The organism is Paracholeplasma brassicae, assembly GCF_000967915.1.
Taxonomy (GTDB): Bacteria; Bacillota_I; Bacilli_A; order Acholeplasmatales; family UBA5453; genus Paracholeplasma; species Paracholeplasma brassicae.
This window is the reverse complement of record NC_022549.1, coordinates 1,211,097-1,441,782: the sequence shown is the minus strand read 5'-3', so window position 1 is coordinate 1,441,782 and position 230,686 is coordinate 1,211,097. Positions and strand designations below refer to the sequence as shown.

The 230,686-nt window shown below is 35.6% G+C and carries 204 protein-coding genes, 9 tRNA genes, 6 rRNA genes, 1 other RNA gene and 4 pseudogenes (2 of these 224 only partly in view); 176 read left to right on the top strand and 48 right to left on the bottom strand.

Annotated elements, in window-relative coordinates:
- The 20 genes from BN853_RS06755 to BN853_RS06665 all read left to right on the top strand — a co-directional run.
- Positions 1-2,668 (top strand): 23S ribosomal RNA (locus BN853_RS06755); it begins 184 nt to the left of the window's first position.
- A gap of 35 nt (positions 2,669-2,703) precedes the next feature.
- A 5S ribosomal RNA gene (rrf, locus tag BN853_RS06750) occupies positions 2,704-2,814 on the top strand.
- A gap of 11 nt (positions 2,815-2,825) precedes the next feature.
- Positions 2,826-2,902 (top strand) — tRNA-Asn (locus BN853_RS06745).
- 149 nt (positions 2,903-3,051) lie between these two features.
- Positions 3,052-3,162: ribosomal RNA gene (rrf, locus tag BN853_RS06740) — 5S ribosomal RNA — on the top strand.
- Positions 3,163-3,173: 11 nt separating this feature from the next.
- Positions 3,174-3,250, top strand: a tRNA-Asn gene (locus BN853_RS06735).
- A gap of 776 nt (positions 3,251-4,026) precedes the next feature.
- Positions 4,027-4,215, top strand: a complete 189-nt coding sequence (locus BN853_RS09230; RefSeq protein ID WP_282430947.1) for a hypothetical protein — start codon at positions 4,027-4,029, stop codon at positions 4,213-4,215.
- 433 nt (positions 4,216-4,648) lie between these two features.
- Positions 4,649-6,174: ribosomal RNA gene (locus BN853_RS06730) — 16S ribosomal RNA — on the top strand.
- Positions 6,175-6,341: 167 nt separating this feature from the next.
- Positions 6,342-9,193 (top strand): 23S ribosomal RNA (locus tag BN853_RS06725).
- Between the two features lie 35 nt (positions 9,194-9,228).
- A 5S ribosomal RNA gene (gene rrf, locus BN853_RS06720) occupies positions 9,229-9,339 on the top strand.
- The 16S, 23S and 5S rRNA genes sit together here with 3 tRNA genes alongside, the layout of an rRNA operon.
- Positions 9,340-9,350: 11 nt before the next feature.
- Positions 9,351-9,427: transfer RNA gene (locus BN853_RS06715), tRNA-Asn, on the top strand.
- A gap of 96 nt (positions 9,428-9,523) precedes the next feature.
- The gene (locus BN853_RS06710; protein ID WP_030005199.1) at positions 9,524-9,835 is read left to right on the top strand and encodes a GNAT family N-acetyltransferase; all 312 of its coding nucleotides are present in this window, start codon (positions 9,524-9,526) and stop codon (positions 9,833-9,835) included.
- Positions 9,836-9,952: 117 nt separating this feature from the next.
- The gene (locus BN853_RS06705; protein ID WP_030005198.1) at positions 9,953-11,299 is read left to right on the top strand and encodes an MATE family efflux transporter; all 1,347 of its coding nucleotides are present in this window, start codon (positions 9,953-9,955) and stop codon (positions 11,297-11,299) included.
- Between the two features lie 4 nt (positions 11,300-11,303).
- Complete coding sequence (gene udk / locus BN853_RS06700; protein ID WP_030005197.1) at positions 11,304-11,930, top strand: uridine kinase; 627 nt, start codon at positions 11,304-11,306, stop codon at positions 11,928-11,930.
- Positions 11,927-12,568 carry a 5'-methylthioadenosine/S-adenosylhomocysteine nucleosidase gene (gene mtnN / locus BN853_RS06695; protein WP_030005196.1) on the top strand — a complete coding sequence of 214 codons (642 nt, stop codon included), beginning with the start codon at positions 11,927-11,929 and terminating at the stop codon, positions 12,566-12,568. Before udk ends, mtnN begins: the two co-directional genes overlap by 4 nt.
- A 4-nt stretch (positions 12,569-12,572) precedes the next feature.
- Complete coding sequence (locus tag BN853_RS06690) at positions 12,573-13,118, top strand: DJ-1/PfpI family protein (protein ID WP_030005195.1); 546 nt, start codon at positions 12,573-12,575, stop codon at positions 13,116-13,118.
- Positions 13,119-13,191: 73 nt separating this feature from the next.
- Positions 13,192-13,267: transfer RNA gene (locus BN853_RS06685), tRNA-Glu, on the top strand.
- Positions 13,268-13,275: 8 nt separating this feature from the next.
- Positions 13,276-13,352: transfer RNA gene (locus BN853_RS06680), tRNA-Arg, on the top strand.
- 1 nt (position 13,353) lies between these two features.
- Positions 13,354-13,430 (top strand) — tRNA-Pro (locus BN853_RS06675).
- Positions 13,431-13,439: 9 nt separating this feature from the next.
- Positions 13,440-13,513 (top strand) — tRNA-Gly (locus tag BN853_RS06670).
- Between the two features lie 415 nt (positions 13,514-13,928).
- Positions 13,929-14,411: a P-loop NTPase family protein gene (locus BN853_RS06665; RefSeq protein WP_030005194.1), complete on the top strand. Its 483-nt coding sequence runs from the start codon at positions 13,929-13,931 to the stop codon at positions 14,409-14,411.
- Positions 14,412-14,535: 124 nt separating this feature from the next.
- Here the strand turns inward: BN853_RS06665 and BN853_RS08985 are convergent, their stop codons facing one another.
- Positions 14,536-14,673: a hypothetical protein gene (locus BN853_RS08985; RefSeq protein WP_157869949.1), complete on the bottom strand. Its 138-nt coding sequence runs from the start codon at positions 14,671-14,673 to the stop codon at positions 14,536-14,538.
- 149 nt (positions 14,674-14,822) lie between these two features.
- Between BN853_RS08985 and BN853_RS06660 the strand changes: the two genes are divergently transcribed.
- The 3 genes from BN853_RS06660 to BN853_RS06650 all read left to right on the top strand — a co-directional run bounded on the left by BN853_RS06660 (position 14,823) and on the right by BN853_RS06650 (position 19,162).
- Complete coding sequence (locus BN853_RS06660) at positions 14,823-16,862, top strand: HD domain-containing phosphohydrolase (RefSeq protein WP_030005193.1); 2,040 nt, start codon at positions 14,823-14,825, stop codon at positions 16,860-16,862.
- A 70-nt stretch (positions 16,863-16,932) separates the two neighbouring features.
- On the top strand, positions 16,933-17,538 hold the full coding sequence (locus tag BN853_RS06655) for a hypothetical protein (RefSeq protein WP_030005192.1): 606 nt from the start codon (positions 16,933-16,935) through the stop codon (positions 17,536-17,538).
- 19 nt (positions 17,539-17,557) lie between these two features.
- A complete protein-coding gene (locus tag BN853_RS06650; RefSeq protein ID WP_030005191.1) occupies positions 17,558-19,162 on the top strand; it encodes a putative bifunctional diguanylate cyclase/phosphodiesterase in 1,605 nt (534 codons plus the stop codon).
- A 38-nt stretch (positions 19,163-19,200) separates the two neighbouring features.
- Here BN853_RS06650 and BN853_RS06645 read toward each other — a convergent pair whose 3' ends face one another.
- On the bottom strand, positions 19,201-19,506 hold the full coding sequence (locus BN853_RS06645; protein ID WP_030005190.1) for a DsrE family protein: 306 nt from the start codon (positions 19,504-19,506) through the stop codon (positions 19,201-19,203).
- An 80-nt stretch (positions 19,507-19,586) separates the two neighbouring features.
- Here BN853_RS06645 and BN853_RS06640 point away from each other — a divergent pair, with 80 nt between their 5' ends.
- From BN853_RS06640 to BN853_RS06630, 3 genes are all read left to right on the top strand, one after another.
- The gene (locus BN853_RS06640; protein WP_030005189.1) at positions 19,587-19,850 is read left to right on the top strand and encodes a DUF2188 domain-containing protein; all 264 of its coding nucleotides are present in this window, start codon (positions 19,587-19,589) and stop codon (positions 19,848-19,850) included.
- Positions 19,851-19,956: 106 nt separating this feature from the next.
- Positions 19,957-20,508, top strand: coding sequence for a chromate transporter (locus BN853_RS06635; protein ID WP_030005188.1), 552 nt, complete (start codon positions 19,957-19,959; stop codon positions 20,506-20,508).
- Positions 20,501-21,055 carry a chromate transporter gene (locus BN853_RS06630; RefSeq protein WP_030005187.1) on the top strand — a complete coding sequence of 185 codons (555 nt, stop codon included), beginning with the start codon at positions 20,501-20,503 and terminating at the stop codon, positions 21,053-21,055. The genes BN853_RS06635 and BN853_RS06630 overlap by 8 nt, the downstream gene beginning before the upstream one ends.
- Before the next feature lie 27 nt (positions 21,056-21,082).
- Here the strand turns inward: BN853_RS06630 and BN853_RS09160 are convergent.
- Positions 21,083-23,207 (bottom strand): annotated as a pseudogene (locus tag BN853_RS09160) (ATP-dependent Clp protease ATP-binding subunit).
- 148 nt (positions 23,208-23,355) lie between these two features.
- On the opposite strand from BN853_RS09160, the gene BN853_RS06615 reads away from it, so the two are divergent.
- The 16 genes from BN853_RS06615 (at position 23,356) to BN853_RS09210 (ending at position 30,820) form a co-directional block, all read left to right on the top strand.
- The gene (locus BN853_RS06615) at positions 23,356-24,831 is read left to right on the top strand and encodes a bifunctional metallophosphatase/5'-nucleotidase (protein WP_030005184.1); all 1,476 of its coding nucleotides are present in this window, start codon (positions 23,356-23,358) and stop codon (positions 24,829-24,831) included.
- Between the two features lie 92 nt (positions 24,832-24,923).
- Positions 24,924-24,997: transfer RNA gene (locus tag BN853_RS06610), tRNA-Cys, on the top strand.
- A gap of 301 nt (positions 24,998-25,298) precedes the next feature.
- On the top strand, positions 25,299-25,559 hold the full coding sequence (locus BN853_RS06605; RefSeq protein WP_030005183.1) for a hypothetical protein: 261 nt from the start codon (positions 25,299-25,301) through the stop codon (positions 25,557-25,559).
- Between the two features lie 159 nt (positions 25,560-25,718).
- Positions 25,719-26,045, top strand: coding sequence for a hypothetical protein (locus tag BN853_RS09095; protein WP_231857069.1), 327 nt, complete (start codon positions 25,719-25,721; stop codon positions 26,043-26,045).
- Positions 25,970-26,206, top strand: a complete 237-nt coding sequence (locus tag BN853_RS09225; RefSeq protein ID WP_427909982.1) for a DDE-type integrase/transposase/recombinase — start codon at positions 25,970-25,972, stop codon at positions 26,204-26,206. Before BN853_RS09095 ends, BN853_RS09225 begins: the two co-directional genes overlap by 76 nt.
- Positions 26,207-26,389, top strand: a complete 183-nt coding sequence (locus BN853_RS09220; protein WP_030005181.1) for an IS3 family transposase — start codon at positions 26,207-26,209, stop codon at positions 26,387-26,389.
- Between the two features lie 158 nt (positions 26,390-26,547).
- Positions 26,548-26,940 (top strand): hypothetical protein, encoded by a 393-nt coding sequence (locus tag BN853_RS06590; protein ID WP_052591329.1) that lies wholly within the window; start codon positions 26,548-26,550, stop codon positions 26,938-26,940.
- Positions 26,941-27,091: 151 nt separating this feature from the next.
- A complete protein-coding gene (locus BN853_RS06585; protein WP_052591327.1) occupies positions 27,092-27,388 on the top strand; it encodes a hypothetical protein in 297 nt (98 codons plus the stop codon).
- A gap of 130 nt (positions 27,389-27,518) precedes the next feature.
- On the top strand, positions 27,519-27,776 hold the full coding sequence (locus BN853_RS06580) for a hypothetical protein (RefSeq protein ID WP_052591324.1): 258 nt from the start codon (positions 27,519-27,521) through the stop codon (positions 27,774-27,776).
- Between the two features lie 44 nt (positions 27,777-27,820).
- A complete protein-coding gene (locus BN853_RS06575; protein WP_030005178.1) occupies positions 27,821-28,111 on the top strand; it encodes a hypothetical protein in 291 nt (96 codons plus the stop codon).
- A 756-nt stretch (positions 28,112-28,867) separates the two neighbouring features.
- Entirely contained in the window at positions 28,868-29,158 is a 291-nt protein-coding gene (locus tag BN853_RS06570) for a hypothetical protein (protein ID WP_030005177.1), read from the top strand.
- A gap of 50 nt (positions 29,159-29,208) precedes the next feature.
- Positions 29,209-29,526: a transposase gene (locus tag BN853_RS06565; protein WP_030005176.1), complete on the top strand. Its 318-nt coding sequence runs from the start codon at positions 29,209-29,211 to the stop codon at positions 29,524-29,526.
- A gap of 3 nt (positions 29,527-29,529) precedes the next feature.
- Positions 29,530-30,228 (top strand): IS3 family transposase, encoded by a 699-nt coding sequence (locus tag BN853_RS08835; RefSeq protein WP_084232957.1) that lies wholly within the window; start codon positions 29,530-29,532, stop codon positions 30,226-30,228.
- Positions 30,229-30,420 (top strand): IS3 family transposase, encoded by a 192-nt coding sequence (locus BN853_RS09215; RefSeq protein WP_030005174.1) that lies wholly within the window; start codon positions 30,229-30,231, stop codon positions 30,418-30,420. It abuts the gene before it with no gap.
- 95 nt (positions 30,421-30,515) lie between these two features.
- The gene (locus BN853_RS08980; protein ID WP_157869948.1) at positions 30,516-30,659 is read left to right on the top strand and encodes a hypothetical protein; all 144 of its coding nucleotides are present in this window, start codon (positions 30,516-30,518) and stop codon (positions 30,657-30,659) included.
- Entirely contained in the window at positions 30,656-30,820 is a 165-nt protein-coding gene (locus BN853_RS09210; RefSeq protein WP_157869967.1) for a phage holin, LLH family, read from the top strand. The genes BN853_RS08980 and BN853_RS09210 overlap by 4 nt, the downstream gene beginning before the upstream one ends.
- A gap of 32 nt (positions 30,821-30,852) precedes the next feature.
- Here BN853_RS09210 and BN853_RS06550 read toward each other — a convergent pair whose 3' ends face one another.
- Entirely contained in the window at positions 30,853-31,176 is a 324-nt protein-coding gene (locus BN853_RS06550; protein WP_030005173.1) for a winged helix-turn-helix transcriptional regulator, read from the bottom strand.
- 142 nt (positions 31,177-31,318) lie between these two features.
- Between BN853_RS06550 and BN853_RS06545 the strand changes: the two genes are divergently transcribed.
- The 6 genes from BN853_RS06545 (at position 31,319) to BN853_RS06520 (ending at position 37,486) form a co-directional block, all read left to right on the top strand.
- Positions 31,319-31,714 carry a nuclear transport factor 2 family protein gene (locus BN853_RS06545; RefSeq protein ID WP_030005172.1) on the top strand — a complete coding sequence of 132 codons (396 nt, stop codon included), beginning with the start codon at positions 31,319-31,321 and terminating at the stop codon, positions 31,712-31,714.
- A gap of 184 nt (positions 31,715-31,898) precedes the next feature.
- Positions 31,899-34,427 (top strand): ATP-binding cassette domain-containing protein, encoded by a 2,529-nt coding sequence (locus tag BN853_RS06540; RefSeq protein ID WP_030005171.1) that lies wholly within the window; start codon positions 31,899-31,901, stop codon positions 34,425-34,427.
- A 176-nt stretch (positions 34,428-34,603) separates the two neighbouring features.
- Complete coding sequence (locus tag BN853_RS06535) at positions 34,604-34,897, top strand: transposase (RefSeq protein WP_030005170.1); 294 nt, start codon at positions 34,604-34,606, stop codon at positions 34,895-34,897.
- A 14-nt stretch (positions 34,898-34,911) separates the two neighbouring features.
- Positions 34,912-35,781 carry an IS3 family transposase gene (locus BN853_RS06530; RefSeq protein WP_157869947.1) on the top strand — a complete coding sequence of 290 codons (870 nt, stop codon included), beginning with the start codon at positions 34,912-34,914 and terminating at the stop codon, positions 35,779-35,781.
- 50 nt (positions 35,782-35,831) lie between these two features.
- Positions 35,832-36,695 carry a hypothetical protein gene (locus BN853_RS06525; RefSeq protein WP_052591319.1) on the top strand — a complete coding sequence of 288 codons (864 nt, stop codon included), beginning with the start codon at positions 35,832-35,834 and terminating at the stop codon, positions 36,693-36,695.
- Positions 36,696-36,724: 29 nt separating this feature from the next.
- Entirely contained in the window at positions 36,725-37,486 is a 762-nt protein-coding gene (locus BN853_RS06520; protein WP_030005167.1) for a nucleoside phosphorylase, read from the top strand.
- A 65-nt stretch (positions 37,487-37,551) separates the two neighbouring features.
- Here BN853_RS06520 and BN853_RS06515 read toward each other — a convergent pair whose 3' ends face one another.
- Complete coding sequence (locus tag BN853_RS06515) at positions 37,552-38,535, bottom strand: calcium/sodium antiporter (protein ID WP_030005166.1); 984 nt, start codon at positions 38,533-38,535, stop codon at positions 37,552-37,554.
- Positions 38,536-38,719: 184 nt separating this feature from the next.
- On the opposite strand from BN853_RS06515, the gene BN853_RS06510 reads away from it, so the two are divergent.
- From BN853_RS06510 to BN853_RS06490, 5 genes are all read left to right on the top strand, one after another.
- Complete coding sequence (locus BN853_RS06510; RefSeq protein WP_030005165.1) at positions 38,720-40,525, top strand: ABC transporter ATP-binding protein; 1,806 nt, start codon at positions 38,720-38,722, stop codon at positions 40,523-40,525.
- Entirely contained in the window at positions 40,526-42,355 is a 1,830-nt protein-coding gene (locus tag BN853_RS06505; RefSeq protein ID WP_030005164.1) for an ABC transporter ATP-binding protein, read from the top strand.
- A gap of 76 nt (positions 42,356-42,431) precedes the next feature.
- Positions 42,432-43,832: a hypothetical protein gene (locus tag BN853_RS06500; RefSeq protein ID WP_030005163.1), complete on the top strand. Its 1,401-nt coding sequence runs from the start codon at positions 42,432-42,434 to the stop codon at positions 43,830-43,832.
- Between the two features lie 26 nt (positions 43,833-43,858).
- Positions 43,859-46,852, top strand: a complete 2,994-nt coding sequence (locus tag BN853_RS06495) for a DNA polymerase III subunit alpha (protein WP_030005162.1) — start codon at positions 43,859-43,861, stop codon at positions 46,850-46,852.
- Complete coding sequence (locus BN853_RS06490) at positions 46,845-47,618, top strand: alpha/beta hydrolase (RefSeq protein WP_030005161.1); 774 nt, start codon at positions 46,845-46,847, stop codon at positions 47,616-47,618. The genes BN853_RS06495 and BN853_RS06490 overlap by 8 nt, the downstream gene beginning before the upstream one ends.
- Positions 47,619-47,673: 55 nt before the next feature.
- Here BN853_RS06490 and BN853_RS06485 read toward each other — a convergent pair whose 3' ends face one another.
- Positions 47,674-48,663: a calcium/sodium antiporter gene (locus BN853_RS06485; RefSeq protein WP_030005160.1), complete on the bottom strand. Its 990-nt coding sequence runs from the start codon at positions 48,661-48,663 to the stop codon at positions 47,674-47,676.
- Between the two features lie 133 nt (positions 48,664-48,796).
- Complete coding sequence (locus tag BN853_RS06480) at positions 48,797-50,041, bottom strand: 6-phosphofructokinase (RefSeq protein WP_030005159.1); 1,245 nt, start codon at positions 50,039-50,041, stop codon at positions 48,797-48,799.
- A gap of 154 nt (positions 50,042-50,195) precedes the next feature.
- On the opposite strand from BN853_RS06480, the gene pfkA reads away from it, so the two are divergent.
- The 16 genes and pseudogenes from pfkA (at position 50,196) to BN853_RS06395 (ending at position 68,812) form a co-directional block, all read left to right on the top strand.
- Positions 50,196-51,149, top strand: a complete 954-nt coding sequence (gene pfkA, locus BN853_RS06475) for a 6-phosphofructokinase (RefSeq protein ID WP_030005158.1) — start codon at positions 50,196-50,198, stop codon at positions 51,147-51,149.
- Positions 51,150-51,168: 19 nt separating this feature from the next.
- Entirely contained in the window at positions 51,169-52,554 is a 1,386-nt protein-coding gene (gene pyk / locus BN853_RS06470) for a pyruvate kinase (protein ID WP_030005157.1), read from the top strand.
- A 156-nt stretch (positions 52,555-52,710) separates the two neighbouring features.
- Positions 52,711-53,850, top strand: a complete 1,140-nt coding sequence (locus BN853_RS06465) for an MFS transporter (RefSeq protein WP_030005156.1) — start codon at positions 52,711-52,713, stop codon at positions 53,848-53,850.
- A 137-nt stretch (positions 53,851-53,987) separates the two neighbouring features.
- Positions 53,988-55,694, top strand: coding sequence for a Na/Pi cotransporter family protein (locus tag BN853_RS06460; protein ID WP_030005155.1), 1,707 nt, complete (start codon positions 53,988-53,990; stop codon positions 55,692-55,694).
- A gap of 171 nt (positions 55,695-55,865) precedes the next feature.
- A complete protein-coding gene (locus BN853_RS06455) occupies positions 55,866-56,198 on the top strand; it encodes a PadR family transcriptional regulator (RefSeq protein ID WP_030005154.1) in 333 nt (110 codons plus the stop codon).
- Positions 56,195-57,184 (top strand): hypothetical protein, encoded by a 990-nt coding sequence (locus tag BN853_RS06450; protein ID WP_030005153.1) that lies wholly within the window; start codon positions 56,195-56,197, stop codon positions 57,182-57,184. Before BN853_RS06455 ends, BN853_RS06450 begins: the two co-directional genes overlap by 4 nt.
- Positions 57,185-57,266: 82 nt before the next feature.
- On the top strand, positions 57,267-59,225 hold the full coding sequence (gene uvrB / locus BN853_RS06445; RefSeq protein ID WP_084232955.1) for an excinuclease ABC subunit UvrB: 1,959 nt from the start codon (positions 57,267-57,269) through the stop codon (positions 59,223-59,225).
- A 3-nt stretch (positions 59,226-59,228) separates the two neighbouring features.
- Positions 59,229-60,980 carry a M3 family oligoendopeptidase gene (locus tag BN853_RS06440; RefSeq protein ID WP_030005151.1) on the top strand — a complete coding sequence of 584 codons (1,752 nt, stop codon included), beginning with the start codon at positions 59,229-59,231 and terminating at the stop codon, positions 60,978-60,980.
- A gap of 36 nt (positions 60,981-61,016) precedes the next feature.
- The gene (locus tag BN853_RS06435; RefSeq protein WP_030005150.1) at positions 61,017-61,709 is read left to right on the top strand and encodes a YveK family protein; all 693 of its coding nucleotides are present in this window, start codon (positions 61,017-61,019) and stop codon (positions 61,707-61,709) included.
- Positions 61,702-62,415 (top strand): CpsD/CapB family tyrosine-protein kinase, encoded by a 714-nt coding sequence (locus tag BN853_RS06430; RefSeq protein WP_084232954.1) that lies wholly within the window; start codon positions 61,702-61,704, stop codon positions 62,413-62,415. Before BN853_RS06435 ends, BN853_RS06430 begins: the two co-directional genes overlap by 8 nt.
- A pseudogene (locus BN853_RS06425) lies at positions 62,375-63,102 on the top strand (tyrosine-protein phosphatase). The gene BN853_RS06430 and the pseudogene BN853_RS06425 overlap by 41 nt, the downstream one beginning before the upstream one ends.
- A gap of 78 nt (positions 63,103-63,180) precedes the next feature.
- Complete coding sequence (locus tag BN853_RS09050) at positions 63,181-63,828, top strand: hypothetical protein (RefSeq protein ID WP_030005146.1); 648 nt, start codon at positions 63,181-63,183, stop codon at positions 63,826-63,828.
- Between the two features lie 35 nt (positions 63,829-63,863).
- A complete protein-coding gene (locus BN853_RS06410; RefSeq protein ID WP_030005145.1) occupies positions 63,864-65,114 on the top strand; it encodes a pyridoxal phosphate-dependent aminotransferase in 1,251 nt (416 codons plus the stop codon).
- Between the two features lie 175 nt (positions 65,115-65,289).
- Positions 65,290-66,666: a glucose-6-phosphate dehydrogenase gene (gene zwf / locus BN853_RS06405; protein ID WP_030005144.1), complete on the top strand. Its 1,377-nt coding sequence runs from the start codon at positions 65,290-65,292 to the stop codon at positions 66,664-66,666.
- Complete coding sequence (locus tag BN853_RS06400; RefSeq protein WP_030005143.1) at positions 66,666-67,286, top strand: cyclase family protein; 621 nt, start codon at positions 66,666-66,668, stop codon at positions 67,284-67,286. The genes zwf and BN853_RS06400 overlap by 1 nt, the downstream gene beginning before the upstream one ends.
- 77 nt (positions 67,287-67,363) lie before the next feature.
- A complete protein-coding gene (locus BN853_RS06395) occupies positions 67,364-68,812 on the top strand; it encodes a CotH kinase family protein (protein WP_052591315.1) in 1,449 nt (482 codons plus the stop codon).
- A gap of 68 nt (positions 68,813-68,880) precedes the next feature.
- Here the strand turns inward: BN853_RS06395 and ald are convergent, their stop codons facing one another.
- Positions 68,881-69,957 carry an alanine dehydrogenase gene (gene ald, locus BN853_RS06390; protein ID WP_030005141.1) on the bottom strand — a complete coding sequence of 359 codons (1,077 nt, stop codon included), beginning with the start codon at positions 69,955-69,957 and terminating at the stop codon, positions 68,881-68,883.
- Between the two features lie 125 nt (positions 69,958-70,082).
- Here ald and BN853_RS06385 point away from each other — a divergent pair, with 125 nt between their 5' ends.
- Positions 70,083-70,895, top strand: coding sequence for a glycoside hydrolase family 17 protein (locus BN853_RS06385; protein WP_030005140.1), 813 nt, complete (start codon positions 70,083-70,085; stop codon positions 70,893-70,895).
- Positions 70,896-71,294: 399 nt separating this feature from the next.
- On the opposite strand, the gene BN853_RS06380 is transcribed toward BN853_RS06385, so the two are convergent.
- Entirely contained in the window at positions 71,295-72,221 is a 927-nt protein-coding gene (locus BN853_RS06380; protein ID WP_030005139.1) for a GGDEF domain-containing protein, read from the bottom strand.
- 245 nt (positions 72,222-72,466) lie between these two features.
- On the opposite strand from BN853_RS06380, the gene BN853_RS06375 reads away from it, so the two are divergent.
- The 4 genes from BN853_RS06375 (at position 72,467) to BN853_RS08970 (ending at position 76,501) form a co-directional block, all read left to right on the top strand.
- Positions 72,467-73,936: a glycerophosphodiester phosphodiesterase family protein gene (locus BN853_RS06375; protein WP_157869945.1), complete on the top strand. Its 1,470-nt coding sequence runs from the start codon at positions 72,467-72,469 to the stop codon at positions 73,934-73,936.
- Entirely contained in the window at positions 73,929-74,921 is a 993-nt protein-coding gene (locus BN853_RS06370) for an SGNH/GDSL hydrolase family protein (RefSeq protein ID WP_030005137.1), read from the top strand. The genes BN853_RS06375 and BN853_RS06370 overlap by 8 nt, the downstream gene beginning before the upstream one ends.
- 67 nt (positions 74,922-74,988) lie before the next feature.
- Positions 74,989-76,278, top strand: a complete 1,290-nt coding sequence (locus BN853_RS06365) for a tetratricopeptide repeat protein (RefSeq protein ID WP_052591314.1) — start codon at positions 74,989-74,991, stop codon at positions 76,276-76,278.
- A 64-nt stretch (positions 76,279-76,342) separates the two neighbouring features.
- Entirely contained in the window at positions 76,343-76,501 is a 159-nt protein-coding gene (locus tag BN853_RS08970) for a hypothetical protein (protein ID WP_030005135.1), read from the top strand.
- A 45-nt stretch (positions 76,502-76,546) separates the two neighbouring features.
- On the opposite strand, the gene pepT is transcribed toward BN853_RS08970, so the two are convergent.
- Positions 76,547-77,761 carry a peptidase T gene (pepT, locus tag BN853_RS06360; RefSeq protein ID WP_030005134.1) on the bottom strand — a complete coding sequence of 405 codons (1,215 nt, stop codon included), beginning with the start codon at positions 77,759-77,761 and terminating at the stop codon, positions 76,547-76,549.
- 187 nt (positions 77,762-77,948) lie between these two features.
- On the opposite strand from pepT, the gene BN853_RS06355 reads away from it, so the two are divergent.
- From BN853_RS06355 to rlmD, 10 genes are all read left to right on the top strand, one after another.
- On the top strand, positions 77,949-78,323 hold the full coding sequence (locus BN853_RS06355; RefSeq protein ID WP_030005133.1) for a hypothetical protein: 375 nt from the start codon (positions 77,949-77,951) through the stop codon (positions 78,321-78,323).
- 2 nt (positions 78,324-78,325) lie between these two features.
- Positions 78,326-78,700 carry a DUF2089 domain-containing protein gene (locus BN853_RS06350; protein WP_030005132.1) on the top strand — a complete coding sequence of 125 codons (375 nt, stop codon included), beginning with the start codon at positions 78,326-78,328 and terminating at the stop codon, positions 78,698-78,700.
- An 18-nt stretch (positions 78,701-78,718) separates the two neighbouring features.
- Positions 78,719-79,111, top strand: a complete 393-nt coding sequence (locus tag BN853_RS06345) for an SHOCT-like domain-containing protein (protein WP_030005131.1) — start codon at positions 78,719-78,721, stop codon at positions 79,109-79,111.
- Between the two features lie 32 nt (positions 79,112-79,143).
- The gene (locus tag BN853_RS06340; protein ID WP_030005130.1) at positions 79,144-80,916 is read left to right on the top strand and encodes an ABC transporter ATP-binding protein; all 1,773 of its coding nucleotides are present in this window, start codon (positions 79,144-79,146) and stop codon (positions 80,914-80,916) included.
- A 2-nt stretch (positions 80,917-80,918) separates the two neighbouring features.
- Positions 80,919-82,718 (top strand): ABC transporter ATP-binding protein, encoded by a 1,800-nt coding sequence (locus BN853_RS06335; protein ID WP_030005129.1) that lies wholly within the window; start codon positions 80,919-80,921, stop codon positions 82,716-82,718.
- Between the two features lie 105 nt (positions 82,719-82,823).
- Complete coding sequence (gene mgtE, locus BN853_RS06330) at positions 82,824-84,158, top strand: magnesium transporter (RefSeq protein ID WP_052591312.1); 1,335 nt, start codon at positions 82,824-82,826, stop codon at positions 84,156-84,158.
- Positions 84,155-85,126 (top strand): magnesium transporter, encoded by a 972-nt coding sequence (locus BN853_RS06325; protein WP_030005127.1) that lies wholly within the window; start codon positions 84,155-84,157, stop codon positions 85,124-85,126. The genes mgtE and BN853_RS06325 overlap by 4 nt, the downstream gene beginning before the upstream one ends.
- An 89-nt stretch (positions 85,127-85,215) precedes the next feature.
- Complete coding sequence (locus BN853_RS06320) at positions 85,216-86,712, top strand: carboxypeptidase M32 (RefSeq protein WP_030005126.1); 1,497 nt, start codon at positions 85,216-85,218, stop codon at positions 86,710-86,712.
- 3 nt (positions 86,713-86,715) lie between these two features.
- Positions 86,716-87,915: an L-serine ammonia-lyase, iron-sulfur-dependent, subunit alpha gene (locus tag BN853_RS06315; RefSeq protein ID WP_030005125.1), complete on the top strand. Its 1,200-nt coding sequence runs from the start codon at positions 86,716-86,718 to the stop codon at positions 87,913-87,915.
- Entirely contained in the window at positions 87,912-89,183 is a 1,272-nt protein-coding gene (gene rlmD / locus BN853_RS06310; protein WP_030005124.1) for a 23S rRNA (uracil(1939)-C(5))-methyltransferase RlmD, read from the top strand. The genes BN853_RS06315 and rlmD overlap by 4 nt, the downstream gene beginning before the upstream one ends.
- Positions 89,184-89,203: 20 nt before the next feature.
- Here the strand turns inward: rlmD and BN853_RS06305 are convergent, their stop codons facing one another.
- Both BN853_RS06305 and BN853_RS06300 read right to left on the bottom strand, forming a co-directional pair.
- Positions 89,204-90,577, bottom strand: coding sequence for an O-antigen ligase family protein (locus BN853_RS06305; RefSeq protein WP_030005123.1), 1,374 nt, complete (start codon positions 90,575-90,577; stop codon positions 89,204-89,206).
- Positions 90,578-90,595: 18 nt separating this feature from the next.
- On the bottom strand, positions 90,596-91,204 hold the full coding sequence (locus BN853_RS06300) for an MBL fold metallo-hydrolase (protein ID WP_030005122.1): 609 nt from the start codon (positions 91,202-91,204) through the stop codon (positions 90,596-90,598).
- A 115-nt stretch (positions 91,205-91,319) separates the two neighbouring features.
- On the opposite strand from BN853_RS06300, the gene cysK reads away from it, so the two are divergent.
- The 16 genes from cysK (at position 91,320) to rsmH (BN853_RS06220) (ending at position 105,113) form a co-directional block, all read left to right on the top strand.
- On the top strand, positions 91,320-92,258 hold the full coding sequence (cysK, locus tag BN853_RS06295; protein WP_052591310.1) for a cysteine synthase A: 939 nt from the start codon (positions 91,320-91,322) through the stop codon (positions 92,256-92,258).
- Positions 92,248-92,868 (top strand): serine O-acetyltransferase EpsC, encoded by a 621-nt coding sequence (gene epsC, locus BN853_RS06290; protein WP_030005120.1) that lies wholly within the window; start codon positions 92,248-92,250, stop codon positions 92,866-92,868. Before cysK ends, epsC begins: the two co-directional genes overlap by 11 nt.
- Positions 92,869-92,944: 76 nt before the next feature.
- Positions 92,945-93,292, top strand: coding sequence for a P-II family nitrogen regulator (locus BN853_RS06285; protein WP_030005119.1), 348 nt, complete (start codon positions 92,945-92,947; stop codon positions 93,290-93,292).
- Positions 93,289-94,518 (top strand): cation:proton antiporter, encoded by a 1,230-nt coding sequence (locus tag BN853_RS06280; protein ID WP_030005118.1) that lies wholly within the window; start codon positions 93,289-93,291, stop codon positions 94,516-94,518. Before BN853_RS06285 ends, BN853_RS06280 begins: the two co-directional genes overlap by 4 nt.
- Before the next feature lie 179 nt (positions 94,519-94,697).
- Complete coding sequence (locus BN853_RS06275; RefSeq protein WP_030005117.1) at positions 94,698-95,498, top strand: hypothetical protein; 801 nt, start codon at positions 94,698-94,700, stop codon at positions 95,496-95,498.
- Between the two features lie 130 nt (positions 95,499-95,628).
- Positions 95,629-96,378: a glycoside hydrolase family 16 protein gene (locus BN853_RS06270; protein ID WP_030005116.1), complete on the top strand. Its 750-nt coding sequence runs from the start codon at positions 95,629-95,631 to the stop codon at positions 96,376-96,378.
- 176 nt (positions 96,379-96,554) lie between these two features.
- Complete coding sequence (locus BN853_RS06265) at positions 96,555-97,508, top strand: ABC transporter permease (protein WP_030005115.1); 954 nt, start codon at positions 96,555-96,557, stop codon at positions 97,506-97,508.
- On the top strand, positions 97,501-98,472 hold the full coding sequence (locus tag BN853_RS06260; protein WP_030005114.1) for an iron chelate uptake ABC transporter family permease subunit: 972 nt from the start codon (positions 97,501-97,503) through the stop codon (positions 98,470-98,472). The genes BN853_RS06265 and BN853_RS06260 overlap by 8 nt, the downstream gene beginning before the upstream one ends.
- Complete coding sequence (locus BN853_RS06255) at positions 98,469-99,251, top strand: iron ABC transporter ATP-binding protein (protein WP_030005113.1); 783 nt, start codon at positions 98,469-98,471, stop codon at positions 99,249-99,251. The genes BN853_RS06260 and BN853_RS06255 overlap by 4 nt, the downstream gene beginning before the upstream one ends.
- On the top strand, positions 99,248-100,258 hold the full coding sequence (locus BN853_RS06250) for a siderophore ABC transporter substrate-binding protein (RefSeq protein ID WP_030005112.1): 1,011 nt from the start codon (positions 99,248-99,250) through the stop codon (positions 100,256-100,258). The genes BN853_RS06255 and BN853_RS06250 overlap by 4 nt, the downstream gene beginning before the upstream one ends.
- Positions 100,259-100,330: 72 nt before the next feature.
- A complete protein-coding gene (gene secG / locus BN853_RS06245; protein WP_030005111.1) occupies positions 100,331-100,564 on the top strand; it encodes a preprotein translocase subunit SecG in 234 nt (77 codons plus the stop codon).
- A gap of 170 nt (positions 100,565-100,734) precedes the next feature.
- Positions 100,735-101,316 carry a hypothetical protein gene (locus BN853_RS06240; protein WP_030005110.1) on the top strand — a complete coding sequence of 194 codons (582 nt, stop codon included), beginning with the start codon at positions 100,735-100,737 and terminating at the stop codon, positions 101,314-101,316.
- A gap of 116 nt (positions 101,317-101,432) precedes the next feature.
- Positions 101,433-101,876 (top strand): YceD family protein, encoded by a 444-nt coding sequence (locus tag BN853_RS06235; protein WP_030005109.1) that lies wholly within the window; start codon positions 101,433-101,435, stop codon positions 101,874-101,876.
- 12 nt (positions 101,877-101,888) lie between these two features.
- Positions 101,889-102,074: a 50S ribosomal protein L32 gene (gene rpmF, locus BN853_RS06230; RefSeq protein WP_030005108.1), complete on the top strand. Its 186-nt coding sequence runs from the start codon at positions 101,889-101,891 to the stop codon at positions 102,072-102,074.
- Between the two features lie 154 nt (positions 102,075-102,228).
- Positions 102,229-104,220: an LTA synthase family protein gene (locus BN853_RS06225; RefSeq protein WP_030005107.1), complete on the top strand. Its 1,992-nt coding sequence runs from the start codon at positions 102,229-102,231 to the stop codon at positions 104,218-104,220.
- Positions 104,217-105,113: a 16S rRNA (cytosine(1402)-N(4))-methyltransferase RsmH gene (gene rsmH, locus BN853_RS06220; protein ID WP_030005106.1), complete on the top strand. Its 897-nt coding sequence runs from the start codon at positions 104,217-104,219 to the stop codon at positions 105,111-105,113. The genes BN853_RS06225 and rsmH (BN853_RS06220) overlap by 4 nt, the downstream gene beginning before the upstream one ends.
- 76 nt (positions 105,114-105,189) lie before the next feature.
- Here the strand turns inward: rsmH (BN853_RS06220) and BN853_RS06215 are convergent, their stop codons facing one another.
- Positions 105,190-105,615, bottom strand: a complete 426-nt coding sequence (locus BN853_RS06215) for a Fur family transcriptional regulator (protein WP_030005105.1) — start codon at positions 105,613-105,615, stop codon at positions 105,190-105,192.
- Positions 105,616-105,617: 2 nt separating this feature from the next.
- A complete protein-coding gene (locus BN853_RS06210) occupies positions 105,618-106,385 on the bottom strand; it encodes a lysophospholipid acyltransferase family protein (protein ID WP_030005104.1) in 768 nt (255 codons plus the stop codon).
- A gap of 109 nt (positions 106,386-106,494) precedes the next feature.
- Between BN853_RS06210 and nadD the strand changes: the two genes are divergently transcribed.
- From nadD to recD2, 5 genes are read left to right on the top strand one after another with little or no spacing between them, the layout of a single operon-like run.
- The gene (gene nadD / locus BN853_RS06205) at positions 106,495-107,061 is read left to right on the top strand and encodes a nicotinate (nicotinamide) nucleotide adenylyltransferase (RefSeq protein WP_030005103.1); all 567 of its coding nucleotides are present in this window, start codon (positions 106,495-106,497) and stop codon (positions 107,059-107,061) included.
- A 2-nt stretch (positions 107,062-107,063) separates the two neighbouring features.
- Positions 107,064-108,917, top strand: coding sequence for an NAD(+) synthase (locus BN853_RS06200; RefSeq protein ID WP_030005102.1), 1,854 nt, complete (start codon positions 107,064-107,066; stop codon positions 108,915-108,917).
- Positions 108,918-108,921: 4 nt separating this feature from the next.
- Positions 108,922-110,055, top strand: a complete 1,134-nt coding sequence (mnmA, locus tag BN853_RS06195) for a tRNA 2-thiouridine(34) synthase MnmA (RefSeq protein WP_030005101.1) — start codon at positions 108,922-108,924, stop codon at positions 110,053-110,055.
- The gene (locus tag BN853_RS06190) at positions 110,055-111,233 is read left to right on the top strand and encodes an MFS transporter (protein WP_030005100.1); all 1,179 of its coding nucleotides are present in this window, start codon (positions 110,055-110,057) and stop codon (positions 111,231-111,233) included. Before mnmA ends, BN853_RS06190 begins: the two co-directional genes overlap by 1 nt.
- Positions 111,226-113,448 carry an SF1B family DNA helicase RecD2 gene (recD2, locus tag BN853_RS06185; RefSeq protein WP_030005099.1) on the top strand — a complete coding sequence of 741 codons (2,223 nt, stop codon included), beginning with the start codon at positions 111,226-111,228 and terminating at the stop codon, positions 113,446-113,448. Before BN853_RS06190 ends, recD2 begins: the two co-directional genes overlap by 8 nt.
- Before the next feature lie 113 nt (positions 113,449-113,561).
- Here the strand turns inward: recD2 and BN853_RS06180 are convergent, their stop codons facing one another.
- Both BN853_RS06180 and BN853_RS06175 read right to left on the bottom strand, forming a co-directional pair.
- A complete protein-coding gene (locus BN853_RS06180; protein WP_030005098.1) occupies positions 113,562-114,200 on the bottom strand; it encodes an MIP/aquaporin family protein in 639 nt (212 codons plus the stop codon).
- Between the two features lie 127 nt (positions 114,201-114,327).
- Positions 114,328-114,891: a DUF2179 domain-containing protein gene (locus tag BN853_RS06175; RefSeq protein WP_030005097.1), complete on the bottom strand. Its 564-nt coding sequence runs from the start codon at positions 114,889-114,891 to the stop codon at positions 114,328-114,330.
- 125 nt (positions 114,892-115,016) lie between these two features.
- Here BN853_RS06175 and BN853_RS06170 point away from each other — a divergent pair, with 125 nt between their 5' ends.
- Positions 115,017-116,183 (top strand): cation:proton antiporter, encoded by a 1,167-nt coding sequence (locus BN853_RS06170; RefSeq protein WP_030005096.1) that lies wholly within the window; start codon positions 115,017-115,019, stop codon positions 116,181-116,183.
- A gap of 15 nt (positions 116,184-116,198) precedes the next feature.
- Here BN853_RS06170 and BN853_RS06165 read toward each other — a convergent pair whose 3' ends face one another.
- Both BN853_RS06165 and BN853_RS06160 read right to left on the bottom strand, forming a co-directional pair.
- Positions 116,199-117,554, bottom strand: coding sequence for an aldehyde dehydrogenase family protein (locus BN853_RS06165; RefSeq protein ID WP_030005095.1), 1,356 nt, complete (start codon positions 117,552-117,554; stop codon positions 116,199-116,201).
- Between the two features lies 1 nt (position 117,555).
- Positions 117,556-118,266, bottom strand: a complete 711-nt coding sequence (locus BN853_RS06160; protein WP_197539974.1) for a pseudouridine synthase — start codon at positions 118,264-118,266, stop codon at positions 117,556-117,558.
- Positions 118,267-118,688: 422 nt separating this feature from the next.
- Between BN853_RS06160 and BN853_RS06155 the strand changes: the two genes are divergently transcribed.
- The 4 genes from BN853_RS06155 to pepF all read left to right on the top strand — a co-directional run bounded on the left by BN853_RS06155 (position 118,689) and on the right by pepF (position 135,285).
- Complete coding sequence (locus BN853_RS06155) at positions 118,689-129,740, top strand: hypothetical protein (RefSeq protein WP_030005093.1); 11,052 nt, start codon at positions 118,689-118,691, stop codon at positions 129,738-129,740.
- Between the two features lie 369 nt (positions 129,741-130,109).
- Positions 130,110-131,594: a DEAD/DEAH box helicase gene (locus tag BN853_RS06150; protein ID WP_030005092.1), complete on the top strand. Its 1,485-nt coding sequence runs from the start codon at positions 130,110-130,112 to the stop codon at positions 131,592-131,594.
- A gap of 257 nt (positions 131,595-131,851) precedes the next feature.
- Complete coding sequence (locus BN853_RS06145; RefSeq protein ID WP_030005091.1) at positions 131,852-133,102, top strand: mechanosensitive ion channel family protein; 1,251 nt, start codon at positions 131,852-131,854, stop codon at positions 133,100-133,102.
- A gap of 389 nt (positions 133,103-133,491) precedes the next feature.
- Complete coding sequence (gene pepF / locus BN853_RS06140) at positions 133,492-135,285, top strand: oligoendopeptidase F (protein WP_030005090.1); 1,794 nt, start codon at positions 133,492-133,494, stop codon at positions 135,283-135,285.
- A gap of 231 nt (positions 135,286-135,516) precedes the next feature.
- Here the strand turns inward: pepF and feoB are convergent, their stop codons facing one another.
- Together feoB and BN853_RS06130 are read right to left on the bottom strand one after the other, a co-directional pair.
- A complete protein-coding gene (feoB, locus tag BN853_RS06135; RefSeq protein WP_030005089.1) occupies positions 135,517-137,493 on the bottom strand; it encodes a ferrous iron transport protein B in 1,977 nt (658 codons plus the stop codon).
- Positions 137,490-137,744 (bottom strand): FeoA family protein, encoded by a 255-nt coding sequence (locus tag BN853_RS06130; RefSeq protein ID WP_030005088.1) that lies wholly within the window; start codon positions 137,742-137,744, stop codon positions 137,490-137,492. Before BN853_RS06130 ends, feoB begins: the two co-directional genes overlap by 4 nt.
- Before the next feature lie 239 nt (positions 137,745-137,983).
- Here BN853_RS06130 and BN853_RS06125 point away from each other — a divergent pair, with 239 nt between their 5' ends.
- From BN853_RS06125 to BN853_RS06115, 3 genes are read left to right on the top strand one after another with little or no spacing between them, the layout of a single operon-like run.
- On the top strand, positions 137,984-139,402 hold the full coding sequence (locus tag BN853_RS06125) for a bifunctional diguanylate cyclase/phosphohydrolase (protein WP_030005087.1): 1,419 nt from the start codon (positions 137,984-137,986) through the stop codon (positions 139,400-139,402).
- 8 nt (positions 139,403-139,410) lie between these two features.
- A complete protein-coding gene (locus BN853_RS06120) occupies positions 139,411-140,745 on the top strand; it encodes a GGDEF domain-containing protein (protein WP_030005086.1) in 1,335 nt (444 codons plus the stop codon).
- A 48-nt stretch (positions 140,746-140,793) separates the two neighbouring features.
- On the top strand, positions 140,794-142,203 hold the full coding sequence (locus BN853_RS06115) for a deoxyribodipyrimidine photo-lyase (RefSeq protein ID WP_030005085.1): 1,410 nt from the start codon (positions 140,794-140,796) through the stop codon (positions 142,201-142,203).
- On the opposite strand, the gene BN853_RS06110 is transcribed toward BN853_RS06115, so the two are convergent.
- A complete protein-coding gene (locus BN853_RS06110; RefSeq protein ID WP_030005084.1) occupies positions 142,200-144,248 on the bottom strand; it encodes an efflux RND transporter permease subunit in 2,049 nt (682 codons plus the stop codon). The two genes, BN853_RS06115 and BN853_RS06110, sit on opposite strands and share 4 nt — an antisense overlap.
- 113 nt (positions 144,249-144,361) lie before the next feature.
- On the opposite strand from BN853_RS06110, the gene BN853_RS06105 reads away from it, so the two are divergent.
- On the top strand, positions 144,362-144,955 hold the full coding sequence (locus BN853_RS06105) for a TetR/AcrR family transcriptional regulator (RefSeq protein ID WP_030005083.1): 594 nt from the start codon (positions 144,362-144,364) through the stop codon (positions 144,953-144,955).
- A 36-nt stretch (positions 144,956-144,991) separates the two neighbouring features.
- On the opposite strand, the gene BN853_RS06100 is transcribed toward BN853_RS06105, so the two are convergent.
- Positions 144,992-145,690, bottom strand: a complete 699-nt coding sequence (locus BN853_RS06100; RefSeq protein WP_030005082.1) for a DsbA family oxidoreductase — start codon at positions 145,688-145,690, stop codon at positions 144,992-144,994.
- 184 nt (positions 145,691-145,874) lie between these two features.
- On the opposite strand from BN853_RS06100, the gene BN853_RS06095 reads away from it, so the two are divergent.
- The 8 genes from BN853_RS06095 (at position 145,875) to BN853_RS06060 (ending at position 153,657) form a co-directional block, all read left to right on the top strand.
- The gene (locus BN853_RS06095; protein WP_030005081.1) at positions 145,875-146,795 is read left to right on the top strand and encodes a metal ABC transporter solute-binding protein, Zn/Mn family; all 921 of its coding nucleotides are present in this window, start codon (positions 145,875-145,877) and stop codon (positions 146,793-146,795) included.
- A complete protein-coding gene (locus tag BN853_RS06090) occupies positions 146,792-147,526 on the top strand; it encodes a metal ABC transporter ATP-binding protein (RefSeq protein WP_030005080.1) in 735 nt (244 codons plus the stop codon). Before BN853_RS06095 ends, BN853_RS06090 begins: the two co-directional genes overlap by 4 nt.
- The gene (locus BN853_RS06085) at positions 147,519-148,550 is read left to right on the top strand and encodes a metal ABC transporter permease (protein ID WP_030005079.1); all 1,032 of its coding nucleotides are present in this window, start codon (positions 147,519-147,521) and stop codon (positions 148,548-148,550) included. The genes BN853_RS06090 and BN853_RS06085 overlap by 8 nt, the downstream gene beginning before the upstream one ends.
- A complete protein-coding gene (locus BN853_RS06080) occupies positions 148,547-149,644 on the top strand; it encodes a metal ABC transporter permease (RefSeq protein WP_030005078.1) in 1,098 nt (365 codons plus the stop codon). The genes BN853_RS06085 and BN853_RS06080 overlap by 4 nt, the downstream gene beginning before the upstream one ends.
- Before the next feature lie 52 nt (positions 149,645-149,696).
- The gene (locus tag BN853_RS06075; protein WP_030005077.1) at positions 149,697-150,347 is read left to right on the top strand and encodes a metal-dependent transcriptional regulator; all 651 of its coding nucleotides are present in this window, start codon (positions 149,697-149,699) and stop codon (positions 150,345-150,347) included.
- A 223-nt stretch (positions 150,348-150,570) separates the two neighbouring features.
- Positions 150,571-150,783 (top strand): DUF3427 domain-containing protein, encoded by a 213-nt coding sequence (locus BN853_RS06070; protein WP_282430944.1) that lies wholly within the window; start codon positions 150,571-150,573, stop codon positions 150,781-150,783.
- A 67-nt stretch (positions 150,784-150,850) separates the two neighbouring features.
- Entirely contained in the window at positions 150,851-151,234 is a 384-nt protein-coding gene (locus BN853_RS06065; RefSeq protein ID WP_030005075.1) for a (deoxy)nucleoside triphosphate pyrophosphohydrolase, read from the top strand.
- Positions 151,235-151,305: 71 nt separating this feature from the next.
- Positions 151,306-153,657, top strand: a complete 2,352-nt coding sequence (locus tag BN853_RS06060; protein WP_030005074.1) for an ATP-dependent DNA helicase — start codon at positions 151,306-151,308, stop codon at positions 153,655-153,657.
- Here the strand turns inward: BN853_RS06060 and BN853_RS06055 are convergent.
- Genes BN853_RS06055 through BN853_RS06045 form a run of 3 tightly spaced genes read right to left on the bottom strand, consistent with a single transcriptional unit; the run spans position 153,654 to position 156,163 of the window.
- Positions 153,654-154,559 carry a phosphate acyltransferase gene (locus BN853_RS06055; RefSeq protein WP_030005073.1) on the bottom strand — a complete coding sequence of 302 codons (906 nt, stop codon included), beginning with the start codon at positions 154,557-154,559 and terminating at the stop codon, positions 153,654-153,656. The genes BN853_RS06060 and BN853_RS06055 overlap by 4 nt on opposite strands.
- Position 154,560: 1 nt before the next feature.
- Positions 154,561-155,640, bottom strand: a complete 1,080-nt coding sequence (gene buk, locus BN853_RS06050; RefSeq protein WP_030005072.1) for a butyrate kinase — start codon at positions 155,638-155,640, stop codon at positions 154,561-154,563.
- Entirely contained in the window at positions 155,633-156,163 is a 531-nt protein-coding gene (locus BN853_RS06045) for a GNAT family N-acetyltransferase (protein WP_030005071.1), read from the bottom strand. Before BN853_RS06045 ends, buk begins: the two co-directional genes overlap by 8 nt.
- Before the next feature lie 163 nt (positions 156,164-156,326).
- On the opposite strand from BN853_RS06045, the gene BN853_RS06040 reads away from it, so the two are divergent.
- The 7 genes and pseudogenes from BN853_RS06040 (at position 156,327) to BN853_RS06015 (ending at position 160,444) form a co-directional block, all read left to right on the top strand.
- Positions 156,327-156,698, top strand: a complete 372-nt coding sequence (locus tag BN853_RS06040; RefSeq protein ID WP_030005070.1) for an HIT family protein — start codon at positions 156,327-156,329, stop codon at positions 156,696-156,698.
- A 147-nt stretch (positions 156,699-156,845) separates the two neighbouring features.
- Positions 156,846-157,064, top strand: a complete 219-nt coding sequence (locus tag BN853_RS06035) for a hypothetical protein (RefSeq protein WP_030005069.1) — start codon at positions 156,846-156,848, stop codon at positions 157,062-157,064.
- 98 nt (positions 157,065-157,162) lie between these two features.
- Positions 157,163-157,723, top strand: a pseudogene (locus BN853_RS09205) (ABC transporter ATP-binding protein); the annotation flags it as partial.
- On the top strand, positions 157,718-158,113 hold the full coding sequence (locus tag BN853_RS09200; protein WP_427909981.1) for an ATP-binding protein DrrA1-3 family domain-containing protein: 396 nt from the start codon (positions 157,718-157,720) through the stop codon (positions 158,111-158,113). The pseudogene BN853_RS09205 and the gene BN853_RS09200, both read left to right, overlap by 6 nt.
- Entirely contained in the window at positions 158,106-158,996 is an 891-nt protein-coding gene (locus tag BN853_RS06025) for an ABC transporter permease (protein ID WP_030005067.1), read from the top strand. The genes BN853_RS09200 and BN853_RS06025 overlap by 8 nt, the downstream gene beginning before the upstream one ends.
- 1 nt (position 158,997) lies before the next feature.
- A complete protein-coding gene (locus BN853_RS06020) occupies positions 158,998-159,699 on the top strand; it encodes an ABC transporter ATP-binding protein (protein ID WP_030005066.1) in 702 nt (233 codons plus the stop codon).
- Positions 159,692-160,444 carry a hypothetical protein gene (locus tag BN853_RS06015; protein WP_030005065.1) on the top strand — a complete coding sequence of 251 codons (753 nt, stop codon included), beginning with the start codon at positions 159,692-159,694 and terminating at the stop codon, positions 160,442-160,444. Before BN853_RS06020 ends, BN853_RS06015 begins: the two co-directional genes overlap by 8 nt.
- 46 nt (positions 160,445-160,490) lie before the next feature.
- Here the strand turns inward: BN853_RS06015 and heR are convergent.
- The 5 genes and pseudogenes from heR to BN853_RS05990 all read right to left on the bottom strand — a co-directional run.
- Positions 160,491-160,982: pseudogene (gene heR / locus BN853_RS06010) on the bottom strand (heliorhodopsin HeR); the annotation flags it as partial.
- A gap of 24 nt (positions 160,983-161,006) precedes the next feature.
- Positions 161,007-161,723, bottom strand: coding sequence for a hypothetical protein (locus BN853_RS06005; RefSeq protein WP_157869943.1), 717 nt, complete (start codon positions 161,721-161,723; stop codon positions 161,007-161,009).
- Positions 161,724-161,725: 2 nt separating this feature from the next.
- Positions 161,726-162,463, bottom strand: a complete 738-nt coding sequence (locus BN853_RS06000) for an ABC transporter permease (RefSeq protein WP_030005062.1) — start codon at positions 162,461-162,463, stop codon at positions 161,726-161,728.
- The gene (locus tag BN853_RS05995) at positions 162,463-163,314 is read right to left on the bottom strand and encodes an ABC transporter ATP-binding protein (RefSeq protein WP_030005061.1); all 852 of its coding nucleotides are present in this window, start codon (positions 163,312-163,314) and stop codon (positions 162,463-162,465) included. The genes BN853_RS06000 and BN853_RS05995 overlap by 1 nt, the downstream gene beginning before the upstream one ends.
- Complete coding sequence (locus tag BN853_RS05990; RefSeq protein WP_030005060.1) at positions 163,307-163,921, bottom strand: TetR/AcrR family transcriptional regulator; 615 nt, start codon at positions 163,919-163,921, stop codon at positions 163,307-163,309. The genes BN853_RS05995 and BN853_RS05990 overlap by 8 nt, the downstream gene beginning before the upstream one ends.
- A gap of 212 nt (positions 163,922-164,133) precedes the next feature.
- On the opposite strand from BN853_RS05990, the gene pyk (BN853_RS05985) reads away from it, so the two are divergent.
- From pyk (BN853_RS05985) to BN853_RS05930, 12 genes are all read left to right on the top strand, one after another.
- Positions 164,134-165,552 (top strand): pyruvate kinase, encoded by a 1,419-nt coding sequence (gene pyk, locus BN853_RS05985; protein WP_030005059.1) that lies wholly within the window; start codon positions 164,134-164,136, stop codon positions 165,550-165,552.
- Positions 165,553-165,653: 101 nt separating this feature from the next.
- Positions 165,654-165,926: a hypothetical protein gene (locus tag BN853_RS05980; protein WP_030005058.1), complete on the top strand. Its 273-nt coding sequence runs from the start codon at positions 165,654-165,656 to the stop codon at positions 165,924-165,926.
- Between the two features lie 449 nt (positions 165,927-166,375).
- Positions 166,376-167,065 (top strand): winged helix-turn-helix domain-containing protein, encoded by a 690-nt coding sequence (locus tag BN853_RS05975; protein ID WP_030005057.1) that lies wholly within the window; start codon positions 166,376-166,378, stop codon positions 167,063-167,065.
- Positions 167,066-167,207: 142 nt separating this feature from the next.
- A complete protein-coding gene (locus tag BN853_RS05970) occupies positions 167,208-168,149 on the top strand; it encodes a substrate-binding domain-containing protein (protein WP_030005056.1) in 942 nt (313 codons plus the stop codon).
- A gap of 49 nt (positions 168,150-168,198) precedes the next feature.
- Complete coding sequence (gene pstC / locus BN853_RS05965; RefSeq protein WP_030005055.1) at positions 168,199-169,128, top strand: phosphate ABC transporter permease subunit PstC; 930 nt, start codon at positions 168,199-168,201, stop codon at positions 169,126-169,128.
- On the top strand, positions 169,121-170,329 hold the full coding sequence (gene pstA / locus BN853_RS05960) for a phosphate ABC transporter permease PstA (protein WP_030005054.1): 1,209 nt from the start codon (positions 169,121-169,123) through the stop codon (positions 170,327-170,329). The genes pstC and pstA overlap by 8 nt, the downstream gene beginning before the upstream one ends.
- Complete coding sequence (gene pstB, locus BN853_RS05955) at positions 170,322-171,080, top strand: phosphate ABC transporter ATP-binding protein PstB (RefSeq protein ID WP_030005053.1); 759 nt, start codon at positions 170,322-170,324, stop codon at positions 171,078-171,080. Before pstA ends, pstB begins: the two co-directional genes overlap by 8 nt.
- Before the next feature lies 1 nt (position 171,081).
- Complete coding sequence (phoU, locus tag BN853_RS05950) at positions 171,082-171,744, top strand: phosphate signaling complex protein PhoU (protein ID WP_030005052.1); 663 nt, start codon at positions 171,082-171,084, stop codon at positions 171,742-171,744.
- 226 nt (positions 171,745-171,970) lie between these two features.
- Entirely contained in the window at positions 171,971-172,981 is a 1,011-nt protein-coding gene (gene ribD, locus BN853_RS05945) for a bifunctional diaminohydroxyphosphoribosylaminopyrimidine deaminase/5-amino-6-(5-phosphoribosylamino)uracil reductase RibD (protein WP_030005051.1), read from the top strand.
- Entirely contained in the window at positions 172,978-174,153 is a 1,176-nt protein-coding gene (gene ribA, locus BN853_RS05940) for a GTP cyclohydrolase II (protein WP_030005050.1), read from the top strand. Before ribD ends, ribA begins: the two co-directional genes overlap by 4 nt.
- A gap of 127 nt (positions 174,154-174,280) precedes the next feature.
- Positions 174,281-175,894: a hypothetical protein gene (locus BN853_RS05935; protein ID WP_030005049.1), complete on the top strand. Its 1,614-nt coding sequence runs from the start codon at positions 174,281-174,283 to the stop codon at positions 175,892-175,894.
- Positions 175,895-175,902: 8 nt separating this feature from the next.
- Positions 175,903-176,229 carry a PadR family transcriptional regulator gene (locus tag BN853_RS05930; RefSeq protein WP_052591308.1) on the top strand — a complete coding sequence of 109 codons (327 nt, stop codon included), beginning with the start codon at positions 175,903-175,905 and terminating at the stop codon, positions 176,227-176,229.
- A gap of 52 nt (positions 176,230-176,281) precedes the next feature.
- Here BN853_RS05930 and BN853_RS05925 read toward each other — a convergent pair whose 3' ends face one another.
- The 3 genes from BN853_RS05925 to BN853_RS05915 form a co-directional block, all read right to left on the bottom strand.
- Complete coding sequence (locus BN853_RS05925) at positions 176,282-177,025, bottom strand: alpha/beta hydrolase (protein ID WP_030005047.1); 744 nt, start codon at positions 177,023-177,025, stop codon at positions 176,282-176,284.
- 22 nt (positions 177,026-177,047) lie between these two features.
- Complete coding sequence (locus BN853_RS05920) at positions 177,048-178,025, bottom strand: SPFH domain-containing protein (RefSeq protein WP_030005046.1); 978 nt, start codon at positions 178,023-178,025, stop codon at positions 177,048-177,050.
- Between the two features lie 113 nt (positions 178,026-178,138).
- A complete protein-coding gene (locus tag BN853_RS05915; protein ID WP_030005045.1) occupies positions 178,139-178,585 on the bottom strand; it encodes an ASCH domain-containing protein in 447 nt (148 codons plus the stop codon).
- Between the two features lie 109 nt (positions 178,586-178,694).
- Between BN853_RS05915 and BN853_RS05910 the strand changes: the two genes are divergently transcribed.
- On the top strand, positions 178,695-179,918 hold the full coding sequence (locus BN853_RS05910) for a BaiN/RdsA family NAD(P)/FAD-dependent oxidoreductase (RefSeq protein WP_030005044.1): 1,224 nt from the start codon (positions 178,695-178,697) through the stop codon (positions 179,916-179,918).
- Between the two features lie 10 nt (positions 179,919-179,928).
- On the opposite strand, the gene BN853_RS05905 is transcribed toward BN853_RS05910, so the two are convergent.
- On the bottom strand, positions 179,929-180,582 hold the full coding sequence (locus tag BN853_RS05905; protein WP_030005043.1) for a rhomboid family intramembrane serine protease: 654 nt from the start codon (positions 180,580-180,582) through the stop codon (positions 179,929-179,931).
- A gap of 272 nt (positions 180,583-180,854) precedes the next feature.
- Here BN853_RS05905 and BN853_RS05900 point away from each other — a divergent pair, with 272 nt between their 5' ends.
- The 5 genes from BN853_RS05900 to BN853_RS05880 all read left to right on the top strand — a co-directional run bounded on the left by BN853_RS05900 (position 180,855) and on the right by BN853_RS05880 (position 187,958).
- Positions 180,855-181,838, top strand: coding sequence for an aldo/keto reductase (locus tag BN853_RS05900; protein WP_030005042.1), 984 nt, complete (start codon positions 180,855-180,857; stop codon positions 181,836-181,838).
- Between the two features lie 132 nt (positions 181,839-181,970).
- Complete coding sequence (locus tag BN853_RS05895) at positions 181,971-183,704, top strand: ABC transporter ATP-binding protein (RefSeq protein ID WP_030005041.1); 1,734 nt, start codon at positions 181,971-181,973, stop codon at positions 183,702-183,704.
- Between the two features lie 8 nt (positions 183,705-183,712).
- Positions 183,713-185,728 (top strand): ABC transporter ATP-binding protein, encoded by a 2,016-nt coding sequence (locus BN853_RS05890; RefSeq protein ID WP_030005040.1) that lies wholly within the window; start codon positions 183,713-183,715, stop codon positions 185,726-185,728.
- Between the two features lie 76 nt (positions 185,729-185,804).
- Positions 185,805-186,848 carry a GGDEF domain-containing protein gene (locus BN853_RS05885; protein ID WP_030005039.1) on the top strand — a complete coding sequence of 348 codons (1,044 nt, stop codon included), beginning with the start codon at positions 185,805-185,807 and terminating at the stop codon, positions 186,846-186,848.
- A 78-nt stretch (positions 186,849-186,926) separates the two neighbouring features.
- A complete protein-coding gene (locus tag BN853_RS05880) occupies positions 186,927-187,958 on the top strand; it encodes an L-threonylcarbamoyladenylate synthase (protein WP_030005038.1) in 1,032 nt (343 codons plus the stop codon).
- Positions 187,959-188,015: 57 nt separating this feature from the next.
- On the opposite strand, the gene BN853_RS05875 is transcribed toward BN853_RS05880, so the two are convergent.
- Positions 188,016-188,807 carry a pseudouridine synthase gene (locus BN853_RS05875; RefSeq protein WP_030005037.1) on the bottom strand — a complete coding sequence of 264 codons (792 nt, stop codon included), beginning with the start codon at positions 188,805-188,807 and terminating at the stop codon, positions 188,016-188,018.
- Positions 188,808-188,909: 102 nt separating this feature from the next.
- On the opposite strand from BN853_RS05875, the gene BN853_RS05870 reads away from it, so the two are divergent.
- Positions 188,910-189,266, top strand: coding sequence for a hypothetical protein (locus BN853_RS05870; RefSeq protein WP_030005036.1), 357 nt, complete (start codon positions 188,910-188,912; stop codon positions 189,264-189,266).
- 44 nt (positions 189,267-189,310) lie between these two features.
- Here BN853_RS05870 and BN853_RS05865 read toward each other — a convergent pair.
- Positions 189,311-189,385 (bottom strand) — tRNA-Val (locus BN853_RS05865).
- 68 nt (positions 189,386-189,453) lie between these two features.
- Here BN853_RS05865 and BN853_RS05860 point away from each other — a divergent pair.
- The 3 genes from BN853_RS05860 to BN853_RS05850 all read left to right on the top strand — a co-directional run bounded on the left by BN853_RS05860 (position 189,454) and on the right by BN853_RS05850 (position 192,258).
- Positions 189,454-190,296 carry an RluA family pseudouridine synthase gene (locus BN853_RS05860; RefSeq protein ID WP_030005035.1) on the top strand — a complete coding sequence of 281 codons (843 nt, stop codon included), beginning with the start codon at positions 189,454-189,456 and terminating at the stop codon, positions 190,294-190,296.
- 59 nt (positions 190,297-190,355) lie between these two features.
- Complete coding sequence (locus BN853_RS05855; protein ID WP_030005034.1) at positions 190,356-190,856, top strand: hypothetical protein; 501 nt, start codon at positions 190,356-190,358, stop codon at positions 190,854-190,856.
- Between the two features lie 139 nt (positions 190,857-190,995).
- Positions 190,996-192,258 carry an HlyC/CorC family transporter gene (locus BN853_RS05850; RefSeq protein ID WP_030005033.1) on the top strand — a complete coding sequence of 421 codons (1,263 nt, stop codon included), beginning with the start codon at positions 190,996-190,998 and terminating at the stop codon, positions 192,256-192,258.
- A gap of 44 nt (positions 192,259-192,302) precedes the next feature.
- On the opposite strand, the gene BN853_RS05845 is transcribed toward BN853_RS05850, so the two are convergent.
- Positions 192,303-193,322, bottom strand: coding sequence for a threonine aldolase family protein (locus BN853_RS05845; RefSeq protein WP_030005032.1), 1,020 nt, complete (start codon positions 193,320-193,322; stop codon positions 192,303-192,305).
- 288 nt (positions 193,323-193,610) lie between these two features.
- On the opposite strand from BN853_RS05845, the gene rmuC reads away from it, so the two are divergent.
- From rmuC to BN853_RS05820, 5 genes are all read left to right on the top strand, one after another.
- Positions 193,611-195,050 (top strand): DNA recombination protein RmuC, encoded by a 1,440-nt coding sequence (gene rmuC, locus BN853_RS05840; protein WP_030005031.1) that lies wholly within the window; start codon positions 193,611-193,613, stop codon positions 195,048-195,050.
- Position 195,051: 1 nt separating this feature from the next.
- On the top strand, positions 195,052-195,354 hold the full coding sequence (locus BN853_RS05835; RefSeq protein ID WP_030005030.1) for a YerC/YecD family TrpR-related protein: 303 nt from the start codon (positions 195,052-195,054) through the stop codon (positions 195,352-195,354).
- 116 nt (positions 195,355-195,470) lie between these two features.
- On the top strand, positions 195,471-196,265 hold the full coding sequence (locus BN853_RS05830; RefSeq protein WP_030005029.1) for an amino acid ABC transporter substrate-binding protein: 795 nt from the start codon (positions 195,471-195,473) through the stop codon (positions 196,263-196,265).
- Positions 196,265-196,909: an amino acid ABC transporter permease gene (locus BN853_RS05825; RefSeq protein WP_052591304.1), complete on the top strand. Its 645-nt coding sequence runs from the start codon at positions 196,265-196,267 to the stop codon at positions 196,907-196,909. Before BN853_RS05830 ends, BN853_RS05825 begins: the two co-directional genes overlap by 1 nt.
- A 64-nt stretch (positions 196,910-196,973) precedes the next feature.
- The gene (locus BN853_RS05820; RefSeq protein WP_030005027.1) at positions 196,974-197,507 is read left to right on the top strand and encodes a DUF4256 domain-containing protein; all 534 of its coding nucleotides are present in this window, start codon (positions 196,974-196,976) and stop codon (positions 197,505-197,507) included.
- 314 nt (positions 197,508-197,821) lie between these two features.
- Here BN853_RS05820 and BN853_RS05815 read toward each other — a convergent pair whose 3' ends face one another.
- Together BN853_RS05815 and BN853_RS05810 are read right to left on the bottom strand one after the other, a co-directional pair.
- Entirely contained in the window at positions 197,822-198,145 is a 324-nt protein-coding gene (locus BN853_RS05815; RefSeq protein ID WP_030005026.1) for an antibiotic biosynthesis monooxygenase, read from the bottom strand.
- Positions 198,146-198,252: 107 nt separating this feature from the next.
- On the bottom strand, positions 198,253-199,212 hold the full coding sequence (locus BN853_RS05810; protein WP_030005025.1) for a GNAT family N-acetyltransferase: 960 nt from the start codon (positions 199,210-199,212) through the stop codon (positions 198,253-198,255).
- 208 nt (positions 199,213-199,420) lie between these two features.
- On the opposite strand from BN853_RS05810, the gene BN853_RS05805 reads away from it, so the two are divergent.
- The 4 genes from BN853_RS05805 to BN853_RS05790 all read left to right on the top strand — a co-directional run bounded on the left by BN853_RS05805 (position 199,421) and on the right by BN853_RS05790 (position 205,331).
- On the top strand, positions 199,421-201,037 hold the full coding sequence (locus BN853_RS05805) for an ABC-F family ATP-binding cassette domain-containing protein (RefSeq protein ID WP_030005024.1): 1,617 nt from the start codon (positions 199,421-199,423) through the stop codon (positions 201,035-201,037).
- A gap of 154 nt (positions 201,038-201,191) precedes the next feature.
- Positions 201,192-204,272, top strand: a complete 3,081-nt coding sequence (locus tag BN853_RS05800) for an endonuclease (protein WP_030005023.1) — start codon at positions 201,192-201,194, stop codon at positions 204,270-204,272.
- A gap of 89 nt (positions 204,273-204,361) precedes the next feature.
- Entirely contained in the window at positions 204,362-204,841 is a 480-nt protein-coding gene (locus tag BN853_RS05795; RefSeq protein WP_030005022.1) for a helix-turn-helix domain-containing protein, read from the top strand.
- A complete protein-coding gene (locus BN853_RS05790) occupies positions 204,816-205,331 on the top strand; it encodes a hypothetical protein (protein ID WP_052591301.1) in 516 nt (171 codons plus the stop codon). Before BN853_RS05795 ends, BN853_RS05790 begins: the two co-directional genes overlap by 26 nt.
- A 20-nt stretch (positions 205,332-205,351) precedes the next feature.
- Here BN853_RS05790 and BN853_RS05785 read toward each other — a convergent pair whose 3' ends face one another.
- Genes BN853_RS05785 through BN853_RS05775 form a run of 3 tightly spaced genes read right to left on the bottom strand, consistent with a single transcriptional unit; the run spans position 205,352 to position 208,218 of the window.
- The gene (locus BN853_RS05785) at positions 205,352-206,059 is read right to left on the bottom strand and encodes a hypothetical protein (RefSeq protein ID WP_030005020.1); all 708 of its coding nucleotides are present in this window, start codon (positions 206,057-206,059) and stop codon (positions 205,352-205,354) included.
- Between the two features lie 42 nt (positions 206,060-206,101).
- Positions 206,102-207,532 carry an ATP-binding protein gene (locus BN853_RS05780; RefSeq protein WP_030005019.1) on the bottom strand — a complete coding sequence of 477 codons (1,431 nt, stop codon included), beginning with the start codon at positions 207,530-207,532 and terminating at the stop codon, positions 206,102-206,104.
- Between the two features lie 20 nt (positions 207,533-207,552).
- Positions 207,553-208,218 (bottom strand): response regulator transcription factor, encoded by a 666-nt coding sequence (locus tag BN853_RS05775; protein ID WP_030005018.1) that lies wholly within the window; start codon positions 208,216-208,218, stop codon positions 207,553-207,555.
- 149 nt (positions 208,219-208,367) lie between these two features.
- Here BN853_RS05775 and BN853_RS05770 point away from each other — a divergent pair, with 149 nt between their 5' ends.
- On the top strand, positions 208,368-209,900 hold the full coding sequence (locus BN853_RS05770) for a vWA domain-containing protein (RefSeq protein WP_030005017.1): 1,533 nt from the start codon (positions 208,368-208,370) through the stop codon (positions 209,898-209,900).
- A gap of 84 nt (positions 209,901-209,984) precedes the next feature.
- On the opposite strand, the gene BN853_RS05765 is transcribed toward BN853_RS05770, so the two are convergent.
- On the bottom strand, positions 209,985-210,488 hold the full coding sequence (locus BN853_RS05765; protein WP_030005016.1) for a GNAT family N-acetyltransferase: 504 nt from the start codon (positions 210,486-210,488) through the stop codon (positions 209,985-209,987).
- Between the two features lie 421 nt (positions 210,489-210,909).
- On the opposite strand from BN853_RS05765, the gene BN853_RS05755 reads away from it, so the two are divergent.
- Positions 210,910-213,282 carry a hypothetical protein gene (locus BN853_RS05755; protein WP_030005015.1) on the top strand — a complete coding sequence of 791 codons (2,373 nt, stop codon included), beginning with the start codon at positions 210,910-210,912 and terminating at the stop codon, positions 213,280-213,282.
- Positions 213,263-213,964, top strand: a complete 702-nt coding sequence (locus BN853_RS05750; protein ID WP_052591297.1) for a hypothetical protein — start codon at positions 213,263-213,265, stop codon at positions 213,962-213,964. Before BN853_RS05755 ends, BN853_RS05750 begins: the two co-directional genes overlap by 20 nt.
- A gap of 54 nt (positions 213,965-214,018) precedes the next feature.
- Here the strand turns inward: BN853_RS05750 and rsmH (BN853_RS05745) are convergent, their stop codons facing one another.
- Positions 214,019-215,050: a 16S rRNA (cytosine(1402)-N(4))-methyltransferase RsmH gene (gene rsmH / locus BN853_RS05745; RefSeq protein ID WP_030005013.1), complete on the bottom strand. Its 1,032-nt coding sequence runs from the start codon at positions 215,048-215,050 to the stop codon at positions 214,019-214,021.
- Between the two features lie 231 nt (positions 215,051-215,281).
- Here rsmH (BN853_RS05745) and BN853_RS05740 point away from each other — a divergent pair, with 231 nt between their 5' ends.
- Both BN853_RS05740 and BN853_RS05735 read left to right on the top strand, forming a co-directional pair.
- Positions 215,282-216,175 carry a dipeptidase gene (locus BN853_RS05740; protein ID WP_030005012.1) on the top strand — a complete coding sequence of 298 codons (894 nt, stop codon included), beginning with the start codon at positions 215,282-215,284 and terminating at the stop codon, positions 216,173-216,175.
- 34 nt (positions 216,176-216,209) lie between these two features.
- Positions 216,210-217,007 (top strand): glycerophosphodiester phosphodiesterase, encoded by a 798-nt coding sequence (locus BN853_RS05735; RefSeq protein WP_030005011.1) that lies wholly within the window; start codon positions 216,210-216,212, stop codon positions 217,005-217,007.
- Between the two features lie 34 nt (positions 217,008-217,041).
- Here the strand turns inward: BN853_RS05735 and BN853_RS05730 are convergent, their stop codons facing one another.
- From BN853_RS05730 to ssrA, 3 genes are all read right to left on the bottom strand, one after another.
- Positions 217,042-218,142, bottom strand: a complete 1,101-nt coding sequence (locus BN853_RS05730) for an RNA-guided endonuclease InsQ/TnpB family protein (protein ID WP_052591295.1) — start codon at positions 218,140-218,142, stop codon at positions 217,042-217,044.
- Complete coding sequence (tnpA, locus tag BN853_RS05725) at positions 218,126-218,539, bottom strand: IS200/IS605 family transposase (RefSeq protein ID WP_052591479.1); 414 nt, start codon at positions 218,537-218,539, stop codon at positions 218,126-218,128. Before tnpA ends, BN853_RS05730 begins: the two co-directional genes overlap by 17 nt.
- Before the next feature lie 262 nt (positions 218,540-218,801).
- Positions 218,802-219,149, bottom strand: a transfer-messenger RNA (tmRNA) gene (ssrA, locus tag BN853_RS08760).
- Positions 219,150-219,366: 217 nt separating this feature from the next.
- Between ssrA and potA the strand changes: the two genes are divergently transcribed.
- The 10 genes from potA (at position 219,367) to recN (ending at position 229,397) form a co-directional block, all read left to right on the top strand.
- Positions 219,367-220,428 (top strand): spermidine/putrescine ABC transporter ATP-binding protein, encoded by a 1,062-nt coding sequence (gene potA, locus BN853_RS05720; protein ID WP_030005008.1) that lies wholly within the window; start codon positions 219,367-219,369, stop codon positions 220,426-220,428.
- Complete coding sequence (locus BN853_RS05715) at positions 220,428-221,273, top strand: ABC transporter permease (RefSeq protein ID WP_030005007.1); 846 nt, start codon at positions 220,428-220,430, stop codon at positions 221,271-221,273. The genes potA and BN853_RS05715 overlap by 1 nt, the downstream gene beginning before the upstream one ends.
- Positions 221,266-222,051, top strand: coding sequence for an ABC transporter permease (locus BN853_RS05710; protein ID WP_030005006.1), 786 nt, complete (start codon positions 221,266-221,268; stop codon positions 222,049-222,051). The genes BN853_RS05715 and BN853_RS05710 overlap by 8 nt, the downstream gene beginning before the upstream one ends.
- Positions 222,048-223,124: an ABC transporter substrate-binding protein gene (locus tag BN853_RS05705; protein WP_030005005.1), complete on the top strand. Its 1,077-nt coding sequence runs from the start codon at positions 222,048-222,050 to the stop codon at positions 223,122-223,124. Before BN853_RS05710 ends, BN853_RS05705 begins: the two co-directional genes overlap by 4 nt.
- Positions 223,125-223,258: 134 nt before the next feature.
- The gene (locus BN853_RS05700) at positions 223,259-223,627 is read left to right on the top strand and encodes a transcription antitermination protein NusB (protein WP_030005004.1); all 369 of its coding nucleotides are present in this window, start codon (positions 223,259-223,261) and stop codon (positions 223,625-223,627) included.
- A gap of 4 nt (positions 223,628-223,631) precedes the next feature.
- Positions 223,632-224,978: an exodeoxyribonuclease VII large subunit gene (gene xseA / locus BN853_RS05695; RefSeq protein ID WP_030005003.1), complete on the top strand. Its 1,347-nt coding sequence runs from the start codon at positions 223,632-223,634 to the stop codon at positions 224,976-224,978.
- Positions 224,971-225,183, top strand: a complete 213-nt coding sequence (xseB, locus tag BN853_RS05690) for an exodeoxyribonuclease VII small subunit (RefSeq protein ID WP_030005002.1) — start codon at positions 224,971-224,973, stop codon at positions 225,181-225,183. Before xseA ends, xseB begins: the two co-directional genes overlap by 8 nt.
- Positions 225,184-225,192: 9 nt before the next feature.
- Positions 225,193-227,046, top strand: a complete 1,854-nt coding sequence (gene dxs, locus BN853_RS05685; protein WP_030005001.1) for a 1-deoxy-D-xylulose-5-phosphate synthase — start codon at positions 225,193-225,195, stop codon at positions 227,044-227,046.
- Positions 227,036-227,740, top strand: coding sequence for a TlyA family RNA methyltransferase (locus BN853_RS05680; RefSeq protein WP_030005000.1), 705 nt, complete (start codon positions 227,036-227,038; stop codon positions 227,738-227,740). Before dxs ends, BN853_RS05680 begins: the two co-directional genes overlap by 11 nt.
- Position 227,741: 1 nt before the next feature.
- Positions 227,742-229,397 carry a DNA repair protein RecN gene (gene recN, locus BN853_RS05675; protein ID WP_030004999.1) on the top strand — a complete coding sequence of 552 codons (1,656 nt, stop codon included), beginning with the start codon at positions 227,742-227,744 and terminating at the stop codon, positions 229,395-229,397.
- A 21-nt stretch (positions 229,398-229,418) separates the two neighbouring features.
- Here the strand turns inward: recN and BN853_RS08965 are convergent, their stop codons facing one another.
- Positions 229,419-229,595, bottom strand: coding sequence for a hypothetical protein (locus BN853_RS08965; RefSeq protein WP_157869942.1), 177 nt, complete (start codon positions 229,593-229,595; stop codon positions 229,419-229,421).
- A 72-nt stretch (positions 229,596-229,667) separates the two neighbouring features.
- On the opposite strand from BN853_RS08965, the gene dinB reads away from it, so the two are divergent.
- A protein-coding gene (gene dinB, locus BN853_RS05670) for a DNA polymerase IV (protein WP_030004998.1) crosses the window boundary here: on the top strand, positions 229,668-230,686 show its 5' portion. It continues 94 nt past the right edge of the window; the window shows 1,019 of its 1,113 coding nt (coding positions 1-1,019); the start codon lies at positions 229,668-229,670; the stop codon falls past the right edge of the window.

Sequence of the window (230,686 nt, the reverse complement as noted above, 5' to 3'; positions counted from 1 at the left end):
ATATCTAAGTACCTGCAGGAAAAGAAAGTAACAACGATTCTTCTAGTAGCGACGAGCGAACGAGGAGGAGCCTGATTATTCTAACAGTTACAAAATCAATTAATAGACGAGCAAGTTGGGAAGCTTGACCATAGAAGGTGAAAGTCCTGTAGTCGAAATTAATGGATCTGGGAATAACGAAAAGTAGGGCGGGACACGAGAAATCCCGTTTGAAGAACGGAGGACCATCTCCGAAGGCTAAATACGACTTAGTGACCGATAGTGAACCAGTACCGTGAGGGAAAGGTGAAAAGAACCCCGGAAGGGGAGTGAAAAAGATCCTGAAACTGTGTGCTTACAATTAGTTAGAGCACGTTAATGTGTGATAGCATGCCTTTTGTAGAATGAACCGGCGAGTTACGATATAGAGCAAGGTTAAGCCTAGAGGGGTGGAGCCGAAGCGAAAGCGAGTCTGAATAGGGCGAATAAGTTGTATGTCGTAGACCCGAAACCGGGTGAGCTAGCCATGAGCAGGTTGAAGTTTATGTAAGAGTAAATGGAGGACCGAACGAGGACACGTTAAAAAGTGTTTCGATGACTTGTGGCTAGGGGTGAAATTCCAATCGAACTCGGAGATAGCTGGTTCTCCCCGAAATAGCTTTAGGGCTAGCGTTAGCAAATAGTTTTATGAAGGTAGAGCACTGAATGTGTGATGGCCCCACCTCGGGGTACTGAGCCCAATCAAACTCCGAATGTCATAAAATGTGGCTAGCAGTCAGACTGTGGGTGATAAGGTTCATGGTCAAGAGGGAAAGAGCCCAGATCGCCAGATAAGGTCCCAAAATTCATGCTAAGTGGCAAAGGAAGTGGAGATGCACAAACAACTAGGAGGTTGGCTTAGAAGCAGCCATCCTTTAAAGAGTGCGTAATAGCTCACTAGTCGAGTGACTCTGCGCCGAAAATGTACCGGGGCTAAGCATGATACCGAAGCTGCGAATTTGGATTGATATCCAAGTGGTAGGGGAGCGTTCTAACAGGGATGAAGGTAGATCGTAAGGACTACTGGACTGGTTAGAAGTGAGAATGCCGGTGTAAGTAACGAAAAGACAGGTGAGAATCCTGTCCGTCGAAAACCCAAGGTTTCCAGGGGAAGGTTCGTCCGCCCTGGGTAAGTCGGGGCCTAAGGTGAGGCTGAGAAGCGTAGCCGATGGATAGCAGGTAGAGATTCCTGCACTAGTTTATAGACTGATGGAGTGACAAAGGAGGCTAACGTCCGCCCCTGAATGGATTGGGGACAAGGAACTAAGGTTGGTGTGTAGGCAAATCCGCACACTTTAATTAAGACTGAGGTTCGGTAGGTAAAGGATGATGACGTCAAACTTTCAAGAAAAGCTTCTAGGGTTAATCTATAGACTACCCGTACCGTAAACCGACACAGGTGGGTAGGTAGAGAATACTAAGACGCGCGAGAAAACCCTTGTTAAGGAACTCGGCAAAATGACTCCGTAACTTCGGGATAAGGAGGACTTTTAATGAAAAAAGAAAGTCGCAGAGAATAGGCCCAAGCGACTGTTTATCAAAAACACAGGTCTCTGCAAAACCGTAAGGTGAAGTATAGGGGCTGACACCTGCCCGGTGCTGGAAGATTAAGAGGAGATGTCAAGCAATGAAGCATTGAATTGAAGTCCCAGTAAACGGCGGCCGTAACTATAACGGTCCTAAGGTAGCGAAATTCCTTGTCAGGTAAGTTCTGACCCGCACGAAAGGTGTAACGATTTGGGCACTGTCTCAACAAGGGACTCGGTGAAATCAAGCTGCCGGTGAAAACGCCGGCTACCCGCGACAGGACGAAAAGACCCCATGGAGCTTTACTGTAGCTTGATATTGACATTCGGTGTACTATGTACAGGATAGGTGGGAGACTAAGAAGCTAGGACGTTAGTCTTGGTGGAGTCAACGTTGGGATACCACCCTTGGTGCATTGAGTGTCTAACTTGTGGATGTGTAATCCAAAGGACAGTGTCTGGTGGGCAGTTTGACTGGGGCGGTCGCCTCCCAAAGAGTAACGGAGGCGCCCTAAGGTACCCTCAGAATGGTTGGAAATCATTCGTAGAGCGCAAAAGCAGAAGGGTGCTTGACTGCGAGACCAACAAGTCGAGCAGGGACGAAAGTCGGGTTTAGTGATCTTACGGTACCGCATGGAAGGGCCGTGACTCAACGGATAAAAGCTACCCTGGGGATAACAGGCTTATCGCTTCCAAGCGTTCACAGCGACGAAGCGGTTTGGCACCTCGATGTCGGCTCGTCGCATCCTGGAGCTGAAGAAGGTTCCAAGGGTTGGGCTGTTCGCCCATTAAAGCGGCACGCGAGCTGGGTTCAGAACGTCGTAAGACAGTTCGGTCTCTATCCGTCGTGGGCGTTGGAAATTTGAAGGGAGCTGTCCTTAGTACGAGAGGACCGGGATGGACGTACCGCTGGTGCACCAGTTGGCCTGCCAAGGCCACAGCTGGGTAGCTACGTACGGACGGGATAAACGCTGAAAGCATCTAAGCGTGAAGCCCCCCTTAAGATGAGATTTCCCATTAGCAATAAGTAAGATCCCTTAGATACGATGAGGTTGATAGGCTAGGTGTGGAAGTGCGGTGACGCATGAAGCTGACTAGTACTAATAGATCGAGGACTTAACCTTACAATAATACAGAATTTATCTAGTTTTGAGAGACGTCTGGTGACGATAGCGAAGTGGACACACCTGTTCCCATACCGAACACAGTAGTTAAGCACTTCAGCGCCGAAAATAGTACCTGTAGGTGCAAAGATAGGACGTTGCCGGGCTAATCTTAAACGCCTAAATAGCTCAGTTGGTTAGAGCACCTGACTGTTAATCAGGGGGTCCTAGGTTCGAGTCCTAGTTTGGGCGCCACTGATTACTTCAATCGGCTTTTAGGCCGTTTTTTTTATAAAAAAATAGACTTAGTAGATAGTTATAAACCCAGTTAAAGACATTTCACTGTTTTTTTAAAAATCTCCTTTACAGTTTATCAAAGTATGATATAATATTATTACGACACGTCTGGTGACGATAGCGAAGTGGACACACCTGTTCCCATACCGAACACAGTAGTTAAGCACTTCAGCGCCGAAAATAGTACCTGTAGGTGCAAAGATAGGACGTTGCCGGGCAAATCTTAAACGCCTAAATAGCTCAGTAGGTTAGAGCACCTGACTGTTAATCAGGGGGTCCTAGGTTCGAGTCCTAGTTTGGGCGCCACTATTTAAATCAAGTCCACAATTGTGGATTTTTTTTATTTATGGGTACATACTGTTTAATGGAAAGTTTGACAAATTGAAAAATAATATGTCTCTGTAATAAGTAGCCCGATCCATTTTAAAACAGTAGAACAAGCAATCAACATCATGGATGTCTCTTGTGATACTTAATTACTCTATTCGAACCATTTCTTATCAACTTGTCTATTTGCATGATCAACTTTTATTGGTTGACTACGTATATGAAATTGACGTTTTCATAGATATCCCCTCAAATACGAAAAAGAGTAAGTTTTATTCTTATCTATTTAATAGACTCATGGCATTTCGACTTCACTTAGGTAGTAAGTAGTTGTATCTTACGTTTTCGGCAAGAAGTTTACCGTTTAAGTAATAAGAAGCTATTCTTGATTCCGTTTTCCAAAAAGTAATTAAAGCAATTAACCGTTTTTAACAGTCATTCCAGGTTTGTAACTTTCATGTGAATTAATTTAGTATGAAAAGATACTTTCATCAAGTAGATGAATTAAACTGTGTTGTGTTGTCCAATCAGGTGATTAGTATCAATAAAGTAAAAGAGTATCTATATAGGGTTGCATCATTTTTCAACCTGAAAACTAGGTAAATGGTTATCAAAATAGTCTGCAGACCGTTCTTCTTGATACGCCATGAATATTGAAAACATTTTCATAGCATAAAGTTTGTCTAACAACGCCACCTAATCCAGCGTAATCTGGTAGGCACATGTAACCACACAATCACTTTCTCTACAAATCTTTGTTATGCAATTACAAAACAATTGCATTTCATGAGTTTTTTTATCTAGCGATTCCTAAATCTTTTTTAGAAGCAAACAAAGAAATGATTCAGTATGTGAACCGACTGAGCGATTATTTGTTTGTGTTGATGAGACAAATAAATAAGGAAGCGGGAAACAAAGAGAAGAAGTTAGAAACAATCAAATAGCGTAAAAAACACCAAAAAGGGCAACCGGAAGGTGTTTTTTTGATAAAAGAGGGGATGTACGCGCGCGTATTATATATAAAGGGGAGAGTAGGATAAAAAAATAGCATGATGAAACGCCCGTTAAGGTTGTCGATAAGCCAAAAAAAGGGTAAAAAAAGATGATAAAAAGTGTTGACAAAGAAAATGGATTGATATAGAATAGAACACGGCGACAACGAGAAGCTCACGAAAGAAAAACAAAAAACAAAACTTGAAAACAAAAAGGTTGACAAGCGAAGTTGGAAATGTTAGAATAAATGAGCGCCTTAAAGAGGTCGCAAGATAGGTCTTTGAAAACTGAATGATGATGAGGAAATTACGAATTAAAAAAAAACAATTCTAATGGATAAAAAAAGAAATTAGAGCTAAAGAGAAAAACAAAACATAAACATATTTTATGGAGAGTTTGATCCTGGCTCAGGATGAACGCTGGCGGCGTGCCTAATACATGCAAGTCGAACGCAATGCCTTCGGGTGTTGAGTGGCGAACGGGTGAGTAACACGTAGGTAACTTACCTCTAAGACGAGGATAACGGCTGGAAACGGTCGCTAAAACTGGATAGGACAATTGGAGGCATCTCTGATTGTTTAAGGGGCTTTCGGGCCACACTTAGAGAAAGACCTGCGGCGCATTAGCTAGTTGGTGAGGTAGAGGCTCACCAAGGCGATGATGCGTAGCCGGACTGAGAGGTCGAACGGCCACATTGGGACTGAGACACGGCCCAAACTCCTACGGGAGGCAGCAGTAGGGAATTTTCGGCAATGGGGGAAACCCTGACCGAGCAACGCCGCGTGAATGAAGACGTATTTCGGTATGTAAAGTTCTTTTATTAAGGAAGAATGTCGTTGGTAGGAAATGACTAACGAGTGACGGTACTTAATGAATAAGCCCCGGCTAACTATGTGCCAGCAGCCGCGGTAATACATAGGGGGCAAGCGTTATCCGGAATTATTGGGCGTAAAGGGTGCGTAGGCGGTCTATTAAGTCTGAGGTGTAAGTGCAGGGCTCAACCCTGTGATGCTTTAGAAACTGGTAGACTTGAGTGAGATAGAGGCAAGTGGAATTCCATGTGTAGCGGTAAAATGCGTAAATATATGGAGGAACACCAGTGGCGAAGGCGGCTTGCTGGGTCTATACTGACGCTGAGGCACGAAAGCGTGGGGAGCAAACAGGATTAGATACCCTGGTAGTCCACGCTGTAAACGATGAGTACTAAGTGTTGCGATAACGCAGTGCTGAAGTTAACATATTAAGTACTCCGCCTGAGTAGTACGTACGCAAGTATGAAACTCAAAGGAATTGACGGGACCCCGCACAAGCGGTGGATCATGTTGTTTAATTCGAAGATACCCGAAAAACCTTACCAGGTCTTGACATACTCTGCAAAGCTATAGAGATATAGTGGAGGTTAACAGAGATACAGGTGGTGCATGGTTGTCGTCAGCTCGTGTCGTGAGATGTTGGGTTAAGTCCCGCAACGAGCGCAACCCTTATTGCTAGTTACCATCATTAAGTTGGGGACTCTAGCGAGACTGCCAGTGATAAACTGGAGGAAGGTGGGGATGACGTCAAATCATCATGCCCCTTATGACCTGGGCTACAAACGTGATACAATGGCTAAAACAAAGAGAAGCGAAGCAGTGATGTGGAGCCAAACTCAGAAAAATAGTCTCAGTTCGGATTGGAGTCTGCAACTCGACTCCATGAAGTCGGAATCGCTAGTAATCGCAAATCAGCATGTTGCGGTGAATACGTTCTCGGGGTTTGTACACACCGCCCGTCAAACCACGAAAGTTGGTAATGCCCAACGCCGGTGGCCTAACTCGCAAGAGAGGGAGCCGTCTAAGGCAGGATCGATGATTGGGGTTAAGTCGTAACAAGGTATCCCTACGGGAACGTGGGGATGGATCACCTCCTTTCTAAGGAAAACAAGGCTTAAGAAGCCGAGATCGCATCTCATAAAGAGATGATACAAACCAATTCGTAATGAAATCATCATATTCAGTTTTGAAAGACTTAACAGTTTTTCAGTAAAAAAAAGAAGTTTTAGATTAGATCTTTGAAAAGTAGATAAATTCTGTCGTAAGGTTAAGGAAGTAAGGGCACACAGTGGATGCCTTGGCACTAAGCGCCGATGAAGGACGCAACTAACAGCGAAATGCTACGGGGAGCGGTAAGTACGCGACGATCCGTAGGAATCCGAATGGGGGAACCCGGCATGTAGAAGACATGTCACTCTAGCAATAGAGGGGGATACGCAGGGAACTGAAATATCTAAGTACCTGCAGGAAAAGAAAGTAACAACGATTCTTCTAGTAGCGACGAGCGAACGAGGAGGAGCCTGATTATTCTAACAGTTACAAAATCAATTAATAGACGAGCAAGTTGGGAAGCTTGACCATAGAAGGTGAAAGTCCTGTAGTCGAAATTAATGGATCTGGGAATAACGAAAAGTAGGGCGGGACACGAGAAATCCCGTTTGAAGAACGGAGGACCATCTCCGAAGGCTAAATACGACTTAGTGACCGATAGTGAACCAGTACCGTGAGGGAAAGGTGAAAAGAACCCCGGAAGGGGAGTGAAAAAGATCCTGAAACTGTGTGCTTACAATTAGTTAGAGCACGTTAATGTGTGATAGCATGCCTTTTGTAGAATGAACCGGCGAGTTACGATATAGAGCAAGGTTAAGCCTAGAGGGGTGGAGCCGAAGCGAAAGCGAGTCTGAATAGGGCGAATAAGTTGTATGTCGTAGACCCGAAACCGGGTGAGCTAGCCATGAGCAGGTTGAAGTTTATGTAAGAGTAAATGGAGGACCGAACGAGGACACGTTAAAAAGTGTTTCGATGACTTGTGGCTAGGGGTGAAATTCCAATCGAACTCGGAGATAGCTGGTTCTCCCCGAAATAGCTTTAGGGCTAGCGTTAGCAAATAGTTTTATGAAGGTAGAGCACTGAATGTGTGATGGCCCCACCTCGGGGTACTGAGCCCAATCAAACTCCGAATGTCATAAAATGTGGCTAGCAGTCAGACTGTGGGTGATAAGGTTCATGGTCAAGAGGGAAAGAGCCCAGATCGCCAGATAAGGTCCCAAAATTCATGCTAAGTGGCAAAGGAAGTGGAGATGCACAAACAACTAGGAGGTTGGCTTAGAAGCAGCCATCCTTTAAAGAGTGCGTAATAGCTCACTAGTCGAGTGACTCTGCGCCGAAAATGTACCGGGGCTAAGCATGATACCGAAGCTGCGAATTTGGATTGATATCCAAGTGGTAGGGGAGCGTTCTAACAGGGATGAAGGTAGATCGTAAGGACTACTGGACTGGTTAGAAGTGAGAATGCCGGTGTAAGTAACGAAAAGACAGGTGAGAATCCTGTCCGTCGAAAACCCAAGGTTTCCAGGGGAAGGTTCGTCCGCCCTGGGTAAGTCGGGGCCTAAGGTGAGGCTGAGAAGCGTAGCCGATGGATAGCAGGTAGAGATTCCTGCACTAGTTTATAGACTGATGGAGTGACAAAGGAGGCTAACGTCCGCCCCTGAATGGATTGGGGACAAGGAACTAAGGTTGGTGTGTAGGCAAATCCGCACACTTTAATTAAGACTGAGGTTCGGTAGGTAAAGGATGATGACGTCAAACTTTCAAGAAAAGCTTCTAGGGTTAATCTATAGACTACCCGTACCGTAAACCGACACAGGTGGGTAGGTAGAGAATACTAAGACGCGCGAGAAAACCCTTGTTAAGGAACTCGGCAAAATGACTCCGTAACTTCGGGATAAGGAGGACTTTTAATGAAAAAAGAAAGTCGCAGAGAATAGGCCCAAGCGACTGTTTATCAAAAACACAGGTCTCTGCAAAACCGTAAGGTGAAGTATAGGGGCTGACACCTGCCCGGTGCTGGAAGATTAAGAGGAGATGTCAAGCAATGAAGCATTGAATTGAAGTCCCAGTAAACGGCGGCCGTAACTATAACGGTCCTAAGGTAGCGAAATTCCTTGTCAGGTAAGTTCTGACCCGCACGAAAGGTGTAACGATTTGGGCACTGTCTCAACAAGGGACTCGGTGAAATCAAGCTGCCGGTGAAAACGCCGGCTACCCGCGACAGGACGAAAAGACCCCATGGAGCTTTACTGTAGCTTGATATTGATATTCGGTGTACTATGTACAGGATAGGTGGGAGACTAAGAAGCTAGGACGTTAGTCTTGGTGGAGTCAACGTTGGGATACCACCCTTGGTGCATTGAGTGTCTAACTTGTGGATGTGTAATCCAAAGGACAGTGTCTGGTGGGCAGTTTGACTGGGGCGGTCGCCTCCCAAAGAGTAACGGAGGCGCCCTAAGGTACCCTCAGAATGGTTGGAAATCATTCGTAGAGCGCAAAAGCAGAAGGGTGCTTGACTGCGAGACCAACAAGTCGAGCAGGGACGAAAGTCGGGTTTAGTGATCTTACGGTACCGCATGGAAGGGCCGTGACTCAACGGATAAAAGCTACCCTGGGGATAACAGGCTTATCGCTTCCAAGCGTTCACAGCGACGAAGCGGTTTGGCACCTCGATGTCGGCTCGTCGCATCCTGGAGCTGAAGAAGGTTCCAAGGGTTGGGCTGTTCGCCCATTAAAGCGGCACGCGAGCTGGGTTCAGAACGTCGTAAGACAGTTCGGTCTCTATCCGTCGTGGGCGTTGGAAATTTGAAGGGAGCTGTCCTTAGTACGAGAGGACCGGGATGGACGTACCGCTGGTGCACCAGTTGGCCTGCCAAGGCCACAGCTGGGTAGCTACGTACGGACGGGATAAACGCTGAAAGCATCTAAGCGTGAAGCCCCCCTTAAGATGAGATTTCCCATTAGCAATAAGTAAGATCCCTTAGATACGATGAGGTTGATAGGCTAGGTGTGGAAGTGCGGTGACGCATGAAGCTGACTAGTACTAATAGATCGAGGACTTAACCTTACAATAATACAGAATTTATCTAGTTTTGAGAGACGTCTGGTGACGATAGCGAAGTGGACACACCTGTTCCCATACCGAACACAGTAGTTAAGCACTTCAGCGCCGAAAATAGTACCTGTAGGTGCAAAGATAGGACGTTGCCGGGCTAATCTTAAACGCCTAAATAGCTCAGTTGGTTAGAGCACCTGACTGTTAATCAGGGGGTCCTAGGTTCGAGTCCTAGTTTGGGCGCCACTGATTACTTCAATCGGCTTTTAGGCCGTTTTTTTTATGCATTTTTTTGCCTATTAAATCAACACTGTGCTATAATAACAATCGAGGAGTGATGATATGGATTTTATTTATGAGAGTAATCGAATTTATGCTGCAGACGAACAGGGTAATGTTCTTGCTGAGGTTGTCTTCCCATTAGAAAAAGATGGCGTTGTGAACATCAATCGTACGTTTGTTGATGCCACTTTACGTGGTGGTGGTGTCGCTGCTAAACTTTTAAACTTAGCATATGAACACATTAAAGCACAGGGATTAAAAGCCATTCCTAGTTGCTCTTACGCCGTGACTTTTTTTAAACGTAATCAAGATAAAAATGATATTTTAGTCGATTTGGATTTAGATTCAATCAAGGTAGAATGTTCGATTTAGTTGTAACAAGAGACTGAGTTTAACACTCAGTTTTTTTTTGAAAAATTATAAGAAGAGAATGTCATCGTATCTAACAACTATGTTATAATGGTTACGAATTCAATCGAGGGATAAATAATGGAAACAAAATTAGAGAAAAATGTGTGGATATTAACCATACCGATTTTTATTGAACTTGCATTTTTCATTTTAATGGGATCTGTGGATACACTTATGATCAGTTTTTATGAAAAAATAACACCTTCAGCAGTTGGTAGTGTAGCAGCGGTTGGAAATGCGAGTACGGTGATTAACTTATTTGGTGTCTTGTTAAATGTAGTTGCTACCGGAATTGGGGTTGTTGTTTCACAGTATTTGGGGGCAAAAAAACAAAAAGAAGCGAAAGAAACGATTTCAAGTGGCATATTAATGCAAGTTTTTGTTGGTTTATTCATTAGCTTGCTACTGATATTTTTAGGTAACCTTCTGTTTATTGTCATAGAAACACCGGTTGAAATTAGAACACTGTCTTATGATTATCTTTTTTACACAGCAATATCATTAATATTCGTTTCCATTGGTAATGCAATTAGTGCTGGATTAAGAAGTTTCGGACACGCTAAAAAAGTGATGTATACCGTAATATTTGCGAATTTAGGAAATGTATTCTTTAATTATATGTTCATATTTGGTCGATTTGGTGTGAATGAAATGGGAGTTGCTGGTTCGGCAATCTCGACATTGATTATGCGTTTTATTCAGCTCGTAATTTTAATGTTTCTACTCAAACGATTGATTGGTGTTAAACCGCTTAAGCCAACCTATAATCAAGAACATTCTAAGAAAATACTGCGTATTGGTATTCCATCCGCACTTGAGAATATGACGTATAATTTGATGCAGTTCGTTGTTTTATCTTTTATCAACAAATTAGGAACACAAGTCATTTCTGCTCGAACGTTTGTTAATACGATCATGAGTTACATCTTTTTATTTTCTGGGGCTTTCGCCTCAGGTAATGCGATTGTAACTGGCTATTACATTGGCGAAGGGGATTATCAAGGCGCATATAAAAATACGCTTAAAACCGTTTTGTCAACGTCTGTCATTGTCTTAGTCATTGTGACAGTGATCAATTTGTTGTCTTATCAAATTGCCTCGTTATTAACCGAAGATAAAGTCGTGATTCAAACCATAAGAAACGTCTTATGGGTCTGCTTTTTATTAGAAATCGGTCGAGTTTTAAATCTAGTTGTGATACAATCTTTAAGAGCAACCGGAGATACGTTATTTCCTTTAATTATGGCTGTAATTAGTATGCTTGGCTTAGGAATCCCATTTGCTTATTTGTTTTCAAATACGCTTGGATTAGGCCTTGTTGGCATCTATTTAGGTTACAGTGTTGATGAAATGTTTAGAGGCGTTATAATGACAGTTAGATGGCTTAAGAAATCATGGATGAATAGATCATTAGTTGAGGGGTAAAAAAATGAGAAAACCAGTAATAATTGCTGTTGCAGGTGGTAGTGCTTCAGGGAAAACAACCGTTGTCAAAGAAATCTTAGATAAATTAGATTTAAAAGACGTTGAGATAATTAAACACGATGATTATTATTTAGATCAAACGAATCTTTCGATGGACGATCGAATCAAAATTAATTACGATCATCCGAGTTCGCTTGACAACGACTTGCTTGTTTCACATATCGATGGGTTACTGAAAGGTCACGCAATTGACTGTCCAACCTATAATTTTGTTACTAACAACAGAAGTGCAGAAACAAGAAGAATTGAACCTAAGAAAGTGATTATATTAGAAGGAATTTTAATATTAACAGATTCAAGAATAAGAGAACTTAGTGATATCAAACTCTATGTTGAATTAGATGATGACACAAGATTCATTAGACGTCTTCAAAGAGACATCGCAGAACGTGGAAGAACGGTTGAAAGCGTCATTGATCAGTATTTAAATACCGTAAAACCGATGCATCATAAACACGTTAAACCAACCAAGCGATTTGCAGATGTGATTATCCCTAATGATTATAAACATAGCGTAGCGGTTGATATTATCGTGTCAAAAATCAAAATGATTTTGGGTGAAGATAAATGAAATTAATTGTCGGAGCAATGATAGAAGAGATTAGTCAAATCATCGAAGGGTTTGGATTATCTAAGATAAGATTTAATGGACAAATAGAACTTTATAGTGGTAAAATAAATGATGAAGAAGTAATGGTTCTACAAACAGGAATAGGAAAAACTAACGCTGCAATGTCACTTAGCGCTGTGTTATCTTGTTATAACATTGAAGAGGTAATCAATATTGGCATCGTAGGAGCAACAAAACCTTTTACATCAAACGAAGTTGTCGTTATCAATGAAGCGAGCTACCATGATTTTGATTTAACCGTATTTGGTTATGAAAAAGGACAAGTACCGAGAATGCCAGTATACTACGAATCAAATCAGGCATCAATTATGAAGTTTAAGAGACTTTTAAATGCAAAAGAAGCAAGACTTTACACGGGTGATTCCTTCACCTTAAACACGGATTTAACAGGTGTTTTTGATATGGAAGGCGCTGCCTTGTATCAAGTTAGTTATCGTTTTGCTGTTCCAATTGCGGCAATTAAAGTGGTATCCGATGTCATTGGTGAGGATTCACAACATGAGGATTACAAAACATTTGAAAAGAATTGTAGTATTCGCTTATATGAATTAATCAAACACTATTTCATGGAGGGTTAAACGTATGAAAGGCTTACTTATTTTATCTGATTTTTGTGAAGATTTAGAAGCGTTAGGAACTAGGGCTTTATTAAAGCGTGCCCAAATCGAGATTGACACAGTGACATACAATGAAACCAAAGAAATTACAACGGCTTTCGGGTTAGACGTAAAAGTGGATTATCACATGGACGAAGTTGATTTAGATGACTATGGTTTCCTAGTAATACCTGGTGGTAAATACGTAGCCATGATTATCGAATCGGATACAAGAATAAAGAGCTTGGCTAAAATCTTTGAAACTGAGGATAAAATGATTGCAGCAATTTGTGCAGGACCTCGTTTTCTAGGTGAAATGGGCATATTAGAAAACAAGCAATATACCATTTATAAAGGTCTTCAAGAAGAATCTTATAAGGGGATATACAAAGAGGAACTAAAAGCAGTCACTGACGGGAAAATAATTACTGGTCGTGGCGCAGGTGCAACGATTGAATTTGCGCTAGAAATCATTGCTTTTGTTAAGTCAAAAGACACTGCTAAACAAATCAAAAACAGTATTTTGTTTTAATTGAAAAAAAGTGAAAAACGTATTGACAATCGCATTTTTGATGGTATAATTATAAATGCGCTTGTTAAAAATTGGCCCGTTGGAGAAACGGTTAACTCACATGCCTTTCACGCATGCATTCACGGGTTCGAATCCCGTACGGGTCACCATAACAAATGTACTCATAGCTCAATTGGATAGAGCGTTTGACTACGGATCAAAAGGTTGGGGGTTCAAGTCCTCCTGGGTACGCCATCGGGAAGTAGCTTAGCTTGGTAGAGCGCCTGGTTTGGGACCAGGAGGTCGCAGGTTCAAATCCTGTCTTCCCGACCACTTAGAATTGCGGGTGTAGTTTAATGGTAGAACCACAGCCTTCCAAGCTGTTGACGTGGGTTCGATTCCCATCACCCGCTCCAAGTGAATTTTAAATACGACAATTAGTCGTATTTTTTTTCGTGTGTGCCGGGTATGGCATATAACTAGGTGGTGAAAGTCCACTGTGGGGGTACTCACTAACCAAACACTAACGAAGCACAAGGTATCCATCGTGAGGTGAGAGGGGAGAAATATTTTAATTATTAGCCTCTACTCGATTCTTGAGTGAAAACCAAGACAAGGTGTTAGTAAATCTGATGTGATTAAATTACCGTTTATGCATGAAATTGTTTCTTATATGAAAATAACTATGACGTTCTATTAGGGTAGAATTAAAAATGTCTCACTCAATTTTTTAATAATCAAAGAATTTAAAACAAAACTGGACTTTTATTGAAAAAGGTGTATAATACTTTTTGTGTGACAAAACTGATTAACGGAGTACAAATTAAACACATGAAGATTATGATTATAGGTTATGCCTCAACGGGTAAAGCAAAATTAGCAAGTTTATTTAGTGATAAATACCAATTAACTCAACTCAATATGGAAGACATTATTTACGATGAAAATAGAGTAAAACAACCAAAGAAACTAAGTTATCAGCAATTGAATCGCTTTTTACGTAAAAATGAAAATTGGGTTATTAATGGTAATTACAGTTCTTGTCAATTTTTAGAAAGAGCTGAACAAGCCAGCCTGATTATTGTATTAAAGTTTAATCGCTTTACATGTTTAAAAAATGCGTATCAAGCGCGTAAGACAAAGAATCAAGGTTGGATGAAATGGCTTCTTTATAGTGGACGTAATAAATATCGTCAACAAAAGTTTAATCATCTCATCAAGAGACATCCGGATAAAGTTTGTGTTATTAAAAATCAAAAACAATTAGATGACTACCTATTAAAGTTAGGAATTAGTCCTCAAAACAATAAATAGTCGAACATTCGATTATTTTTTTTTACTCAGTGTCGATTAGGACATATGTGTCCTTGCTTATTTGGTTGTGTCGATATAAAATGTGTTTAAAGGCAAGGCTTATGCCGTTATATCGTGATAATATTCAAAGTACATAGTCCCCACTAACCACTTGTCTATTTTGATCGATGCCTGAGACATTCTTAATGTCATTTGAGTCAATGGCACGAAATAACTTAAATTCCCCAAAGCAATTTAAGATTAATGAGTGCCAAAAACTCAATTCCTAAAAATTCAAGTAAAGAAAGATAAACACCCCCCGTTTATCTTTCTTTTTTATATTGGCTTCATTTATTACGTAAATTAATTGAAAACAAGGTATAATAATCATATAGAATGATGTAAATTTTATAAACGTATGGGGGTTTTCCTGTGATTGAATTTCTTGAGGGGATTAGTAATAACTATATCGAAATATTAAATAACATAATTTTGCTTTTTGGATTAGGCTTTTTATATGCGGCATCCAATGTTTCACCAAAATCGAAAAAAATAGTTCCCTCAATTCTCTCTGGTATTATCATTGGATTGTTTATCTTGATGATTATGATAAATCCTTGGTCAATTCAAGAGGGGTTAATATTTGACGTTAGAAGTGTCATCTTAAGCGTCTCAGCGTATTTCTTTGGTTTAATACCAGCACTTGTTTCTATGATTTTACCAATCATCTACCGTATGATTATTGGTGGGTCTGGGGTATACTCGGGTGTTTTTACCATCCTAATATCGGTTGGAATTGGTCTATCTTGGCATCACATTAGAAAAGTACTTCAACTAAAGAGTATCGTTATTGAGTTTTATTTGTTTGGTCTGTTGGTTCATTTGCTTGTATGGTCGGGGTTTGTTATGATCTCATACCCAAACAACTTCATTTTAATGCGTGAAACATTTGTTCCATTTATCGTTGTTTTTCCAGTGGTTAGTATGTTGTTGTTGCTGGTTATTAAGAACCAAAAAGATCGAATCGAAATAACAAAGACACTACAGGAACAAGAACTCCTGTTGAAATCAATCATCGATTCACCAAACTCGATGGAGATTTTTGCTTTGGATTTAAACCTAAAGTACTTGGCCTATAATCGTTTTCATCAAAAATCAATGAACAATTACTATGGTATCGCGATTAACGTTGGTGATGATTACTTAGATAAAATACTGAATTCTAAAATGAGGGAACGGATTTCCGACATGTTATTTCACGCTTTACAAGGACAGACACTCGTAAAGACGATAGAGATTGAGACGTCTCAAAATAAGTTTTATGAGGAGCGTTATACGCCAATACTTAAACAAAATCAAGTGATCGGCGTTACGGTAATTTCCTATGAAGTAACCGAACGAAAAAACTATGAAAATTCAATACTTTATCTGTCATATTACGACCACTTGACTGGCTTAGGTAATCGACGCTTGTATCAAGAAAAATTAGCACAATTGGAGATCAACAAAGACTTCCCATTGTCGATTGTCATGGCAGATATCAACGGTCTTAAGTTAATGAATGACGCTTTTTCACATGACGCCGGCGATGAATTATTAGTAAAAGCTTCTCAAGTGATGACTAAGCACTTTAACACCTATGGCGAAGTTTATCGTATCGGTGGCGATGAGTTTGTCATATTGCTACCTAATTCTAGTGATCAATTTACGAATCAACTCATTAATGAGCTTAACAGCGACTTAAGTCAAACAGCGGTCAAAGGGGTTTCAATCTCGGTTAGCTTTGGCTATTCAACCGCTTATCATTTAGATGAAGTTAAACAAGTAGCAAGAAAAGCCGAAGAAAATATGTACGCTCACAAGATTGCGAGCATTTCTTCGAATCGTAATCTGTTGATTAAGACCCTACAAAAAACACTCTATGAGAAGAATCCGCGTGAAGAAGCGCATTGTAAGAGAGTGTCGGTCGTTTCAAAAGCATTAGGACTAGCAATTGGTTTAGATAGCGAACAGCTTGGCTTATTAGAAGTGATTAGCTTTCTTCATGACATCGGTAAAATTGCCATAGACGAAGAAGTTCTAAATAAAAAGGATCAGCTTTCGACACAAGAATGGGAAAAAGTAAAAAAACATCCAGAGATTGGTTATCGTATTTTATCGACTGTTCCTGAATATTTTGAAGTGGCATCTGACATATTGTCTCACCATGAAAGATACGATGGGAATGGATACCCACGAGGGTTAAAAGGCGAGCAAATACCATTAAGAGCACGAATCTTAAGTATAGCTGATGCTTACGATGCGATGGTCAATAAACGACCCTACAATGAACAAAAGACGCATGAGGCAGCCATGATTGAAATAAAAGAGAATCGAGGCACTCAGTTTGATCCTAGTTTAGTCGATGTTTTTATAAAACACTTTGGATCGGAACCATTTTTTCAGAAGAAAAATGAAACGTATAAGAAATAATAATAAGTAAGTAATTTGCGGATTACATCAAAATAACGTATAATTTGAGTATCAAGTAAAGGGGTCAATTATGAATAAAGAACTAGAAAAAGTCAAGCAAACCGGTCAATTAAACAAGTTTAAAGAAGCAGACAAAGAAGTTCAACAGCAAATCGCTTATATCGAATACGATGAAGACGAGTCCTACGCAAACATCGACCTTGAAATTCAAAAAGAATCAGATATCTATCAAAAATATACTATGCTTTTTCGTAAACGTATTTCACAAGAAATTATGAACTATTTAGAAGAAGCAACGAAATATGTGCCGTTATACAAGCCAGTAAAGATTAATGTGACGCTACCGAATCAATCAATATCTGAGGAGTTACTAAAACAAATTGAACTCATGGTTGAACGAAGTTTAGCAAGACGCATCATCGATTTAAATATCATCATTAAGGACATTATCCTTAAAAGCTTTTTGATGATTATTTTCGGTTTAACATCGATGGTAGTTAACATTTTACTAGATACGTATTTTAGTATCTATATGCTTGAAGAAGTGTTTATGATTGCTTCCTGGGTTTTTATATGGAAGGCAGTTGAAGGGTTGTTTTTTGACCGAAGAAAAACACACATTTCAAAACTAAAATTACTACAAATATACTCAGCGGATTACGAATCAAAAATATAAGTTGATTGGGGTGAATCAAATGAATAATGAATTAAAGAAAGCGTACAATAGTGCACTTAGATCTTCAATTGAGATCATATTAATCTACTATTTTATTGGATTTTTGTGGATTATTTTTTCAGACAGGCTCGTTAAGTTGTTTGGTTTCACTCAAAGTCAACTGATGAGCGTTGAAGTCGTTAAAGGCATTTTATATGTCCTTGTTTCTGGTGCTTTTTTCTATATTATAATCAAAAGACGGATGGACTTATACGTCAATACCATTCATAACTTAGAAGATACAGCCGTACTTTTAAAACGTTCGAATGTGGATAAAAACGCCCTTGAAGATAAACTCTATGAACTGGCTTACTTTGATCAGTTAACAAAATTGCCGAACAAAATCTATTTAGAAGAGAAAATACAACAACGCATTAAGGAAAATCCGGATCAAATCTTCGGTTTGTTCTATTTTGATCTAGATGATTTTAGAAACATCAATGAATTTCATGGTCATGACGTAGGTGATGAGTTAATTAATGAAATTGCTCAATTGCTTAAAAAATTTCAAACAGAAAAAGCCATTGTCGCTAGACACAACGCCGATGAATTTATGATTGCAATGTTTTTTTCATCCCCTGTCCAAATTAAAGACATTATCACCAAAAACCTTGCGACTGTAAGAAGAACTTTTACACTCAATAACGATGATTTTTTCATCACTATTAGTGGTGGGGTGGCAATCTACCCATTTGATGGTAATACGTTTAAAGATTTGTTTGTTTGTGCGGACATTGCCATGTCTGAAGCGAAATTAAAAGGCAAAGACAACATTGTTTATTTCAATGATCAAATGCGGATCAATTCAAATCGTAAAATTGAAATTCTTAATTTGCTACATCAGGCACTAGAACAAAAGGAATTTAAGCTTCATTTTCAACCAATCGTTTCATTAGAAAGTAAGAAAGTAGTGGGTGTTGAGGCATTAATTCGTTGGTTTTCTAAACAAAAAGGTTATATTCCACCGCTTGATTTTATCCCATTAGCTGAACGAAGTGGTAACATTAGAGAAATATCAGAATGGGTATTTAAAGAAGCCGTGACTATGCAAAACAAGTTGGATGCGCTAGGCTATCCGATTAAGATATCCATCAACGTTTCTGCAAAAGCGCTGATGTCACCAAAATTTTTACAGGCGGTTTCAAAATTGGTTAAAGAAACAAAGGCTGATCCAACACGAATTGAGTTAGAGCTTACAGAAACCGCACTGATTGAAGATATTAGAGAGTCGATTCGAATACTAAAAAGCCTTAAACAAATGGGCTTTATTATATCGATTGATGATTTTGGTACTGGCTATTCGAGCTTAGCTTATTTGCACAAATTGCCCATTGATATATTAAAGATTGACCGAACCTTTATTCATTCAGTGACGACGGATACTGAAATACCGGTCGTAGAATTTATGGTTAACATCGCTAAAGAACTTGATTTGTCTGTGATCATAGAAGGCGTAGAAACTGAAATCCAAGAAAGAATCGTCAAACGATATGGCTGTCAATACGCACAAGGCTATTACTACTCGATGCCTTTAGACGAAACAGATTTGATTGCGTTTATGACGCATGAGGCAAGTAACGAATAAAAAAAGCATGTTCGAAAGTCGAACATGCTTTTTCATTTTTAGGGTTTAATGTAGCTATACCCTAAGGATTGCAGTAGTGCAATTTCATAGACACCACTGTCAACAATAACCACTTGATTACTAATCTCTTTTCGATCATAACCTCTTTGTTTAAGTGAGTTCAAACATACGTGGTACTTGATACGTTCATCTAGCGTGCATTCTTCGCTCATAAAGTAAGCGACTGAATCAGCGTTTGAAACAACACTAACACTTAGATTTGAATCTTTTTCTAAAATGTTTCTTAAATTCGCATTTAAGAGATTCCATTTTTCCATTTCATCAATGTGAAACAGTACTTTCATAAGATCACCCATAAATATAGTAACATACATCCTTGTAAAAAATAAATAATGTATTATAATAACATTAAGAGGTGATGAGTATGAAAGATGAAAAAGAAGTTGTTAAACGTGATGATTTAGGTAAGGATGAAGGTAGTTTTAATTACCATATTTCGCTAAATAAGGACGAAAACAGTGAGTTTTATAAGATGTGGCGAGTTAGACGTAGTAATTCTGAAAAAACAATTAAATATTTTGATACTCAAAAAGAAGCAATCGCATATGCGAAGTCACTTTCGGATAAAAACAAGACAAACATTGTGATACATAAAACGGATGGAAAAATCCGAAAACAAAAATATTGAGGCAAGCCAAGTGCTTGTCATTTTTTTTTGACAAGATGGCTATTTTTCCTTATAATAGATGGAGTTAGGGGGTTAACAAAACGGTTTTCGTTTTGTTGTTGATAAAATGAAAAAATACATCGATATCTTTTATACGTTTTTTAAAATCGGCTTATTTACCTTTGGTGGTGGGTACGCAATGATTGCGGTCATGCAAGACTTGATCGTTGAACACAAAAAGTGGATTGACGAAGAGGAAATGCATGAGCTTATTTCGATTAGTGAGGCAACCCCGGGTCCATTTGCAATTAATGGTGCGACGTTTATTGGCTATAAACATGGTGGCTTTTTAGGTAGTTTATTTGCGACAATTGGTGTGGTAATTCCTTCGTTGACGGTTATTATCTTAATATCAATTTTCTTAGAACAATTTTCTTCAAATGTGATCATTCAAAATGCATTAAAAGGCATTGGTGCCGGTGTGGGTGTTTTAATTATCAAGGCATTTATTAAAATGGGAAAGAAGGTAAAAAAGAACTGGTATAACCTTTTCTTCTTTGTTTTGGCGTTTGTCGTATCTTTCTTTACTTCATTTTCGGTCGTATACCTGATCTTGTTGACGGCACTGTTTGCCGTATCTTATCAAGCAATTAAAGGTGGTGACATTTCGAATGATTGAATTACTTAAACTCTTTTTTGTTTTCTTTAAAATCGGCTTATTCACGTTTGGTGGTGGCTATGCAATGATTCCAATGATTAGACAAGAGATGTTACAAAATGATTATTTAACGCTTGATCAAATCACACAATTCATTGGAATTGCTGAATCAACCCCAGGACCATTTGCGGTAAACATGGCAACGTTTGCGGGGTATCATACGCATGGCATTGTCGGTAGTTTGTTTGCAACATTAGGTGTTGTACTCCCATCGTTTTTAATTATCTTATTGATTGCTTACTTTTCGGATAGGTTTTTAAAGACAAAACCCGCTAGAGCAGTACTTTATACGTTAAAACCTTTGATCGTGGGGTTAATTTTGAGTGCAGGGCTTTCTGTGGTTTTACATGGTGTATTAGGGGATTTTATGACAGAGATTACATTTGACTACATCGCATTGATAATTTTTTCGGTGGTGTTCTTAGTCAGTCTGTTTTATAAGAAAATGTCTCCGATACATATGGTCCTTTTATCATCAATCTTGGGCATCATATTTTACGGGTTATAAAAGCTAATAAGGCGCCTTTTGGGCGCCTTATTTCTTTTCGTGAAGCATTAGGTGATTGTCATCGAGTTCAATTGAGTAAGTTTTATTTGGTACTAAACTGCCTTCAACCACTTTGGTTGCAATAAAGGTTTCTAAGAAACGTTGGATAAAACGTTTGATTGGTCTTGCACCATACTCGATTGAGTAGCTTTGTTGTAAAATGTATTTTTTTACGTCGTCTGTTACGCTTAAATGTATGTTTTTTTCCTCTAATCGATGATTTAGTTCATTGATAAGTTTTTCAACAATTTCTACTTGAACATTAAAACCAAGTGGGTTAAACAAGATGATTTCATCGATTCGGTTTATGAACTCTGGCTTAAAGGTTTCTTTAACGAGGTTAAGTACGTTTTCTTCTTTCTTTGGGTTATTTTCAATTAAGAGATTCGAACCTAAGTTAGAAGTCATAATAATGATGGTGTTTTTAAAATCAATGGTTCTACCTTGGTTGTCAGTCAATCGGCCATCGTCAAGGATTTGAAGAAGTAGATTGAAAACTTCAGGATGTGCTTTTTCAATTTCATCAAATAGAACAATCGAGTAAGGTTTTCTTCGAACAGCTTCTGTGAGTTGGCCACCCTCATCGTAACCGACATACCCTGGAGGAGAACCGATGAGACGCGAGGTGGAATGTCGTTCCATGTATTCGCTCATATCAATTCGAATGATGTGTGATTCATCGTCAAAAAGATTAGCTGCGAGTGATCTAGCGACTTCGGTTTTACCCACACCAGTAGGACCTAAGAATAGAAATGAACCAATGGGTCTACGTTCGTCTTTGATACCAGCTCTTTGTCTAATGATGGCATCACCAATTAGATTGATTGCTTGGTCTTGGCCGATGACTCTTTTCTTCATTTCATCTTTCAAGTGAAGTAACTTATCTTTATCTGCTTGGATTAATTTTGAAATTGGTATATGAGTCCACTTAGAGACGATTTCTGCGATGTGTTCTTCAGTGACTACTTCAGAAAGTAGATGAGGCTCGTCTTTTACCTCAGTCAGTGTTAGAATTTCTTTTTCCAACGCTGGGATTTTTGAGTACTGAAGCTCGGCTGCTTTTTGATAGTTAGACGCATTAAATGCGTTTTGAAGTTCCAGCCTTAGATTTTCTAAGTTTGCTTTTTTCTCTTTGATGACTAATAATTGATTTTTCTCTTTTTCCCACTGGGATTTAATTTGTTTTTCTGATGTTTTTAGTGTGATGAGTTCTTCATCAATCTTTTGAAGTCTTTGTTTAGAAAGTGCATCGGTTTTCTTTTTTTAAGGCACTCTTTTCAATTTCCAATTGCATGATTTTTCTTGTGACGTCGTCAAGTTCCACGGGCATGGAATCAATTTCCATGCGAATGGAAGCACAAGCTTCATCGATTAAATCAATGGCTTTATCGGGTAGAAAACGATCGGTAATGTAGCGATTTGATAGTAAAGCGGATTGAACAATCGCATTATCGCTGATGTGTACGCCGTGATGAGCTTCAAAACGATCTTTAAGTCCTCTAAGGATACTAATGGTATCGATAACTGTTGGTTCATTGATTTGAATTTTTTGAAAGCGTCTGTCTAACGCAGGGTCCTTCTCGATGTATTTTCTTGACTCATTTAGTGTGGTTGCCCCAATACAGTGTAATTCGCCTCTTGCGAGCATTGGCTTTAACATATTTGATGCGTCCATTGCACCATCGACGCGACCAGCACCAACAATGGTGTGTATTTCATCAATGAATAAGATGATTTTTCCATCAGAGTCTTTGATTTTATTTAAAACGGCTTTGAGTCGTTCTTCAAATTCACCTCTAAATTTGGCTCCAGCAACCAAAGAAGCCATGTCGAGTTCGTAGATGATTTTATTTTCTAAACCGATCGGGACATCTTTATCAACAATTCGTCGTGCTAATCCTTCGACTATTGCGGTTTTACCAACGCCAGGTTCACCAATTAAGAGTGGGTTATTCTTCGTTTTTCTGGATAGTATTTTGATGATACGTCGGATTTCATCTTCTCTTCCGATGACTGGGTCGATTTTTCCTTTTTTTACCTCTTCGACAATGTTACGTCCAAACTTGTCGAGTATGTTTGGATCTTTTTCATAGTTTTCCATTTGTGGCATCATGAGTATCCCTCCTTTGGCACTCTAATATATCAACTGCCAACATTATTATATCGCAAAGGATTTCAAGAATCAAGTAGTTAGTAAACTTATTAAGCAAAGCGATTTATTATATGATATAATATAAGGGCTAGAAAGGTAAGGTACAATTATGAACAAAAAATTATGGATGTTATTTTTACTTATGTTTTCTGTAGTTACATTAAGTGCTTGTTTAAATGAAAAAGAAGATGAACCAGTTATTGAAGAGCCAACAGAAGAACCTGTGACTTCGGATAAACTAGAGTTTTTAGATATTTATTACTTAAATGATTTGCATGGTGCTATTGAAGAAACTGAGTATCAAATCGGATTAGCTAAGATTGCAAATTTTGTGAATAACAAACGAAGTGAACACAAAAACAACACATTGTTTTTAGCTGGTGGTGATATGTTCCAAGGCAGTGCGCTTTCGAACTACTATATGGGAAGATCAACCATTGAGATTATGAATGTCATGGGTTTTGATGCCATGGTCGTAGGCAATCATGAATTTGACTGGGGTATTGATGTCGTAACTGACTATTTTGATGGTGAGACATCAAATGGTGAGGCTAATTTTCCTTTGCTTGGAGGAAACGTTGTATACGAAGGTACTAATAACATTGTGTCTCATATTGAGCCGTATACAATTATTGAAAAATTAGATAAAAAAATAGGTATCATTGGGACGATGGGCTTCGGACTAGAATCTAGTATTGCTCAGAGTCGTATCGATGGGTATGAATTTTTAGAACCAACAGAGATTATAAAGAAATATACTAAAGAGTTAAGAACAACAAAAGATGTCGATATCATCATTGTATTATCGCACGATCCAGGTGGGTACATGATGTCCAGCTTGTCAAACTTAACGGGTGATTATAAGGTCGATGCTGTTTTCAATGCGCACTCACATCAAGAAGTAGCAACCATTTTAAATGGTGCGCCAACCCTACAGGCTAAAGCAAATGGTGAACGTGTTGGTTATGTTCGTATCGCCCTAGACTCGAAATATAGCATGGAAGCGATTAACTACAAATCGTCTTCGAGCCCATTATTTAATGTAGAAGACGAAGCGGTTAAAACACTCGTTGACTTTTATAAATCAGAAACCGATACGTTATTTAAAACACCAATCATCACGAATCGAACCTACTTATCTAGAACCGCACTGACCGAATGGGTTGCAAGTGTCATGAGAGCTAAGACTAACGCAAGTATTGCATTTCATAACACGGGTGGTACACGCGTTGATTTTTACGATAACGAAGTAATCAATTTAGCAAAACTGTATCAAGTCCTTCCGTTTGATAATGTGGTAAAGACGGTTTATTTGGATGGTTCAACAATAAACAGCTTACTTAATCGTAGTGATTTGAGGTACAGCTCAGAACTCAACTATTTTGAAAGTGGTAAGTCCTATAAAGTAGCGACTAACGACTACGTGTTTGATAAAACTAACGACGTCTTCTTATATGGAGACAACTTATCAAATGATGGTTATGTCTTAAGAGACATTGTTTTTGATGAATTGACACTACAAAAAGATGTATACGATGATTTTGTAATATCAAATGCATTATTAACGAATCAAACATCGAGATAATATCGAAGTCTGATGAGACTAGAATTTAGATAACAAAACCTAATTGACAAACGCGCTGTTACTAGTTATAATATAATAGCGCGTTTAAAATAGGCCCTGTAGCCAAGTGGTAAGGCACGGCACTGCAACTGCCTGATCGTCGGTTCAAATCCGGTCGGGGCCTCCAAAGAAATCTTGAATTGGTAGCAAAAAACTACCAAATAACACCAAATTATGCCCTTTTAGGGCATTTTTTAATAAAAAATAGTCCATCTGAAAGTCTTTAACGACCGACATGATGGACTTTTATTTTTGTGAACTGATACCAAAAACCTGTACTTAGTGTAAACTAATATATATGCAGGAGGTATCAGATAAAAGACAAAAAGAAAACAAATAGACTATGGAGCGGAGAATTCAAATTAAAGGTCGTTTTAGACATCATTGAAAATGAACTCTCATACAGTCAAGCAGCGCGTAAATATGATATGTATTTATCATCAGGGAGTCTAAATGATACATTACCTGCTAGATGGGTATATCAGTATAGACTCTATGGGAAAGAGCGTTTCTTTCAAACACCGAAAGACTATCGTAAGAATCCAGTTAGACAGTTCTATAAACCATCCAAAGAGATCGAACAAAGTCTTGAACTTAAAGTTAAACACTTAGAAATGGAACTTGAATACACAAAAAAACTCACCGCCTTAATTCAGAAACAGGAACGAACAAACAAAAATACCAAGTAGTCCAGGAACTAAGGCGAAAATATGCACTAATAGATCTACTTCTAATATCAGGACTTCCAAAATCTATTTACGATTATTATGAACATCAAAATGAGACTGATAAATATCATGATATTAAGATACTTATTTCAGAAATCTTTGAAGCTAGTAACAAAACATATGGCTATAGACGTATTAAACTTGCACCTTAAAAACTTCTATGAGGTCAAAATAGCGTATAAGACGGTTGTAAAGCTTATGAAAGAGCTACACATCGTCTGTAAGGTAAGAAATAAGAGATATCGCTATATCTCTCAAATATCAAACAAAATTACACCCAATCTACTTAAGAGAGACTTTAAAAAAGATGAACCCAATATCCATGGGTCACAGATGTATCAGAGTTTAGATTTAATCGTAAACGTTTATATCTGTCTGTCATTCAAGATCTTTACAATGGCGAAGTCAAAGGTTATCAAATATCTAGAAGTCAGAATCAAGATTTAAACTTAAAGACACTGAAGAAATCAATCAACCTAAATGAAGACTTATCAAAGCTTCTCATACACTCTGATCAAGGCATTCTATACCAATCACCTAAATATCGTAATTACCTTAAGAAATCATCATTTACTCAATCCATGAGTGCTAAAGGTAATGCCTATTAAATGTCAGTGGTTGAAAGTTTCTTCGGGACGCTTAAATGCGAAACCATCTACTTACAAAAGGTTAAATCTTTATCTGATTTAATTAGAACAATTGATGAGTATATCTATTGGTATAATCATGAACGAATTAAACTAACTCTAGGTGGTTATTCACCTATCCAATATAGACTCATGAATCAATAAATGATACAATAACTACAAAGAACATAAAGTACAAGAAAATGGTATCAATTCAAATATAAAATTAAAAGATTAGGATATGTTATGATAAAATAGTACTATAAAACATGTTACAACTGAAATAATAAATGTAATGAAAACAATAAATGGAGGAGTCAATTTTGAAAATAAGTAAAAAAGAAATAGTTCAAGAACTAAAAATTGAAATAAGTAAAGATTTTAAGCTAGAAACTTATAAACTAGTAAAAAAGAGGTATTTGCTATTTAATGACAAACCAATTGTTAAATCTAAAATAAATGAATATTTAGAGTTTATTAGTGACGAGTTTAGCACTAAGGGAAAATATAAAACAATTATTGTAGTTGCTGAAACTAATGATGCGTTTGAAAAGAAAGAACTAGTATATTTTGATAATATTGATACATTAGTAGTCTTTTACTTAGTTAACTCTGATACAGGTGAAGTTTATATGGATGATAGTTGGACATTTATGTTAGGGTTAAACTATCGTAAGTATGTACGAAGTATAAATAAAATAATTACCGGACAATAATATGCGTGCATGGACAATTTGATATATATTTCAAGTAATATTGAACTATTGTTTATATAGTTTTCATATATGGTTGAGATAAAGCAACTAAAAATGGTATAATTCGACTAAGAGTTATATCATTTTTTACTATTAGGGGAGTTATAATTATATGGAAATTAAAGTTTCAAAGAAAGTAATTTTTTATAAGAATAGTCTTATAATTAAAAAAAGAAAAAGAAATATAGAAATTAACTTTCAAGACATTGATAGGATTATATATATTAAAAATAGTTTTTGGAATTGGTTAACAGGTAGAACGCATGCTGTTGTTCCAGGTCGTATACATATTTTTCTAAAAAATGGAGTTATAAATAATCGATATTCTTTTAAAATTAAAAATGATATATTTAATACTCTACCTTTAACATTTACTAGATTATTACCCGATAAATATAAAAATTATTAATTAAGGAGCAAAAAGATATGTTTGTCAAAAATTATTATAAAAAATTGGTGAAATAAAAGGTTGGGAATATGGAACTGGATATACGAAAGGGTTTGAGAAAAACTTTTTTTGTATAGTTTTTCAAGAAGGCATGTCTAGAAGAATTTCCATTTTTTTTAAACCCAATGAAAATATAGTGCAATTTAAAAAGTTTGTAGAAAATAGCAAAAAAAATCTAAAGATTTCAGATTACTTATTAAATGATGAAGGTATCTCAATAGCACCGAATGAATTTTGGAGTGTTATTAATTTGGTTAAAATCCAAAAAAATCTTGATGAATTAATAAATAAACTAGTTGATCTTGAAATTGAGCCATTTGTTCCAGATAATCTAGTAGAAAATCTTTAATCATCATAAAAATCGAAATTTATTATAAAAAGGAGGTAAGTTTAATGAAATATAAATTTGAACATGTTGAAAGATTAATGGTGAATACGAGTAATTTTGACATGGAGATACTGATAGGTAAAGAGCAATATCTTATAATTAAAGATGTGGAAAAAAACTTTTATTCAGTCAACTTTATGGAATCAAATAAAAAAGAGTATACACCTGTTAATGTCAATGCATTTAGTGATGTGTTTAAAATAAAAATTTTTGCAGGGCACACCTTGAAAGAAATGTGGAATAGGGTTGAAATATTGTCATTTAATAATAGTGATATTGCTTATTTTTTAAATTGACAATATGATTTTTGGGATGCTATTAAATTTAAGAATATTGATTTTAGAGTATCGCAAATAAATCTAACGATGAAAAGAGATAATAAAAATTATCAACATTGTATAAATCATATTCACGTAGATGATGGATAAATATCCAGTCTAATCAAGAGAAATTCCAACTAAAATGAGTACTATTTACACTGAAGATGAACTAATCAATAATGATTGGTTCATTTTTTATACTATAGACGAACTTATAAAAGAAAAACTTAAAATGAAGAAACAAACATTCAAAATGGGCTTTCATTCTGATTACTTACAATAATTGGAGGAACTCTTTGTTTGTTAAATATTATTATTTTTGATACCAATTTGATGCTTTTTCACAATGCTTTCATTTAAAAATAGGAAAAAGACTTGCTTGGTAATAATTAAAATAACACACTTGATTTTTGATTGTTAGCACCAAAATATAATCACTGGTCAATAATTAGTGTTGATGCCCATACTCAAATAGTAATCAAATAGCAATAATACAATTAATAACTACAATGATATAGGTTTGAGAGCAACAAAATATGTTAATAAAAAGGCTTAAAAAAAGTATTTTTGTCTACCACTAGATACACTACAAACTGAACTTTTTAGCTTATAATCTGGTTATCGTGGATATCAGGCTTTAAAAGTCTAGGATTAAAAGGAGCAATTTTTGCTCCTTTTTTTCTTGAGAAAATTCGTAGATTTCACTTTCAATTACTGGGAGGTGGAAATTATATGGCCAATACAAAAGATGCTTATGTGAAATGGAAAGAACAAGGTTTACTAGATGCAAAACTAAAAATCATCTCTAACAATTATTCATATAAAGAAGCAAGAGGTTTAATTTATAACTTACTTGGAGTGAGTGAGGCAACTTGGGAAAAACTCAAGAAAAGACATGAAGAGATTAGATTTACAATTGCAGAAGCAAAGAAACTTCATGAACAACTACTTTTGGTAAGTATTACAAGAAGAGCAGAGGGTGAATACTATGAAGACACTCAAACAATTATTGAAGTGAACTGATACCAAAACCTGTACTTAGTGTAAACTAATATATATGCAGGAGGTATCAGATGAAAGACAAAAAGAAAAAGAATAGACTATGGAGCGGAGAATTCAAGTTAAAAGTCGTTATAGATATCATTGAAAATGAACTCTCATACAGTCAAGCGGCACGCAAATATGATATGTATTTATCATCAGGGAGTCTAAATGATACACTACCTGCAAGATGGGTTTATCAGTATAGGCTCTATGGTAAAGAACGATTCTTTCAAACACCTAAAGACTATCGTAAGAATCCAGTTAGACAGTTCTATAAACCATCCAAAGAGATCGAACAAAGTCTTGAACTTAAAGTTAAACACTTAGAAATGGAACTAGAATACTAGAAAATTACTTATAGCCAAAGTTTAAAAAACAGGAACAAACAAAAATACCAAGTAGTCCAGGAACTAAGGCGAAAATATGCACTAATAGATCTACTTCTAATATCAGGACTTCCAAAATCTATTTACGATTATTATGAACATCAAAATGAGACTGATAAATATCATGATATTAAGATACTTATTTCAGAAATCTTTGAAGCTAGTAACAAAACATATGGCTATAGACGTATTAAACTCGCACTTCAAAACTTCTATGAGGTCAAAATAGCGTATAAGACGGTTGTGAAGCTTATGAAAGAGCTACCCATCGTCTGTAAGGTAAGAAAAAAGAGATATCGCTATATCTCCCAAATATCAAACAAAATTACACCCAATCTACTTAAGAGAGACTTTAAAAAAGATGAACCTAATATCGCATGGGTCACAGATGTATCAGAGTTTAGATTTAATCGTAAACGTTTATATCTATCTGTCATTCAAGATCTTTACAATGGCGAAGTCAAAGGTTATCAAATATCTAGAAGTCAGAATCAAGATTTAATCTTAAAGACACTGAAGAAATCAATCAACCCAAATGAAGACTTATCAAAGCTTCTCATGCACTCTGGTCAAGGCATTCTATACCAATCACCTAAATATCGTAATTACCGTAAGAAATCATCATTTACTCAATCCATAAGTACTAAAGGTAATGCCTATTAAATGTCAGTGGTTGAAAGATTCTTCGGGACACTTAAGTGTGAAACAATCTATTTACAGAAAGTTAAATCACTATCGGATTTGATTAAGACCATTGATGAGTATATTTATTGGTATAATCACGATAGAATAAAATTAACTCTAGATGGTTATTCACCTATTCAATATAGGTTAATGAACCAACAAATGATATAATAACTACAAAGAACATAAAGTACAAGAAAATGGTATCAATTCAAAATTAAGAAAAACGGAGTGAACTATCCTGAAAAATAAGAGGAGTGTTTAAGGTGGAAAATCATCAACTAATAATAAATGAACTTGAAAAAGTCGAAACTTGGAAAGATGAAGAGTCTTTTTTAGTTGATGCACTAATTATGACTAATGCAAAATTATTTATAAAATCATATAAAGATATTGAAGAATATAGCTGATTAATGCTGAAGGATATTATACAAGTGGTGAACAAAAAAAGAAGTATGTTTTATCAAATATTCAAAGTTTTTTAAAACAAAACAATATAAGTATTTCTGATGAAGTGATTGATGCGATCATTGAATCAGTGATAAAAGTATCAAAAAGCATTAATAAATGAGTGTTTTTATCTTTAGAACAGAAAAAAATGAATTATGAAATTAATTGTGCAATATAATCTAAACCAAAAATTTCAATCTCATCTAAGACTTTTTTAAACTTATCTCCGATGGGACTTAATAAATATTCTACACGTGGTGGAACTTCTGGATAAACAGTTCTAATGATGAGCTTGTCTTCTTCAAGCTGTCTTAATTGACGTGTTAGTGCAGTTCTTGTGATTTCTGGAAGTGATTTTTCTAGTTGATTGAATCTTTTTTTACCACTACTTAATTGAAAAAGAACAACAATCGCCCATTTTCCTTGAAGAACTCTTTGCGTTGTAGCAAAGGGACATTTTCCATAAATACTTTGCATATAATACCTCCAACTCATTTGTTAGTTACATAAATGATACTATGTATTATAAATGTTCGTACTTTTAAAATCAATACATTTGATTTATTATATATGTGTGATACGTATTAATCACTATATTAAATCAAAGGAGCGCGTTAAAATGAGTAAAAAAAGTGTATTAGAAGTTTTTAATGCATATAATGATGCATTGGTAAAAGGTGATTTTCCTGCAGTATTCGAACAAATGGTAGATGATGTAAAATGGCATCAACCAGGAAAAAATTCACTTTCAGGATTAGTAGTTGGAAAACAAGCACTTGGTGCACATTTAGGTCAATTTGCAGAAAGAAGTAATGGTACATTTAAGGTTGTTACAAATTGGGTATCAAGTAATGATGATTTGGTTGCTGCTAATGTTACTTTCTTAGCAGATCGAGATGGCATTAAACTTGATATGAATGGTATTGATCTTTTTAGAATTAAAGATGGAAAAATTCAAGAGGTTTGGTTGTTTTCATCAGAACAAGATGTCGAAGATAGTTTTGGAAATAAATAGTTTTATAATAAATAAATCATCATGATATGATGGAAATCGTGTGTAAATAATTTTTCATTAAGCCCTTAAATTACTATATTTAGGGGGCTTTTTGATTAAGAATTACTAAAATAATTTGAATAACTAGATTTATAAGTTAACATATGTGTGTAGAATATGAAAGTTTTAGTTAAGAGGTGTGGCTATGAGTGAAATAAAAGAACAGTTACCTAAGGAAATTGAAGTTGTTGGAGCAAAAGCGAATAATTTGAAGGATGTTTCTGTGTCTATACCGTTACACAAAATGACTGTTATCACAGGTGTATCAGGAAGTGGGAAATCTTCACTAGCTATGGATACAATTTATGCTGAGGGAAATAGAAGATATCTAAATGCCCTTTCGGCCTACTCAAGAAGAAGAATTGAGCAAAAGACGCAAGCTGAATTTGAAAGTATAAAACATTTACCTTCAACAATTGCATTAACGCAAAGGCCGGAGGTGCCTAGCATTCGGACAACCGTTGGCACTTTAACAGAGATATTTAATATCATTAGATTAATGTTTTCACGTTTGGGGTCCCACGTTTGTCCAAATGGTCACCGTATGGAGCCAACATTATTAGTTTCAAAAGCAATGAATTTTCCAGAAACCAACCCTTTAGCGGGTATTGTTGATTGCCCTTTTTGTGGTATGAAATTTAAAGCGCCAGGTGCCATAAACTTTTCATTTAATGCGGATGGTGCTTGTCTTCAGTGTGGAGGCAGTGGGGAAGAAAGAGTGATTGAAATCTCAAAAATTATTCCAGATGAGAACTTAACATTAAGAGAAGGAGCAGTTTTATCTTGGAAATTGCCAGGTAGAACTCAAATGCCACTGTTAGCTCAAGAACTTGGTGTACGGATTGATATTCCTTATAATGCGTTAAGTATTGATGAGAAAAACATTGTGTTATATGGACCAAGTGTTAAAAAGAAGGTCGTGATTCCTGCAAATGGAAAAATCTTTAATTTAGATTTTAATTATGAAAATGCATTTTTAGCAGTTGAAAACAGTATTAAAAATACGACAAATGAAACAGGTATGTTGCGACTTAATCGATTTTATTCAACTGTCAAATGTAGTGCATGCAATGGTAGTAGATTTAATCAAGCTGCTTTAACGACGTTGTTGTCATCAAAGAATATTGTTGAAGTATCTGCAATGGATTTACAAGAGTTATCTGATTTTTCAGCAAAAATTTTAGACGAGACGATACCTGAAATGAAGCAATTAGCAAAAAAGTTAATTATGGAATTAAAGGAATTGATTGAGCCTTTATTGAAGTTGGGTATTGATTATTTGACATTAGATAGAAGTGGACATACGCTTTCTACGGGCGAACTGCAACGTATTCAATTGGCCAGAACAATAAGGAATGAAATTACAGGGATTCTATATGTCCTTGATGAACCAAGTGTTGGTTTACATCAGGAAAATATTGATGGCTTACTAAAAATTGTGGACAAACTCATTAGTCAAGGAAACACTGTACTGATTGTTGAACATGAAATATCCATGATTCGTAAGGCTGATTATATCATAGAAATCGGACCAAAAGCTGGAGATTTAGGGGGAGAACTCATTGCTTCTGGCTCACTTAATGATGTCATTAAAAATGAACAATCTATCATTGCCAAGTATTTAAATGGCAAGATTAACCTTAGACAATACACTCATGAATGTAATCTTAAGGATGAGGACCAATTTAGCATTAACGTCCATAACAAACATAATGTGAAGAAGGTTAAAGCTACATTTTATAAAAACGCTTTAAACGTTGTCACTGGATTGTCGGGTTCAGGTAAAACGACAGTCGTATTAGATAGTTTAATTCCAGCACTTCATGGTCAGAATACAAGTGATACATTAGAAGGTAATTATCAGTTTGATAAAATTGTAGAAATAGATGCAACCCCTATTGGAAAAAATATAAGATCTACAGTTGCAACTTATACCAATATGATGGATGAACTTAGAAAAATATATGCGTCACTCCCTCAATCTAAGAATCAAAAGTATACGATTTCAAACTTTTCTTATAATAATAAAGAAGGTGCTTGTCCTTATTGTGAGGGCATGGGTAGGATAAAAATGGATGTTCAGTATTTACCTGATATGACAGAGGTTTGTCCAAATTGTCAAGGTCGACGATTTAATGAAAAAATTCTAAGTATTAAATGGAAAGGATATACGATAGCAGATGTTATGAATTTATCTATTAATGAGGCTATCACTATTTTTAATGAACATAAAAATATGAAAGAAACATTAAATATTTTAAACGATATAGGATTAGGGTACTTAAAAATAGGTGAACAAACCCCGTCACTTTCTGGAGGAGAGGCCCAACGTTTAAAGCTATCACTACACTTAAAAAAACAATTCAAGAATACACTTTTCGTATTTGATGAACCTAGTATTGGATTGCATCCGGATGATGTGCAGACTTTATTAAAAGTGATGAGAAGACTTATTTTTAAAGGTGCCACTATTATTGTGATAGAGCATGATTTAGATATAATGATTAACGCAGATCATTTAATTGATATGGGACCTAGGGGTGGTAAATACGGAGGGCAAGTCATTTATTCAGGCAGTATTAAAGGATTAATAGCGGATAAGAAGAGCATTACCGCTAAGCACCTTAGAAACTACATAAATAGTATGAATTTAGACATTCAGTATATTTTATAAATTTAAAACACAAAATATACCAAAAGAAAACAGACTTGATACAGGTAATAGATTGATAGTGTTAAGTTTGAGTGTAGGCAAGCGTGGATGAGTTTTGATGCTAGTATAAATAACGGATAAGTTAAACATAGAGTGTTCATGTTAAAATAATACATGAAAAGGAAGTGAACTTATCAATGGCAAAACAGTATGATAAACAGTTTAAACTAGACACAATCAAGTACCGACAAACACATCCGGAATTAAGTGTCGCGGCAGTGTGTCGAAACCTTAATATATCAGAACCGACATATTATAAATGGTCAGCTGAATATAAAAATGATGGTGATATTAATCACAGAGGTAGTGGTAATTTTTCAAATGATTTAGAAAAAGAAAATGCACGACTACGAAAAGAACTTCAAGCTAAAGAAGACGCGCTTAGAATCTTAAAAAAAGCCATCAGCATTCAAAACGAGGAACCCAAGTAATATACAAACTAGTTTTGGATGAGAGACACCAAATTTCGGTTTCCAGAGTGCTGAATATTTTAGGTGTTTCTACTTCTGGGTTTTACGATTACATCAAAAGAGAACCCAGTAAACAAGCGTTACGTAAAAAAGAAATTAAAACACAGATTCAAATCAAATATGAAGAATCAAAACAAATCTATGGTGCACCTAAGATTACTGAGAAGTTAAAAGATACAAGCGTAAAGATAGCCGTTAAGACAGTATCTAATTACATGAGAGAATTAGATATTAGAGCGATATATCGCTCTAAATGGATAAAAACAACTGTTGATAGTGATTTCAGCACTAATCTAGAAAACTTAGTCAAACGAGAATTTGACACTGATAAACCAAATAGTCTGTGGGTCACAGACATTACATATATTTGGACTTATACAGGGTTTGTATACCTAACAAGTGTGATGGATTTATTCAGTCGTAAAATCATCGCTTGGGATCTATCAGATAGCTTATCTGTAGATTCAGTTGTTAGATGTATTAAACGTGCAAAAGAAAGACGAAATTTGGATAAACCACTGATTATTCATAGTGATCGTGGGATACAATATGTTTCAAAAGAGTATTTGAGTTTAATGGATTCTAACATGAGACCAAGCTATTCAAAGAAAGCAGACCCATGGGATAATGCATGTATAGAATCCTTTCACGCCATTATCAAACGTGAATGGTTAAAGAGATTTAAGACAAAAGATTTAGAGCACGCTCAGCAACTAGTGTTTGAATATATTGAAACATTTTACAATACTGTAAGGATACATGGCACCTTAGGATATATTTCTCCTAATCAGTATGAAAAGCAATACGAAAACTCGAGGAATGCGAGATTAGAACCTATATTCTAGTTTTGTTCGTCTTATAATCCGATTATGATAGTCATCAAGGGGGTGTTTGATTGATTTTAGTATTGCTACACTTAGTCGTCTATTGCTTTTTGATAACGTATTTCTACCGGCTCAGTTTCATCAAGCTTAAGACCGTAGAATCCACGGTAATTCTGCTAGAAAATCAAATAAATCGTGCAATCACTACACACCAAGACGAATGTTCTAAGCCTTATAAACTATTACTTTTTTTACTTGTGATGGGGAAAACACTTGGGATTATGGGTGTATTGATACTTAGTGCGTTTTATTACGAAATATTGCCTAAGAAAAACTATGATGTTCTAGAACTCAATATTCATGGAATCAAAGCAGTTGTCATGCTTTTTTTGATGATTGGATTTATCGCTATCATTTTTTATCCTTACAAGAATAAACGATATTTGGTTCGGAATTTCACTTATCAAACAAACCGCGGTATTGAAATCGATACATTTGAAGTATCTTATCGTGCGTTTGACTTTCGGTTAGTTACTAGACTCGGTTTTTATATTATCTTGCTGACCTACCCTCTTTTTGTGTTTAGTATAAATCAATACGCTTACTACAATGAAGATGAAATTATAATGAAGGGTATGTTTGATCTTAACGAAACAACGCTCCCTTATGACGAGTTAACTTCAGTGGAACGTTATTTCACAGTTCATCGGTTTAAAGATGAGGTAACCAATGCGCACTACGTCCTACACTTTAATAATAAGAAAGTAGATATCTTATTTCCTTTAAATACCAAACAAACCATTGAAATACACCAAATTTTATTACTTGAAAGACCAGATTTTTTTAGCGATTTTGTTTTTAATGAGAAAGAGATTGAGTTTATCGAATCAAAAAGAGACGAAATCAAGCAAGATTTGCACCTCATTTTTAGTTAAACAAATCAATTAAAGAAAGAGGTAATCCTATGCCAATTGAAAAAACCTATAGAGATTCAATCGAAATTATTGACATATCTAAAGTCACAACGCCCTATCATCGTACATATAAAACCCTCATACTAACATTTCAAAGTAAAGTTCTACAAAGTTTGTTAGATAATGCGTTAATTAAACCGATTGATGACTTACTATTTGGTTCATCTCATGGTAAATATCACGCGTACGAGGTAATTGATAATGAGAACATAATCTTTTTCTTATCACCAATAGGTGCTCCGACTACCGTAGGTATACTAGAAGAAATGACTTACAGGCTAAAAATTGAAAATGTTGTGATGTATGGGAGTTGTGGTTTGTTAGACCATAATGCGGCAAAAACAAACCTAATCATTCCGACCAAAGCTTATCGTGATGAAGGCACAAGCTACCATTACATGAAGGCCAGTGAATTTGTCGAGATCAATCATTATCAAATAGTGGAACATCTATTTAAAGAGGCGAATATTCCTTACACGCTTGGTTATACTTGGACAACGGATGCGTTCTATCGAGAAACCGAAGCAATCGTAAAAGAGCGAATTGAACAAGGATGTATTACTGTCGAAATGGAAGTGAGTGCAATCCAAGCATTTGCTAATCTAAGAAAAATCCACTTTTACCCCTTTTTGTATGGTGCGGATAGTCTGATTGATTTGGTGTGGGACAAGAAAACCCTTGGCAGTGAGCCAATATCGTCACGTTTATGGTATTTTAGGATCGCTGTTTATCTTGCTTCAAAACTAAGTTAATAATATAAAAATGCAACCATCCATATCACCATATGGATGGTTGCGTTTTTCATTGCTTAACTCAACTAATGAATCAACTGAATGAATGCAATTTGAGCGTTTTGATCACGAGAAATAATATAGACCATATAAACAAGATAAAGTCCAAGTAATATCATACCGTGTCGTCTGGTGATTTGGTTTTTTCTAGATGCGAAGATGAAGACGATAATGGTTGATACTGTGATGAAAATGATATCAAAAATTGCGGTTTGGTTAAATGATATTGGTGCAACTAGCGCACTAAATCCTAAGATAAAAAAGATGTTGAATATGTTAGATCCAATGATATTGCCAATCGCAATATCGGATTCTTTTTTCATTGAGGCAACAACGGAGGTTACCAGTTCAGGCAGTGAAGTTCCAATTGAAACGATCGTTAAACCTACGAGCCATTCTGACATTCCAAATAGTAACGCAATAGACTTTGCGCCTTCGGTAACAAGGATGCCACCAAATACGATACCAATCAAACCAATCAGCGTGATGATAATCGCTTTATTAAATGTGAACTTCATCTGGATTTCTTTGTCGATAGAAACCTCTTTTTTTGGTTGTTTTATTAACAAGACAACAAATCCGATGATAAGCACAAACAATAACGCGCCTTCAAATTGAGTGATGATGTGGCCATTACCTATGAAAAAATACATTGGGATTAGTATAAAGACAGCACTAATCGCAATCGGCAAATCGCGTTTTATTAGATCACTGTGTACGATCTGAGGTACAATCAATGAAGATATACCTAAAATCAGTAATAGGTTAAAGATATTTGATCCAATCACATTTCCAAAAGAAACGTCATCGACGCCTTGAAGGGCACTTGAAATACTCACCGCTGCCTCAGGCAACGATGTGCCAAACGCAACGACGGTTAAGCCAATCACTAAACTAGAAACCTTAAAATACTTTGCAATACTCGATGCGCCATCCACAAAAAAATCAGCACCTTTAACCAATACGATAAATCCGATGATAAGCATGATAAACGGTAATATAAAATCCATAGATATTCAATCTCCTAGTCTCAATAGATAATTATACTACAAGTATAAAAAAAACAAGACAAGTCGTTTTCTAGAAACTAAATGATTAAGAAAAATAATAGGAATAAAGGACTAAAAGCAGTCTCATTTGATTGACAAAAAGTAAAAATCGTGTATACTTTTATATAGTGTTAGGGGTGATTTAATGAGATTATTTAAATTAATAAGAACTGCAAAAGGCAGTTATCTACATATCTTATACATATTGATACTTGTTGTCATAGGGCGATTTACTTATTCCTATGTGCCGTTATTTACACAGTATGTATTCGACATGTTAAAAGAAGGGTCAAGTAACGCGAACTTTCCAACGTTCTTCTTGAATTTTCTAAATGGATTTACGAAAATTGAAAATTTGGTTGTTGTAATCGCAACGACATTGGTATTCTATCAACTAATTCGATTCACACTCATTTTCTTCGAGGAGTTTATGCGTGGACGTTTGGCGGAACACATCTCTAAAACATTAAGAGATCGTTTGTATAGTCACATTCAGTCACTTGACTATAATTACCATAACAACGTTGATACCGGTGATTTGGTTCAAAGAGTAACTACCGACATTGAAGCGATGAGTAACTTTGTTTCAAACCGTATACCCGAATTTATCCGTTTAATTGCGACCGTTACGTTTGGGGCAATTCAAATTTATACGATTAATCAAACCATGGTATGGATTGCACTTGGGATGATTCCAATCACAGCAGTTTCATCGGTGTTCTTTTTCAAGTACGTCGACAAGTCTTTTAAGCATATTGAAGAATCAGAGGCACGCATGATGACCGTGATTCAAGAAAACTTAACTGGGGCTCGTATCGTTCGTGCTTTTGCGAACGAACAATTTGAAATTAACAAACTCGAGAAAGAAAATAAATCTTACAGTGAAGCTTTTATGAAATTTCAAAAAGCCTCATCAATGTATTGGGGACTATCGGACGTGTTAGCGATGTTTCAATACTTGATTACGGTCATTGTCGGTGTTTATTTTGTAAGACAAGACATGATCTCTAGTGGTCAAATTGTTGCGGTATTGATGCTGCTTGGCATGCTTATTTGGCCAGTAAGAGGTTTAGGTCGAATGATTGGTGACTTTGGTAGAGCACTTGTTTCAACCTCGCGTATATATGAAATCTTAGAGTTGAAATCAGAGTTTATCGACAATGGGACATTAAAACCAGAAGTTCAAGGTGAAATACGTTTTGAAAATGTCAGTTATCAGTTTCCTGACGCAAATGAAGCCATTTTAAAAGACGTAAGCTTTACGATTAAACCCAAAGAAACGGTTGCGATTATTGGTAAAACGGGTAGTGGGAAAACCACAATTATTAACCTGTTATCCCGAATGATTGATCCGACCACAGGCGCTATCTATTTGGATGGAGTCAACACAAAAGAAATCGAAAAACACTATTTGAGAAAGCAAATGGGTATTGTACTCCAAGAGCCATTTTTATTCTCAAAAACGGTCTATGAAAATATTGCAATTGTCAGTCCACTAATCAAAAAGGAAAATGTAATGAAAGCCGCTCAAATTGCAGCGATTGAACGCGACATTGCCTCATTTGAACGAGGGTATGAAACCATCGTTGGTGAGCGTGGAACGACACTATCTGGTGGTCAAAAACAACGGGTTGCCATTGCGCGTGTCCTAGTCGAAGATAAACCTATTTTGATTTTTGATGACAGTTTATCTGCGGTAGACACCGAAACGGATTTAATGATTCGTAACGCGTTAAAAGAGAAAGAAGCCGTATCCACAACCATCATCATTACACACCGTATCACAACGGCTAAGCAAGCCGACAAAATCATTGTTGTTGAAGACGGCAAAATTAGCGATATTGGTACGCATGAGACGCTTTATAAAAAAGAAGGTCTCTATCAAAAGTTATGGGACATCCAGGGTAAACTTGAACAAGAATTCTTAGACTTACTCAAGGAGGTGGACTAAATGAATTACGAAGAAAAAGAGTTTGACAACCAGAAGGTGAATCTTCAAACATGGAAGAAAATCATCAAGACGGTTTTTACGAATAGAAAGAGTGTGATTTTACTATTTACCTTTGTCATCCTTTTAGGGATGTTAGAGGCGATTACACCATTATTAAACCGATACGCAATTGACGTGTTCTTTGAGGGGAAAGATTATAGTACGCTAACTCCTTACATCATTTTTAACGTCATTGTGAGCTTATTGTTTGGTCTATCGGTTTGGGGATTTATCTACCAAGCAGGTAAGATTGAAGTTGAGACGAACTACATTTTAAGAAAACAATCCTTTGAAACGTTACAACGCTTACCGTTTTCCTATTTTGATAAAACACCGCAAGGCTGGATTATGGCTCGTATGACCTCAGATTCCAGACGATTAGCAAACATCATTTCATGGGGTTTAGTTGATTTATTATGGGGTTTAATCATGATGATTGCAATCTTAGTAACGATGTTTGTACTTGAATGGCGCTTAGCACTAATTATCACAGCGGCATTGCCGCTGATGATTGTGATATCAATCTACTTTAGAACAAAGATTCTCAAAGGCTACCGAAAAGCTAGAAAGATTAATTCATTGGTAACGGGTAGTTTTAACGAATCATTTATGGGTGCAAAAACGACCAAAAGCTTAGCCATTGAAGAAGAAAACTATCAAGAATTTATTTCTAAGACACAAGAATTAAAACAAGCAAGTGTCAAGGCAATTTTATTTAGTGCAATCTTTTCACCAATCATGCTGATGATTTCTTATGTCGTTATCGGATTCATCATGGTTAGAGGTACCAATATGCTTTTAGTCAGTGCACTCACCTTAGGTACCTTATATGCTTTCATTGATTATGCGACAAGATTTTTCGAACCCATCATGCAAATAGCACGTATCTTGGCACAATTTCAACAAGCCCAAGCGTCTGCAGAACGTGTGGTTCAACTCATTGAAACCAAATCAGAGTTAGTGGATTCACCTGAAGTAATCGAACAATATGGGGATATATTTACACCTAAGTATGAGAATTGGGAACCGATTCAAGGCGATGTTGAGTTTAAAAACGTCACATTTAATTACGTTGATAATGAAACCGTTTTGGATAATTTCTCACTTAAAATACCAAGTGGTACATCGGTTGCACTTGTTGGACAAACAGGCAGTGGGAAGACAACCATCATCAACTTATTATCACGCTTTTATGAACCGATTAGTGGTGATATTTTAATTGATGGTAAATCATATAAAGAAAGAAGTATTCATTGGCTACATAAACGTTTAGGCTATGTTTTACAAACCCCACACTTATTTAGCGGTAACGTGATGGAAAACATTCGTTACGGGCGCCTAGATGCTACCGATGAGGAAGTCATTGAAGCCGCCAAAGCGATTGGCGCCGATGAATTCATCTCGAAAATGGATCAAGGTTATTATAGTGAAGTCGGTGAAGGTGGAAATAAGATTTCCATCGGACAAAAACAATTAATTAGTTTTGCACGAGCTGTTTTAGCAGACCCTAGAATCCTAATTCTAGATGAAGCAACTTCTTCAATCGACTCTGAATCAGAAAAGATTATTCAACACGCAACAGATACCTTACTAAAGGGAAGAACCAGTTTTATTGTGGCACATCGATTATCTACTATTGTACATTCGGACTTAATCTTAGTGTTAAAAGAAGGGAAAATTGTTGAACTTGGCTCACACAAGGAACTCTTGAGTAAAAAAGGTGCGTATTTCGATCTTTATAAGAAGCAATTCTTAAACGAACAAATGGATAAAGCAGTTCATTCAATCTAACGCCTATTTTTAGGCGTTATTTTTTTCAAGTAAAATGACCAACGACTTGTATGTATAAATTTAGGAGGAAGATACCATGAAATTTAAACTACTTTTGTTGGTCTTTTGTCTACAATTTATAAGGACATCACCCATAAATGCGAAAGATGCAATATTTAGCATCAAACAAAGTGTCGTTGAAGTCTGCTATGGCTGTCAAATCAATGATTACCTAGATGTGCCAGATATTACAATGAATGAAGGGTTTATTGATGAGGGGTTTTACCTCATCAAAGACCAAGTCAATAATACCTTTTTGTCGGTGATTAATACAAAAATTCTAAAAACCTACACGCACTACTACAAAGCGGTATCACCTAAATACCATACGTATGAAGTTTTTACTATCACATTTGTGATCAAAGACACGATTGCGCCTGAGGTAATGAGCGAAAAACCGATTGTAATCGATTATGGACAAAAGCAAATTGATTTCAGTTTATATCTTGACTATCAAGACAATCAAACCAAAAAACAAGACATCAAAATGGTCGTCAATGATCAATCCATTAATTACGACATCATAGGGACTTATCAAGTCATTATTGATTTGTTTGATTTGTCTAACAATCAAACGCGAGTTAGATTAGACGTCGTTATTGTCGATGAAGTCATTCCTCAAATTGTCTTAACAACACCACTCATTATTGAAAGAAATCAGATACCTTCTTATGAACAATACTTCTTAATTGTGGATAACTATCACACAGCACTGTATGTCGTATACGATGATCGATTAGTTGATTATAAAACACCAGGCAACTACACGTTAGTTGTGACGGCGATTGATCAATCACTTAACCAATCTTCTATGGAATATGAAGTCATTATTCGTGACTTAGAAAAACCTGAGATCAAACTAAGGTATACCCAAGTGACACTTGAGGTTTATCATCATTCGTTTGATTTCTTTGATCCAATTCTTTATTTGCAAGATAATAATGAATTACTTGACTTTGAACAATTGACCATCTCAGGTGAAGTCAATTTTGATGTGATTGGACGATATGAAATTTTCTATACATTAAAAGACCACTATGGTAATCAAACACAAGAGGCGTTGCTTGTATTGATTGACGATAAACGCTCACCGAGTCTAACTTTTGACGTTTTAATGATTAAGCAATATGAAACATCAATTAATTACTTAGAAGGGGTGGTTGTGTCGGATAATTACGATACAAATGCGTTCATCAATTTATCGGTACATTCCCATAACATTGATGTGAATACACCAGGAATCTATTATATTAATTATGAGTGTTTTGATCTAAAAGGTAATTATGTTTATGAGACAAGAACGGTCAATGTCTATGAGACTAGAAGTAAAAGATCATCAAGAACACCGATTTATTTTGCGGTAATCTCAGTGGCACTCTTGTCTTCGATTGGCGTGTTTTTCTACGTTAAATATAAAAAGAATCAAGGTCGCTCGTGATATAATAGAATAAAGGAAGTGGTTTTTTGAAAGGAACTTTATTTATTCAAAGTGAGTACAGTCTTTTAGAAAGTACGTTAAGACTTGATGATCTTTTTTTGAATGCGAAAAATCATGGCTATGATTTTCTAGCTTTGTCTGACACAAATAACTTATATGCCGCATATAAGTTTTTTCGTTATGCCAAAAAATACCCTGACATCAAACCAATCATTGGCCTTAGATTAGAGATTTACCACTTAGACGTGAAAAGTAGTTTGTTGTTTTATGCGAAAAACCAAAAAGGCTACCAATCGTTATTGATTTTATCGTCAATGGTGATGTTAAATGACGAGAAGCGCTTAGAACTTGATGCTATTTTACCATTTACAAGTGATTTAATAGTCGTTACACCAGGGTATCTTTCAGACATAGACCAAGCAATCCTTAATAATGATCTCAATCAAGCAAAAAAAAGACTTCAAAGTTATCAACAAGCCTTTAATGAATTCTATCTAGGCTTGAGTGTACAGTCGTTTCAGTTAGAGATGAAGGTTGCTCCAGCGATGTATCAAATAGCTGAGGATTCCAATGTATTACTATTACCGATTCATCAAACGGCTTACTTAGAAAAGAAAGATGCACGCGCAAGAGATGCCCTAATCAAAATCGAAGATCCAAAGAACGAACGATTTGATCAATCAAATCTGTCTTTCATGAGTTATAACGACTTGCAAGACGCTTTTTTTGATTACCCATTTGTGTTCGAGAATTTAGAAAAAGTGTTTAAGCAAGTCGAAGCAATTGAACTTGACCGAAACTTTGATTTGCCCTCGGTTGGACTAAAAGAAGGGGTTTCATCAAAAGACTACCTGACAGACTTATGCATGATTGGCTTAAAAAAACGATTAGCTAACGATCAAATCACTCACTATGAACCTTACCTATCAAGATTGAAGTACGAACTTAGCGTTATCGATCAAATGGGGTACAACGATTATTTCCTAGTGGTTTATGATTTTGTTCGATACGCAAAAACCAGTCAAATAATGGTAGGTCCAGGGCGTGGTTCAGCCGCAGGCTCTTTGGTATCTTATACGCTTGGGATTACGAACGTTGACCCGCTAAAATATGATCTACTGTTTGAACGCTTCTTAAACCCAGAACGGATTAGTATGCCGGATATCGATTTGGATTTTCCGGATGATAAACGAGATCAAGTCATCAATTATGTTAAAGAGAAGTATGGCTCAAATCGTGTGGTTAGTATTACTACTTTTGGTACGTTTGCCTATCGAAGTTCAATTAGAGATATTTGTCGTGTGTTGGGCTACAGCCCACAAGAGACAAACCGTATCGTTAAAATTGCGACGACCGATAAAGAAACAACCAATAAGAATGTCATCGAGGTTCTTGAACTAGCTAAGCAAATCGAAGGACTGCCAAGGCACACAGGGACGCATGCCGCTGGCATTATCATTTCAAACGAAGATTTAAGGTATATCATCCCACTGCAGAAAGGTGCAACCCTTTATCAGTCTCAATTTGAACAAAGTGATCTCGAACAAATGGGATTGCTCAAGATTGATTTTCTAGGCATTCGAAATCTACAAACCATTAATAATGTGTTAGAACTTGTCAAATCACAAAAACAGATGGATATTGATATTAACAAAATTCCACTTGACGATAAAAAGACATTTGATTTACTTTCTAAAGCAGACACGCTTGGTGTCTTTCAATTGGAATCCTCTGGGATGCGCAACGTCCTTTATAAACTGAAGCCACAGGAATTTGAAGATATCGTTGCAGTACTGGCATTGTTTAGACCAGGACCAATGGACAATATTGATGAATACATCAAAAGACGTCATGAGAAGACGTACTTAGAAATTGATCCATCAATTGATCATATTTTAAAAAGCACCTACGGCTTTATTGTCTATCAAGAACAAATCATGACCATCGCAAATACGTTTGCAGGCTATTCATTAGCTGAGGCCGATTTACTAAGACGTGGTGTTTCCAAAAAAGACCATGAAATCCTCAACAAAGAGCGTGAAAAATTCATCAAGAAGAGCATTGAAAATCACCGTTCTGTCGAGATTGCAACTAAAATATATGATTATATCGTGAAGTTTGCGGATTATGGTTTTAACCGAAGTCATAGTGTGGCCTACGCGATCGTTGCCTATCAAATGGCCTATTTAAAAGCGAATCACTTTGAACAGTTTATCTCTGTTTTACTTACGTCGGTTATTTCAAATGAGACACAGATTAAAGATTATATTAGTGAGGCGAGACAAAGAAAAGTTAAAATCCTTCCACCAAATATCAATGAATCAGATGACACATTTAAACCAACGAAGTTAGGTATTTTTTACCCACTATCAGGGATAAAAGGCATCGGTACTCAAACCGTAAGAGTGATTACAAATGAAAGAGAAAAGGGAATCTTTACATCCTATGACGATTTTAAAAAACGGATGACGGCTCAGTTATCCGATAAAATAATCGAAGCATTAATTTTTTCTGGTGCACTTGATGTGTTTGGGTTAAACAAACAAACACTTTATGAAAATCGAAAAGAAGTAATGGATTTATACGCATTAGTTGTGTCGGATATTAAATCAAAGACTTACGACGAATACGATTTAGCCTTTTTAATCGAAAAAGAAAAAGAAACTCTGGGTTTTAATCTTATTATGACACCACTAATGATGTTTCAAGGCGTGATTAAGAAGAATAAATTAAAACTACTAGAGGACATTGTCGAGACTGATAAAACGGTAAAAACAATTGGCTATATTGCTAAGACCAAGGTAATAACCACAAAAAACAATAAGACGATGGCATTTATTAGTGTGACCGACGGTAATATGACTCATGAGATGACTGTTTTTCCAGAAATCTATGAGGCTTATGGACCGATATTATCAAGGAAAGATTACATGGTTTTTGAATGCAATATTCAAAACTATCAAGGATTTAAATTAATCTTATCAAAATTATATGAGATTCAAGGGGAAAATAATGAATAAAATACAGTTTGACACGAATAATTACGTAGAATTGCATTTATTAGATCAAGAAACAAGACCACTTATTTTAATCGCGCCTGGTGGTGGCTACAGACACACTTCAAAAAGAGAAGCAATGCCAATCGTGGAGTTGATGAACTCAAATGGTTTTCATGCCGCCATTGTATACTACCGTGAGACGCTTCTCACACATGAGAAGACCACGGTAGAGCTTGCGCAATTTGTCAGTCATATTAAAAAACATTCAAACGACTATCATATTGCGAAAAACAAGGTAATACTAATGGGTTTTTCAAGTGGTGGCCACTATGTGGCAAGACTCGGTGTGCTGTTTAATCAAATTGATTTAGAAGCGAGACCGGATGGACTTGTGCTCGCTTATCCAGTGATTAGTGGAAAAAAGGGCATCGCTCACGAAGATTCGATCACACGTTTATTTAAAGAAACGACAGATGAGACAAGGCATTTATTCTCGCTAGAAAATTTTGTCTCAACAGACACCCCGAAAACTTTCTTATTTCACACGATTGCTGACCAAGCGGTTTGTTATCAAAACAGCCTAGTCTTTTTTGAGGCTTTAAATCGCCATCAAGTAAAATGTGAACTACATTTATATGATCAAGGTGAACATGGGCTAAGTTTAGGCACTAAATCGGTTGTTAAAGACGATTACCTCGGTACACCACTAGAATATGAAAGAGAGAATGCTCATTTTTCTAGCTGGGCAAATTTAGTAATATCCTGGTTAAATCAAGAATTTAATTAATAAAAAAATCCATTGAAATAGAGACGATAAAGGTCTCATTCAATGGATTTTTATTTTATAACTTACCTAGATCTCTTAATAGGATGTAGGTAAAATAGCCGACATACATTAAAATCAACAACAAGCCTTCTAAGCGTGTAATCTTTTTACTTGTATAAGCAAACAAGAAGACAACAATTGTGACACCGACGACAAATATCAAATCAAATAACGCTTGTGGGTTAATTGAGACGCCAGAAATTACGGCGGTAGCACCTAGGATGAAAAGAACATTAAAGATGTTTGAACCAACAATATTTCCAATCGCAATCTCATTTTGTTTCTTCATTGAGGCAACAATCGAAGTGACGAGCTCAGGCAGTGAAGTACCCAAAGATACAATTGTAAGCCCAACAAGCCATTCAGACATGCCAAGTGAGATGGCAATTTCTTTCGCGCCTTCAGTGACCATTAAACCGCCACCTGCAATACCAACCATCCCAATTAAAGTGATGATCGTGTTTTTCTTTACATTAATTGCTTCTGGTTGAACCTCTGTAGTTTCTAGTGCACCTAACAATAATTCTTCCCCATGTGGATTTTTTTTCGCGTGGTCAAATAAGATATATAAGAATGCAATAAAGAATAAAATAATGATTAGACCTTCGATGCGAGTGATTTGATTGCCACTACCGCCAAAGAAAAACATTGGGATTAAAATCAGGACGGTGAGTAAGGCAATTGGAAAATCACGTTTGAGAAGATCTTTATTTACTGTGAGTGGGAAAACCATCGCAGAAATCCCAAGTATGGGCAACATATTAAAAATATTTGATCCAACCACATTACCAAACGCAACGTCATCAACGCCTTTAATCGCAGAGGTGATACTAACTGCTGCCTCAGGCAAGGATGTTCCAAACGCGACCACCGTTAAACCAATAATCAGTGGGGAGACTTTAAAAAAACGAGCGATGCTTGATGCCCCATCGACGAACAAATCAGCACCTTTAACTAAAACGATAAATCCAAACACCAATACCAAAAACGGTATGAGTAAATCCATAAACTAGAACCTCCTAAATTGATCATAAGTCCTTAAATTGACTTTGCAATACTATTATTATACAACAATCATACAGACAAACAAGAGAAAAAAACATTTGAAGCTTGAATTCTTCAAATGTTATTTATAAAGACTATTTCTTTTCGACTAATATTTTTTTCAAATTAGCGAATCTTGGTAGACCATCAACAAGCGGTGCTTTGTCGTCGCCTTGAATTAACGGAAGCGCATAATCAACGTATTCTTGAGTTAAGCCTTTACCATTAGGTAGAATCCATTCAGCAGGTACCACTTTTTCTGTGTTTGCTGCTTTTGCTAGTGAGACTAGTTTGTATTTAATCTTGTATGGGTTTGATGAAACGCGTTCAAAACCAACCATTTTATCGGTTGAACCTTTGACAGCAGCTCTTACGGCTTTAACACCAGCCATGTAAGCTTCTTTGACGTCGTTTTTAGAAGCTAAGTGTGCCGCACAACGTTGTAGTAGTGAGAATTCAATTGCACGTACTTTGACGTTTAATTGTTCTTTGATGTGGTCAGCTAAAATTTGAGCAGTACCACCAAGTTGAGCATGTCCGAATGAATCTTTTGATAATGACGTGTAATGTTCTGGAACATATTTACCATCTTTATCTTTAATACCTTCAGAGACAACCACAATGGCTTTCCCTTTTCTCTTAACAACTTCAGCAACGGAAGCATAGAATTCATCATAATCGAATGCAACCTCAGGTAGATAGATTAAATCTGGACCTTGGCCTTTAGCAACAGCTAGTTGAGCGGCTGCAGTTAACCAACCAGCGTTTCTTCCCATCACTTCAACGACAGTTACCATTGGAGTGTCATAAACGGTTGCGTCGTGGTATAACTCCATTAATGTGGTTGCTACATACTTAGCAGCTGATCCATAACCTGGGGTATGATCGGTTCCAAATAAATCATTGTCGATTGTTTTAGGAACACCGATGACGTTACAATCGTAACCTTCTGATTTGAAGAACTTAGAAATCTTATTACATGTATCCATTGAGTCATTACCGCCATTGTAGAAGAAGTAACGGATGTTGTACTTTCTGAATACTTCAAGTAGACGTTGGTAATCACTTGGATCTTTCTTAAGTGGTTTTAATTTGTAACGAACGCTACCGATCATTGATGATGGTGTGTTCTTAAGAAGTTCTAACTCTTTTAGATCTTCTTTGTTAATATCATAGAATTCTTCATTTAGAATTCCCTTAACTCCGTGTTTAGCTCCGTAAACAGCGGTGATGTTCGGTTGTTTTAAAGCTTCGATAAATACGCCTGCAGCACTTGCGTTAATAACGCTTGTTGGACCACCTGATTGGCCTAGAATTGCTGCACCTACTAAATTTTTCATAGTTTTCTGTTCCTTTCGTGTGAATTTCATAACCATTTTATCATATATTTGAAATTTGCAACCCTTGAAACCGATTTCTTTTATAAATATTAATGATTTACTCATATATTTTGGCAATTAGTGATATAATAACAACGGTTTGAGGTGATTAGATATGAGAATAGCTGTTTTAACCTCTGGTGGCGATGCTCCGGGCATGAACTCGGCAATAAGAGCAGTTGTTAGAGCTGGTCTTTACTATGGCATAGAAGTTTATGGCGTCTATGATGGCTATCGTGGGCTTGTTGCTGGAAATTTTGAAAAAATGACACGTAAAAGTGTTTCTGAGATTCTTAGTCGAGGCGGTACGGTTTTAGGTACAGCAAGAATGACTTCCTTTCAACAAAAAGAAGTTCGTGAAATTGCGATTGAAAATCTAAGAAAAGAAGGAATTGAAGCATTAATCGTCATCGGTGGCGATGGTTCATATAAGGGCGCTTTAGCTCTTAATGAAATGGGTTTTCCAACCATCGGCGTTCCAGGTACGATTGATAACGATTTAGGTGGTACAGATTATACCATCGGTTTTCACACGGCTTTAGCAACGATTGTGGATGCGGTTGACAAATTAAGAGATACGGCATCGTCTCATCAACGTTGTTCGATTGTTGAAACCATGGGTAGACATTGTGGGGATCTTGCGATTGCTGCGGGTCTTAGTTGTGGTGCAGAATTTATCATTACACCAGAACATCCAATGGATAAAGAAAAAATGATTGAAAACTTGAAAAAACATAAACTCGAAGGTAGAAGAAACGCAATCATCATGATTACGGAAAATACAACCAACGTTTATGAACTCGCTCAAGAGATTTCTGAACGAAGTGGGTTTGCATGTCGTGCAACGGTCTTAGGTTATGTTCAACGTGGTGGATCACCAGTTGCGGAAGACCGTATTTTAGCAGGACGCATGGGCGCTTATGCAGTAGAATTAATTAAACAAGGTATATCTGGTGTTGCTGTTGGTGTAAGCCACAACGACTTAGTTTATATGCCATACGAAAAAGCACTTGACAGAGATCGCGGATCGATGCAAGATTTATACGAGCTAATTGGGAAAATATCATAGGGTAATTAGGAGGAAAATTATGCGTAGTACAAAATTAGTAGCAACGTTAGGACCAGCGTCCGAACAAAAAGATGTAATGAGAGAGTTAATCAAAGCAGGGGTTAACGTATTTAGATTTAACTTTTCACACGGTTCACATGAAGAACACGGTGGAAGATTACAAACAGCGAAAGAATTAAATATCGAACTAGGAACAACCGTTGGGTATTTATTAGATACGAAAGGACCAGAAATTAGAACTGGTGAATTCGAAAGCAAATCTGTTTTAATCAAAAAAGGATCAACCGTTCGTATTTCTATGACACCAGTCTTAGGAAATGAAACTTACTTCTCTGTATCGTATCCAGGGTTATACGACGATATGAAAATCGGCGACACTGTACGTGTTGACGACGGTTACTTAGAATTAGTGGTTGTTGAGAAAGACGAAGAAAAACGTGAATTAGTAACACTTGCTAATAACACACATGCGGTCAAATCAAGACGTGGAATCAATATTCCAAACGTAGTACTAAATATGCCTTTTATTTCAGAAAAAGACAGAGAAGATATTATTTTCGCTGCTCAAAATGAATATGACTACATTGCTGCTTCATTTACAAGAAGAGCAGAAGATGTAATTGCAGTAAGAGAAATTCTTGATGCACATGGTGGACAAAGAGTACAAATTATTTGTAAAATTGAAAACCAAGAAGGTGTTGACAACGTCGATTCAATTATCGAAGTTGCTGATGGTATCATGGTTGCACGTGGTGACTTAGGTACTGAAATTCCAGCCGAAGAAGTACCAGTTGCACAAAAACACATGATTCAATCATGCCAAGCACGTGGTAAGGTTGTTATTGTTGCAACACAAATGTTAGAATCAATGCAAAAGAATCCAAGACCTACAAGAGCCGAAGTTTCTGACATTGCACACGTGGTTTATGATGGTGCCGATGCAACGATGCTTTCAGGTGAATCAGCGGCAGGGGATTATCCTTTAGAGTCTGTTTCAATCATGGCTAAAATCCAAGAACGTATCGAACATGAAGTTGACTATGAAAGATTATTAGAAAACGGACTAAAAGGTTCTTACGATCAAAATAATTCTAGATTACTTAGTTTAGAAGCTTTAGGCCATTCAGCTTCAAAGATTGCCTTAGAATTCAACGGATCGGCTATTTTCGCTTACGGGTATGACGTGGCTAAACAAGCGGCTCGTTTCCGTCCAGCATGTCCAATTGTTGCGTTTGTTGATAACTACAGACAAGCAAGAGGATTAGCGCTTTACTACGGTGTTCACCCAATTGTAAGAGGCGATTTCATGACCGCTGCACAATTGTTAGTAACCAATCAAATTGGAACAGCAGGTTCATTAGTTGTTGTATTAAAAGATGGCGAACTAACTCTAAAAACTCTTTAATAACAAACTTCAAGACTATCGACGTTTTACATCGTCGTAGTCTTTTTTTTCGTGATAACAACAAAAGATCTTAGGTGATAATTAAAAGTCTTGTCATGAACCATATCTTGTGTTATTCTATAAAAGATTTGAATTTCAAAGTATTGGAGAATTTTTATGAGAAAAGTGATTGAGATATGCGTGGGACTTCTAGTTATGATTTTTATGGGAAGTGTTTATGCCTATAGTGTCTTTAGAGAAGATATCCGGTTGGTGTATCAAGTAAACCTCTTTTTAAGTGGATTACCATACATGGTTGCACTTTTATTTTATGCAGTGTCTATGTTTCTTACAGGAAGATTAATCAGACGAAATAACGTCAGATTGATTTCATTTATAGGGTTGTCTTTAATTGTGTTGGGATTTTACCTTGCAAGTGAATCCAAATCAATTTGGTCATTAACTTTAAGTTACGGTGTAATCGTTGGATTTGGCGTCGGTATGGTCTATACGGTGCCTGTATTTAGGATACAGCAGTTTGGATCCAAACATGCAGGTTTGATTACAGGTTTTGTGCTACTTGGTTTTGGTGTCTCGCCAGTAATAACTGCACCATTGATTAGCTATTTCTTAAGCTTTGGCTTAAACAATGCATTTCGTTTAATGGCGTTAATATTTGTACTTATTATGCCTTTGATGGTTGTTTACAATAATGATGTGCCAATTAAAAGAGTTCAACACCAACTACCTAAAGACCGTATTTTCTTCAAATTATATATATTCTTTATGTTGTCAATTAGTATTGGTCTCATGATGATTGGTTTATCAATGCAAATTGGCCTTGCCTATGGTTATTCAAGTAGAAATCTTAGCATTCTCTTAACAGTTTTTGCATTAGGAAACGGTATATCAAGGCCTCTTTTTGGTTATTTACACGATCGATTTGGGTTTACTATCAACGGTTTTATCTTACTAATAGTTTTAATTACAGGTGCTTCAATTGGTCTAATAAACCAAGGAAGTTACATCGGTCTTTTTGCGGTATCCTTTAGTCTTTTTTGGTTTTCACTAGGCGGATTACTCTCATTAATGCCACAAGTCATCAAGACAATCTACGGTATCGATCGATATGCTAGTTATTTTGGGGTTATGTTTACTTCTTATGGAGTAGCAGCAATCGTCGGACATCTAAGTTCTGGACTAGTACTCGACATGGTATCATCCACGTCAATTCTTTATTTAGTCATTATAGGGATTGTCTCTATGGCATTTGTTACGTTGATATCAATTTCTAAAGATTCAAAAAGAAGCATTTGATTTTTAATTTACTTTTATCCACTTTGATTGATGAAGCAAGGGTTTTGTATATACCTAATTTTTAAAATCCTTTTTTAGGGTTTTATTTGAGTGTGTTTTATTGTAAAATGTAATAGGATTAATAACGGAGGTAAGTTATGGGATTAGGTGAAAGTGTATTATACATCCTTGGTGGTGTAGCAATATTTCTTTTTGGAATTGACTTAATGGGTGACGGGCTAAAGAAATTAGCTGGGAACCGACTAAGAACTATTATTGAAAAAACAACATCCACACCCTTAACAGGGATTATTACAGGGTTCTTACTAACGATTCTATTACAGTCGTCCTCAGGGACAACTGTCTTAGTCATTGGATTAGTAAGTGCAGGTCTAATGAATTTAAAACAAGCCGTCGGTTTAATGTTTGGTGCAAACATCGGAACCACGGTTACGTCTGTTATCATCGGGCTACCGATATCAGACTATGGTCTATTAATGATATTTATCGGTGTCGTATTATACTTGTTCTTCACAAAGAAGTTTATGAAGAACTTAGGGGCAGTCTTATTTGGTTTTGGATTGATTTTCTTTGGACTAGATACCATGGAGGTAGGCTTAGTCCCATTTGTACAAACTGACTTCATTGAAGAAATGTTTTATTTGTTTTCAAATACATCAAACCATTTCTTTTGGCTATTTGGTGTGATATTTGGAACGCTATTTACAGCGGCTGTTCAAAGTTCATCTGCGGCAATTGGTATTATTCAAAAGCTCTATCATTTAAATGAGAGTGTTGCGACGTTTAGTTTGATTGGTGCACTACCAATGATCTTAGGGGCAAATATCGGAACGACAGTCACTGGTCTACTTGCCTCACTAAACGGATCAATTGAATCCAAACGTGTTTCGATGGTTCACATCTTATTTAATTTGTTTGGGTCCATCTTATTCTTGATTTTCTTATGGCCATATTATCATGCGGTTAAGTGGATTGAACTAAGATTCTTTGAACCCTATGCTATGGCAACACTTGCTTTTGCGCACGTATTGATGAACATAGTAACCACCGTTATCTTGTTTTTCTTTATTGATTATCTTATTAAGATTGCGGTTCGTATCATTAAAGAACCAAAATACAATGATGAACTTGAATCGATTATTGACGAATCTTATCTTCAAGGTTCCCCAACGCTTGCCCTATCTTATGTTAAGAAGGGGTTAAATCAAATGGGTTCGATTGCCAAATCCTACTTAGAATTAGTAAAAGCGTATAGCTTTGAAAATAGTGGAGACGCAGAAGACAAGTCAGATAAACTAGAAAAGAAACTCGATGATTACGATAAACGGTTACATGACTATATGATTAAACTTGTCCGTGATAATGAATTATCACAAAGAGATTCAAACCGACTTTCACGTGACTTAGATACGATCAGAGATTTTGAACGTATCGGTGACCATTTGAACAACCTTGTTGGATTTTTCTTAGAACGTTACAATGACAATCAACGCTTAACTGAAGGCGGTAAAGAAGATTTAATTTGGTTTTTTGATAAATTAGAGTATATGTTTGATTTGACCCTAGATGCTTTTGAACATAACGACGTCAATAAAGCAAAACTTGTCATTGAATACGAAGATTTGATTGATAAAATTGAAGAGAAATGCCGTCTAAATTACATTGAACGATTAAAATCTGGCGAAGCCGCATTCACAACCAAAACAAATTACGTTGAAATTCTATCAAACTTAGAAAGAATTGCTGACCATTTATCTAATATCGCAGAAAATGTGATTAACCCACTGCGGGTCTCTAGACTTGATGTTGAAAAAGTTAAATCACAAATTAGAGAACGAAATTAAGCAAATTGAACGAAAACTCCTACAAATAGGAGTTTTTTTGTTTGTGTAGGCACGAAAGCGCGCTATTTTTTCCATACGATATAAAAATATTTAACACACAACATTTTCTTATTGACAATATTGTATGTCATACACTATAATAAAAGTGAGGTGAATGAATTGGATGAAAAAATGATAATTAACAACCTTGAGGTTGAACTCAAACGAGGGACACAAACCTTACAAGTCCTCTTTCTATTAAAGAATGAGCAATATGGTTATTCCCTACTACAAGCTTTAGAAGAAAGACAAATTAACATTGAGGCGGGGACACTTTATCCGTTACTTAGACGATTAGAGACTCAAAGGATGCTAACATCTAACTGGGACACAAGCGAATCTAGACCACGAAAGTACTATGTGTTAAGTCCATTTGGTGAAGAAGTCTTAGAGCACCTTATTAAAACATGGACAGAGATTAATGATGAAATGATGAAATTAATTAAAGGAGATAACAAACAATGAATGATTTAATTGAACGCTACATTTATGACGTAACCAAACGACTAGAAGAAAGTAAGAAAAAAGACATTGAAAATGAACTAAGGGCCAATATCTATGATATGATTGGGGATGATTTAAGTGAAGCACACGTGGTTGATGTATTAAAAAAACTGGGTCGTCCAGTGGATCTTGCACTTGAATACAAAGAGAAAAAATCCTACGTCATTTCACCTAGACAATACGATGACTATATCAAAGTTCTTAAAATAGTGCTTATCGTATTTATTGCTGTCACTGTGCTCAGTGGAATCACAAGTTCGATTCTAGAGTACTCGGGTGTTAAACTAATCTCATCACTCATCGAAGAATTCACCGATGGTTTGTTTGGGTCTATCTTCTTTGGTTTTACCATTGTTACTGTGATTTTTTGGGCAATTGATCAGAACACAGAAAAACAAACCGAATTTGACCCTAGAAAACTTCCTAAGGTACCAGAAGATCAAACCCTAAAAAGCAGACGAATCGAAGGTATCATCGAAGTCATCATGATCGTCATCTTCGGTTCGATGTTTGTCGGCTTTCTAATTACCAACCATCTAGATGTTAACATACAGCTGGATGAAGATTCATTTTACTTTAAAGGAAACTTATTAAATACAAATTACACGACATACATAATTCCAGTCATGGTTGTGTCGATCGCTAGTTCGCTTTTCTACTCAGCGTATAAAATCATAAAGACAAAAACGTCGATTCTTACGTTTGCTATTTATAGCGTCATTGACTTTATTAGTCTAGTAGCAGCTACTATTCTAACGGTTAGTATGGATGTGTTTAATCCATCATTCATCGAGGCTACGGCCACTGCTTCAAATAAAACGATCTTGGAAATTACACAAATCGGAAATCAAATCGTTCATGGTATCGTGATCTTTGTGTGGGTGATTTTTATCATTGAACAAATCGTCGAATGGATTAAGTTGACAAAGAAACAAAAAAGAAATTAGTGATGGATAACTTAGAACACGTTATTGTTTAAAATAGCGTGTTTTTTTGTTATAATGATAGAAAGCTGTAAGGAGTGATACTTTGGCAGATTTTAAACTAAAAGCACCCTATGAACCCATGGGTGACCAAATTGAAGCTATAGAAACCTTGACAAAAAACTTTGAAAAAGGAATCAATAGACAAGTACTACGTGGGGCAACCGGAACAGGTAAGACCTTTACAATCAGTAACATCATTAAAAAACTAGGTAAAAAAACGTTGGTGTTGGCACACAATAAAACACTAGCAGGCCAACTTTACAGTGAGTTAAAATCGTTTTTTCCTGAAAATAGAGTGGAATATTTTATCTCCTACTACGATTATTACCAACCAGAAGCTTACGTGGTTACAAGCGATACCTACATCGAAAAAGACTCATCAATCAATGATGAAATTGATGAAATGAGACACAGCGCTACGGCGTCTTTGTTAGACCGTGACGATGTTATTGTTGTTGCATCGGTTTCTTGTATTTACGGGATTGGCGATCCAGAAGATTATAAGAATTCACTACTCGTATTAAGAACAGGCGATGAGCTAAAACGAAACACACTTTTAAACCGTTTAGTTGAGTTGACTTATCAACGTAACGACATTGACTTTTCAAGGGGGACTTTTCGAGTTAGAGGTGATTCGGTTGAGATTATTCCAGCAAATGAACGACAACAAGGCATTCGCGTGGAGTTCTTTGGTGATGAAATTGATCGGATTAGGCGTTTTGACGTCCTAACTGGACAAGCCATTGAAAACGTCGAATATGTCACCATATTTCCTGCCACTCACTTTGTAACTAACAAAGATAAGATGGCGGAAACCATTAGACGGATAAAAAATGAACTGGCTGAGCGCATACTATATTTTAAAGAAAACAATGAGTTGTTAGCGGCCGAACGTATTGAAATGCGCACAAAATATGACGTAGAAATGTTAGAAGAGATTGGCATTTGTAGTGGCATAGAAAACTATTCAAGACACATGTCGTTAAAAGAAGAAGGCGAAACCCCAGCGACACTACTTGATTTCTTTGAAAAAGATTTCTTAATGATTATTGACGAATCACACGTGACCGTCTCTCAAGTAAGAGGTATGTATAACGGAGATAGATCAAGAAAACAAACACTTGTTAATTATGGTTTTCGTTTACCAAGCGCACTTGATAACCGTCCACTAAAGTTTGATGAATTTGAAGACAAACTCGATAAGGTAATTTTTTTATCTGCGACACCTGGGGATTATGAACTAACCAAAGGTTATCCAATTGTTGAACAAATCATTCGACCTACCTATTTGATAGACCCTGAGATTGAACTTAGAAGAACTATGGGTCAAATCGATGATCTTTATGGCGAAATCGTCAAACGAATAGCCGCCAATGAGCGTGTGCTAATTACCACACTCACAATTAAAATGAGTGAAGACTTAACCGCCTACTTTAAGAAGTTAGGATTAAAGGTGACCTACTTGCATTCAGAGATAAAGTCACTTGAACGGATTACCATATTAAGAGATTTACGATTGGGAAAATACGATGCCATCATTGGGATTAACTTGTTGAGAGAAGGCCTCGATTTACCAGAGGTTTCACTCGTAGCAATACTAGATGCGGACAAGCAAGGTTTTCTAAGAAGTGAACGAAGTTTAATCCAAACCATCGGTAGAGCTGCAAGAAACATCAATGGTAAAGTCATCATGTACGCCGATTCAATCAGTGATGCCATGAGAAAAGCAATGGATGAAACCAAACGAAGAAGAGAAATCCAATTAGCGTTTAATGAAAAATACAACGTTCAACCCGTATCCATTAACAAAGCAATTAGAGATGATATAAAAATTAAAGAGCTAATCGAAAGTGATAAAAAGAAACGCACTAAGAAGAACATTGACGCTGAAATCGCCATGTTAGAGCGTGAGATGAAGCAAGCGGCCAAGGATCTAGATTTTGAATTAGCAGCAGAACTTAGAGATGCACTCTACGAACTTAGAGTCGAAAAGGAGAAATAACGAATGAGTAATTGGAATTTAGATGATTTGTATCAGGGATTTAATGAGAAATACCTAAAGGATATTGAAACACTTAAAGAGCAAATGTTATCGTTTCAACAATTAGTATCACAAATGCAAGCGATGAAACCAGTGGCGTTTTTAGAAGCTTACTTGACTTCCCAAGAAGAAACAACAAAACTCGCAAGAAGTTTAAGTGCGTTTGCAAGCTTAACCATGTCAACGGATGTTACGAATCAAGAAGCACTTGGTTATCTATCGAAACTTCAACAAATTTATTCATCGGTTACAAAAGAAAATGTAATGGTTTCAAGATACATCGCAACACTTGATTTACAAGAGTTAAGCAATCATAGCGAAATAATCAAAACATACTTATTTCAATTAAACGAAGAAAAAGAAAGTGCGAGACACTTACTAAGCGAAAAAGAAGAAGTTCTCTACGCAAAACTAAGACCACTTTCAAGCGGATCTTGGAGTCAGTTGCAAGGGTTACTCACGTCAAACTTGAACGTAAAAATGGGTGACAAGGAAATCACGTTATCTGAGGTTAGAAATCTCGCATACGACAATGATAAAGACATTCGTAAGAACGCCTACGAGGCAGAGTTAAAAGCGTATGAACAAATTGATGATGCGGTTGCGCTTGCGTTATCTAACATCAAACGTGAAGTAACAGAGATGAACACACTCAGAGGCTATGACTCAGCTTTAGAAAAAACACTCATTTCATCACGTATGCAAAAAGAGACACTTGATGCAATGATTGATGCGATGAAAGATTATAGACAACATTTTGAAAGATATTTGAAAGCCAAGGCAACTTACCTTGGTTATGAAAATGGACTACCTTTTTATGAATTATTCGCACCAGTCGGTAAACTCGATAAGAACTACACTTACGAGGAAGCCAAAGCAATTGTTAATGAAAGTTTTTACGGATTTTCTAAACGGTTAGGTGATTTTTCAACACGAGCTTTTAATGAAAATTGGATTGATGTTTATCCGAAAAAAGGTAAACGTGGTGGTGCATTTTGTTCAAATCAACAACAAATAAAACAGTCTAGAATCCTAACAAATTTCACGGGCTCTTTATCCGACGTTTCAACCATCGCACACGAACTTGGTCATGGTTACCATGGCGACGTGATAAGTGATGAAAAGCCTTTAAATTGGGGTTATCCAATGCCTTTAGCAGAAACAGCTTCTATTTTCTGTGAGACAATTGTTACTAACAACTTACTATCAAAACTATCAAACGATGATGAAATATTATCTGTTCTTGAAATCGCCTTACAAGGGGATACGCAAGTGATTATTGATATCTTATCACGTTACTTTTTCGAGACCAAATTATTTGAGAATTCGACCGGACCAATCTCGAAGAATCAAATGAAAACGTGGATGGTAGAAGCTCAAAAAGAAGCCTATCTTGAGGGGCTTGATCACGAGAATTTACACCCATATATGTGGTTAAACAAGGGACATTACTACAGTGCAGGCTTGAATTTCTATAACTTTCCATACGCATTTGGTCTATTATTTGGAAAAGGATTATACGCTAAATACTTAGAAAATAAGGATGATTTTTTAAGAAATTATGATAAACTATTAATGTTAACAGGTAAAGCCAGTGTTGAAGACGTCGCAATGTCAATGGGCATTGATGTTAAAGACAAATCATTCTGGCACCAATCATTAAATGAAGTGGTTAAAGACATTGATAAAGTCATTAGCTTATTTCAAAAAAAATAACGTGAACGACTCAAAAAGAGTTTATGGAGGAAAAAAATGGAAACACATGAAGAACAAGGCCTGAGCTTAGCAGAATTGTTTGCAATAATCTTGCGCAAATGGCTTTTCATTGGTATTGTCACCGTAGTAATTGCTGCACTTGCAACATTCTATGCTTACAAAGTCACACCAAAGTATCAATCAAAAGCAAGTGTGATGGTTCAGGTACCGAATTCAACGACTGAAACGGGGTATAACTTAACAGATGCTAGAAACCTGATTGGTACCGTCGAAGAGTTTATGAAATCCGAAATTGTATTACAAAAATTAATCGATGATTTACAACTTACTGTGACGCTTTCTGAACTCAAAAATGGGATATCAACAAGTACGAACACAGGTAGTTATTTCGTCTATGTCAGCTATGAATCAACCAACCCTGAGTTATCTAAGACAATCGCAAACGGTGTTATTGATGCGGCAGTTACCGTTGCTAGTGGTGGCCAATTTAACTTGCTAAAAGACAAAATTGTTCGCATGAGCACAGCAACAGAAGGCGTTTACGTCTCACCAAATAAAACCTTATACATCATTATTGGTGTATTACTTGGTGGTATTGTTGGTGTCGGTTTTGTATTATTAATGGAATTAACCAATAACACATACCGTGATAAAGATGAAATTGAACGAGATTTAAAAACGCAAGTACTTGGTTCAATTCCTGATTTTGAAGTGAAGGAGGATGTCTAAAATGGTTCCAAATATCTTAAAGAGAAAAAGAAAAGAATCCTATGGCTACTTAGTGGCTAGAGAAGATAAGATGTCTTTCGTTACAGAATCATTTCAAAAATTAGTACTCAACTTAGAATACGCAAACGTAGATAACCAATATAAGGTGATTCAATTTACTTCAACCCTTCAAGCAGAAGGTAAAACCACTTTATTTGCGAATATTGCCTATTTATTGGCAGATAAAGGCAAAAAAGTAGTCGTATTAGACCTAGATTTAAGAAGACCTAAACTAAATCGTGTGTTTTCTGAAATCAATAAAGATGGAATTACTGACTATTTGGCTGGTAAGATCACTTATGAACAACTATTAAGAGTATCCGAAGATGGCATATATTATATGGTTGCTGGGGAGAAAACCACAGCAGTTATCAATTTGTTAGAATCAAAGAAATTAGAAGAACTCATCAATAAATTAAAAGAAGATTTTGATTACGTTCTCTTAGATACTCCACCGGTATTGGCCGTTGCTGATACACTAATCATCAATAAAATATCGGATGGCGTCATTTTTGTTGTTGGTTTTGGTAAAGCGAAAAAAGCACTTGTTCGTGACGCTTTCCATGCCCTTGAAAGAAACAATGCTAAAATCATAGGTATTGGATTTACACAAGTAAAAATGACTAATGGTGTTTATGGGTACAAATACTCATACAAGTATGATTGATCTTCATTGCCACATACTGCATGAAATAGATGATGGGTCAGCTAATATTGAGATGTCGATTGAGATGATAAAAAAACAGATCAATGATGGTGTCACAACGGTTGTTTTAACCCCTCATATGAGAAGTTTTAAACCAGAAAAAGTTTCAAAAATAAGACATAACTTTGAACAATTAAAAGAAAAAGTAAAAGAACAAAATTTAGATGTGCGACTCTTGTTAGGAAGTGAAGTGTATTATACGAAAGAATCCCTTTCAAACAAACACTTAATGACGATTGAGAACACCTCCTATGTATTAGTTGAATTTTCAACGATTCTTGAAACACCAATTGAAGAAATTGTGTATAATTTTCGAACACTCAAGATAAGACCAATTGTAGCACACGTTGAACGCTATGGTTACTTAAAGAAAAAAGATTACACAGAGATCAAAAAAACAGGTGGCTTGATTCAAGTTAACAGTTCAGCTATCTTAGGTCTTGATGGTTATAAAAGAAAAAAATGGCGCGCTATTTACTAAAAAAACAATTAGTTGATGTGGTAGCAACCGATAGTCATAATTTAGGTGACCGTAAACCTAATCTTAAAGAGGCGTTTCAATTCGTGGTAAAGAAGTATTCAAAAGAATATGCGAAAAAGATCTTTGAGGATAACCCAAAACGTATCATTTTAAATGAAAGCATTTGAGTATAGATTACTATACTCTTTTTCTTTTATCCATCGAAGAATCGTGTTATAATGACGTAAAAGGAGAATTTACAAATAATGAAGATAAGTAAAGAAAAAGCATTAATCTTGTGGGAATCACGCTATGGTGATCACGAAGTCGTAGAGGATTTCGCAGGTGCCTGGATATATAAAGAGGATTATTTAGACGGTGAAACGCTTAGAGAATTTTATGGTGATGAGGAATCCTATAATTTTGGTTGGGGCATACTTTATAAAAAACCTCTAAAATTCGGAGGAACTGAAACAGACGATAACCTCGAAATCGTTCATTTGGAAAATTTAGAAGTTATCGGGGAACAAAAGGTATTTAACATCAACGGAATCACCTATGAAATCAAGGAAATCGGGCATGAAACATTCGGTATTTTCGATGAATACGATAATCGTTTTGATTTTAATGAAGATAGTTTTATGTTAGGCTTTGATCAATTTGATGAAGAAGAACAAGGTTGTGGTTGTGGCGGTCATCACCACCATCACGATGAAGAACAAGGTTGTGGCTGTGGGGGTCATCATCACCATCACGATGAAGAAGAACAAGGTTGTGGCTGTGGTGGGCATCACCACCATCACGAAAATGAAGAACAAGGTTGTGGCTGTGGAAGACATCACCACCATCACGACGATGAAGAAGAAACATGCGATTGCGGTAATAAACTAGAAGATTGCGAATGTAAACAATAAGACGGTCACTAAAGACTTGATAGGGAGGGATTTTCTTGGACTATGCAAACATTAAAACTAGAAAATATGATTTAGGCGAGGATATTTTGGCCTTAGGCGCAAAAGCTAAAAAAGCAAAATTAGAGGCCAATGAAACCATTAATGCGACCATCGGAGCAATGATGGATGATGTTGGACAACTCTATGAATTCAAGTCGATCTCAAATGTTTTTGGTCGAATTGACAATAAAACCTATCGAGCTTATCCATCGATTGATGGCGGCCCTGTCTTTAAAGATGCGATTAAACGTTTTGTGTTTCAAAATCAATTAAAGCTTGTCGAAGATAACTTTGAGTCAATGGTTTGCGCAACACCTGGCGCATCAGGGGCGCTTTATTTGGTATTATCGAATTACGTAACCGATGGTGACATGGTTTTATTGCCACACATTCATTGGAGTAATTATAAAGAAATGATTAAGTCGGTTGGGGCAACCTATCAAACTTACCAAATGTTTAAAGAAAATGAGTTCAATCTAGATGATTTTAAACAAAAAGCAACCATGATTGCTGAAATCACAAAGAAATTAGTCGTTATCTTAAATGATCCAGCACATAACCCAACGGGGTACTCGTTATCAAAAAAAGAATTCAAAACGATTATTCAAACCCTTGATGACTTATCTCTAAAAGTACCAGTAATTCTAATTTATGATGTTGCCTATATTGATTATTTTGGTAAAACAATGGAAGAGTCTAGAGAAAAATTTGCTATTCTTGAGACAATTAAGTCGAATATGATCACAGCCATTGCTTTTAGTGGATCAAAAACGTTTGGTCTATATGGGTTTCGATTAGGCGCTTTAATTGGACTATCTAGAAGTAAACATCTAATTGATGAAATGTCACGAATTACAACGTTTAAGGCCAGAGCAACCTGGAGTTGCAGTCCAGCTACCGGCATATCAATAATGAACCATTTAATGAATCATGAACTTGATTATGAAGACTATTTAAACGAACTAAGTTATGTGAAAGAAACGTTAAACAAACGTGGCACAGAGTTTGTAAAAATTGCATTAATGTCTGAGTTGTCAATTTATCCGTATAAAGATGGGTTCTTTGTAACAATTCCAGTTGAAAATCCGGTTGAGATTTATGAGGATTTAGCAAATCAACATGTGTTTGTCATTCCTTTAGATAAGGCCATCCGAGTAGCGATATCGAGTATTTGTGAAAAGGAAATCCCAAGATTAGTGCAGGCGTTAAAAAACTCAATCGAGAAAATAGATTCTTATAACGAATAAAAGTCCTTGCGACTTTTATTTTTTTTGCATCAAGTACAAGAAAATAATACTTTGATGTTATAATTATTATAGTAATGCATAAAACAATCAACCAGGATTTCCTAGGAATTTAGTCGATCTTGTCACATTTAAATTAATGAAGGGAGTTTGGCAATTTGCCAATCGATAAAAGTATATGAAACAAAAATTGATAATTACTATTTTTGGTGCAACCGGTGATTTAACTGCTAGAAAGCTATTACCTGCACTGACAAAATTAAATAAAGATAGATTAATCGAAGAACAAACAAAAATCATTTGCATCGGGCGCAGAGATTACGATCATGCAAGTTACCTTGACTCGGTAAGAAAAATATATCCTGACAACCAAGATCTTGATCGCATCAAACCAAATATTATCTATTTCAATATGAGCATTGAAAAACAAACAGACTATTTTAAACTAAAAGAGTTGATTGATGATGAATCTTTTGAAGACACTAGAAAAATATATTACTTAGCGGTTGGTCCTGATTTACTTGAAGTAATATCTAAGAATATTAATGCGTCTCATTTGATTGAGAAAAAGGACATTAATTCGTCGATTGTGTTTGAAAAACCTTTTGGTCAAGATTTAGAAAGTGCGAAGGCCATTAATGAGTTGTTGTGGGGTTATTTTGATGAAAAACAAATCTACCGAATCGATCATTACTTAGGCAAAGAAATGATTCAAAACATATTAACTGTTCGATTTGCCAACAAAATATTTGAAGATTCTTGGCATAACAACTCAATAAAATCCATTAAGTATATTGTCAAAGAAACCGATGGCATTTTAAATAGAGGTGGCTACTACGACACTTCGGGCGCATTAAAGGACATGGTTCAATCGCATTTACTACAGATGCTAGCACTTGTGTCGATGGATGTCCCAAAATCGTATCAATCGGATGATTTAAAAGAAGAGAAAGTCAATGTCCTCAAACGCATTCGTTACGATAAAGAATCGTTGATTATGGGACAATACGAAGGCTACTTAAATGAAAAAAATGTGAACAAGGAATCAAAAACAGAAACGTTTGTCTTCCTAAAAGCCTTTGTCGATACCCCTAGATTTAAAGGGGTACCTATGTATCTATTAACAGGTAAAAAGCTCGATATAAAAGAATCGGTCATCATTGTCGAGTTTGAAGAAACCGCTGAACAACACAAATGGCATTTTCCTTTAAAGACAAATAAGCTTTATATTAAGATTGCCCCACAAGATGGGATATCACTTGCTCTAAATTCTAAAGTACCAGGATTAAGTGATGACGTTGAATCCGTTGAACTTGAGTATTGCATTGCATGTAATTCGGTAGGTAATATGCCGGAGGCTTATGAAAAGCTGTTATTAGATATCACTAAGTATCATAAACGACTATTTACAAGATGGGATGAAATCGAATATTCTTGGCAACTCGTTGACGAGATAAAACAAGACTTTGTGGCATCCAGTAAATCATTAGTGACATACAAGAACTTTGATGAGTTAAAGAAACTGATTAAAGAAAAAACAAATGAGGTGTTTTAATGAAAATACACGATATTAGCATGACAATTAGTGAGGATATGCCAGTTTATAAGAATTTAGACAAAAAGAAGCCTAAGTTTATCAACGTTGATAACTATGAAAATGCGAGTCATTATGAAACGAACTTAGAAATCAATCTTCACACAGGCACCCACGTTGATTTTCCACTTCACATGATTGAAAATGGAAGTACTAGCGACAGTGAGCGATTAAGTAATTACATCACGCAAGCGAGTGTTTATGACCTGACGCATTTAAATGAATGCATCAAAAAAGAAGATATTGATCGTTTAGGGATTAAAAAAGGCGATTTTGTGTTATTCAAAACTAAAAATAGTTTTGATGATGCGTTTAACTTTGAATTCGTTTACGTCGAAAAAATAGCGGCTAAATATTTAAGTGAATTAGGCGTTATTGGTGTCGGAATCGATACGCTTGGTATTGAACGAGCTCAAAAAAACCACGAGACCCACAAGTATTTATTAGAAAAAGACATTGTGATACTAGAAGGGATTCGACTAAAAGATATTAAACCAGGCAACTATCAGTTGATTGCTTTACCAATCAAAATAAAAAGTGTTGAGGCATCTTTTTGCCGTGCGGTATTAATTGAATCCTAACGATTGTGAGGAAACCATTCATTAGTTTCCTCATTTTTTTCAATGATTTATTGTTATACTATATATGAGGTGATATTTTGAAAAAAATAATGATTACGATTTTGATGGTATTAATCGGGTTTTCGCTATTTGGTTGCCAAAGTGAAAATTCAACAGAAAATCAACTAAAAAGGCTTCTACCAACCGAGATTAAAGGGGATTTAATGCTTGATCAAGAATTGAAAGGCAGTCCAATCACATGGTACTATGATGGTGTGCTATTAGAAGATGGTCAATTAATACAACCATACCTTGATTATAGTCAAACAACCACAGTTACTGCACTTTATGATGGGCAAACTTATTCATATGAAATACCAACCCTAAGCAAATACGCTGTTGTATCAAAGTTGTTAATTGATACCGATGGCGTTCAAATAACATCAAAAGACGACTACGTTCAAGGCAAGATTAGTTTATCGAATAATAACCAAACGTTAAACGAAAACGTAGTGATGCGAATTAAAGGCAGAGGAAACTCAACTTGGGATAACCCCAAAAAACCATTTAAAATTAAATTTGATGAACGTGTTTCGCTGCTTGGGATGAAAAATGCGAAGGAATACGTACTTTTAGCAGAATATACGGACAAGACATTAATGAGAAACTACGTGGCACACAAATTAGCCTCAATGCTTGAGGTAGGCTATACACTAGATACTCGGTTTGTTGAAGTCTATTTAAATGGTGTTTATGAGGGTTTTTATCTATTAACTGAACAAGTAGAAACCGATAAGAACAAACTAAGCATCGAAGCAGCGATTGACATCGATAGTGGGTTTTTAATTGAACTAGAGGCTGATGATCGAGTAGGCGCGGAAGGTGTTGAGGATATCCACTGGATTCGCGCCAATAATAAAAATTATGTCATAAAGTCTCCAGATACAGAGGATTACACAGAAAATGAATTAAGAGATAAGGCAAAAAGCATTAAAGACTACCTGCTCGCCTTTGAGGCAAGCATTACAAATGACACTTATGAAGACTACATTGACGTCGAGTCTTTTATTGACTACTTTATTGTTCAAGAGCTGACAAAAAATGTCGATAGTGGTTACTCAAGTGTTTACAGTTTTAAAGATGCCAATGGGAAGTTGACCATGGGCCCCTTGTGGGATTTTGATATCTCATTAGGTAATGGGGATTATTTTGATTCAACCCCACAGGGATTTCATGCGTATGGTTATAATCAATGGTTTACAATGCTGTTTGATCAAGATTCATTTAAACAAGCGTATATCAATCGTTATAACGAAATCTACGAGACGTACTTACCAATTCTTCTAGAATCCATCCTTAAGGTAAGAGAAAATACACTTGAGGCGCGTGAACTTAATTTTACTCGATGGCAGATTATGGGGCATTATGTTTGGCCAAACCCACCACACATGGTAGAGGTAACGACGGTGACCGGTCAAGACGAGTTATTATATCAGTTTTTGGTTGAGCGAGCAGAACACCTTAAAACCGTTTACGAAACAACATAAAAAAGAAGCCTTAAGTCGAATATATGACTTAAGGCTTTCGTTATTTTATAAACAAGGTTACTAGTTAATTAAGATTCAAATAATTTGATGAGTGTTTGGTAGACACCCTGATGATTCATTGTTTGTAGACCTTTTTTTATTGGTTCATGCGCTAAAGCCTTTGTTGGATCTTTCGCAATCATTAAGCCGTATCTTAGGGTAGCGTTTGACAGTGCTTGGCTTGAGGTTCTAGGTACAGAACCTGGCATGTTGGCGACACCATAAAATGAAATACCATCGACGTCATAAATTGGGTTATCATGATAAGTCACTTTAGCGTGGTTAGAGATGCCGCCTTGATCGATGGAAACATCGATAATAATCGCGCCTTTCTTCATGTTAGCCAGGATTTCATCGGTAATCAACAGTGGTGGTTTATCGCCTGCGATTAATACAGCACCGATAACTACATCCGCTGATTTTAATGCGTCCATGATATTTTTTTCATTTGAATATAATGTATTAATTTTATTTTGATATAAATCTTCAAGGTCACTTAATCGCTTAGTATTGATATCAAGTATGGTTATATTCGCGCCCATACCAACCGCCATCATTAAAGCGTTTCTTCCGACAACACCAGCACCTAAGATAACAATGTTTGCCCTAGGGGTTCCAGGGAGTCCTGAAATAAGTAAACCGGGTCCGCCAAAAGGGGCTTCTAAATACTTAGCCGCTTCAATTAAGGCAAGTCTTCCTGCGACCTTGCTCATCGGTTCAAGACAGACAAGCACACCGTTTTCTTCAATGGTTTCATAAGCAATCGAAGTAACACCACGGTCTCTAAGGGCTTCATAGAGTGGCTTATTATAGGCTAAGTGAAGATAAGTATATAAGATTAAATCCTTTCTGAAGTATTGGTATTCACTTGCAAGTGGTTCTTTAACTTTGACAATCATGTCAGAAGTTGCCCAAATTTCTTTAGCGTCATCAACAATTTTAGCCCCATAAAACACATAGTCTTCATCGCTAAATCCGCTTCCAATTCCGGCTCCTTTTTCCATTAATACAACATGCCCTTCGTTTGTATAGGCATTTACTGCACCTGGTGTAAGTCCAACCCTGTATTCAAAGGGTTTGATTTCTTTTACACATCCAATAATCATATTTTAATTCACCTCTTCATGAGTTATTGTAACATATCTTTGAGTTTCTGGCAGGATTTCAAATCAAATTGCTCTAAAAATTCCAGCATTAATGATAAAATTCTCTTATAGAAAGGAGTGTTTTTATGTATCACTATGTTAAATCGATTTCATATACACCAAGGAGTAACGATGAAATCAAAATCAAAGAGGAACTTGATTTTTTAGCTGAACAGGGCTATCAAATGATCCGACTCATCGATGATGTAAATACCTCACGTCAGGTTGTAGAAATAATCGTTAAGCATCATATAAACTTAGAAGTTTTTCTAGGCATCAAGTTTAGCCCAGAATTAATCGATCAAGAAGCACCACTAGAAAAAATCATAAAGACCAAAGACGTCATATTAAATAAAAGAAGTAATCAACAAAAAGTGACCGAGTTAATTTCATTAGCGAACCAATACGAGGAAATTATTAGCTACGTTAGCGTGGGTTACTTAAATATCTCTAGTTTTGATTATCACATGATTTCAGTCGTCGAGTTATCAAAATATTTAAAAATGGTTAAACCAAAGATCAAACAACCGTTAACGTATAGCGATAGTTTCTATTTATGGAATACCAAACTTAAAGAGCTTGCTAACCTGGTTGATTTCATTGGCATTCATGTGCACCCGTATTATCAAGATAAGTTCTTAAGTGAAGCGGTTGACTACACGGTTTTAGTGCTAGAAGCTTCTCAAGAAAATTTTAATGATAAACCTGTCGTATTAACTGAAACTGGCTACCCTAGAGTAAATAAAGAAAAATTACACATCACCGAAGAACAGCGTTTCTACGTTGATACAATTCAGCAAGTAATGACAGAGAAGAATATCTTAGTTACGATTTATGAAGCATTTGATTCGATCGATCGATTAAATCCATACTTAGAAAAGCATGGTCTATATGAGTAATTAAAAAGAAGCACTCTCCATTTTATTTGGAGAGTGCTTTTGACTATATAGATTAACAAAAATGGATTCAATTTCTAAGTTTTGGAAACGTGTAGACAAAATCGCCACCTTCGAGATTATCGTATGTATTAATCAATGTATCGTTTCAATCTGCGAATAAAACGACATTAACGAAATTACTCGATGAATTAGAAGCCTCAACGACGTTTTTCTATGTACATGATATTCGTGTGAATTATCTTGAGACAGGTATTTCAAGTACACTTGTGTTGTATACGTTTTATTACCCAACAACTTAGAATTTAGATAACTCAACTATTAAGTAGGCGAATGCTTTGGCAATAGCCTATTTTTATTAACAAAAAAGCCACACAAATAATGCATGACTTTATCTAAGAATTATTCATTTGACTGGTTGTAAAAAGCAAATCGTCCTGGCCCTTGTTTTTTTGCATGATACATGGTTTTATCGCCTAAATCGAGGATTTTATTGTATTCACTTAAATCCGCACAAAGTTCAATAATTCCAATTGAAGCGCTGATGTTGTGTTTTTGTGCGATTAGGTTAAGGTGTTCGATGTCGTAGATGAGTTGTTTAGCTCTTTTTATGATTTGTTCTTTGGTGTGCTCGTATGCGTAGATGAAAAATTCATCCCCACCGAGCCGATAATAAATCACGTTATGCTCCCATCTTGAAATAAAAAAGTTAGCAAGAGTAATCAAAAACTGATCGCCTTTTTCATGGCCGTAGAAGTCATTGATTTGTTTAAAACCATCAATGTCTAGATACATGCCATAGGCGTTATTTTGATGAGTGTTTTTACTCAAATGCTCTTTTAACGTTTCTCTTGTGAAGAGTTTGGTTAATGGGTCTTGGTGTGTCTTTTGATAATAAATAATCTCACTGGGTGTTTCGTCATAAATTCTTAAGACTTGACCAAACACGAGGTTGTTATTTTTGTCTTTATCAAACTTAAGGTAAAGCCAAATTGGTTTATCATGTGTTTTGTTTTTGAATGGAATGAACGTATAAAGTTCATGTGACAAATGCTCAATTTGATAAGTAAGTTTTTGAATGTACAAATTCTTACCGTCAATTTCTGAGAATGTGTTGTCAGGTTCGATTTGATTTACAATCTCTAAGACAGTATAAACGGGTTTATCCTCAAGTCCAACAATGGAAGGTGAGCCTGAGATCATGTAAAAAGATTTTTCTTTGTCATTCAAATTAATGTAAAACGAAAAAAAATCCTTTTTCAACAGAACGTCTTCAAGGTAGGAAATGTTATGATCTTTCTTTAATTTTGATAGAATGTGTGGGTTCATGAAATCACCTGTCTTTATGATAACATAAGTGAAAACGTTTTTACACCATGTTCAAGAGGAAAAAAGCGTATGTTTGCTATTTTCACAAATGAAATCGGTTACATCTTTTTATGTTCGTTTAGTGTGTTATAATAAATTTCAAAAACTAAATGGAATATCTTTCGTCGTTACTACTAATAGTTGATTAAAAATCATTTGAAAAAGTAAACAAAATAAGATATCATATTAATGAAGGTGTGATGGCAGTGTTAAAAAAAATAGTAGTCGTTTCAAATACGTCTTTTGCAGACGTAGAGTATCTTGTTAAGTTCGATGAGCATCAAATCTTAGATGGGTTAAATGCGATTGAAATTAACGACGTGGAACTTGCGAAGAAAGTCGCTGGTTTTCTAAAATTTAATGATCATTTTGATTTATTCATTATCTCAAAAGATCGTAACGTATTAAAACAAATCTATAAGTTATACCCGTACGCTCGGTTGGTTTATGAAATCTCTCATTTATACGATTTTAACAAATTGAAAAATGAGATTTTTGGGCTACATTCTTATACGGTCTTAATTTCAGATGGTGAAATTAACCAACAAACCGTTAGACAATTAAAACGTCACGGAATTGTGGTTTTCACGAGGGTTAATTCAACCCTTGACATTGCACAATCGATGTTGGCTGGTGTGGATGGTGTGGTAGGTCTTGATATTAATGAACTACCAGATTTGAATGCGGATTATGGGTTTTCCCCATTTGTGATTGCCCATCGCGGGTTTCACAACGACGCGCAAGAAAACAGCATCCGAGCAGGGATCAAAGCACATCAAATGGACGCGGATTTTATTGAGATGGATATCCACATGACAAAAGACAATAAAATCGTTGTCAATCACGACCATACGCTTGGAAGAACTTATGAAAAAGACTTTATCATTAAAAAAGAAAAATTAAAAGAACTCCAAAAAATCAAAATGACGTATCAAGGTGAGGCAGTCGACGAACGATTACCACTCTTAAAAGATTTTGACAATAAGCTTGTTGAATCGAATATTGGTTTTATTGTGGAATCCAAGGTGGATTCTAAACATGCGATGAAACGATTATCAAAAGTAATCAACACCATTAATCGACCGGTATTACTGATGAGTTTTCATCCGTTTTCGATCATTCACATGAAGAAATATATGCCTAATCTATTAAATGGTTTGTTGATTGATTTTAACTTAAATAAAATGAGTCTAAAATCCATCATCAAAACAAGTAATAAATATCAAATGATGATACATCCGTATTACAAACATTCAAGAAGTGAATACTGTGAAGAATTAAGAAAACGCGCAATCAACGTCCTACCATGGGGTGTCTCAGAGAAAGACGCGGTCGTTACTTTTTTAAGAGGTTTTTATGGTGTCAATACGAACCATATCGATCAATTAGCTGAAGTTATCAAATTTGTCTCAACTAAAAAAGAGGTTACCTACGACATTGGGGACGTGTTTAATTTCGAGTTAAAGAGTGATAAATTACTTGATGTTTCAAAAGAAGTCTATGTCTTTGATGATCAAAACACCGGACTTCAAACATCAAAAGATCAAATCACAGGCGCAACAAAGCCTGGGGTTGCCTACGTCTACTTAATCACAAAAGTGAAGTTAGGCTCAACTAGATATAAGCTTGCATCTGATTTGATCAAGGTCAATGTAAAGGAAAAAGACAATGATTAAAGATTCAATATATTTTCACAACATTAATGAAATCGAAGAAACAAGTGAGGGGTTATTACTTCACCGGTTTCCTAAAGAACTAAGAAATCATCTTTCAGATAAAGGAAAAAACGTGTCTTTGACTCACCATGGGTCAGAGTTACGTTTTTTCCTCTTAAAAGAGGTGACAATAACACTAAGCTCTACGCAAGAAAACGCTGAGGTGTTAATCTATTATGGCGACTTTCAAGACTCAAGTGTTAAGATTAATGGTAAAACAACCATCGAGATTAAACAAAAATATAACCAATCGGTGATTGAATCACTTGACATAAAACGTGGACGATTTCACCCCGGTGTCATTCGTATCATGTTAAAAGAAAATATAAGACTTGATCAAATCAAGGGGGAATATCGTTTACCAAAAGCTGATGAAATGCCAACAAAACGATTGCTTTCTTATGGCACTTCAATCACGCAAGGGCGTGTGGCTTTGATGCCAGATCTTAATTACCCGGGTATTTTAGGTAATCAGCTAAAAGCAGACGTTTTTAATTATGGCATGAGTGGGTGTTGTTACATCGAAAAAGAAATGGTGGATTTTATCTTAAAAGAACCATACGATTACATTACCCTAGAATTGTCAGTAAACATGATCGGCGATGGTTATCCAAAAGAAGTCTTTAAAGACCGTGTGGCCTATTTAATGAATCAAATTAAGCGTCTTCAAACAAACGCGATCGTCACCGTAATTACAGTGCTAGACAACTGGCGTTTGATTGGAATTGATCAAAACAGAGGCAATCAAAATGACGTGATCTCATATCGTGACATTTTGTTAGACTTGTCTTCTGATTTACCAAACGTCATTCAAGTCAAAGGTGAAGAGATTATGTCTTTTCACCAGTTGAGTTATGATTTGATCCACCCATCAAATCAAGGCATGATTGAAATTGCTTACCATCTATTGAAACAATTAGAAAAACATGCAAAGATAGAATCCTAGGTTGATGAGCCTTTTTAACCAAAAGATGGACAAGATATGTTATCATAGATTTGAAAGAAGTGAGAGTATGAATGAACAACAAAATAAATTTTACGACGCGTTAGGAAAATTAAATTTAAACGTATCAAATAAAGACGTAATTGAAGCCAAACAACAACTAGAAGCGCTTGCCTACTCGGGGTATGCCGATGCCTATTATTTTTTAGGCCGTTCTTATGCGGTTGGTGAGTTTTATCAAATGGATGTGGTAAAAGCAAAACAAATGTATGAAGAAGGCATGAAAATCGGGTCTTTAAAATCATTTTATGGTTATGCGTTACTGCACACCACGGGGCATGGCGTTTTAAAAGACGAACGACTAGCGAAAGACTACTTTGAAGCGGGGTATCATGGCCTAGTAGAAGAAGCCAACGAAGGCGATCCGATTAGCTTATACATTGTGGGCTGTTATTACTATTATGGGTTTTATGTTAAACGCTACGTTGCCACGGCAATTGAGTACTTAACAAAATCGGCAGACTTGGGTTACAGTGAAGCTCAATTTCTACTTGGTTCGATCTATGAACAGTTAAGCGATGAATTTCCTAGATACAGAGAAACGTTTGACTATTATTCAAAGGCAGCCATGCAAGGACATCCTTACGCACAGTATGGTTTGTCTTTAATGTATATTACTGGTGAAGCGGTTAAGAAAGATTACTTTGAGGCGAAAAAGTGGCTAGAACTCGCCGTAGAACAAAATCACTATCTTGCGGCTTACACACTTGGTATGCTTTATTATGAAGGTGAACTCGGTAAAATCAATTACGAACAAGCGTTTAAATATTTCTTAACTAGTGCTGATCAAGGCTATAAAGAAGCGCAGTATTACGTTGGCCTTATGTATAAAAATGGACAAGGCGTTAATAAAGATTTAGAAGAAGCCATCACGTATTTAAGCCTTGCGGCTAATCAAAATGACATGAACGCACAATACGTCTTAGGTATCCTCTATTTTCAATATAAAGGTCGACCACACTTTGATAAATCCTTCCTATGGCTTACCAAAGCCTCAGATCAAAAGCACCCATACGCACAGTACAACCTAGGTGTCATGTACCAAAATGGGGATTACGTTGAACAAAATTATGAAAAAGCATCGGTTCTGTACCGCCAAGCAGCGGAAAAAAACGTTGTTGGAGCGATGTATAATCTAGGCATGCTCTATATGAAAGGCCTAGGTGTCAAAAAGAGCGAATCAACGGCTAAGCATTGGTGGAAAAAAGCAGCTGATCAAGGACATGAACCATCAAAAATGTATTTAGAATCAATCGATAATTTTTATAAGTCAAAAGAAAACCAAAACGTGGGTAAATAATACCCACTTTTTTCTTTATTTAAGAATAAATTGAGTTATAATAATAAAGATAGGAGGGATCTAAATGAATGAAGATCAACTAGGTGTTGTGTTTATAGGCATTGGTGTATTACTTGGTATGGTTATCGGTATCTTGTTTAAAAACATGACAACTGGTCTAATTCTAGGTCTTTCACTGGGTGTACTATTTAGCATTATTTTTCAGAAAGATGAAAATGAATAAAAGGGACTTGCCAGGCAAGTCCCTTTTGTTTCAATTGACGGAAGCTTATTTGATTGTAACTAGGCGGCAAATCTCGATTAGTATTTCAACGGCTTTTTCCATTTGATTAACTGAGGCAAACTCGTATCTGCCATGGAAATTATAACCACCTGTACCCAAATTCGGGCATGGAAGTCCCATGAAAGTTAATCTTGCCCCATCAGTTCCACCTCGGATGGCTAAACTATAAGGGGTAACACCACTGTTTGTGATTGCTTCTTTAGCAATCTCAATTGGACTCATGTCATTTTTAAGAATTTCATACATATTAAAGTATGAGTCTGTGATGGTTAAGTTGACGGCTTCGTAGCCATATTTTTGATTCAAATACGTTGTGATTTGTTCGAAATCTCTTTTTTGACTTTCGAATTTTTCTTTGTCATGATTACGGATGATGTATTGAAGCTTAGCCTCCTCAACCGAACCTTCCATGTGTGACAGATGGTTAAAACCTTCATAACCTTCGGTATAAGCCGGGTTTAAGAACACTGGTAATTGTTGGTTGAATTCAAAAGCGATGTGCATGGCATTAATTAATTTGTTTTTAGCACTGCCTGGATGGATTGATTTACCGATGAATTTAATGTTGGCGGTTGCGGCATTGAAGTTTTCATACTCAATCCCGCCGACTTCACTGCCATCGGCTGTGTATGCGTATTTAGCCTTAAAATAATCAAGGTCAAATAGATCAGCACCACGTCCAATTTCTTCATCTGGGGTAAACCCGATATAGACATCACCGTGTTTAAACTCTTTGTTCGTGGTTAAGAACTCACAAAGTTGCATAATTTCAGCAACACCTGCTTTGTCGTCTGCGCCAAGTAGAGTATTACCATCGGTAACAACTAAATCTTGTCCGATCACGCGGTTTAAGACAGTAAAATGTTTTGGGTCCATGGATAATTCTTTGTTTAGTTTGATCACAGAACCATCGTAGTTATTAATTACCCTTGGTTTTACGTTAGCGCCTGGTGCATCAAATGAGGTATCCATATGAGCGACAAACCCGATGGCGTCGACCTCGTAATCTAGGTTACTTTCAATCTTTGTATAGACGTACCCGTGCGCATCCATAAAAGCATTTAAACCCATAGCCTCTAGTTCAGTCACTAAAAGTCTTCCAAGGTCTTTTTGTTTTTCTGTTGATGGACATAAATCGCAAGTCGGATCCGATTGTGTATCAATTGAAACATAAGTTAATAAACGTTCTAATACAGTCATAATATTCACTCCTCTGTTAACTAATTATAACGCATTCAATCAAAAATATCATCCACATTGGTAAAAAAAGTGTAGAATTAATCATTTCACTGATAAAAATTAATAATATCAATTTCAACATTTAAAATATTAATAAAACGGTTGAAATTTTTTAAATTAATGCTATACTATGTGTAGAGGTGGTAAGATGAAAGACGAAAAACTACTAAAAAAAGTCGAAAAACAAGAACTCACAGTCAGTGAGTACCTTGATTACAAACAAGGGATACCGATCAAGAAAAATCAATTTGTATCGAAAAAACGATTCAAAAAATCAAGAGGATTTAAATTGGTAATCATTAAAGGAAGCTTAATCATTGTGCCACCTAGAATTCCAATTTCACTTTTAAAATGGCTGTCGAAGTTTTTGTATCGATATAAAAACATCAATGGCAAAATCAACATTGAACAAATCAATTTTAATGATTTGGTTAAAAGCTTAAAAGACATCAACCGACATACCATGTTAATTGATGTTGAAAGTAAAACGGAACAATTTATGTTTCAGATATGGAGTGTGTAAAGATGAAAGATATTACAAAAGCATTTGATTTGTGTGGTGTCGACTTAGTGGTCACCGAAGTCAGAAGTAAAAATAGTGAGGTAATTATCCGAGGACAGTTTCAATTATCCAAATTTGACTACTTATCTAAGGAACACCAGTATTTTATTGAGGTGTTTATAAAAAATCAAGGCAACATTAAAATGATTGAAAAAGAACTAGGGATATCTTATCCAACCGTGAAAAAGACACTCGATGAAGTTTCAACCGCGATGGGTTATAAAGTCGACCAAAAATCGCAAGAACTTGAAGAAAAAAGAAGTGAGATTATCGAACAAATTAGAACCGGTGCAATTTCAATTGAAAAAGCAGAAGAACTACTCAAAAAATTAAAATAACATAAGGAGAATAAGGAAATGAGTGAAAAATTAAGAATATTAGAAATGGTTAAAGATGGTATTATTTCGATTGAGGAAGCCGATCGCTTACTTCGTGCACTTGATCAATCAAAAGAAAAAGATAACAGCGTCGAAGTGATTGTACCGAAATACAAGGTCGATCCAAAAAACTTGTCACTAAAAATTCGAATTCTATCTGCTGATGGTGACAAAGTCAACGTAAACTTACCATTGAAGTTTGCAAAAGCAGCATTTAAATCAGGTAGTTTTAAGATGAGTGGTGTCGATCAAGACATTATGAATCAAATTGACATAGATCAAATCATTCAAATGGCAGAAGAAGGTCAATTAGGTGAATTAGTCGATATCACATCTGCGGATGGCGATATTGTTAAAATTGTGGTAGAATAGTAAATTATATAGAAATTGTAGAGGGGTAAGAAATGATTTTTGGAAAACATTTTAATAAATACTACCTTAAATATGGGATTGCTTTTATCTTAGGGATTGCTGCACTAATTGCAGTAGACTATATTCAAGTTCAAATTCCGGGTATTTATGGAAATATTATCGACACATTAAGAGAATATGGTGCTGGTGAATTAACGTTTGTTGAAACATTAGCAACCAAAGAAATCAATCAAATGATATTCACAATCATCTGGATGATTCTCGTCATGGTCATCGGAAGATTCTTATGGCGTATTACCGTATTTGGTGCGTCACGCTCAATTGAGCATGACATTAGAAATGATTTATTTAAACACGCAGAAAGTCTTGGACAAGATTATTATCAAAAAGAAAAAGTCGGTGGTATCATGACCTACTTTACCAATGATTTAGAGGCCATTCGTATGGCGTTTGGACCAGGGGTGTTAATGATTGTTGACTCCTTATTTTTAGGTACCATGGTCATTATTAAAATGACTCAACTGTCGGTCACACTAACCTTAATGGCAGTTGTACCAATGTTATTAATGGGTGTCGTGATGGTGTTTATATTAAAGAAAATGAAGATGAAGTTTAAACTTCGTCAAGACGCATTTGAAAAGATCAATGACTTTACACAAGAAAGTTTTTCTGGTTTTCAAGTGATTCGTGCGTTTGTTAAGGAAATGAAAGAAGCGTATTTCTTTAAAGATAAGAACGATGAATTTTACAACAAGCACGTTGATTTTGTCAAAACAATGATTGTTGTCAATGTCGTCATTAATGTGTTCATTAATTTAACGATTTTAGTTATTCTTAGCTTTGGGGCATATGTGGCGTTAAACGGTGGGTTAACCAGTGGTGAAATCACAGAATACTTTACACTGTTTACCACACTGATTTGGCCTGTCATGGCGTTATCTCAGTTCGCAAATATTCGTTCACAAGCTTCGGCGTCACAAAAACGTTTAGATGAATTTTTCAACCAAAAACCGTCAATTGTGGATAAAGATGTCACACCGATTGATCGCTTAAAAGGAAACATTCGCTTTGATAACTTAACCTTCTCCTACCCAGATGACTTGAATCAAATGGTATTAGAAAATATATCGCTAACGATTAATGCAGGAGAAACGGTTGGTATTTTAGGCCGTACAGGTAGTGGGAAATCGACACTAGTCGACTTGCTGTTAAGGCTATATAACGTTGACGATCAAAGCATCTTTCTAGATGACCATGACTTAATGCGACTTTCGGTTAAGGACGTAAGAAGAAACATCGCTTATGTACCACAAGATAACTTTCTATTTTCTGATACAATTGAAAAAAACATCGGATTTAGCGAAAATAATATGTTAAAAGAACAAGTAATCGAAGCCGCTAAGTTATCTGATGTCTTTACGAACATCATGGATTTTAAAGATGGGTTTGATACAGTACTAGGTGAGCGTGGTGTTACATTGTCCGGTGGTCAAAAACAACGTGTTTCAATTGCAAGAGCACTTGCCAAAGACGCACCAATTCTAATTCTAGATGATAGTGTCTCAGCGGTAGATACTAAAACCGAAGAAGCGATTTTATCTAATTTAAAGAAAGTACGTCAAGGAAAAACGACTTTAATCATTGCACACAGAATCTCAACCATTAAAAAGATGGATAAGATTGTGTTACTAGAAAAAGGTCGATTACTGGATGTCGGGACTCATGACGAACTATTGAGTCGTAATAGTGTGTATCAAGACATGGTTAAACGCCAAGAACTTGAACACGTGGTTGAGGGGGTTTAAACATGAAAGATTTTAATGAAACCACCATATTTAAGACCGATAAACAAATTGTTGGGCGTTTATTAAAATACGCCTCACCTTATAAGAAAAATTTTATCATTTCATTAGTGTTGATTTTAGTTGAAGTCGGTATTTCATCCTTAGCACCCGTGCTATTAGGTTTGATCATTCGTTTGATTGGTTCACCCATTGCATACGATGACAAAATCAAGTACCTTGTGTTAATCGGTGTTGCGTTTTTAGCGATTATCATGATGGTCTCTGTGGTCATTTACCTTCAAAACTGGCTCTTACAAACCAGTGGCCAGAAGATTGTTTATAACATAAGACAAGAGGTATTCTTGCACATTCAAAGTTTATCAAATAACCAAATCAATAGCATTCCAGTTGGTAAACTTGTCACTCGTGTAACCAATGACACCAATACGTTATCAGAAATGTATACCTCGGTGATCGTTTCTTTAATTAGAAACACCCTACTAATGATTACGCTTTACGTTATTATGCTTGCGATTGGCTTTAGGGTTGCCCTTATGATGGCGTTATTATTTCCTTTTGTTGTTATCGCTACAATGATTTTTAGAAAAGTTTCTCGTCTTTCATATCGTACCGTTCGCAATAATGTCTCTGAAATCAATGCGTTTTTAAATGAGAACATTTCAGGTATTAAGCTGACGCAAATCTTTAATCAAGAAGAGAAGAAGATGAATGAATTTAAAGAGAAAAACAGAAACCTTAAGAAGAGTTATTACAAAGAATTGCTTGTATTTGCGATCTACCGTCCAATCATGTTTTTGTTTGCCTCATTGGCATCCATCTTGGTTCTTTATTTGATGACTCAAGAAATCATCAAATCAATCGCAGCTGGTCAAAGTTTAATCTTTGTGGTCGCACAAATTAGTTTGCTTGCTATGTTATATCAATACGCTAAGGACGTCTTTGAACCGGTTCAACAACTCGCAGAGCAGTTTAACGTCTTACAAAGTGCTATGGCATCGGCGGAAAAGATTTTTGATGTTCTAGACACAACCCCTGAGATTAGTGATAGTGAAGATGCGATTGAATTAGAATCGTTCTCGGGGCAAATCGAGTTTAAGAACGTTTGGTTTAAATACGTTGAAGATGAATGGGTATTAAAAGACGTGAGTTTCAAGGTGAATCCTAATGATACTGTGGCATTTGTTGGTGCAACAGGGAGTGGTAAAACAACCATCATGAGTTTAATTGTTAGAAACTATGAAATCAATCAAGGTCAAATTTTGATTGATGGGATTGACATCAAACAGATTAAACGTTCAAGTCTAAGAAAATTCATTGGTCAAATGCCACAAGATGTCTTCTTATTCACAGGCTCTATTAAATCAAATATCACATTAAATGACGATTCAATTTCTCAAGAAGAAGTGATTGAAGCAGCAAAATATGTGGGTGCAGACTCCTTTATTGATAAACTTGATGATAGTTATGATCACATTGTAAGAGAACGTGGGAATAACTTCTCAACAGGACAACGCCAGCTCTTAAGTTTTGCAAGAGCAATTGTTTATAAACCGTCGTTAATGATTTTAGATGAGGCCACGGCGAACATTGACTCAGAGACGGAATCACTCATTCAAACCTCATTAGAAAAAATGATGGCAGTCAATACAATGCTCGTTGTTGCTCACCGATTATCCACCATTCAGCACGCAGACACAATCATTGTGATGCAAAAAGGTGAAATCAAAGAAATGGGTAACCATCAAGCGTTATTAAAACGAAAAGGTCTCTATTATAGTTTATATCAACTACAATACGAGTAAAGGATTTAAATAACGATAATAAGACGTTTAAATTAAATCAAAATAATCACAATCTGTGCTATGATAAAACTAGCCAGATTGTTTTTATATGAGGGAGGGAAAAACATGAAAGAAGCATTTTTTAATCGTTCGATTGAAGAGCAAAAGGATTACTTAGTTGGTCTACATGCCTCCGATTTAGTTGAATTGTATGAATCATTAGAAACGGTAGAAAAGGAAGCATTGTTTCAACTGTTAACCGATGAACAAAAAGCGGATTTGCTTGCCTATCTAGAACCGCTTGATGCTGCGAATGTGATCGAAGAGTTAAACCTTCAAGAAACAAAAGACATCTTCTATCATATGGAACCAGATGACATCACAGACATATTAAATGAACTAGAAGAGAATCAGCAAGAAGAACTCTTAGAACTTCTTGATGATGAAACCAAAGAAGACATTGAACAGCTAATTGATTATCTAGATGATCAAGCAGGGTCTATCATGACCCCTGATTTAATCAGTGTGACGGCTGAGATGGATGTAAAGGATGCGATGAAAAAATTGGTTTTACTTGCCCCTGAGGTTGAAAGTATTAATCAACTTTTTGTTGTGGATAAACACGACACATTTTTAGGGGTATTACCTTTAAAAAAACTGATAAAAGCAAAAAGCCCAATGAAGGTTGAAGCACTTTATGAAACATCACTTTTTGTCTATGATACCGATGACCTTGAAGAAGTCACTGATTTAATTCAAGAAGAAGGTATCTATGAAATGCCGGTATTAAATGACCAAAACGTCTTACTCGGCATGATTACGTTTGATGACGCGATTGATGCTTATGAAGAAGAAATCATCGAAGACTTTCAAAAGTTAACCATGCTTAGTGAGGATTCACAAACAAAACCTTTGATGAGTGCGATTACTCGCTTACCTTGGCTCGCCTTATTAATGGTATTATCGCTTCCGATTGCAAGACTCAGCTTGAGTTTTGAAGCAACCATCAGTGCGTATACCATTATCATCATTTTACAACCACTGATTTTATCAATGGTTGGTAATGCAGGCACACAAACCTTAACTGTGAGTTTAATCATGCTATCGGACAAAGAAGAAAAACACGTCATCAAAAACAACATCATTGAAGAATTTTTAAGCGGGTTAACGACTGGATTGGTTTTATCGGTTATTGCGTTTGTCGTAACGAATCTATTTATCGCATTTAATCCGTCATTAAGTGAAGATCCGATTATTTTTGGACTGATTGTTTCTTTATCGGTGTTCTTATCCTTAGCCTTTGGTACGTTTGCATCAAGCATTATTCCAGTCCTTGTGAATAAAATAGGACTTGACCCAGCAAGTGCGTCAGGACCACTGATCACAACCGTCATTGATATTGCGACCATCGGCATCTATTACGGCATCGCTTCGTTTGTGATTGGGGGGCTGTTAGGATGATCAAATCACTTAAAGAACTCAAAAGAACGAACTATTTAACACTATCAAAGGACATTGATGTGAAAGATGCGATGAGGATTGTCATAAATAATGTCACAAATGAGACTATGATTGATGATTTATACGTTGTTGATAATAAGAACAAGTTAATTGGTGTTGTATCACTTAAGGCACTGATTATCGCAAGAAGTCCTGCAAGAATCGAGTCCTTGATGAAATCAAAATACCCTCAATTATTTGAAGAATCAAGTGTGGTAGAGGCGATCGATATGGTTCAAAAGTACGACACGAACGCCCTACCGATTGTATCAAAATCCAACACGTTAAAAGGGATCATAACCGCCGAGGATGCGCTTGATTTACTGAAGGAAGAATCACTAGAAGATTATCGAAAAATGGCTTCACTTAATGAATACGATGTTAATGCATCCGCACTGATGCGTTCAAAAAAGCGATTACCATGGTTAGTGATACTTTTGGGCTTATCTTTAATTACGGCTTCGGTGCTTTCGTTTTTTGAGGCAACGATTGAGCAAATTGTCTTACTCATCTTGTTTCAACCAATGATTCTAGACGCCGCCGGTAATATTTCTACCCAATCGTTGGCAAAAACAATTTTACTGTTAAATCACGAGCCAGATGCAAATATAAATAAGCACATAAAAAACGAGCTCGTAATTGGATTAATTAACTCATTATTCTCTTCGATGATTGGTTTTGCAATCGCATACTTCTTTTTGGTTGTCTTTGCGAAAAATGAACCTAGAAACATCGAGATTAGTTTGGTGATCGGGCTAACGCTATTTATAGCCTTGTTAATTGGCGCGGCTACAGGTGCATTTGTCCCTATAATACTTAAAAAACTTAAGATTGACCCTTCGGTCGCATCGGGGCCATTTATGACGACGCTAAATGACGTCTTTTCACTGATTGTGTATTTTACACTTGCGACCGTGTTTTTGATTTAGTATTTGAGCATACAGACCGTTTGTTTCTGTATGCTTTTATCACCTTTTATGCTATAATTTACTCAATATGAAAGAAAAGAGGTATGAATATGAATTATTTAGATATATATCAAACATACAGAAAAAAGATTAAAGCGTACGACTATGCGTTGTGGCTGATTTCTTGGGATCAAGAAACCGAAGCACCAGAACGTTCTAATGATTATGCAAGTAATCAATTAGAAGTGCTTGCATCTGCACAATACGATTTAGAGATGGCAGAAGAGCGATTAGAAGCCATCAACCATCTGTACGATCAAATAAATGATTTAAATGACGAGATTAAAATCGAAATTAAAAAAGTTAAAAAATCGATTGATCGTCTGTTGAAGATTCCAAAAGAAAGCTACATTGATTATCAAGTCTTACTCTCGAAATCGAGTAAGGTTTGGGCTGAGGCAAAACATAACAATGATTTTGAATCCTTTTTACCGACCTTGGAAAAAATCGTTGAATTTAACCGTTTAGTCGTCAAATTATACGAAACAGACACGTTAAAGGGATACGATGTCTTACTTGATATGTACGAAGATGAAATGGGTATTAAAGAGTACGATCAATTTTTTGATACATTAAAAGAGAACTTAGTTCCATTTGTATTAGAAAAAACAAAGAAAAAACCAAAGTTTAATCGAGCATTAACAAGAAATAAATTTTCAATCGAAGGTCAACGTGCATTTTCTAAGTACCTACTCGATGTGTTTAGTTATGATTTGAAAAAAGGTGTGTTAAAAGAATCGGTCCACCCATTTACGAGTGGGGTTAGTAGTACCGATACTAGAATCACAACCGCTTACCATGAAGACAACTTGATTTCATCTATTTTTTCTACCATTCATGAAATGGGGCACGCAATCTATGAACAACAAGTCAACGAATCTTATGATGAAACACTTCTAAATGGTGGGACATCTATGGGCATTCATGAGTCACAATCGAGACTTTATGAAAACATGATCGGTAGAAGCTATGAGTTTTGGGCTCAGCACTACCCTAAACTACAGGAGATATTTAAAAAAGAACTTAAAAAGGTCACATTAGATGAGTTCTATGCTTACGTTAACGGTGTTTCAAGAGGATTAATTCGAATCGAAGCGGATGAACTAACGTATTCTTTACACGTGATGATTCGGTACGAAATTGAAAAACAATTGTTTAATGGAAAATTAAAGGTTAAAGACCTTCCAAAAACTTGGAATAAACTTTATCGAAAATACCTTGGTGTAACGCCTAAAACAGACACAGAAGGTGTCCTTCAGGACATTCACTGGGCAGGCGGGTCATTTGGTTATTTTCCTACCTACGCACTAGGCACGGCTTACGCAGCACAAATCTATCATGCGATGAATCAAGACATCGACATAGCAAAAGCGATTTCTAGCAATCAAATCCATTTAATTAACGAATGGTCGAAAGAAAAGATTCACCAATTTGGTGGTCTTAAAACACCAAAAGAGATCATGCTGATCGCAACTAAAGAGCCGTTTGATCCACATTATTACGTCAATTATTTAATTGAAAAATACAAAGTCATACTAAAGGACTAACTTATGCAATCAATCAAGCACTTATTTAAGGTGGGACATGGACCTTCATCAAGTCATACCATGGGCCCTGCGTTTGCTGCACAAGATATTTTAGATAAATACAAACAGATGACTCACGTTGAGGTAACACTACTTAATTCACTTGCCTTAACAGGTAAAGGTCATCTTACGGATTACATCATAAAACAAACACTTTATCCAGTGCCGGTTACTTTTTTGTTTCACATTGATGTGTCTAAACACCCAAACACAATGGTATTTAAAGTCTTTAAAGACGACGACTTACTAGATGAAATCGAAGTTAAAAGTGTGGGTGGTGGTGATATTATTTATGGCAATGAGATTTCTAGAAATAAATCAATTTATCCGCATCACACATTTTTAGATATTGCCGCTTATGCAAAAGAAAAAGAAATCAGTTTGTATGAGTACGTTAGGGAAGTTGAAGGACCTGAAATTGATGAGTTTTTGTCTTTTGTCTGGCAAACCATGAAACAAACAGTCGAAAAAGGGTTAGTGACTGAAGGTGTTTTACCTGGTGATTTAGAGGTAAAGAGAAAAGCATCAACGTTAATCAAGAAACGAAATGAAGCCGAAAGTCACTCGGTTAAACAAAATCGTTTGGTTTCTGCTTACGCGTTTGCTGCGAGTGAAGAAAATGCCGCTGGTGGTATTATTACAACCGCACCAACGTGTGGGGCCTCAGGTGTTTTACCAGCCGTATTATACTTTTTAAAAGAAGTAGAGCAAGTTAATGAATCAAAACTAATTGAATCACTAGCGGTCGCGGGGTTAATCGGTAATCTGATTAAACACAACGCCACCATTAGTGGGGCAGTCGGTGGTTGTCAAGCTGAGGTAGGTTCAGCATGTAGCATGGCGGCTGGCGCACACGCTTACGTTGAAGGACAAACCATTGACCAAATTGAATACGCAGCCGAGGTTGCAATGGAACACCATCTAGGGCTAACCTGTGATCCAATTGATGGTTATGTGCAAATTCCATGTATTGAACGAAACGCAGTGGCTGCGATTCGTGCAATTAATGCCTCAGGGTTATCTTATTTCTTAAGCGATACGAGGAAAATATCATTCGATATGATAGTAGAAACCATGTATCAAACTGGTTTAGATATGCACCCAAAATACAAAGAAACAGCAGAGGCAGGCATGGCTTACTTCTATAAAGGAAAAAATAAATGATTGAAAATAACACTTATGAATTAACCGCTTTTGAACTTGACTATCAAGGACAAGGCATTTGTAAATTAAATGATTTACTTGTATTTGTACCCAAGTTACTTAAAGATGAGAAGGCGATTGTCCGCATCAAAAAGGTCAAAAAAAACTATTGTGAAGGTGAGATTGTTTCGATAATTGAACCTTCAATTGATCGATTTTCGACGTTGACATACCCGAATGCAACACTCTATCATCTAAATCCAAAAGAGGAATTAAAATGGCAAGAACGCATTACTAAAGAAACGATAAAAAAAATCAGCGACCTTGACGTGAAAGTGAATCAGACGTTAGCCGGAAGTAAAGAAACAAACTACCGAAATAAAGTGACACTTCATGTTCGATTTTTTAATGATCGCCTAAACTTAGGTGTGTTTGAAAATAAATCGCACAAATTAAATCAAATTGATGAAGACATTTTGGCTTTACCAGTGATAAATGAGAAAATCAAGCAATTAAACAAACTGTTTTCTACCGTCACATTAACCGATCGTAGTTTAGAACACATCGTTCTTAGGACCAATGGGATTGAAGTGCTTACCATTTTTGTTACCTCTAAGAAACAATGGAAAGAAAAAGAGTTTTTCTTAGAAAACTATGAATCAGCATCGATTTATCAAAATATTAAAGAAGACTCAGCCAAAAACTTAGGAAATAGAAATATTTTCTTAAAAGGAAAACGAACACTAGACGTTAAATTTGAACACTTAAAGTTTAAATTATACCCACAAGCATTTTTTCAAATCAATTTTGAAGCGTCCATTTTAATGTATGATTACATCAAATCCAATGTTGATAATAATGACGTTGTTATTGATGCTTACGCAGGTGTATCTTCAATCGGACAATACGTTAGTGATGTCGCTAGTAAAGTGATTTCGATTGAATCTAATCACGACGCCGTAATTAGCGCAAAAGAATCGATTGAGGTAAATCACATCAAGAACTTAGAAATACTTGAACAAACCGTTGAAGATGCATTGAAAACAGATGGGTTAAAAGCGGATGTTATCGTCTTTGATCCACCAAAGGCGGGGCTTAACCAAACGATTATTGATGCACTAATTAAAAACCCTGTCAATAAAATCATCTACGCTTCTTGTGATCTTAAATCACTTTCAAGAGATTTGATGTATCTAAAAGAAGTCTATGAGGTTGAAAGTGTCCAACCAGTAAAAATGTTTTATCGTACCGTAGAAAATGAAACAGTCGTAGTTTTAAAATTAAAATAAAGAAAAACCGTGCCTTCTGATTAATTCAGGATAGGCACGGTTTTTGTTTCTATTTGGGTGTTATTTTCGATTGAGACCATTAATATGATCGTGATGAATGTGTAAACAAGCATGAACTGTGTATTATCAATTAAGCCATGAATTTGTGTCACAGTTACACCAATTATAATAAAGAGGACTTCAAATTTTCTTTTTTCAATCATTAATCGGTAAGTTTGATAGAAATAGACAACTAGTGCGATTAAACCAAAGCTTCCCATGACCGCCATGGTGTGAAACAACGTTGAATGAAAGACTTGAATTCGATTTGGATTACCAATGTCGGTCATTGATTCCCAACCAGCACCAAAAATCGGGTACTGTTTGAATAATTCAACAGCGTGCTTGTATAATGTGATTCTTGAAGAGGAGAACTGATCTAAATCATCAAGACCACCTTGCATAAAGACCTCAACAGCGGTCTCAACAAGCACAGGAAATTTAATTAGAATTAGGCTTGTGACAACAAGAGCGATCAATCCGTTGTAATAGGTGTGTCTCTTACCGTAGCGAATGAGTATGACTGCGAAGCATAAGATGGAAAGACCTAGTGAAATATAGCCGCCTCTTGAAGCAGATAAGAAGATGGTAAAACTACTTAGTAGCGGGAAAAACCACAGAACCAAGCGTTTTGGGTATTTGAGGAGATAATACACTTGTGAAGGCATCATTAAAACGAGGTGGATAACAACGTCATTGATATTGCCCCAACCGTAATCGCCACGACCCCAGGACGTTTTCATGCCTAATTTAATGCGTTCTTTAATTCCAATTTCAATGCCGTAGGATTGAAATCCTTGATAGATATTAAATAAAATCTCCCCACTTAAGAGTAAACTCATGAAAAACATGATTTTCATGACATACGCTAAAGATGGTTTTGATGTGCTCACAAAAAACACATAAAGCAACAAATAAAAGAAACCGAAAAGTGAGATTTGTAGGTAGGTTGGTGTGACCTTCACATAGAAAATTGATAATATTTGCGCTAGTGCAGATAAGAAGAAGGCAAGGAATAATGCGCCTTTTTTGAACGTTGGTTTAAACCGAATCAAGTGGACAATAGGACCAATCACTAAAAAGAAGAACAACACATAGACGAAGTGAAAACCACTGATTGTCTCAAGATTCATGCCTTGAACGTTGTAGATGTAGAGTAGGGTTGCAAACAATGGCATCGTATACATGGTGTTTTCAAACAACATGAATATCAGTGACATTGGAATTAAGAGTAAAAGCATACCATACTCGTTATATTGTTGATAATCATCCTTCATTACCCAAGTTAAAAACCCGATAAGTGTAATGAGAATGAGATAATAATTTGAATTTAAAAAACGCTCTATTTTTTTCATAGGTACTTCCTCTAGTAACTACCCTCTAACAAAAGGGTTATATTTTTTTTCTTGATTGATGGTTGTTTGAAACCCATGACCAGGATAGACAATGGTGTCCTCAGGTAGGGTATAAAAGGAAGTTTTGATGGAATGGATTAATTCATCAAAATTGCCTAAATATAAATCGGTTCTACCAATGCTGCCTCGAAATAACGTGTCACCGCTAAATAAAATACCTTGTGCATAAAGTGCAGTAGACCCTTTTGAGTGACCAGGTACATAAAGAACTCTAAATGGTTTTTGTGAAAAAGGAAGAACTTGAAAATCCGCTTCCTTGATATAAAAATCGACCATGACCTTCTCAATCGTTTGAATGCCGTAGTCTTTATCCATCAATTCGGCGTCTAATAAAGGGGCATAGACGCTCGCATTTGGATAAATGGTTTTTAATTGATTAACGCCACCGATGTGATCAAAGTGACCGTGTGTGATATAAATGATTTCGACGTCAAGTGAATGATTAGTTAAGTAATTAAGCACAAGATCAGATTCGTAGCCAGGATCAATGACTAAGGCTTTGTTATTGATGTGTAGAATATAGCAGTTTGATTGAACAGCTCCAAGTGTAAATCGTTTAATCGTCATAAATAGCACCTCTTATCTATTATACAACATCAAAAAGAGATATCCTAAGGAAAAAAGATGAATCTATTTGCGTTTTATTTTGAATTTGTATAAAATAGGTGTGAAATGAGGTCATCTGATGAAAATACACGAGGACTATACGAAATTAATCGGAAATACACCACTTGTTAGGCTTTGCAAGTTAGCCAATTATTTTAACATCGAAGGCGAAATTATCGCCAAAGTTGAAAGGTTCAATCCATTATCAAGTGTGAAAGATCGACTTGGTTTGGCATTAATTGAAAACTTAGAGGAAAAAGATTTAATTAAAGAAGATACCATCATTATTGAACCCACCTCAGGTAACACAGGCGTGGGACTAGCTTTTGTCTGTGCACAACGTGGCTATCGATTAACCATTGTGATGCCAAGTTCAGTAACAAAAGAGCGCATTCAAATTATCGAAGCGTTTGGTGCAACGGTCGTTTTAACGGATATGAAGGACGGAATGAAAGGCGCGATAGCTTATTGTAATAATCAACTGGAACAAGACAAACGTTACGTCATGGCTCAGCAGTTTGATAATGAAGCGAACGTTAGAATGCATGAGAAAACAACCGCACTTGAAGTGATTAGAGATACCGATGGGCAATTTGATTTATTTTTAGCAGGTGTCGGTACGGGTGGCACGATCAGTGGGGTTGGAACGGTATTAAAAGAACAGTTGCCAAACGTAAAAGTGATTGCGGTAGAGCCTTCAAACTCAGCTGTTTTGTCTGGAAATCAAAGTGGATCACATAAGATTCAGGGCATCGGTGCCGGATTTGTACCACCGATTTTTAGAAGAGACGTCATTGATGAGATCATGACGGTGAGTGATGAAGACGCCATGATTATGACTAGATTAGTAGCAAAACTCGAAGGGGTCTTTGTTGGAATTTCATCCGGTGCTGCTCTGCACGCAACGGTAATGGCGTTAAAGAAAAAAGAGAACCACGGCAAACGTGCGATCGTTATTCTACCTGATACAGGGGAACGCTATTTATCGACCGGGGTATTTAATCATGTGGTTTAGTCATTTAAGAGCGGATATTAGAATGGCAAAGAAAAACGACCCATCAGCGCCATCAAAGTTTTGTATTTTACTAACTTATCCAGGCATTCATGCGCTGATGTTTTACCGATTTGCCCACGCAGTCAGTCTGCTTCGTTTAAGAGGATTGGCAAGGTTTATTTCTAATCTAGGCCGTTTTTTTACAAACGTCGACATTCATCCTGAGGCAAAAATTGGTCGAGGTGTATTTATCGATCACGGGGCATCGGTTGTGATCGGTCAAACCGCGGTTATTGGGAATAACGTGGTGTTATTCCACGGGGTTACACTAGGATCAAATGGTGTAACAACGTATGGTAAGAGACACCCGAACATCGAAGATGGGGTAACGATTTATGCGAATTCCAGTGTCATCGGAAACATTACAATTGGAAAGAACTCGATTATTGGTGCACATTCCGTAGTCAAACACGACGTAGATGAAAATAGTGTGGTCTATGGCAATCCTGCAAGACTAATCAAAAAAGATGGGAAAAAAGTCATCAGTCAAGAACCAACCTTAGAAGAACTGATGAAACGGGTAAAAATACTCGAGGAAGAATTGAATCATTTAAAACAAACCGTTAGTTAGAAAGCGGTTTTTTCTAATTTAGTATTGAAATTTTTCAAGATGAGCGTATAATTAAAAATCGTTAGGAGTTGAGTTTATGAAATTACTTGTTTTTATTTTAAACAAACCAGAAAAACTAGATCGCTTACTCAAGCGTTTAGCTGAAGAGCACTTAACGGGTGCAACGGTATTTAGTTCCTCTGGAATGGCGACAAGCCTTATTAGTTCAAACGATGAATCGTTAAGCAATATTTTTGGTTCATTAAGACAAATTTTAAAAGATACAAAGAAAGACAATAAGACGTTGATGATGGTAACATCAGAAAAAAATGTTGAAAGAGTTGAAGAGATTATTGAAGAAGTGGTTGGTAACTTAGATGAACCAAACACCGGGATATTGTTTACAATACCTGTTGACTACGTTAGAGGGTTTAAACACAAATGATTTTAGCGTACATGTCTTTAGTTATTATAACTGGCTTACTATTTGGTAAGCTGGCAAAAAAGTTTAATTTACCCAACGTCACAGGCTATTTACTTGGTGGTCTATTAATTGGACCATTGATCTCATTATCAGGTTTTGATTTAGTGCCTGAGGACATCCTTGAAGAAATGCATGTGATTGCAGAAATCGCTTTGGGGTTTATTGCGTTTTCAATTGGGACTGAATTTCAGCTATCTTACTTTAAACGCGTCGGGAAATTACCGGTGGTCATTGCAATTTTTGAATCATTATTTGCAATTTTAATGGTGTTTTTCCTTTTAATCCTGTTTGGGTTTGAATTTAAGTTCTCCTTAGTACTTTCAGCAATCGCGGCGGCTACCGCACCAGCGGCAACCATTATGGTAATCAAGCAGTACAAAGCCAAAGGTGAAGTGACAGAGAATTTATTAAGTGTTGTTGCAATCGATGACGCAACCGCAATTGTGTTCTTTGGGTTGTTTGTTGCCATTGCAAAATCGATTGGAAACACGGGAGAATCAAACCTTGCATGGATGATTATTAAACCATTTATCGAAATATTAGCAAGTCTTGGGATTGGTGCACTCCTCGGTCTTGTATTATCTTATGGTCTAAGATGGTTTACAGGCCGTGGAAACCGCATCTCACTGATACTTGCGTTGATATTTATTACAATCGCGATGACCGAAATTGTTCATCATTTCGCACCTGGTTTTGAAGTCTCGAGCTTACTATCTTGCATGATGCTTGGTGCGATATTTACAAACTTAACCAAAGAATCAATCATTGATACAGTGATGTATTTAATTGATCGCGTCACCCCACCAATCTTCATTATGTTTTTCGTCTTAAGTGGCGCAGAACTACAATTAAATGTCTTATTAACCGTAGGCGGTATTGGTGTTATCTACATTCTAGGTCGTGTGATCGGTAAACTTTCAGGTGCTTATCTTGGGGCAACCATTGCCAAAGGTAGTCCAAACGTCAAGCGTTACCTAGGGTTTGGCTTAATTCCTCAAGCCGGGGTAGCAATTGGTTTGACGATCGTTGCTGCAGGTGTCATTCCTGAACATGCAAAAGAAATTCGTGCGGTTGTCTTAGCTGCAACGTTTGTTTATGAAATGGTTGGGCCATTAATTACTAAGAAAGCTTTAACCTCAGCTGGCGAGATTTCAAGCGAACTGGCAAAAACAAAAATGGCTCATTAATAGAGTCTAATAAAATGATAGGAACAGAGGGTCTTTTTGATCCTCTGTTTTTTTTTCCTTTTTAACCAGTGGTATATCTAACTGATGAGGTTGATAATTATTTTATAAGTGGTGATTTTCTATCTAGTTTAAATGTGATATAATTAGTTAAATAAGTTAGAGTGTGTGAGGGTAATTTAATGAAACCAAATCGATTGAAAGAAATCACAACGACGAAAAAAGGGTTTATCCAAGCGCTGTTATTTGCATTAGTTGGCGTGTTAGTTTTGTGTTATAGCTATGGACGTTTGACTTACTTTGGATTAAATCCGGAATTGAAAAGTGATTATTTGTATGCGGTTGGGTATGGAAACTATCGATTGACTTTTTCATTTGTCGTATTAGCTTTCTTGTTTTTATATGCTTTCTCACTCTACGTCGTGTTAAGAAAAAAGGACATCAATGTTTTATTTACTGGATCGATGATTTTTATTATTCTTGTCTTCACAGGAATTGGTGGACTTGTTGTTTCAATTAAGGAGACAAGATCGTTAGCAAGCTATACAAGAGACATAAATCACTATGGCTTATATGACCCATTAGTAGAAGATGATGGTATACATTGGCGTCACCTACTTCCTGCAAAAGAAGACGTTCTTTCTTACGAATACACCTTAGTTCGTATTTCCTCAATATTTGGTTATCAGGACGCATTTTCAATCTCTATGGCGGTTACTTATGATCAAATAATCGAATTAGAGAATAAAAATGACGCTGACTTTGATTCGAACTCAACCACTTGTGGAATTGATTTCTATGATTGTTACTACAAACCTTTGCTTGAATCAAATTTAAAGACAACACTATACGTTTTTATTAGTCACGATAAAACACGTATTTATTACGTAATTACCAATCAAAAACCGACAAATCAGGCGAATTTCCTTTTTTATGTCAAACGATTTATCAATGACCAAAGAAAGAGCCCTTACGATAACTAACGGCTTATATAAAAAAAGTAGTATGGGTAAGAGGTTGGAAAGTTCCTCTAGCTGATGTAATTATGGAACAAATCATCAGCTTACATAACGGATTTGTGATAAAATAGTACAAGAGATAGAGGTGTCTTAAATGAAAGAAAAACAATTGTTATTTGAAGAATCCTTTGACTATCAAGGCAAACCAAACGAATCGATTTGGACAATTGAAGTGGGCGATCGGTGGCACAATGACGAAAAACAGTGTTACACCGATCAAAAAGAAAATGTCATGGTTAAAGATGGGGCATTACAATTACAAGCAACCTTAAATGATTCACCTTGCAAATACCTTTCTGGACGTATTAATACAAAAAATAAGGTTCATTTTATGTATGGCAGGTTTGTCATTCGAGCGAAACTACCAAAAGGCAGAGGCTCATGGCCTGCGATTTGGTTTTTAGGTGAGGACATAAAAGAAGTTGGTTGGCCAAAATGCGGTGAGATTGATTTAATGGAGTATGCGGGTAATCAGCCACGACAATCAACTTGTGCGATCCACACCCAATCCTTTAATCATCGAATACAAACGGATTTAGGTGGTAAAATTGAACTTCCAGATTTATCCGATACGTTTCACGATTTTATTTTAGAGTGGCATCCAAACTATTTGTCGTTTCAAGTGGATTACGAAGAGATATTTCATCTAGAAAAGAAAGAGACGGATACACCAAATGAATACCCATTTAACAAACCATATTACTTGATTATCAATCAAGCCGTTGGTGGGATGTATGGTAAGGAAATCATTGATACGGATTTACCATTTTTATTTGAGGTCGCTAGTATCAAAGTGTTCTCAATTGATGGGTATGGAAAAATAATTAATTTTAATAAAAAATAAAAATAACTTCGACGTATCGAAAATTAAGAAGAACCCGTAAAAAGGGTTCTTTTTTAGTATTTTAGTATGAATAAGGCCGTTATTTAGAAAGGTTATCGTTTCTTTTGAAATAGGCTTTGTAACTGTATATAATTTACGTTGTAGAAATGAAATAGAACAATAAAGGTGGCGTTTTTTTGAAAAAGCGAGTAATGCTTGTTATCGCATTTGTCATATTAACAATATTGTCCTTAGCAACGGGTGTTGTTGATGTCAATATTAAAGATTTATTAAGTTTAGATCAAAGGGCTTGGTTCATTGTTTTTAACTCAAGATTACCGCGTACGGTAGCGATCATATTAACGGCTACCTCAATGAGCGTTTCTGGGTTGATTATGCAAACCATCTCAAAAAATAAATTTGTCTCACCATCGGTTGTTGGAATTACCGATTCTGCACAATTGGGTATTTTGATTGCCTTCGTGTTTTTCGGGTCGTTATCACTAACCTTTAAAATGGTATTTGCGTTTTTATTTGCTGTACTTGGGGCGTTTGTTTTTATGTCGATTTTAAGTCGAATCAAATTTAAAAACGCGATTTATGTACCGCTTGTTGGGATGATGTTTGCGGGAATTATTGGCTCTATTGTGTCATTTATCGCTTATCAATTTAACCTAACACAGTTCATTCAAACTTTTGGCGTAGGTAGCTTTTCGTCGATTGTATCAGGGAATTATGAACTTCTCTATGTCGTGATTGTGCCACTCATGATTGGGTTTATCTACATGGTTCAGTTTAACATCATCGGTGTTGGTGAGGATTTCGCAAAAAATTTAGGTGTTAATTATCAAAAAACTCTGATGGTCGGGTTAGTTGTAATTTCATTGATTACGGCCTCAACCTACGTGGTTGTCGGTTCGATACCATTTATTGGCTTAGTAGTACCGAATTTGATTAGTCTTTATTATGGAGACAATCTGAAAAAAACCATCTTTGACGTCAGCTTGTTTGGTAGTGTATTTGTGTTATTCGCTGATATCTTTTCGCGCTTAATCATCTACCCATATGAGATTCCAATTTCACTAACCATGGGTGTCATTGGTAGTGTGGTTTTCTTATTCCTCATCTATCGGAGGGTAAATCATGCGTAATCGAACAAAGACGTATTTTATTTTTGGCGCGATTGCGTTAAGTGTGGTTGTCCTTTATCTGTTTTATTGGTTAGTTGGTCTAGAACAAATCACCATAGGGCAGTTAACAAGGGGATTATCAAGAAGATCGACTAGAGTGGTTGCGATGATCATGATCGCAGCAATTATGGCAATTTCGAGTCTTAAGTTTCAAACGATGACCCAAAATCGAATTTTAACACCATCTATGATTGGTTTTGATTCGACGTTTGTCTTGACTCAAACGGTAATTGTATTTGTTTTTGGTGGATTTAGTACGCTTATTTCTAACCCTTATTATAATTTTATAATCACAACGACGTTTATGGTACTATTCTCGTTTTTACTTTACGGATTGATTCTTCGTAAGGGGAAGAATAACCTGGCACTGTTATTACTAGTGGGACTAGTGTTTAGAACATTAATGTCATCACTTACCTCATTTTTAAGCCGTATCATTGACCCGGATGATTTCGTAACAGTCGTTTCAAATACGATGCCTAGTCTAAATAACATGAATACCGATATCCTATGGTATTTGGCATTACCGATTACACTTGTGGTCATGGTATTGATGTTACGCGATCTAAAATACTTTGATATTATGAATTTAGGTGAGGATCAAGCTAAGGGGTTAGGTGTTGATTACTTGAAAGTGACCAATCGTAGTTTGGTCTATATTGCAATCATGATTTCTGTATCTACCGCACTGGTTGGTTCATTGACATTCTTAGGATTAATTACTGTGAATTTAGCAAGAGAACGATTGAAAACAGATTTCCATAAACCAATCTTAATATTGAGTACGCTTGCTGGTGTGATTTTTCTAGTTGGCGGACAGTTTGTTTTACAAACGTTCCGACTGAATACAAGCTTGGCTGTATTCATCAATTTAATTGGTGGATTATACATGATTTATCTGCTTTTAAAGGAGAATAAGAAATGATTGAAATTAAGAATTTAAATAAAAAATACGATCAACTTGTGGTTTTAGATGACGTGAATTTAACGATAAAAGATGGTGCGGTAACGGCACTAATTGGTCCAAATGGTGCTGGTAAATCAACATTACTTGGTGTCGTTTCAAGGCTGTTATCACAAGATTCTGGTGAGGTTTTTATTAACGGAATAGAACAAAAGAAAATCAAACCCGTTGACTACGCAAAAATGATCGCAATTCTAAAACAAACCAATCAAATCAATGTGAATTTGACGGTACGGGAACTCGTGACGTTTGGAAGATGGCCACACTCTAAGGGGAATTTATCCAAGATTGATGAGGAAAAAATCGATGAGGCAATTAAGTTTATGCGCCTTAAAGAAATCGAAAACAAATCGATTAATCACTTATCAGGTGGACAAAAACAAAGGGCTTATATTGCGATGATTGTGGCTCAAGACACCAAATACGTGTTATTAGATGAACCCTTAAACAACTTAGACATGAAGTATGCGGTTGATATGATGTTGATTTTGCAAAACTTGGTTAAAAAACTAGGGAAGACCGTCATTATTGTGCTACATGACATCAATATAGCAGCGACTTTTGCAGATCACATTGTGGCAATGAAAGATGGAAAAATCATCAAAGAAGGTAGCCCAGATGAAATCATGGATAAAAAGACACTCGATTATGTGTATGATCATGAATTTTGCATTGCTGGTGTGAATGGAAAAAAATATTGTATCTATTATCAAGAAGAGGAAAAGAAGGTTCTTATATGAAAAAAATAGTTAGCAGTTTGATTTTAATACTTAGTATTGTTGTTTTAACGGGATGTGTCAACATTGTTGATGATAAAGACGATGATTTTGAAACAATCACAATTACTCAAGAAGTAACCAAAGCGGATTCAAGAACCGATGAGAACGCAACAAAAGAAACCATCAGTGAGGTGGTTCCGGTTAATCCAAAAAACGTGGCCGTCTTTGATTATGGCATTCTAGATATTTTAGACGAAGTCGGCTTAGAAACTTTAGGGATCGAAAAACTAGCGGTTGTCAAATCCAATCTTCCAACGTACTTATCAAAATACAGCGGTCAAACTTACGGCATCGCTGGGGCCTCGTTATTCGAACCTAGTTTCGATGAGCTTGATCTATTTGATGCGGATTTAGTCATCATTAGTGGCCGTTCCGCGTGGGCATATAACTCATTGAAAAAGGAATTAAATAACGTTGCGGTATTATCGCTTGCAGTCGATAACACAGACTATTTAAATAGCGTCTTAGACAACTTAGACATTTTAAAACAAATTTTCGATGGCAATACTGCGTTTGATGCGTTAAAAACGACGCTAAGTACAAAGACAAGTGAACTAAAAGAAATGGTCTCACAAAGTGGTTTAAAAGCGTTAATTGTCATGACAAACGGTAGTGCGATATCCGGTTATGGCATTGGTTCTCGATTTGGCTTTGTTCATAACGAACTAGGGTTTGTTGCTGCGGATGATAAGTTCGGGAATGGCGATACTAATGCACACGGCGACAACATAAGCTTTGAATACATTTCAGAGTTGAACCCAGACGTTATTTTTGTTGTTGACCGTACCGCAGCAACCTCAGATGATACCTCTTCACAAATTCTTGATGTGACGCTTGTCAACGAAACGAATGCAGGTAAAAATAATCGTGTTATTTTACTCGATTCAACGGCTTGGTATTTGGTTTCAGGTGGTTATAATTCAACACTTGTGATGATTGCTGATGCACAAAAGGTATTTAATCGATAAGATAAAGATTTCTAATGATTGACAAAAAAACATTTTATTGTTACAATAGGGTGTATTTTAGGAGGGTGTTTTATGAACTGGGCAGATATTATTGTTTTAGTGCTTGCGGTTATTTTAATTCTATCGGTTGCTGTGCAACAATCTCAAGATAGTGTACAAGATGCCTTTAGTGGAGAAAAATCAGAATTATTTAAAAATCAAAAAGCAAGAGGGCTTGACTTACTTCTTATGAGAGTAACTATGGCAACGTCTTTACTTTTTGTTGGTATGGTTTTTGTTTCACTATTATTACACAAAAACGCTTAATCATTAAAAAGTAGAAAATGAGCATTTGCTCATTTTTTTATTTGTTTTTGTCATTTTCGTGTTCTATTTTTGCTATTTTGAGTGGTTTTTTAATTCTAATTGACTAAAATCGATAAAATTGATAAAATCTTAATAAAGACAAAAGTTTTAGTATACTAGGGAGGTTTACTATGGACCGTAAGAAATTCATGAAAGACTATTTTAAGAAGAATACAAAGGGTGCTGAAGAGTTCGATCAATATCAAAAAGAAGATCACGATAGAGCTGTCTTAAGAGCCAGAAATTTATTTGGAATTGATATGAATGAAGCTAATGAATTAAATCCATTAGTGATTAGTTATCCTGAGGCTTTCTTTGAAGGCGGAACCGTTAAGTTTAAATATGGTAAACAAGCCGATAAAGTGAGATATGACCAAGCAAGAGTCAATGTCCTTTTATTTGGAAAGAACAACCTATTTTACTACAGTGCACTCGTTGACTACGAAAATGCGTTAATCGCTAATGATTACGGCTTAGAAGTGCCATATAAACACGTAGTGACCATTGAGACTTCAAACGACACAGTTATTGAAGAAAATGCCGTACACCAACGTGTACTACTTAATCTTGCGTTTGTTGATGGCGCAGAAATTAGTGTTCGCTTAAAAGACGTATTGTCAAAAGATTCAGTTAAGAGTGATCACGTCGCTATTGACGATGAAACCCTTGTTTTAATTAACGACATTCGCAAATTAATCAGAAGAAAACAATAACATTTAAAGTGATGAAGAGTGCCCGAAACTTGGGTATTCTTTTATTATGAAATAATCAATGTTTCTAATTGACATTGATATATAAAACGTGTATAATTAATCAAGCTGGTGATAATATGATTTTAAGTGTTGACCAATTAAAAAAGAATATCGAATCTACGCTTGATTTAGAACTAGATTTTAAGTCGATGTTAGAAACGTCAGACTTAATCAATGACATTGAAAAAGTACATGTCACTGGTTCTTATCAATTTTTGACTTCAGAACATTTGTTATTTAACTTACATGTTGAGACAACATTAACACTCTCTTGTGCAATTACGTTAAAACCTGTGAAATATCAAGTTTCATTTGATTTTGAAGAAGAAGTGAGCAAGACTGAACAAACCGAATATCAAATCCAAGGTGATCAAATTGATTTATCAGAAATGGTCTGGGGTGCACTAGTACCTGAAGTTCCAATTGCTGTAGTTTCAGAAGACGCACCTGAGGGTTTGTTTGATAAAGAAAAAGAGGTTAATCCTGCTTTTTCAAGCTTGAAAGATCTTTTAAAAAAATAGGAGGTGTTTGACATGGCAGTTCCTTTTCGCCGTACTGGTAAGACAGCAAAAAGAAAACGTCGTACACACTATAAACTATCTAAACCTACCTTAGTGGTTGACCCACAAACTGGTGATTTAGTATTACCTCACAGAGTATCACCTAAAACTGGTGAATACAAAGGTATTAAAGTAGTTAGTGTAAAAGAATCCGAATAGGATAAGAAGGATGCCAATGGCATCTTTTTCTTTTATAAGTGCAACGATACTTTCACATAAACCGATTCTTAGAGGGGTTTGTCTTTACAATAAAACGGGTTTATTATAAAATAATATGGTATTTCAATTATAAAAAAGGTTAGGGGTGAGACAAATGAAAAAATTAAATCAGAAAACGTATTTTCTACTGATGATTATTTTGTTTTTTGTCTTGAATTTATTGAATCGTTTGGTTATTACAACTGAACTCTTTAATCCGGGTATGAATTTATTTAAAGGAAACTTACAAACAACTTTGAACTCTTTTATGGGTGATTCTGGTCTACTCGTCATCTTGATTACGATATTTTACTTTATCGCAAAGAAAAAAAGGACGTTTATCTACTTAGTGACGTTAACAACCATTGGTTTATCGGTTATGATATTTTCGTTAAAAGTCTATGCTTTCTATTATGGTACGGCATTTTCTTTCTTTAACGCAAGAACTTTCTCGAATTCTGCACCGGTCTTAGGTCAACAATTGACTTTCCACTTATGGAAGAATTTATTTATTACCGCACAGTATGTCGCGGTCATTCCGGCAATTATAGTGTTTGTATTAGCCATCATGGAGCTTAAAAATCGTTATTTACATCAAGAACGTCTAGATAAGACAAAACCACAAATGATGAGGGTTCTAAATTTCTTTGTCGTGGGATTGATTTTATTCTCTTGGTCACAAATCGGTTATTTTACAGAAATCAAAAACACCTATTATGAATCCAATCGTGTGGCTCAAAAAGGCGTCCAAACGATGGGTGTTTACAACTATTATATTAATGACTTGGTTAGTTTTGTCTTTACAAAACCAGAACCAATATTAGCGGATGAAGAACTCAATGAGAACATTGACATCTACGTCAACGAAAAAACAGAAAATTGTCCTAAAAATTACTTAGGAGAAGCGACTTGTAACGACTTAATGACTTCATCAATTTTCGAAGGTAAGACCATTGTGATGCTTCAAATGGAGTCATTTAACAATTACTTATTAAACTTGAGTTTTGATGTCGATGGCGAAATTCATGAAGTGATGCCATATTTTAATCAATTATTAAAAGAAGAGTCTACCGTCTATTACAATAATTTTTATTCAAATATTGGGGTTGGTAAAACCTCTGATGCCGAATTTGCCTCACTAACTGGGCTAAGTCCAATGGGATTTATCGTTACATACTTTGATTACGTTAATGAGTATTTCGAGACCTTACCAAAATTATTTACGGACAAAGGGTATGAGACGTACACTGTTTTTGGTTCTACTTATAATTTTTATCGGAGAAACGAAGTTTACCCAATGTTAGGTTTTAATAAGGATAATAACCAGAACATGGAGTCATTAGAAGCGCTTGGCTTATATGATCCGTTAACAGAGACTGTCAATGGTTGGGTTGATGACCCGGTTGCGTTTGAATACGTAACAAATGTGTTAAAAGATGGTGACCATAAAAAGTTTGTGTTTGCACTTTCAACCGTTCTTCATACGCCTTACGCTGATGTGGAATGGATGACTGGTATTAATCCTTGGGAAAACCTGATTAAAGGGGATTTAGGCAATTACCTAGATTATGCTCATCGCTTCGATCAAGTCTTTGAAGATTGGTATGAAGGGTTAAAGGAAGAAGCGTTACTTGATGACGTTGTCTTTGTTATGTATGGCGATCATACGGGTGGGTTAACGATGGACGATTTAAGACAATTAGATCCAAACATTAATCTATTTAGCTATCAACAATACAGTCATAACGTGCCATTCATGATTTTAGCACCAGGTATGGATTTATCGAATTATGGCGTAGACCGAACAATGACACGTGGTCAAACCGACTTAAAGCGCACCATTTCAAATTTATTTGGACTAGACGAGAAGTATCATTTTGGTGTGGATATTTTAAGTGGGGCTAAGACTTGGACTTATAACGCAATTACCATGGATTTATTTAGCGATGATTTTCACATCAATATGCCTAATGAAAGTATTAATATTAATGACTATGATCCAACGCTTTTAGAAGAATATATACAGAAGTTTTATCATCAAAAAGAGATGAATGATTCAATTTTAAGGTATCATTACTTCAAATTAATCAATGAGGCAAATAAATGACACACTACTCTGTTTTATTAAAAGAAACAATCGATGCCTTAAATATTAAACCAAATGGCATCTATGTCGATTGTACGATGGGTGGTGCCGGTCATTCAAAGGAATTATTGAAGAAGTTGACCACAGGTCATTTATATTGTTTTGATCAAGACGAGGTTGCGATTAAAATTGCCAAAGAACGATTAGGCAGTAGTCAAAACTATACGATCATTAAATCAAATTTCGAGTTTGTTAAAAAAGAGCTAAATTCACTTGGTATTTACCACATTGATGGTGTGATAATGGATTTAGGGATGTCCTCGTTTCAAATAGATGAAGACGTTAGAGGTTTTTCTTACATGCAAGATGCACCGCTTGACATGCGCATGAATAGTGAATCGAAGATTACCGCAAAAACGATTGTTAATGAGCAATCCCTTGACTACCTGACCTACATTCTTAGAACTTATGGGGAAGAAGAGTTTGCCAGACCAATCGCAAAGAAGATTGTGGAAAATAGACCACTAGAAACAACGTTTGATTTGGTAAAAATTACCGATCAATACAAATATAAACAAAAAGGTCATTCGGCTAAGAAAGTCTTTCAAGCACTCCGAATTGCTGTAAATGATGAGTTAGGTGTATTAGAAAGAGCTTTGCCTGATTTATTAGAGATGATGAATCCAAACGGGGTATTTTCAATCATCACTTTTCATTCCTTAGAAGATCGAATCGTTAAACACTTTTTTAAAAAACATAGTGAACTAAATCTACCTAAAGGACTACCAATTCAAAGTCATGTAAAACCTGCACTTCGTATTGAACAACGAAAACCGATACTTCCGACAGAAGAAGAGTTAAATGAAAATTCAAGAAGCCGTTCAGCAAAGCTGAGAGTAGCAATTAAAAATTAGAGTGGAAACACTCTTTTTTCTTTATTAAATCAAGCAATAAAAAAAACATTCGACAAGGTCAAATGTTTTCGTTGAGTTAGTAAGTTTTCTTTTTTCTAGCACCAATCGTTATACGAATATAATCAACGTGTAAGTCTTTTAATTCAGGCGTATTCTTAATATATTCAAAGACATCGGTGTTATTAATTTCATTAATTTTATTGGTATCTTTTAATACGACGTGGATGTGACTATCAGCGTTGTGCATCGGATTATCAATTGCTAAATCGTAGTATTTGGTATCGTTGATGTATAATTCGACAACAATCTTTTGTTCAATTAAAAAATCAAGGTTATTATAAATGGTAGAAACGTTAGTAAAACCGCGTTTTGCCAATGCATTTTGGATTTCTTTGAACGTTAGATGGTTATTTTCAAGAACATCGATCATGGCTTTTCGGCTGTCTGTGATACGAAGATTCTTTTTTCTTAATTTATTGAAATAAACTTCTTTCGAATCCATCTTTAGTTTCCCCCTTTGTAATCACTATTTTCATCATAATAGTCGCTTACGATTTTTTGTAGTCTTTCGGTATTGTAATTAAGTGTTTCATATTTGGTATCTAGCTCAATTACTTGATAGGGCTTTAAAACGTGTAAGTGAACACATGGTTTTTTCTTCAGGTATTTGTATAAACCCGTCGGTTTCTTAAATATGAATACCATTGGTATTATATCAACTTTCGAGTTGAAAGCAAAACGAAATGCTCCTTTTTTGAATGGCCTAATCTTGGGGTGATAAGGCATTAACGCCGCCTCAGGGAAAACGGCTACCATATGGTTTAATGACAGAACGTCGTTCATTTGTTGTTGAAATGTTTTTAAATGGTCTTTTTTATCTGGAATCGGAGCACCACCAAGCAAGTAAAAGAGTTTACCGACAATTGGCAAGCCCATGTTTGTTTTTAACATAGTGTAGTGGAACTTTTTAGGAAAAAACGTTGCACCAAGTAAAAAAGCATCAAACTGATGTGCGTGATTTGAAATGACTACGTGCCCCTTTTTTTTGACCTCGTTAAAATAGGCTCGATTGATCACACGAAAACCCAAAAAAATACGACCATAAATGCCAACAATGATGATTTTTACTAAAAACACTAGGATAGATGATCTGACACGGATAAACCATTTTTGACCAAAATAATCAAAGTTATCTTCTAATTCTACGGGTTTTGCTTCAATTGTGTGGAAACTATGCTCATTTTCATTGTCTGGTTTTTTATGTTCTTCCATAGTCGAAATCACCCCCACCGATTAACAGTATCATTATTATATCATAAGTTTAGAATGTATCAGTGCAATATTAATTGCTAATTATGTTATAATTAACTGGGTGATGGATATGATTATTGTCTATGGGGGTTCGTTCAACCCACCAACAAAAGCACACAAATCAATTATGGTTCATTTAATAGAGACTTATAAACCAAAACAGTTTGTTTTTTTACCGGTTGGCAATAACTATGCCAAACCAGAGCTTATTCCGTTTGCAAACCGAGTCGATATGCTAAAGTTGATTTCAAAAGAGTATAGTGAAGTTGTTATCTCAGACATCGAAAATAATGAGTCTTATAAAGGCACGCTTGATGCGTTAGAAAAATTAGAAAAAATCCATCAAGATGAAATTGCATTTGTCATTGGTGCGGATAACCTTCTTTCGATCGAGGAATGGATTAATTACGAGAAATTAATTAAACGGTTCAAATTCATTGTAATTGATCGTGGTCGTCTTGACATCAATGGGTTAATTGTTTCGAAGTTTCCAAATGATCAAAAACAGTTTTTAAACGTAAAATTATCTTTAAGAGAAGCCTCAAGCTTAGTTCGTAAAGATTTAAATAAATATCAAGATTTTCTTTCCGATGAGGTGCTTGCCTATGTCAAAGAAAATCACTTATATGAGGTGTAGTTATGTACAATAAAGGTTTTTTAAAAGTGGCTTGTGTCACGCCTGACTTAGAACTTGGGCATCCTAAATTCAATGTGTCAAAGATGATTGATGCTTTAAAAAGCATTAAAGCGGGGATTGCACTTTTTCCTGAGTTAGCAATTACTGGTTATAATTGTGGTGATCTTTTTTATCAAGAATCACTGAGTGATGACGCGCTTAAAGCCTTAAGTGAATTGCTAGAAAAAAACCCATTCGATGGCTTTTTAGCCGTTGGTATGCCTTTTGACATCGATGGTGTTTTATATAATGTGGCCGTGGTGATCAAAAAACACCAGGTGCTTGGGATGATCCCAAAGAAGTACTTACCAAATACGGGTGAATTTTACGAGAAACGATGGTTTAATTCGGGACTTGACACACACATCAAGCAGGTTAAACTGTTTGGTATGAACGTGCCATTTGGTGACTTGCTTTTCCAAGATTTAGAAAAAGGCATCAAATTTGGTGTAGAGATTTGTCAAGACATGTGGACAACTATTTCACCTGGTAACCTATTAAGTTTAGCTGGTGCAAATATGATTCTTAATCTGAGCGCGAGCAATGAATACCTTTACAAAGAAGAAACAAGACGGACGGCTGTGGTTGACCATTCAAGACGAAATAATGGCGCGTACCTTTACGCCTCATCTGGAATGATGGAATCCAGTGCAGACACGGTTTTTAGTGGTCATAATATGGTTGCAAGCGCAGGGACACTCGTTAAAGAAGAAATTTTTAATGAGCCTAAAACGCAAATCCTTTACGCAGACATTGACTTTGGTGAAATTAACTACAAAAGAAGAAGAGATACCAATTTAAAAGACGTACTTCACAGATTAGAATCTGAGATCACTTACATCAATGTATCTTTTGATGAATCAAGCGATTATACCTTTACAGAACCAATTGACCAAACGCCTTTTGTACCAAAAAAGAATATCAAGAAAGACTTCTTGAAAATCAAAGGCATTCAAATTCAAGCATTAATGAAACGATTGATCCACTTAGGTGATCAAAAACTAATCATCGGTGTATCAGGGGGGCTAGATTCTACCCTAGCACTTATGATTGCATATGAAACAATGATGAGACTAGAACGTCCTCTAGCAGACATTATTGGTGTGACGATGCCCGGGTTAGGTACATCGTCTCGAACCAAAAACAATGCGCTTGAGCTAATGAAAAAATTAGGAATTACTCACATGGAAAAACCAATCATAGATGAGACAAACCTACATTTTGATTTGATTGGACATGATAAATTCAATACCGACATTACATACGAAAATACACAAGCTCGAATCAGAACGATGGTGTTGATGAATCTTGCAAACATGCACAATGGTATTGTCTTAGGCACGGGCGATTTATCAGAAATTGCCTTAGGATTTATGACGTATAATGGGGATCAAATGAGCATGTACGGCATTAATGCGGGTCTACCTAAAACATTGGTGTCTTTTATGGTCTTAGAATTTGCAAAAGAATACCCAACGCTAAAGACAATCTTAGAAGATGTGGTCGATACACCAATATCGCCTGAACTCATTAAAGACCAGGTGACAGAAAACATCCTGGGTAAATACGTTTATAATGATTTCTTGCTTCACCGTCATTTAAGATGTGGTGATGATGAAGAAAAACTTGTATTCATGATTAAAAAGACTTTCAATATCGATGAGGAATTAGCAAGAAGTCAGGTTGCTTATTTCCTAAGACGTTTTTATCAACAACAGTTTAAACGTCAAACACTTCCTGACAGTCCAAAAGTACTTGACATATCGTTGTCACCAAGAGGTGACTATCGTATGCCAAGTGATATAAAGAAATGGTGATTTTATGAAGAAAAAAGTAATCCTTGGTTTATCTGGGGGTGTGGATTCTAGTGTGGCACTTGTGCGTTTACTAGAACAAGGTTATGACGTTGAAGCCGTGTTTATGAGAAACTGGGATTCGGCAACCAACGATGACGTTTTAGGAAATCCAACGGTTAACGATGAAGTTTGTGCACAAGAAGTTGATTACATGGACGCAAAAAAAGTGGCAGATCAACTTGGCGTTGTGCTTCATCGTGTCGATTTTACACAAGAATATTGGGATGAAGTATTTCAATATTTTTTAAGTGAATACCAAAAGGGAAGAACACCGAATCCAGATATTTTATGTAATACCGAAATTAAATTTAAAGCCTTCTTAGCTTACGCAGAATCTTTAAATGCTGACTACATTGCAATGGGTCACTATGCCAATGTAGGCTTAGTTGACGGCAAACAAGCACTCAAAAGAGCAAAAGATGACAACAAAGACCAAACGTATTTTTTGTCTCAGTTAACTGAAAAACAAATCGAAAAAGCGATGTTTCCAATCGGGGATATCGATAAACCTGAAGTTCGTGAAATTGCGTTAAAACATAACTTAGCGGTTGCCAAAAAGAAGGACTCTACTGGCATTTGCTTTATTGGTGAACGTCGCTTTACGGAATTTTTAAGCAACTATTTATTGGCTCAAAAAGGAAGAATGACCACGCTTGATGGTACCTATATCAAAGATCATGACGGCCTAATGTATTACACCATCGGGCAACGAAAAGGTCTTGGCATCGGTGGGAATAGTGAATTTGATACACAACCTTGGTTTGTGGTTGGAAAAGACATCGAAAACAATGTTCTATTTGTTGAACAAGGGTTTGATCATCCTTACCTATACTCAAACGAATGTATTGTAAAAGACGTCGTATTTAGAGGAAATAAAGAGTTAACAAACCGCACCTTCACCGCTAAGTTTAGATACCGACAAAAAGACAACGACGTTAACCTTGAATGGTTAGACGAAACGACCCTTAGAGTGACTTATTCCCAAGGCGTAAGAGCGGTAACACCTGGGCAAGCAGCGGCTTTTTATGAAGGCGATGTTTGTGTGGCAGGTGGGTTTATTGATACGGTTTATCAAGACGGAAAGAAGCGTAATTATTAATGAGTAAACAAGTTCTAATCATCCTATTTTCGGGGTTGGTTGGATTGGCTATGAATATAGCCCATCCTGCCACCCCTGCTTATTTAAGAACACTTTCGATATCCGCGGACATGTTTGGTATAATTTTCGCATCAATGAATTTGGGAAACTTCTTAATGGCGCCAGTTTGGGGAAATCTTGGTGACATTAAAAACAGAAAATACATCATTGCGACTACCTTGTTTTTCTATGGGGTTTCGCAATTCTTTTTTGGGTATTTTTCTAATATATATTTAATTATTTTGGTTCGATTTGCTGCTGGTTTTTTTGCTGCTGGTGTCATTTCAAATGGGTTAGCACACATTTCAGAAGACCCGTATTATGAAACGATAAGAAAACGTACGATTTCAAGTTTTGTATCATTTTTCGCCATTGGTGGTGCGGCTGGCTATTATCTTGGTGGGTGGGTAGGTACTTATTTTGTCGGTCAAGAATCCTATGTGCTATTCACCCAAGCGATTGTTACGATGCTGGTGGTGGTATTTTTCTTGATATTTGTGGATGTACCAAACTTTAATCATCAAAATAAAGCGCGACCAAGTTTCATTAATCAAATTAAACAGTTTAAAACACTTTCTAAACCGTTGATGCTTCTCATATTGATTGCGGTGATTATCTCAATTGCACACACAAACTTTTCAAAGTATTTGGATCTTTATATCAATGATTTAGGTTATTCGTCAAAAGACATTGGACAACTCGTTGCTGTGACTGGGTTATTGACGTTAGTTATTAACTGGTTTGTTGTTCCAAAAATGATTAAACACGTTAAGGCCACAACGACTTTAATCTCAGCGGTTATTATTTCAGCAGTTTTCTCGTTTTTGACTTTTTACTTGGATCAAACGCACATTTACTTTTATGTTTATACGTTTTATTTAATGTATATTGTTGGTAAAGCAATCTACGAACCAACACTTACTTACCATCTTTCAAACTTTGATGAGGTCTCACCTGGTATGATCATGGGAATCAGACAAAGTGCAATTTCATTAGGGGCTGTGATTGGCCCACTACTTGGGGGTTATTTATACAAGGATTTAGGCGTAGGTATGTTCTACATTCTATCGTTAATTCTTGTAGTATCAGCAGGGTTATTACTCTACTATACTAAGTTAAGAGGTGAATACGTTGACTAAAATCATAGGCAACATCACCCATTATCTTTACAAGAACAAAGACAATGGGTACTCAATTGCAAAAATTGTAATTGAAGATGGAAAAGAAGTCATCATCACAGGTTATTTTCCTGAACTTGCAAAAGATGTGAGTTACGAATTTGAAGTTGAAGAAGTATCGCACCCTAAATATGGGGTTCAGTGGAAAGTCAACAGTTTTTCTAAAGCAGACGTTCAAAATAAAGAGGGGTTAATAGCCTATCTTTCCTCAGACCTATTTACTGGTATTGGACCGATGCGTGCAAGAAAAATTGTCGATACCCTTGGTGATGATGCCATCATTAAAATTCTTGAAGACAAAAACGTACTAAAAGACATTGGACTTAATCCGTTACAAATTGAACGATTTTATCAACAACTCTTTCAAAATCAGGTCGTAGAAGAAACACTTGTCAAACTATACGGTTACGGACTAACCTCACGTATGGCCATGAAGTTATTTAATAAATACGGTTCAGAGACATTAAAAGTGTTAAAGAGTAACCCTTATAAGTTAATCGATGACATCGAGGGTGTTGGATTCGTTAGAGCCGATGAAATTGCAAAATTATTCGATATATCTGAAACGGATGAAAGACGAATTGAAGCGGCGGTATTATTTGCTTGTCACACATACTCGTTTAAAAAAGGGGACACGTACATCACAGAAAAACAACTCATCCAGTCATCAAAAATGGTTTTAGGTCAAATCCAAGAAGATTACATAATTAATGCAGTTGTTCGATTAGTCGATCAGGAAAGATTAATCAAAAATAATCAACGCTACTACATTAAATTTATCTATGAAGCTGAACAAGCGATTTCCAAAGACATCAAACGGTTGATTCATCGAGATCAAACCTCAATTATAAAACAAGAGTTATCAACCTACATCGGTATAGTAGAAAAAATCTTGCAGATTAGCTACACAGAAAAACAAGTAGAAGCGATTAAAGAAGCTTTGAACTCACCGATATCAGTGATTACGGGAGGCCCAGGTACAGGTAAAACAACGGTGATAAGAGGCATCATTGAAGTTTACGCAAGGTTATATGATTTAGATCTTGCTAGTGATAAAATTCAAGAGCACATCGCACTAATTGCGCCCACAGGTAGAGCGGCTAGACGTATGAAAGACGTGATGGGGATACCTGCTCAAACCATACACCGTCAACTTGGTTATAATTACGAAGGGCACTTTTTGTTTGACGACGTTTATCAATTACCACAAAAATTGATTGTCATTGATGAATCGTCGATGATCGATGTATTTTTGGCTAATCAGCTATTTAAGTCAATTTCAAATGAGTCGATTGTAATCATCGTAGGTGATAAAGATCAGTTACCTTCGGTTGGACCAGGTCATGTTCTAGGTGACATCCTAAGTTCTCAAATTGTCACGGTAATTGAATTAAATGAAATTCACAGACAAGCCAAGAATTCTGGTATTATCCGACTAGCAACTGCCATTAATCAGCAGTCACTAAATAAAGAAGTCCTAACTGATTCGAATGATCTGACTTTCATCTCCTCAAATCAAGACGATATGATGGATTTAATCATTGATGCGGTTGATCAAGCGCTAGATGCGAATTACGATTTGATTGAAGATGTTCAAATATTAGTACCAATGTATCGTGGACCGATAGGCATCGATCAAATTAACAAAGTCATGCAAAAGCATTTTCATCCAAAAACGGCAAAAAACATTCAATACGCAGACAAAACGTATTATGTTGGCGATAAAGTCATTCAACTGGTTAATTCGCCTGAACGAGGCATTATGAATGGCGATATTGGTTATATTCACGACATGACAAAAACAGCCACTAACGATGATTTAATTGCGGTGATGTTTGATGGCAACAAAGTGTTTTATCATAAACCGGATTTAGAAGAACTCAATTTGGCTTATGCCATTTCAATTCATAAGTCACAGGGTAGTGAGTATGCGATTGTTATAATGCCTTTAGCTAATGGTTATCAGGTGATGCTAAGAAAAGAACTGCTCTATACTGGCATTACAAGAACTAAGTCACATTTATCACTGATTGGTGCCTTAGGACTGATTGAAAAATCAGCCAACATATTAAATGAGAAAAGACAAACCGCGCTAAAGTCATTTTTAGTTGAAGAAGACATTCAATTAGAAACGAACGAAGATGAACTATCGCCTTTTGATTTCTTAGATGAATGATGAGAATAAGGTGATTTTCTGATTCGTTTGTATTTGCTTACTAGGTTAAATAAAAAAAGGATTGATTCGCTTGTTTATTAACAAGTAAATCAATCCTTTTGTTCGTTTAGAAACTATAGACGGTTATAAAATAAACCAGCAAGTAAACCACCAAGCGATGGACCTAAAATATAGACCCAAACTTGACTTAACGCGTTTGTTTGGAAAATAGCAGGTGCCAATGAGCGCACAGGGTTAACTGACGTACCAGTCAAGTTACCACCTACAACGATCAAGATGACTAATCCAAAACCAATCACTAGTGGTGCAATTGAAGCATTTTCTTTATTCTTCGTGATGTTAAGAATGTTTAAAACAAACACAAAGGTCAAAACGGCTTCAATCAATAACCCATTGAATAATTGAATGAAATCAGATCCTGGGACGTTACTAGAAACGACGTTTGCAGCAATGTTTTGTCCAAACCCATACATCAAGGCAAGGAAGAATGAAGCAACTAGTGCACCAACAAATTGTGCAGCAATGTAGGTAATCAGTTCATTCTTATTAATGCGTTTAGAAACAAACATACCAATCGAAACCGCAGGGTTGTAGTGACCACCAAAGATATAGGCCATCAAGGCGAGTGTTCCACCAAATCCTAAGGCGGCATAGATTAAAGCGCCAGACTCAAGTGCGGCAATTGAACCTAACAAGACGAGAAACAGTGTTCCAAAAAACTCCGCTTTTAAAGCTTTACTTATATTTTTCATTAGTTATTTCCTCCTTGTAACTATCGATATTGTAGCAAATCAAACAAAGGATGTAAAATAAAACAAACTGAGAACAGACATTTTATAAAAATCGTCTGTTTTCAGTTTGCATAAATAGTCAATGGGCTTATTTTAATAGTGATTTCATCGGTGAAATGAATCCGCCGGATAACGTTGATACGTCGTTGATAATAACCATGGCTTTTGGGTTAATCTTTTGTATTTTTTCGATGACTTCATTTGAGCCTCTTCGATTCGAATAAAGCATTAGTACCGAACGTGTCTCGTCTTTACCGCGGCCATCGATGATGGTCACACCATAACCTTCTTTTCTTAAAAAATCGGCAATTTCCTTACCGGAGGCAACACTTGTGATGGTTTGAATAAGTACTTTTCCAAAGGCAATCTTTTCTTCCAATTTGGAACCCACATAAACCCCTACAGCAAACCCTAAAGAATACATGATGCCCTTCATTGGTGATTCTTGGATGCCATTAATTACTCGTGAGGCAATAAATACCCATAGGATGATTTCGATTAATGCCAAGATAACGCCAATGCGTCTGTAGCCTTTATTAATTAAGATGATACGCAGTGTACCAATCGATACCTCAATGATTTTTGCAAAAAAAATCAAGAAAAGTTCTAAGAAAGATGTAATTGTTAAGATTTCGATGAGTCTGTCAATCATGTTATACCCCGCCTTTTTTCGTCTAAACCTATTTTAACATATTCTAATAGAAAAATGGAATTTTAGGAAAAATTATTTAATCATTAATTAAATGGTGATATAATCATTTTATTGGAGATGATAGCGTGTTAATCAGTCTTGCGTTAATCTTACTGCTTGCACTTAGCTTGGGCAGTTTGTTTGAAAAAATGAAGTTACCGAAGCTATTAGGAATGTTATTTACGGGTATTATTTTAGGCCCTTTTTTATTGGACTTAATCGATGAAAGTTTATTAGATATTTCGACTGAACTTCGGAAAGTGGCTCTGGTCATCATACTATTAAGAGCAGGGTTGTCTTTAAAACTAAATGAATTAAGAGAAGTAGGCATAACCGCACTCTTACTGAGCTTTGTGCCAGCAACACTTGAAATCATCGGTATTGCAATTGTTGGTCCAATGCTTTTTGATATCACGTTACTAGAGGCATTAATTTTAGGTTCAGTACTTGCGGCGGTATCGCCCGCTGTAATCGTACCTAAAATGATTGAGTTAATCGAAGAAAAACGTGGGACAGCTAAAAAAATACCACAAATGGTTTTAGCAGCGGCATCGGTTGATGATGTTTTTGTCATTGTTTTATTTACGAGTTTTCTTACGATGTATGAAAAAAACCAGTTCGATTTTGGTTCGTTAATAACGATTCCAATTTCGATTGTATTAGGTGCACTCATAGGTGCACTTCTTGGCGGGGCACTAATTTGGTTATTTAAACGGATTCACATGAGAGATTCAGTCAAAGTACTGATCATCCTATCGTTTGGTTTTATCCTATTGTATATGGAAGATTATTTCATGATTTCAGGGTTGATTGGTGTGATGAGCTTAGGTTTGATGATCAGCTACCGATACGAAATTTTAGCTTCGAGGCTACAACTGAAGTTTAGTAAGATTTGGGTGTTTGCCGAAATTTTATTATTTGTCTTAATTGGGGCAGCACTTAATCTTGACGGACTAAAATCTATTTGGTTTTTGGTTTTATTAATGGTGGTCTTTGGATTGCTGTTTCGAATTGTTGGTGTGTTTATTGCTTCAATCAAGTCGAAACTTAATCAAAAGGAACGCTTATTCGTTGGCTTTGCCTATCTGCCTAAGGCGACGGTGCAAGCAGCCATCGGGGCAATACCCCTACAACAAGGCCTAGAAGCAGGCGATTTAATCTTATCTGCTGCGGTGTTTGCGATTTTGGTAACAGCACCCGTGGGGGCATTTTTAATTGATTTAACAAAGAAAAAACTGTTACAACAAACGTAACAGTTAGGGTTAAGGCTATTTTAGGAAAAATTTAATCCACTTTGTTTTTTTAGTTGAATAGGGTTGATATCTCAAAGGGATATCAATCCAATTTTTTTTCTCGTGTATTGATTTTTCATGTGTGAAGGTCTTAAGGGTATACTTACCATGATAACTGCCCATGCCAGAACTTCCAACCCCACCAAAACCATAATGATGATTTGCAATATGAACGATTGTATCGTTGATTGCACCACCACCAAAAGGGATGTTTCTCATGATGAGTCGTTTGACCACTTCGTCTTGTGTGAATAAATATAGGGCAAGTGGTGTTTTATTCTTTTCGATGATGTCATAGACGTCTCTTATGTCTTTAAACGTTAAAACCGGTAGTAATGGCCCAAATATCTCTTCTTTCATGATGGCGTCTTCAAGAGATACCTCGGTGATGATGGTTGGTTCAATTTGTGTGTCATTGAGTTTTCCGCCATAATAGATTTTTCCACTTTCCATCAACCGTCTTAATCTCAAATGGTGTCTTTCGTTAATAATTTTCCCATAGTTTTGATTGGTTAGTGGGTCATGTGAAAACTGTTTGATTATTTCTTGTTTAATCAGGTTGAGTAACTCCTCTAAAATGGTTTCATCACAAAGTAAGTAATCAGGTGCAATACAGGTTTGTCCAAGGTTTAAATACTTACCAAAAACAATGCGTCTAGCGGCTAACTTTAGATTGGCCGATTTATCTACGATCACGGGTGACTTACCACCAAGCTCTAATGTGACGGGTGTTAAGTGCTTACTTGCTTTTTCCATGACAATCTTACCAACGGCAGTAGAACCAGTAAAAAAGATGTAGTCAAACGGTTGGTTTAGTAGATGATCGGCGACTTTATAATCACCGAGCACAACTTCACAAACCGTACGATCTAAAGCCTCATTGATGATTTCTTTAATGATCAAAGAGGTGTTCTCTGAATATTCAGATGGTTTTAAAGTAACAACATTTCCACTAGCTATTGCGCCAACAAGTGGTTCTAGAGTCAGTAAAAAAGGGTAATTCCATGGGCTGATAATTAAGACTTTGCCATAAGGTTGTCGTAAAAAGTAACTCTTACCAGGTTGATTACTTAACGGTGTTTTTACTCGTTTTACCTTAAAAAAGCGGTTAATTTCTTTTATGTTAAAGCGTATGGCTTGTTTGACTAGTCCAATCTCGGTCATTTGTGCTTCGGTTTGACTTTTACCTAAATCAAGGTAAAGTGCTTTTTCAATCTCTTTTTCGTATTTTTCAATCGCGAAGTACAGTTTACGAAGTTGGTTTTTTCGAAAACCATTGTTTCTTGTGAAATTTTGTCCGAAATAATCGTCCTGTTTTTTTAAGTATTTCATATTAAGCCTCCTTGTGATTTTTTAATAAAAGCACTTCATCATCACTTAACAAACGGTAACTTCCTTTTTTCAAGTTTGGATCGAGGTGAAGCGGTCCAAAAGTCATGCGTTTAAGGTAGGTCACTTTCATGTCTAGCGCTTCAAACATGCGTTTAACTTGGTGGTATTTTCCTTCTTGGATGGTGAGGTTGGCTTTGTTATCTGCGAGTAACTCAATTTTTGCTGGCATCGTTAAATAGCCATCCTCGAGGGTAATGCCACTTTCAAACAAAGAAGTGTAAATTTCTCGGTAGGTACCACTAAACTCAACGTAATACATTTTGTCAACGTGCTTCCTGGGGCTTAATAAATCATGAGCAAGTTTCCCATCGTTAGATAAAAGTAGAAGACCCTCAGTATCTAAATCTAACCTTCCCACAGGAAAGGTTTGAAAGTGATCGAACTCTTTGATGAGTTCTTTGGTTACTTTGTGAATGGGATCGTAGTTTGAGCTGATGTAGCCAGCGGGTTTGTTTAACATAATATAGACGTATTGTTGATAGCTAGAACGTTCACCTTCAACGATGATTTCATCTAATTCTGGGTTAATTTTTAAATCGTCTTTCGTCACGAGTATTTCGTTACAAAATACGAGTTTATTTTTGATGATTTTCTTGACTTCAGTCCTTGAACCATAGCCACAATGCGCAAGGTATTTATCGATTCGCATCATTTTATACACTCCCTAATTTTTACTCTTTACATTGTATCAAAATACGCTAAAAAAAGCGAATTTTAAAGCCAAAATCAAAAGATGGATTATTGCGTAAGTGTGCTAAAATAGATAAAATTGTAAAAAAAAGTAGGTTTGTTGTAAAGATAAGGAAAAATGAAAGAAATTACCGTGTTGCAAATTATAATCTTTTTAAATAGTGAAAATTATAAAAATGCTTTGAATTTCAAAAAAAATCGCGATAAATCACGATATTTCAGTTGTTTTAATCTAAAAATGTGAAAAAAACCATAAAAATGTGAAAAAAGAAGAAGCTTGGTTTTGACATATATTGATAGGTGTGTGCACATATGTGATTGAAATGTAACCGTTTTTTTGTTAGAATGACATTAGAAATTAAATAAAAAGGCGGGATAAAAGTTATGGAATTGAATTCGATTGTACTACTTGCACAGTGGGGTATCATTTTGCTTTTTGTATTATTCCACTTTTTCCTTGGCTTTAAGAGGGGAACAACTAAGAGTTTGTACTACTTCATTGTCAGCTTGATAATGACAGTAGTTACACTGTTTATTGTTTCGATGTTTACCATTCGGTGGTTTTATACACCGACCTCTTTGATTGCTCAAGTCAAGGGATTATGGGAAGCCTTCCCAACTGAATACGAGGCATATCTGTCTGACCCTGGGGTCGGTGCAGTAATTTTTGCGCTTGTTGATTTAGTTGTGAAGATAGTTGCATTTTTTATTTTGTACCCGATTGTCAAATACGCTTTGACGTTGATCTTCTTTAAGATGATCTGGACACGTTTAATTGAGCCAAGACTTCAAAAGAATGTTAAAGGTAAAAAGCGTGTTGTTTTAGTCAATGGTCATGCGAAAAGTTATGATCTTGTTCCTGTAGGGCAACGCTCAGGGAAGAAGAAAAAACTTTCTAGTCGTTTTATTGGCGGTGGGATTGGCGCAGTAAGAGGGGTAATTGTTGCCTTTATCTTCTTGTTACCAATCATGGTCTTATCTAACATGGTTAGTCCTGTTGAAACCTCTTCAACAGCAGCAACCGGTTCAACCTCAGCAACACCTTATGCGGATACTACAGGTGAAAATGCTGAAATGGTTAATGATCTTCTTGATGCGCTAAGGGATTTTAACGAACTCGGTTTAGGCGCGTTTGCTAGACAATTCAAAGTGAATGAACAAAACTTAGACAAATACATCTTCGATAAGGTGTTTACGACTAAGATTAAAGAAAACGGGAAAACAACCGATCTTAACCTTGCAGACGAAGTCGAAGCGTTTGTTGGCGTTGGTCGTTTCTTGATTGATCGAGGCATTCTTGATAATTCGTTTGATTACGAAGACATTTCAAAAGAAGACCTTGAAGACATTAGAGGAATGCTTGATGGCGTACAACGTTCACGTTTAGTTGATGCAGTGATTCCGATTGCCACTCGTGTGTTAATCACCGAATACTTATCAGATGAACTCGAATTTGACTTCTATGGTAGTGAAGATTCAAAGCGTGCACTTGATGCGTTTGATCAAATTAATTGGGATGAAGAATTTGATCGAATTTATGACGTTCTCGAAGTTGCACTTAACTTCGCATCAGTCAAAGATTTATTAGTTTACGCAGATAATCCAAAAGCGCTACTTGAGTTAACACCGGAGCAAGGTGCACTTGTTGCAGACGCGATTGATGCATTATCTAAGTTAGAGATGTTAGTACTTGCTAATGCGGGCGTGGATTACGCGCGTTCTAATGAAATGGTTCTTGATTTCATCGACTGGTTACCAGAAGAAGAAAGACAAGACTACATTAATAACCGTTCTGCCTTTATGACAGAAGATTTAAAATACCTTCAAAATCAAATTGGTAAGTTATCGGATGTTGTTCGTGCCGTATTTAGTGAAGAATATAGTGGTGACTTGGATTTAACCTACATTGTTGATAATATTTCTAATCTGGATGTGCTCTTAAGTGACGATCCGGTTTATTCAGCATGGGTTAATGAAGTGTTACTTGCGGTTATCGATTTGGATTTAGTCATTCAAGCAATGCCAATTGCAGCAGACTATTCAATTTACACCTTCTTAGGTGAAGATTTTGAAGAAACCTTAGTCGATAAATTAGCAACCGAATTAGATGGTACTGCTTGGAAAGGTGAGTTAACAAACATCGTTGATGTTTACCGCCAAGTTCTTTCCTTAGGTATCAAAGGCTTATTTGCTGATGACGTTGAAATGATTGATGCTGTTGACGCTCTCTTAGAAGAAATGGCAAAATCAGAAGAAGGTTTAACGGCAATTAAAGAAATTACAACCACTATTTTTGATGGTTCAGATGCCATCAATCGTGCGTTAGAAATACTAGCACCAGCGTTAGTTGATAAATTTGTTGATGATGAGGATCTTGCAACACTTATTAAAGATGGCTTAGGTGTTAATCCAACCTCAGGAGAAACAAATTTCAACTATGGTAAAGAAGTCAATGACGTCTTAAGTGTTGTTGAAGTATTCTACCAATTTGCCTCAATTGGAACATTTACGAACCAAACGTTAGGCGCAAATGAAATGGTAGACGTTCTTGCTGGTTTTGGTGGGTTATCGACTCAACAATTTAACACAATGGTGACTAAACTTACGAACTTACAAATGGTTACACGTCTCAATGGCGACATTTTAAGTTACGTTAAAGAAGCGATGTCACTTGATTTCTTGTACGTACCTGGTCAAGTCGAACTTAAGAAGGATCTTACGACCATCTTAAATGTGGCTTATGAAGCAGGTAAATTTGCCAATCAAGAAGTAGAAGCAGGTAAAGAATTAGAAGACATTGACTTCACACCACTGCTGTCTAATGACAATTTTAGAAGTTATTTAACCATAACCAATCAAAATAGACATTCAAACTTGTTGATGGCAAACATCGCATACAATTTAATGGATCTTGCTCAAAATGAACAAGTGCTCATTGATTACGTAGAAATTCCTGCCGACTTAATGAACAAGAACCCAGAATCTGCTGAATGGGAATCTGAGTTAAATCGTTTAATTAATGGTGCATTTAACCTAGGTGTTGAAGTTGGTGCAAATCCAAACATCACCTTATCAATCAATGGCATTAAAGAAATCGCGGATGAGCCAACAGCACTTCCGGTTTCATTAGTGACTCAATTTAAAGATCAAGCGTTAACTTCAAGAGCTTTTGGACAACTTGAAAGTTCATTTATCTTCCGTGCCTCTGTTCCAAAAGTTGTTAATAACTTTAGTGACGCACTTGATGAATTAATTCCAGGGTATGTGTTAAGCTTGCCTGAGGTTACAACCGACGAAAATGGATTAAAAGTGGGCGTATTAAGCGAACTAATCACAAACACAGCGGCTGTGATTGATGAATTAAACCAACAGTTGGCATTCCAAACAATTGAAGACGCGTTAGACGTTAAAGAAATTGACGAATACCTTTCTGCTTTTAATACAATGAATGCACAAACACTTGATGCGTTTGGTCGCATGGCGATATTAGAAGGTATTGTTGGTGAAGCGTTAGTTAATCCAGTGGTGATTGACTACATTTATGACCAATTATCAAGTATCGAATTACCTGTTGACGTTATTACAGGTAGCTTAAGATTTGATGCAGCATACACTAATGGTGTTTTAAATGCAGGCGAAATTTCTAAGTTATTACTAGGTGCACTTGCACTACAAGTTCCTTCAGCCTTAGTGACTGATTTTAGCGTCGATGTATTGCTTGATTACGTGAAGACAATTAACGATGAAACCATCGATGCGGTCTTTGGATCGAAACTTCTACACCAAGTCATTACAAACGTCGTTGATCATCCAAACCTTGAAACTTACGTCATTGATCTAGCAAATGAAGAATTTGATAAGATCGTTGCACAAGAAGAAATGTTAGAAGGATTAACTCTTGATTTTGAAGCACTCTTTGCTGTAGTGACTTCAATCAAAGACGACAATGGACTATTCGACCATGTCGAAATTAAAAATTTATTAAATGCGTTTAACGCACTTGATATTTCAAGCCTTGATGAATTAACTAACTTTGAACTTCGCATGATTACGGATTATTACTACAACGAAGTTGATGGTAAAAACGTCTATTATTATGTCTCAGGTTCTTATGTCTTAAGAGGTGTGATTACAACCCTACTCCAAGATAATGGTGTCTTATCATGGGCTTATGATTTAGCAGAAGAAGAACTAAACCCAATCTTAGTTGATTTTGATATGGTTCTATCAGATGTTCTGTTAAAATCAGACCTAACTGGTTTAGAAATTGATCCTCAATACCTAGACCAAAAAGGTTACTTAGAACAAGCAGACTTCTATGATTTAATGGTTGCTGCGGCATCACTCAAGATTCATGAGCTGATTGTTGAAGGCCAAGAAATCACAACCAACGACATCATTGCTTATGTTTACTCATTAAACAATCAATCGTTCTCTAATGATAGTAAAGATGCCTTAGGTTTTATTTACCGTTCAAGATACGTTCGTGCTTTATTGCAAAACGTCATCGAAAATGAAGAAACAGAAATTGCAGTTCTTGATTTATTAAATGAACAACTTGCAAACGTTTCTGAACAAATGGATTACTCATTTAGACAACTTAACTCAAATGACCTTAATTTAAGTTACGATTTAATTGATGAAGACGCCATGAGAAGTTTAATCAGTGCGGTTGAAAATGCGGGTATTTATTCCGTTGATCAACTAACATCGATTAAGACAATCAGTGACGTAACAAGTCTTGTTCGTTTGGATCAATCCGATGACATTCTTGTTTCATTAATTGACACGCCACTCGTTAAGTTCGTATTAAATACGGTATTAGTGAGTGATTTATGGAGCTCATTTGTAACCGATTTAGTTAATGACTTATTAGTTGATGTGGATTTAGTCGACATCACATTAGATGAAGAACTATTTATGCTCGATCAAAGATTATTTACTAACGGCGTCATTGACACTGTTCATATCGTTGATTTGGTTAAAGCACTTTACGCAACGGGTTATGACGTTGATGCGGAATTGAACCCTGAATTTGTGGCTCAAATGGTTGAACAAACCATGGTCGCAGGTGAAATGGTCGTCCGTGTGGATCAAGTTCTTAATTCTGAAGTACTTTTCACTTACATCGATAAATTGTTTGCAGATATGACAATCAAACAAGCACTTGCTGACTTAATCATGGATCAAGCACAAGCGCAAGGGTTTGATTTAGAAATCGACTACAAACTATTAAATGCACCAAAAGAAGCATTAGATGAAAATGGACGTTTAAAGAAAACGGAAATTACATCGTTATTAAATGCCTTTGTTTCATTAGAATTAGTTTCATGGAATGATTTTGATCAATTTAGTGATTTATCATTCATCTCAAAAAAAGTTAATGAAACCATGGTAGTTGATCACCTATTAGCCTCTGACTGGTTATATTACGTGATTGGTGGCTTATTAGCTTCACCAGATAACCGTGAATCACTAGCAGAAGCATTAACGACTGTTTTAAACGATGAACTCGGTATTTCATACCAAGTTAAAGCACAAACGTTTATGTTTGCTGAATTCAAATATGATCTTGTCAGCATTGATGAAGATTATTATGGCTACTTTAAACGTGAAGAAATCAAACAGTTGATTAAATCAGGTCTAAGAATTGATTATACGTCGTTAAGTTTTAATACGACCGACGATATTTTCTATCTAATTGATTTATTACTTGAAGAAGGTAATGACAACGTTAAGAATATTGATTACATCTTCTCATCAAATATTCTAGTTGCATTATTCGATAAACTTTTAAATACAGAAGGCAATCCTGCGCTTGACTTAAATGTCTTATACGCAGAATTAGCAAACAAGTATTTACCAGAAATTTCAAGCGAACTTGTCGGCTTACAAGTCACAGAAAACTTATTTGACTTTAATCATATTTCAGATGCTAAGGGTGTCTTTGAAGTTAAACACTTAATTAGTATTCTAGAATTTGCACAAGTCATCGATTTAGACAACCTTAACGTTCAATTCGCCTTTGATCTATTTGATAAAGACATGAACTTTAATGGTTCAAAAGATATTGATGATTTATTTGAGTCGAAGATTGTTCACTCGTTACTAACGAATGTTTTAGTAGATACTGGTGTTCGTAGCTTTGCTGTTAACTTCATTAATGATTTGATTAGTGATCAAAACATCGAAGTATTAAACGACTTATCACTAGACGTTGAAGAATTCTTAGTCGCAATTAGTGAAGTAAACGATGAAAATGGCCTATTTGATTACCAACAATTTGTCAGAGTTAGAAACGTATTAAAGGCACTTAACATCAATAGTCAAGACGACTTTGAAAACGTTGATGTCAATAGCTTAACAACGTTATCTAATATGACCATTGAAGGTTCTAATTACCTTTCATACATCGCTCATACGAATCTTGTTCGATACTTAATCGACGCAGCGCTTAAACAAGATGGTCTTTATGAATTTGCTTCAGACTTCATTTTTGATGAATTCCAAATCTTCTATTCACCTTCAGATTTAAGAATCGAAGGTTATGAAGATACAAATGGTAGACTATCTGTAAAAGCAACGGCTGAAATCTTATTTGCAGCCTCAGCTATCGAATTTAAACCAATTATGGATCAAATGGTAACACCGGCGTTCCTAGTTAATCTACTAGAAAAACAAAACGCTAACGTCACTAAAGACCGTTTAGGCTTAATCTTTGGTTCAGAAGTTATTAATGGTTTAATTGAAAAATTAGCCAACCATGAATCAACTAGCCAAAAACTAGCAGATTTGATCAACGAACAAGTCCCAAGTTTCGCTACTTCATTAGGTGTTGACATCCGTGTTATCACAAAAGAAGACCTAGCAATCTCATACGAACTTGTAAATGAAGCCTCATTAAGAAGCTTAATCGTTGCATTTAACAAGCTAGGCATTAGTCAATTTGAAGACATGCAACAATTAAAGAATATTAAAGCCTACGCGGATCTCTTTGATGTTGAAACTTCAAGTGACCTATTAGTAGAAGCTCTAAATACACCAATCGTTCTTCACATGTTAAATCAAGTCTTATTATCAGACATTTGGACAACACTTGTGGCTGATTTGGTGAACACTAAAGTACTTAATAATTACAATCAAGAAGTAGATGCTAGCTTATTTGAAATCAACCGAGACCTCTTTGTTTACAACGAACGTCTATTAGCCGTTGACATTGCAGAATTACTACTTAGCGCTTATGCCGTTGGTTTTGATGTCGATAAAGCATTTGACGTGAATACCATTGCAAGCTGGGAAGCACCAATGTTACTTGATGGTGAAACCAAGGCTCGTTTCTACCAAGTACTTGATTCAGGTATTATTTATGATTACATTAACCGTTTAGTGAAATCAGAAGACGTGATGTCGATTGTTGCCTACGTGATTGAAACCGAAGCAGCAAAACTTGACTTCAATATTCAAATCGATGAAACTAAGATGGAAATTCCAAGTTACTTACTCGACAACACAAACCGATTTAAGAAAGATGAATTAATGAACTATGTGGTTCTATTCAATTCGCTTGAATTAGATGGTTTTGGAGATCTAAGTAATCAAAAATTAATGTACTCTAAGATTCATAGCACCGATGCGGTTGAAAAGTTATTCGATACAGAACTTGCTTATAATTTAGTACTTGAAACGCATGCAAATGACGAATTACTTCAAAACGCAGCAAACGAAATTAACGAACTTGCACAAGAACAACTTGGCATTAGTCCAAATCTAAGCAAAGAATTCTTCTTATTCAATGACGTTAAATACAATCTATACGACCAAGGTTTATTAAAGAGAGAAGAACTTGTTCAACTTGTATTAAGCTTGACACGTGTGGACTGGTTAGATGTCGATTTAGGTAACCCACAAGCAATTATCACAGCTTTAAATGACGAAAAAGAGTTTACTACCAACATTGATTACATGATGCAATCAAATATCTTAGTTGCAATCTTTGATAAGGTATTAAACTTTAACGAACACGCAGTTGTCGCTAACTTTGCAGTAAACTATATTAATAAGTTTGCTAGCGAAAATGCGGACTTCGCTGATTTAACTGTGACTGCTTCATTATTCAATATTCATCCAGATGCAGTTGATGCAAATGGTGTGTTAAAAGCATCTGAAGTCATCGCAATCGTAAGGGCAGCTTCATTAATCGACTGGAGTATTCAAGTGGACTTTAATTCATTTGCTAATCTAGTTGGTCAAAATGTAAACAACAACGTCTATGACGATTTTGATGAATTATTAGTATCAAAAGTAGTACACTCACTAATTTCTAACGCATTAACAAATTCTAATGTGATTGACTACTTAGTTTCAAAAGCAAATGAAATTCAAACCACATTTACTGCAACTTCTGACTTATTTGCATTCGATCCATCCGTAATGAATGGAACGCTTGTTAAAGTTTCTGAATTAAGAAACGCAGTTGTTGCCGTTGATACCATTGGATTAGATACATTAACTGGTGGACAAGCCGTTAATCTAGATACATTTACTGATTTAGTCGGACGTAACTTAGTAGGATCGAAAGATGACTTAGACAGAGTCTTAGATTCAGGTATTCTATACGTTATTCTAGCTAAAGTATTTGAAATGGATGAGCTTGATACCCTTGCTAATGAACAATTAACTCAAGTCCTTGTTAAAGTGGTAGACACCTTTGATGTTTCAGCACCAGTAGACACACTAGGTACCTCAGGTATCGAGTTAAACCGATTCTCTAAAGCTGAAATTAGAAACTTAATGGTTTCCTTAAGCTTACTAAACATTGGTACCGATTTATCCTCAGTTTCTCCAGACATGTTAACTGGCCTAATTGGTCAAAACGTGGTGGGAACTAAAGATGATTTAGACAGAGTATTAGAGTCTAAGTACCTTGTTGATAAACTTGACTTGTTACTTCAAGCACCAGGCTTTATCGACTTATTGGCGAACGATTTATTTGATCCAAACTTATTTAACATTCCAAGTGTTGCAACTGAAACCGTTGGCACAAGACAACGCTTAACCGCGCTTGAACTTAGAAAACTATTTGTTGCACTTGATGTCTTAGGTATTACTGATTTTGCTAATCCAAATGTAGGTGTATCTACATTAACTGGATTAACTCAAACTCAACTTGATCAAGTCTTAGATTCGACTTATCTATACGCATTTGTTGACTTAGTACTTAAGGGTCAAACTGATATTACAATTCCAGCAGACGCATTAGAAACCAGTGGAAACTTTGATGGTATGATTAAGGTAACTGAAATCACAAGCCTATTTGATGCACTTGGTGTCTTAGGTGTAACTGATGTTGCAGACGTTACTGTTGACACAGTTACTGTAGCTAAACTACAAGAATTACATGATTTAAACAGCAGCGTGATTGATCAAATCATTAGTGATGAAATCGAAAATGCATTAACAAGTGTACCGACCGTTTCATACGCTGGTACTCGCATCGCTAGAACTGAGGTTCAATCATTAATTGATGCATTAGGTATCATTAATGTGGCTTCACTAGCAGATGATATTAGTGTCGATTCAATTACAACCGCTAAATTACAACAATTACATGCACTAGACTCAGATATCATTAACCGCTTACTATCTGAAGGTATCATCGATAGCGTTGGAAGAGCAAATATTAGAGATGACGCATTTAGTGCAACCTCTGAAGAAGATGAATTAAATAACAAGTTAGACCTTGATTACCTAGAAGTTGGACGTATCATTCTTGCTTTAGGCGATCTAAACGTCAACTTAACAACCGGTATTAATCCAGCTAGCTTAACACCAAGTGTGATTAAGACAGCGGTTTCTAGAGATTCAATCATCGTTAACCGTTTAGTATCTAAAGAAGTAATTGCCAATGTCTCAAGCGTTCCTACATCATCTTATGAAGTCGGATCAACCTTAGACATCAGCAAAGCAGAATTAATTAATGTGCTTGATGCCCTTATCGCATTAAACGCTGACTTGTCAGCACCAATCGATGTGGATGCAATCACGTACATGACATTCAATTCGTTACTTGCATTAAATTCAAGATTGGTTGATCGCTTGATCTCTAAATCAATTCTAGATTCAACAATCGACGTTCCAGCGTCTGCACTTGCAGTCTCTGGTGACATCGAATTTGATAGTAACGCAGTAGGCAGTGACATTCTAAGAAGTGAATTAACGAAACTATCTAACACAATGCAAACATTGAACATTAGCTTAACAGACGGCGTTGATCCTAACGCAGTAACAAGAGCAAATCTAAGCGTATTAGTTAACTATAACTCAAGAATTATTGACCGTATCATTTCTGAACGTGTGATCGAAATTGTTGTTGATGTACCAACATCAAGTTACGTAGACAATGATCAATTAGACATCACAAACGCTGAATTGGAGAAACTTGTTCAAACACTCGGTATTTTAGGTGTTAATAACCTATCTGCTGGTATTGATACAACGTCTCTAACACAAGGTCAGTTAGATGACTTATACAACCTAGATTCAAGATTAGTAGATCGCATGATTTCTAAAGAATTAATCGCTTCAACTGCAATTACTGTTCCAACCGAAGCAATTTCAGTCCTTGGTGATTCAAACTTTGATTCGAACCACCCAGGCAAAGACATCAAACGTAGTGAACTAAGTGCCTTAATTGATGCAATGGGTATTATGATTGTCTCAGACATTACCGTATCAATGGATGCCCAAACCATCACAATCGCACAACTTCAACAACTTGATGCCCTAAATTCAAGTATCGTTGACCGCATCCTATCAAGCGCTATTATTAGCGCTATGGATGTGCCAACCGGTGCTTACACAGTAATAAATGAACATTTAGTTAAGAGTGAAATTACAGGTATGATCGCTGCATTAGTGATTCTAGCTGATACTGACACAAGCAAAACAATGGATGATCTTACATTAACAACCATCGCACCAGCTAATTTAACAACTGCGAAGTTAGATGACTTGTTAAACGTAGATTCACTAATTGTTTACCGCTTAGTTGCTAGTGGCGTTAAGGGTGCAAACATCCATACGACTGAATCGTTAGCTGTAAGTGGTGATTCAAATTATGACGCAAATGCAATCGGTGACGATATTAAAGTTGCTGAACTAGAAGCACTTGTCCAAGCAATGACGATTTTAAGTGTTACTAACGTTGGTGACATCGCTAGTTCAATCACATTAACTAATCTTCAATCATTAGACGATGCGGATATTGCATTACTCGTTGCAGCACCAAATACAATTGTTTATCACCTTGTATCGGATATGTTAATCAATGATTTACCGCAACTATATCTTGATGACCTACCACAAAGTGACTTCACAGATGTTAGTAGAACAAGATTTACAAGAGCTGCAATTGTTGCTTATTTTGTAAGTGTTTAACTGATGAATGACGTTAAAGGACCTTGCCTATGCAAGGCCCTTTTTCTTCAATTTTGTCGCAAATTTTTATGTCCATATGTGTTTTATCAATCGCACACGTGTTGTATGCAGTTAAATTCAAATGATAACAAAATTAATAGCTCTATCGATAAAGCATTTCTATTTGTTAGGATCGATAAGAAAATAAAGGTAGAATATTAAAGAGTATCCTAATCGAAGTCATAAAGGCTTAAGACAACAAGTCAAGAACCGAACATTTCGCGATGAAAGGTCATTTTATCGGTCTTGCTCTATTTGAAATGCATAAGTCAGACATTTTTCTAACACAGACATGATACAATATAAGTACAAAAGAAAAGAGATGAGTATATGGTAAAATCATTTGAACAATTCGAGTTAATCGAACCCTTATTAAAAGCTTTAACTGTGCTTGGGTATGAATCACCAACCGACGTTCAAAGTTTAGTAATACCAGCGATTAAAAACAACAGGGATGTAATTATAAAGTCAAAAACAGGTAGTGGTAAAACGGCAGCTTTTGCTATTCCGGTTTTAAATAAAATCATTTGGGATAAAAAGGAACCACAGGTCTTGGTCTTGACGCCGACAAGAGAACTAGCAACTCAGGTTAGAGACGACATATTCAATATTGGTAGATTTCTAAGAATTAAGGTAGAAGCTGTGCACGGGAAATCATCATTTGATAATCAAGCCAAACAATTAAAACAACGGACACATGTTGTTGTAGCGACACCAGGAAGACTAATTGATCATATTTTAAGTAAAACAATTGATCTAACAGCGATTACTCATCTAGTAATCGATGAAGCTGATGAAATGCTTAAAATGGGTTTTATCGATCAAGTCAAAGAGGTATTGACTCATGTACCGATGAACATACAAATGATTCTTTTATCAGCAACGATGCCACAAGACATTGTCGAATTATCTAATTTACACATGGTAAATCCACAATTAATAGTTGCAAAAGATTCGATAGAAACAGAAAATAAGTTGCTTCAATATTACTATGAAGTAGAAAATAAGGAAAAATCAGATTTGATTAGTTCAGTTCTTATTGTAGAAAACCCAAACAGCGCAATTATATTTTGTAACACAAAACAGTCGGTTGACGAGGTTTACCAGATTTTAAATAGAAAGTCTTTTTCACCAATAAAACTTCACGGTGATATGGATCAAAAAGATAGACTTAAAGTAATCAACGACTTCAAACATGGTCTTTATCGGTATTTGGTAGCAACAGACGTTGCTGCTCGTGGGCTTGATATCGATCAAGTTTCGCTGATTATAAATTTTGATCTACCACGAAACATTGATAATTACATCCATAGGATCGGTAGAAGTGCAAGAGCTGGTGCTAGTGGTAAAGCCATTTCATTTATCAGTAATAGAGAATACAAATATTTAGATAAAATCACAGCACAAACAAATCAAAAAATAGAGGAACTTAAAATTCCTACTGAATTAGATGTTAAACAAGCATTAGAAGCTTTTAATAACAAACAAGAAAAAACAAAACAAATCAAAATGGACAAAGGATTTGAATTCAAGCAAGAAATTATGAAACTTCACATCAATGCAGGTAAGAAAACGAAAATGAGACCATCTGATATTGTTGGAGCGATTTGTAATATAAAAGAACTTACAGCAACAGATATTGGTGTTATAACCATATTAGACATCTCAACCTTTGTAGAAATACTGAATAACAAAGGTGAAATCGTCTATCAAGCCTTGCAAAAAACACCAATTAAAGGTAGAATGCGGGTTGTTAGTAAAGCAAATAAAACAGAATATGAAATTGCTTATGAAGAAACAACGCACACAAAATGATATTTTTAACCGATAGGCGTAGATTTAGTTAGGTAACAGTAAGTGTATTATTATAATATAGGACTTGCTGGTTATGATTTAATGTTTGGTCATGCGATTATTAATGTGGTCCTATGGTATCAGGAAACTTAACGCATTTATAAGAACGAACCTATTTATGGTATCGTTAAGTAGTTTTGTAAGTCTTGCTTATTATTTGAAAGGAGAACTAACAACTAATCTTTTTATGAGAAAGCCTAGATGTTAGAATTTATGAGATGGAAATTTTAAGAGAAAAGTTTATTGAATTTTTAACAAAGTTAGGATTTGAAGGAACATTAGTACCAGTTATATCAGATGTTGCTATATTTGCCTTGTTGCTTTTAACAAGTATTGTCGGCTATTTTATTATTAAGATAGTATTTAATGTAACAGTTAAAAATGTTGGACTAAGAAGAGGAAACAAATTTATTGTGACGCTCTTAAAAAGCCCGCTAATTGCGAATGTTATTAAATTGATTCCAACGTTATTTTTGTTTGAAATGATTATTTATTTACCAACTTTAAAGAGTTTACTTGATTTTTTCTTAATACTTTATATAGCGTTTTTAATACTTAAGATTATTAGCTCCGCACTTGATTTAGTCAACAAACTCTATGTTGAATACAATGATCAATCCAGTTTGAAACCGATTAAAGGTGTACTGGCATTCATTAAAATTATCATCTTCATGGTGGTTGTTATTATTGTTGTTGCCCATTTTGTTGGAGAAAGTCCGGTTGTAATTTTAACAGGACTTGGAGCACTTTCTGCAGTCATCATGTTGATATTTAAAGATAGCATTTTAGGTCTTGTTGCAGGTTTTCAGATGTCAGCCAATGACTTAATTAGAATCGGTGATTGGATTGAGATGCCAGACTATGGCGTTGACGGGGACGTTATCGATGTCACCTTGACTTTTGTTAGAGTCCAAAACTGGGATAAAACAACCGTAACGGTGCCTGCATATAAATTAATATCTGAGTCATTTGTCAATTGGCGGAGTGTTTTTGACATTGGTGGAAGAAGAATAAAGCGTTCAATCAATATAGATAGTAAAAGTGTTAAGATAGTAAATGATGAGTTATATGAAAAATTATTAAAAGTGGATTTTATTAAGGCTTACTTGACAAGTAAGAAAATTGAAATCGATCAATATAACAAAGAAGGTAAGATTGACACATCTGTTGATTTAAATGGTAGAAGATTGACCAATTTAGGCGTCTTTAGAATATATTTGACGGAATACCTAAAAAGGAACCCTAACGTAAATCAAAACATGTTTATTCTTGTTCGACAACTTCAAAATAAAAATATGGGGATACCATTAGAAGTATATGCATTCTCTAATAAAACAGCATGGGCAGACTATGAAGATACTATGTCAGATATATTTGATCATATCTACGCGACTACAGATTATTTTGAACTAAGAATATTCCAAGAACCTTCAGGCTATGACATTTCACAAATAATTAATAACAAATAAAAAGCGAATATAGCACTTTCATATTCACTGTAAGTAGTTAGACTTAAGGTAGAGTTTAAAATCTTAAGTCTTTTTTTTCTTAAAACTTAAAGTAATACCGACAAGTAATTCATTAAATTTGGCACTATCAAGCAAAGATAAAAAGATATCACTAATGGCTTAAAAAGCATATTTCAATTTAGTATGTACTATAAGAAAACATAAGCTGAGTATCTAATATTATTTTAAGAAAAAAAAACATTATTGACGTTCAAAGTATTTACGGTATATGTGATGTTAAAAGGACTTTGTGAAAGCAAGTGCTTTTTCTTCAGTGAATTTGATAATCTAAAGTAAATGTGTTTCATTAATCTCATTTGTGTTATAATCATAAAAAGGAGTGAATAATATTGAAAAAACAACTACCAAAAAGAAATGAATTAAACATCAACCATACGTGGGCGATGACCAATCTGTTTGAAACAGAAGAAAAGTATTTAAAAGCATTCGATGAGGTTACCAGTTTGATTGATGAATTTGAATCAACTTATTCAGGCAAATTAGCAACAAGTGAAGTTATCAATAAAGCACTTGATGCGTATCAAGTCATTCAAGGTAATCTTTCAAGAATAGGTGCGTACAGCTCACTTCAAACTAGCACAGATTCATTATCAGAAGAAAACCAAATGAGACATGGAAAAGCAATGATGCGTTTTCAACAATTCTCCAAAAAATTGACATTTTTATCAAATGAATTAAAACAAGTCGATAATGAAACGCTATTAAAAGCAGCAAAAGCATCAAATAGTAACGGCTATTATATTAAAGAATTAATTGAGGATAAAGACCACACATTAAGCCCTGAGGTCGAAAAAGCGCTTGTGAGTTTATCACCTGTCTTATCTGTACCTTATCAAAACTATAACCGTTTTAAGCTTGCTGATATGAAATTTAACGATTTTGAAGCAGATGGAAATATTTACCCAAATTCATTTACACTCTTTGAAAATGAGTATGAATATGAGATTGACACAAAAATAAGACGTCAAGCATATGAGTCGTTTTATGAAAAATTAGCAGAATACCAACATGGTTTCGCAAATAATTATCAAGCACACGTTCAAAAAGAAAAAATTATGTCAGAGTTAAGAGGGTTTGATAGTGTATTTGACTATCTACTACATGATCAAAAAGTCAGTATTGATTTTTTAGATCGACAAATCGACTTAATTATGGAAAAACTCGCACCAGCCATGAGACGTTATGCGAAACTACTAAAAAAAGTTCATGGGTTAGATGAAATGACTTATGCGGATTTAAAGATTGCAGTTGACCCACAATTTGAACCAAAAGTTTCGATTGAAGAGTCAAGAGAACTTTTGATTGAAGGCTTATCCGTTTTAGGCGATGAATACAATCAAATCGTCAAACGTTCGTTTGACGAATGCTGGATTGATTTTCCACAAAACCAAGGCAAATCAACGGGTGGCTTTTGTTCATCACCTTATGGCGCCCCTTCCTATATTTTACTTAACTGGAATGGTCAAATGGATGAAGTGATGGTCCTTGCTCATGAAATTGGACACGCGGGTCATTTTCAATACGCAAATGCAAATCAAGCCATCTTAAATACCAGACCTTCAATGTATTTTATTGAGGCTCCATCAACAACAAATGAGCTTTTAATGGCAAATCATTTAATTAAAAAAGCCAAAACTGCTCGTGAAAAGCGCTGGTTAAAATCAGTCATGATATCAAGAACCTATTACCATAATTTTGTTACTCATCTACTTGAGGCAGCATTCCAAAGAGAAGTGTATCGTAGAGTAGATCAAAAACAACCACTTTCAGCAAATACACTAAATGAAATAAAACTTGAAATGTTGACCAAGTTTTGGGGAGAAGAAGTGACGATTCCTTCTTGGGCTGGATTAACTTGGATGAGACAACCACATTACTTTATGGGGCTTTATCCATATACTTATTCAGCTGGTTTAACATTAGGTACTAAGGTGTCTAAGATGATTGAAAATCAAGAGATTAAACCACAAGAATGGATTGAGGTATTAAAAGCAGGTGGGACAAAAACACCACTTGAACTTGCAAAAATGGTCAATGTCGATCTATCAACCTATAAACCATTGATTGAAGTCATTGAAGAGATTTCACTAATTATTGATGACATTATTAATTTAACCGAATAATTACATAATTTTATAACAAAAAGAAAGGGCTCATGCAATCGCATAAGCCCTTATTTTTTTACGTTTTTTTAATGTCTTTAAATAAATCACGCAGTTCTTCAATCTTAAGATTGCAACTTTTATTCTTAGAACAGTTACATGAGAGTTTATCGCTCTTTTTTATCCATTTGAAATAGACAATAGAGCCTAATATTAGAGTAGTAAATATTAATATAACAACGTCAGCGATACTCATAATATACCTCCCAAAACACTTAAGATGATAAAGGTCAAACTGGCTAAAATGTAGGCTAAGCCTGTTTGAAACAAGACGGCAAACCAAGTTTTCTTAGCACTGCCAAGTTCTCTGTGCATTGCGCCAATTGCTCCAAAGCATGGGGCAGAAAACAAATTGAACACCATGAAAGCGTAACTTGAAGCAGGTGTGAAGAACTGAAATACAGTTGATCCAAAGATGAGGTTACCATCAGAAACATCTGATGATAAACCAGCAATCACCGCCATTGATGAAACGACTTGTTCCTTGGCAACTAGCCCTTGAATAGCTGAAACAGAAGCAGCCCAAGATAATTCACCAAGTATTGGGTAAAACAAGAAAGAAAATACATTTCCAACGCCAGCTAGTATGGATTGATTGATGTCTACGCCATACTGAAGTGTAAATGAAAAAGATGCCATAAACCAAATAATGATTGATGAAAATAAGATAATGGTTCCAGCTCTTGTGATGAATTCACTAACGTTATAGTAGACGTCTTTTAGTACGTATTTAACGTTTGGTATTTGATAACTAGGCAACTCACTAATAAACGATGAAGGAACGCCTTTAAAGAAGAATTTCTTCATGATGATTGAGGATACGACAATTATGATGATAGATAAAAAATAGAGTGAAAATGAAATAAATCCCGCGTAATCTTTAAAGAAATAACCGGCAAACATAGCGATAATGGGTAATTTTGCGCTACAAGGGATAAATGGGGTGACCATAATTGAAATACGTCTTTCGTCTTGTGACTCAATGGTTCTTGTTGCCATAATACCTGGTACACTACAACCAGAGCCAACGATAAATGGAATGAGTGCTTTTCCACTTAAACCAAATTTTTTAAACAAGCGATCGAGGAAAAATGCGATTCTCGTCATGTACCCACTGGTTTCTAAAAGTGAAATCATCAAAAATAAGATGATTAGCTGAGGCACAAAGTTGAGTACAGCACCGACACCGGCGATCATGCCATCAACTACCAGTGATCTTGACCAGCTAGAGGCATTAACCGTTTCAAGAAAAGCATTGGTCCAATCACTAAAAGAGCCTACCAATCCGTCGATTAAATCCACGGTAAATGAGCCAACAACGCCAACCGATAAGTAGTAGATTAAGAACATGACCACAACAAAAATCGGAAGTGCTAAATAGCGATTAAGTAGAAGTTTATCTAGTTTATCTGTAAATTCAATTTCAGTTTTATTCTGGATGACGGTATCGTTCTTCAATGCTTCTATATAGTCATACCGTTTTGAGGCAAATAATTCCTCTGTGTCCATTTCTTTTTCAAGTTCATTGATCGATGAACTCAAGATTTCTGAGTGATAATCAACAATTAAAGGGTCTTTCTCCAAAAGTTTAATACTTAAGAAACGTTGATGTTTTGTTTCTAGTTCATTAGAAACAGCCTTAATGAGTGATTCGGTTTTATCATCAAAAATTTCGATGGTTTGGTGTTTTTGATAAGTCTTATTTTGAACCATACAGATGAGTTCTTGTAAGTTGGTGTTTTTTAGTGCAGATATGCTAACGACACTCATTTTTAATCGTTCTTGAAGACCTAATGTGTCTAGTTTTAAACCTTTTGACTCGAAACGATCCTGCATGTTAAGCACAAGAATCATATCAATTTCAAGTTCCATTAGTTGTGTGGTTAAATATAAGCTGCGTTCAATCGAGGTTGCATCAACCAGATTAATGAGTAAATCTGGTTTTTCTTCAATCAAAAATTGTCTAGAAATTGATTCTTCAATGGTATAAGGACTTAACGAATAGATCCCAGGCAAATCGATCAACTCGATTTGCGTGCCTTTGATCATACCCGACTTATGTTCAATCGTCACACCAGGCCAATTTCCGATTTTCTGATTTGAACCAGTTAAGGCATTGAATAATGTGGTTTTACCACTGTTTTGATTTCCGATTAACGCGACTTTCATCGTTCTACCTCTACTAAAATGTTTTTCATGTCGAGTTTTCTAATACACAGTTCATAGTCTCTAATCAATATATCGTAGGGGTCTCCAAGTGGTGCTACTTTTTTTATAAGCACTTGAACGCCTCTGGTTAATCCCATATCGAGTAAGCGTCTACGTAGGGCTTTGTCGGTGGTTAAGAGTTTTACGACAACACCACGCTGTCCGATTTTTAGAGTATCAAGTGTGACTTCTTTTTTATTTGTCTGATTCATAGTTATCCGTCCAATCTTCATCTATATGATAGAGAATTCGAGTATTATTGTCAAAAGATATCATAATTATTCTAATTAAATCTCTAAATATCTATAATTTGAACTAATCATCATTTATTTTAAGAAAGCGATTTTAGCAAAATAACGAAAATGATATAAATTATCGATATTTCATTGAATCTCAAGACCGTTTTAAGTATAATAGCATATAGTAACGATTATAAGTTGGAGGGATCAATTTGAATGACCAGCATTATAAGTCATTGATATTTAATGGTCCAATAGGGTATGTTCATCTTAAACATGTTTATGATGATTTGGGGCGTTTGAATGATTTTTTATTTGTCGAAGTGAATGAAGTGTTTTCTAACATAGTAAAAAAAGATCAAAGAGAGATTATCAATCAACAATTTAATGACGTAAATTTGGGGTTTAACCTAGATAAAAAACGATTTATTGAGAGTTATGATTTATACACATCAAATAAAGGTTATACGATAACGAAGTATTCTCGCATCAGCGGCGAACATTTCACATTTAGTTTTTTTCCTTTTTCAAAAGATGATGTAGCGGTATACTTAACCAAATGTGATTTTTCTTCAAAGGTCTATGGTGACCCCCTGATTGTTGAGGAGTCAAAGGCAGTTTACTATGACGTCATTACCGGGCTTTCAAATCGCACGTATTTTGATAAAGTTTTAAAAGCGATGGATAACCTAAATTATTATCCCTTAGGGATCATCATTTGTGACATCAACGACATGAAACAAATCAATAGCAATTTTGGTAGAACAACGGGGGATTATGTCATCCAATCGGTATCAGAAATCCTGAGACCCTATGAAGATTATGGGTATGTTATTTCAAGAACTGGCGATGATGAGTTTGGAATTATTACACCAAACACATCAAATGATGTCCTCTATAAACTAATGTTAGAATTACAAGAAAAGTTTCAAAGCATAAAACACGAATTGTTTGATTCAAGTTTTACACTTCAAGTCAGTCTTGGATACAACATAAAAAAACATGAAACAGAAGATATTAATGCAATTATAAAAGTAGCAGAAGACTACATGATGAGACGAAAGTTCATCGCACACAAACACTCAGGAAAAGATGGACTAGCATCGATTAAAGCGATGATGGTCAATAATTCTCATGAGACTGATGATCACATGAACCGAATGGCAGAGCTTGCCTTATTGTTCGCAAAAAAAATGGAAATGAAGCAATCCACGACAGATGATCTCTATTTGTTGTCCATGCTGCATGACATAGGTAAAGTTGGTATACCAACACACATTATTACAAAACCAGGACCATTAACGGATGCGGAATGGATCGAAATGAAAAAGCATCCAATGATTGGTTATGATATTGCAAAGGCTTCACTTGATCTGCACTCTATCGCAGAAGGTATTTTATCGCATCACGAACGATGGGATGGCAAAGGATACCCTCAAGGATTAATTGGCAGGCAAGTACCGCTTTTATCAAGAATAGTGAGCATCATCGATGCGTATGATGCAATGACTGAAGATAGACCATATCGAAAAAAAATGACTCAGCAAGAGGCACTTGATGAGATTATTCGCTGTAAGGGGACACAGTTTGATCCTGATTTGGTCGAGGTATTTTTAACTCTCTTTGAGTAAGAGGTCACATGGAATCGTTAGTTAAGCGAATTAAATGGATGGGCTTAGGATTAATCATCATGCTATTTGTCATGATGTTTTTCGGTTTATTCATTCCGCTTGATCGTCAAATTGAAACAAGTAACAAAGAAAATTTTGTTATCAGTGTTGACGCCTACGAATCCTCAATTAATCACTACATTAAAAATTTAGCCAAATTATCAAATGTGATGACGAGTGATTCACATAATGGTCATGGCATCATTGAATATCTGAACGATGAAAAAACAAGAAGTGAACTAAAAGAAGAACTTGCCATTCGTTTTAACCAAAACTATCTAGTTAGTGAGGCATGTTACTTAAGAAGAGAAGTCAATCAAGTTTTATTAGATGAGGTAGGGACTCAATTGTTTGAATTTGTTTATCAACAAACGTTTAACGAACAAAGTTGGTTAGTCACGTTTGAAGAAAAAACATTTTTAATCATTTATCAACCAATCATCCATGAGAGTCTTTATTTAGGGCACGACCTGTACTACTTTGATTTGTCAATCTATGTCGATGAAAACAATCAAAAAGGGATTTCTTACGAGCTATTTTCGACATTAAATGAAGTGACTGAGTACCTAGAAGCATACGATTACTATACACTGGATGGCAAGCTTGTTTATGAAACAAATTCAAAAATTTTAGTAGTAGGACAAATCAAAGACATTTACGGGTTTTATATGATTTCAATTGATAAAACGCTGTTAAAACCACATTTAGAACGCATTTATTACAATGTGGCAGTGATCATTACATTTGTCTTTGTGGTCTTCTTTATATTCAATGGAATGACGATTTATAAGGTAAAAAAAGCAATGTTGAAATCCGCACAAAAGACCAATGAGTATCGATTAATCGCGGATTATGATTCCTTAACCTATGCACTTTCACGCTCCTATTTTGAAAGATGGCGAAAGGAATTTCATCAAAAAGCAAAAGAAGAAGGATGGTTTGCCTCACTGATTATGATTGACGTGGATAACCTCAAACAAATCAATGACGTTTACGGGCACGTCTTAGGTGATGACGTCTTAAGAGAAGTTGGATCTAGGATTCAAAATTCATTACGCGCAAACGATTTATTCTTCAGATTTGGTGGCGATGAATTCGTCTTAATCCTTGAAGACTGTCCAATCGAAATTGCAGAAAAAATATTAAACCGTATCATTAGTGAAGTAAAAGCAATCAATCATTACTTATTTGATGTGGAGATATCCTACGGTATTGAACGTTTAACCAATGGCGATTTAGTCAATGACGTGATTCACAAAGCCGATATCAAAATGTATAAAAACAAACGAAGTAAAAAGTCATAGGATATCTTATGACTTTTTTGATAGAATAATGATATGGGAGTTGATTATATGCACAAAGAGAGATTAGAGGTTCTTCAACAAGGGGTTAAGAAATCAAACAAAAAGTACGTCCTTTATTGGATGCAACAATCACAACGCGTGCATTACAACCACGCGCTCAATCATGCGATTCACGTTGCCAATCTCTATGATTTAGAAGTGCTGGTGTGCTTTTTCATTGACGACGTTTTTTACAACGCCAATGAGCGGCATTTTTCGTTTTTATTAGAAGGACTAAGTGAGGTTAAAAACACGCTTGAAACCTTTAAGATTGGTTTTCATTACGCACAATCGACAGCGAAAGAGGGCATCAAACCACTAATTGAGGATGCCTTTTATGTGGTATTTGATAAGGGATACCAAAAATATCAACTAGAGATTAGAGATCATGTAAAACAAGTAATTAATCATCAAGCCCCTGATTTGATGATTGTTGAGATCGATTCCGATATGGTCATGCCAATTAAAAGCATTTCTAATAAACTCGAATATGGGGCATATACCATTAGACCGAAATTGATGAAGTTATACCCGTCCTATTTAGATTATAAACGCATTTATGAAGTCAATAAACCATTTAGCTACACAGATGTCTATAAAAAACAACCCTTTGAAATTGAATCAATTCTTCAGTCATTGTCGATTGATCGATCAATCAAACGTAGTCCGATATACAAAGGCGGGTACGTAGAAGCACAAAAATGGTGGTTTCGGTTTATGACCAATGGTATGAATCGATATCATGAGTCAAATGATCCATCTGAAAACAGGACCTCTAAGATGTCGATGTATCTTCATTTTGGCCAAATATCTGTTTTAGAATTAATTGACAAATTAAACATGCTCTTAAATGAAGGAAAAATCGATCAAACGCCTTATGATGCCTACATCGAACAACTCGTAGTTAGAAGGACGCTTGCCTTTAATTACGTGACCTTTAATCAAGGCTATGATTCATTTGAACAAATGACTGAACCTTGGGCATACGAAACCATGAAAAATCATGAACAAGACCCTAGAGAATTTCTATATACGAAAGAACAGCTTCAACTTGGGTTAACACACGATCCGTATTTTAATGCCGCCATGGCAGAGATGCGAATCACAGGTTACATGCACAATTATATGCGTATGTACTGGGCAAAAAAAATAATTGAATGGAAGCCTACCTACAAAGAAGCTTATCAAACGATACTTGAGTTAAATAACTCGTATTTTATTGATGGAAGAGACCCTAATTCTTACGCCGGTGTTGCTTGGTGTTTTGGTAAACACGATCGCGCTTGGACAGAAAGATTCGTCTTTGGTAAGCTAAGGTATATGAACGCCTCAGGGTTAACTAGAAAGTTTAATATAGAAAATTATGTTATACAAATGAATGAGCTGATGAATCAATATGAAACAAGCAAAGCAGGTTAAGTGCTTTGCTTGTTTTTTCGTGAGTGCTCTGTGATAAGTAGAAGTAGTGGACCCGTAAAAAATAGCACACTTAAGAATGAGATTAGGGTGCCTTTGGCAAGAAACAGACCAATCGATTGGATCGATTCAATGTCTGAAAATAGCCCTTCAACCAACCCAGCAGAAAATAGAATAATCATCGAAACAAAGACGGTTGGTATGGACTGGTGGTAACTGACTAAAAACGCATTCTTAGGTGTTCGATGTTTTCGCTCTAATTGATATCGGTCAGCAATTAACACCGCATAATCGATGGTTGCGCCTAATTGTATTGACATAACGACTAAATAACCGATAAATAGAATAGGGGTATCAGTGACATATAAGACAAATAGATTGGTAAAAATAGCAAATTCGATGACTAAAACAAGTAGAATAGGGATTAAAAAGGATTTGAATAAAATCAGGATGACAACTAAGACGCTTAACGCACTAAGTAGAATGATGAAGGTCTGATCATTTGATACCGATGTTTTAATATCGTAAATTGATGTGGATAGACCAACGAAGTAAAAATCATCATAGACCTCTTTAACCACGTCTTTTAATGACTCATTGAATTGATAAAGTTCATCGGATTCCTTATAGATGGAAGTATAAATGATAAATCGACTATAATCAGGTGAAAGAAAATTGTCTTTGATGGCTGGGTCAATTAAACTGCGATCGATGGCTGGGTCAACGCTTGTAACGAGTGATAGTACTTGGGTAACGCCTTTAAGCTCGCTTAATTGATTACTTAATTCGATTTCATCTTCAATCGATTGGTTTTTAACAAGGATTACTACTGGGTTGTAGTAGCCAAAGACCTCAGTGATACGTTCATCTTGCAGCTCTAGGTTTGTCTTTGCGTGGCTACTTGTTTGATTACCATACAGATAGGTTACGTTTCTTGAAAAAATGAAAACCACAAGGAATAACAAGAGAAAGACAAGTGGCAGTATTTTTCTAAGTCGATAAACCATCTGACCAATTGGTTTAAATGAAGGTAAGAACGTGCGGTGCTTTGTTTTGATTATTAAGTCACCAAACAAAAACAGAAGAACGGGTAAAACTAAGATAACAGCTAAATAGGATAGAAAAATACCTTTTGATAAGACCAAACCGATGTCAAACCCAATCTTATAGTCCATAAAGAATAAAGCAACAAAACCGGCGATCGTGGTTAGTGCCGATGCACTGATGACACGTAAGCTTTCTTTAAAAGCGCTAGAAATAGCGTCTTTTATAGAAGAACCAGCTTCATGATGTTCATAAAATCGGTGAATTAAAAACAGCGCATAATCAAGACTCATAGCAAGTTGTAAGGCGAGCGCCATCGTCATTGTGATGTAAGAAACGTTTGGCAAAAACGCATTGGTTCCCTGATTTAGAGAAATACCTACACCAAGTGCAATTAAAATCACAATTGGTTCAAGATAGCTTTTTGATGCGATCAGTAAAATGAGTAAGCAAATGGGTAATATGATAAATAAAATTTTAAAGGTTTCCCCACTTGCGACATTCCTTGCCTCTATGTTTGTTAGTACTTCCCCTCTGAGGTCAAAATCCTTGCTGATTAAAATGGTTTTTATTTCATCAATGCTATCTTGTAGACGAATATCATAACCATCAAAATCAAATGTGATTTGGATCAATGCGTGGTTATCCTTATAAAATTGTTCTCTAATCTCTTTAGGAACGAATTCAATCGGAACAACCCTCAAATCTACAAAATCATCTAACCACACGACCGATGAGACATGAGAGACATTCGTCAAATCCGTTTTAAGCTTGATGACGTCACTTGCAGTCACTTGATTTAGCATTAATTGAATGGCCGCTTCATTAGCGAAGTTTTCTTCAAGGATGACTAAACCTTGTTTGGTGTTCGAATCCTCTGGTAAATAAGTACTTAAATCGTAGTTAATCTTGATGTTAGACATTAAAAAAAGCGAACAAACAACCAGGACTAACGTTACAAATACCGTGATAAAAGCACCTTTTTTGGTTAACTGATACTTCATTTGGTTCACCTCGTTTCAAATCAAATAGACATTTTAAATAGACATTTTAATTTTAACCGAAATATGATATAAATGAGATATGAAATGACGTTTGAAAATGGAAGGTGAGAAAAATGAAGGCAAATGACATCAAAGAACGTATTTTAGAAACAACCAAGCGATTGTTGATTGAACAAGGACAAGTGACAATCAAAGACATCACAAGTGCTAGCTATACCAACATTGCAAGTGTGAATTACCACTTTGGCTCAAAAGAAGCGTTATTAGAACGAATAACCAAAGAAGCCATTGATGTACTAAAAAATGATGTGGTCTCAATTTTGTTAAAAGAAGGTGAAAATCGAAACAAACATCAGTTATTAGAAGAGATAATCGACTATATTTACACCTATTGCTTAGAGAATATCGGCATTATTTCTTACTTGTTTTTGTCTACGGATTATCAGATTTCATCTTCAAATTTGCTAATCGATACATTTTTTAGTGATAACGAGTTCACAAGATTCATTTACCAAGAGGTCGGGTTAACCTCAAAACTGCTCAATCAAACACAAATCAAAGCCAGATATATGGTTTTGTTCTCTAGTTTTGCTATGCCTCTTTTTATTTCAATCTCAAAAAACCAGACTAAGGAAAAAGATACCTTATTAAGTGATCTAGAGTTTAGAAAATTCTTCATTGAAGAAATATTAAGGATTGTAAATTAATCAAAAAGGAAGCCTCAAAGTTGAGACTTCCTTTTTTTAGATGTCACAGTCGTCTGCTTTACACGAGCCGCTATTTTGACTATCTAATGGTTGAATTGGATTTTGTTCCTGCCAAAGTTGGTTTAGTGTTTGAAGGATATATGCCTCATCTTGTGCACCTGAAATACCATATTTGCGGTTTAAGACGAAGAAGGGGACACCTTGAACGCCAATTTGTCTGCCCTCAAGAATTTGATTGTTTACCTCATCTTCAAATAAATCAGATTCAAGCACGTTTTTCGCTTCTAAGACATCGAAACCAAGTGATTCGACGAGTTCTAATAACGTTTCATGGTTTGCCAAGTTTTTTCCTTCGGTAAAATATGCGTGCATGAAGCGTTCGGTTAGGCTCGCTTCTTGATTAAATGTGTTTGCCCACTTGGCTAAACGATGCGCATCACGTGTGTTTGTCATCTGAATTAAGTCATAACGATATGTTAAACCGACGCTTTTGGCTGTTTGTGTAAACAAATCAAAGCGTTTTTTTGTCTGTTCAACACTCATGTTGTGTGAACGAGCAAAACTATGATACGCGTCTTCCTTCATTTCTTTTGGTGCATTTGGGTTTAATTGATAGGCTTTATAGGTGAGGTTAACCTCTTTTTTGTGAGGAAACTTTTCTAAAGCTTTTTCGAAGTGCTTTTTACCGATGTAGCAAAAAGGGCATGCGAAATCAGACCATACTTCAATATTCATTTGATATACCTCCATTAAGTATTTGATCGACTCTATTATGACAAACGTTTGTACTTTTCACAACAAATACGCATTCTAATTAAACATCTTATTTAGAATTAAAATATATTAGCTTGATTATGCTTGTAAAATAATGATATACTAAAAATAGTTTTAAGGTATACCATAAAATAAGGAGAACATGATGAAGAGATATTTGATACTAATCAATTTAATACTAACGATCGTTGCTTTACAAGGCTGTGTGAAGGGCTATGAGTACCAAGAAGGTAAAATCAATGTGGTTGCAACCACAACGATGCTGGGCGATTTGGCAAAACAAATCGGTGGTGAGGACGTTAGTGTTACGACGCTCATGGGTGTTGGGGTTGACCCGCACTTATACACACCAAAGCCTAGTGACACGAGTGCGCTCAAAAAAGCAGACTTTGTGCTTTTTAATGGCGAACATTTAGAAGGTAAGATGACGACAATACTTGAATCGATTATTCAGGATAAGCACGGACTAGACGCAGCTAAAAGTATTGAAGAACGCGGGATTTCTCTATTGACAGACGCGTTTGATAACGTTGACCCTCACATTTGGTTTGATGTCTCAAACTGGATGATTGTGGCTGAGAACCTAGCCAATGAGTTCATGAGAATAGATCAGGAAAACAAGCCAAACTATGAAAAAAATCTGGATACCTATTTGACTAAACTGGCCAGTCTTGATCAATACATTAAACAACAGGTGTCATTAATCAATGAAGAAAGTCGTGTGTTAATTACGGCACACGATGCCTTTGGCTATTTTGGCAAAGCTTACGGGTTTGAAATCCACGGTGTACAAGGGATATCGACAGAGTCAGAGGCCACAATCGAAGACATCAACGCTATGGTAAATCTAATCATTTCAAGAAATATAAAAGCGATTTTTGTTGAACTTTCTGTGTCTTCTAAAACCGTAGAAGCTTTAATTAACCAGGCAAAGAGTAGAGGTTATGAACTATCAATTGGTGGGACACTTTATAGCGACTCATTAGGTGATGGGGTTTATCAAAGCTATATTGAAGCGTTTAAACGAAACGTTGACTTAATTGTTGAGGGGTTGAAAGACAAATGAAAACACACGTTACAATCGAAAATTTAATCGTGGCTTATGAAGACAAACCCGTACTGTTTGATATTGATTTAACAATAAATAGAGGGCAATTGATTGCGATTGTTGGACCAAATGGGGCTGGTAAATCGACGTTAATCAAAGCAATGATTAATCTAGTAATAAAAACAACGGGTCATGTGTTTTTTGATGGAAAGACATACGAAGACTATAAAAAAAATATCGCGTACGTGCCACAACGCAATACCGTCGACTGGGATTTTCCAACCACGGTAAAAGATGTGGTGCTCATGGGGCGATATCATGAACTCAAGTGGTATCAAAAACCAAGTAAAACCTACATTAGCGAGGCACGTGCTGCGTTAGAAAAAGTGGGTATGTTGGCGTTTGAAAATAGACAGATTAGCAAGCTTTCTGGTGGGCAACAACAAAGAGTGTTTTTAGCAAGAGCGCTTTTTACGAACGCCTCACTTTACTTAATGGATGAACCGTTTCAAGGCGTAGATGATCAAACTGAAAAAGCAATCATTGACGTTTTAAGACTATTAAAACAAGAAAAGAAGACCGTCCTTGTTGTGCATCATGACTTATCAACGGTTAGTGAATATTTTGATGAGGTTATCTTGATCAATAAAAGACTAATTGCCCATGGGAATGTCAAGGACGTATTTACAAATGAAAACATTGCAGAGACCTTTAAAGGCACTAAAACAAGGAGTAAAATCGATGTTTGAGTTTAGTTATACCTTTCGATTGGTCATGATTGCAACGGCAATGATTGGTGCTATTTCAGGCATCTTAGGTGTCTTTTTAACACTTTCTAAAAAAAGTTTGGTCAGTGATGCGTTATCTCATAGTGCATTACCTGGTGTGGTGTTGGCTTTCATCATAACAAAAGAAGCGAGTGGTTTGGTCTTTATGTTTGGTGCGTTTGTTGCAAGCGTGTTTGCGTTAATCTTAATTGACTTTATTAAGAAATATAGTCCAATTAAGAATGATACAAGTCTAGCCTTAATCTTATCGTCATTTTTTGGGTTTGGACAAGTGCTATTATCACTAATTAGAGATACAGCAGGAAGTAATCAAGCCAGACTCAATGCGTTTATATTTGGCCAAGCAGCAACAATCAATCAAACCGATGTTTTCGTTCTTTATGGGATTTTATTTATCGTGATTTTAGTGATTGTCGTATTCTACCGACCGATGAAGCTTTATGTCTTTGACCCGGTGTTCTATCAAAGCTTAGGTTATCAAAAAAAACTAGCCGAGGTATTAATCAACTTTCTGCTTATTTTGGTCGTCATCTCAGGGATTCAAATGGTTGGTGTTATCTTAATGAGTGCGCTCTTAATCGCCCCAGCCATCGCAGCAAGGCTATTATCAAATCAGTTTAAAAATAACTTAGTGTTAGCCATGATGATTGGGATTTTATCTGCAGTCATAGGGACGTTTTTAGGACAACGATTACCAACAGGCCCTGTGATCGTGGTAATTACCTCTTCGGTAGCCCTGATGATGTTGTTATTCTCAAAGAATGGACTTGTTAGAGAAATTTATATAGACTTTAGATTTAAAAAACAGATTAAAGTGTATCTGCCACTCATTTTGTTTTATGAAACCAATGAGTATAGTCACCCCTTTGTCCTTGCTTGTCCGACTTACTTAAAACAAGGCTATGTGATCAAACGAAATGACGATTATGTCGTCAGTAAAGAAGGCGTCCGATTGATTGACTCATTGATGGGAGGGGTATCATGACCATTTCAATTTTAATCATTCTCATACTAACGTCAATCTCAACATCCATTTTAGGTGTTTACTTGGTTCTTAAGAAAACCGCTATGATGATTGATTCCATTTCTCATACGGTTCTTTTAGGGATTGTGTTGGCATACATGCTTGTAAAAGACCTTAATTCGCCTTTTTTAATCATCGGAGCGACTCTGATGGGATTATTTACCACTTATTTGACCGAAGCGCTAATAAAGTCATCAAAGACGAAAGAGGATGCTGCGATCGGGCTCGTTTTCCCGCTCTTATTTAGTGTCGCAATCATTTTAGTTTCGACGAAATTCAGTGGCATTCATTTAGACATCGATGCGGTGCTTTTAGGTAAGCTTGAATTGTCCATTTTTGATGAACTTGTGATCAATCAAGTCAACTTAGGACCCAGACTGTTATACGTCACGGGCGTAGTGACATTGATTAATGTCTTATTCTTCATTCGAAATTACAAATCGATTAAGCTAATTACATTTGATGAGTTATTTGCGAAAACCATTGGGATTCCAGTGGTGTTGATTCACTATTTGTTGATGACGCTTGTATCATTAACGGCTGTGAGTGCGTTTGATGCGGTAGGATCAATACTGGTTGTGGCCTTAATGGTTGGACCAGCGGCCACCGCACGATTAATCACTAAAGAGTTTAAGCCAATGGTTTTAGTAGCGATGGGGGTATCTATTTTTAATGCCGTCCTTGGATTTATGGTTGCCTATTTGCTTGACATCAATGTCTCAGGCGTCGTAGCAACAATCACGCTTGTTAGCTTTTTACTCGTCTTGTTATTCCAAAAAGAATCCGGTGCGATTTCAAGAAGCTACAAGGAATATCAAAAGAAAAAACGTTTTTTGATGTTATCATTAATGCTTCATTTGGATAATCACCAAGACAATCCTTCAAGAACAAAATTGACGAAACTACCAATAGAACTGAATTGGAGTGATAAACGTTTTTTAAGTGTTTTAAACGAAGGCATCAAAAAAGGGTATTTTATAAACCAACAAGGACATCTGTTCTTTTTAGATGATGGCTATCAAAAGTACAAACAATTCTTAATTGATTTGGATTAACTTCATAATAATTGGTATACTATAGTTAAAAGACTTGAAAAGAAGGTATGTTATGTATTACGCAGAAGAAGATTATATTAAGTTAATATACGAACTTGCGATTGAAAATGACGTTGAGCTCATTAAGACTTCCGATCTATCCTCTAAGTTTGGCTACACCGATCAGTCCGTCAATGAAATGATTAAAAAACTTAGTCAAAAAGGATTAGTAACCTTTATTCCCTATAAAGGAATTAAACTGACAGAAACTGGCCTTGAACAAGCCATAAGGATGACTAGAAGTCACCGTATCTGGGAAGTTTTTTTGACTGAAAAACTCGGTTTTTTATGGCAAGACGTTCATGAAGAAGCCGAACGTTTAGAACACGCAACCTCACCAAGACTGGTTGAAAAACTGTTTGATTACTTGGGTAGACCGACGCATTGTAGTCATGGTAATCCAATCCCAAGCATCAAAGGCCCGACACAAAATCCGGCAAGATTATCCTTACTGTCATTAAATCAGAATGAATCGTTTAAATTAATAAGGGTGTTAGACCATAAAGAGCTTTTAACCTTTTTAAATAAAAACCAAATCAATTTAGGTGATACCATCAAAGTGGTAGAAAAAATGGCATTTGAAGATTTGTTGAAGATTGATGTCAATGATAAAGAGATGATTATCTCAAGCAAAGTAGCCGATATGTTGTTTGGGGAAATGTAAGATAACAAATAAACCTCTGCGAAAGCTTAGGTTTTTTATTTTGTTAGATATCAATTATTCGGTCTTAAATAGATTATTGTGAGGTACAATGGTTTATAAGAGATGAGGTCTGAACAAATGAATCTAATACAAAACCAGATAAAATTTATAAAAAACGATCGTGATAAGTCATTCTATCATCATTTAATTAATTCACTAGAAGGATGCAAACGATTTTCTTTTAGTGTGGCAATCAATGAATCGAACAACTCAAATGAGTGAGGATGGTCAAAACATGATTGAACACGTTAAGCGTGGATTTAACTTACATTTACTGGTTCGTAAATCCGCACTAAATGGTGGTCTTAGAAGTGGCTATAGTGAGAATTTTATCTACTTAGGCAAAGTAAAAGTATTGAACTACGAAGGGAATAACCCGATCACGTTCCAATTTTAACTAGAAAACGAAGTCCCTTTCGACTTGTATAGAAAACTGACATTAAAAATAGAAAAGAGTGAAGAAAATGAAAAAAAGAATAGAAGTAGTCGCAGCGGTAATCAAAAAGGATAACACGTATTTTTGTGCACAACGTAAAGATCAGGGAGAACTTGCAAGAAAGTGGGAGTTTCCAGGCGGAAAGATTGAAAAAGGGGAAACCCAAGCAAAGGCACTAAAGAGGGAAATAAAAGAAGAGTTAAACACCATTATTGAGGTAAAAGATTTTCTAATTACAGTGAATCATGAGTATAATACGTTTAATTTAGTGATGCACGCTTATGAGTGTGAAGTGATTGAGGGAGATCTTGATACTACAGAGCATTTAGATCAGAAATGGTTAACAAAAGAAGAAATGGCCGCTTTTGATTTTGCAGCAGCAGATTTACCAATTATTGATATCTTAAACTAACAATAAAGGTCCTTAGGGATCTTTTGTTTTATTCTTTATCAAATAAGGTATAATTGAAATAGGTGAATTAGATGAATAAAACATACAAAGTCGGTGTTAGAGATTTAGTCACGTTCTTGTATCAAAGTGGGGATTTATCAAGTGAAAACTTCCAAAATGTGGTTGCACTTGAAGGAATAAATGCCCATCAGCACATTCAAGGGCAGTACGAAATCGATGACATCAGTGAATACCCAATTGAATATATGAGTAAAATTGAAGGGTATGAGTTTACGCTTTCAGGACGTATCGATGGGGTAAAGAAAAAACTAAATGACTATCGATTAGAAGAAATAAAATCAACAAAGAAGAACATCTTTGACGATTATTTTTTCTATTCAAATGAACACTTAGCTCAATTAAAACTATACAGTTACATGTTCATGAAGAACAATCACCTATTTGATTTAAACACAGAACTCACCTACATTCAAATTAGTGATTATAAAACAAGAGGATTCGAATTCTATTTTACACTTGAAGAATTAGAACCATTTTATATCGAATCGTTAACAAATTATTTACAATGGCTACAAATTCTTGAAGCGCATCAGATAAAGAAAGAAGGTTCAATTGAAACCTTAAAGTTTCCTTTTGGTGAGTATCGTAAAGGTCAAAGAGAGATGATGACCTATGTCTATAGTAGTGTCAAACAAAAAGAAACCCTATTTGCAGTCGCTCCAACGGGGATTGGTAAGACAATGGCCGCATTATTTTCAAGTATTAAAGCATTGGATAATGACAAGCAAAAGATCTTTTATGCAACGGCAAAAAATCAAGGTAAGGACGTCGCTATTGAAGCACTTCAAACGCTACACCAAAACGGATTAGAAACCAAAATGATCGAAATCACATCAAAAGACACTATTTGTTTTTTAGAAAAAAGAGATTGTGATCCCAAAAAATGCCCGTTTGCGAAAGGGTTCTTTGATCGGTTGACTGAGGCGATGCAAGACATCTTTATGAATGAAACCATATTAACAAAAGAGGTTATTGAAGAGTACGCTAGAAAACACATGGTTTGTCCCTTTGAATATTCCTTATACGTTTCTTACTTTGTCGATGTGATCGTTTGTGACTATAATTATGTGTTTGACCCTAGAGTTCATTTGATTCGTTACTTTGATGATGAGACCTATCAACCGATTGTCCTTGTTGATGAAGCACATAACCTGATTAGCCGATCAAGAGATATGTATTCGGCTAAACTATCGAAAGAAGATTTGATTGACCTTAGAAAAAAAGGCAGTAAATTAAAACCCTCCATTCGAAATCAAGTCAATAAAGTCATTGAGTATTTTGACACGCTTGATGAAAAACTTGCAGAAGCGCATCTACTTAGTAATGATTTACCGGATTATACGCTTTCTGAAAAAGTGACCTTTTTAATGAAAAAGATTCAAAGTTCATTAAAAGAAAATCAAGACTATCCTAAAAAATCAGAAGTGATGGAAGGTTATTTAAAACTACTAAACTATTCGGTGATTATGGAGTATTACAATCAAGCATATAAAACCAACGTGATGAGACAAGGTGATGACTTGGTCGTTAGTCTTTCTTGTCTTGATGCGAGTGAATATTTGAAACAAACAATTAATAATAAGATTCAATCTGCGGTGTTTTTTAGTGCAACCTTAAGTCCACTAGATTACTATAAAACGCTTATCAATCAAAACGAAGGCTACGATTTAACGATTGCCTCCCCATTTGACCCATCAAGACTAAAAGTGATTGTGATGGACCAAATCAATACACGATTTCAACACAGAGAAGCAAGTTTAGATGTAATTGTTGAAGTCATCAAAAAAGTAGTTGCGCAAAAAAAGGGAAACTACATTGTCTTTTTCCCTAGTTATCAGTATTTAAATGCGGTAAAAAAAGTCTTACCTAAGAGCCTTGATGCGCTAATAATCGTACAAGAACGTGACATGAATGTGCAATCAAGGGATGAAACGTTGCTTAAATTTAGGGCGGACTCACCAATTTCTCAACTTGGATTTTTTGTGATGGGCGGTGTGTTCTCAGAGGGCATTGATTACGTGGGTAATATGCTTAATGGGGTAATTATTGTTGGGGTTGGAATGCCAATGCTTAACCACGAAAATGATCAGTTGAAAAGTTATTATGACCTGACGTTTCAAAAAGGATTTGACTACGCCTACACTTATCCTGGGATGAATAAAGTCATTCAAGCGGTTGGTCGTGTGATCAGAAGAGATGACGATTACGGGGTTGCGATACTAATTGATGATCGCTTCTCAAAATCGGTTTATCGCAAGCTTATGCCTTCTCATTGGACAAACCAACAGGTGTGTAAAACACCAGAAGCGCTTGAAATGGTATTAAGTGATTTTTGGCTAGAAATGGAGAAAAAAAAGGACTAAATGTCCTTTTTTTCACATAATAATGAGGCAAGTAAGATGGAGTGATACTTTGTAACTGATGAATCGGCTCTTGAGGTAACAACGATTGGAAAAGAAGCACCTAAGACAACAGAAGCACTTTTTGCCTCACTTAAAAACATCAGTGATTTGTAAAAGATGTTACCGGCTTCTAGATTCGGCATGACTAAGAAATCCGCATCACCTGCAACGAGGTTATCCACTTGTTTGTGCGTTGCTGATTCTTTATTGATCGCGTTATCAAGCTGAAGTGGGCCTTCAATGATCGCCCCGTAAAAATCCTCATTTAAGCTGAGTTCTTTTAATTGTTGTGCAATTAGGGTAGATTCAAGCTTTTCGTTTGTTTTCTCGACAGCGGATAATACCGCAACCTTTGCTTGATTAATGCCAAGCTTGTGTAAGAGACCAACACCATTTTTTATGATTTCGATTTTTGTTTCAAATGACTGGTCAATATTCATTGCGGCATCAGAGAGTAAAAAAGGTTTATGATAAAAAGCAGTTTCAACGAGTGTGGCATGTGTCATGCGGTTACTTTTACGAAAACCATATTTTTTATCAAGCACTTTTTTTAGGATGAGTTTTGTATCAATTAGGCCTTTCATTAAGAAATCGGCACGTCCGTTTTGAATGACAAGCATCGAAATTGATAAAGCGAAATCGACGTCCGATTCGTCAATGATTTCATAAGACGTCGGATCAATTGATAAAGAAGACATCAAATGGAGTAATTTGTTCTTATCGTCAATTAGGATGGCCTTGATCAAACCGTTTTTTCTAGCCATCTCAACAGCAAGAAGAACGTGGTTGTCACAGGCACAAGGAATGACGACCGTTTTTGGACGATCATTTGTTTGACTTAGTAAGTTTTCTAGAAGTTGCATGTTATCCTCCATAATGTTTGATTTGGTCTTTGTGATCCTTACAAGTTAAGACACCTAGGGCTAAGGCAAGCATTTCATCTTCACCTTCATAAACTGTGATGGGAGCCAAGAAGTCAATTCGAGATTTAATTAAGGACACGATGGTAGCATTATAAGAAAGACCACCTGTAAGGATGATGCCGTCAATTTTTCCACTGAGTACACAAGCCATTGAACCAATTTCTTTTGCGACCTGGTAACACATGGCTTCTAGGACGTTTTTTGCGTAGGTATTGCCTTCGTTAATCATTTCCATCACTTTCAAACCTTCATTGGTATTTAGGTGATTAACAAACCCACCACCCCCAGCAATCAATTTTAAGAGTGATTCTTTGGATGGTTTTTGGGTATATATGTAGTCAATTAAATCAATGACAGGTAGGCTTCCAGTACGCTCAGGTGACATTGGTCCATCCCCATTTAGAGCGTTATTAACGTCAATGACACGACCCAAATGGTGTGCGCCAACGCTAATGCCACCACCTAGATGGCAGACAATTAAGTTTAGTGACTCATAGGGTTTGTTATGCTCTTTTGCATAACGTTTAGCGACCATTTTCTGATTAAGGGCATGAAAAATCGAACGACGCTTGAGGGATTTTAAGCCCGTCATTTTAGCAATACCGGTCATTTCATCGACCACCACAGGGTCAACAAAATAAGCATCAATTGCTAATTCGTTAGAGAGTTCATAGGCAATCAAAGCACCAAGGTTTGATGCGTGTTCGCCGTATTTAGCGTTTTTCAAGTCATTGATGACGGCGTCATTAATTAAATAGGTGCCACTTTCAATTGGTTTTAACATGCCGCCTCTTGAGACAATACTGTTAAGTGATCTTAAATCAAACTGGTGTTTTGCCAAAGCATCTTTAATGGTTTCTAAACGAAACTGGAATTGACTAACAATGCTTTTGTATGTCCTAAGTGTTTCTTCTTTGTGTGAGATGCTTTCTTTAAATAGAAGTGTGTCATGATTAAATACAGCAATTTTAGTTGAGGTTGATCCTGGGTTTATTGCGAGTATGTAAAAGGGTTTACTCATGTTTTTTTTCCTCATAACTAATCCAAAAACGTTGGATGATTTCGTGGTCGGTGACGTCATAAACTTCGTCTTTGAGCACACCGCCACACGCTTCAATGGTCTTTCTTGATGCGATGTTTGATTTATCACAGACCATCAATATATTCTTAATGCCTTTTTCTCTTGCTTTTTCGATTGCGAGGTCAAGCATGATTTTACTTAAACCGTTACCTCTAGCGCTTGGCTTTAAGCCGTAGGCAATATGACCACGTATTTTAAATAATATGTCGTCTAAGTAGTGTCTGATGTTAACAAAACCCAATAATTCCTTATGCTCATTGACAAAAAAGTAGTTTGAATCAGGCACGTAGCCTTTTGGTAAATTAATGTCATGTTCTGCACGGTAAAACTCATCAAGCATTTGCTCGTATGTTTTATCTTTTAAGTCCGAAGTGACTGGCGTTAATGATTCGTCTTTCCAGTCGTTTATGTAAGCCTCATAGGCTGTTTTCATTTCAATCGTTGGTTTAATCAATCGGTACATCAAAATCCACTCCATTTCTTGTTTTAGATAGTTAATAAAATGAAATAACAATCAAAAATATGAAAGAAAAATTGAAATTCCATTGTTATTTTAACATAAAATAGGGTAAAATATAACATCATATCACTAATAATTGAAGGTGATATCAAATGGAGGTAAGTCTATGTGTTTATTTTGTGATAAGTATAAAAACAAAGAAGAAATCATTTATGAGAATGACTTAGTGTTTGTTGTTAAAGATTACTACCCAGTGTCAAAAGGACATATGCTCGTGATAACCAAAAGACATATCCTAAATTATTTTGATAGCACAAGAGAAGAGCGTATTGCGGTTGACGATGCCGTTGTTGATTTAAAGAAAATAATCGATCGTAAGTTCATGCCTGATGGGTATAACATTGGAACAAACGTCGGTTATGCGGCCGGTCAATCGGTACTTCATTTTCATGTTCATGTGATTCCACGCTATCGCGGGGATGTTGATAACCCACGTGGTGGGGTTAGAGGCGTTATTCCTGCGAAACAAAACTATTGATAAAAAGCTTCAATTTCCAAGTCTTTTTCGTCAGTTTTCCATAAATCTTAAAAAAAATAGTAATTTATTCTAAATTGTGTTATATTATAATTAGTATAGACGTGTCGGTAGACAAATAGATCGTCTTCAAAAGCAAGGAGAGAAAGCATGAGAGACTATATTTTAACGGTTGTCGGTTCATTACTTAATTTTGTAGGTGTTGGTTTATTGCTTGTTACGTTCTTAAAACTCTTTTCAATTAATGGCACAGATCAAGAACAAATCATGGCGAGTTTTGATACGCTAATTTATGGTATGTTTACGATGCTTAGCTTTATTTGTGGATTTGGACTACTAGCGATGCGAAATCGTCTAACATCAAAATAACAAAATCTAATACAAAAATGACACCAAATAGGTGTCATTTTTTTGTAAGAATTGTAAATTTAGTGAATTACTAAAAAAATCTTTAATTTAAAGAAATCATGTGTTATGATAATAATAGAAAAGTAGGGGTGATTTTTTATATGCAACGAAGGGTTTTACTAGAAGTATCGAACTTAAAGAAGTATTACAAAGACATCAAAGCAGTCGATGATGTCTCATTTTCTGTTTTAGAAGGTAGTTTATTTTCTTTTTTAGGTCCAAATGGGGCAGGGAAATCGACCACCATCAAGATGATTACCACGTTATTAGAAAAAGATGGGGGTAAATTCTTGTTAAATGGCACCGATGATAAAGAGCAACTTAGAAGACAAATCGGGGTGGTGTTTCAAGAAAATGTATTAGATCCAGACTTAACGGTAAGAGAAAATCTAATCTTGAGAGGGGCCTTGTATCTAAAAACAAAAGAGGCCGTTTTAGTTAGATACAACCAGTTGGTTGAAAAACTGCAATTAAAAGAAATTGAGAACCAACGTTTCAAAACGCTGTCTGGTGGTCAAAAACGCAGGGTTGAAATTGCAAGAGCACTTTTTTCTAACCCAGTCCTGTTATTGCTTGATGAACCGACCACCGGTCTTGACCCAGAGACCAGAAAGATGGTTTGGCAAGTCATTGAAAAACTCAGAAAAGAAGAAAACATCACAGTCTTCTTAACGACGCATTACATGGAAGAAGCGGCAAACGCGGATTACATTGTCATTATTGATAAAGGTAAAATTAAAGTTGAAGGTAGCCCACAAGAACTTAAAGAAACGTATTCGAAAGACTACTTTCGCGTCGTTCCTAACGATAAAGTCGCGCTTGAGGCTTACTTCACAAAGAAAAAGCACAACTATATTAAATCAGGTCAACAATATCAAATCGAAATCAATGATTCAACTGACTCACTTTTAGTCATTGATGAAATTAGAACTAACATAAAATCATTTGAAGTAGTCAAAGGCACACTTGATGATGTATTCATCAATGTGATTGGTGAGAATCATGTATGAAATAACAAACTTAACCCTAAGAAGTATTAAAATATTTATTAGGGATAAAACCGCGGTTTTCTTTTCGTTTTTAAGCATCATTATCTTACTGGCGCTTTATTTTCTATTCATCGGAAAAAGTTATGGTAGTGGTCTTGATTTTATCGATCCAAAGCTCGTTAGTTTCTTAGTTACCTCACAAATGATGGGTGGGGTCTTAGTCATCAATACCTTAACGCTTTCTTTAGGTGTGGTAGGTAGTTTTATTGTCGATATGGAACAACGTCGCTTAGATGCGTTTTTAGTCACACCGGTCAAACGCTATAAAATCATTTTAAGTTACTACTTTAGTGCGATTATTGTGACCTTATTCTTTAGTTTTATTATGTGGCTTGTGACAATATTATATGTCTACGTGAACACGGGTTATTTTTATGGTATTGGCATTATTTTAAAGGTTAGTGGGTTGTTGGTATTCTACACGTTTATCTCGACCTCGATTATGATATTTATCATTTCATTTTTAAAGAGTGTCAATGCATTTGGTACGTTATCGGGGGTGCTTGGTACATTTGTCGGGTTTGCCTCTGGTATTTATATGCCTTTGGTACAACTTGGATCAGTTGTGCAAAAGGTGGCTTCGGTCATCCCGTTTACGCACATGACGATTTTATTAAAACGAGTCATGCTTGAAGTCCCTTATGAGGCGGTACTTAAACAAAACTTTGGTGACACTGATGCACAACAAGTCGTTGATGACATCGCAGTTTATTATGGGACAAATGAAATTGGGTTATTCGGTTTGGATGTCAACTTAACGGTGTTACTCAGTCTTTGTAGTTTACTTGCCGTTGGCGTTTTGATTTTAACCACTTACCGAATCAGTAAAAGGATGGGAAAATAAAATGAATGAATTAATCAAGATTGAAGCATTAACTAAAAACTATCAACGATTTAAAGCGCTTGATGGGGTTAATCTGCAAATAGAAAAAGGTAAAATCATTGGCCTACTTGGTCCGAATGGTTCTGGGAAAACAACTCTGATTAAAGTCATTACAGGGTTATTAAAACAATACGATGGAAAAGTCTATATCGATGGCAAATTAATTAGTTACGACTCAAAGTCTGTGATTAGTTACTTACCAGATCAATTGTATTTTGATTCTTGGATGAAGATCAAAGACGTCAAACGTTATTTTAAAGACATGTTTAGTGATTTTAACGTTGATAAATTTGATTCGCTAATGACCACATTTAAAATTGAGGATCGTAAATACATTAAAAAACTATCCAAAGGTAATCAAGAAAAATTACAGTTAGCCTTAATCCTTTCAAGAGAAGCAAAAATCTACATATTTGATGAACCAATTGGTGGGGTAGACCCGGCATTAAGAGATACCATCTTAAATGCGATTATGGCACACCACACACCAGAGTCGACGATTATTCTTTCAACGCATCAAATTTATGACGTTGAAAACTTGTTTGATCAAGTGATCTTCTTAAAAGAAGGTAAAGTCTTATTACATGAGGATTTAGATAAGGTGTTAGAAGCCTCAGGTAAGAGTTTGTTAGAAACCTTCAAGGAGGTATTTAGATATGTTTAGAAAATTAGTCAAACATGAGTTTTTGGCGTCTTATCGTAGCTATCTACCGGTATACGTAGCCGTTATTGTTTTTTCGATTATTACGCCTTTAACTAGACAAATCAAACTAAGTGAGGTAAGCACGTTATTAATGAGTGTGCTTGGTTTGTTAATGGCTGCACTTGTATTTTTAACCCTTTATAACATTATCATTAGTGTTGGTAAGCGTGTTTATGGTAAACCAGGGTATTTATTGTTTGCAACACCGGTATCAGCTTTACAGATTATCTTATCAAAAGTCCTTGTTAATGTGTTTTGGGGATTTAGCTCTATCCTAATTGCCATTTTGGCTTTTAGTGGGTTCCTACTTAGTATTTCACTTGATGGTTTTATTGGATTCTATCAATCGATTGGGACGTTGTTTGTGTTTGAAAACACATTTGAGATATTCTCATTCTTAATGTTAGCTTTATTCTATATGACTTACACCATCCTACTGATTATGTTGACGTTTGCTGTTACAAACGCCTTATATAAGGGTGAACATAAAGTGATTGTTGGTTTTGTCGTCTATTTTGTTATCTCTCAGATAACAGGCATTTTAACCTCGATATTTACAGTTGGCCCACTATTTTTATTCAGTGGTCTTGGTAATACAAATGCAATGAACTTCATTTGGTATTTTACATTGATCTATTTTGCACTTGCTAGCATATTTTTCTATCTTGTTTATGTTTCGATTGAAAAGAAATTAGAACTACAATAATATGAAAAAATCCTCATTACGAGGATTTTTTATTTGATTTAATTGGTTAAGGCTGCATGGCACCAAACAAGACTAACCAAGCAAGAATTGTTTTTGCAACTAAACTTAAGACAATGTAAGTACGCTCACCATATAGGTAGTTACTCCATTTACCAATTTTTTTGTATTGTAAAATCATGTTGACTGGGAAGGTATTGAATGCAACGAAATAGGTGCCTACAATTGCCCAAACAAACCAAGGGACCATATCAAAGTTACCGGTTCCAAACATATACATTAAGATAACAATCCAAGGCGCTAGCCCAGCGACAGTCCCCCACACGAATGGACTCCAGTCGATCTTATCGCCTTTTTTCTTGTTTTGATTCATTTGTTCCATCACAAGGCCAAAAATGTTCATTAAAGCATTCACAACGAAGATGAGCAGAAGTTATGCTAAATCATAGACGCCGAATAAGGTCGCGATTAAGACAATCATCACTGAGGAGGATAGTGCGTATTCATACCATCTAAATTGATTAATACCAACCATTAGGTCTTTATTGTAGGACGTTTAAACTATTTACGATATTTTCTTTAGTTTCTTTTGATAAAGTATAAACAAGATAGATAAAATCGATAACTCAACGATCAGTCCTAATAGAAAATAGTATAAAGGGTTACCTAAAAATAAGACGGTACTTGTGACATCACTTAGTAATAATCTGAGTGGGAAAAAACCGGGAATGAGGTATAAAAATACTTCTTGCCAGCCTTCAACAAATAGACTGATGATCGGGGCTATCAATAACAAGCCAGCGCTTTTCATTATGACAAAGCCCTCGACTTTGTTAGAGGCAAAAGCACTAATGATTAAAGCGATTATCGGCCCTTGTAAACTGCTTAGTAAGGTGACATAGATAATGGTATACCAAGGCATTTCAAACAAAGAGAATGAAGCAATCATCATTAAGGTACTAATGAGGCCAAAGAAATAGCCAATGAGTAATTTATAGATGACGTAGGTATTTACACCGAGTGGGCTTGTTTTTAAACTAATTAAGACAAAGTCGTCTTTGTCATCAAGTAGTGAAAACCCAATGAGTGCACCAAAGATAAAACCGCCCATCAATACAAATAAAGAAAGCACGAGTAAATAAGCCGTTTTTGGTTGTTGACTTAAGACGTCTTTTAAGAGTAAAGCAAGCAAGGCTAGTATCACCGGGTAAAATAGGAACACTTGGTAAAGTGGGTCTCTAAAGGCTTGTTTTAACTCGGTTTTTAATAAACGATAGAACATCATTACACCCCACTTTGTTTAATGGCACTTTTTTGATAGTTTGGATAGACCACGACCAAGGAAAAAAATACAATATATAAAATTATAGATAGGTAGGCTAGGATTGGAAGAAGTACATCTTTTGAGGTTAGACTTGCCTCAATCAAAATACTAACGGCGTATTGTGGATTAATCAAAAAGAGATAATCAAAGAGTGCATTAGTAAAAAACAAATTACTCGACTTTAAAAAGGTAGGAATCATTAAAAGTAGTGAGTAAGCCATCAAAAAAACAAGCATAGAGGTAAACGACTTCGTTAAAAATGAAAAGAAAAATCCGATGAGGCTATGAAGCCATATTGACAGGATCAATGCCGTAATCAAAATAATAAAATTGATTTCAATTCCTCGTATGATCACAAAAAGCAAGGTTAATAAAAGCGATGTCGTTGTTAAGTGAATGACGTTAGTGATGATTTTTGATTCAATTAAGTGTCTTTTTTTGATTGGTGTTACAAGGAGTGTCGAAACGGTTTGTTCTGACTTCTCAAAAAATAGAATTGATCCAATAAATAAGATTGCCATCATGGTCGCATCCACACTTAATATCATTGGTAAAAATTGATTAAACAGTTGATTGTCTTTGATGATCGATAGAATCACAAACCACAAGAACAATAAAAGAAGCGAAACTAGGTGGATTTTATATTTGATTAGTCTAACAAGTTCGCCAAGAATGAGATAGGACAAGTTCGATTTCATCAGACAATCCTCTCTTTGGTGACTTTGATGAAAATTTCTTCCAAGGTCGTTTCGCCACTATGAATGGTGACGATTTCCTTATGTTTCATCAAGTCAAAGAAGGCTTCGTTAGTTTTGATCGTGGATTGATCAAATGTAACAAGCGTAAGTTGATTATCATCTTTATACTCAACCGTAATGACTTTCTTCCCGTATTTGAGTTTCAAATTCTTAGGGGTATCAATTTCGATGATCCTACCTTCTTTGATAAAGCCGACCCGATCACATAGTTGTTCGACGTCATTCATGATGTGTGTGGTTAAAAAGACCGTACCACCACGTGCTTTAAAATCTAGGATTAAGTCCTTTAAGATTTTAGCGTTTGTTGGGTCAAGGCCATTGGTTGGTTCGTCTAAAAATAAAATTTTCGGGTCATTGATCATAGCTCTCACAAAGTTTAATCTGATCTTCATACCTTTGGAGTACTCGCCTACTTTTTTATCTTTGTCTTCGTAAAGCCCTACTTGTTTTAAGAGTTTATCGGTATCAATGGTCTTTTTATAAAATCGTTTAAAGAACTCGATGTTTTCACTCGCTGTTAGTTTTGAGAAGTGAATCGGCATTTCAAATGAAACACCGACGTCTTGATAAAACGATTCTTTAAAGGTATTTAAGGGTTTATCTAGGTAGTAAATCTCGCCTTCATAACCTTCAAGTAGTTTAATCAAGAGTTTTTGAGTCGTTGATTTTCCTGCGCCTGAAGGCCCTAAGAAGCCAAAAATCTCGCCTTGTTTGACTTCAAAGGAAATCCCTTTGATTGTATCGGTTTGATTTTTTGGGTATCGGTAAGATAAGTCTTTGATTTTAAACATTGAACTTCACCCCGTTTTTCAAGATGTCAATTAAACATTCATTTTTAACTTTAAGTTCATTCTTGGTGTATTTTTCATATAAATAGAACTCGGTGACCAGTTGTGTAAAGAAAGTAACGGCCGCGTGTGATAAGGTTCTAGTGTCAACTTCTTTTCGAATTAAGTTTCTTTCTTTATCGGTATCTATCCATAAATCAAACGTTGTTTTTAGGTCATTCATCCGATTTTGTAAGTCAATGCTGTATTTGACGTAGACCGATTCACTGTGTCTTTTGCCGATGAAAACGAAGGCTTTGTTTTGAGAGGCAAAGTCGATGGCCTTATCAATTAATAACCGAACTCGATCTAAAAAAGGAAGATGATAGGACAAAAAGATACCTTGGAAGTGATCTGTTTTGATGTCCTCGATATAACCGATAATGTACTCGTATAAATCATAGATGTCATTAAAGTATTGATAGAAGCTGCCACGAGGGATTTTTGCGGTTTTGATGATGTTAGCGATAATTGCGTCTTCGACTCTTCGTTCTTGAAACTCCTTTACTGCCGCATTCAAAATGGTGTTTTTTTTCTCTTGAGGTAACTTTATAAAGGTCTCTTTTGGCATGACTTTATCTCCTTTTGTGACACTGTTGTCACTTTCATTATACACCCGATGTCGGTCCATGCCAAATTATTTTTTGACAATTATAAATCAAGTGTGTTAATTCTGAGATAATTTCACCTACACTCAAACAAACCTAAATAAATATGGTAGAATAACTATATAAGAGACGATTGTATTTTATACGATCGCAGTTAAACTTGGGAGGTTATACGATGGATAGAAAAACAAAAATCGTTTGTACGCTAGGTCCCGCGGTGGACACAGACGAAATGATTGAAAAGATGATTTTGACTGGAATGAATGTGGCAAGATTGAATTTCTCGCATGCAAACCACAAAGAACACCAAGAAAGAATCGAACGAATCAGACGTGTTTCTAAGAAGCTTGGACGATACGTCGGTATTTTGGCAGATACAAAAGGGCCTGAGATACGTACTGGCGAATTTGAAAATGGCGCTGCGATGTTCAAAAAAGGCGACATCGTTAAAGTCCACAAAGAAAAAATCATTGGAAACAAAGAACGTTTCCACATCGATTGTGTTGAATTGTTTGATGACATCAGCGTTGGCGATTTCATTTTAATCGACGATGGTAAAATTCGATTGAATATCTTAGAGACGACGGAGGATGTATTAACCTGTGAAATCCAAAATAATGGCGTAATTAAGACTAAAAAAGGTGTAAACGTACCAAACGTGAAGCTATCAATGCCATTTGTTTCTAAAAAGGATAGAGAAGACATTGAGTTTTGCGTGAAGCAAGGCGTTGATATGTTCGCTTTATCATTTGTTAGAAGAAGAGAAGATATTTTAGAAATCAAAGAAATTCTTCACGACCTAAACGCACCTAAAATTGAACTGATTGCTAAAATCGAATCACAAGAAGGTGTGGATGAACTCGAACATATACTTGATGAATGCGATGGCGTCATGGTCGCAAGAGGTGATTTAGGGGTTGAGGTATCAACGTCTTTAGTACCAGTCTATCAAAAGAAAATCATCAAGGTTGCTAATGAAAAAGGTAAACCGGTCATTACGGCGACACACATGTTAGAGTCTATGATGGCAAACCCTAGACCAACAAGAGCGGAAGCTTCTGACGTCGCAAATGCAATTTTAGACGGTAGTGACGCCATTATGTTATCCGGTGAGTCAGCGGCTGGTGATTACCCAGTTGAAGCGGTTGCAACCATGGATTTAATTGCTAAAGCAATTGAACAAAACATTGACTATAATCAACGACTTCAAAAGGCCATATTGACCAGTCAACCGACGGTAAATGATGCCATTGGTATTTCAGTGAGTCAATCCGCTCAAACCTTACCAGAAGTCAAAGCAATTATCGCGTTTACAGAAACTGGTGGAACACCAAAACGTCTATGTAAATTTAGACCATCGGTACCAATCATTGCGGTTGCAAATAACGAAGAGACTTGTCGTAAGTTAACGTATTATTGTGGCATTTTTGCTGCACTAAGAAAAGACTTTACTGACTTTGGTTCTTATGATAAAGTCGCTAAGGAAGTCGCACGTGAGTTCGGCTTACGAAAAGGAGATAAAATCATAATCACCTCAGGTTGGGCTCAAAAACACGGATCGACCAATACGTTACGAATCATCGACGTTTATTAAGAAGTTTAACCGGCTATTTGCCGGTTTTTCTTCATATTAACGATGATTTATTTGACATTCAAATTATAAGTATGTAAAATGGTTAAAAATGAGGTGAAATAATGAATAGTTTTGGTATTGGGTTTACAGCAGTAATCTCCGTTATCTTTTTGATTGGTGTTTTCTTTGTGATAAAGAAAAAAGCGTATAAGTATGTTTTGTCACTAATCTTTTTACTACTTGCGATCGGCTTGTTTCTGTTAACTTTAGGTGAGGATGAGCCAGGTTCTTTTGCGGATTTAATTTACGTCTTATTTGCTGTGGTTTCAACCATACTCTCTGGTATTGTAGCTGGGGTTATCTTTATCATTCAAAGTTTAAAGAAGAATAAGTAGAAAGTAAGTGAGGTTATCTCACTTTTTTCTCAAGTGTTGATAACGCATAAGTTATTGTCATAAATGAAGCAAGTGGTCACTACTTGGATTTTGTATCCAATCGTTTAATGGGTTAAGGACATAAAGATGATCAAGAACCATCTAAGCCCTTTGCTAAGTCATCCTGAGGAATCTTAGAAATATGATTAAAGTCTCATTTTATTCTAACTGAATGTTTTTCATTTTGTAAACTAAAAACGAATGAAGTTTATAAAAAACGATACCATAAAGTTAAATGTTTCTTTAAAAATATTCTACATTGAAAGACTTACGAAAGGATTTATTTGTTATAATGAAAATGCAAGAAGAACATAACACTTATAGTAGTAATCCCCAATTACCCTAAAACTCTAGAGCTTATGTTCTTTTTGTACCAACTGAATTAGCTATATTATATATAAGGAGCATATATGAAGAATATTCTATTAATTTGCAGAGATTTCAGATATTTCGCAGCGCTCATTGATCACTTTGAAAAAGATAAGTTTCAATTTAGAGTTGAGAATTATTCTTTTATCGAAAAGTTACTTCAAGATGATCAACTATATGATTTTGTCTTTTTAGAATTAGATGAAACCTACGATGACAACATCAAGATGATTAGTTTTATTAACGATGAATATTTAGCTCCCTTGTTCGTTTTTTCAAGAGACGATCACGAGCTAGAAAAGAAAGCTTATCACGATCAAGGTGCCGAAGGGTATATCGAAATCCCTTTCTCCTCATTAATCGTGAGCGCGCGAGTGAAGGCGATTGTTGACTTTATGGATAAAAAAAGAAACAACAGTTACACCTTTAAAATTGGACCACTATCAATTGACATTAGAAACCGGACCATTTACAACTACAACAAGAAAATGAAATTGACCATCGTTGAAAGTAAGATATTAAAGATTTTGCTTGAAAACATTGGGTCTGTTGTGCCAAAGGACTTAATCATTAATTACGCATGGCAAAACGATCGTTCGGCAACTGACAATGCGTTAGGGATTCAAATTACACGGTTAAGAAACAAACTTCATTTTTCAAGTGAATTTGAAGTTATCGAGACTATTTGGGGAACTGGGTATAAATTGAATAGTTTAAAAGACTACGAGTAATCAACTTTAAAAAGACAATGACATAATCGTTGTCTTTTTTGTTTTTTACAAGACCTTTACAATAACTTTTCAAAGGATGGTATTTTGAACATCTTTTTTTTTATACAATGAAGCCGTAAAAGAAAAAAGGAGAACATCAAAAATGAAAAAACTGATTTTAATTGCGTTAGTGAGCATTGTGTTTAGTTTGGCGTCTTGTACGTCTAAAGACGATTCATTTAAGTACGAAAGTACAATTACTATTTATACAAGAGATACCTCATCAGGTACTAGAGATGGGTTTATGAATGGTATCGGGTTTTCAGAAGCAGCTAAATCCGACAGCGTCTTAGCACCTAATTTCTTAATTAGAGACAACACAGCAATTGTCAATGCAATGAAGATTGACGAATATGGCATCGGCTACATTTCACTTTCTAGTTTAAATGAGGAAGTTAAAGGGTTAAAATTTAATGGCGTTCAACCAACCGAGGCTAACGTGATGAATAACACCTATGAACTTAAGCGTCCGTTTATGTGGATGACAAGACAAGCAGGTGACTATCCGAGTGAAAAAGTTGAACAATTAGTGAACGCATTTATTGCATTCTTAACAACGACAGATGCACAAGACATTATTAATAACGCAGGTGCGATTGGTCTAAGTGCAACTAAAACATGGGATGACATTAAATCACAATACCCGATTACCTTAGAAGACAATCGTGCGGTAACAATTCGTTTTGGTGGATCGGATTCAATTCAAAAAGTAGCAGAAGCATTAACGAGTGCCTTTAAGGCAAAAGCGGGTAACTTCGTCGCTGAACACGATCATACGGGTTCTTCGGATGGATACAAGCGTACCAATGACCCATCAATTAAAGATACCTCTGTTGGAAAAGACGTTGGTTTTGCATCAAGATATTTCACAGTAAGCGAAACCAAAGACGTGGCAGAAACAAATCGTGGTCAGTTGGCTTGGGATGCAATTGTAGCGATTGTACACAAAGACAACCCGATTAACGATGTGGATGCGGTGATCTTAAAAAATATGTATAGTGGGGCGTTTACTACTTGGCAACAAGTAAGTGATGCAATCAAGTAAATGACAAACAAGGGCATGAAAGATTGCCCTTCTTTTTAGGAGTATAAATATGAATAATCGAACAATTAAAAAAATAGGTAATGAGTCACTGACATGGATTCTAAGGGGATGTACGTATCTATCTGCGTCGTTCATCTTTATTATTATGGCCGTGATTTTGGTTAAAGGATTCATTCCGTTTATTTCATCAAATGCAGGGCTTGGTAGAGTTTCCTTACTGCGATTTTTGATGAACGATACATGGCTGGTTGGTGAAGCATTCAAATCAAATCTTTACGGCGTTGGATTTTTAATTATCTCGACCGTTTACATTGCTTTTTTAGCATTACTGCTGGCGTTTCCGATTGGCGTATTTACAGCCCTTTTTATTGCTCGAATCGCCCCTAGGAAAGTTGCAGAACTCTTTCGGACAATCATCGAAATCTTGGCGAGTATACCGTCGATTATCTATGGTCTATTTGGCTATGGGGTCGTTTTAGAGTTGGTTTATAATTTTAGTAAATTATTTGGCATTCAATCAAAAGGCGGCAATAGTATTTTAGCAACGGTGATTATCTTAGCCTTAATGATCATTCCTACCATCACTACCTTAAGTGAGGTATCGATTCGATCTGTGGATAATAAGTTGGTTGAGGGTTCACTTGCTTTAGGTGCCTCTCAAATGCAAACCAACGTTAAAGTCGTTCTTCAAAAAGCAAAGTCAGGTATATTTTCAAGTGCGATTTTAGGCGTTGGAAGAGCCTTAGGTGAAGCAACGGCGGTTTCAATTGTTGCTGGTGGTAGACAATCAGGGATTACCTTTAATATTTTTGAGTCAACGGGGACTCTAACAACCGCGATGCTTCAAGGTATTAAGGAGACCACCGGCTTAGACTATGACATCAGGTTCTCCGTAGGGATTGTATTAATGGTAGTGATTTTAATCACCAACATTACCTTAAATCAGATTAAGAAAAGGATAGGTAATCTCGATGTTTAGAAAACGAAAAACACACGACCGATTTTACTATAGCCTAACCTATGTCTCGATTGGTTTTACGTTTCTTACGTTATTGTCACTTGTCTTATATGCCCTTGTAAAGGGGTCATCACTCATCAATTTAGACTTAATTAAAAACAACTACGAATCAGTAACCTACATTGGTAGACCAAGTGAGACTGTGGTTAATTGTGACTGTTCTTATGAGACAAAAGACCTGCGTGTCTATTATTCAGAAAAATGGGGTATTGGTTTAACCGATGACACGGATTTAATGGGCAAAACAGTTGTACGTGTGGTTTATTTGGATAAAGCTTCCGTGTTTAACGAGCTTGTTGATAAAGGCATTAGTGAACAACCATTAAGGCTAAAGGTTGATCAAACCATTGTGCGTATTGCTTATTACGATCAAGGATCTTCATTGTCTAGATATGGTGCAAAAAAAATGATCGAGGATTTGGATTTAGTCGATAACTTTAGAGAAGTCGAGTTTCAAGTCCCTGGTGGTGGAATTAGAGGATCAATTGTGACGACGTTGTATTTAATTGTTTGGTCGCTTGTATTTAGTTTACCCATTGGGATTGGGGCAGCGATTTACTTAAATGAGTACCAAAAGCCGAACAGGGTAAATAAGGTGTTACGATCATTGATTGAAATGTTGACTGGTGTACCATCAATCATTTATGGCTTGATGGGCTTAGCCGTATTTGTACCTTTAACAATTAGGTTGACTAGTGCAACAGGTGGAAACCTCATTTCAGGTGCATTGACGATGTCAGTTATTCTATTACCAGTGATTATTAGAACAACCGAAGAATCACTTAAGGTTGTGCCTGATGAATACAGACAAGCGTCCATTGCGCTTGGGGCAACGAAACATCAAACCACATTTAAGATTATTCTTCCAAATGCGTTTGGAGGTATACTGACTGCAACGCTGTTATCGATTGGCCGTATCATTGGTGAATCTGCAGCCTTAGTATTTGCCATCGGTGCAACAATCAAGGATGAGGTAAGTTTGACAACACAAAGTGCGTCACTATCGGTTCATATATGGCAAATGATGAGTGACGAACCAGCCAATGTTGAACTTTCAGCGGCAATCGCACTCATCATCTTATTAATTGTATTAACCTTAAACTTGCTAATCAAACTGATCGCAAGAAAATTCACACTAAAGGGGATAAATAACCATGTCTAATGCTTTATTTCAAGTAAATGACCTAAGAGTCGATTATGGCACGAAAACAGCGCTTGAACATATAAATATGACCATACATAAAAACGAAGTAACTGCACTCATCGGACCATCGGGTTGTGGTAAGACCACGTTTTTACGTACACTAAATCGAATGAATGATTTAATTCAAGGTTGTGAAGTCACAGGTGACATCATGTACCGAAATGAACCAATCTATCACTCAAAAATGGATGTGATTAATCTAAGGAAGCAAGTTGGGATGGTCTTTCAAAAACCAAACCCGTTTCCGATGTCAATTTATGACAATGTTTGTTACGGCAATCGATGTCAGGGTGTCAAAGACAAACGTGAACTTGACCGTATTGTGGTAGAATCACTTAAAAAAGCGGCACTTTATGAGGAAGTAAAAGATCGTCTTAAGGATTCTGCGCTAAGTTTATCTGGTGGGCAGCAACAAAGACTATGTATCGCAAGAGCACTAGCGATTAATCCAGAGGTCCTTTTAATGGATGAACCAACCTCAGCGCTCGATCCAGTGTCAACAGCAAAAATAGAAGAGTTAATAGTTGAGTTAAAAAAAGAATACACCATTGTCATCGTAACGCATAATATGCAACAAGCGGCGAGAATCTCTGATAAAACGGCATTCTTTTTAAATGGTGACTTAGTTGAGCATGATTTAACTGAAAAAATATTTTCATCACCAAAACACAAGAAAACGGAAGACTACATTACAGGAAGGTTTGGATAATATGACAGCAAGAATCACACTCGAACAAGAACTTCAAGAGCTAAAACAATCCGTAAAAGAAATGGCCAGAATTGCCATAGAAAATTTAAAAGAAGGTTTAATTGCATTTAAACAAAATGACTTTGATAAAGCTAAACAAGTCATGAAAAATGATGAATTGGTCGATAACTTAGAAGAAAATATTGCAAAACAAGCAATAAAAATCATCTGGAAAGAACAACCAGTTGCAAAAGACTTGAGGTTTGTCACAGGCATTTTAAAACTGATTACTGACATAGAGCGCATCGGTGATCATGCCTCAGATATTGCAGAAATGACACTGCATTTAACACAAACAAGAAATAATCGAGTCATGCCGATAACAACTCAAATGGCAGAAATTATCGAATCCATGGTTTTAAAATCAATTGATGCATTAATTACACTGGACGAACACTTAGCAAGAACGGTAATCGATGAAGATGATCAGGTTGATGAATTATTTTCAAGATTGATTTATAAAATTACAGAAGAACTCAAAAAAGATGAAATTGATCCCAATGAGGCAATCTATGTGATGATGGTTGCTAAATATTTTGAAAGAGTCGGCGACCACGCAGTTAATATCGCAGAATGGATAATATTTATAACCAATGGTACGCACAAAAACAATCAAATATTTTAAAATAAAAAAAGAAATGGCTATTCATACATAGTCATTTTTTTATATATAAATATATAAGATTTAAATATACATAATTTTATCGATATTTAAAAAGAGAAAAGCATAATAAACAAATGATAATATTGAAAAATAATACCTTAATATAGATTTTCAAGTTTAGTTATTTGACTATCAAAGCATGCTAAGATAAAATAAAGACAGATACCTAACTAGAGGGGGCGATTCAGTGAATAAAGAGTTTATTAATTCGTTGTTTTTAAGAACGAAAAAACAATTCATCGAAAGAAGCGATTCGCCCTATTTTCTAATATTGGAAGTCGATCAAGGCAAATTGAATTATTACAAAATAAATGAACTGAACCTGATTCAGGACAGAGATACCGATTTGTATGTTTCTTTTTTATATGACAACTTAAAACTAAATGAGTGTTTGAAAAGATTAAATAAACCCAGGATTTATATCATGTCAAGTAATGTAGAAATAATAGATTACGCAAATCAATTTTTTTTAGATGATCCTAGATTTAAAGAGCTAAATGAGGTGTATTGTGGCTTATTAAAGCATCGACCATACGTGACGCTTAGTTTTGGTATGTCGCTTGATGGCAAAATAGCAACTAGAACAGGTGATTCAAAGTATATTTCAGGTCAAAAGTCAAGGACGTTTGTTCATCAACTTAGAAATAGTCATGATGCCATATTGGTGGGAATAAATACCGTGATGATTGATCATCCATTGTTGACAACTCGATTAAAAGGGCAATCAAAAGACCCAATTAAAGTAGTTCTCGATAGTGATTTGAAAATCGATTTAAACGAACCTATTTTAAGTCAACTAAATCATACAAAGACCATCATTTTTACAAGTAAGTCAGTTGACTTCGATAAAGTAAGAAAAATAACGGAAAAAGGACATGAAGTCATTTCACTAGATACGGACAATAAGCCATTAGATTTAAAGCGTGTCCTTCAAATTCTAAAAGAAAAAGGCATTCATTCAATGTTGGTTGAGGGTGGCTCGACGATACACTTCTCATTTATTGAAAGTGGTTTGTTTGATCGACTGTTTTCGACCATATCTCCAATCATTATTGGAGGCATGACTGCAAAAAGTGCAGTTGAAGGTGTTGGATTTGAAACATTAAAAGAAAGTTGTAAATTAGATTTTAACAAAGTGATTAAACGAGGCAGTGATTACATAATCAAGGCCACGCCAAGAAAAGAGGGAGACATATGATTACGTTTTTAACAGTTAAAGAAGGCTTAGCAATTTTGAAAGAAAAGAACAAGATTATCTTAGTAGATGATGAAAATTTGGAAAATGAAACGTACTACGCTGGATTCGGACAAAACATTAGTGAACTTGCACTGACTGAATGGTTAACTTATAAAGCTCGAATTTGTGTGGACTATGAACGATTTGGTGAAGTCACGAATATTAAGAAAAATAGTACACTTGAATACGATGAAGATTACGCAAGTATCTCAGCAAAAAAAGTCGATCATGGATTCAAGGCACTGGGGTTCAAAGAAACCATTGAGTTATTATTAGATTCAAGTAAAAAATTTGATTCCTTTAACTTATCAGGCTCATTTCCGTTATTAGCAACCAAACAAGGTGGTCTATTAAAACGTGCTGCACCGGCTGAAGCAATCATTGATCTTGCACGTATGGCAAATGTACCTACGGTTTGCTTAGCTTCTTTAAATACCGATGATAAAGGGCAACAAGTGCTCTTAAAAGACTTAGAAAAGTCAAAAAAAGAGTTTCAAGTATTAAAAATATCTGATATTATTTACGAAAGACGCCAAAATGAAATTCTAATTGAGAAAGTGGCAGAAGCGAAAATGCCAACGCGGTATGGCGAATTCAAAATGATCGGATTTATTAATAAACTGAATGGTGAACATCACGTGGCTTTAGTTAAAGGTGATGTTACAACAGACGAGCCAGTGTTAATGAGGGTTCACTCTGAATGCTTAACCGGAGATTCTTTTGGTTCAAAGCGTTGCGATTGTGGTGAACAATTGCATACCGCTATGAGACGAATTGAAAAAGCAGGTAGAGGTATCATTCTCTACATGAGACAAGAAGGTAGAGGTATCGGTCTAATTAACAAGATTAGAGCTTACGCCCTACAAGATCAAGGTCTTGATACCGTAGAAGCTAATCTAGCACTTGGTTTTCCAGATGATCTAAGAGATTATGGGATTGGTGCTCAAATGTTAGTAGAACTGGGTGTCAAGAAAATTAGATTAATGACAAATAATCCTAAAAAGATACACGGGTTATCAGGCTATGGGATTGAGATTACAAATCGTGTGAAAATCCAATTAAATCATAATGAGAAAAATGAATTTTACATGAAAACCAAAAAAGAAAAAATGGGACACATGCTTGATTTCTAATTAATTGAATCGTAAAGAAGAAAAAATGAACCCTTTGGCTGGTTCATTCTTTTTTTTGTTATACCTTGACAGATTAGGTATGACAGTGATATTATTTATACATAAACAGATTAGGTATGGAGGGCATATGGAAAAACAAATTAGAAATTACGTTAACCACTATTTTAGATTTGATCATAGAGAGGGGTTAGAAGACTTAAAAGAAGAGATTATTTCAAATTTGATTGATCGTTACAATTCATTGATCGAAGATGGGGAAAAACAGGAAAAAGCCTACGTTGAATCAATTAAATCAATGGGTGACTTTCAAGCACCACAAAATGAGGATGTGCCATTAGAGTTTCAAAGATCAACACCAGCATTACCAGAGTATGCACTGATTACATCAGTCATATTTGCCATATTTTCAACAATTTTACTGATAATTAATGGGGCCATTGGTGCGATTTTTACCGCTTTTAGCATTTCACTGTACGCGGTTGGGAGTTACTATCTTTATGCAAAAGCCATGCATGTGAAGTCAGCTGATATGGATATTGAACTTTATAAGGCGTATCTAAGAAAAATATTCAAATACATGAAGACTTGTTTTTCATTTTGGACCTTTAATTTAGCATTCATTTCAGCCGTTATCATACAATCGATTGCTACTTTTTTAACAGGCTTTATGCAGCTTGATAATCAAATAAGTCCAGATCAGCTATTAAATCTAGTAGGCGTCTTCATCATGATTAGTATTATTTCATTTGTTTTAACATTTGTTGTGTTTACAATCATTTCATACAAGATATACATGCGTTTGAAATACAAGTATTATCTTTTGACTGGTGAAAAACAAATTAAAGGAAAGCTTAAAGACACCTTAGACTTTATGAAAGACACCGAAGATAGTAAAATGGATAGTATTTATCTTGTGTTGATTTATGTATTTGGGGTCTTCATTAACGCAGTTGGTTATTTGGTAAATACGATTATACAAACAAAAAGTGGTCAATGGAATAACCCTTTTATAACACAAATATTTAAAATGATCACGTTGGAATTTGGTTACGGACTTCTACTATTAATAGGACCTATTGGAGTTATTTTCTCCTTTATATGGTATTACAAGAAGAACAAAAACATTTGGGTGATTTTAACCGCTTTTATTATTCAGTTCGTAACAACGTCTTTTTCTATTATCATGCTTAGCAATCCGGCAAAAGAAGTCACGATGTCAGTTAATATCATTGGTCAGGCACTGGTCTTGCTACCTGGGGTCCTATCAATGTTCTATGGTTTGTTCAAAATAATACCGTATCTCGTTAAAAATCATAAAACAATCCTCAAACACATCCGGATGGAATACATCTATCTATATCTTGTAACAGGCTTATTGCCGACTTTAATTCTAGCAATTATGCCTATTACGATCGAAAATATGAATGAAGATACCGAAATTTCAACACGTTATATCAACTCGTTTATCGGTATGGAGACTAATCTATTCTATTCAGGGGTTATTTTGGTTTCGGTTTTATCAATTCTGATTCTAAGCTCAATCGGATTAAAGAGAAACAATAAAATTCTACTTAGTTTACAACCGATTGTCTTTAATGTTTTTTTATTATCAATCAATTTCATAATAGACGATCATTTGTATTTTATGTTTAATCGTGGAAGTGCAGCTGTCTTGGTCCTAATTAGTATTACCTCAAGTTTAATCTATTTGTCATATCGTACAATAAAAAGGTATCGATAGGTTAGCATATGAACTTATATGGAGACTTACTGAGGGGTCATACGGACGCCATTATATTGTCAATCCTTCGAAAAAGCGATTCCTATGGGTATGAAATCAATCAAACAATCAGAGAACGTTCAAATCATCTGTTTGAATTAACGGAAGCGACGCTTTATACCGCCTTTAAGCGTCTAGAACAACAAGGGTTGATTTCATCCTATTGGATGGAAGGAAACAATCAAGTTAAACGAAAATATTATTCAATCACTACGATGGGCAAGATACAGTTAGAAGAAAAGATACAAGCATTTATAGAAACGACACAAATACTAGAAGTATTTCTTAAAAAATAAAAAAACCACTCAATTGACAAGAGATAAACTCTCTTACAATCGAGTGGCTTTTTTACTTATCGAACATGAATTTCAATGCTTTTTGAATGTATGTATCCCAAAAATCCCAATTATGATCACCATCGGATTCTTCATAAACAAAAGGAATCCCCAAGTTTTCTAAGTGTTTTTTAAACGCGAGATTATCTTGATATAAGAAATCTTGTTTACCGCATGAAAAATAGAGTTCAGGAAGCGTGGTCTTACAAGAAGATGCTAAAAAGTGTAAGTCATTTGGTGTGTCTTTTGAAGTTTCAAAACCGAAAATCGAATCAAATGCCCCTTTTCTAGGTGCGGTTTGATTTAATTTCCTCATGGTTTCAACGTTCATTGCACCAGAAAAACTGGCTGCTTTATGGTAACGTTCAGGGTAAGTAAGTGCGGCCTTAAATGCACCATAACCACCCATTGATAAACCCGCTATGTAGCGATTTTCTTTTTTTCTTGAGACACTGAAAGTCGATTCAATGAAGGTGGGTAATTCTTTTGTATAATAATCAAAGTAACCATACCCATAAACGGCATTTGAATAGTAACTGTTATGCATTGAAGGCATCACGACCATCACTCTGTAGTTTCTTAAGTATCGCTCCAACCCGGTTAACTTAATCCAATCCATGGATGAACCGCTATAACCGTGTAAAAGATAAAGGACTTTAAGTTCCTCATCTTGCTTGATGTCTTGTGGCATTAAAATCGATAATTGCATGTTTTGTTGTAAGATTGCAGAGCCAAATTCAACTTGTAAAAAAGCCATTTTAAATCTCCTTTTTTATTAACTAGGGGTTAATGATAATACCAGTACCATCTGTAATGACTTCTGGTAACTTACCATCCCAAGTATCGTAGTATAGTTGCTTAACGATAATTTCAGCAATTTCTTGAATTGTCAAATATCCATAAACTTCTGGTGTTGAGGTGTCTTGTGATTCTTCAAATTGCAGGACGTACATTTGTTTGATGGCATTAACGGTAACTGAGTTTAAAATGATTTGAGCTTCTGCGTTACCTTCGGCACGAATTTTCGCAACTTCAGCTTCGTTTTCTGCACGAATGATGGCGGTTAAAGCTTCAACTTCAGCACGTTGTTTTTCTTGCTCAGCGATTTCAATCATTTGAATCGCTTCTGCCTTGTTTTGAATAATCTCTTCAATTCTTGATCCTGCATCAATGTCATCAAACGAGCCTGAAACGACTGTGACGTTATATCTTTCTTTTAACGTCGTACTTAATACGGTTACGAATTGAGACCGAACCTCTTCAAGCTTGTTACCTAAGACTTCATAAATGTCAAACTGAGTCGTAACCGATTGAAGTATCTCTTTGGTCAGTGAGTTTAGTTGTTCTGCAGATATCGTTGTGTTGCCTGCACGTCTGTAAAAATTTGCAGCATCTGTCGTATCAACGTAGTAGACAAGTGTGATTTCGAATACCGCGTAAATGGCATCGAATGTTTGACCAGCTACCGACAGGTTGGCGGTTCTATTCGTTGTTGAAACGTGTTTTACCTCAGTAAATAATGACTTAAAGTGGATGCCTTCATCAAGCGTTCTATTTTGAATACCACCGTTAAATGGATCGTATAAGACGCCCGTTTCGTTGGCATCGACTTTTACAATCATGCCAGGTAATACGAGTAAAAATGCGAAAACCGACAAAATCATTTTTTTGTTTAATCGCCATTTCTTTTCTTCCGTAATACCTAGGACAAAAAGTAGAATAACAAATAATCCAATGGATAATACTAAATAAATCATAATTTGATCTCCTTTATTGATGTTTCTTTATTAAAATACTATCATATTTTTAACATTATGTCATTATAAAAATAAAAAAAAATCGTCCAAATCGGACGATTGAATCAAATTTGTTATCCCTTGTAGAAAACCTCAAATTCCTCAAGCACAATCAACATATCGTGATCGAAACTCAAGTGATATTTTCTAAGTTGTTCTTTAAAAAATGCCATTTGAATTTTACGCCAAGAGGTAAGTGTGGCATCACCAAGGCACTCGTTTTTTGCGTGTGCCGAATTAACATCAATAAATGGTGAGATTTTGACGCCATGTGTTTTTAATATACATGATGCTTGGCCATCCTCGTTTAATAAAATCGTCCATTGGTTAATCTCTGGTAAATCAATCTCTTCTAATTCATAAAGACAATATAAGCTCGAATGTGCAGTTTTTAAGCCTGATTGTGTTAGTTCAAATAACGTTCTTGACTGAAAATTCCCATAAGAAAAAATGCGATACGTCTCTTTCTTATGGACGGGATGAGCTTCTAAAAATGTTTGCCATAATTCTTTTGGGGTCACAATATCACCTCAGTAGTCATATATAGATATTATAACACAGTTTTATATTTGTATGCCATACATGCCAAAAATAGAAATGTGCTATAATAGAAACTTAGGAAGTGATGAGATGATCTATGATGTGATAATTATTGGTGGAGGACCAGCAGGATTAATGAGTGCCTCTGTGTTTGAAGAAAATCAATTGAATTACTTATTACTAGAAAAAAATGACAAAGTAGGAAAAAAGATACTGTTGACAGGCGGAAAAAAATGCAATGTAACGAACAATCTGTCAAATGACCAATTTATTCAAGCCTTAAACGTTAAACACAAACGATTTTTATATAAAGCTTTAAGTGAGTTTGGGCCTAAAGAAATCATTAATTATTTCAAGCAGCAAGGCCTTGAATTAGTGCTTCAAGAAAATTTTAAATATTTTCCAAAAACAATGAAAAGTGCGTCTGTTCTTGAAGTGTTTTTAAATCAAATCAATCGAGAAAGAATCAAATTTAATCATGGCGTAAAATCCATTGAAAGAATGGGTGACAATTATTTGATTAAAACATCTAATGACGCCTTCATGTCGAAAAATGTGATTATATCAACTGGATCGAATGCGTATCCTACCACCGGTTCAAGTGGGGACGGATTAGCTTTCGCAAAAAAACTAGACATGAAAACAATACCTTTTTCACCGGCTGAAACCTATGTTTATTCAAAACAAGTTGTTTCACAGTACGGTGACTTTCAAGGCGTTAGCTTTAACACAACGCTAAAAATCGTCGGTTCTAAAAAAACATTTGAAGGCGGACTATTATTCACACATTTTGGTTTATCTGGACCTTTAATATTACATGCTTCTGAATTGTTTCATGAACATATAACACATGAGGGTAGTTTGAAGGTATCGATTATTTTGTCTGAACTTTCAAAAGAAGAAGTAATTAACCAGTTTAATGAGGCAGTAGATAAGAATGAGTTACTATTAAAAACTTTGGAACAAGTGACAACAAAAAAAGTCTCCAAGCGAATCATGGAAGATTTAAATCTATCGAATTTGAAATTAAAAGAAATTTCAAAAAAAGATTTAAACAAACTTATTGCTTATCTTACGGATTTTCAAGTTGAAATCGATCGAGTTGAGGATAAGGAAAAAGCCTTTGTTAATGCGGGTGGAATTGATACAAAAGAGTTAGATCCATCGACTTTTGAATCAAGGAAGCATCAAGGGTTGTATTTTGTTGGTGAAACCGTTGATCTTCAAGGACCGATTGGCGGATTTAATATCACGATTGCACTAACGACCTCTAGGTTAGCATCTTATTCAATTGTAAAAAAAATAAACCGATGAGCAAGAAGGCTCATCGGTTTTGTTCATTTAGGACATTGATGTATTTTTCTTTGGTTAACTTGTTTCGATAATCGGGTCTTTTAGGTGAAAGTAGAAGAATCAACAACAAACCAGCGACCAGTCCGCCTAAATGGCCTAAGATGGAAATATTAGGAACAATGAATGTAAAGATGACGTTTAATATCATCAGTTGTCTAATGTTTCTGATTTGATGATCGGAGAACCAATGCGTTCGAATAAACGTCAACATCAATAGACCAGCCATGACGCCATAGATAGCACCACTTGCGCCAATTGTGATACTCATGACTTCTCCAAAATAAGTAATGACGATTGAGGAAATCAATCCTGAGACCAAATAGAGGATTAGATAATTGATCGAACCGATCAATCGTTCTAAATAGGCACCAAGTTGATATAAAACAAAGTTGTTCATCAAGAAATGGATGATGCTGCCGTGCAAAAACATTGCGAGTATTAAACGGTGGTACTCTTGATTATCGATGATGTAAGGTGGGAATATGGCACCTAATTTAAGAAGTACAGCTGTTGTAAAACCACCGAAAAGATAGGTAACGATTAACATTAGTAGATTCAATCCAATAAGTATGGTATTCACTGGATGAAATAGAAAGTATGTTTTTAAGTTTTTAGTAAATGACATTATAATCTCTCCTTTATAAAATCATACCATAAAACATAATCATTCATAATTTAATCGTATAATTGTCAAAAAAATACCATTATTAAGATAACATATATATATTAAAAATCGATTTGATGCCTTAACAAAGACAATATAGTAGATATATTTCATAATAAACTAGCGTTTATATATATGTTTATACATAATAATCAAATTATAAATCGGGTTAATTTCTACGAGAATCATCGTTTGAGTAAAGATTGTTGTATAATAGTAATAGAGGTGATTCTATGAAGATAAGACAATTAGGAAAAACAGGTTTTATGGTCTCTGAGGTTGCTTTAGGGACTTGGCAACTCGGTGGTGGTTGGGGAACGCCATTTAATCACGAACTTGCAAAAGAAACACTAACTGAGGCAACAAAAAACGAAGTGAATTGCTTTGACACAGCGGATGTTTATTCAGGTGGACTTTCTGAAGAAGCAATTGGTCAATTTACTCAGTCAATGGATGAAAAACCAGTTGTGATTACAAAACTTGGAAGACGATTAGAAAGACAAGACAAAGATTTATATACAAAAGAAAACATGCGTGAGTTTATTCTTGGTTCAATTAAAAGATTAAAAGTAAGTCAATTAGATCTTGTCTTACTGCACTGTCCACCAAGTGATCTATACGATGAACCAAAAGTATTTGAAGCCCTTGATTCATTTAAAGTTGAAGGGTTGATAAAAAATTACGGTGTTTCAATCGAAAAAGTCGAAGATGGCATAAAAGCAATGAAATACGAAGGAGTCTCGGCAATCGAGGTTATCTTTAATATGTTTCGTTTAAAACCACTTGAGAAGTTATTTCCAATGGCAAAAGAAAAAAACGTCGGCATTATTGTGCGTGTCCCATTAGCGAGTGGTTTGTTGACAGGTAAGTATACATCTAAGACGACCTTCAATGAAAAGGACCATCGTACGTTTAATCGAGATGGACAATCGTTTGATAAGGGCGAAACATTTTCTGGCGTTGACTTCGATTTGGGGCTAAAAGCGGTTGAAGCGCTCAAGGATTTGTTTCAAACAGATAATTTAATTCCTTATGCTTTAAAATACATTCTAATGTTTGATGCGGTTTCTACGGTAATTCCAGGGGCTTCAAAGCCTTATCAAGTCAAGCAAAACATCGAGGCGATTAACTTAGCGCCATTATCTATGGATCAAATGAATCAGGTAAAAGCGATTTATGATAAATACATAAAGCCCAGTGTTCATCCGTTATGGTAAACACCTTTTTCAAGCCGAGAAAAATTCTCGGTTTTTCTTTTCATTTTTTTGAAATCATTTTCATCTAAATTAATGATAAATATGATGAATAGAGCGTATAATAATATATAGTATATTTAAAGAGGTATCGTTATGGCAAATATAATCAGAAAAATTAAATGGTTTATCATAGAACACCGTGTGACCTACGTCATTATGTTGTTTTTACTACTTTCAATCGCTTTTATTTCACTAACACCAGCGTATGTCTTAGGGTTTGCGATTGATACCGTAATTTCGGGGAAATTAAATGAATCCACACTTGTAATGATTGTTGGCGCGCTCGTATTATTACCAGTTTCAAGGTACGCCCTTTCTTTTGTTTATAACTATTTATCGAACAAGACGGCTCAAACGTTAACGTTTCAACTTAGAAAACGATATTTGAGTCATTTGTTTGAAATGGATTCCAAGTTTTTTGAACTCTACGATAAAGGTGATTTAATCTCGAGAGTCACCGCGGATTTGGATTCAATCACGCAAGCAGCAAGTTCGATTATGGAAGGGATCATATTTAATGTGGGTGTGATTTTGTTTGCTATTGGAGTAATGGGGTTTTCGATTTCTTGGGAACTCACCATCATTTCAGTGACAATCATGCCAATTGGATTAACTATCTTAAACATCATTCGAAGTAAAAAGAGAAAGTACGTCAAAATTCACCGTGAAATCTACGCAGAAATGACCGAAAAAGTGTTAGAGTCAGTCGAAGGTCAAAAAACCATTCGTGCCTACGTCCAAGAAGAAAATGATTTGGACAAATTGAAAGACGCAATTGATGCTGACATTGAATCGTGGCGTTACATCGTTAGATACGAAAGTTGGTTTAACCCATTATTTGAAGTGGTTTATGGCATCGCTTATGTCTTGGCATTTGTATTTGGTGTCTATTTCATTTTAGAATCGAAAATGTCACTTGGTCAATTAATTACATTTGTTTCTTATGTTGGTATGCTTTATGGGCCAATTATCGCCATATCGACTATTTTTACTCAAATCAATAACGCAACCATTTCGATCGATCGTTATGATGAAATTATGACTCAAGTACCTGAGGTTCATGATGACCTCACGTCAAAAGACATCATTGACTTTAAACAAATTCGATTTGAAAATGTTACCTTTTTATATCCGTTTGATAAACAACCGGTAATTAAAGACATAACGTTTGAGATAAATAACGGACAAACCATTGGGATTGTCGGACCCACAGGTAGTGGAAAATCCACATTGATTCGACAATTATTAAGAGAGTTTAATGTGACTCAAGGACAAATCTATATCGACAACCAACGAATCGATTCTTACAAGATTGAAGACATCAGGAACTTAGTTGGTTATGTGCCTCAAACCCATATCTTATTTAAACGTGGGGTTGATGAGAACATTTTAATTGGTAAACCAAACGCCAACGTTGATATGATCAATAAGGCGATTAAAATAGCGGATTTTGAAAAAGATTTATTATTCTTACAACAAGGGCTTCACACCATGGTTGGTGAATCAGGCACAACACTTTCTGGTGGGCAAAAACAACGCTTATCCATTGCTAGAGCGTTGATTAAAGAACCTGAGATATTAATTTTAGATGACTCATTATCAGCGGTTGATGCGAAAACAGAGGACACCATCATTGGGCATTTAATAGACTTTAGAAAAGGTAAGACCAATATAATCGTCGCTCACCGGTTTAGTGCGGTAAGAGATGCCGATGTGATTCTAGTCATAGAAAATGGACAAATCACACAAAAAGGAACTCACGAAGAGCTCTTAAAACAAGATGGCTGGTACAAACATCAATACATCCAGCAAATGACAATGAAGTAGGTGATTGTATGAAAACAATGAAAAAAGTATGGCGTTACATTTCTAAATATAAAAAGTTATTAACAATCACGTTAATTGCGATGTTGGTGGTACAGTTCTTAGGACTGGTTGCCCCACTCATTGTCAAAACAATTTTAGACGATTATTTAGTCAGTATTGAAGAGCCATGGTACCAAACGACCGATAAAACCAACGTGTATTACGAGGGCAGTTACTATACTCAAACAAAAAATGACAGCGCACCAATTTCTGTTGTGATTTACGAGGGCAAGTATTACATTACCGATGGACTTGCAGAAAATGGAAACAAATCATTAGAAGGCAATCAAATGACCATTGTGACCCAAGATGGAAGAACCTTAACATTTGAGGTGCAACAATTAACGAGTAAAGAAGTAAGAACGTTTTATGAACCAGTGGTTAAACCACTAAGTATCTTATTAATTCTATTAATCGCAAGATTTTTCTTATCCATATTATTTACCTACATACAGCGAATTTCAACCTCAATGATCAACGTTAATATCGTCAGGGATGCGAGAAAAGATGCGGTAAGCTCACTTTACCGCATGCCAATGACGTATTTTGAAGAAGAACCCGCTGGGAAGGTAGCCAACCGTATCATCTCGGATGTCGGAGGCATGATGAACTTATTTTCAACCATCATGAACTTATTAGTCAATGCGTCTTTAGCGGTAATATTTGCCTATATTGGGATGTTCTACCTAGATTTTAGACTTGCCTTATACACCTTTTTGGTGTTTCCTATTGTCTATTTTTGGTTAAAGTACTTCATTAAGAAGCTCACCAAAATAGCGGTTAAGGTGAATGAACAAAGTTCCATGTTAACGGCACAATTAAATGAAATTATTAATGGAATCAGTATTTTACAAATATTTAACTATAAAAAACAAACCGAAAAGAAGTTTAATGATTTATCCGATGATTTTCGAAAAGAAAAACTTAAGGAACAACGACTTCACTTATCGATTGGCTGGAACATGATACGCCTACTTGGGGCGCTTGTGACGGCAGTGATTGTCTTATACTTTGGAAATGGGTATTTAACCATTCCAGGGTTTGTTGTTTCTGCGGGTATTATCTATGCTTACAACGATTATTTAACAAGACTAATTGAACCGGTCGGTACGCTCTTTAGAGAAATTGGAAACCTTCAACACGCCATCGTACGAACCGAACGTATTTTTAAGATCATCGACGGTGAAAAAGAAAGTGATCGATTTGAAGTTGTTCCTCGATTTAAAGGTGACGTTCGTTTTGATAACTTATGGTTTTCTTATAAAGAAGGTAACCCAGTCCTAAAAGGCATCAATTTAGATATTCCATCAGGTAGTATGGTTGGACTAGTGGGTCATACCGGTTCAGGAAAAACATCCTTAATGAGTCTTCTCATGCGTTTTTATGACTTGAAATCGTACGACATGGGGCAAATTTATGTGGATGAAAAGCCAATTGATACATGGGATAAACGCACCTATCGAAAACACGTGGGTATTATCTTACAAGACCCAGTCATTTTTAAAGGTACGCTGGGGGATAACATCCGATTTGGGCATGACGACATTAGTGATGAAAAAGTGATCGAAGTCCTTAATGAAATTGGTGGTAAAAAACTCCTTGATAAATACGAAGAAGGCATTAATCAAGTGATTACTCGCGGTGGTGGTAACTTATCTGTGGGTGAAAAACAGTTAATTTCATTTGCTAGGGCGGTCATTCATGACCCAGCGATCTTAGTCATGGATGAGGCAACCGCAAACATTGACACAGAGACGGAGACAATGATTCAAACCGCGCTCGAAAAGGTCAAAAAAGGCAGAACAACGATCGTCATTGCGCACCGATTATCAACCATCAAAAATGCCGATAAGATTGTTGTATTACAAGCCGGTTTAAAAGTAGAAGAAGGCCCACATCAAATTTTGTTAGAGAAAAATGGCGTTTATGCGAACATTTATCGCTCTCAAATCAAAATATCCAAAGAATTAGACCCAAATAGTTAGTCAATGGATGATGTTATTAGCAATTTTGGAATAATTATGATTAAATAAGATTAAATCGTTCGATCGAGGTGATCATATGTATAAACCCATCTTAAAAAAGGACTTTTCAACTAGACAGTATTACGATCAATCAAACTTAGTCTATTTGTCCGCGTTTTTATCCTACGTATTCTTAATTCCATTTTTCTATGTTACGGTGTCATTTGAAATGAGCATGGTCTATTTGATTTGTATGATTTCAACGGGCGTTTCTCTTTATTTGAATAAAAAGAAGTCTTATGGGTACGCCTCACTTGTGTTTATACTCGCGATGAATTTTAGTATCATCGTCTCGGTATTAGCTTATGGAAGGACCGCGGGTTTTTACTATTATTATTTTAATCTGTCTGGGCTGATTGTTTTTTCTAACTGGACAGGCAGAAAAAAATTAGTTGGAATTCTTCTTGAAGTAGGGTCGTTCATGATTTTACACGCGGTCTCTTTTCAATTTCAGCCAATCTATGATCAGTCCTTTGGGTTTTTAATGTTTTTACATACAATCAATATCATCGCGAATGTCGTTGGCGTTGCCAATAGCGCGAATTATTATCTAAACATTGCCAAAGAATACCAACAAGACATTTTACAAATGGCAATGACTGATTTTCTAACGGGCTTGCCAAATCGAAATGCGTTTGTTAAGTATTACGATAACGTACAAGACGACTGTTCATTCGGGCTTGGTATTCTGATGATGGATATTGATCACTTTAAGACAATTAATGACACGTATGGCCACATTGGCGGAGATTACGTCTTAAAAGAAATCGCCAGTATTTTATTAAATCACATCAAACCTGAGGATGCACTTGCGCGTTATGGTGGTGAGGAGTTTGTTCATGTCTTTAAAACAGAACAAGAGGAATCTGTATTAAATCGTGCAGAAGAAATCAGACAAACCATTGAGTCTCAGGTGTTTAGCTTTGAAAATCGAACCTTTAAGATCACGCTATCGATTGGCGCAGTTTACCGAAAAGCATCAAAAGACGCTTGTGCAAATGGGGTTCTTGCCCAAGCTGATAAGCTCTTATACGAATCAAAGGACCAAGGCAGAAATCGTGTGACGTTTAAATCCTTATGAGATTAGGCTTATTGCTTGATCTTTTTCTTTGGCAATTAACACGTATGATATAATAATAAAAGAAAAGAAGTGACAATGATGATCAAAACCAAACTACTAAGCATTGAAGATCTCGACAAAATCGAGATTCAAGATCAACTTAAACAAGCAATCAATCAAAATAAGCTCGTAATATTTCCGACCGAAACCGTCTACGGTATCGGTGGTAACGCCTTAAATGAATGTTCGGCAAAAGCAATCTATGAGGCAAAAGGAAGACCACAAGATAACCCACTGATTGTTCATATTCACGATGAAAAAGAAGTGGCGAAATACGCTTTATCAATTAGCGAAAAAGCCAAACGATTAATGACCCATTTTTGGCCAGGCCCACTGACTTTAATCTTTCAAAAAAAAGATATTGTCCCTAAACAAACCACAGGCGGACTTGAAACCGTTGCGATTCGTTTGCCTTCAAATCCAATTGCACAAAAACTATTAAACATCGTTGGTTGTCCTTTAGCGGCACCTTCAGCGAATTTGTCAGGTAAACCTTCGTCAACGATGTTTAAGCATGTCAAAGAAGATTTTTATGGTAAAGTAGACTTCATCATTGACGGTGGAAAATCAACCATTGGGTTGGAATCAACGGTACTAGATGTAACGAAGGAAGTGTTTGTCTTATTAAGACCAGGATCGATTACTAAAAAAGCAATCGAAGACGTACTTAATGAACCAATCATCGATCAATCAGGTGAGCGTAATACAGAAAAAGTGATGTCACCTGGCATGAAATACACACACTACAAACCAAAAGGGAATGTTGTTCTATTAAGTGGTAAGATTGAAAATATAAAAAACTATTTAGAATCGCTCACTTCTTTAAACTCAAAAACAGCACTAATTTGTGCAACTGATTATCAAACAATGTTTTCCTTTATGAATGTTTTTCCACTCGGTAATCTTGAAGAAATGAATTTAATTGCAAGTAATCTCTTTTCAAGTCTAAGAGAGATGGATGAAAAAGAAATGGAACAAATCTTCATTATTGAACTACCAAAAGAAGATATAGGCTATGCCATTATGAACCGTGTCCTAAAAGCGGCGGGGTATCAAACACTAAAATTATAAAATAAAAGAACCTATAAGGACGTTTTTACTAAGTAAAGCGCTTGTAGGTTCTTCTTTTTATTTTTGATTTTTTATTTGTTCTTGTAGTTCAATCAATTCATTTGACGTTAGATAACGATACTGACCAACGGGTAAATCATTGAGGTGCAGGTGCATAAAACGAATGCGTTTTAGTGAGATGACGTCATAGCCAAGGGTTTGACACATACGTCTAATTTGACGATTTAAGCCTTGTTTCAAAACGATTTTGAAGGTATCTTCAGCGACTGGATAAAGAGTTGCAGGATCGGTAACCACGTATTCATTTTTCGCTAAATTATAAATCGTAACACCTGCCTGCATCTCTTTAATGAAGGCATCGTCATAAGTCTTGTTTAATGTGACTATGTATTCTTTTTCATGGCCATATTCTTTTCTTAGAAGTTTATTAACGATGTCGCCATCGTTGGTAAGAAGAATTAAACCAGTGGTTTGTTTATCAAGTCTTCCAATCGGAAAAATCGGCAATCGATAATTCATAAATAAAGCGATGTTATCGGCAATATTTGGATCGGTTGAGCAGGTAATTCCTTCTGGTTTATTTAATAATATGTAGACTTTTTCTTCTAGTGGGTGGATTGGTTTTAAATCAAAAAAGACCTGATCGCCTTCATTAACACGATTACCAAGTGTAGCAATCTGATCGTTTATTCGAATACGACCTTCTTTAATGTAGGCTTCTGCACCTCTTCTTGAGGTAAGTCCGGTTGATGCGACGTATTTATTTATACTAATACCTTTGTCTTTTTCATGTGTGATGATTTGTTGTTCATTTGGTTTGGTATATATATATTCTTTTGCGTATGTCATTATAATCCCTCTTTTTTTACCATATAAGTATACCACATTCACTTATAAAAATAGAAACATATCGGTACAATTCATGTATAATAGGAGTAAAGAGGTGAATCTATGGATAAATTATTAGGTGCATTAGGTTTTTTGATCATTGTGCTATTCTTAGCCGCCAGCTTGAATGGGTTTAAAAAGTACTTGAGTGAAGATTCAAGAAAATTTATTTCTAAAAACCATCAATACTTTGGTATGGCAGCTAGTTTCTTTGCGGTTGTTCACATGGTAATCGCAATTAGCTTAGGTGAACTCCGTGTGACGGGGCTTTTGGCGCTTTTAGCCTTGATAGGTACAGGCGTTATGGGCATGTTGTTTAAAAAACTTAAGAAAAAAGATTTCTATGTCTTACACCGAATTTTTGGTGTCTTTGCCGTGGTGATGATTATCATTCATATCGTATTTAATAGCCAGTATTAAAAAAAGACACTCATCGATTTCGATGAGTGTTATTATCTATAAAATGGTGGAGGTAAAGGGGATTGAACCCATGACCCCTTGCACGTCAAGCAAGTGCTCTCCCGCTGAGCTATACCTCCAACAAAATCTATTATATACGAAACATTTAAAATTTCCAAGTAAAATTTGAAAGAAAAGGTATTTATCGATGACAAAAGCGGTTTATGAACTTAAGGTATCAAAAGATTATCATGATAAAACAATCAAAGAACTACTCACAAACTATGGTTTTTCAGCAAAGAACCAGTACTTAGTAGAGTTAAATAATGGTCTGTTTTTAAATAAAGAACGAGCCACTCGTTTTTTTCATTTGAAAGAAGGCGATCGGTTGGGATTGGATTTTTCTTCGTTTAAGCGTCATGGAATTAAACCTTATCAAAAACCAATTGAAATTGTCTATGAAGATGAATCTGTTTTGATTGTAAATAAAGGAAATAAAACCTTAATTTATGACGATAATAATGATCAAGCATTAATCAATCAAGTTGAGTTTTATCGTCAAAGTCAGGGGTATTTCTATGAACTACTTCCTGTGCACCGTATCGATAAAGAAACCACAGGTATGGTTGTGTTTGGAAAAAATCCGCTCGTTGTTAGCTATCTGTCCAAGCGATTTGAAGAAAAAGAAGTCAGTAAAATTTATGTCGCACTCGTGCATCATCCGTTTAATACAAAAGATGGTGTGATTGATCATCCGATTGCATCTGATCGACACAACAACAAAGAACGAGTTAGTCACACAGGTAAGAAAGCAACTTCTTTATATAAGGTAATCACATCAAGTGAAACATCAAGAGTAGAAATCAACATCATTGGTGGAAGAAAACACCAAATACGGGTTCATATGGCTTACATTGGCCATCCGGTTGTTGGTGATCGACTGTATTCGAAAGATAAAGAGGGGCCAATGTACCTACATTTTTACAAGATAGGGTTCAAACATCCAAACAATCTTGAACCAATCGAAATTATTTGCGAACCGGGATTTTAAGTTGATTTAATTGACAAAACACAAATATCTAATATAATTAGATTAGAAGGAGTGATTTTATGTCAAAAAAAATGCAAGACGTGGTTTTAATGTTTACACTAGTCTTTGGGTTAATCATATGCGCTAGTCTGTTTTTCAATGTCTTAGAAACGAGTGATAACGAACCAATTATGGATGGCATATTGGCTGTTTTTGGTGGTGAAGTGGCCAGCATTGGTGGGTTTATTAGTAGTAGAATTATTTTTAGCATGAGAAACTTCATCGCATTTATATTTCCGTTGATTTTTTCTCTTTTAGGTATTGTTATCATTAAACAATCAAGTGCAGCAACCATCAAATTGTTTGCTGGTATCATATTATCTGCTGTATTCATTACCTCGGTATATTTACTAGCGAATTTAGGTTTAAACACCATCGGTGAGGTTGATGTGTTTGGCGTAACCTCAAAAATCAACTACAAACAAGCAGAACTGACAATCGTCTCAAGTGTTGCTTTAGTCAGTGCGATTTTAGGTGCAGTTAGTTCTGTATTATATAGTGTTTCGCAATTAGGAAAATAACCATTTAAAACCTAAAAACTTCAATGTTTTTTAGGTTTTTTTACGAAATGATACAATAATATCAAAACCTATGTTATAATCGTTTCATGATTCATACAAAATCAAATATAAAAAACAACAGGAGTGAATTTCATCTTATATGGACAGTGACAGTATATACTTAATTATTATTGTGGTATCAATTATTTTATCGGCGTATTTTTCAGCGACCGAAACGGCTTTTTCCTCGCTTAATCGAATTAGGGTTAAGAATTTGGCTGAGAAAGGCAATAAGAAAGCACGATTGGTGCTTGATTTATCCGAACGTTACGATGAATTAATCTCAACGATTTTAATCGGTAATAACATCGTCAATATTTTAGCGGCCTCTGTTTCAACGCTGCTTTTTGTCAATTTACTTGGTCAAGAAGTAGGCGCAACCGTATCGACGGTTGTCATAACACTACTAGTGCTCGTATTTTCTGAGGTATCACCAAAGAGTATCGCAAAAGAATCACCTGAGAAATTTGCGATGTTTTCGGCCCCAGTCATTAATGTATTAATTGTGGTGTTTACACCATTTAACTATTTGTTTAAAAAATGGAAGTTGATGCTTTCGAAAATATTTAAACACGAAGAAGACCGAAGCATTACCGATGAGGAACTGTTAACAATCGTCGATGAAGCCAAAGAAGGCGGCGGAATCAATGAAGCTGAAAGTACATTAATTCGGAGTGCAATTGAATTTCGTGAGTTAGAAGCGGCAGATATCTTAACCCCTAGAACCGATGTGAGTTTTATTTCAATTGATCTCGAACTTGATAAGATAGCCGATGTGTTTAAAGAAACGGGGTATTCAAGACTACCTGTTTATGAAGGCACCGTTGACCATGTGGTAGGGATCATTCACCATAAGGACTTTTATAATTACGTTTATAACCGAGAAGAACCACTAGAAAACTACATTAAACCAGCGTTATTTATAACAAAAAACAAAAAAATAGACTCCTTATTAAAAGAGCTTCAATTAAAGAAAATGCACATTGCCGTCGTACTAGACGAGTTTGGTGGTACTGTTGGAATTGTAACTATGGAAGATATTTTAGAAGAACTAGTCGGTGAGATTTGGGATGAACATGACACGATTGTGCACGAAATCGAAGACCTAGGCAATCATGAATACCTTGTATCTGGTAATGCTAACGTCGAAAAATTCTTTGAAATCATCGATTATAACAAAGAAGTTGATGTATTTACAGTGTCAGGTTGGATTGTAGAAAGTTTAGGGCACTTGCCTAAAGCTGGTGAAACCTTCGAGAATAAGGAGTTTCTAATTGAAGTCATTGAACTTTTTGGTAAACGTATTGAAAAAGTGTTAATTAAGGATTTAAGAGAAAAAGAAACAATTCAAGAAGAAGACTAATATAAAAAGCGAGTACCTGTTAAGAACGGTACTCGCTTTATTGATTAAATTAACTTAGATAAATCCCTTAAAAATGATTGAATCTCAACTTCATTGCGCCTGTAAGTTGTGACTAGACGAATAGTTTGTTCAGCATCGTGATCTGCCCAAATTTCAAACTGGTAGTTTTTCTTTAAGCTGTCTACAATCGATTTCTTTAGTCTTAAAAATTGCTGATTCGTTGGTGTCGGTTTAAAATCAATTCTAAGCTGTTTTAAACCTTCAACAAGTAAGTTTGCATTTTGATTGGCTTTGGATGCAATTTCAAAGAACAAGTTATTTGTAAAAAGTGCTTGAAATTGAATACCTAATATAAATCCTTTGGCTAGAAGTCCACCATTTTGTTTGATTGAATAAGTTAAATTATTGTGCATTGCCTCGTGTTTTGTGATAATTGCCTCACCAAGCATAGCCCCATTTTTTGTCCCACCAATGTAGAAAATATCACTGTATAAACTGATTTCATTTAGTGTAAGATCTGATTCTTTTGAGGTTAGAGCCACACCAAGACGTGCCCCGTCAATGAACAATATCAGATCGTTTTGTTTTGCTACCTCATAGAGTTCAATTAGTTCTGACTTGTTGTAGATTAAGCCTGTTTCTGTGGCATTTGATAAATAGATCATCTTTGGAATGACTCTGTGAAAATCTTGAAATTGTTCTAAAGTTCTTTTTACGTCAGATGCATTAATCTTGCCATCTACAGAATCGATGGTTATTATTTTATGACCCGTTTGTTCGATTGCCCCAGTTTCATGAACATCGATGTGACCGGTGCTTGCAGATATAACGGCTTCATAGGGTTTTAATAAATGTGAAATAACTGTCTTATTAGTGATGGTCCCTCCGACCATAAAAGACGTATAAATTTTGTGATCAAAGTGGGTTTGTAATAGTTGTTTTGCTTTATCAGTAATGACATCCTCACCATAACCAATATTGCTTTGGTCTTTAACCTCTAACAAAAGGTCAAGAATCGCTTCATGTGCGATGTCGTTATAGTCGTTTCTAAAATTAATCATCATATCATCCTTTCATCCGTTTCTATTATAGCAAAATAATTCAAGATACATGTAAAGGATGAATTATTTTTATCGCAATATTCACTTAGATTAGCAGTTTATAACGCATGAGACGAACATTTTGATGGATCATATCGAGAATGATCAAGAACTATTAAGGAAAAAGATTATAATAGATTGTTTTAAAAATTGACAATTTCTTAATTAAGGATTGAATGCAAATATTGTTTTTACGTTAGAACTGAAAGCGATTTATGATACAATGGTATTACATACAAATGAGGGATTAACGTGACTTTATTTCAAGTAACAACTAACACATTATTATCAATTACCATCGGTCTTTTGATCGTTTTTATTTGTTTAATTGGCTATCTGATAATCAAAAGTAAGCGTAGTGGATTTAGTAAGCAAGACATCAAATCAATCATAGATGAAACGAAAAATAGTCAATTTAAAGATTATTTAGTGATGCTTAACGAACAAACAAAAGAAATACAAGCATTAAAAGTTTCACTAAATGAACGATTGATTTCTAGTACGTCTGACCAACAACTAAGATTATCATCTTTTTTATCAGAAACAAAGTCCAAGCTTGATGCCGTTGAACAGTCCTTTTCAAAAGAATCATTAGATACCAAGTACCAAACTGAGAAGAACATCAAGGAACTAATCGAACAAACCTCAAAAGAAATCATGAACTTAAAAGAAAATCTGATTAGAGAGTTAAATGAAGTCAATACAAAAAAAAGCATTCAGCAGACCGATGAACAACTAAAGACACATAAAGAAATTGAACTTCAAATCGATAAATTGAAAGTTCAGGTCAAAGAAACATTAGAAAGTGGCTTTACAAAAAACGAAGAAGCCATACAATCGTTTATTGAAAAAACAGCTTCAATTGAAGCCTCAACAAGACAAATTGAGCAATTGAAAACTGAAATTAATCGATTCAACGATTTGTTATCAAATCAAAAAAGTCGTGGTAATTTTGGAGAAGACGTTTTGAATCGTATTTTAGAAAATCTGTTTGGATTTCAGACTAAATCACTTTTTTATGAAACACAAGTTAGTCTAGTCGATCGGTTTAGACTTACACCAAGTGAAAAAAATGAAAAACTGGTCGTTGACTTTTTATTTAAAATTAAAACCAACCAGGGCATCTTACCACTACCGATCGATGCCAAATTCCCATACACTAACTATGTCACTCTTTTTGATGAACAGCTTAGTGTTCAAGACAGATTAGAGGCAAAAAAACGATTTAGAAATGATATGAAAGCTAGAATAAATGAAGTCAAACGCTACGTCATCGAATCCCATACTGCGCCTTACGCGATAATGTTTATTCCAGCAGAAGCTGTCTTTATTGATCTATTTAAAGAGTTTCCCGACTTGATCGAAGACGCTAGAAACAAACACATAGTAATCGCCTCACCGAACCTAATTGTATCTTTAATCCAAATCTTAACATTTATCTTAAGGGATTATGAATTAAGGAACAACCAAAATGAGATATTAGAACTGATTAATGGTATTTCAAAGCAGTTTGATTTCTTAAAAACACGAATGGATGAACATGTAAGATTAGTTTCAAGACTTCATGATAGTGCAAAAAAACTAGACATTACGTCTTCTAAATTATCAAATGAGTTTCAAAAAGCACAAACATTCATTGATGAGAAAGAATCAGCGAATCGTGATATAATCATAGAAGAAGAGGGTGTATAATATGGCTTACAAATCGAAATTTGCAACTAAGGAAATCGATAAACTTTTTGAGGCTATCTTGACGTTAAAGAGCGTTGAGGAATGCTACAAGTTATTTGAGGACTTATGTACAATTAAAGAGATACAAGACATGAGTCAGCGTTTACTAGTTGCAAAACTCTTAAATGAAGGTGTCTCATATCAAAATATTTCAAAAGAAACATTGGCTTCATCAGCAACCATATCGAGAGTCGCAAAATCCCTTTCTTATGGGGCGGATGGTTATAAACTAGTCTTAGAACGAACATCCAAAACAACTAAATAAACGTAAATTCTAATAAGTTTGGGGGACATCTCAAATTTATTTTTTAATTTAACGCTTTACAACAGTAAAGTGATGAAGTATAATGATGGTACGACAACTTAGAGGAGGTTATCAAAATGAAAAAAATAATTATGATTGTCTTAGGTTTCACAGCTTTTATAACACTTTATGGGTGTACAGCTAAAGAAGTTATTAACACATACAGTGAATTTGAAGAAAGAGGTTATGTGATAGTTGGTCTTGATGATACATTCGCACCTATGGGCTTTCGAAACAATGAAAATGAATTGGTTGGGTTTGATATTGATTTAGCAAAGGCCGTGTTTAACTACTTGGGTCTTGAGGTTCGTTTTCAACCAATTGACTGGAATTCAAAAGAGCTAGAGTTAAAAAGTGGCAGTATCGACATGATTTGGAATGGTTTATCCATTACAGAGGCAAGGAAGAAAGAAATCTTATTTTCACTACCATACTTAGCCAATCGTCAAATCATCTTAACGAAATCAGGTGCTACGATTGATACTATATCTGACCTTGCAGGTAAAAAACTAGGGGTTCAAATATCAAGTGCTGCCGATCAAGCAGTAACAGAAAACAGCATTAGTAGTCAATTAGGAGAACTGATTAAATATGACACTTATAATCAAGCAATATTAGAGCTAGATAACAATACGATTGATGGTGTGGTCATTGATGAAATTATGGGCCGCTACATCATGAGTCAAAAAGAAGGTGTCTACCAAGTCGCAAGTGAATCTTTCTTAGAAGAATTCTACGGTATTGGATATCGTTTGGAATCTGTTGAATTGAAGGAAAAAATAGATGAAGCACTTCAAATTTTAAGTACCCGTGGTGTAACGACAACCATTTCACAAAATTGGTTTGATGAGGATATCTTCTTAATTTCCTAATGGAATACATTATTAGTACAATCAAATACTTGAGAGATGGTATGTGGTTATCAACAAATTTATTTGTTGTCACTCTAGTGCTCTCGAGTATTTTGAGTTTAATACTCATTTCAATTTATAAAATTAACCCATTCATTAAAGGAATACTAAGGCTTTACACATGGTTATTTAGGGGTACACCACTGATGCTTCAATTGTTCTTTTTCATGTATGGGTTGCCATTTATGGGCGTTTATATTGATCGCATGATGGTTGCGTACCTCACGTTTGTTTTAAATTATAGTGCTTATTTTGTTGAAATCTTAAGAGCTGGTGTTGAAAGCACCTCAAAAGATCAAGAAGAAAGTGCAAAAGTGATGGGCGCAAATAAATATCAAATCTATCGCCATATTATATTGCCTCAAGCCATTAGAAAAGAGCTACCAAGCATATCAAGTGAAGTTATCAATTTAATTAAAGATACGTCTTTAGTTACAGTGATCGCATTAACTGATGTTTTAAGAGGGGTAAAAGAAATCGTATCAAGAGATTTTACCCTATCACCATTTGTCGTCGCAGGTCTCTTCTACTTGGTATTTAGTTATGTTATCGTAAAAACATTCCGTCTATTAGAACAAAAGTTCGACTACCTTGATAACGTCTAGGTAGTCGTTTTTTTTTACAGTTGTCTTAATCTTTGATAAAATGAGTATAAAGGATGTGATTTTAATGACAAAAGAACAACTAATTGATTTGATTGAATTACGGTATAAAAGAGATGAAAAACGCTTAGAAACAGTTGATTTTACCCGTATCAAACAACGCCTGCTAAAGAATGAACAAGCTATTCTATCATTAATCTACATGGAACAAACCAAAGGTGAACCAGCCTTTTGGTATCACAATAAAGAAAAAGACCTATATGTGTTTGTTGATTCATCAAAAGAATCACCAGACAGGAGAAGCATTTGTTATGACAAAGAAGCAAGAATATCTAGAAAGAAGTTTCCACCTGAGACAAGTGCGATAGAACTAGTCGAAAAACACAACCTTCAGATTTTAGATGAAACTATGTATTATGAGCTTCAAAAATTAGGACCATTTGACACGAAAACATCGAGTTGGATTTTGACACCTAATTCAATCAGAGATCAAAAGGGGGCACTGTTTTGTGACTACCATTATGGTCGTGTATTTACTTATTGTAATGGCGCTGATTCGTACTATGGTTCTAGGGGATTTCGTGCGTTTATTGAAGTTTAAACACAATGCATGAATTGTTTGATTACAGTTTATAATTAATATAAAATAAAAAGGATTTTTCTTGAAGTCTTTGTCTACTAGGTGTAGAATATCTCTTGGGGAAATCCCCTTTATAAAAAGGAGCATATCATGCAAGTTCATGGCAAAGATTCTAGAGGCAAACACCTAAAGAAAAACAAGATCAGAAACGCAAAGAAAAAAGGCATTAAAATTAATCAATTGTAACAAATAAAACAGTCATAACGATGACTGTTTTTTTATTTATAGACAAATAAAACACCTTAGATGGTATCAAGGTGTTTTTTTTGAAATGATTATTCGTTTTTATAAAGTGTCACAAGCTCATGAAACGTTTCTCTTGAGGCTTCAATTAAACCAGGCATTTCTTTTTTATGCCCATTTGGATTTTGATGCATGGCTTTATGTGTTTCTGAACCTTCCCAGTTGATGTAGGCTTGTCTAGATTCAAAATAGACGGAGATACGATATAAGTCGTATGATTTATTTCTTTCATCAATCAATACCTCACGTTTGACAAAACCGTCAAATGATTGAAGCACGAATGGTTGATTGAAACGCGTAATAAAGCTATCTTTATGTCCTTTTTCCATTTTAAGAACACGAGTGGTAACATACATGTCATAACCTTCTTTCTACAGTTCAAATTATAACAACCGATGAGATAAAATATAAATCATATGATAATCTTTCTAAACAAACGGTTTATTTAGACTAATTTATGTGGTTATTTGAGCCGTTTTCTTAGATTTGTGAAGGTTTGTGTGACTTCAAAGCCTTGGGCTTCATAGATACGCCTTGCTTTATTCTCTGTTCCTGTAAATAGGGTCATGTAGGTGGCCCCCGTCGCTTTTAATCGATGACACAGCTCGTAAAAAAGTGCTTTTCCAATACCTAAACCTCCATAAACTGAAGATACACCAATACCTGAAAATGTACCTTTTTGGTTAATGACATTTAATGGGCCTGTAAAGCCAATGACTTCGTCGTATTTTCTAGCGATAAGTATGGGTTTGTTTGCTAAAATCGCTTGATTGAATGCCTGTTCAAAACCTGGGTTATTAAGGTTTTTAAAGAGATTTGTGTGGTTCTTACAAGTCGTTTTATTGAAGTATTCAATGACGATGCCTTGCGCTTTGAGTTGCTCTATTTTATAGTGCAAAGATGGTGATTCATCTAGGTGGGTTAAATTCATATGATAAAGGTTTTGATAGGCAAAAGGCAAGTAGCCTTGTTTTTTTAAAAATGATTCGTAGTGACTGTTGATTAATACACCTGGCATGTTGTTATGAGTGTGTGATTGATTATTTACAAAAAACGACCATTGAATCGGATTAAAAAACACACAGTCGATGGTATCAAAACCATTGTTTATTAGTCTTTCTTCGAGTGCGTTTAATAGTGTTTTTCCAATGCCTTGAAGTTGATGATCTTTTTTTACAAACAGACAGGTGAGATAGTTGGTTTTTCTCTTGAAATCACTGACACCTGAGGCAAACCCAAGCAAGGTTTTATCCGATAGAAACGCTAGACTTATTTTTTGATAACCTTCGATTTCTTCAACGAAGTAAACGTTCATTAACTCTGGCGTGACTTTTAATAAGCGTAAGTCATAATCATCAATGGATTCATTAATTAAATTAGTCAAAGCTTCTAGATGTGTAGTAGTCAAGTTTAATATCGTCATAGTGTTACCATCCTTATGCCTTCATTATAACAAGAGAATAGTGCATCCTTTGAGTAATTTAAGAAATCGTCGTTCATTTTCGATTATTGGTTTCTTTTTTCAATAAACCTCAACAATAACGATTGTTTTTGTTTCGTAAGCGTTATCTAGTTGACTTTCAAGGCTATTTTGACTAAACTATATAAAGTTGATTAATGGAGGTATTAGAATGATACATGTTTCAAACGTAAGTCTCGTCTTCTCAGATAAAAAATTATTTGAGGATGTAAATATTAAATTTCTGCCAGGTAATTGTTATGGAATTATCGGTGCCAATGGTGCCGGCAAGTCCACGTTTTTAAAATTACTTTCAAAGGAAAAAGAACCTACCAAAGGCGATATCATTGTTGAAAAAAACAAACGAATCGCTACACTTAAACAAGATCAAAATGCGTATGATGAATTAACAGCAATCGAAGTAGTCATCATGGGGCATCAACGCTTGTTTGAAATCATGAAAAGTAAAGAATATTACTATAATTTAGAGACGTTAAGTGAAAAAGAAGGCTATGAACTGGCTAATTTAGAAGTTGAGTTTGCTGAACTTGATGGGTGGGAAGCCGAATATAACGCGGAGAAATTATTAAATGGATTAAACGTTCCTCAAAGCGATTTTTATCAAAAGATGGCCGATATCGTTCCTAAGCAAAAAGTCAAAGTTTTATTAGCACAAGCGCTTTTTGGAACACCGGATATCTTATTACTTGATGAACCGACCAATAACCTAGATTACGAAGCCATTCGTTGGTTAGAAGATTTTTTAATTGATTACGAGCACACCGTGATTACTGTTTCGCATGACAGACATTTTTTGAACAACGTTTGTACACACATGGTTGACATTGACTACTTCCAAGCAAAACTGTATCAAGGTAACTACGATTTTTGGTTAGAGTCTTCACAGCTCATTCAACGATTAATGAATGACCGTAACAAGAAAAAAGAAGAACGAATTGAAGAACTAAAAGCCTTTATTGCACGCTTTAGTGCAAACCTTTCAAAGAGTAGACAGGCAACATCAAGAAAGAAATCGTTAGAAAAAATCGAGTTAGAAAACATTGTTCCATCCTTACGTAAATACCCATTCATCGGTTTTGACATTGATAAACCACTGGGTAAAGATGTCTTAGATGTATCAAACCTTTCTTACAAAATTGATGATAAAATGGGCTTTGAAAACGTCTCTTTTACCATAAACAGAGGAGACAAAGTCGCTATTGTTGGTGACAACGACTTACTTAAACAAAATTTACTTGCCATCCTTGCAGGTGAAAAAGAACCACTCAGTGGGATTGTTAAATGGGGTCAAACCATTAAGACGAATTATTTTTCTTCTGACATTGACAAATACTTTGAAAACTTTGATTTAAACCTCATTGATTGGCTAAGACAATTTTCAAATGAACAAGCGGAATCCTATATTCGTGGCTTTTTAGGACGTATGCTTTTTAGTGGGGACCAACCGCTCAAATCCGTTGAGTATTTATCTGGTGGTGAAAAGATGAGATTACTTTATTCAAAGTTAATGTTATCAAATGCGAACACACTGATTATTGACTCGCCAACCATTCACTTAGACCTTGAAGCCATTCAAGCCGTCAACAATGGTCTAGAAGCTTTTAATGGTGCAATCATCATGTTCACTCACGACCATAAATTAATTGACACGGTCTGCAATAAAATTATTGAAATCGGTGATTTAGGTGCGTATAGTTTTAATGGCACATTAGACGAATACATCGATCACGTTAAGAAAAAAGACGTTAAGAGCGTTCTTTACAAATAAAAATACAAGGGGCTGTAACGAAATGAAGATAATTAATTCTTCATTTCGTTACAGCCCCTTTTTTTCATAAATGACGGTTTTAAAAACACATCAACTATGTTACAATGACTTTAGTGTCTAAAAGAACTAAAATAAATTTAGGAGATAAAAATTGATGAAACGTATTAAAGTGTTAGTTGTATTAGCTTTTCTAGTACTATTAAGTGGGTGTTTTGATCAAAAAAACACGTTTGAAAAAGTGGATGCCGCTTTTGTATTAACTTATGATTCAAGTGATTCAGAAAATAATGTGACAAAAGATGTTTCTTTGCCTGACTTAGAAAACAAGTTTAGTGACATTGAGGTTACATACACCTCAAGTAATCAAACGGTTGCTATAGTCGAAGGACTTAAAATAAAAATTGTGCCAACTGAGGTGGATGTCACCATCAAGATTACCCTTACAGTGACAATCAATGAAGAACAACAATCGTTTGACCGGTCGTTTATCGTTAAAGCAAAACCCCAAAGTGATGACACATACACACTTGTGATTGTTGATAATGACAATCAAAGCGACTACGTTGTTCTAAAAGATAGTCTATTTAATCAAACACTTAGTAAAGAAGGGTTTGATTTTGCAGGACTATATTTAGATCAAGCATTTACAAAGCCATTTGATGGATATGTTAGAGATAATTTAACCGTCTATGTCAAATGGATAAAAGTAACACTTGACACGACGGCTCCAAATATAATAGGTGTAGAAAATCTTACAATCTTTCTAGGTGATTTAATTGATCTATTGAGTAGAATTACGGTCACAGATAACCTAGATGGTAGTCCACAGTTATGGGTTGATGACTCTGAGGTAGATTATTTCACACCTGGTGTGTACAAAGTCTATTACTATGCAGTTGATTCAAGTGATAACGAACGAATCGTAGAAGCCACTTTGACGATAAAAAATGAGGTTAACCTGTCAACTTTGGAAACTTTTGAACAATCCTCTGGCTCAGGATCATCTTATACGAACGGTTCATTTCAAAGCGAAAACGGCTTAATTTGGGTCTATGAAGGTATGAGAGGCGATCAAATACTTGATGGCAAAGCATTAACCTTTGGACAAAGTTCATCGCAATTCTTAAAAACGATTATCCCAAACGGGGTAAATAGTGTTTCAATCGATTTTAAACACGTGTTTAGTGGTGCCTCGACAAGAAACGTAGATCTCTATTTAAATAACGAGCTCAGACATACGTTTTTAGTTACTGCAGATACGATGACTTATGAAGTAATCAATTTAGGTGTTCAAGGTGAAGTGACCTTTGAATTAAGAAATGCGTCAGCCTCAAGGGTTATCATTGACAATATTTTAATCACACATAACCAATTGAGTGATGACATGAAATCGGTATTAAAAGACCAAGAAGCGCTAGTGCTTCCAAGCAAACTGATGTTTGAACAACAGTTATCTTTAGTAACTATCGGTAACTATGATTCTGCTATTTCATACCATTACCAAGATGGATTAAATCCGTATAATCATTTGATTGATTTAATATCAGGTGAAGTTATTTTGATTGAAAACCAAGTTAAAACAATTGGTGTGGTTGTGACTATACGAAAAGGTACGGAAGAAGTCAGTTTCACACACGCGTTTATTATTGGTGAGGGTGATCCAATCACCATAAGTGAAGCAAAAACACACAATGGACTTGTTAAAACCACTGGCGTTTTGACTGGATTTATAACAATGAATAATCAAGTTCGCGCTTTTTTTGAAGACGCAGACACTGGCATAGAAGTATATTTGGATGTTGCTTTTATTCCTGAGCTAGAAATAGGGTATTCCTACATTATAAAAGGTAATGTTACAGGGGTTAAAGAAAAACAACTAACCGACGTAACAAGCTTAATCAAACAAGAACAAACAGTAATATATCCAACCAATTATGACCCGCAAACACCTAATGAAACAGTAGGCAAAAATATCTATTTTGAAGGACTGTTTAGTGACATAAACAATCACATCGCAAGAATCGTGGTTGGTCAAGAAGTGGTCTTAGTTGATATGTCTTACTTATCAACATTTGATTTTTCATTTGCTGAGGTAATTGAAGTGCTTGGGTACGTCGTTTACGAAAACAACAACTATTACATTGTCGTTCTAGAACAAGACGATATACAAACCAGACCAAATGACCTAAACCGAGTTAATGATTTGGTCTTAGAGCATCTTGGACTAAATCATCAAATGATCATCAGTGATGACTTAGTTCTAAAATACACCGATGAGCGATTTGGATTAAGTGTTTCTTATCAATCTTCTAATCAGTCAATTCTATCCAATGATGGAAAAATTATCACGCTTGAGGCAGAAGAAAGCGTCTTATTAAACTACACATTATCAAAAAATTCGACGATTATTTATCAATCAAGTATCGTAATAGAGATTCGCTTGGGTAACCCACTGACTGGATACTACCAAGAGGCAAATGGAAAGATTGGCGATGAATTACTAAGAAGCTTAACAACCATTATCTCTAGAAATTATCATTCGATTTCTTATTCAGCCACAAATAAAGTCTTAGAGGTTTCAGATAAACACCCTAGTGGTAGTGGATACTTAGGCGTTTATGACCACACCTCAATTTCAGGTTACAACAAAGAACACGTTTGGCCACAATCGTCTTTTAGTGAAGCAAGTCCTTATAAATCAGATATGCACCATTTGAGAATTTCGGTTGTAAGCACCAATAGTGCTAGAAGTAATTACTACTTCAATAATCCAACCTCACCAACGTCAAATTGGCAGGTAGGAAGTAACCGATTCTTCCCAGGTGATCAAGACAAAGGTGACATAGCGCGCATGCTCATGTACATGGCGGTTCGTTATAGAAACGATAACTTTAAGTTAATCGTTGCAGAATCTGGCAGAACGTCAAACGCACCTTCACGTACGATGGGAAATCTAGCGGTATTACTTAACTGGCATCTTGAAGATCCAGTGGATTCATTTGAAGTAAATCGTAATGAAGTCATTTATGGCACACAAAAGAATCGAAATCCTTTCATTGATCATCCAGAATTGTTTGAATCGATTTGGACTATTTTTATGCAAGAAGATTCTAACAGAAAAATCAGTTTTAATAACCTTGATCCAGATTTCTTAATGAGTTATATTGAGTTAAAAATCTTTGAAATTCAAGTAGATTTAGGAAGTTATCGTAAAGAACATCAATTGTTTTGTTAATCAAGAGGACCTTTTGGTCCTTTTTTTGCAACTAATCGTTGCGTGACAACTACTAGTAAAAGTAATAGAATAAATGCAGGAGGTGCCAAATGATCGATCAAATTCAAGTAGGAAAGAAAATTAAAGAAGAACGGTTAAATAGGGGTTTAACACAAGATGAATTAAGTGCAAGCCTAAATATCAGTAGACAAGCCTTATCTAAATGGGAAACAGGGATCAGTCTGCCTCCAATTGAAGCCGTTGTTGAACTAGTGAGACTACTAAATATGTCTATTGAAGAGTTACTTTGTTTAAACAAAGCAGTCCCAATCGATAAAGACAATCTGTTTGTTAACCACAGTCGTCTTTATGTGATGGATCAGTTGTTAAAAGATAAAATAGACATCAAGCTAGAAGAAGTATTTTATCAACTGAGTAAACAAGAGCGTTTGAGAATATTACACGCGATTCGTGAGGGTAAAATGAAACGCCCTAACCAGTTTCACGTTTATTTAAATGAAGCAGAAAAAAAATTCCTGTATGGAAACAAAAGGAGAAATGACGATGATTGTAAAAAGAATGATGATTGAAGATAAAGAAATGTTTGTTCAATTAACCAAAGAAGAAGCCATAAAATGCTACTTAAACAACGAGGTTATAATCTTCACAGATGAAGGTGAAAAGGAAGTATTTATTGAATCACTTGAATCTAAACAACCCAAGTCCAATAAAAAGATGAAGCGAATGCTTGGATTACTGCCATTTTTAGAAGATGAACAACTTTCCTTACTGGTGGATGAAATCATTAAAGGTGATGAGACAATTGAAAAAGATTTAATGTCAGTGGTACCGTTTTTGAATCAAACAGATTGTGATCGATTGTTTGATAAGATAGTAATTGAACATAATACCTCAATCAATCCAATAAGCATCGCACCATTTGTTAGCGAAGAAGCATTAAGTCATTTGGTCGATAAATTCATTGAAGGTCGTTTGAAAGAAGAGCTGATGGATGATATTTATCCGTTTTTATCAAGCAAGGACATTAACCGATTGTTTGCCTACCTTATAAATAAATAATAAAAAAGTCACGAACCCTCTTATTGTTGTAGGTTATCGTGACTTTTTGTTTGATTAAAAACTTGAAGCAGGTCGTAACTGATCATTAAAGTATTTTTTAGACTATCATCGACACTTTGATCAAGGGTTGATATTGTTTCAAAAAACGAATCAAATGATTGTTCAAATAGCAATTGTTGATTGAATTCATAGGATTTTTGGTAGTAGTATTGTAAAACCTCTAGACTTGCTATTTCATCTTGTGTCAATGTTCTACCAAGTCTTAATTCAATGTATAAGTTTTTACTTATTTCACCGCTATACTTGTTAGATTTTAATTCTTGTACGAACGTTTTGATTTCATTAAATACAACCACGTCCGTGATCGATGGTGTGACATCTATTGAGTCTAAGGCATCATTTAGCTCTTTTGATGTATAGTTTAGGATTTCTGTGTAAGAGGTAGCATTTAACGATTGGTAAAGTTTCAAGTAGCTTAATAATAAATGATAGTTGTCTTTTGCAGATTGCTCAAGCGGGTAACCACGATAAACCTGATAAAGTATAAAGAAATCTGTTTCAATGTTTCCGATTTGATAGAAAATATCGTTTCTAGGGGTGTCTGTGTAAGTGAGGCTTGTTTCACTAAAGTAGAGATTTGGTTGAATCTGTCCATCCGCTGGTTGATAACCAGCACAACCAGTTAGGACTAATAGAAGTATTAGTAATACAAGCAATCGTTTTTTCATCTGTGGTCACCTCCTTTAAGGTAATCGTATCAATTAGTTATGTCAAAGTGATGACATTTCAATCATCTTTCTTGGAATGTCTACTCTAGCAACCACGTCACTGCCATCGTTGAAGAGCGCTAGATTCAAATCATAGAGTTCACATATTTGTTTGACAATGGAAAGCCCTAAACCGGTGCCTTTTTCATTGTCTTTTTCATTATTTCCACGATAAAAAGGCAAGAATAAATCTTTTAATTCATCTTCATTTAAATGACCTTGGTTTCTTATCGTTAAACTGAAGTATGGCCCACTGAGTTCACCCAATAAAACAACTTCGTTATTTTTTGTGTAAACAATGGCATTCTTGAGTAAATTCTTTAATAGTAATACAAAGAGTTCTTCATTCATTTCAAGTACGGTTTGTTTGAATCTTGAAGTTATTTTAACACCTTTTTGCTTAGCGAGTTCAAAAAGAGAATCGAGCTGATCAATGGCTAATTTCGTGTCGCAAATATCGTTTGGTTTAATTTTATCTTCTAATTTGAGTGAGTAGGTTAAGTCTCTTGTCAATGATTCAATGGCATCGATTTGATTTAATAACTCGTTTAGGTACTTATCTTTATCTTTGTACCTACCGACGCCATCAATCATACCTTCAATCATGCCCTTCATCACCGATAGCGGTGTTCTTAGTTCATGATTAATCATGTGAATGAGTGCTTTTTTCTTCTCTTCTTGTCTCTTTTCAAAAATAATATCTTTTTCTAGTTTTTGATTTGCCTCATCTAGGGATTGATAAGACACTTTTAAATTATGAGTCATTTCATTTAAAGCGGTAATCAATGTTTGAAATTCATCTTTACGTTTGAGTTTTAATTTACTTTGAAAATTAAGTTTTGAAAGTTCGGTTGCGTAGGTAGTAATCTTCTTTATTGGTTTTGTTATACCGTATGAAATGATTAAGGATAATATCGCAATCATAATAAAGAAGAACAGGCCTTCAGTAACATTGATTTGATTCAAAACAGTGTCGATGTTTCTTAGTGATTGAATACGTGTTTGAATAATTAGATAAGTACCCAGTTCAAATTGATAAATGTAGTTGATGTGGTAAATGTCGTCTACTAATGTTGTGTGGTAGAGCAAATTACCTTCTTTTTTGGCGTTTGATTGGTCGTAAAGGTCAATAACGAATAAAAGCACAGATGACTCATCAAGTGTGATAGAACCAACGCTTTCCTTGATGCCGTTATTGGTGTACAAGATGAAACTTGTTTCGCTTGAGAGATTCATTAATGACGTGTCAGATAATGAAGTACCTGATTTAATTTTATCGGTGTTACTTAAAATCGATGTTTTGACATTATTAATGTTTTCTTCAATGTATAGGGGTAAAAACCGTTGTCTTGATACATAGTTACTCACGATGAAAACAAGAGAAAAAGAAAGGAGTAACAATAAAAATGTTTTGATGAATAAGCTTATTTTCATTGTAAGACCCCTTTCTGATGTTATTTTTCGAATTGATAACCTGTTTTATATATGGTTTTGATGTAACTACTCGCAGGACCTAATTTTTGTCTTAAACGTTTGATGTGTGTATCAACGGTTCGATCAAAACCATAGTAGTCATAGCCCCAAATTAAGTTTAATAAGTCATCTCTTGAGAATACTCTGCCGATGTTAGTAAGAAATAACTGCATGAGTTCCCATTCCTTTTTATTTAAAGCAATCTTTTCTTGGTTGACAAAGAGCTCATATCGCTCGAAATGATAACTTAGTATACCGTAAACCTGTGTGTGAATTGGTTCTTTATCGTACCGAGACAAGATAGCCTCTATTTTTTTAAGAACAATCTTTGGGCTGTATGGTTTTGTGATATAGTCATCGGCTTTGTATTCAAATCCCTTGAGCTGTGATTCTTCATCGGTTAATGAAGATAGCATCAAGACTGGGACGTCCTTGGTTTCTTTGATTTTCTTTAATAAATCGAACCCATTGATGTGTGGAAGCATCACATCAAGTAAGACTAAATCGTAAGTCTCCGTAGTGATTGTTTTTAGGGCGATAAAGCCATCAAACAGCTGAGTGATGACAGAAGATGGGTAGGCTTCTTTTAAATAATCATGTAACAGGTCGTTTAAGTGAACTTCATCCTCAATGATAAGTATGCGCATAGAATCCCTTCTTTCCTAGTTCAATGATAACACAAAAGGTTCTTAAATTAATAATCAATTTGATTTGTCACAACTTTGTCATAAGTTTACCATTGGTTTGACACAACTTAAGGTTAAACTTGAGACATAGAAACAAGGAGGAATTAATGATGAAAAAACAAATCATGTTATGTCTAGCCTTACTAAGTTTGATGTTGTTAAGTGGCTGTAGTGGCTATCAAAATGGATTTATGGATTATGGCCCAAAAGACCGTGGGGAGTACATTGAGTCTGAAACCTACGATGAAATTATCGAGAATGATTACATTAGAACGAGTGATATGCCTGTTTCAACTTTTTCAACCGACGTCGATACAGCATCTTATTCTAATATTAGAAGGTTACTTAACGAAGGGGTTCTACCTTCAAAGAATGCGGTACGAATTGAAGAAATGATCAATTATTTCTCTTATGAATTTGAGGGACCTAGTGATGATGAAGACCTAAGGATATATAAAGAAATCGGTGAAGCGCCATGGAACAAGGATCATCAACTCCTTATGGTGGGTTTAAAAACAACACCGTTGACATTTAATCAAACTGTTGCTATGAATTTGGTGTTCTTGATTGATGTCTCAGGTAGTATGTCAAGCTACGATAAGCTACCTCTATTAAAAGAAGCCTTAAAGACATTGGTGGAAAATCTTCGTGATAAAGATAAACTATCGATCGTTGTTTACGCCGGTAGTGCTGGTGTTGTTTTAGAAGGTGGCGATATTAGTGACGTTTCAGCAATCAATAACGCCATTGATCGTTTAGAAGCTGGTGGTTCAACCGCTGGTGGACAAGGCATAGAACTGGCCTATAAAGTTGCTAAAAGACAGTTCATAGTAGGTGGTAATAATCGTATTATCATCGCCTCTGATGGTGATTTTAACGTTGGAATTTCAAATCCAGATGAGTTGAAAGAACTGGTTAGTAAAGAAAAAGACTCAGGTGTATTCTTAAGTGTTTTAGGCTTTGGAACAGGCAATTATCGTGACGATATGATGGAATCAATTGCACAAAATGGCAACGGGGTTTACTATTATATTGATACCATCAAAGAAGCTGAAAAAGTATTGGTTTATGAACTAGGTGCCACGATGAACACTGTCGCAAAAGACGTCAAAATCCAAATTGAATTTAACCCAAGCTTAATCAAAGGATATCGATTGATCGGGTATGAAAACAGACGATTAAACAATGAGGATTTTAATGATGATGACAAAGACGCAGGCGATCTTGGATCTGGGCATGTGGTTGTGGCATTTTATGAATTAGTCCCAATCTCAAGTCAAACAAACATCACAGAAAAATCATTTGATGAAACTTTAGAGTTGAAATACGATGGAACCAACTATGAACATGAAATTTCTACCATTTCACTTAGATACAAACACAAAGATAGTGATGTATCATTAAAAATTGAGTCGATCGTGACTTCAGAAGATCAAAAGTCAAACAACACAAAAGATTTCTTATTTGCAACCAGTGTGGTTGAGTTTGGATTGCTTTTAAGAAATTCCGCCTACAAAGGTACTGCAAGTTACGATGCGGTCATTGCTCGCGCAGAAAATGCGCTATCAAGTGACCCATTTGGTTATCAAAAAGAATTTATCGAACTGGTTCAACAAGCAAAAAGACTCAGTCTTAGAGATTAATGAACCTCTGAACATATCCCCCTAAAAAGGAAAAAGTCGAATAAATCGACTTTTTTCTCTTTGTAAAGAGTCTTATAAACATGCTTACTTTATATCAATCCAGTAACGTTCGACAAGTGTATCTCTATCTTCTCTAACATCCTCTAATATACCGCCATTTTTCTTAATGGTAGAAGAAGAAGCAGTGTTTTCTTTGTCACAGACAAGTAAAACACGTGAAATGCCAATTTTTTTCGCCTCAGATAATGCAAGTTCTAGTAGCTTAGCGCCATAACCGTTACCACGTTTTGATGGACGAATACCAAGACCGATGTGACCGACGTTATGAAGAAGTGCTTCGTTTAGTTCGTGTCTGATGTTAGCTGATCCAATAAAACAATTGCTACTTTCATCAAGTAAGAATAACGTTGTAGTTAAGACGTAGTAAGTGTCACGGGCATCTAAGTTTTCCTTATAAAATTTAAATTGATGATAATCATTTTTACGAATGACATAAGGAATGATTTTTTCCCCAGTTAAAGTCCATTCGTCCATCATCTCATTTAGTAATGTTTCGTGTGTATCCTCAAGTTTGACTAGTTTAAGCATGTGTGTGATTTCCTCGATTCTAAGAGATTCTAAGGAAGATTGTATCACAACACGCAGACCAAATCCATTGTTTTAAAGTAGGTTTACTTATCTAATTCTTTTTAGGGAGAATAATGACATAAATGGTTTTGTTAATTTTATGATATAATAGAGTAAAATTAATTAAAATACACTTGAAATGAGGACTATTAATGAATGGGTTAACGTATTTGCTTAAAGGGATTCTAACTACATTTGCTCGGTTAATTAAACCGATATATTTGATTATCTGGTTTATTTTGAAATGGTTCAGCTCAATTCTTGTTATTTTATATAGGCAATTTCATCGTTTTTTCATTGCCCCACTTGGATCGTTAATCGTGTATCTTTCTAAGCAATTACTCAAGGGCGGGCGTTTTGTGATTTTAAAAATAGATGTTTTTTGATTAAACCATTAAGAACGATGTTGGTTTTTGTTGTTAAGTCTGTCTTTAAATGGTTAAACTATGGGTATAAAAAATTAATAGAATACATTTTTAAACCAGTAAAAAATGGCATTGTTTTTATCTATCAGGTAATCATCAAGAAAAGCATTTGGTATCTCTATAAGAAACTAAGTCCAATGATAAAAACAATATACAGAGGGATCTATTTGGTAATAAAAAAAATCTATGAGGTGCTATCGTTTATCGCCATTAAGCTTTTTAGCGTCATAAAAGTCGTTTTAGGTAGGTGTTTTAAATTTGTTACATGGGTTTATGGTGGTATTGCAAGATTACTTAGGTGGTGTTATCGTCACATACTACGAATGATACAGTCACTTTTTGAAGTGTGGGTTAAGATGTATGTATTTGTCTTAAAGCTTCCAAGCGGTTTATTCTTATGGGTAAAGAAAACCCTCTTCGGGATAATTTGGCTGTTTAAAGCCTTCTTATATGTGTTTATATTTAAGTTAGTCTTTCAAGGACTTAGTATATTATTGAATAAATTATTGAAGGTTCTTGAATTAAGCTTAGCCTACTTGTCTGACTTTATTGTATTTATTCTTCATATTTTTGAGCCAATCGGTTATCAATTTAGACGTTTATTTAGTGCAGTTAAAAATTTCATATACGACTATTCGAATGACTATTTTAATTACACAATGATCATCTTGTTTTCACCAGTGTTATTACTGATATTCTTAGCCTTATGTTTGCTATATGGCATTAAATCAATCGTTAGGATCTTATATATAGCTTGTCAATCGATTGCAGGTATTGGTGTATCAAATGTCTATGAGCTGATTAAGTATAAACACAGCTATCTACCAAGTCAACTTTTCTATCAAAGTTTGAGATCAGTCATCAAAGAAATAGAAATCGACGCGCTTTTTAAAAATGGTTATGCATATGAGCGATTAATGATTGAATCGTTTGTCTTTAGAATACTTAGTGTCATTTTTTTGCCTGTCTTTTTTATAGGGTTAATGCCTTTAAGTTTATTTGGATATTTATATCTCATTGTCAGGCGAATTAGGTTGCCACTAGATGCGAAATCTAATTTCTTATTTGAACACCTGATTATTAATAATGAGTTAAAAGAGGTTGCATACATACGTTCGTTTACGTTTCAAAATGCACCGGTGACAATTGAGATTCTCTCAAGCGCTTATGAAATTAACCACACCAATACCTATGTTTTTGATAAAGAAGCAGCCACAATTCATATTCGAATTTCTTATCAAGGACAAATGAAACGATATGAATTGAATCACACACAAAGTACAAATGCTCTTTTGCTTTATGAAAAAGAGGAAATCAAGCGAGAAATACAAAAACAGAAACTAGACGGCTTTGACTTGCCTAGTGGTAACTATGAAACGTATTATGAACCAACTAAAAAAGGTGATTGGATTGAACAAGGAAAATTCTATATTCGCCCCTACCGTAACAAAACGGATGTCCTTATCACGATTAAGAAAGAACAACACAAAGTAAGCGAACGTGTAAGCGTATTTGTTATCAATAAGAATCGAATAGAAAAACTAAAAAATCAGCGCGAGATCTATTTGCGCAAAGGTGCTAATTTACGACAATACTTAAGTGATATACTTTCTTTAAAATTCACTACTAATCAAGTTATCACGAATTCAGGTAAAATCAAAAAGTGTTTATATGGCACTTATGACGTGACTTATGCCATCAAAAACACAGAGGTCGTGATTACACAAAGAATCATTATACAGCCAAGCAAGATCGAAACTCTAAAGTTTAAAAAACTTTTAAAGAAACAAATCGAATTCATGGAATCTGGTGTGGACTTTCCTAAGGAAATAACAAATAGTTGGTGTTTATCTGAAAGCTTGAGCTATTACAATAAAGGACTTGAAGTAAATAAAAAAGAAGATTTGTTTGTGTCAAACCATAAACAAGCCTATTTGTTAGTAAAGCTAAACTCACTGAATCAATCGTTTTTAATACGGGTGTTAAATAATGAATATGTGCACAACTATTACGAGAATCAAAAGGACGTTCTAGTAAAACGATTAATTAATAAGAATCGGCCACTTAAGAAAATAGAAATTAAAAAACAGCCCCATTATATCATTAAAAAACCATTAAGCTGTGGCCTATTTAAAATGGTGATGATAACATCACTTAATCAACAGGTCTTATCTGAAACTGGCTTGATAAGACAAACAAATAAAGCAATCGAATTAACAGTAAAAATTTATCGTCATCCATTTGAAAAAAGAGTGTATATTGTAACACTTGATCTGGTGGATGAACATTTATTAGAAAGGAGAAAGAATAATGAATTTAGTGATCAATGAACTCTCATTAGACACCTTTAAGAAATTTATGACAAGTCTAAAACTAGAATCTACCTATCAAATCTTAGATGAGCGTATTGATAATCAGTCACTAGAAAGGGCATTTGAAGTTCAAATAACCTATAACGAACAATACGACGTCTTCTTTGAGATGACGCCTCAAAAAATGTATGACCTTGAAGTATTTTATCCATTTTTGTTTCATGACGTGGAGTCGTTTTACCGCGTTATCGCTAAGCTCTATTACATAAAGAACACAGGGACTTTACAAACCGATTTGAGTTACTTAGATTATTTCTTTTCCCATCGACCTGAGCGGACATTCTTAAAGTATGACTCGTTTGATGTAGATGATTATTTTCATCAACATGAAATTGATGTGTTGGCATTTCGATCAAGCCAGTTGTACGTCCAAGTATTTCAAGAATTTAAGGATGAAATGACATTTTCTGTGATTGTTATCCATGAAAATAAAGGTCTCGTTAGGCATACCTTTCTCTATGTCAAGGATGTGATGGACTATTTAGTGGATTTATTCAGCGGAAAAATAGTCTATATGCTTAAAAAAAGACGACTGATCGGTGATGTTTATTATAAAACCTTAAATATGAATCATAAAGCAGATTTAAGGTATTACCAAAAAAACCAGTTAAGATTAAACAATAAAATGCTTACATTTTAAGCGAATAGAAAAAAAAGACCAACCTTTAATTAAACTTAGGGTTGGTCTTTGTTGTTAGGTTTTGATGGCAGTTCTTAATTTTGCTGATCTAGACCTAGGATTTTGATAAATCTCGTCATTAGATGGGCTTATTGGACCATCAATTTGTTTGTAAATCCCTTCATTGTAAAAATGTTTGAAGGCTTTTTTGACTAAACGATCTTCCCCTGAGTGAAAGGAGAGTATAGCAACCTTCCCACCAGGGTTTAGGAAATTAGGTAGTTTGTCTAAGAGTTCAAATAATACTTCGTATTCGCTATTAACGTCAATTCGAAGTGCTTGAAATGTTCTTGTTGCAGCTTTTTTAGTGGCATCATCTCGATCGTTTTTAGGTAAAAACGCAAGTGCGTTCTTTATGATTTGATAAAGTGCTTTGGTGGTGTCAATTGGATTACCACTGTGTTTCTCCTTTGTAATCTCTAAGGCGATTTGGTGTGCATAAACTTCATCGGCATTCTCGATTAACATACCCTCGATTTCATCAGTTGTTAACTCTTGAAGTCGGATGCTAGCAGGAACGCCCTCTGAAGGGTTCATTCTTAAGTCGAGTGGGCCGTCTTGTTTAAAGGTGAAACCACGTTTTGGATCATCAATTTGCATTGATGAAACACCTAAATCGGCTAGGATAAAATCAAATGTTTGACCAATTAAATCAAGGTCTTTGAAATTCAGGTGGTGCAAGGTGAAATCGGATGAAGTAAAACCTTGGCTTTCCAATCGTTCTTTGGTTTTTGGTAGTTCGATTGGGTCTTGATCGGTCGCGTGCAAGTGACCTTTGTGGTTTAACACGTTTAGCATCTGACTTGTATGACCACCATAACCTAAGGTTAAGTCTAGTCCGATTTGCCCTTCTTTAATATCAAAAAAATCAAGAATTTCTGTTGTCATAATGGGGCGATGCATCCCTGCTGGGGTATTGCCTTTTTCGATGACTTTTAAGATAGTTTCTTGGTATTTTTCTGGGTTTTGTTCTTTGTATTTTTGATTAAATGTTTTTGGGTAGGTGCCTTTATAGCGTTCTCTACGTTTTGGTTTTTCTGTTGTCATATGATCACTCCACGTCAATCATACCATGAGATGCAATAGAATCAAAGAAAATCAAACCTAGAACGTTTGGTTATAGGAGAAATCGCCGTACAAAGACCTAATAAGTTAGTTGTTAAAGAATATATTATTTTAAAAGGTATCAAGCGTGATATTTAAGTCTTCAAAGTAGTAAATAAGAGATAATCAGCAGTTTTATTATGTTATACTAAGTATAGAAAAGAGCTGATATGAATGAAAAAAATCAAAGTGTTTGATGCGCATACCGACATCTTATATGATTGTTATCAAAGCAGTTTAAAAGGTGATATAAATAGGTTTAATGATTATCATTATAACCAGTTAAATCATCATATGACTGGTGGTATTTGGACTGTTTATTCACCGGATGAGTTTAACTTATTTGAAGCATTAGAGGTGAGTAAATCATTGGTTGATTTAGATCGGTTTGAAGTCATATTAGGTATTGAAGGGCTTAGAAACTTAAAAGATGTTTTTGAATTAGAAAGAATTTATCAACTGGGGTATCGACACGCGATGCTAACTTGGAATGAAGCAAATCAATATGCAACAGGTGTCAATGGTCCAAAAGATCAAGGACTCACACAACATGGCTATGAAGTACTAGATTTTATGATTGAAAACGATATGATTATCGATTTATCACACTTAAATGAAAAGTCTTTTTATGATGTATTAAACTACACAAGTAAAAATATTTTAGTATCTCATAGTAATCTAGCAAAGTTAATGGATCATAAAAGAAATCTAACGGATGATCAACTAAAAAAACTAAAAGAGGCTAATGGTTTATTATGTTTAACAGCAATCGGTAATTTTATCGCTATTGATGAAAGCGATAAGAACCTTGATACATGGATGAAACATTTAGAAGAAGCAATCAAAATCATGGGGATCGATAATGTTGGTTTTGGTTTTGACTTTATGGATTACTTTGGTCCAACCAAAACAATGAATTTAGAAGAACTAAAAAATGCTTCTGAAGTTGGTGCATTATTAAAGAAACTAGCAGAAAATGGTTATAGTAAAGAAGATATTGAAAAACTGACTTACTATAATATTTATAATCGTTTTAGTCGACATATCTATAAACAATCAAATCAGTAGAAATATATTTAAGTGTCATGAAGGAGTATTTTAAATGAAACATGGATTAATGAATAAACTCATCGCTCATCGTGGTGGTAAATATATTGGTCTTGAAAACACCAAAGAAGCTTTTCAAGGGGCAATTAATCTAGGTTATTATGGTATTGAGTTAGACATACAACCAACAAAAGATGGTAGACTGGTTGTTTTTCATGATCTAAATATAAAAAGATTAGCTAATGTAGATATGAATATCATTGATTGTGAGTGGGACTACTTAAAGACAGTACTACTTACAAAAGTAGAAGTCGATCAACAAACATATCATGGTCATATCATGTTGTTTAAAGATTTTTTAAATTTAATCAAAAACACTCAGTGTAGAGCATTCATTGAAATGAAAGAAACCTTTAGTACCTTTTACGTTCATCAAATGTTTGAAATCATTGAGTCATCAGGGATAGATAAAAATCAAATCATTATCATTGCCAATTTGGCTAGTATTTCAATACTAATTGAGATTAGAAAAATTAATCAAGACATCAAGTTACAGTTTGTCGCAAAAACTGATTATAGAAACTATTTAGATGATTGTATAAAATATCAAATCGACTTAGATATCTCTAAGAGTATTTACCTTGAGAATAAAGAAGAATTCATCGATAATATCAAGAGGTTCCATGAGAACGGATTAGAAGTTAACTGCTGGGTAGTTGATGATACAGCACTTCTTAAAGAACTAGAAGAGATCGGTGTTGATTATATAACGACAGATTCAGTGAACTACCCACCACTTAATCGAAGTGGGGGCTTCCTATCCAAACCAGCGTACCCGCCAGTGACTCAATAGGCTATCCCCGTAGTCCCTACGGTTCTGAATCCTTTTATAACTGAAATGCTAACTTATATTGTCTTAATCCTTCTCTGTTGATATTGATCGCTGCGTTGTGATCTCGATCTAGGTGTAACTCACAATTTGGACAATCATAGACTCTCTCAGATAACTTCAAATCTGTTTTGATGTCCCCACAACAACTACATCTCTTAGATGATGGATACCACTGATCCATCATCATTAGGCTTTTACCCTGTGTTTCTAACTTGTACTTTAAGAAGGATACAAATCTAGTCCAACCAAATCTAGATATCTGTTTGGCGTAATATGGACTTGTTTGAGACATATCTATCAGATTCAAACCTTCTACACTCACCAAATCATAACGCTTGGCTATCGCGTTAGATAGTTTATGTAGGAAGTCATCTCTTTTATGTTTGATTCTTTCATATAACAAGGCGATTTCTAATGCCTTCTTATCATAGTTACTAGACCCTTTGACTCTTCTAGATAAACTTCTTTGAAGGACTCTAAGTTTGTTAAAGTCTGTTTGTATGTCTTTAGGATAGTCCATCTTAAATCCTTCACTATCGACATAAAAATGAGTCATTGAGAAATCTAGTCCTATGGCATCTTTGACTACTTGTTTCTGAATCTCTTTTTGGTATTCATATAGAATAGAGACATAATACTTACCTGTACTACTCTTTGATACAGTTACGCTTTTGAGAATCATCTCACTCGGTATGGTTCTGTGTTGTTTAATCTTCACTTCACCCAGTTTAGGTAACTTGATATAGCCTTTTAATAGAACGATATTATTATTCACTCGATTGGTTGTATACCCATAGTCTTGTTTCTTAGAACGAAACTTTGGTCGTTCTTGTTTATGATTGAAGAACCGTTTAAAGGCTTTTTCTTGATTGAGTTGTGTATTAGCTAAAGATAACGAATCGACATCTTTTAAAAAGGGATAGTCATTCTTATACTGAGCTGGTGTAAGATGAAGGCTATTTTTCGTGAGTTCATAATGTCTCTGTTTATCTTCTAACATCTTATTCCATAAAAAGCGATTATGGCCTAAGGTCATATGAATCAAAATCTTTTGAGATTCATTGGGATAGATACGAAACTTAAAGGCTTTGTTCATCCGGTTCACCCTGACTTTCGATATACTGTTTGATTACTTCAGTCGGTGCACCACCCGAAGTTAACAAACAAAAACTTTGACTCCAAAAGTAAGACTTCCATAGTTGTTTACGAACGGATTCAAATTCTTGTTTGATTAATCGAGATGAAGCGGATTTGTAAGCATTGATGAATTTGGATAATTCTGTTTTAGGATGACTTCTAAATAGAATATGAACATGATCAGAATCGTGATTCCACTCAATAAGTGTAATATGATAGTTAGAAGCGATATATTCAAAAATATCTTTAGCGCGATTAGAGACTTCATCATTGAAGACTCGACGTCTATATTTGGTGACTAAAATCAAGTGATAGCATAACATAAAGACTGAATGTGAATTCGTGTCTAATTTTATCATAATAAGGCCTTCTTTCATATTACATACCAAGTGTATAATATATTTATATTATATCATATTTATATGTAATAATCAATCTCAAAAATGAAAAGAATCAATTCATCTCGCTACCTGTAGAGGAAGGGGACTTCTTGATTGTGTTGTTAAAATTTCATAACTAAAGCCAAGTGAAGTCTTAATACGACGTTATTTGGTTATTTTTCTATATACATATAACAAAAAAAGACTTGAATTTAATCAAGTCTTTCATAGTCAAATTTGGTGGAGATGAGGGGATTTGAACCCCTGTGCAAGATCCTAAACTGTAACACTTTCTACATGTTTAGTCGCTCAGTTATATTCATCTAATAGACATAGAACGACATATTTCTATTAGACTAACCCTATTAATTCATCTAGTTGCTTAAGGTGGCAACAACTAAATATATCTTACTAAATTGGGCCGTAGTCTAGGTCGTAAGAAAACTTAGAGTTGGCTCGCACTTTTTCTTAAGCAGCGAATTGTAAATTTTGGTTTCCGGTTATTTAGAACCTCGTGTGTTTTTACTTGCACCACCAAGACATGCTTATGTTACCTTTAAAACCGTGACGAATCCGTAACATCCCCGCGTAGTTATTATATATCAAAGAATCCCCTTTTACAATCGATTTCAATTATTATTGTTGACATCTGGTTTAATTACTATATAATAGTATTGAATTTGGTTTATTGTTGCTTAACTTACAGTTTACTTATACTAAACTAGAAAAAGTTTCAAAGGGTTCATAAGCCATAGAAAAACAATAAGTTTACTGTGCGTAAACATAGACCTAGGGGGCAAAAAATGAAGAAAATAATTGAGCTTAAAGGGATTACAAAAGAGTTTGGTGGACAAATTGTCCTAAGAGGTATTGACCTTGATATTTTTGAAAATGAATTTGTGACACTACTTGGGCCATCTGGTTGTGGGAAAACAACCACGCTTAGAATCATTGGTGGGTTTGTAGACCCATCGCAAGGTGAGGTGCTTTTTAATGGCGTTGACATGAAAAATGTGCCGCCACACAAAAGACCTACAAACACAGTGTTTCAAAGATACGCATTATTTCCACACCTTGATGTGTTTGAAAATGTTGCGTTTGGACTTCGTTTAAAAAAAGATTCAAACGATAAGCGATCAAAAAAAGAAAAAGAACAAGACATTGTCGATAAAGTAACCAAATATTTAAATATGGTGGGCTTAAAAGGCTTTGAAAATAGGAACATTCATAAATTGAGTGGTGGTCAACAACAACGCGTGGCGATTGCACGTGCATTAATTAACGAGCCACAAGTGCTATTACTTGATGAACCGCTAGCGGCACTCGATTTGAAACTGAGACAAGAAATGCAATACGAGTTAAAAGAAATTCAAAGAAATGCCGGAATCACATTCATCTTTGTCACACACGACCAAGAAGAAGCTTTAACAATGAGTGATAAGATTGTCGTGATGAATGATGGCGAAATCCAACAAATCGGAACGCCTGTCGACATTTATAATGAGCCAATCAATCAGTTTGTGGCATCCTTCATTGGTGAATCCAACTTGATTGAAGGCGTGATGAAAGACGATTACTTAATCCATTTTGACGACAAAGACTATGTTTGTGTCGATAAAGGGTTTAAGAAAAATGAAGTCGTTGACGTGGTTTTAAGACCTGAGGATTTAGATATCGTATCACCTGAGGAAGGTTTTATTAATGGGGTTGTTGATAGTGTGGTCTTTAAAGGTGTTCACTATGAAATCGATGTTAAAACTAGCCACCGTACCTATACAATCCACACGACGGATTTCCATGAAGAAGGTAAAGAAGTATCCATTATATTTACACCAGAAGACATCCATGTTATGGAGAAATGGTAATGTTTAGAGAACCGCTTAAACGAAGAGAACCCAAACAGTCAATCAAAAAGACCAAAATGGATTCCGTCGTCTTACTAGGGATCCCATATTACGTGATTTTAACCTTCTTAATCGTAATTCCTTTGGGGTTAATCTTATTATATGCGCTAACTGAACGTGTTAATGATATGTTCTTAACATTTTCATTGAAATATTTTGTTCAGTTCGCACAAGAACCGCTATTTATTAAGGCAATGGTTGACTCAATTTATTTAGCCATTGTTACTACGATTGTAGCTTTAATGATTGGTTATCCAACCGCGTTTATTATTTCAAAGAAAAAAGCTCGAACGCAAGCGCTAATGATTTTAATTCTAACTGCCCCGATGTGGGTCAATATGTTACTAAGAACCATGGCATTAAAACAGTTGTTTGAAATGTTCTTACCAAATTTGCTTGGGGGTAATTTCTCAATTGTGACGGGCATGGTATACGTGTTCTTACCGTTCATGGTGTTGCCAATTTACACGGTCTTATCAAAAATAGACCCTAAATTATACGAGGCAGCTCATGATTTAGGCGCAAACCGCTTTGAAACGTTTATGAGAGTCACTTTACCACTATCAATCACGGGTGTTTTATCAGGTATCACAATGGTGTTACTACCAGCGGCAACCACGCTAGTGATACCTAAATATTTAGGTGGTGGTCGTTACTTGATCGGTAATTTGATTGAAGACCGTTTCTTAAAAAACGGAAACTGGGGCTATGGTTCTGCCATTGCCATTATCTTATCTGTCATTATCATGATCATGGTTTATTTAACAAAGAAACTCGATAAAAACCCGGAGGTGGATCATGACTAAACTACGTAAACATGCCTCGAAGATTTTTATGGCCTTGGTGTTGTTATTCATTTATGCACCGATTTTATCGATGGTTATTTTCAGTTTTAATGAAAATAAGAGTTTGACACGATGGGGTGGTTTTTCATTCCAGTGGTATGAAAAATTATTTGATTCCCAAGAGATTATGGGTGCGGTTACCATGACCATATTGATTGCCGTGGTGTCGACACTGATTTCAACGATTATTGGTACCTTTGCAGCACTTTCATTATCAAAAAGCAAGAAATTAGTTAAAGATATCATTCTAACGGCGAACAACGTGCCAATCGTCAACCCAGAGATTGTCACTGCGGTAGGCTTACTGTTGCTCTTTGTGTCGTTTCAACTACCAAGAGGCTATTTGACGATGCTGTTGGCACACATTGCCTTTAGTATCCCATACGTGATTATCACGGTTTATCCTAAAGTGAGAAGTCTTGATCCTAATCTAGCTGAGGCGGCCAAAGACTTAGGAGCAACCCCACTTCAAGCGCTACGATTGGTCGTGTTTCCTGAGATAAAAGTAGCGGTCATTGCAGGGGCTGCGATTGCCTTTACAATGAGTTTCGATGATTTTGTGATTTCCTACTTTACGGCAGGATCTGCAACCAATATTTCGATTTATCTTTATACCTTAAAACGAGGCATAGAACCTACGATTAATGCCTTATCAACCATTATTATTGTCGTTATCGGTTTAATAGTAACCAGAAATTTTATGAAAACAAAAAAAATACAACAGGAGAGTGAAGAATGAAAAAATTTATTTTATTAAGTAGTATACTAATGAGTAGTTTATTCCTACTTGCGGGTTGTGGTATCGTTGATACAATCTCATGCATAGGAAAAGATAGTGTTAAAGTATTTAACTGGGGTGAGTATATGGACCCAGCAATCATCAAAAATTTTGAAAAAGAACACGATGTTTGTGTGAAATTAGTGACGTTCGATTCAAATGAATCTGCCATAACAAAAATGAAGACAGAAAGCTTTGATGTCATCATGCCAAGCGATTATGCCATTGAACAAATGGTAGGTGAAGACCTATTAGAAGTGATTGATTGGTCAAGAATCGATAACCTAGACAAAACAACGGGGTTAGCTGATGGACTCAGCTCAATCTTAGAAAGCGTACCGTTTAATTTACTTAATTACGGTGTGCCTTATTTCTGGGGTAACGTCGGTATTGTTTATAACAAAGATGAAGTGACTTTAGCAGAACTTCAAGAAAAACAATGGAATATTTTTAAAGAATCTTACGACATTGCGTTCTATGACTCTGCAAGAGATGGCTTTATGGTTGCATTAAAACAATTAGGCTATTCAATGAATACCTCAAATACGGCAGAATTAACGGAGGCAGAAGACTGGTTAAAAGAGATTGCTGGAAAATCTAATGTAACTTTCTTAACCGATGAAATCTTAGATGATATGCCAGAATTAAAATACGATTTAGCGCTTGCTTATTCTGGGGATGCCATCTATTTAATGAGTGAACAAGACAAACTTGGCTTCTTTGTTCCTACGGTAGGAACAAACGTTTGGGTAGATGCAATGGTCATTCCAAAGAATGCAAAAAACAAAGACTTAGCCTACGACTTTATTAACTTTGTTTCTTCTTATGATCAAGCGTTACTAAATACAGAATACGTCTATTATTCAACACCTAGAAAAGATGTTTATGAAGACGTGATTTTAGAAGATGGTGAGTTCTATGACTACATTGATGCGTATGAAGTCATCATTAACGAACACGATGAAGTATTTGCATATTTGCCTGAGGTTAAAAACTTCACAAGTGATGCTTGGGCAAGAATACGTATTTCTTAATTTAGACAACAAAACAAGCGTATACGACCCGTTCTTTGGGTCGTATTCTTTTTTTAGTAATAATAAAGAGATTTCGTTTAAAAAAACAAACATTTTATGATAGAATAGTAAAGAGTCAAGGAGTGCTTAATTATATGAAAACAGAACATGAAAAAAGAGTCAGTTTAATGACACTTTTGTACCAACAAGATTTAAATCCTGAAATGCCTTTGTCGTTAGATGAGGAAGTCATCGACACTTTTTTAGCGATTCAAGCCAAAAAAGAAGATGTAGACTACGTTATCAAACGTAACTTAACTAACTATACCATTGAACGTTTATCGTTTGTTGACCGTGCGATCATACGTTTAGCGGTCTATGAAATGATGTTCACAGAAACACCAAAACCAGTCGTAATTAATGAAGCCATCATTTTAACAAAAACATTTTGTAATCTTGATGATGAGAAACAAAGCGCATTTACCAATCGTTTATTAGATAACATCAAAAAGAACCTAGGGTGATTGTATGAATGATATCAAGTATTTGACGGTATCAGCAATAACTAAATACATCAAACACATTTTAGAAAATAACCAACATCTGCAAAAGATTTATCTAAAGGGTGAAATCTCAAATCTGACCAAACATTCGCGTGGTCATTTTTATTTCACATTAAAAGATGAACAGTCACAAATTCGTTGTGTCATGTTTCAAAACTACGCTTCAAAAGTGAATTTCAGCCCAAAAGATGGCGATAAAGTACTTGTTTTGGGTCAAATTAGCGTTTATGAAGCGGGTGGCTCTTACAGTTTAAACATTTACACGATGGAGCCAGATGGCATAGGCGATCTTTATTTGGCTTATGAAAAACTAAAAAAAGAACTTCAAGAAAAAGGTTATTTCGATCAAAAATATAAAAAACCAATTTCAAAGTACCCCGCAAGAATTGGCGTGGTTACCTCACCAACTGGTGCGGCAATTAAAGACATTATTCACACAATCGAAAGACGATATCCGCTTGCTGAGGTTATCTTATACCCGGCCATTGTTCAAGGAAATGACAGTAAAATAAGCATCAAGAATTGCATTGAAAAAGCCAATCAAGATGATTTAGTCGACACACTGATTGTGGGTCGAGGGGGTGGCTCGATTGAGGACTTATGGGCGTTTAATGAACTCATTGTTATTGAAGCCATCTTTAAATCAAGATTACCAATCATCACTGGTATTGGCCATGAAACGGATTTTACGATAAGTGATTTTGTTTCTGATTTAAGAGCGCCTACGCCAACCGCAGCCGCCGAACTTGCTACACCAAACAAAGACGAACTGCTTAGTCGAATGAACGAAATCAAACTGAGTTTATATCGAAACTTTAATGGAAGGCTCGATGAAAAGAAAGTCAGGCTAATGCATGTTGAAGAACATTTGATGGCGAAAAGCCCGATTGAAAGAATCAATAAACAAAAAGAAAAACAACAAGAACTTAGCTACTTGTTAAATCGAAATTATAAATTATTAATTGAGTATAAGAAAGATGTATCTTCCTATTTAGACAAACGACTAGGATCCTTTAATCTTACTGAATTAATCAAACAAAAAGAAAAAACACATCGGCAACTCGATGATAGACTAAAACAACAAATAAACTACGTATTAGAATCCAAAGCTCAACAATTTATTATCTTGAAAGAACAGCTCAAGCACTTAAATCCACTGTCTTATATGGACAAAGGGTATTCAATTAGTTTAATTAATGATAAAAAGATTGCGAGCGTGGATGACGTAGAAATCAATGACACGTTAGAAACCATCTTAACGGATGGAAAAGTCTATTCTGTTGTACAAAAAAAGGAGAAGAACCATGACTAAATTAACCTTTGAACAAGCCTTAGAACAATTAGAAAAAACCGTAAAAGCGTTAGAAAATAAAGACATTTCATTAGACGAAGCCGTTAAAATGTATAATGAAGGCTTAGAGCTATCAAAGCTTTGTTACGAACTAATCAAGAAAAGCGAAGCGATGGTCGTTAAACAAATGACAGACCAAGGCTTAAAGGAATTTGACGTAGAATAGAGGGTTAGTATGAATTTATATGACATTAAAGACCCCTCGTTCTTAAAGTCTTTATCCACTAAAGAACTGATCGAACTATCCAAAGAAATCAGGGCTTTTTTGATTGAAAACATTTCAAAAACAGGCGGGCATTTGGCATCAAATCTCGGTGTTGTCGAATTATCGATTGCGATGCACTATGTGTTTGATAGCCCAATAGATCAATTCATATTTGACGTTGGGCATCAAGCCTATACACACAAAATTTTAACAGGACGAGCTAAAGAGTTTCCAACACTTAGAAAATACAAAGGCTTGTCAGGTTATATTTCTTATAAGGAATCCATCCATGATTTATGGGAATCTGGTCACGCAGGTAGCTCAATCTCAGCAATGATGGGTTTTTTAGCAGCTAATCAGTTTCAAGAAAAAAAAGGCGAAGTCATTAGCTTAGTTGGGGATGCCTCGATCACCTCAGGGATGAGCTTTGAAGCACTCAACTTGCTTGGCTCTGACGCCTCTAAAAAAGGGATTATTATCCTTAATGATAACAATATGAGTATCTCAAAAAATGTGGGCTCCTTATCAAAAATACTAACTACCCTTAGAGGCAACCGTTTCATTTATAAAACCAGAAAGATCTTTGAAAAACTCTTGCCAGGGTTTGTTTTTAAGGTTTATCGACGATTTAAACGAATGATTAAGGCGTTATTTCAATCAGGAAACGTCTTCGAAGAACTTGGATTTGTCTACATCGGACCAATCAATGGAAACGACCTTAAAACAGTGATTTATGCATTAAACCAAGCGAAAAAGATGAAAAAAAGTGTCGTCATTCACGCTGTAACTGAAAAAGGAAAAGGCTATATGGCAGCTGAACAAGATGACTTTGGTGATTACCATGGGGTGTCTGCTTTTGATGTAGCAACCGGAAAAATGATTAAAGAAAACGATCAGTTAAAAAAATCTTGGAGTGAAGTCATTTCAACTGCGCTATATGAGTATCAATCAATTAAAAAAACCTTTGTCATTATGCCTGCAATGATTATTGGAACGAAATTTCAAAAATTCTATGATACGTTTAAGGACCGAATGATTGACGTCGGCATCGCAGAAGAACACGCGGCTTCAATGGCAGCAGCAATGGCGTTAAAAGGGGTAAACGTATTCTTACCACTGTACTCCACTTTCTCACAACGCGCTTACGATCAATTACTAAATGACGTCGCAAGAGCGGATTTAAACGTGGTGATTGCCATTGACCGAGCTGGTTTTGTCGGTGATGACGGGTCAACCCATCAAGGCATTTTTGATGTGTCGATGTTCTACACCATGCCAAATGTCGTCATTTCAATGCCATTTAATGCGCAAGAAGCGTTTGATTTAATCGCTTACGGTTTTAGTCAACCACACCCGTTTGTGATACGTTACCCAAGGGGAACAACACACTTTGATACAAATCAGTTACCGTCGTTTAATCAAATGAATGGCCAAACTTGGTACGACTTACAACAGGGCAAAAACGGATTTTTAATTGGTTATGGTGAAAATCTAAACTTATTGTTAGAGGCAAACGATGCCTTAGGACTTGATTACACAATCACCAATGCCCGTTTTATTAAACCAATTGACAGCCATTACTTGGATCAAATCATTAAAACCAATCGACCGGTTTTCATCTACGAAGACGTCGAAAGTAGTGGTTCGTTATACGCTCAAGTGTTAAGATACTTAATTGAGAATAACTACAAAGGCAAGATTGGTTCTTTAACTTACACGAATAAAATCATTTCTCACGGTTCAATATCAGACAATAAAAAAGACGCTGGGGTCTCCTATAGCGATTTAATTCACCGATTGAAGGCATTTAAGAATGAGACTTGATCTATACTTAGTCAAAGAATTCAATCTTGAATCGAGATCAAAAGCACTCGATCTAATTAAAACCAATCAAGTGATGGTCAACGGTCAACTTTCAAGTAAACAGAGCTACGACGTAAAGCCAAACGATCAAGTTGAAATCATAAAACAATTAGAATATGTCTCAAGAGGTGGTAACAAATTAGAAGATGCCATCAATTTTTATCACCTTGAGTTTAAGGACAAAGTGCTTCTTGATGTGGGCTCATCAACGGGTGGATTTACGGATTGTGCACTCAAACATGGGGCAAAAAAAGTCTACGCTTATGACGTTGGAAGTGATCAACTTCACGAAAGCTTAAGAAGCAAAAAAGAAATCGAACTGCATGAAAACACAAACATTTTAGATGTCTTGATGCCTGTGTCTTGTGACTACGTATCGATTGATGTGTCATTCACATCAGTAAAACCCATTTTAAACCATTTGAAAGACATTCAAGCGACCTTTATTGTGTTAGTCAAACCTCAGTTTGAAGTGGGCAAAAAAGAAGTTAAAAATGGAATTGTTAAAGATGAAAAAAAGCAAACCGATGTGGTGCTTGGTATGATAAGTTACATGAACTACTTGGGTTTTACTTACATCGGTCATAAAAAATCAGATTTATTGGGTAAAAAAGGAAACCAAGAGTACTTACTTGTCATGAAAAAAGGGGAATAAGATGCTTAAAACGTTAAAGATTGAAAATTTAGCCATTATCGAAGACCTTAATCTTGAATTTGAACCAGGTATGACGGCTTTAACCGGGCAAACAGGTGCAGGGAAATCCTTGCTGATTGACTCATTAAAGCTGCTTTTTGGTGCAAGAGCAGACCAAGATTTAATCCGATTTCAAAAAAGTCAAGCCACCATTGTCGGTGTTTTTACGAATTTAGGTACAAAACTGAAACAAATCCTTGAGAATTATCAAATCAAATCCGAGGAATTAGTCATCAAAAGAATCATGAGTCGTGACAATAAAAATCAGATACAAATCAATCAAACCACGATTACACTACAGGACTTACGAAAAATTGCTTTTTATCTAGGTGATATTCATGAGCAACATGATGTATCAAAGCTACTGGATCAAAACCTACAACTCTCCTTAATTGATCAAATCGATCGATTAGAAGTTGAACCATTGATTAATGACTTTGTCATCGCTAAAGAAAGTTATTTATCAGCCAAAAAGAAGTATACACAAGCCTTAGAGAAAAAAGCCGTAAAAGAAAAGGAAATTAAAGCACTTAAAGAAGAGATCGATGAACTTGAAAAAGCAAAACTCGATGCTGAGGAATTAACAACGCTTAATGAAACCATTGAAAAATTAGAGAACCAAGAAAAAATTGTTTCAAGCGTTTCAAACGCCTACGAAATCTTGGAAGATATGTATCAAAAACAATCCTTATATGACGCAGCAATGAGTTTAAAAAAAGTCAAAGATTATGATGTAATCTATGAAAAAGCAGTCGATACCATTTTAAATAGTCATTACGAATTAGAAGCACTAAGAGACGAGTTAAGTCAATCGCTTGAAGTCTTTTCATTTCACAGCAGTGAGTATTTAAATGAACTTCAAGAAAGAGATTTTTTTCTCAAAAATTTAGAGAAAAATTACAATAAAACCATTAATGAATTGATTGTCTATTTAAAATCGATTAAAGAAGAAGTCTTGATGATTGAAGACTATGATGGCTACGTTTTAAATTTAAAAAAAGACCAAGATCGATTGTTTAAAGAAACCTTAGACCTTGGTATCAAATTAAGAGAAAAACGGGAAAAATTATCCAAACGTCTTGAACATGAAATCATCACGGAGTTAAAACTGCTTGATTTGGAAAAAGTACGATTTCAAATTGCTTTTGATGAGCAAATGGATAACTTTTTTGAAGATGGCATTGACCTAGTCACGTTCTTAATATCTTTAAATGAAGGTGAACCCTTAAGGGCGCTTTATAAAACGGCCTCAGGTGGTGAACTTTCAAGATTCATGCTTGCCTTAAAGATTGTTTTTTCAAGACATCAACGTATTAATTTGGTGGTGTTTGATGAAATTGATATGGGCATCAGTGGAGTGGCAGCCTCAAAAGTCGCACATCGTATGAAAGAACTATCCAAAGATATTCAAGTACTTTCGATTACACACTTAGCCCAAGTGGCTGCAATTGCCAATAATCACTACAGCATCACTAAAGTAGTAAAAGAAGGTAGAACCTTTACCGAAGTATCTAACTTAGAAACTGAATCTAGAGTGCGTGCGATTGCCGAGATGTTATCTGGTGAACGCATCTCATCTTACGCCATTGAACACGCAAAAGCCTTACTTGAAAAATAAAAAAAAGGCTTTTGCCTTTCTTTATTTTTTGGTTGCGATTGCGATTATTAGTGCAACAACCGGTAAAACGATCATTGCAGCCACAAGTACATAAACAACGATTCTACCCCAAAGTGTTTTGGAAGGATCTTTAATTACTGGTACTTGATAAGCTTGTGATTGAACATTTTTAGACTTTTTGTCTTTTGTTTGTGCCATGGTATCACCTCAAATGTATTTTTTTACAACTGTTATTATAATATAATTATTGATAAAAAGAAAGGGAGAACGATGAAATTGCCTGTAAATATTATTTTTCACATAGATTTGAATGCTTTTTTCGCTTCTGTTGAGGCAATTGAGTCCCCTTTTCTTAAAAATAAAGTTTTCGCTGTTGGTGGTGGCTTATCATTTAATCGTGGGGGAATGTTAACAACCGCTTCATATAAAGCACGAAAATACGGCATACGAAGCGGGATGTCAGTCGCAGAAGCGATGAATCTTTATCCTAAACTCATTGTGGTACCCAATCGTAGGGATAAGTACATAAAGTATTCAAAGTTATTCATTGAACATTTAAGAACTTATACCGATGTGGTTTATCAAGCGAGTATTGATGAAGCATATTTGGATGTAACCGAACAATCGAAACACATCCACCCGTTAAAACTTGCTAAAGACATCCAAGACACGCTATTGAAAAAATACCAATTGCCTTGTTCCATTGGCATTGCACCAACACTCTTTTTAGCCAAAATGGCGTCAGATATGAAAAAACCAATGGGAATTACTGTGATTAGAAGAAGAGATGTTAAAGAAAAGCTATTTCCACTAGAAATTGATGATATGTATGGTATCGGTAAAAAGACAGCGCCGCGTCTACACCGTATTGGCATCAAGACGATTGGTGACTTTGCAGATCCAATGAATAAAGAAAAAATACTTGAAATCATGAGTCAAGCATCTTATGAAAGCCACATCGATGAAATTACAGGGTATTCAAATCAAACGGTTGATCCAGACAAATACGCCATACCAAAAAGCGTTTCAAATGAAACGACACTACCTTACGACGTTGATAACATAGATACCTTAAGAGAGTGGTTAAATAACCTTTTAAAAGAGAATTACGAGCGTTTAATCAAAGAAGGGTTGATGACTAGAACCGTAGGCATACGCTTAAGACATTCTGACTTTAGAACCATGTCAAAAGCGAAGACATTAGTCGACTATACAGATCAGATTGAGATTCTTTCTCAAGAAATCAATGATCTCTTTGATTTTTTTTATAACGACCAACCCATCCGTTT

Coding starts and splice junctions, on each gene's coding strand:
- BN853_RS05780 (WP_030005019.1), bottom strand. CDS start 207,532: ATGAAAATAAGCTTATTCATCAAAACATTTTTATTGTTACTCCTTTCT.
- BN853_RS06305 (WP_030005123.1), bottom strand. CDS start 90,577: ATGAAAAAAATAGAGCGTTTTTTAAATTCAAATTATTATCTCATTCTC.
- BN853_RS06485 (WP_030005160.1), bottom strand. CDS start 48,663: ATGGATTTACTCATACCGTTTTTGGTATTGGTGTTTGGATTTATCGTT.
- BN853_RS06060 (WP_030005074.1), top strand. CDS start 151,306: ATGAATAAAACATACAAAGTCGGTGTTAGAGATTTAGTCACGTTCTTG.
- BN853_RS06570 (WP_030005177.1), top strand. CDS start 28,868: ATGGCCAATACAAAAGATGCTTATGTGAAATGGAAAGAACAAGGTTTA.
- BN853_RS05710 (WP_030005006.1), top strand. CDS start 221,266: ATGACTAAACTACGTAAACATGCCTCGAAGATTTTTATGGCCTTGGTG.
- rsmH (WP_030005013.1), bottom strand. CDS start 215,050: ATGACAACAGAAAAACCAAAACGTAGAGAACGCTATAAAGGCACCTAC.
- buk (WP_030005072.1), bottom strand. CDS start 155,640: ATGAGTAAACCCTTTTACATACTCGCAATAAACCCAGGATCAACCTCA.
- mtnN (WP_030005196.1), top strand. CDS start 11,927: ATGAAATTAATTGTCGGAGCAATGATAGAAGAGATTAGTCAAATCATC.
- dxs (WP_030005001.1), top strand. CDS start 225,193: ATGAATTTATATGACATTAAAGACCCCTCGTTCTTAAAGTCTTTATCC.
- BN853_RS06565 (WP_030005176.1), top strand. CDS start 29,209: ATGAAAGACAAAAAGAAAAAGAATAGACTATGGAGCGGAGAATTCAAG.
- BN853_RS06515 (WP_030005166.1), bottom strand. CDS start 38,535: ATGGATTTTATATTACCGTTTATCATGCTTATCATCGGATTTATCGTA.
- BN853_RS06075 (WP_030005077.1), top strand. CDS start 149,697: ATGTATTACGCAGAAGAAGATTATATTAAGTTAATATACGAACTTGCG.
- BN853_RS09050 (WP_030005146.1), top strand. CDS start 63,181: ATGAAGATAAGTAAAGAAAAAGCATTAATCTTGTGGGAATCACGCTAT.
- BN853_RS05810 (WP_030005025.1), bottom strand. CDS start 199,212: ATGACGATATTAAACTTGACTACTACACATCTAGAAGCTTTGACTAAT.
- BN853_RS06105 (WP_030005083.1), top strand. CDS start 144,362: ATGAAGGCAAATGACATCAAAGAACGTATTTTAGAAACAACCAAGCGA.
- BN853_RS05970 (WP_030005056.1), top strand. CDS start 167,208: ATGAAAAAACTGATTTTAATTGCGTTAGTGAGCATTGTGTTTAGTTTG.
- BN853_RS05815 (WP_030005026.1), bottom strand. CDS start 198,145: ATGTATGTTACCACTCGTGTTCTTAAAATGGAAAAAGGACATAAAGAT.
- BN853_RS06175 (WP_030005097.1), bottom strand. CDS start 114,891: ATGATTGACAGACTCATCGAAATCTTAACAATTACATCTTTCTTAGAA.
- BN853_RS06355 (WP_030005133.1), top strand. CDS start 77,949: ATGAAAGACGAAAAACTACTAAAAAAAGTCGAAAAACAAGAACTCACA.
- BN853_RS06370 (WP_030005137.1), top strand. CDS start 73,929: ATGATTAAAGATTCAATATATTTTCACAACATTAATGAAATCGAAGAA.
- BN853_RS06320 (WP_030005126.1), top strand. CDS start 85,216: ATGAATTATTTAGATATATATCAAACATACAGAAAAAAGATTAAAGCG.
- BN853_RS05860 (WP_030005035.1), top strand. CDS start 189,454: ATGACAAAAGCGGTTTATGAACTTAAGGTATCAAAAGATTATCATGAT.
- xseB (WP_030005002.1), top strand. CDS start 224,971: ATGACTAAATTAACCTTTGAACAAGCCTTAGAACAATTAGAAAAAACC.
- BN853_RS05790 (WP_052591301.1), top strand. CDS start 204,816: ATGATTGTAAAAAGAATGATGATTGAAGATAAAGAAATGTTTGTTCAA.
- BN853_RS06665 (WP_030005194.1), top strand. CDS start 13,929: ATGAAGATTATGATTATAGGTTATGCCTCAACGGGTAAAGCAAAATTA.
- mnmA (WP_030005101.1), top strand. CDS start 108,922: ATGAAGAAAAAAGTAATCCTTGGTTTATCTGGGGGTGTGGATTCTAGT.
- BN853_RS06215 (WP_030005105.1), bottom strand. CDS start 105,615: ATGGATTCGAAAGAAGTTTATTTCAATAAATTAAGAAAAAAGAATCTT.
- BN853_RS06450 (WP_030005153.1), top strand. CDS start 56,195: ATGAATGATTTAATTGAACGCTACATTTATGACGTAACCAAACGACTA.
- ald (WP_030005141.1), bottom strand. CDS start 69,957: ATGATTATTGGATGTGTAAAAGAAATCAAACCCTTTGAATACAGGGTT.
- BN853_RS06350 (WP_030005132.1), top strand. CDS start 78,326: ATGAAAGATATTACAAAAGCATTTGATTTGTGTGGTGTCGACTTAGTG.
- BN853_RS06365 (WP_052591314.1), top strand. CDS start 74,989: ATGAATGAACAACAAAATAAATTTTACGACGCGTTAGGAAAATTAAAT.
- BN853_RS06280 (WP_030005118.1), top strand. CDS start 93,289: ATGATTTTAGCGTACATGTCTTTAGTTATTATAACTGGCTTACTATTT.
- nadD (WP_030005103.1), top strand. CDS start 106,495: ATGATTATTGTCTATGGGGGTTCGTTCAACCCACCAACAAAAGCACAC.
- ribA (WP_030005050.1), top strand. CDS start 172,978: ATGATTACGTTTTTAACAGTTAAAGAAGGCTTAGCAATTTTGAAAGAA.
- pfkA (WP_030005158.1), top strand. CDS start 50,196: ATGAGAATAGCTGTTTTAACCTCTGGTGGCGATGCTCCGGGCATGAAC.
- BN853_RS05750 (WP_052591297.1), top strand. CDS start 213,263: ATGAATTTAGTGATCAATGAACTCTCATTAGACACCTTTAAGAAATTT.
- BN853_RS06505 (WP_030005164.1), top strand. CDS start 40,526: ATGAATTACGAAGAAAAAGAGTTTGACAACCAGAAGGTGAATCTTCAA.
- BN853_RS06275 (WP_030005117.1), top strand. CDS start 94,698: ATGAAACCAAATCGATTGAAAGAAATCACAACGACGAAAAAAGGGTTT.
- recN (WP_030004999.1), top strand. CDS start 227,742: ATGCTTAAAACGTTAAAGATTGAAAATTTAGCCATTATCGAAGACCTT.
- BN853_RS06260 (WP_030005114.1), top strand. CDS start 97,501: ATGCGTAATCGAACAAAGACGTATTTTATTTTTGGCGCGATTGCGTTA.
- BN853_RS05925 (WP_030005047.1), bottom strand. CDS start 177,025: ATGGCTTTTTTACAAGTTGAATTTGGCTCTGCAATCTTACAACAAAAC.
- BN853_RS06020 (WP_030005066.1), top strand. CDS start 158,998: ATGAATGAATTAATCAAGATTGAAGCATTAACTAAAAACTATCAACGA.
- BN853_RS06000 (WP_030005062.1), bottom strand. CDS start 162,463: ATGAAATCGAACTTGTCCTATCTCATTCTTGGCGAACTTGTTAGACTA.
- BN853_RS06270 (WP_030005116.1), top strand. CDS start 95,629: ATGAAAGAAAAACAATTGTTATTTGAAGAATCCTTTGACTATCAAGGC.
- BN853_RS06225 (WP_030005107.1), top strand. CDS start 102,229: ATGAAAAAATTAAATCAGAAAACGTATTTTCTACTGATGATTATTTTG.
- BN853_RS05905 (WP_030005043.1), bottom strand. CDS start 180,582: ATGTCATTTACTAAAAACTTAAAAACATACTTTCTATTTCATCCAGTG.
- BN853_RS09095 (WP_231857069.1), top strand. CDS start 25,719: ATGGCTATAGACGTATTAAACTTGCACCTTAAAAACTTCTATGAGGTC.
- BN853_RS06110 (WP_030005084.1), bottom strand. CDS start 144,248: ATGAAGTATCAGTTAACCAAAAAAGGTGCTTTTATCACGGTATTTGTA.
- BN853_RS05845 (WP_030005032.1), bottom strand. CDS start 193,322: ATGATGATTAATTTTAGAAACGACTATAACGACATCGCACATGAAGCG.
- BN853_RS05935 (WP_030005049.1), top strand. CDS start 174,281: ATGGAAAAACAAATTAGAAATTACGTTAACCACTATTTTAGATTTGAT.
- BN853_RS05765 (WP_030005016.1), bottom strand. CDS start 210,488: ATGCTTAAACTAGTCAAACTTGAGGATACACACGAAACATTACTAAAT.
- BN853_RS05920 (WP_030005046.1), bottom strand. CDS start 178,025: ATGATTTATTTAGTATTATCCATTGGATTATTTGTTATTCTACTTTTT.
- BN853_RS05830 (WP_030005029.1), top strand. CDS start 195,471: ATGAAAAAAATAATTATGATTGTCTTAGGTTTCACAGCTTTTATAACA.
- BN853_RS05850 (WP_030005033.1), top strand. CDS start 190,996: ATGGACAGTGACAGTATATACTTAATTATTATTGTGGTATCAATTATT.
- BN853_RS09200 (WP_427909981.1), top strand. CDS start 157,718: ATGGTTTGGCAAGTCATTGAAAAACTCAGAAAAGAAGAAAACATCACA.
- BN853_RS05740 (WP_030005012.1), top strand. CDS start 215,282: ATGAAAAAAATCAAAGTGTTTGATGCGCATACCGACATCTTATATGAT.
- BN853_RS05885 (WP_030005039.1), top strand. CDS start 185,805: ATGTATAAACCCATCTTAAAAAAGGACTTTTCAACTAGACAGTATTAC.
- BN853_RS06655 (WP_030005192.1), top strand. CDS start 16,933: ATGAATAAAGAACTAGAAAAAGTCAAGCAAACCGGTCAATTAAACAAG.
- BN853_RS05975 (WP_030005057.1), top strand. CDS start 166,376: ATGAAGAATATTCTATTAATTTGCAGAGATTTCAGATATTTCGCAGCG.
- BN853_RS06400 (WP_030005143.1), top strand. CDS start 66,666: ATGAAAATACACGATATTAGCATGACAATTAGTGAGGATATGCCAGTT.
- secG (WP_030005111.1), top strand. CDS start 100,331: ATGAACTGGGCAGATATTATTGTTTTAGTGCTTGCGGTTATTTTAATT.
- BN853_RS05705 (WP_030005005.1), top strand. CDS start 222,048: ATGAAAAAATTTATTTTATTAAGTAGTATACTAATGAGTAGTTTATTC.
- BN853_RS06650 (WP_030005191.1), top strand. CDS start 17,558: ATGAATAATGAATTAAAGAAAGCGTACAATAGTGCACTTAGATCTTCA.
- rpmF (WP_030005108.1), top strand. CDS start 101,889: ATGGCAGTTCCTTTTCGCCGTACTGGTAAGACAGCAAAAAGAAAACGT.
- BN853_RS08965 (WP_157869942.1), bottom strand. CDS start 229,595: ATGGCACAAACAAAAGACAAAAAGTCTAAAAATGTTCAATCACAAGCT.
- BN853_RS06690 (WP_030005195.1), top strand. CDS start 12,573: ATGAAAGGCTTACTTATTTTATCTGATTTTTGTGAAGATTTAGAAGCG.
- BN853_RS06040 (WP_030005070.1), top strand. CDS start 156,327: ATGTGTTTATTTTGTGATAAGTATAAAAACAAAGAAGAAATCATTTAT.
- BN853_RS05805 (WP_030005024.1), top strand. CDS start 199,421: ATGATACATGTTTCAAACGTAAGTCTCGTCTTCTCAGATAAAAAATTA.
- BN853_RS06045 (WP_030005071.1), bottom strand. CDS start 156,163: ATGTACCGATTGATTAAACCAACGATTGAAATGAAAACAGCCTATGAG.
- BN853_RS06575 (WP_030005178.1), top strand. CDS start 27,821: ATGAAATATAAATTTGAACATGTTGAAAGATTAATGGTGAATACGAGT.
- BN853_RS06345 (WP_030005131.1), top strand. CDS start 78,719: ATGAGTGAAAAATTAAGAATATTAGAAATGGTTAAAGATGGTATTATT.
- BN853_RS06535 (WP_030005170.1), top strand. CDS start 34,604: ATGGCAAAACAGTATGATAAACAGTTTAAACTAGACACAATCAAGTAC.
- phoU (WP_030005052.1), top strand. CDS start 171,082: ATGACAGCAAGAATCACACTCGAACAAGAACTTCAAGAGCTAAAACAA.
- BN853_RS06435 (WP_030005150.1), top strand. CDS start 61,017: ATGGAAACACATGAAGAACAAGGCCTGAGCTTAGCAGAATTGTTTGCA.
- BN853_RS05700 (WP_030005004.1), top strand. CDS start 223,259: ATGAAAACAGAACATGAAAAAAGAGTCAGTTTAATGACACTTTTGTAC.
- BN853_RS06155 (WP_030005093.1), top strand. CDS start 118,689: ATGGAATTGAATTCGATTGTACTACTTGCACAGTGGGGTATCATTTTG.
- BN853_RS06255 (WP_030005113.1), top strand. CDS start 98,469: ATGATTGAAATTAAGAATTTAAATAAAAAATACGATCAACTTGTGGTT.
- BN853_RS05995 (WP_030005061.1), bottom strand. CDS start 163,314: ATGTTTAAAATCAAAGACTTATCTTACCGATACCCAAAAAATCAAACC.
- BN853_RS06430 (WP_084232954.1), top strand. CDS start 61,702: ATGTCTAAAATGGTTCCAAATATCTTAAAGAGAAAAAGAAAAGAATCC.
- BN853_RS06480 (WP_030005159.1), bottom strand. CDS start 50,041: ATGAAAAATTTAGTAGGTGCAGCAATTCTAGGCCAATCAGGTGGTCCA.
- pyk (WP_030005059.1), top strand. CDS start 164,134: ATGGATAGAAAAACAAAAATCGTTTGTACGCTAGGTCCCGCGGTGGAC.
- BN853_RS06520 (WP_030005167.1), top strand. CDS start 36,725: ATGCCAATTGAAAAAACCTATAGAGATTCAATCGAAATTATTGACATA.
- BN853_RS05910 (WP_030005044.1), top strand. CDS start 178,695: ATGATCTATGATGTGATAATTATTGGTGGAGGACCAGCAGGATTAATG.
- BN853_RS05930 (WP_052591308.1), top strand. CDS start 175,903: ATGAACTTATATGGAGACTTACTGAGGGGTCATACGGACGCCATTATA.
- zwf (WP_030005144.1), top strand. CDS start 65,290: ATGAAACAAAAATTGATAATTACTATTTTTGGTGCAACCGGTGATTTA.
- BN853_RS05980 (WP_030005058.1), top strand. CDS start 165,654: ATGAATAGTTTTGGTATTGGGTTTACAGCAGTAATCTCCGTTATCTTT.
- pstA (WP_030005054.1), top strand. CDS start 169,121: ATGTTTAGAAAACGAAAAACACACGACCGATTTTACTATAGCCTAACC.
- BN853_RS05895 (WP_030005041.1), top strand. CDS start 181,971: ATGGCAAATATAATCAGAAAAATTAAATGGTTTATCATAGAACACCGT.
- BN853_RS06150 (WP_030005092.1), top strand. CDS start 130,110: ATGGTAAAATCATTTGAACAATTCGAGTTAATCGAACCCTTATTAAAA.
- BN853_RS06380 (WP_030005139.1), bottom strand. CDS start 72,221: ATGAACCCACACATTCTATCAAAATTAAAGAAAGATCATAACATTTCC.
- rlmD (WP_030005124.1), top strand. CDS start 87,912: ATGATTGAAAATAACACTTATGAATTAACCGCTTTTGAACTTGACTAT.
- BN853_RS06705 (WP_030005198.1), top strand. CDS start 9,953: ATGGAAACAAAATTAGAGAAAAATGTGTGGATATTAACCATACCGATT.
- BN853_RS06085 (WP_030005079.1), top strand. CDS start 147,519: ATGTTTGAGTTTAGTTATACCTTTCGATTGGTCATGATTGCAACGGCA.
- BN853_RS06500 (WP_030005163.1), top strand. CDS start 42,432: ATGAAATTTAAACTACTTTTGTTGGTCTTTTGTCTACAATTTATAAGG.
- BN853_RS06005 (WP_157869943.1), bottom strand. CDS start 161,723: ATGTTCTATCGTTTATTAAAAACCGAGTTAAAACAAGCCTTTAGAGAC.
- BN853_RS06630 (WP_030005187.1), top strand. CDS start 20,501: ATGATTGAATTACTTAAACTCTTTTTTGTTTTCTTTAAAATCGGCTTA.
- BN853_RS06580 (WP_052591324.1), top strand. CDS start 27,519: ATGTCTAGAAGAATTTCCATTTTTTTTAAACCCAATGAAAATATAGTG.
- BN853_RS06335 (WP_030005129.1), top strand. CDS start 80,919: ATGAAAGATTTTAATGAAACCACCATATTTAAGACCGATAAACAAATT.
- BN853_RS06235 (WP_030005109.1), top strand. CDS start 101,433: ATGATTTTAAGTGTTGACCAATTAAAAAAGAATATCGAATCTACGCTT.
- BN853_RS06160 (WP_197539974.1), bottom strand. CDS start 118,266: ATGATGCGAATCGATAAATACCTTGCGCATTGTGGCTATGGTTCAAGG.
- BN853_RS06545 (WP_030005172.1), top strand. CDS start 31,319: ATGAGTAAAAAAAGTGTATTAGAAGTTTTTAATGCATATAATGATGCA.
- BN853_RS06325 (WP_030005127.1), top strand. CDS start 84,155: ATGATCAAATCACTTAAAGAACTCAAAAGAACGAACTATTTAACACTA.
- BN853_RS05680 (WP_030005000.1), top strand. CDS start 227,036: ATGAGACTTGATCTATACTTAGTCAAAGAATTCAATCTTGAATCGAGA.
- BN853_RS06240 (WP_030005110.1), top strand. CDS start 100,735: ATGGACCGTAAGAAATTCATGAAAGACTATTTTAAGAAGAATACAAAG.
- BN853_RS06165 (WP_030005095.1), bottom strand. CDS start 117,554: ATGAAATACTTAAAAAAACAGGACGATTATTTCGGACAAAATTTCACA.
- BN853_RS06385 (WP_030005140.1), top strand. CDS start 70,083: ATGTATCACTATGTTAAATCGATTTCATATACACCAAGGAGTAACGAT.
- BN853_RS06015 (WP_030005065.1), top strand. CDS start 159,692: ATGTTTAGAAAATTAGTCAAACATGAGTTTTTGGCGTCTTATCGTAGC.
- mgtE (WP_052591312.1), top strand. CDS start 82,824: ATGAAAGAAGCATTTTTTAATCGTTCGATTGAAGAGCAAAAGGATTAC.
- udk (WP_030005197.1), top strand. CDS start 11,304: ATGAGAAAACCAGTAATAATTGCTGTTGCAGGTGGTAGTGCTTCAGGG.
- BN853_RS06605 (WP_030005183.1), top strand. CDS start 25,299: ATGTATTTATCATCAGGGAGTCTAAATGATACATTACCTGCTAGATGG.
- BN853_RS06180 (WP_030005098.1), bottom strand. CDS start 114,200: ATGAAAAATATAAGTAAAGCTTTAAAAGCGGAGTTTTTTGGAACACTG.
- pstB (WP_030005053.1), top strand. CDS start 170,322: ATGTCTAATGCTTTATTTCAAGTAAATGACCTAAGAGTCGATTATGGC.
- BN853_RS06055 (WP_030005073.1), bottom strand. CDS start 154,559: ATGCAACTTCTAGAAAACTTACTAAGTCAAACAAATGATCGTCCAAAA.
- BN853_RS08970 (WP_030005135.1), top strand. CDS start 76,343: ATGAATGAAGATCAACTAGGTGTTGTGTTTATAGGCATTGGTGTATTA.
- BN853_RS06490 (WP_030005161.1), top strand. CDS start 46,845: ATGAATAAAATACAGTTTGACACGAATAATTACGTAGAATTGCATTTA.
- pstC (WP_030005055.1), top strand. CDS start 168,199: ATGAATAATCGAACAATTAAAAAAATAGGTAATGAGTCACTGACATGG.
- BN853_RS06640 (WP_030005189.1), top strand. CDS start 19,587: ATGAAAGATGAAAAAGAAGTTGTTAAACGTGATGATTTAGGTAAGGAT.
- BN853_RS05785 (WP_030005020.1), bottom strand. CDS start 206,059: ATGAAAAAACGATTGCTTGTATTACTAATACTTCTATTAGTCCTAACT.
- BN853_RS05825 (WP_052591304.1), top strand. CDS start 196,265: ATGGAATACATTATTAGTACAATCAAATACTTGAGAGATGGTATGTGG.
- BN853_RS06145 (WP_030005091.1), top strand. CDS start 131,852: ATGGAAATTTTAAGAGAAAAGTTTATTGAATTTTTAACAAAGTTAGGA.
- BN853_RS06100 (WP_030005082.1), bottom strand. CDS start 145,690: ATGAATATTGAAGTATGGTCTGATTTCGCATGCCCTTTTTGCTACATC.
- BN853_RS05715 (WP_030005007.1), top strand. CDS start 220,428: ATGTTTAGAGAACCGCTTAAACGAAGAGAACCCAAACAGTCAATCAAA.
- BN853_RS05775 (WP_030005018.1), bottom strand. CDS start 208,218: ATGCGCATACTTATCATTGAGGATGAAGTTCACTTAAACGACCTGTTA.
- BN853_RS06190 (WP_030005100.1), top strand. CDS start 110,055: ATGAGTAAACAAGTTCTAATCATCCTATTTTCGGGGTTGGTTGGATTG.
- BN853_RS06585 (WP_052591327.1), top strand. CDS start 27,092: ATGGAAATTAAAGTTTCAAAGAAAGTAATTTTTTATAAGAATAGTCTT.
- BN853_RS06285 (WP_030005119.1), top strand. CDS start 92,945: ATGAAATTACTTGTTTTTATTTTAAACAAACCAGAAAAACTAGATCGC.
- BN853_RS06510 (WP_030005165.1), top strand. CDS start 38,720: ATGAGATTATTTAAATTAATAAGAACTGCAAAAGGCAGTTATCTACAT.
- BN853_RS06035 (WP_030005069.1), top strand. CDS start 156,846: ATGAGAGACTATATTTTAACGGTTGTCGGTTCATTACTTAATTTTGTA.
- BN853_RS05870 (WP_030005036.1), top strand. CDS start 188,910: ATGGATAAATTATTAGGTGCATTAGGTTTTTTGATCATTGTGCTATTC.
- BN853_RS05855 (WP_030005034.1), top strand. CDS start 190,356: ATGTCAAAAAAAATGCAAGACGTGGTTTTAATGTTTACACTAGTCTTT.
- xseA (WP_030005003.1), top strand. CDS start 223,632: ATGAATGATATCAAGTATTTGACGGTATCAGCAATAACTAAATACATC.
- BN853_RS06300 (WP_030005122.1), bottom strand. CDS start 91,204: ATGACGATTAAACGATTTACACTTGGAGCTGTTCAATCAAACTGCTAT.
- BN853_RS05990 (WP_030005060.1), bottom strand. CDS start 163,921: ATGCCAAAAGAGACCTTTATAAAGTTACCTCAAGAGAAAAAAAACACC.
- BN853_RS06210 (WP_030005104.1), bottom strand. CDS start 106,385: ATGGAAGAACATAAAAAACCAGACAATGAAAATGAGCATAGTTTCCAC.
- BN853_RS06200 (WP_030005102.1), top strand. CDS start 107,064: ATGTACAATAAAGGTTTTTTAAAAGTGGCTTGTGTCACGCCTGACTTA.
- BN853_RS05835 (WP_030005030.1), top strand. CDS start 195,052: ATGGCTTACAAATCGAAATTTGCAACTAAGGAAATCGATAAACTTTTT.
- BN853_RS05730 (WP_052591295.1), bottom strand. CDS start 218,142: ATGAACAAAGCCTTTAAGTTTCGTATCTATCCCAATGAATCTCAAAAG.
- BN853_RS06465 (WP_030005156.1), top strand. CDS start 52,711: ATGAGAAAAGTGATTGAGATATGCGTGGGACTTCTAGTTATGATTTTT.
- BN853_RS06080 (WP_030005078.1), top strand. CDS start 148,547: ATGACCATTTCAATTTTAATCATTCTCATACTAACGTCAATCTCAACA.
- BN853_RS06130 (WP_030005088.1), bottom strand. CDS start 137,744: ATGAATCAGACAAATAAAAAAGAAGTCACACTTGATACTCTAAAAATC.
- BN853_RS05880 (WP_030005038.1), top strand. CDS start 186,927: ATGATCAAAACCAAACTACTAAGCATTGAAGATCTCGACAAAATCGAG.
- pyk (WP_030005157.1), top strand. CDS start 51,169: ATGCGTAGTACAAAATTAGTAGCAACGTTAGGACCAGCGTCCGAACAA.
- BN853_RS06340 (WP_030005130.1), top strand. CDS start 79,144: ATGATTTTTGGAAAACATTTTAATAAATACTACCTTAAATATGGGATT.
- BN853_RS05875 (WP_030005037.1), bottom strand. CDS start 188,807: ATGACATACGCAAAAGAATATATATATACCAAACCAAATGAACAACAA.
- BN853_RS05890 (WP_030005040.1), top strand. CDS start 183,713: ATGAAAACAATGAAAAAAGTATGGCGTTACATTTCTAAATATAAAAAG.
- BN853_RS06250 (WP_030005112.1), top strand. CDS start 99,248: ATGAAAAAAATAGTTAGCAGTTTGATTTTAATACTTAGTATTGTTGTT.
- BN853_RS06635 (WP_030005188.1), top strand. CDS start 19,957: ATGAAAAAATACATCGATATCTTTTATACGTTTTTTAAAATCGGCTTA.
- BN853_RS06025 (WP_030005067.1), top strand. CDS start 158,106: ATGTATGAAATAACAAACTTAACCCTAAGAAGTATTAAAATATTTATT.
- BN853_RS06550 (WP_030005173.1), bottom strand. CDS start 31,176: ATGCAAAGTATTTATGGAAAATGTCCCTTTGCTACAACGCAAAGAGTT.
- BN853_RS06540 (WP_030005171.1), top strand. CDS start 31,899: ATGAGTGAAATAAAAGAACAGTTACCTAAGGAAATTGAAGTTGTTGGA.
- BN853_RS06120 (WP_030005086.1), top strand. CDS start 139,411: ATGGAATCGTTAGTTAAGCGAATTAAATGGATGGGCTTAGGATTAATC.
- BN853_RS06065 (WP_030005075.1), top strand. CDS start 150,851: ATGAAAAAAAGAATAGAAGTAGTCGCAGCGGTAATCAAAAAGGATAAC.
- BN853_RS06095 (WP_030005081.1), top strand. CDS start 145,875: ATGAAGAGATATTTGATACTAATCAATTTAATACTAACGATCGTTGCT.
- potA (WP_030005008.1), top strand. CDS start 219,367: ATGAAGAAAATAATTGAGCTTAAAGGGATTACAAAAGAGTTTGGTGGA.
- BN853_RS06710 (WP_030005199.1), top strand. CDS start 9,524: ATGGATTTTATTTATGAGAGTAATCGAATTTATGCTGCAGACGAACAG.
- BN853_RS05820 (WP_030005027.1), top strand. CDS start 196,974: ATGACAAAAGAACAACTAATTGATTTGATTGAATTACGGTATAAAAGA.
- BN853_RS05770 (WP_030005017.1), top strand. CDS start 208,368: ATGAAAAAACAAATCATGTTATGTCTAGCCTTACTAAGTTTGATGTTG.
- BN853_RS05800 (WP_030005023.1), top strand. CDS start 201,192: ATGAAACGTATTAAAGTGTTAGTTGTATTAGCTTTTCTAGTACTATTA.
- BN853_RS06115 (WP_030005085.1), top strand. CDS start 140,794: ATGCACAAAGAGAGATTAGAGGTTCTTCAACAAGGGGTTAAGAAATCA.
- BN853_RS06645 (WP_030005190.1), bottom strand. CDS start 19,506: ATGAAAGTACTGTTTCACATTGATGAAATGGAAAAATGGAATCTCTTA.
- BN853_RS06440 (WP_030005151.1), top strand. CDS start 59,229: ATGAGTAATTGGAATTTAGATGATTTGTATCAGGGATTTAATGAGAAA.
- BN853_RS06455 (WP_030005154.1), top strand. CDS start 55,866: ATGATAATTAACAACCTTGAGGTTGAACTCAAACGAGGGACACAAACC.
- rsmH (WP_030005106.1), top strand. CDS start 104,217: ATGACACACTACTCTGTTTTATTAAAAGAAACAATCGATGCCTTAAAT.
- BN853_RS09220 (WP_030005181.1), top strand. CDS start 26,207: ATGTCAGTGGTTGAAAGTTTCTTCGGGACGCTTAAATGCGAAACCATC.
- feoB (WP_030005089.1), bottom strand. CDS start 137,493: ATGAAAGTCGCGTTAATCGGAAATCAAAACAGTGGTAAAACCACATTA.
- BN853_RS06315 (WP_030005125.1), top strand. CDS start 86,716: ATGCAATCAATCAAGCACTTATTTAAGGTGGGACATGGACCTTCATCA.
- BN853_RS06090 (WP_030005080.1), top strand. CDS start 146,792: ATGAAAACACACGTTACAATCGAAAATTTAATCGTGGCTTATGAAGAC.
- pepT (WP_030005134.1), bottom strand. CDS start 77,761: ATGACTGTATTAGAACGTTTATTAACTTATGTTTCAATTGATACACAA.
- BN853_RS05795 (WP_030005022.1), top strand. CDS start 204,362: ATGATCGATCAAATTCAAGTAGGAAAGAAAATTAAAGAAGAACGGTTA.
- BN853_RS09215 (WP_030005174.1), top strand. CDS start 30,229: ATGTCAGTGGTTGAAAGATTCTTCGGGACACTTAAGTGTGAAACAATC.
- BN853_RS05900 (WP_030005042.1), top strand. CDS start 180,855: ATGAAGATAAGACAATTAGGAAAAACAGGTTTTATGGTCTCTGAGGTT.
- epsC (WP_030005120.1), top strand. CDS start 92,248: ATGTGGTTTAGTCATTTAAGAGCGGATATTAGAATGGCAAAGAAAAAC.
- BN853_RS06460 (WP_030005155.1), top strand. CDS start 53,988: ATGGGATTAGGTGAAAGTGTATTATACATCCTTGGTGGTGTAGCAATA.
- BN853_RS05735 (WP_030005011.1), top strand. CDS start 216,210: ATGAAACATGGATTAATGAATAAACTCATCGCTCATCGTGGTGGTAAA.
- BN853_RS06615 (WP_030005184.1), top strand. CDS start 23,356: ATGAACAAAAAATTATGGATGTTATTTTTACTTATGTTTTCTGTAGTT.